Raw genomic sequence first — 230,686 nt, forward strand, 5'->3', positions numbered from 1 at the left:
GATTGTGGCTGTGAAGAGTATGAACAGGACGAAATAGAGCAGCCATGCCCAATAGGTTTCCCAAAAGGTGGGAAGTACGTGTACGGACATGGTACGTACATTATCCGTCCATACGCCGTCACTGTTCGTTGATTTTACCTGCAACTGATATTTGCCTGCGGGTAAGTTGATATAGCTTGCAGACCGGTTATTGTCGGCTTCGTTCCATTCTTCTTCCAGTCCTTGCAGGCGGTAGGCATATAAGATGCCTTTCGGATTCACATAATCGAGCGCGGCGAATTGGAAAGTGACATTCCGTTGCGACGGCTCGAGTTCCAGTTCTTTCAGGTTGTCGATGGAATAATCCGTGGAGTGTCCCTGAATCTTAAGTCCCGTGAACACAATAGGCGGAACATATCCGCTCTTGTGCATCTTTTCGGGAGAGACTTCAAGAAATCCCTTATCCGTCCCTAATACTATCTGGTTACGGGCATTGATGACAGGAATCGCTTCCGAGAAATTAAACTCCTGATAAATAGAACTCAACTCGTAGTTTTCAAACGTTTCTTTGACGGGATTGAATTTGGAGAGGGCTATCTCCGAAACAACCCATAACTGGTTCTGTGTATCTTCAATCATCGAAAGTGCCAAATCCGAAGCCAGTCCGTTATTCTTGTCATAGTTCTTGAATTGGATATTCTCACTAAGTAGGTTTTCAGATATGACTTTGTTTACTCCACCGGTGAAACTGATGATATAAGTGGTCTGGTTCTTGTCGGTGTATATGTGCATGATGTCGTTGGCGCTGAGGCTGTTCTTGTCTCCTGGCCTGCGGATATTCCGGTAGAACTTGATTTCTTCCAGGCGCTCGAAGTTGTTTGAGAATGTGAGCAGCCCGTTGGTCGTTCCCACAAGGATAACTCCCCCCGGTGCTTCGGCGATGTTCCGCACTTTCATGCCATACGCTATGGGATAGTTCCTCAGTTCATTGTTGCCATGGATAAAGGATATTTTGCCGTCTTTGGCTTGTGTGAGCAGGTTTAATCCGCCGCCATAGCATCCTACCCAGATATGATTGCGGCTATCCTGATGGATGGCATAGATACTGTTACTGCTCAGGCTGTAAGGATTGTCAGGCTGATGTTCAAAATGATGGATAGAGTAATGGTTTGTCCCTGTTTTCCTTAATTGGAAAAGGCCGATGTCTTTCGTCCCCAACCATATATTATTGTTTTTATCTTCCAGAATGGAATATACTCCGTTGTAGAACGGCTGCTTTTCTTTGACGATGTTTCCCTGGGCGGACAGATAACCTTCCAAAGTACCGTCAGGCGCGTATATCTGAATATAGTTCGACTTGGATGCCGTCCATAAGCGGTTGTTGCTGTCACGTAGAAAGGCACGTGTTTCCGCTTCATAGTCAGTCAGGTTGAATTGATAGCTTTGCGGGAAGAAGCATAGCTTTTCTACACCGCGTGCTGTCGCAAACCAGCAGTTGCCCTGATTGTCCAATGTATAAGACCTGACTAACGGGCTGAAAATAGACTTGGGATTATTGATGTCCGTAAGAAGCGGTTTGAGGGTTTTCTCCTTCCTGTCGTAATAGCAGAAGTTTCCTTCGGTGGGAAGCAGCCACAGATTCTCTGCTTTATCCTCAAAGATAAGTTTGCGGCTTTTGCGCCCATGCTTGATAAGCTCTTCTTTGGGAGTGAACAGGTGCTCTTTTTCGTTGGTAGTGAGGTTGATATGAATGATTCCCGGGTCTTTGGAGAATATCCAGAGTTCTCCCAAGTGGTCTTGATAGACCGTTTCCACATAGTTGGAGAATTGGGTGGCGGTGCGGATATCTATCTGCCGGAAGCTGTCTTCCCGGGTGGAATAGAGTATCAATCCGTTATCCGTTCCCAATGCCAGCATCTCTTTTCCCAAGGCGGTCACGTTATTTATTTTGCCGTGCGGATAAGGGATATCTACGAACTTCAGCTTCTTGGTCTGGAAATCGTATTTGGCCAATTTGTCATTTTCTGCAATCAGGTAGATGGTTTCTTTTATCTGTGTGATAAATTGGAAGGGGAAGTCGGTATCCAATGTCTTCTTCCCTATGATTGAAATACCTTTGTCGGTCAGTATCCATTCATCTTCTTCCGAATCCTGATAAACGTTGACTATCTGGTCGCCTTTCAGGTTGTGGCTGGAAGTAGCGTAGAGTGTGATGCCTTCTCCTTTTTTGCATAACTGTTCGTCTACCCTGAATGCATATCCGTTTTCACAGAGAATCCAGGCAATGCCTTTTTTCAGCGAATAAATGCGTGTGACATAATTCGTTTGTTTGGTAGAACGCTCTATCGGTTGAAGGACGTCTATGAACTTCTCGGTTTCGACATCGAAAAGGCAGGCCTGCCCGTCGTAAGTGGGACACCATATATCTCCGTATCTGCTTTCTGATATGATTCCCATACGGTTACTACCGAATGCGTAGGCACTTTCTTGTGAAGTCTTATAAGTCTTGAAGGTATAACCGTCGAATTTGTTGAGCCCGTTCCATGTACTGAACCATACAAGCCCTTTCCGGTCTTGTAAAATACTCATTACCACTCCTTGGGCAAGACCGTCACTGACAGAGAAATGCTTTACCTGACAGATGGGTTGGGCGATGATTGCAATCGCTGCCAGCAGGACAAAAGATAGAGTGATGAGCCGTTTCATAGTAGTTGTTTTTAATGTCCAAGCAAAAATAAACAAAACAAACCGGAAAAGAAAACAGGAAAGGCGGATTGAACGAATTATCCTCTTTTTTGATTATTTTTTCCTCTTATGTTGATTGCATTATCGCCCCCTTTCCGGTGCTTTATTGAAACTTAAAGAAACGACAGTTATTTAAACCAAAATCCTCTTTATATTCTTATTAGGAACATAAAGAGGATAATTTTATTGACGAGAGTTGCATGGGGTATGGTGAGATGAAATCATAATTGGGGAATAAATTGCACAAGACTTTCACAAGTATCCTCCCGTCAATGCCTAAAATCGAGGCAAAGCTAATTAAATAGATTTTTAAATTACCATATTTATTAATTTATCTTATGGTCTTTATGATTATTTTAATATATTGAAGATATTTTGGGGCATCTTTTTTTACCTCGCTGATTTTTCTTATGTTTGTAGATTAAATAATGAATGAACAGAATGAATATGCCAACTTCTTTTCTATATAATAATTTTCCTACTTTCTTGCGTAAGTATTTTCCATACAAAGTACAAAAGATATCATTGAATGCAGGTTTTACTTGTCCCAACCGGGATGGAACGAAAGGGTGGGGCGGCTGTACGTATTGCAATAACCAGACTTTCAATCCGGATTACTGCCGGACGGAGAAATCCATCGCTACCCAACTGGAAGAAGGCAAGTGCTTTTTCGCCCATAAATATCCGGAAATGAAATATCTTGCCTATTTTCAGGCTTATACCAATACTTATGCGGAATTGGAAGGACTGAAACGTAAGTATGAAGAGGCGCTAGAGGTGAAAGATGTCGTAGGTTTGGTGATAGGAACGCGTCCGGATTGTATGCCGGAAGGCTTATTGCACTACTTGGAAGAGTTGAACAGGCATACTTTTCTCATGGTGGAATATGGAATAGAAAGTACTTGCGACAAAACTCTGCAACGTATAAATAGGGGGCATACTTATGCGGATACAGCAGAAGCGGTCGGGCGGACTGCTGCTTGTGGTATCTTGACAGGCGGACATGTCATCCTCGGACTTCCGGGAGAGACACATGACACGATGGTGGAACAGGCGGAAATCCTGTCGGAACTGCCGTTGAGCACTCTGAAAATTCATCAGTTGCAACTGATTCGCGGCACGCGCATGGCTCATGAATATGCTGAGAATCCCGTTGATTTTCATTTGTTTGCGAAAGTAGATGAATATATTGATTTAGTGATTGACTATGTAGAACATCTTCGTCCCCATATAGTAGTGGAACGCTTTGTCTCCCAATCTCCTAAAGATTTATTAATAGCTCCTGACTGGGGACTGAAAAATTATGAATTTGTAGCGCGTTTACAAAAAAGAATGAAAGAAAGAGGTGCTTATCAAGGCAAGAAGTACAAGGATTCGGAAAAAAGGATTAATTTTGCAGACGATAAATTTACTACCTGAACAATTCCTATTTGGGGAATATCGGGTGGTGAGAGAGATTTTTAATGTAACTTAAAGAATGGAACATAAAACAAGAATTAAAGGAAATGTCCACTATGTGGGAGTAAATGACCGTAACAAGCATAGATTTGAGGCGATGTGGCCATTACCCTATGGAGTTTCATATAACTCTTATCTGATTGATGATGAAATGGTGGCATTGGTGGATACGGTGGATATCTGTTATTTTGAAGTCTACTTGCGCAAGATCAAGCAAGTGATTGGAGAGCGTCCCATTAATTATTTGATTATAAATCATATGGAGCCTGACCATTCCGGTTCTATCCGATTGATTAAGCAGCATTATCCGGATATTATCATTGTAGGCAACAAGCAGACATTCGGCATGATTGAAGGCTTTTATGGCGTGACCGGAGAACAGTATCTGGTAAAGGACGGAGATTTCCTTGCCTTGGGACGTCATAAACTGCGTTTTTATATGACTCCGATGGTACATTGGCCGGAAACGATGATGACATTTGACGAAACGGATGGAATCCTTTTCTCAGGTGACGGATTCGGATGTTTCGGTACGCTGGACGGCGGTTTCCTGGATACCCGTATGAATGTAGATAAGTACTGGGGAGAGATGGTTCGCTACTATTCAAACATCGTCGGCAAATATGGAAGCCCTGTACAAAAAGCGTTGCAGAAACTCGGCGGACTTCCTATTTCCGCTATTTGCTCTACTCACGGGCCGGTATGGACGGAGAATATTGCCAAAGTGATTGGTATCTATGACCGTTTGAGCCGTTATGATGCGGATGAAGGTGTGGTTATCGCCTACGGAAGTATGTATGGAAATACGGAGCAGATGGCTGAGGCTATTGCTGCGGAGCTTTCCGCACAAGGTGTCAGGAACATCGTTATGCATAATGTGACGAAGAGTCATCCTTCTTATATCATAGCGGATATTTTCCGTTATAAGGGACTTATCATCGGTTCTCCCACTTACAGCAATCAGATATTCCCTGAAATAGAAGCGCTGCTTTCTAAGATTCTGTTGCGTGAGGTGAAAGGTCGTTATCTGGGCTATTTCGGTTCTTTCACATGGGCAGGTGCTGCTGTGAAGCGTCTGGCGGAATTTGCGGAAAAGAGCAAATTTGAGCTGATAGGCGATCCGGTAGAGATGAAGCAGGCGATGAAAGATATCACCTATACCCAATGCGAAAACTTGGCGCGTGCCATGGCGGAACGCTTGAAGAAAGACCGTTAATACAGTGAATGAGATAATATATTTATTACTAACCTATAAAACAATCGACTTATGAGATTAATTATTCAACCGGACTACCAGTCCGTATCTCAGTGGGCTGCACATTATGTTGCCGCAAAAATAAAGGCTGCCAATCCGACACCCGAAAAACCATTTGTACTGGGTTGCCCTACCGGTTCTTCTCCTCTGGGTATGTACAAAGCGTTGATTGATCTGAATAAGAAAGGAATCGTTTCCTTCCAAAATGTAGTGACATTCAACATGGATGAGTATGTAGGATTGCCGAAAGAACATCCTGAAAGCTACTATTCTTTTATGTGGAACAACTTCTTCGGTCATATCGACATCAAACGGGAGAACACCAATATCCTGAATGGTAATGCTCCTGACCTGGACGCAGAATGTGCACGTTATGAAGAAAAGATTAAGTCTTATGGCGGTATCGACTTGTTTATGGGTGGTATCGGCCCTGACGGACATATCGCATTCAACGAACCGGGTTCTTCCCTGACTTCACGCACTCGTCAGAAAACATTGACAATGGATACTATCATTGCCAATTCCCGTTTCTTTGACAATGACATCAACAAAGTTCCCAAGACTTCATTGACAGTGGGAGTGGGTACGGTACTTTCTGCAAAGGAAGTGATGATTATCGTTAACGGTCATAACAAGGCGCGCGCTTTGTATCACGCAGTAGAAGGTTCTATTACGCAGATGTGGACTATCAGTGCTTTGCAGATGCATGAAAAGGGTATCATTGTTTGTGACGATGCTGCTACTGCCGAATTGAAAGTCGGTACGTATCGCTACTTCAAGGATATTGAATCCGCTCACCTTGACCCTGAATCTTTGATTAAGTAAGGGATAAGATAAACGCTATAAAGAATGGGCTGCATCAGTGATAAATTGATTGCAGCCCATTTTTTGTGGGACATTTACTGAATATCCCTTTTGTATGATAGAATTTCCGGCGGAGATGAGATTAGTTCTCTTCCAACCAGCCTTTCCCCTGACGGACGATTTCCGGTTCGTCTTCTGTGCATTTTACTACGGTAGAAGGTTCTATTCCTCCGATGCCACCGTCAATGACCAAGTCCACTATGTCGCCGAACTTTTCGTCTATAAGTTCAGGGTCGGTCATGTACTCCAAATCCTCATGTTCTTCATAAGGCAGGGTGGTAGTCATAATAGGAGCATCGAGCAGTCGGGCAATCTCACGGATAATGTTATTGTCCGGCATACGGATACCCACTTCTTTCCGGTTGCGGAAAATTTTTGGTAACCGGTTCGTGCCGTTCAGAATAAAGGTGAATGCTCCCGGAAGGTTATGCTTCATAAGCTTGAAGACACTATTGTCTACTTTGGCATATTCACTGATACTGCTCAAGTCATAACAGATGATGGACAGGTTGTTCTTCCGTGGGTCTATCTCTTTGATTCGGCATATCCGTTCTATGGCACGCTCTTTCAGGCCGTGGCAGCCGATGGCGTACATCGTATCGGTGGGATAGATGATAAGTCCGCCGTCATTCAGGATATCAATGACACGTTGTAAATCCTGCGGGTTATTATTTTTATCATATAGCTTCAAAAGCATAACCTCTTCTCCTTCCCTTGATTCTTTATTTAAGTTTCTTCTTTAAGAAATCCAGTGCTTTTTCAGCAGCCTTCTCCGTCACTTTTTGTTTGATGGAATCCTTATTGGCAGTAGCGGCAGAGTCTAATCCAAGCTTCTGGCCGAGTTTGCTGATAGCTTCGTCGGCTACGGCTTCAACAGCCTGGTTTGCCATACTCTTCGTATCGACACTGACTTTCGGAGAAGTAAATGAACCACCGATTTTCAGGTCGAGAGTCATTAACTTGGAGATATTCCCCACGGATGCAGGTAACTTAATCTTTCCTGTGTAATCAATGGTTTGGTCGAGCCCTGTGCTACCGGAAAGATTCAGGTTATAGTCACCCATCTTGATATCGAAAGGTTTCGTTTCTACCCGCCCGTCCTTGATAGTGAAATCCAAAGTCATATTTTTCACTTTCATATCTTTCAGGCTCGGTTGCTTCACAGCATCCGCGATCTGGTCGATAGCTTTTACTCCGCTTAAACTAAGGTCACGGGTAGAAAGGCTACCGTCCCCTTGCATCGTATCCAATACGGGGCTCATGGCTGCATCCAAATCCGTCAACACATTAATGCTACCGGAGAAATTACCTTTCAGGTTTTCAAAGATAGGAGCCATCTTCTGTACCATATCCAATTCCTTGTAGGCTTGCGCAAAACCAATGTTCGTCAGTTTGAATCCGGCTTTCAGTTCCGGCTTCTTTGCGTTGGCGGTAGAATAATATCCGTTCATTACCACATTTCCGCCCATGGTACTCATGGATAAATTCTTCATGTCTACTTTACCGTCTTTTACAACGAGTTTGCCATTCATATTGTTGAAAGACATCTTGTCGAATAATACCTGCTTCAGGTTAGCATCCATTTGGAAGTCAATGTTACGCGGCACTTCAACAACTCCGGTGGCTGTGGCTACGGAATCTGTAGCTGCCGCATCCGATGTAGCGGCTTCATCCGTAGAAGCAGTCATGAAATCATTCAGATTGAAATAGTTGGAACGGATATTCAGTGTACCTTTCAGAGTAGTACCTTTCAGAACATAACCGATGTAGTTTTCAAACCGGCTATCGGCAGTAATATCATTCTTTCCGATATTGACAGTCGTTTCACTCAACTGAAGATACTTCGGAGTGAAAGTGAAAAGTGATTTCTTAATCTCTACATCCGGTATATCCTTCATTTTAAGCTTCATACCCGTCAGACCGATAGTACCGGAAGCCTGCATACGTTCGTACTGTTCCTGCTCGATATAGGAAAGACGTCCCGACATTTGCATATCGGCGTCAATTGTTCCGTTCAGTTCCATATCCCCGAGTGGATATACCTGCTTAATCATGCCCAGGTTAAGAACACCTTTGGCTTCAGCCTTGAAGTCAGAGTCACTGACGGGTGTTTTCACGTTAGCGGTCAGACTGAACGGATTTCCTGCCAGGCGGAAGCTGAACGGATTAATGTCAATGGTGGTCAGGTCGATATTACCACCCGGATTCTGAACGTTGGCACTGATATTGATTTGGTCTACTCCTGCCGGTAAAGCCGGATAGCGGAACATAGCATTCTTGACTTGCATATCAATATTGAATGCAGGTACCGTATCTCCTTGCAGAACACCTTTGGCCGTTGCCGTAAGGGTAGCTGTTCCGTCGGTTTTCAGACTGGAGAACTCCGTAGCGTAGATGGCAGGAATTAACGAAAGAATTTCTTTGAAACCAATATCGTTCGTGTTGAGTTTCAAATCCATGTCAATAGCCGGGCCTTTCAAAGCTACCCAACCGTCGATACCGGCCTGAATGGCATTAAGACGAATCGTATTATCCTTTAATGTATATTTATTGTTGGCAAGATCGGCATCTACATCCATTTTTGCGGAGATATTGGCATTTGCCAGGAAAGGAATCCCATTCATCTTGTAAGTCAGGGATTTGGTTTCCGCTTCCAGCTTCAGGGTAGTACGTTCACTTCCCAAGTCTCCTGCGCAGATAGCGTTGAAGTCGCGGATATCAGCATACATTTTTCCTTGTTGGTCATCATAGACCAAATTCATGTTTTTGATGACGAAACGTTGTAGTTTCACTTTGAAAGGAGAAGATTCTTCTTCCTCAACGGCTGGTGTTTCGTCAGTTGCGGTCGTGTCCGGTTTCATAATATCCCAATTGACTTGCCCGTCCGGCAATACAATGGCATGCAACTTGGTGTCTTCAATGAAGATTTTAGAAATATCATAGCCGCTATCTCCGAAAAGTGAGAATAGATTAATGGCGGCAGTAACTTCTCCGGCTTGTACAAGGGTATCGTTAGCGAATTCTCCTGTACCTTTCAGCCAGAAATCTTCGAGAGTGACAGAAGCCTGCGGGAAGTTACGGAACAGGCTAATGTTGAGTTTCTTAAAGTCAAATTGAGCGTTGAACATCTTGTTGCCTTCTGTCTTTACGATATCGGCTATCTTACCTTGGAAGGCGAAGGGAAGAAGGAGCATCAGAATGATAATTACTCCTACGGTGATAGCTGCGATTTTCAAACCTTTTTTCATTTGCTTCTATTTTAAGAGTCTGATAATATGCAAGGAGCAAAACTAATAAAATTTTTTGATAATAAGGGATAAAAGTGTTTTTTTTAGGGATTCTTATTTTTAAATTAGCAGAATCCAAAGTACGGGATTGTGTTAGGGACGGTTGAGGATAGAGAGTAGGGGATGATAACTTAATCTGTAAATATATTTGCGTGTAGCTCTCCAAAGTAGACAATGGCTCTCCAAGGCGTTGTAAGTGGGGGATTCGTTCCTCGGTGAGCAACAACCTTTTCCTCGGTGGGGAACGGGGCTTTCCTCGGTGAAGAACGATGTGTTGGTCGGTGAGGACGAAAACGGTCGGTTTCCGTCTTTTTCTTTTATATAGATTTATTACTTTCTCTTTTTCTTCAGTTCCTCTGCGATTCTCCATTGTAACGCAGCTTCCGCTTCCTTTCCTGCTTTCAGCAAAGCGTCACCGAATAGTTCATGTGCACCGGCATGCTCCGGTTTCAAGCTTGTCGCTTTATCCAGGTCGGCAATGGCTCCTTCCGTATCTTCTGTTTTTAGTCGAAGTTTTCCCCGGTTATAAACAGCTTTGAAGTTTGCCGGGTGAAGATTTACAGCCGTATTGAAGCAGTTCTCCGCATCAAAATACTCTTTGTTGTTAAAGAGCGTGATACCTTTTCGTATCCAGGCATCCACGTAGTTCGGGTCGAGACTGAGCGCCTTGTCATAGTTGGCAAGGGCGGCACGTGCGTCATGTGCCTGAGTGATACACTCATTGCCCATTAACAGATACTCATGTGCGTATTGGCGCAGACGTTCCTGCTGTTCCTTCATCTGTTCCTTGAGCTTTTTATTCTGTTCTTTCAAGGTGTTGATGACACCGAGTTTCCGGCGGATGAAGCGGCGGGGGACAGGTTTTTCTATATCATAGCGGGAATGAATGGCACGGAAAAATTGTTCCAGACACTCTTCCATATCTCCTTTGTCGAAAGCACGTGCGGCTGCGGCATATTGTACATCTGCCTGTGCCTGTTTCAATGCCTTGTCAATGGCTTGTCGGTTATTGAAACGTCCCGCAAAGTTCACAATCTCGGGACGGACGAAAACATCTGCCCTGTTAATCGGCTTTTTGAGTTGGATACCATCCAGTGATGTACAACGGCTGAGTGCGACATATGCTTGTCCACCGGCGAATACTCCGCCTGTGAAGTCAATGACTACCCGGCTGAAAGTCAGTCCCTGGCTCTTGTGAACAGTAATAGCCCATGCCAACCGGATAGGATATTGCGTGAAACTACCCAGTACTTCTTCCTCAATCTCTTTCGTCTTTTCGTTGTAGTGATAGCGGATATTGCGCCATGAATCCCGTTTCACGTCACATTCTTTTCCGTCGTCAGTGATAACGTATATCGTTTCCTCTTCCTCATCAATGCCGGCAATAACGCCAATCGTACCATTTACCCAACGGCGGTCGAAATCATTCTTGATAAAGATAATCTGTGCGCCGGGCTTTAGTACAAGCTCTTGTGAGGTAGGCAAACTGCTTTCAGGAAAATCCCCTTCGATAACTCCTTCAAAAGTAATCGGCTCTCCCGGAAGTTCAGCCAGTTTCTTTTCGTTGATTGTGTCTACCGTATCCCTTCGGGTAGCAAGCGTGATATACATATCCGCTTCCGCTTCTTCAATATGACTTCCGTAGCGGGTATTCAGCAGTTGCAAGTCCGCAGCTCCGGCGGTATTGGTACGGATATGGTCGAGTACACCGACAAAAACAGGGTCGGTCTGCCGATAAACTTTTTGAAGCTCGATAGACACCAAATCTATCTGACCGAATACCCGTGCAGAGAAAAAGTAGGGAGTAGGGTAGAACCGGTTCAATATTTCCCGCTCATCGTTCTTTACGACAGGTTCCAACTGGAAGACATCGCCTACCAATAACAACTGTTTTCCACCGAAAGGCTCACGTAAGTTATGGGAATATACGCGCAGGATACGGTCGATGGCATCAATAATATCCGCCCGCACCATTGAAATCTCATCAATAATCACCAGTTCTATCTGTTCCAGTAACTTCCGGTGCGGTTTGGTATATTTGAAAAACTCGTGGATGCGTCCCCGTTGCAGGCTGAGGTTTGGGTCGTCAGGCAATAGCGGATAGAAAGGAAGTTTGAAGAAACTATGCATCGTGCTTCCCCCGGCATTGATGGCGGCAATACCCGTCGGAGCAAGTACGACATGTTTCTTTTTCGTATTCTCGCAGACGTAACGCAGGAATGTAGATTTCCCTGTCCCTGCCTTTCCGGTTAGAAAGACCGACTGGCGTGTATATTGAATCAAGTTCAGGGCATCCTGAAACTCAGCGTTGTTAGTGTCTACGCTCATTCTTGTAAGTATAGTAAATCCTTTTTATTCAATGATTCCGAAATGTTTCATCGCTTTGCTGATTCCATCCTCGTCAATGGGAGCCGTCACGTAATCGGCGGCGGCCTTTACGTCATCCTTTGCCTGTCCCATAGCTACTCCGATAGCGGCATGGCGAAGCATACTGATGTCGTTTCCACCATCTCCGAATGACATCGTATCTTCCAACTTAATATCAAAGTAACGGATGATTTCATCAATCCCCTTTTGCTTGGTATCCCCTTTGGCGGTCACGTCGGCAAAAGACGGATACCAGCGCCCTATCTCACAAGTCGGGATAGACGGGCGGATTTCCTTTTCTTCTTCCTCTGTGATAAAAGGTGTCATTTGTATAATCTCCCTGCTTGTCGCTTCTTCAAAAGAGACAGTCGGGATCACATTCACGTGCAGGAAATCATAGAAAATCTTTTTCACCATCTCGTCAGGCTGGCAAACAGATATATTATGTTCCTCTACAAAGATACAAGGTACCCCCTTCTTCTCGCAGAAAGCACCCATTGCTTTTACTTCTTTTTGAGGGATGGCACTTTTATAAATAACTTGCTCTCCGACAAAACAATAAGCCCCGTTCATGGTAATGTATCCATCTATGAGATTCCGGTCTTGTAGTTCGGAAAGGTTGTTGATAATGGCTTTCGGGCGTCCGGTAGCGATGAATATTTTATGCCCTTTTGCGTGGGCGGCTTCCAATGCCTCAATAGTAGAAGTCGGGATGCGGTGAGTCTCAAAACTGACCAGCGTTCCGTCTATATCAAAAAATAATGCTTTCGTCATAAATTCCTTTTTGAATTGAATACAAAAGTACTATTTTTCTATGTAAATAGCAATTAGGATACTTCTCTTATGCTTTTTTAGTCTTACACATACAGAAGAGGTAATTCTTCTTTTCTCCTACGGTCGCCTGAATGATAGAACTAATATTATTCTTCAAACGGATTTTCCTTGTATTTCTCCCCATAAAGTTGCTGAAATTCTTTTTGGAAGCGCTCATAAACGCTTTGTGCATATACTTTCTGTCCAAGTTTTTTAAGTGCCTTTATTTTGAACATCAGTGCGGTTTCGCTCATTCCGTCGAATGAGAAAAGTATATCAGCCAGTACAATCACCTTTCTGGGTTCATTATTCGTTTCTACGATAGGAAGCAGTTTCTCTATGATACGGATAAAAAGCTCATCATGATTTATCTTGATATAACCAAACCACTCGTAGTGTACAAAAGCTGGCAATAAAGTACCTCTTTGTAGCAAGCCGGTAAGCTGTTTCACTTCTTTTTCTTGAGGTGAAGCAACCTGCTGCAGCGTTTTTGCTATACTCAAGGCTTTGAGATAATCACAATAAAAATTATCTCCATACACTATCTTCCATTTGTCGTTTGAGAAAACAAGTTCCACTCCTTCCAAGTCAGTTAGGATATTTCGTAGATGATTAATTGTGACGTTACGTATATTTTTGGCGGAGGTTGTCGTTTTTTCCGGCCAGAGTTGAGCGGACAGCTTGTTAGTACTAATACCCTCCTGACCGTCGTACGAATGAAGCAGTACCAGAACAAACATTTGCTTAATTTTAGGTCCAAAGCGGTAAGCAATCTCATTACCCTTGGCATCGAACACTTGGAAATCTCCAAACAAATAGATGGCATTGATTTTTATTGGAGTACTGACCGGTGCATCTATTGGTAATTGGGGAGTATTGCTAGCACTTACCTTATCGGCAGATGCCTCATCTTCAGGAATGCTTTGTGTCACTACCTCTTTTTTATTTCTTCTTTTTATATAATAGTAGCCCACACTAAGAATCAGAAAGAAGGCAATTCCTCCGATAATGCAATAAAGGTAAGCCCGGCTTGGACCATTATCATCATCTGCATTCCATTTTTTAAGCTCCTGATAAGTAATAGGAGGAGCGTTCAACTTATAGACACTAATCTTCGCTTTTGGATTATTATCTTCGCTATACCGGATGATGGCATATAATTCATTGTCTTTCGGATTATTAAACAGGTATGCCGTTGACAGAATACAGTTCGTTTGAAAAACGATCTCGTTGGAGACAATGGCATGTTCCCCTGTCTTCACGTCAAACCGGTGCAAAGAGGCATTCGTTGTTTTCCGGTCTATGCACAAAAGATAGATACACCCCTTTTTACTGTCGAACACAAGTCCGCGGGTCGGAATAAAGTAATTGTCGGGAAACGCTCTGCTCCACAACTTTTTGACGATATGCTTGGAAGTATCAAACAAATACAGGTCACAGAAGAAATCCTTGCCAAGCTCCTGTTTGCCCGTCTCGTTGCCCACTCCTCCGAATACAAAAAAACTTCCCTTTACAGGACCTTTACCTGCTACGGTGTGCATACGGGGATAAATGACATCGCCCGTAAATTGTATCTCTTTCCATGCTCCATGGTCGAAGTCATACTGATAAGTCAGGTTTGAATACTGATAGTTGCCATACCCGCCGAAAATATAGAGCGATTGACTTGCCTGATCGAAAAAGTAAGCATGATGGTGCAACGGATTGGAGAATTGAGGAGAAACGATACGGGTGGGCAGATCCTTATCCGAAATAGTGGAGAAGAAAGGACCGGTTTGTCCGCCAATATCCGCTAAGTTATAGAAATAAGTCTCCTGCTTATCCGGGTTATAAATAGCCTCGCCCGAATATCCCGTTTGCGTGCCCACCGTTTCTTTGAGGTATTCGGTCAGTTTCAGCGTGTTGATGTCGAACTTACTTATATTATTATCACCTACAACTAATATCTGCCGGTCCGGTTCGTCAAACGCTATTCCGGCAGCCGCCGAACTGGTGAACGTACCTATTTCCTGCCAGAAGAACTGTTTGTTAATCTGCCACGTGGGATTGACCACTGTTCCGTGCAACTTGTTACCTGCCTCATGCACCAGCTTTCCATCCGACTCCGTGAGTGGGAACAAGAAAGAATGAGAAGCCTCATCCCGCACCATGATATTTTTAATCACCATGACAGGCACTTCCGGAATCGCCTTGATATTGGCACCGAAGATAATATTCGCCTTAGACGGATTCGGAATAGTAATACCATCGAGCGAATATTTCTGCCCGTCGATAGTCACTTCCGCTTTCTGGTGCTGAAAGTCCAGCCGCGTTTCTACATGCAGCCATTTGCGTGCACCGATAGCTTGAGGCGAGACGGGGATTTCGAGAAATTGCTTTTTATCCGTAAGGCTGTTGATGACGAACGATGAACTGCTTTTATCGCGACCGATATAAGCAAAACTATATGGTGCGGCCTTATCCTCATACACCCATATCTGTCCGAAACTCTCATGGCTATGGATGGATAAATCGAAAGAGATCGTTACAGAATTGGTGAATGAAATATCATTCCCACTGAATAAGTCTAAATAAGTCTGGGGAGTCTCTCTTGAAAAGAGCAGTCCTGCCCCTTTTAGCGGTTGAAAAGAAAGAGCAAATATGGCAATGAATATAAAAAACTGGTATGTTCTCTGCATAATCAAACGACGTTTTAGAAATGCGTTTCAATGCAAAGTTAGAAATTTCCCTCATGTATTCCTAATAATTCAGTTTAATTCTCTTGGGTGATTGCCTGACATCTACCTTTTTATGGAGTGATTAATGAAATAAAAAGCGCACTAATCCGAAAATTAACCCCCTTTTTTTTGCTTTGAACCTATTTTTGTGTCATCGAATTGATGAACCTATATAATACTAATTAGAACATGATGCATATTTCTTCTGACATTGCTTTCAGCCATTCCCTTTGCCGTCCGTTCATGCTGCTTTTGGCATGTGTCCTGTCGTTGGCTGTATGGCCTCCGCTCCGGGCGCAGGAAAAACCGGTAGGGAAACACATTGGCTACAACCGCTATGGCAATCGCCTCTATCAGGTAGGAGGCCAGATAGATGTCTATCCCCGGAAACAATTGACCAAACTGTATTCCGGTCAATTTCCCGCAGATGCCTTTGTGCCTTGGAGCAAGACAATTTACGACCATAAGTTCGAGATTGACGAGCAAAAGGTACGGACTAAACATTTCGTCTACCGTTCACACGAGGGATACGATCTGGAAATGTATATCGACCTCCCTGCTTCAGGTTCCGACTTCCCGGTACTTTTTCATATCTTCGGTGGCGGATGGACTTCCGGCACGCCCGAACGGGTGGAAGTCATTTCTAAATATCTGGCTTCTCTTGGGATAGCAGGAGTGCGGGTGGGACATTCGTTGTCCACTCATCCGGGTGCCACCATCGCACGCGCTTTTGATGATATCAACTACGCCCGGCAATATGTCTTTCGGCGTGCCGCCGAGTGTCGGATAGATACTACCCGCTACGGATATGTGGGAGGCAGTTCGGGCGCGCACCTGTCGGCCGTATCCGCATTGCGCGATCCTGGGACTAAAGTGTTAGTCGGTTTTGCCGGCGTATACGATTACAATATGTTTGGTGGTGACGATAAACCCTATTTCGTACCCAACACCGCCGAGTTCAAACGTGAAATATCACCCGCGTCCATGATTCCGGTTTCAAGCCCGGCTGTTTTTCTCGGACATGGGTTAGGCGATTTTCTTGTGGGATATGTGCAAAGCACTAACTTTGCTTCCTGGCTTGCTAAACAGGGCCTTGAAGTCGAACTTCACCTTTATCCTTATTATTCCCATGCATTCAATCATCCCGGAATTACAGATATGTTTCCTAAACTGATGGATGAAGTGGAACATTTCCTGCAAATTCATCTATGAACGGAACTTCGATACCGTTCGTTGGCAGATGAACACATTTGCACGAAAAAAGCCCTTTTCGGGTAGGATTAATAAAATAAAAGTGGGAGGTAACCTATAAATTAACCCATATATTATAGGCTCCCGGATATCTTTGTCTATATAAACTAATGCCACGATGAAAAAGAAAAATCTAATTAAAACACTCTTCTTAATAGGAATGCTGCTGGGAGGAACCATCTCACCGGTAGTGGCTTCCTCTTCACCGGATAACTGGTGGCCTGTTCAGAAAAGGCCCGGTTACATCTTGAAATGTACACTGTCCCGACCCGGTGATATCCGTGAGATGAATGTTGCCCAATCCTTATGCGGACTTGCTGCCCAAGCTGTAAACGAGGGTATCGGCAACGAGGGACTTTGGGTTGAGAATCGTACACCGGATTATCAGTTGTATTATAAAGCCTGGCTGAAACGCCTCAAAGTAAAGGAACGGGGTGCCCTGAATACCTGGGAAGTCGTGAAACGCTTTCAAAAGCAAGGCTATATAAAAGGTTACATCCTATATGATTATAATCGGAAAGACAACTCCATCAGTCTGGCAACCGCACAGGCCGGCATCCTGAAAGGAATTCTGGTAGATATAACGCTGGAAGAACAGGCAAAAGCGTCCGGCTTGAAGAAATTGTATGACGCCAGCAAGGAGAATTTGACCCGGTCCTGGTTTGATGAACACAAATCCCGGATGAACAATAACTTCATTGTCCTGACCAATCCGTCGATAGCCAACAATCGTGATTATGCCATTGCCCATAAGGGAATGGTTTATTACGGCGTGGACGAATTGCTGGATACTATACTGGAGTGGGTACGCCCCTTGTCACCGGTGATAGGCTGGAATAGCGGGCCGGAATTTCAGCACATCGCCCCCTGTTCCTACTGGGGATTAATTAATACAGCTTCCGATTGGTGCATGAATCTGCCCATGCTCTCCATCACCGGCAATGAAAAAATAAAAAAGATTAAAACTGTTAATCCGGCCCGGATAAATTGGGAGTCTGATGCAATTTATCATTCCTTTGTGATGAGCGACGGAGATAATATGCAGTGGACATTGGGTAGTTTTATCAATAATCCTGATTTTTGGAGCAACGAACATAATGGCAAGATTCCCATGTCATTCACCACGTGTATGGTCAACCTGTCAATGGCTGCTCCCGATGTGCTTAATGTACTGATGAACAGTCAGCCACGAAACGTATCGCTTGCCGAATATGGTGGCGGATACTATTACCCCGACCTTTTTGCTTCAAAGCGCGCCGACAGAGAGGGACTGTTGCGGAGTTTTGCCCGTATCGTGAATGTACACATGCAAAAGATGGGTATCAAAGCATTTGGTTTCATTTGCCATAAGATAGATTCGAAAGAAGCCCTGGATGCATATCGTGTCTTTGCCGAAGAATTGGAGGGAATAGCCGGAATGCTTGCCGTGCAGTATTCTCCCTATAATGGCGGATACGGTAAAGTGTTTTGGGTGAAAGACCGGAAAGGGAACGATATTCCGGTGATTTCCGCACGCGGACAGATATGGGCTAACCAGGAAAAAGAAAAGTCCGGTACTCCCTCGCAGATTGCAGCAGTAATTAATGAAGATGCGACGAATAAAATTCCCGAGGGCGAGATAGCGTGGACCATTGTTCATGCCTGGTCGCGCTTTGAGAAAGAGTCGAAAGACAGTATTGTCAGTGCGCCGCAGAACAGCCGTTCGCCGAGAGGAGTGACTCCCGTGTACTGGTGTAAGCAGTTGCTGGACAAAAAGGTACAGGTAGTGCCGGTAGATGAGTTGCTTTGGCGGTTAAGAATCAAACACATCAATAGAGATTCTGCCATAAATTCTAATTGAAAAACATTAAAGTATACACATATATGGAAATTAACAGACGAGATTTCATTACTAAAGTGTCTGCTATTGCAGCATTGAGTGTCCTGCCTTCGTCATTTGTAGCCGCTATGGGCAATGAGAAGGTAGAGAAGGCCAAGCCAAAGTATCCAACATTGAAATGTGATGTGGTGGTAGTCGGAGCCGGTCCCGGTGGAGTACCTGCCGCCATTGCGGCAGCCCGTCAGGGAGCTAAAGTAATATTGCTGGAAGAGGATAATATGCCTGGAGGAGCCCCGGTCGATATGTATGTTCCCTTTATATGCGGTGGTCCCAGGGTGGGAGTGTTTCAGGAGATGATTCAGGTATTGAATGCAAAACACACCATTGGCGGGCGTACTTGTGAGACGTTTGGAAAAACAGGCAGTGACGGAAAGAATCACTGGTGGATGCCCGGTTCTTATGCGGAAGTGATTTATCAGCTTCTCGAAAAAGAAGAAAACATCACGCTGATGTGCGCAGCACCCGTTGTAGGAGTAAAGCTCAAGACCTCCGGTAACAGAAACCAGGTGACCGGAGTGCGCATCATGCGTAATGGCGATTATCAGGATATTGATGCGGCAGTTACCATAGATGCCACCGGCAACGGACTGATTGCCGATATGGCAGGATGCGAATATATGTTTGGCAGCGAAGCCAAGAGCGATTACAATGAGCCCGTAGGCATCGAAGTGGCCGATGGTAAGGTGCAGCCTTGTACCTGGATGCTGATTAGTGAAAGAATCAAGCGCAATGCCATACTACCTATTGATAAACTGAAAGGCAGCAGTGCTGTGGAAGATAACCTGAATCGTTGGGTGAAAGCCGACGATAAGGAGGATATGATCCGGAGAGACGCCGGCATCTATCTGCACTGGGGACGGACTGTATATTGCAAGGATACCCGTGATCCTCTGTTGCTGGCACAAGCCCAGCAGGAAGCATTGGAACGCCTGCAGGAAAACCTCGAAATCTGGCACGAAGCCGGATACGCAGTACATCTGGCTCCAAAGCTGGGCGTGCGCGAAGTGCGCCGCATCAAAGGCGAGTACGTGCTTACAGCCAACGATCTCATTGCCGGAACGATGCATGATGACGTGATAGCCCACGCACACTATTCGTTCGATGTATGGGGAATGAAAATTCCCGAAGAGATGAAACATATCGGCCCTTATGGCATCCCCTATCGCAGTATTCTGCCAACCAAGACCGAGGGGTTGCTCACTGCCGGACGTATTATCAGTGCGACACGCATTGCTCACAGTTCTCTTAGAGTGCAGCCTATCTGTTCCAACATCGGAATGGCAGCAGGTACGGCAGCAGCTATGTCCGCCTTGAATCAAACCGGACTTCGTTCCATAGATATCAAACAACTACAAGACCGACTTGCCTCAATGGGGCTTTTCGATGGTTTAAAAAAGAAATAAGCGTACGACTATGACAATGAATAGAAGACAGTTTTTGAAGAACATGGGAATAGGCGCTGCTGGTGCAGCTTTGCCCGGAGTCTCCATGTTTGCCGCGAATGAAGCGATGAATCCCCAAGATAAATCCCTGTTTAAATTGCCCGAATTGCATTGCGATGTAATCGTAGTGGGTGCCGGACCGGCAGGTATACCTGCTGCCGTTGCCGCTGCCAGAGAGGGAGCCAAGGTGATTTTACTGGAAGAAGATATGATGCCCGGAGGAGCTCCGGTGGATATGTATGTCACATATATGTGCGGTGCACCCCGTGTCGGTGTATTTATCGATATGGTGCGCGAACTGAACCAGAAACATTCACTAAGCATTACCCCCAGCAGCACGTTCGGACAATGGGCATGGGATAATAAGCAGCATTGGTGGTTGCCGTCGTCATTTGCGCAAGTCGTTTACGGCATTATGAAAGCGGAAAAGAACATCACGTTGATGTGTGGTTCGCCGGTTGTGGATGCAGTGGTCGAGACAAAAGGCAACAGAAACAGAGTGACCGGCGTCTGCGTGATGCGTCAAGGGATGTTACAGAAAGTCTCCGCACCGGTTACCATCGACGCCACCGGTACCGGACTTCTGGCAGCCAAAGCTGGTTGTGAATACTTCTACGGCAGTGACGCCCGCAAGGACTTCAACGAAAGTATCGGACTTGAAAAGAGCGACGGTAGAGTGCAGCCATGTACCATGATGTACATCAGCCAACGCACCCGCAGTGATGCGGAATTTCCCCGCCACATATTCAAGACCGGTGTACTCGACCACGACCAAGAAAAGTGGGTAACCCAGCAGACGGAAGAGGAATTCCGGAAGATAGACTCCGGCATATACCTCCATTGGGGAGCAACGGTAGAGTGTACTGACACTACCGACCCGGTATTGGTAGCCGACGCGCATCGTCGTGCCATGAAAAAGCTGGAACCGCAATTCGAAGCCCTCAACCGGGCCGGATACGTCACCCATGTAGCCCCGAAAATAGGAATCAGAGAATGCCGTCGTATCAAGGGAGAATATGTGTTGACAGTAGATGATGTACTGAAAGGAGTGATGCACGATGATAAGATTGCTGATGCCTGGTACTCGTTAGACCCGTGGGGAATGAATGTAGACCCCAAAATAAAGAACAGCGTAGGACCTTACGGCATCCCGTACCGCAGCTTGATTCCCGTCAATACCGAAGGATTGCTGACAGCCGGGCGTATCATCAGCGGAACCCGTCTGGCAATGAGTTCTTACCGGGTGCAACCGATATGTGCAACCATTGGCGAAGCAGCCGGTACGGCAGCAGCGATGGCAGCTTTACAGAAGACGAGTGTGCGTAATCTCGATGTGCGCCGCTTGCAGAACCGCTTGGACGAGAAAGGTCTGTTCGAGTGGTATCGTCATGTGAATATGAATGTGAATAATAAACCATGGAAAAAATAAGAATAAGTATGAACCGTATATTTCTTTTGATATTAGTATCAATTTTCACAGTCTCCACAGCCAGTGCTCAAACCTCTTTCCTGAAGAAACTCAAGAAAGGTGAAAAACAGACTGTTGTGTTCTACGGTGCCAGTGCAGCCATCAATACCTCCAACCGGGTTTGGGTGGACCAGCTTCGTACCAGACTCGAACGTAGATTCCCCGAAAAGATAACGTTCTACAACTGCTCGAAGTCGGGAATCGGCTCTTTCTGGGCAACGGAAAACTTCAAGGACTCCGTATTGAGCCGCAAACCCGATTTGCTGATATTCGGCTTTTCGGAGAATGATGCCGTGACCCGTTTCAATAATGCTCCCTGGTATTCGGGAAAGTGTGCGGAATATATGGTTGACAATCTGCGGGCGCAGAATCCCGATGCCACCATCGTATTGTATATTCTTTCCGAACGTCCGTTGGGACAATCGGCGGAGACTCGTCCCGAACTGGCTGCATTCAATGCTTCATGTCGCGAAGCTGCCAAGAAGAAAGGTATCATTCTGGTCGATTACTCGGTAGAGTTTAACAAGATCTACGATGCCGGAGGAGAAGAAGCATTAAAGCCATATCAGCGTGACGGTATTTTGCCTACCCGCAAAGCGGCTCAAGAAATTCTTGTACCGATGATGTGGGAGGCGATATTGGGACGTGACAGTACAAAGAAGTGATTCATCAGTTGAAAACATCCTATACAGATGCGTAAATTAAAGAATATGTGGATTGTTGCCTGTCTTTTGCAGGTAAGTGTGGTTTGGGCCGAAAAAGCACCGGTCGATTATGTGAATCCGTTGATGGGAACCCTGTCCGATTTTAAACTCTCTGCCGGCAACACATATCCGGCAGTGGCCATGCCATGGGGCATGAATTTCTGGGTACCACAGACCGGAAAGATGGGAGATGGCTGGCAGTATAAATATGACCAGTACCAGATTCGAGGCTTCAAACAGACCCATCAACCCAGTCCGTGGATTAACGATTACGGGCAGTTCTCACTCATGCCTGTCATTGGGAATAAAATAAACGAAGAAGAGCGGGCAAGCTGGTTCTCTCACAAAGCCGAGACGGTGACGCCTTATTATTATGGAGTATACTTGGCCGACTATGATATTAGAACAGAGTTGGTTCCTACGGAGCGGGCGGTGCACTTTCGTTTCACGTTCCCACAGTCGGACTCTGCTGCTGTGGTGATTGATGCGTTCGACAAGGGATCGTATATACGTGTCGTTCCCGAAGAGAATAAGATTATAGGATATACCACCCGCAATAGTGGTGGCGTACCGGATAATTTCAAGAACTATTTTGTGATTTACTTCGATAAGCAACCCGTTTCATTCTCCGTGTGGAACAATGGAAAAACCGTTGCCGGACAGGAGCTGGAAAGCAATCATGTAGGTGCTGTTGTTCGCTTTTCCACCCAACGGGGAGAACAGGTACAAGCACGGGTGGCTTCCTCTTTCATCAGCTTCGAGCAAGCCGAGTTGAACCTGAAAGAACTAGGCGGCAGAAGTCTGGAACAACTGAAAGACGATGGAGAGAAAAAATGGAATGATGTATTGGGACGCATCGCTATTGATGCCGACGAAGATCAGAAACAGGTGTTCTATTCATGTCTTTACCGTTCCGTACTTTTCCCCCGTATGTTCTTCGAAATGGATTCAGCCGGAAATCCGGTCCACTATAGCCCTTACAACGGCAAAGTATTGCCCGGATATATGTTTACCGATACAGGCTTCTGGGATACATTCCGTTGTTTGTTCCCGTTGCTGAATCTGGTATATCCGTCCGTCAATCAACAGATGCAGGAGGGATTGCTGAATACGTACAAAGAAAGCGGATTCCTGCCGGAATGGGCTTCGCCGGGACATCGTGATTGCATGGTAGGCAACAACTCGGCTTCCGTGGTAGCCGATGGCATACTGAAGGGTGTGACGCCGAAAAATTTATGGCCGGGATTGTACGACGCAATGGTGAAAAGTGCCAATAGTGAGCATCCTACCAGTACTTCGACAGGACGTCTGGGGTATGAATATTATAACAAACTGGGCTACGTTCCTTACAACGTAGGCATCAAAGAAAATGCAGCCCGCACGCTGGAATATGCATACAATGACTGGTGCATCTGGCAGATTGCTAAATTGTTGGACCGTCCCCAAGCAGAACAGGAGTTATATCGCCAGCGTAGCATGAACTACAAGAACCTGTACGATGCTTCTCATAAGTTGATGCGCGGGAAGAATGAAGACGGAACATTCCAGGCTCCATTCAATCCATTCAAGTGGGGAGATGCGTTTACGGAAGGAAACAGCTGGCATTACTCCTGGTCTGTGTTTCATGACGTGGAGGGACTCATTCATTTGATGGATGGCAAGAAATCCTTTACTGGTATGTTGGACTCTGTGTTTTCCCTGCCACCGGTGTTTGACGACAGCTATTATGGCTTCGTGATACACGAAATTCGTGAAATGCAGATTATGGATATGGGCAACTATGCGCATGGCAACCAGCCCATCCAGCACATGATTTATCTGTATAACTATGCACAGGAACCCTGGAAAACCCAGTATTGGCTACGTGAAGTGATGAACCGGATGTATAAACCTACTCCCGACGGATATTGCGGAGACGAGGACAACGGACAGACTTCGGCCTGGTACGTATTCTCTGCCCTGGGCTTTTATCCGGTATGTCCCGGAAGCGGACAATATGTGGTCGGAACTCCTTTGGTACGCAAAGCCGTCATTACATTGGAGAACGGGAACAAGATAACTATACAGGCAGAAAACAACAATAAGAACAATCGCTATATACAGCGAATGATGATGAACGGGAAAGATTATACCCGTAACTACCTGAAACATGATGATTTGATAAAAGGCGGTAGCTTGAACTTCAAGATGGGGGATAAGCCCAACAAAAAGCGTGGCATAATGCCTCAAGATGCTCCTTATTCAATGTCCGGTCAACAGAAATAATCAGGTGGCTGATCGTCTCATATATTAATTGAACACTATAATTGAATACTATGAGAATGAAAAACTTTATCTATGTCATGGGGCTTACCCTATTGGCGGTTTTCTGCTCTTGCGAAAAACAGGGAGAGCAGGGACAGGAAACAGAACAGGGAAAAGAACAAGGGCAGGGAGAGAAGCCGGAACCGGAATTACCTGAAGAACCTCCTTTGGTTGAAAACTGGGATTTGATTGAAATCACGCGCGCCGAAGTGGGGAACAGCAATTATGAAGAACTGCTCTATCTGGCTTCGCTTGCCGGACTTGTGAATCGCAGCAGCCCCGAAATCTTTCTTCACTCCGGTCAGGCATACGCCAAATGGATGAACGAAATGAAAGCCTCCGGTTATACCTTTACGAAGAAAAGCCTGTCGGAGATAACTTCTTTGTTCCTGAACAGAGCGAAAGGGTATGTATTGGTGGATGATAAATTGGAGAAAACATACATTGCTGCAAGCCTTGCAGGAGTGCTTGATGCTGTGATACTGACAACGGATCTGGCCTCTAAAGCTCCTTATAACAGTCTGCAGAAACTGGCCGACGTGAGGGATAAGGATGAGGCTTGGCTGGCTGACTATATAAAACAACATTCTTCACAATTCAACTTGAATGCGATTGTGAACAATGCTTCTTTCCCGTGGACAATGGTCGATTTTGCCATAGCGAACCGATATCCCTGGTGTAGCAATGCCAAAAGTGACGGTACTGTGTTGCAAAAGCTTTATTATATGTTGAAACCCAATTCGCCTCATTATGGTTGGGGAGTACCCTATAATCTTGAACGCATGGATGTGCGGTTCGGATGCGAACATAATGGAGTATATACCGTGCCGGGTATCAACACCATGAGCCTTTCCATCCTGTCATCCAAACAGTTGAAACCGTATGACCGACCGGCTTCGCCTGTGGAAGTCCCGGCACGAACAGGCGTGCATTATGCCACGATTGTATTCAGTGACGGGGACAATACGTCCTATATGCTCGATTTGTTTTCCCGGAATACCTATATCTCGCATCCGTGTGCACATGAGATTCCGCTTACCTGGATGTATCCCCCGACTCTGCGCACCAATATGGTTCCGGTGCACAACTGGTATCAGAAAAATCTGCCGGCAACCAATTGTTATGTCGGAGCATTGTCCGGTGCGGGTTATACATTCCCGTCTCATCATGAGTTTGTAGCCGACTATTTCCGCATGACGAATGGAATGTTGAAAGATTGTGGAATGCAGTATATGGTACTGATGGACGATGCGGAACTATTCACCGGTTCGTCTGTCGGTTCGTATGAAACATTTATGAAGCGGCACACCGGCAACTTGCCCGATATGAAAGGATTTTTGTATATGAACTATCTGGGATATGCCAAATGGCAGGGCGCTTATTTCTTTGCAGGAGATGTTCCGGTCGTTTCGTTCCGCTATTTCATGAAGAATGATGATAAGTTTACGGAACCTCATACTCCCGAAACCATCGCTGCGGCTTTGAACTCGGCTCCGCGTGACATTAACAGTATAGATGCCTATTCGGCAATCGTGGTACACGTCAATGCTCCGTCCAGTTATACGGTGGAAGATATGCTTGCATTTAAAAACTTATTAAACGAAAATGTAGTATTGGTGAATACGGAACAGTTCCTCGAACTTATCAGGAAGAATGTGAAAGGCAATAGAGGTTAATCCCTCTTTTAACATAGCGGTTAATGCTTTTTTGAGGGTGTTAATCCACGGATTAACCCTAGTTCTAATCATCTCACCCATATATTTGAGAAAAAACAGTATTCTTTTAGTAACCTAAAAAATTAATACCCAATGAAACAATTCTATTCATTATGTATGATTATGCTCCTGGCATCTGTTCTGGCAATAGATGTTATGGGACAAAAAACGACTCTGACTGTTACCGGTAAAGTAACGGATCTGGAGGGAGACCCACTGTCGGGAGTCTCGGTCGTTGTGCAGGGAACAACGCGCGGCACGATTACCAATATCGATGGAGCATACTCTATAAATGTACCGTCGAAACAGTCGGTACTTGTTTTCTCGATGATTAGTATGAAAACTGTCGATCATCGCGTAGGCAATAGTACACAGATCAATATTATTATGGAAGAGGACGTGATTGGTTTGGGAGACGTAGAAGTGGTAGCCATCGGTTACGGTTCTATGCGTCGCTCTGACTTGACAGGTTCCATATCATCTATTAGTAAGGATGCATTGAGCGAACGTGCCATTACGTCACTCGAAGATGCCATGAGAGGTAAGGCAGCCGGTATGCAGATTGTGCAGAATGACGGTGCTCCCGGTTCCGATTACACCATCCGTATTCGTGGTGCATCGTCCGTTAATGCTTCAAGTGCCCCGATTTTTGTTATCGACGGTGTGATTTGCGAAGATGCTTCTTCTCTGAATCCGGGTGATGTGGCATCCATTGAAATTCTAAAAGATGCTTCCTCAACCGCTATTTATGGTTCGCGTGGTGCGAACGGTGTCATCATGATTACCACACGCCAGGGAACCAATGATGGAAAAACACGGGTGGAGCTGTATGCTAATTTAGGTATACAGCAGGCAGTACGCCAATTTGATATGCTCAATTCTTCGGAATATGCGTTAATGCGTTATAAGACCGGATGGAAATACTACCCCTACGGAACCGATCCGTCGACCATGAGCGATGGCATTGTCTATCGTGACAATCCGAACGGTGACGGTAACTATTGGGTACTTCCCGAAAGTTCAACTTATGCAGACTGGGAGTCGTATGGTGCCCCAGGTAGTACAAATACCGACTGGCAGGACTTGATGTTCCGCGATGCCCTGTATCAGGAATACCGTGTCAACGTTTCAGGTGGTAATAAGAATACCCGCTATTCGATATCCGGAGGCTATCTCAACCAGGAAGGTATCGTTGTTAATTCCGGTTTCGAACGTTTCACGGGAAGAGTTAACCTTGTTCAGAAATTGAGTACTAACGTGACCCTGACCGCCAACATATCAGGTTCAAGAACTAAAAACTCCGGTTTGGCAACCGGCAGTTCCGATGGTCTGATGGTGAAACTATTGCGCCAGTCACCTTTGAACTCAGCCACCTCATCCGGTATTACCGAAGGTACAGGTAGTGAAGAGGGACAAGTGGTTTCCAACCCATACGTACAAGTGCGTGATATTACCAATAATCGCTACAAAGATAATCTGACAGCACGTATGCAAGTTGAATGGAAAATACTTCGCGAACTCTCACTGCGTGTGGCAGGTACGTATGAGGATAACCATCAAAAAACAGATGTGTTTTATCCCGCTAATACCGAACAGGGATTTAAGGCGAACGGACGTGCCATTGTCAGCAATGCCGGAATTAAAAAGCTCTCTGGAGAAGCATTTCTTACCTACACCAATTCTTGGAAAGGCGGACATCGTCTTAATGTATTGGCAGGTAGCACGCTTGAAACCTATAACAATAATACAGTGCGTACTGAAACGCAGAATTTCCCTTCACTCAACCTGGGTGTGAATGGAATGGGGATGGGCGTCACTCCACAGATACCGACATCTTCAATTGTCAAGTGGAATATGGCATCATTCCTTACACGTGCCGAATACAATTATAAGGAACGTTATCTGCTGACTGCCAGCTATCGTGCCGACGGTTCTTCACGTTTCGGTGCCGGTAATAAATGGGCGGGATTTCCGTCAGTTGGTCTGGCATGGCGTATCAACGAAGAGTCGTTTGTGAAAGACTTGGGAGTCTTCTATAACCTTAAGTTGCGTTTCGGTTATGGTCGCAGTGGTAACACAGCCATTCCTTCTTATCGGAGCCTTTCAACAATCGCTTCTTCATTCTATCCGATGTATGGTTCCGATCTTTCTTACGGTGCCAGCATTGACAGGCCGGCAAACCCGTCATTACGTTGGGAAACAACGGATATGGTCAATCTCGGACTGGATATGTCTTTCTTTAAAAACCGCCTGGCAATGACGGTGGATGTTTATCGCAAAAAGACCACCGACCTGCTGATTGAAAAGAATGCAGCATTGGCTACAGGATACGAAAAGGGATGGGCCAATATCGGAGCAGTCCGCAATCAGGGTATTGAGATTACCTTGGATGCTACCCCTATTCTGACTAAGAAATGGAACTGGACCTTGAATGCCAACATCGGCTTTAACCGTTCGAAAGTGCTTGATATCGGCCCTGGTGATGAAATGGGATTTGACCCGGGAGTTATTCCCGGTTCAGGAAACTTTGTCATGATCCGCAAGAACAAGAGCCTCGGACAATGGTATGGCTATAAGATTGACGGTGTGTATGCTTCACAGCACGAAATCAACGAGCAAGGGCTTACCGAAGTGCTCGGTCAGAAGATTGCCAGCATACGTCCGGGAGATTATCGCTTCCGCGACCAGAACGGTGACGGTAAAATCACTTCTGCCGACCTCGTATTATTGGGAAGTGGCGAACCGGATTTCACAGGCGGTTTGACGAACACAGTTTCTTATAAGAACCTGTCATTGAGCGTAGCTATGCAGTTCAGTTATGGAGCAACTGTTTTCAACGCCAATCTCCATTCATTGACAAGTGGACGTGACGGTCATAATCAGATTGCTGAAATGAATGCCAAGTCCTGGTCGCCGACACTTTATGATGCAGATGGTAACGTATTCTTTGCTGGTAACAACGAAGCCAAATATCGTATGCCGTCTTCTGCTTGAAAAAAAAAATGTACGTCCAAGATGCTTGAAGACGGTTCGTTCCTCCGTATTGGAGACATCACGCTGGCCTATGCACTTGGAAAGAAAGTAGCCAAGAAAGTCGGTATGCAGAACATCAAACTGTTTGCTTCGGTCAAGAACCTTTGCGTATTTACCAAATATACGGGATTTGACCCGGAAGTAAACACTCGTCAGGGACAGACAGGCGACTTGATGCCGAGTCTCGACTACAGTGCTTATCCGCGCAATCGTTCTTATTCTGTCGGTTTCAATTTTATTTTCTGATTTGTTTAACACCCTGAATATTGAATTCCATGAAAAAATATATCATACTATTATTGGCTACTACGTTCCTACTCGGAACTTCCGTTTCGTCTTGTACCAATTTCCTGGAAGAGAAGCCGGAGTCTGAATTCGATGAAGGAACTTTCTATAAGACTGTCGAATCTCTGAAAGTAGGAGCAGTCGGTGCGTTTTCTACGTTGCGCTATATGTATAACGTCGGCACCAATACCCCGTTATTTGTCGGTATGGTAGGTACGGACGAGTGTATGTATCCCAATGAAACGAACCTGCGTGGTTTTATCGACCGCTACACATATACGCCTACCGATGGCTGTATCAAGCAATTCTGGTTTCGCTACTACCGGTTGATTACCGCCTGCAACACTGTTATCTACAAAGCACAGGGAATCGAAGGAGACGCTAAACTTATCAACCGCTATGTGGCTAATGTACGTTTTTTACGTGCATGGGGATATTTTAACCTGGTGCAGACTTTCGGAGCCGTGCCTTTGATGACCGATCATGTGACGGAGCTGACTTACGACATGGGACGTACACCGGTAGCGGAAGTTTATCAACTCATTGAAGATGATTTATTATTCTGTTTGGGCGAAGATGTTCTGCCTAAAGAAATAGATGGCGGTTGGGCGAATTACTGGGCTGCCAAAACATTGCTGGCAAAAGTATATATTACGATGGCTTCGGCACGTGCCGCTGATCGTGTAGCCGGTTACGAGCAGATAGAACAAACGGATGAAAAACTTTACAGTGATGCATTGGCACTGCTGCAAGATGTAATCACCAACAGCGGACGTGATCTGGAACCGGTCTACGGAGATGTTTTTAAAATTGAAAATAAGAACATCAATAAAGAGACGATTTGGGAAATACAGTTCAGCGCACAGAATCCTTATGGTTCACAATGGCCGAAAGAATACGGTGCCCGTGCAATCAATACCGACGGACAGAAACTTTACGGTGGCTGGCGTACAAATGCCATTGCCGGACAATGTAACCTTAAATATGTTCCTTCATTCTGGAACTATTATGATGCCAATGGTTACGACAAGCGTCGGGAGTGGAATCTGGCCGATTATGTGATTGACTTTGATAAGACCAATAATAGCCCGATAGCACAGAAACCCATGACGGAGCTAAGCGGTAAACCGCAACCCGGAGACAATGCGAAGTCTGTAACGAACAGTGGTGTCACCAAATATCGTTGGGGAGCTACCTGGAAAGATGAACATACCAACTTTGTGTACTCTAACTGTCCGAACAATATCCTCGTACTGCGTTTTGCCGATGTACTGCTGATGTACGCCGAAGCCGATTTGATGTTGAACAACGGTTCGCCGTCCGATGAGGGTGTGGAAGCAATGAATCGCATCGTGCAACGTGCCCGCGGATTAAATCAGGGAGTTGCTGTCACTGAAGACGATACCCCCGGATTTGGGAATTACGATACGTATACACTCGAAGATGTTTTGTTAGAGCGCGCCCGTGAACTTTGCTTCGAACGCTGGCGTTGGTATGACCTGGCACGTACCGGTATGTTTGAGCATTTCCTGGAAAACCGTAATGGTTTTAGTACGACGAAAACCAGCTTCGACAGTGATAAGAATTATTTGTTCCCCATTCCGTTGAGTGAGATACAGATCTCGACGAATAAAGACGGAATGTATCAGAATCCTAATTATTAATGGGATGGCAATTATGCTTCTTTCTGTTTTAATAAGACGGGATATTGCAGAACTTGATAAAACTAACAGTCTGTCCGGATATTCCCTTGGGGAGATTTAATCGGGCTTTAAAAATCTTGAATCAATGAAACAAATAAAATATTTATCCTTTATCCCTTTTCTGGCTCTTCTCTGCTTGATGACGGGATGTGAGAATGACAAAGATGTGTATTACCCTTATGTCAATGTTCCGCTTACTACGCACAATCCGGTGCTCGTTGAGGGAGAAGTCCTGCATATCGGTATTGGTTTGGACGGTGTGAATTATCGTGTAGAGAGTGATAATGAGGATGTGGTGACTGCCGAGGTGGTCGGCAACGAAATACTGTTGACAGGCGGTGACATAGGCAGCACCATCGTTCGCCTTTCGGATGATAGCTACAATCGTGCTCTCATGACGGTTGAAGTACGTAAACTTCAGGAACTGACACTCGAATCGCTCCCGGAGGGAGTGGAAGTATTGCGTCTGGATAATGACGGCGTTATTCTTCGTGAAATGAAAATCCTGACCGGTAATGGCGGTTATACAGTAACCAATTCTGCTCCTGAAGCCATCAACGCTGAAATTGTGGAAGACCCCGATGTAACAGGAGGATATAAACTGGTACTTGGCGGTAAAGCGAATGTCGAACAGGCAACGATTACTGTGACAGATTCCCGAAACAAGTCAGCTACTCTGAAAGTGCGGGTGACGAATCCGATTCGCCCTGTTCTGTTTGATAAAGAGGGGACTCTTGAGGGAGAATATGTGTACGAGGGTACGCCTCAACAGATTTCTTTCAATATCACTTCCGGTAATGGCGGTTATACCGTTAAATCTCTGAATGAGGGGGTAGCTACTGTGGCAGTATCCGGCACCACAGTAACTGTTACCGTGGTAGGTGACGGTGGTACAATCATCACTGTGACCGACCAGGAAAAGGAAAGCCGCTCCATAGACTTATGGGTACCGCTCAATCTTGACGACCCGACGCCACGTATTTATTGGGATGGTTATCGTGCCGATATTAACACGGCCGGAGTTGCCAGTACCGGATCTTATGCAACGCCAAAAGATATGTACTGGTATCAACAAAACGGTGAAGTGAAAGATACATATTATGTCTACTTTAACGGTGGTTGGGCAAACAATTTAAATTGTGTGAATGCTGCCAACCGTAATCCGAAGTTTGAAACGACTATCAATGACACTAAGACTTCGTACACAGACAAAGCAGCCTCTGCCGTTAAACTGACCGAGTTTATTTTGGAAAAACGTATCGGTACAGGTCCGACGAGCCATCCGCATATCTATTTCATCTCTTTAAAAACAGAAGATGGTAAGCGTGGATTTATAGTGCATCGTTGGAATGAATAATAAATACAAATAGGTTCTTAGTTTTTTTCAGGGTATATGAATATGAGGGTCGGATGCTGTATTGCTCCGACCCTCTATGTTTTAATAGAGCATACAAAATTAGAGGCTGCCTTTCGGTAATACCACGAAAACAACTATCTTTGCTAACTGTTTATTATACACATAACCTAACAACATTATGCAGTATGAACTATAATTTTGATGAAATAATAAACCGTCATGGTACAGATTCCGTAAAATGGGATGCGGTAGAAAGTCGTTGGGGACGCAATGACTTGATTCCAATGTGGGTAGCTGATATGGATTTCCGTACAGCTCCTTTTGTCATAGAAGCTCTGAAAAAGCGTTTGGAACATGAAGTACTCGGATATACTTTTGCTTGCAAAGAATGGTCGGAGTCTATTGTTAACTGGGTGAAAGAACGCCATGACTGGACTATCCGCGAAGAGATGCTGACCTTCACTCCCGGCATTGTCCGTGGATTGGCTTTTGCCATCCACTGCTTTACGCAGAAAGGGGATAAGGTCATGGTGATGCCGCCTGTTTATCATCCTTTCTTTTTGGTAACTCAGAAGAATGAACGCGAAGTCGTATTTAGCCCGTTAGTGCTGAAAGACGGACAATATTATATTGATTTTGACCGTTTCCGCCAAGATATTCAGGGCTGCAAACTGCTTATTTTAAGTAACCCTCATAATCCGGGCGGACGTGTATGGACAAAAGAAGAACTGGCTCAAATAGCTGATATTTGCTATGAAAGCGGTACGTTAATCATCTCTGACGAGATTCATGCCGACCTGACTTTGCCGCCATACAAACATCCTACGTTCGCTCTTATCTCGGAAAAAGCGCGGATGAATTCACTCGTCTTTATGTCTCCGAGCAAGGCATTCAATATGCCGGGGTTGGCAAGCTCTTATGTAATCATAGAAAATGAGGAGCTTCGTCACCGTTTCCAGACATATATGGAAGCAAGTGAGTTCTGTGAAGGGCATCTGTTTGCTTACCTGAGTGTAGCGGCTGCTTACAGTCATGGTACGGAATGGCTTGACCAGGTGATTGCATATATCAAGGAGAATGTAGATTTCACCGAAAACTATCTGAAAGAGCATATTCCTGCTATCAGGATGATTCGTCCGCAAGCTTCCTACCTTATCTTTTTGGATTGCCGTGAATTAGGACTAAATCAGGAAGAACTGAACCGCCTTTTCATAGAAGATGCTCATTTGGCATTGAACGATGGAGCAACATTCGGTAAGGAAGGCGAAGGCTTCATGCGGTTGAATATTGCTTGTCCGCGTGCTACGTTGGAATGTGCGTTGAAGCAGTTGGAGCAGGCAGTAATAAGCTTAAAGTAACCTCTTTGGAATGGGATTATTACACTAGAATTATTCTCACCGAAACGAGAAATAATTCTCATGCCTATGAGAACTTTTTCTCATCGCAGTGAGAATTATTTCTCATCACGATGAGAATATTTTCTCATAGGCATGAAAATACTTTGAGAAAAATAAGAACGTAATCCGTTGTTTACTATGGGGTTAGAAAAGGCTATGTGTTGTTCTGTAATCAGAGATAAAGAAGCAGAGACTAACCTGAATTATAAAATAAGCCCCTTTTCTACGAAATTCGGAAAAGGGGCTTGTCTTTTGGGATAAGAAGTGAAGAAATCAAATAATAATGATAAGCATTTATTTCTGCATAAAATCTACCGGAATCAACCGCACTTCGCTATTCAATCCCGAAGGCATGGGTTTCCAATGTCCGTAATTAGCCGGTCGATAGCTTAAATCGACAATATTGATTTCTTTGAACTTGCGCCACTGTACTCCCTGCCTGTCCAGTTCTGCAATCCGGTTTGCAGGAAGGTTGGTGACTTCTATTTCGATGTGGTTTTTTCCGGATTTCAGCAGATGACCTACTCTCAACTGATAAGGTACTGCCCACACACAACCCGCTTCCTGTCCGTTGATGCGGACACGGGCACTTTCGCGTACATCGCCCAAGTCAAGTATCCAGTCGTCAGCTTTTAAGGCAGGCAGTTCGATATCCAATGAATACACTCCGGTTCCCATATTGATTTTGGCTGCCGGATGATTGATACTTGTCCATGAAGACGGGCGGTCTATGTCAAATGTACCTTGAATTTCCGGTTTGCTTTCGGCAAAGTGTAGTTTCCAGCCATGGTCAAGGCTGAGGCTGAAAGGTTGTTCCTTTATATATCTCCACGGTTTGGAAGCTTGCAAAGGCTGTTGATAAGTTTGCAGGATAACCGATTCACCGGATTTCAGTTGCAGATAAACTTGTGCCTTGCCGTCTGCCTGGCGGATAAGGGCTTCTCCACATTCTCCGGTCATAGGATTAAAGAGGGCGGCTGCGGTTGCGTTTGTTCCTAAAGTAATCCAACCGTCTACCCCTTTGTCTTGCAAAGAAGTGATGAAGTAATGATATCCCGTATCATTCACTCTCCGGATTGCCTGCAGGCCGAATTTAGTTTTCATTTCTTCGCACGGAATCTGGCAACTGGCCAATGTGCGTGCATAATCCGTTCCTGTGATAATCTTTCCCTTTCCAACCGGAGTGACGGTTGTTTCGGAGAAAGAGACAGACGGAAGTTGACGGAGCGTGCGTTGGTAGCTCTTACGTTTCTGTTCCAACTGACCATATCCCGGTACATCCGTCGGATAGTTTTCGAGGAATACAATGGTAGCTCCTTGCTTGGCCAGTTCTACAAGATGCGCCAACACATCATCCGGCATCAGATGGGCGGCAGGCACTACCAATGCTTTGTAACCCGTTCCGCCCGAAGTAACCAACTGTCCGTCCTTGAAACGGGTGCTGCGGATGAAGTTGTCGGAGATATAATCCCCGTCGTATCCGCTGTTGTTGATGCGGTGGATAGCGTCGATAAATTTGGGAGCCAGTTTATCCATGTGGTGGATAGTGAACAGCAACAATCGTCCCGGTTGTTCGTTCCACATATCATATACCGGGAGATAAATCAGGAAATCATTATCCGGTTGTCCCATTTGCAGAAAGCTCTGGCAACGGGTGATATAATTAAAGAAAGAAGGAGCGTCACGCCAGATACTGTTCGTCGGATTCATATTGATAGACGCATAGAACAGCCAACCCGGCCATTCGGCTTCTTTCGGAGAGTAAGGCGTCCCATGAAAGAACATATGATTGACACCGGAAACGAACATCAAGTCCATATCCGGCTTGCATTGTGACAGGGAAGTGCGGAAATGCTCCGTCAGCCAAGTGAATGTTTCGGAAGAAGTATAGGTCTTACCTGCGATGTGGGCAGCCGAAGAAGCATATTTCAACATGGACAAGTCCGAATCATTCTTCTTGGTCAGTGAATCCTGGCGCAATCCTTCGATATGGAACTGTGACAGTCCGAAGCCTTCACATTCGGGAATATCTACGGCTGCGTAAATATCAATCAGATTACCCGGTGAACCGTGTGCCTGATTACGGGTGATACTACCGTTTTTGTGTGCCCAGTCTGTCCATTGGTGGGTGAAGTTCTCCAATAACAGGTCGGAAATCGTCTCTCGATAGTCGGACAAGATACGTCTGCTGACTTCGGGACGGCTTTCATCCAGAAATTCAGGGAAATGCTCTTCCAGTTTATATCCCCGTCTGCGGGCAAACTGTTCCAGGAAATCATCTGTCCAGTCTGCCTGATATACCTCATAAGAATCGTTGAAGAAAGTGTGTGGATAGCTCGTCTTGCTACTCTTGAATGCACGGTCAAAACGGGAAAGATAGTTCTTGACAGCTTTCTTTGACAGGTGGTTCATGACGTATCCTTCCCCGCCCGGTGCTGCACGTTTCACTTTCTGCCGTGTCTTTCCAATGTAGAGGGCTACCACTTTCCATTTACCGGCAGGGGCTTTCCATTGCAACTTGTCTTTTTTGACATGAGAAGTCAAATTAAGACACTGGCCATTTTCATTATAAGCCATTACCCGGCTTAATACGGAATATGGCTGTTGCTTAGGGTCAGTCACGTTAATATCCTGAGCAATCTCTTTGCCGCCCTCTATTTCATAAGTTTGGAAGATAGCTTTGGTTGCTGCGTCTTCAATGCTGACTTCCGGCCCGCCAAAAGGCCAGCCCGTACCGGTATTCATGTCGATTTCAACACCTGTGCGTTTACCTTCCGCTTGTGTATGCTTGAGCACTTCCATCCAGCGGGGGGAGAGGAACTGTATATCGTTTGCGTCATTCCCTTGCACGCCGTAGATAGGAGTGATTTCCACCGCACCCATGCCGGCACGTGCATATTCTTCCAGGTTGTATGTCAGATTCTTTTCGTCTACGGCACTTCCCAGCCACCACCATCGGGTGCCGGGACGTGCTTCTGCCGGAACGTCCGGCCACTGTTGCGCTTGTACAACTCCGCCTGTTGCAAGCAGGCAGAGGAATATCAATTGTTTCTTATTCATCATTCTTTCGGCGTATTATAATATTCTATGTTTTCTACATCATCGGTTACAAAGAGCGGTCGTCCGTCCGGTTGTTCAAAATGGAAGCGGATACCGTCGAAAGTGATGTTCCGTGCATGGCGGATATAAAATCCTTTGGCGGGAATCGTGCCGAACATCCACGGTTCGGGATATACCTTCTCCTGTTCGGGCGGAACACGCTTGCCGTCTTCCGCGCTGTATCCACCTTTATAATATAGGTGGATATTACGGAAAGTGACATCCTCGATGCAAGCGCCCGGCACGCCGCTGATGATGGAAGCATACCGGCTGTCGGCATTCCAGACGTTGATGTCACTGATAAGGATACGTTTCATTGTACCTACGGGCGTACCTTCAGGACTGCGCATGCGTGCGCCCAATCTTAGAAAGATAGGAGCATTGACGATATTCCTCATCGTGATATTGCTGATAACAATATCTTCCAGACGTCCCCCGTCTACGGTTTCCAAAGCCAGACCCCTGCAATGCTCAAAGATACAATTAGTAATCGCAATATTACGGAATCCGCCGCTACTTTCTGTGCCGAACTTGATACGTCCCGTGCGGTAACCGTGGTCGGGAGCCTGGGGCTCGTCCAGTTGCCAGGTTCCGTTCATAACGCTTCCCTGGTCAAAACCGCTCACATAACAATCACTGATAGTCACATTCTCCGTATCCTGAAAACGCCCCAGTCCATATGAAGCTTTCAGGACAATGGCATCGTCCCAGGGAGAATTCACCGTGCACTGGCTGATACGCACATTCCGGCAACAGTCAATATCAAATCCGTCGCGGTTGGTATCTACTTTCAGATTCAAGATAGTCAGATGGTCTACACCGGTGGCGAGCAGGGCGAAATGTCCGCAGTGAAGCATGGACAAATCCTTGAGTGTCACATTCCGGCAATCTTTCAGACTGATAGCCTTGTTGCCTACACCCGGCAGACGGCTTTCTTCACGAGTCAACCCCTTACCGTAGATAAGTCCGGAACCGCTGATAGTTATATTTTCCAGCCCGATTCCCCAAATCAATGAATTCTTCCAATGGCTGTGTCCGAAATCCTGATATTTATTATGCTCATTCGGTTCAGCAGTATCATATCCTTCCTCTTTTCCGGGAAAGGCGGCAACGATGCGTGCGCCTTGTTCCAGATACAGGTGAATGTTGCTTTTTAACCGGATAGAATAGCAGGCATACTCTCCGGCAGGCAGGTAAACAGTTCCGCCACCGGCTTGTGCGGCAGCTTCAATCGCGCTGTTGATGGCGGGAGAGTCAATCGTTTTTCCATCCGCTTTGGCTCCGAAATCCTTCACGTTGTAGATGGCTGCATAGCTGTAGATGCAACCCACTAGGAGACTGAATAGTAAATATATCCTTTTCATTTTTTGTCGATTTGGGCAAAAATATCCGGTAACATATAGTAGTTATAATCCGCCTTCTCGTTCTGCTCGTAGAAACAGAAATAAATCCTGCTGCCGGAAACGAGCGGGCAACGTCCCGCCAGTACGGGGCGGTCGGTCTTTTTTCCTGATTCATAAAGCATCAGGGGAGTTTCGTCCTTGTGCCCGTTGCTCAGGCGGATATCATCGGTAGGAGTGACTGCCTGTACAGTCCGTAATCTCATGCTTTCCCCATAATAGCAGGTGAAAGCCTGCCCTTCCACGCTAAACACGTTCACGTCCGCATCCGGTTGGCAATCGCCGAAGCTCCAGAATAAGGCATCGGCTTCGGGAGAGGATGCCACCTCTATTTCCAATATAAATCCGCGGGTATCTGGCAGGGCTTTCCATTGGAAAGTCATTCCCGATGTCTTTTCTTCGGGTTTCAGCCAATGGCTTTCGTTTCCTTTCGATATTCCCAGCTTGAAAGTACCGGCGGGTGGTGTCAGAGACTGCGCTTGCGCATCAATGAGCAAGATTCCCAGCAGTACGATGGTCAGGAGTTGTTTCAGCATAGTTGAATTTAATATTACTTTGTTCATTTTCCTTTAGTTCGATAGCATTTTTCTCTGTTACGTCCAATGTAATCTCCGACAGGTTGAAATTCTTCGTATAGCAAATTTTACCCGGTTTCTTAGCCTGTGCTTCGATAGCGTAAAGATAGAAATTTTCCAGACGCAAAGAGTCGTTCCAACCCGAAGCGGAGATAAATTCGTCTACGTTTTCGGCTTTAATCTGCGATACATATACGTTGCGGAAGCGTGGGTATCCCTTTTCGGCGGGTTCTACCGGAGTCAGCATAACTTTCCAGTGTTCCGGAATTTCCTTGCCTTCATACTCTTTGGGCAACGTGCTGTAACTGTAACTGGGATTCCAGTTCAAGTCTGCCGCCAGTACGTGGCGGACGTTTTCGGCTTTTACATGGGTCATGTAGATATTTTCGATTGTCCCCCCGCGGTTCATGGCGCTTTTCAGACGGAGCACGGCGGAAGTGCCGGCAGCTTCGAGGTTATATCCCAATATATTCCGGATACTGCCGGAAGTTTCACTGCCGCAGGTGATAAGTCCTGCGCCTTTGCGGGCAATGCAATTGCGTATAACCACGTTTTCCGTAGGAAGGTTCACCCGCAAACCGTCCGCGTCCCGACCCGATTTGATGCAGATATTATCATCATTACAGTCCACATCGCAGTTCTCAATCAGAATGTTGCATGAAGAGTCGATGTCGATACCGTCCGTGCTCGGGCCGTGGCCACCTATATTATTATTAATAGTCAGTCCGTCTATCGTGCAATAGTTGGAATAAAGAATCTGACAGCCCCAGAAGCCGGTACGCATCAGGGTGAATCCCTTCAGGGTGATATCCGAACTGCGTTCCACAAGAATACCCCGCACACGTTTGCAGTCGTAATCTACAATCCAGCGCAGTCCTTTCGTTTCGTATTCCTTGCGCATTTCCCAATATTTATCCCAAAAGACTTTTCCCCGACAGTCCAGAGTGCCTTCTCCGCTGACGGCGGCATTCTTCTCGTTGACAATGTTTATCACTGCCGCCGGCCATGTCATCTCGATACCTGCAATCCGCGAACGGAATTCGGGATAATGGTGGATATGAGGGCTGGCAAGCAGGGTGACGCCTTTGTCCAGTTGCAGGTTGACGCCGCTTTTGATGAACAGTGCCCCGGTCTGATAAAATCCGGGCTGGAGAGTGACGGTTCCCCCACCGGAGACGGCGCAACTGTCGATTGCTTTCTGGATAGCTTCTGTGCTGAGCACTGTACTGTCTGCCACTGCGCCAAAAGAATTGGCGGATAAAATAAGGTCGTTTCCGGTAGTTTGCCGGCTTCCTACGCTGTCAGCCCATGACAAATCCGGCTGTTGCGGAACCTGTCCCCATTCGAAGCTGTTGCTTCCTGCCTGTTTGGCAGGGGTACATGCTATAAAAAATGTGCCCGCCAGAAGTAGGGGAAGGATGCTTTTACTTTTCATATCAGTCAATATTGGGATTTTCTTTAATTTCCGTTTAGTTAATCTTCGGTTTCAGTTCGTCGGGAGAGTCTTTCGTATAAGACTTCACGTCTCCTGCCACTTTGGTGAATAGTGCTTGTATCTGTTCCGTACTGACAGTCGTTGTCGGGCGGAAAGCGTCTGAATTCATATAATCCAGAACAGCTTTATGCATCTGACGGGCAACGATTCGTTTCTCCGGTTGGGAAGTGATATCCATACTGGTCATCATCAGTCTGCCGTTCAATACCTTTGCTTCAAACAACATTCCTATTTTCCGGCTGATAAACCACGTATCAATGCTCTGGATAGTCGGTTGGAACTCCGCAGGGAAGTCGGTGAACTGCATCACCTGTGCCTTGTTCAGCAGTTCCCACCATTGCAGGTTACTGTGATATTCCGTCGGGAATTCGCGGAAAAGAGGATGGTATTCATTCACGAAGATACCCGTCGTGTGCGGCGGGCGCATCTTGAACCAGGAAGTATTCCAGAACACAGGAGTGAAGTATTGTTTGACTTCCTTGCCGTACTGAATCTTTCCGGCTGCCGTTATCAGAACGTTTCCACCTTCCTGCAATACCGATAAAGCCTTGGCATCCAGCGTATCCGTGGTATATACATCACCTTGCGTCAGTTCCACTTGTGCGGGATATACCCAGAAATCCCAGTCATTCACGGCATCACTGCCCTCGATACGTACTTCCAGATTAAGTTTCTGCGGAGTAGTGATTCCTGCTAAATCCATATCTACACTCCCCAAAGAACAGAGATTGCCGACAGGAATATTGTGAGCACCGACAGTTCCATGGGCATATACTTTCCCGAACTTATCCTTAATGGTATAAACCGTTTTTGCTTTCTGCAAAGGAGCTGCCCCGAAATGAGACACCTCGATGTCGGCATGGAATGTTTCGTTATTGGCATATACAAATTTCGGAATACGCGCCAATGGCACAGTCGGACTGCAAAAACGTCTGAACTGTTCAGCGTTGATATATCCTTTTTCTTCAAAAAATACGTCCAATACACCGACCAATGCGGTTCCCTGACCGGAATAGTCATTGAGAGCCAACAACTGGAATCCGGCATAATCGGGAGTGCGCAATGTCTTTTCAATCTCATGTTTGTAGCAGAGAGCCTGAAGTTTACCCGAAGCCATCATAAAGTCGTAACTTTGACTTCCCATGTGGTTGTCATTCAGAATATCCCGGAAGATTTCAAAATTCTTCGCTTTGTTGACCCCGGTGTATTTGCGGATTTCATTGAAATTAGGGAATACGCACCACTGTCCCGTTTCATGTGATACATACGGCTGCCTCACCGTATCTATCCTTGCACGGTAGTCCGACATACTTTCCGGACAGGCACCTGCCCAACTCAATCCGCGTGCTCCGGCTTTCACATGAAACTCATTGTGAGGCTGCCACTGCCAGCTATTTCCTACGGAAGCTCCCGTATATACATGGCGCGGGTCGGTCGCTTTCCAATAATCCACAAACTTGCTTACCCATGCCACCCAACGACCGGAAGGCTCATTGCCGCAAGCCAGCATACAATAAGAAGCGTAATTCCCATATTTTTTCGTCAAAGCAATCGTCTCATCCATCAGATACTTGTCAATCGGCTGTCCGTTACCCAATCTTGGGCCATGGTTCGGCCAGCTCGGCCCTTCCGGTTGCAGGTAGAAACCTACAAGGTCGGCAGCGATAAAAGCCGCTTCCGGCGGACAGAAAGAGTGGAAACGCATATGGTTCAACCCGTAGCTGCGGCAAATGCGGAATACCCGTTCCCAGGAAGCTACGTCCATCGGCGCATAGCCTGTCAACGGGAAATCACAGTTTTCTACCGTGCCGCGAAGCATTGTCTTTCTGCCGTTCACATAGAACCATTTTCCTTCTATCTTGAAGTCGCGCATACCGAACTGTACTTGCTTCGTATCCGTCTGTTTGCCGTTGCTCAACGTGGCTGTCAGTTTATAGAGTGCAGGGCTGAATTCATCCCATGTCAGGAAATCCTTTCCCATCGGAAGTTCCATTTCAACCGCATTGTCTCCTGGACGGATACTGAAACTTTGCTGTACGGGAGCGACTTTGTGCCGGATGTCTGTGTTGAAACTCTCGGCGGAAAGCGTGATTTCTCCTTTGGCGGAAGAGGCGGACTGCACATTCATACGTACCAGTGCTTTCTGATTGCTCAAATCGGGATATACTTGAATGTTCTCAAAGTGTACTTTCGGAGTGGCCTGCAATTCGATTCGTCCGACGATACCGTTCCAGTTGCCTTGCGTCTGGTCGGTGATACTGTGGGAGTCGGGGCCTACGTTGATTTCCTTGATGCGGTTGTCGATGCGGATAGTAATCAGACACGTCTTTCCGGGGGCGACCGCAGAAGTCAGGTCATAGACGTGGGGAACACAAAGACTGTTCTGCATACCGAGTTCCTTTTGGTTTACCCAAACGGTGGTTTCGATATGCGGACGTTCCAGGAAAAGGGAGATTCTTTCCCCTTTCCAGTTGGAAGGGATTGTAACTTTCTTTTGATACCAGGCTACGCCTACATAATGTTTGTCGGGAGTCAGGAAAAAGGGGAGTTTCACTTGTCCCTCTATCCTGTATTTTTCCATATATGGGTTGAAGTAGTAAGAACTGTCGTAGAGGCTTCCCGTCCATTGGGTGCGGGCGGTCACTTCATCCCCCTTTAGTTTTTCGGGCATGGAGCCGGGCAGGTTGATAGAGTCGTCGAGGGATTTTTTGAACCATTGTTCCCTGACGCCGATATCTTCCCGGTCTATCTGGAAGTTCCACTTGCCGGATAAGCTGAAAGAGTGATTTTGCCCCATTGCGGTCAGTATAGCGGCAAATACGATGGCAATACTTACTAAAAGTCGTTTCATGATATATAGAATTGATATGTTTTTCATTTCTTCTGAAAATCTGCCGCTAAAGTAGAACTTTTTAAGGGGTTGGTAAATAGAAAGATGTACAGATACATAGAATATTGTATCAAAATGGGCTTATCCCACCGGTTGTGTACAAAACTACATGCTTTTGAAATATTGTCCATGCGCTTTGTCTTTGAGGAATTTAGGAGATACCCTATATTTGCGAAGTAAACTTTTTAATCTTAAAAGAAAACATGAAAAAAGTAATTCTCTGGATGGTTCTAACTCTTTGCCCGGTTATGACAATCTTCGCCGGTGAGACAGCTTATCTCTTTTCTTATTTTATCAATGACAGTAAGGACGGATTGCATCTGGCATACAGTTATGACGGATTAAACTGGCTGCCTCTGAATGGCGGACGCTCTTATCTGACGCCCTCTGTGGGTAAAGATAAATTAATGCGTGACCCGAGCATCTGCCAGTCACCGGACGGGACATTCCACATGGTATGGACTTCCAGTTGGACAGACCGGATTATCGGCTATGCCTCTTCCCGCGACCTGATTCATTGGAGTGAGCAGCAAGCCATTCCGGTGATGATGCACGAGCCGGAAGCCCATAACTGTTGGGCGCCCGAACTGTTCTACGATGAGCCTTTGCAGACTTACTATATCTTCTGGGCTACCACCATCCCCGGCCGTCACAAGGAAGTGCCGACCAGTGAAAGTGAGAAGGGACTGAATCATCGCATCTATTACGTAACGACGAAAGACTTCCGCACTTTCTCAAAGACAAAGATGTTTTTCAACCCGGATTTCAGCGTAATTGACGCTGCCATTGTGAAAGACCCGAAACATGAAGACCTGATAATGGTAGTGAAGAACGAAAATTCCAATCCGCCGGAAAAGAATCTGCGTGTCACACGTACAAGGAAAATAGAAAAAGGATTCCCGACTAAAGTATCGTCACCCATTACAGGAAAATACTGGGCGGAAGGCCCGGCTCCTCTTTTTGTAGGCGATACGCTCTATGTATATTTCGATAAATACCGTGACCACCGTTATGGCGCTGTCCGTTCGCTGGATTACGGCAAAACGTGGAAAGATGTTTCCGAACAGGTTTCCTTTCCGCAGGGTATCCGTCACGGAACAGCCTTTGCGGTTGATGCTTCCGTAGTGGAAGCGTTGAAAGAGAATTCCTGGTTTAATGACAAGGACCTGACATTGACAGGCGTCTATTATTATCCCGAACACTGGGATGAAAGCCAATGGGAGCGTGACTTCAAGAAAATGCATGAACTGGGATTTGAATTTACCCATTTTGCCGAGTTTGCCTGGGCGCAATTGGAACCCGAAGAGGGGCGTTACGACTTTGCCTGGCTCGACAGGGCCGTAGCTTTGGCTGCCAAATATGATTTGAAAGTAATCATGTGTACTTCTACCGCCACACCGCCTGTATGGATGAGTCGGAAATATCCCGAAATCCTGCTGAAGAACGAAGACGGCACTATCCTCGACCATGGCGCCCGCCAGCACGCGTCGTTTGCTTCCCTCCTGTATCGGGAACTATCTTATAAAATGATAGAAAAACTGGCGCAGCATTATGGAAATGACTCCCGCATTATCGGCTGGCAACTCGATAACGAGCCTGCCGTGCAATTCGACTATAACCTGAAAGCGGAACTTGCCTTCCGTGATTTCCTTCGTGCCAAATACCATAATGATATCCGGCAATTGAATGATGCGTGGGGGACGGCTTTTTGGAGCGAAGCCTATTCGTCTTTTGATGAAATAACCCTTCCCAAACGTGTGCAGATGTTTATGAATCATCATCAAATTCTGGACTACCGTCGTTTTGCGGCAACGCAAACCAATGATTTCCTGAACGAACAATGTCTGCTAATCAAGAAATACGCCAAGAACCAATGGGTTACTACCAACTATATACCGAACTATGACGAAGGGCATATCGGGGGTAGCCCTTCCCTTGACTTTCAGAGTTACACCCGCTATATGGTATATGGAGATAATGAAGGTATCGGTCGTCGTGGCTATCGTGTCGGCAATCCTTTGCGTATCGCGTGGGCAAATGATTTCTTCCGTCCGATACAGGGAACCTACGGCGTAATGGAACTTCAGCCGGGACAAGTAAACTGGGGCGGCATCAATCCCCAACCGCTTCCGGGAGCAGTCCGCCTATGGATGTGGAGTGTATTTGCCGGCGGAAGTGATTTTATCTGCACCTACCGCTATCGTCAGCCGCTCTACGGCACAGAGCAATATCATTATGGGATAGTAGGCACCGACGGAGTGACCGTTACTCCCGGTGGGAGAGAATATGAAACCTTTATAAAAGAGATTCGTGAACTCCGCAAGCACTATTCTCCCCGTGAAACGAAACCCGCCTCTTATTTGGCACGCCGCACCGCTATTCTCTTCAACCACGAAAACTCCTGGAGCATCGAACGGCAGAAGCAGAACCGCACTTGGGATACCTTTGCACACATCGAGAAGTATTACCGCACTTTAAAATCGTTCGGAGCGCCCGTCGATTTTATCTCGGAAGCCAAGAACCTGTCAGATTACCCGGTTGTCATCGCCCCGGCCTATCAATTAGCTGATAAAGCATTGGTAGACAAATGGATTACATACGTGAAGAATGGCGGAAATCTCGTTCTTACCTGTCGTACGGCACAGAAAGACCGTTACGGTCGTCTGCCGGAAGCCCCTTTCGGCTCTATGATTACCCCGCTGACCGGAAACGAAATGAATTTCTACGACTTGCTTCTTCCCGAAGACCCCGGCACTGTTATCATGAACGGAAAAGAATATTCCTGGAACACCTGGGGAGAAATCCTGAATCCCCCGGCCGATGCACAAGTATGGGCGACATATACCAACGAATTTTACGAAGGAAGCCCCGCGGTGACTTTCCGTAAATTGGGAAAGGGAACGATTACTTATGTCGGGGTGGACAGCCGTAACGGTGCATTGGAAAAAGACTTGTTGAAGAAGCTATATGCACAACTCGATATTCCGGTAATGAATTTGCCTTATGGCGTAACCCTTGAATACCGCAATGGCTTTGGAATTGTTCTGAACTATTCTGACCGGCCTTATAACTTTGACTTGCCGAAAGGCAGTAAAGCATTAATAGGAACACCGGAAATTCCTACGGCGGGCGTATTGGTCTTTTCAATATGAATATGAGATAGTGTATAATTCTTATCTTTGAATAGTTTTTTCCGTGTGGATATGAGCTAATTCGATTTCAGAAATAAACACGCACTTCAAACAAAAGTTTTCACGATTTACCCTCATACCCTCATAAATTTCTTCAAAGCCTTTATTCATCGTAGCTTCAGCTATGAGAGCAGGTCATGATAGCACCCTGAGAGTAACTTTTGCTCTCAGGGTATTATCATCCCATCCCCCTATAAAACATAGGATATACTAACGGGATATTAACGTTATCTCTTCGGTATCCTTTCGTTAGATTACGTAAGCATTCGGCCTCGTGCGTGTTTCTTTCCAAGCTATAATAAAGCCAAAAGCCAGACGTACTTCGTCTGGCTTTTGGCTTTATCAATCTTTCTTGTTTATCCTTTCCAATTAAATGGCAGTAAATCGGAGTAGTCGTTTTTCTCTTCTCTTTCTTTCTCCTGTACCCTAATCAACACGTCCTGCATCCATAGTTTCGGGTTCACCTTATTTTCCCTGCAACATCCCATCAGTGAAAAGAATATTGCCGCTGCATGTGCCGCCTCATGTGATCCGGAGAAAAGAGTGTTTTTTCTGTTCAAAGTCAATGGTCTTATAGAACGCTCCACCGGATTATTGTCAATGCAGAATTGTGCATCGTTGACATATCCGGACAGTTGTTCAAATCGTGTGTACATATAGAATATGGCCTTGGCAATAGGCGATTTCTCAACCGTATGTTCATATTCCTCCTTGCACCATTTTTCCAGTCCTTTGATAATAGGGTACGATTCTTCCTGGCGAAGCTTTACTACAGCCCCGCCTTCCAGATGTTCTATCCTGATTTTCTCCTCCACAGCATACAGTCTGCCTATTTGTTCAAGTGCATACCCTGCTCTGGGAGGGTCATTCCCTTCCGCTTCCACAAACTTGCGCCTGACGTGTGCCCAGCAGCACAGGTGTAACTTTCCGGGTAGCGTGTCGAACTCGTCATATACTGCAAAGCCGTCACTCTGTACCACCCGGACCTGTCCTGCCAGCAGTGTGTCTATTCCACTGCTGCCACGTCCCTTGTGATATTCAAAGAAGGGGGTATGGAACCGGGGCAGATAGAAGTTCCACATATACCCGCGGTGAAGGGCACCGGGACGGTCGCTTTCAAGTACGGGGTGGGGCGTCTCATCGGCCATGACGTAATAACTGTCCTTGACCAGTTCACGAAGCTCATTATAGACCGGCTCCAGACGCTGTGCGGCGGCCATCATCCAGTTACTTACGGTGGAAGGACTCAGATGGATGCCTTCACGCTCAAAAATGTCCAGCTGTCTGTGCAGAGGCAGGTGATCGTAATATTTGGCGGTAGCAATGTGGGACAGTATACTTTCCGACGCATTGCTGTGAGGGTGTGCCATTACGGGCATGGGAGCAGTCATGATACGACCGTCGGCAAGCCGGTATTTAGGGCGGATGATGCGTCTCACATAGAATCGCGCAGGGCTGACGGCATATTGTTCGCTCACTTCCTCCCCCAGCTTTGTCGCTCCCTCCAGGGAAAGACCTTCCGGCATGGGAATGATGATTTCCTCACGGGGAAGGGACGGGTCGATGGGCTTACGGGCGTGGGGAGTAATCTTTTTGGTGAAGCTCTTACGGAAACGGTTGTAACCATTCTCCGATTTGACAGATTTCTCAGCTATTTTCTGTTCTTCCGCTACCGGGTCATTGACATCGGACGGGGATTCGAAACAGATGCTCAATTGGCTGGCATCTTCGGGAAGATGACGTTTTTCACTGGATTTACCCCATAAACGGCGTGTCAAGTCAGCCAGTTTCCATCTCAAGTCAGCTATGACGGCTGTACAGGCTGAGATTTCCCCGGCCTGGCGGGAATACTCCTGCAAAGAGGCTTCGTATTTTCTCTGAAGTTCCGCATGCTCCTTTTCAAGACGTTCACGTTCCTTGCGCAACTCTTCGTACTCTTCCAAAGTAAGGGTAATGACTGGTTCTTTCACTGTATATCCACTTTTTTATTATGTGGCAAAGTTATCAAAATAAAGCTGTACGCCTTATAGGACGGGAGATTACTTTTCAACTGTTTTCCGATACTTTTTAACAGTAAGCAGCTCATTCAGGCGATTCCAGGAAATTTGAAGAAAATCCCTCTTCCGTTCGTCCTTTTTCAAGAGGAAAGAACCGTGGTTCAGACGACGGCATTCCAGACGGTATTCATCGTCGCACCGATAAAGGATATGCAACCTGCTACGGGAACGGTCAAGAAAAATATGGCAACTCTGCTCTGACACGTAAGAACCCGTGTGCCGGATGACCTCACCACAAAGACCGTCAATTCCTTTATGGAAATTACAACCTTGCGGATAAAGGTAATAAGACCAGAAAGGACTGCTACGGAAAAGACCAAGACCTAAAGGGAGAAGTAGGTCCTGAGGGGAATGGATACCAAGACTAGAAGCCGATACTTTATAACGACGACCACCGTCAAATATGAAAAGAACAGAATCAAAATGATTAGACTCAGACAAGAGACTACGCAGCTTTTCACTTTCATTAGAAAATACTAATACTGAACACATAATAGATTAAGATGATTATGAAGTCACAAAGGTAGGAAGGAAAACAAGGGAAAGAAACACGCACAAGGCCGAATGCTTACTAGATTACCGATATCACTAATTCGTCACGGCCGTGACAAATTCCTACCACGGCTGTGAAGAGAACCTACCATGGCCGTGACGAATAGTTACCACGGCCGTGGTGAGATAACACTACCGGTAATCTAATGAAAGAATACCGGCAGCCTAACGCAAGGATAAAGGCAAGATAACTAACACTTCCTTACTTCATAACTTATGTTTCCCTAAACAACATAGCTAGGAAACCCACATTAAAACACAACGTACTGAAATGAGTTAAACAGAATAGAAAAGATTCAAAACCGTACGGAAATGAATCAAATCCTATGAAGATTCTATTTGGTAGGATGCTATTGCTTTTATTAGAAATCAACAAAAGTGTTTATTAGTAATACAAGCTATTGCCACTTATACTTCTTGAATAAACCTTTATATTCAAGAAGTATAAGTGGCAATATCGACAATATCTATCTAAGATTAATATCCGGGATTCTGCATCGCTTTCTTTTCATCGTTAGTCAAGGCAGAGCCGCTTGCATTTGTAATACCGTCTAAGAATGCCTGTGGGATTGGGCGGTAATAATGTTTGCTTGGATTGAATTCGCCAATACCCCGGGTAGCACCGTCGTTGAATTTATGCCAGCGGTTATCCAATGTTTTGGTACGGGCCAAGTCTTCCCAACGTTGCAATTCACCGCAAAGTTCGCGGGTACGTTCGTTTAATAAGAAACACATCATCTTTTCGGCATTGGACGTACAACCTAATTCATTATAAATAGGGGTGTCAACGGCTGAATTATAAACGTCTGCCACGCTATTCAGTTTCATAGCTGATTTAGTTGAAGCCGTAGTCTCTGCACCTTCCATGTTATTGGATTCATAATAGGTGTTTTTATCCCAATAGATAGCACCTTCGTCAGAGTGACCACCACCTTTTCCTGAACAGTAAGGATTGTTCTTATAGGCTTGTCCACCGTCTACATTCTTGCTGCGGTCTTCCTTGTCTGCATAGCCGGCACGGTCGCGTAACTTATTAATCCACTCGATAGCTTTGTCATAACTGGCTTCACCTTTGCGGATATAAGCCTCGGCAACCATTAACACATCATCAGCCGAACGGGCAATGATAGCGTCACGAGTACCAAATTGTGAAGCGATAGAAACGCGGTAACCGTCACGGAATTTAGACAAAGCGACCGAGCGCTTGTGCGGGATAATATTGTAATAGTTGCCGGTCTTTTCACTGAGGTTCCAGCTATGGGATTGTCCTTTGAAATAACGTACATAAGTATATGTGTTGCACATCTTTCCGTCTTTCAATGCTGTATATGCCGGAGCGTTAGGGTATTCTTCATATCGGTTGTCACCCGGATTGTTGACAATGTATTTCATGCCCAGTTCACCGCCTTTGAAACGTTTGTCACCCTTGTTGACACCTGCCGGAGCATAAGGCATATCTTCTTCTGTCCATTCCGGGGCACTTTTTGTTTCGTTGGCTCCGTAACAAGTGATGAATGATTTCCAGAAACGGGAGTCGTTGACACGGTCGAACACTTGCATGGTATATTCTGTTGCACTGACGTACGAGAATTCACGTCCGCCGGAAATGTCACGTTTACAACCACCTATGTCATTGCCTTGATATACAGACGGATAATAAAGATGCATTTGGTTTCCATAACGTCCCCATGTTGATTCATCATTGGAGAATTGGGCAGCCAGAATTACTTCGCTGACTTTTTCGTTTGCACCGTTTGGCTGCTGGTAATCCCATAATTCTACATAGTCGTTGCACAGTGGATGTGCGTCTACCACTTCTGAACCATATTGGATAACTGCGTCCAAATCGGAAGATACATAATTCCCGTTCCAACCGCTATACAATTCGGAAGCACGGAACAGATGTGCTTTTGCCAGGAAATGGGCGGCTGCATATTTGTTGATACGTCCGACAGATTCTCCTCGTTCCGGCAGCAGTCTGTATGCTTCTCCGAAGTCGGATATTACCTGAGTGTATATTTCCTCTTCCGAGTTGCGTGTGAAGTAAGTTTCCGCACTTGTAGAAGGTTCCAGTTTCAAGGGTACGCCGCCGAATTGTTTCACCAGTTCGAAATAGGCATAAGCTCTCAGGAAGTGGGCTTCTCCCAAACGGGTGTTGTAAGTAGGCGAACTTGTATTGTAATATTGCGGCAAGTTCTGAAGAAGTATATTGGCCGGTTCAACCAATCCGTAATAGTTATCCCATATCGGTTGGTTAGCGGCATTTTCTGAAGAATTCAAGTCCTGGCTGTAATGATTCCATGCCGGTATCACATTGTTGGCGTCGGTAAATTCGTCCACTCCCATGTTATAACATTGGATTCCCCAGATATAATTGAATTTGAATTTCAATTTTTGATAAGCTCCGGTTACTAATTCATCAAGACCTTCCTGTGTCTTGAAACGGTCGGTACTATATTGGGTCTTTAGCTCTTCGTCAAGGAATGATTCGCTGCACGAAGTGATCGAACCGCCCATAACACTGGTTAGTATAGCTGCGAATAATAATTTATTTATCTTCATAATGTTCTTACTTTTAATTGTTTATTAGAATCCGATATTGACACCAATGACAAAACTCTTTAAAGTAGTGGGTGAACCGAACGTTTTGGTATTGTTGTCATAGTTCACTAAATCGGTATCCAGAAAATCACACGCCTTATAGATATTGAATGGATTCATTGCCTGAACATATAATTTCAGGTTATTGATACCCAGTTTGCCCAATTGTTTCGGAGTAAAGTTGTAACCTAGTGAAATGTTACGCACTTTTATATACGAACCGTCCTGGTAATTCATGGCACTGTTGTAAGTATCTGCTCCTTCACCGTTGGATCCCGGTGAGTAGTATCTTGCATTTTCATTTGTTCCCGCTACCCAGTAGTCAACCTTGCGTTGCATATAGCGGCCGTCAAGTGTGACAGCACCTTGTGGTACGGTGAATCCCCAGCGTGACAGAATGAAGAAAGATAGTTCAAAGTTCTTGTAATTGAAAGTGTTGCTCCAACCGCCTGTCCAGCGAGGGCGTACATGACCTACAATCTTTTTATCATCATTAGCATCTATCTTATCGTCATTATTCAAATCTTTCACTTTGATTTGTCCCGGTTTACGTCCGTATTTGGCAGCTTCTTCAGCTTCTTCCGTTTTCCATATGCCGTCATATACCCAGTCATAGTAAACACCTATTTCTTCTCCTACAAACCATTTGTTGTTTACATCTTCCGTTCTGCCGTTGGATAGTTCGTCAATCCGGTTTCTATCCATAGACCATGTCAGGGTTGTACTCCATGAGAAATCTTTCAGTTGTACCGGGATTGCGTTTATTTGCAGGTCAATGCCCCAACCGGATGTCTTGCCTACATTCGAATAAGTAGAAACATAACCGGTCAATGAAGGAATTGTCATTTCCAACAGCAAATCGTTCGTCTTGGTCTTGTACGCGTCAATGCTACCGCTGAGTCGGTTGTTAAAGAAACCGTAATCAACACCGACATTGTATTGGGTCGTTCTTTCCCAGCCTAAAGTCGGGTTTGCCATTTTTGCCGGTTCTTTTTGTGATGGATCCGAAGGTACATAGCCTAATGAAGAATCATTTTGTCCCCAGTTGTAATATAAGCCGGTGATTGCTCCTTTGGTAGCGTAGGCTTTGATAGCCGCATTACCTGTGACACCAACACCAACACGGAGTTTCAACTGATTAAGCCAACTGACATCTTTCAGGAAATCTTCCTGATCCATTCTCCATGCAATGGCTGCAGAAGGGAAGCTCGCCCATTTGTGTCCTTCGGCCAATTGCGAAGCACCGTCCCAACGCATAGATGCAGTTAATAAGTATTTGTCTTTATATCCATAGTTCAGGCGAATCATATAAGATGCCATTTGAGTCTCTGTCAGACCTGTACCAAAAGAATTCAGTGTACCGGCAGAACTCATATTATACCACAATTCATCTGCCGACGCAACATTGGTAGCTCTCATATCTCCCATTTCGTAATGGTAAGCCGATGCTGATTGCATCAATGTCAATCCCAGATTATGTTGCCCTAATGTCTTGTTGTAATAGATAAGGTTATCTAATGTCCATGCACGTTTCTGTTCGTTTTTATATTGTGCGCCGTTATTACCGTCGCCATTGATACCGTCGGCTGCATTGGCAACTCCCAATGTATAGAATTGAAATTCAGGGCCGAACTGGATACGGTAGGACAAGCCTTCCAACGGCTTCCACATTTTGCCAAAGTCAATTTGTGAATACATGCTGGCTGATGCACGGAAGGTACGACGCTGATTGGTATTATAATCCAGTTCACGAATAGGATTGATGATATTGACATCGCCACTCGGATAGCGGATGTATTCATTGTTTTCATCATAAGGCACTGTCCATGGAATCATGCTTCTCAATGCGCTGTAGAAATCACCGGAACCGGTTACGGATTTAGAGAAACTATAACCGTAGTCTTGGGTAGAGTAGGAAGCGTTAATGGAAGTTCCCATTTTGAACCACTCCACCGGGTTTGAGTCAAATGAAGTCTTTAAGGTATAACGTTCATAAGCCTGGCCGGGTTGTGTACCTTTCTGATCCATATAGCCGAATGAAGCATACCCTTGGAACTTATCCGAACCGCCGGATGCGCTTAATGTATGTTCATGGGTAATTCCGGTTTGTTTGCCGTGGGAAGCCCAATCGTAAGAACCGACTTTGGAAGGGTCGTAATTACCGTTTGACCATGCCTGTTCGATATTTTTCCAAGAAGCAGTTACACTGCCGAAGGCTGCTTTATCCGCTTCGTACGTCGGAGTAGCGGATGCATAGGAGCCTGCATTGTATTTAGCTATACGGGCATAGTCCAGCCATTCGGATGCAGACATCATTTCTGTTACGTCATGCAATGTTTCAAAGGTGACAGTACCGGAATAGTTTAAAGTAACTTTCCCTTGTTTCCCTTTTTTAGTAGTGACAAGGATGACACCGTTGGCACCACGCGAACCATAAATAGCCGTAGCCGAAGCATCTTTCAGAATATCAATAGCTTCAATATCGGAAGGGTTGATATTTTCAATACCGCCATTTTGAATAACCATGCCGTCAACAACATACAACGGCCCTTGTTCGGCATTGATAGAGCGTTGCCCGCGAATATTGATATTTCCTACTTCACCGGGTCGTTGGCTGGAGGTGATGTCCACACCTGCTGTTTTTCCTTGCATTCCTTCCAAGGCATTCTTTACAGGCATTGCTTTCAGCTCTTTTTCTCCAACCCGCGCCATAGCACCGGTCACGTCGCTTTTTTTCTGAACGCCATATCCCACAACTACTACTTCATCCAACGTTTCCGAATCTTCTTGAAGTGTAATCTTGAAATTAGTATTTCCTACGACAGAAATTTCTTGTTTCTTATATCCTATATAAGTAACTGTTATCGTACCTTTAGCCGGTACATTAGAGAGGGTAAATTTACCATTCAAATCTGTTATAGTACCATTGGTAGTGCCATTGACCAATACACTGGCACCGATAACAGGCTCTCCTGTAAAATCAATGACTGTACCTGTGACCGTTTTATTTTGGGCATAGGCTCCAATTATTAAAAAGGAGAGCAAAGTGAGGAAAAATAGCCGTCGGATAGTATCCTTACAGGCGTACAGGTGATTACCTTTTTTGTTGCTTTTCATACTTTAATTGTTAAGTTAAACAAAAGTTAGATTCATAATTTGAAATGAAAGCATTGTATATAAAGCAGTTATAAAATTGAGAAAGTTATCTTTAGGCAACGATGAGGTAACCATTGAAATCGTTTCAACAGTAAAAAGAATATAGCAATAAAAGAAATGCCCCAAGGTGAGACAAACAGAGCAACCTTTTACAATAACTGGTTTAATATCTCCCTGAATACTTTATCAGCATGTTCCTGCATGATTTTAATATAGTTGAATATAGGACGATTGTTTTTCATACTATGCCCTATGCAATACTCAATTTTTTCAATCTGGATTCCTAAATTGTATCCGTGTTGTGCAAAGGTTTTTCGAGCAGAATAATAAGTGACTTTTTTCTTTATTCCCGAGAGTATTGAGACTTTGCCGATATGGCGGAAAATCAAACTGTATATCTGTTTATAAGATGAATACTTCCCGAATTTCAGATAGCCTTCTTTTGTCAAATATTTATCTATAATTACTTTTGCTTCAGGTTGCAGAGTAAATACGATTTCATTCTCTCCTTTTTTACTATTACGTGTTTTATGACGTATATAGCGCATATAATCTTTATCTTTAAAATTGTATGTCAATAAGTCTCTCAGGTTAATACCACCTAGATAATAAGTAAGCATAAAAATATCTCTTGCTATAGATAAAGAAGACTTTAAAAGATGAACATTCCGTATTCTCTTTAATTCATCTATTGACAAATCAAGCTCCCGTACATTACTTGCCGGCATTTTAAAGAGAATAAAAGGATGAATAGAATAGGTTACATAATTCATCTTTCCTGCATAATTCAATATCACCTTTATCAAAGTTAGATATATTCTGATAGTTGTATCTGACAAATTCTCTTCACGAAGAACTTTTGCAAATTCTTGTATATGCAGAGGGGTTAACTGAATCAAGGGAAAATCTCCTTTCATATATTTAATAAACCTATCGGAAGCTATCATATAAAGTTTATAAGATTTTTCCCGTTCTTCTCCTTTCATGAAATTCATGTATTCTCTTGCGACAGATTGAAAAGTTATTCCTTTTTTCTTCTGTTCATAGTTAATGATACGTATCAGTTCAGTGCATGATATTGCAGGTAAATAACTGATTGATGTAACTATTTCTTCGTACTCGTTTATTAGTTTTCGTAAACAAGCATTCATATTCGCAGCGTTCTCATGCCTGATAACTCTACCATTTTTTATCTGACTGGTAGAATCCAAAGTAAACTGAGTAGATATGTATCTAGTTTGCGAATGATGTGCTACTGCTATCCTTATTCGATGTCTACCATTTGATAGTTTTTTAGTTGGAACAATTACAATTGAAAAATTCGCCATATCATTTTTAGGTTTATAAATTACTATTTCCCATACAATAAAATAGAAACATAAAGTCTCATAACCGTTAGCCGCAGATTAAAAATCCGGCTTGTAGCATGGAATATCGTGCAAAAGACGGTATTTTCCATGCATATGTACGATTCTGCATTGCTATATTTTGATTTACTCGCTATGTTTGCAACACTTTTTCACAGCTATAATGTGAAAAGGCACTTAACAAAAAAGAGAATCTAACTTTTGTTTAACTTAACAGTTTAAAGTATGATAAACTTATGGAAAGCACTACCTCTCACACATACTCGTCAGAAAGAATTTAGGGGAGTATTCCTTACTATTAATAGAGAATTTATGTATGAATGAAAATATATTTGTTTAACTTTAATAAACATGGTATGAAGAAAAACTATGTAACAGCTGCTCTTGCTTTGCTACTTTTAGCGGGGTGCAGCAACGATGTCAAGGAATCTGATATCAAATTCTCGGGAGATGCAGGCGCTAAGGTTTCTTTTAGCGCAGTAATCAATGATCATGAGGCAAGTGATCTTGTTACCAGAGCTACAGAAACGAGTTGGGAAGCGGGTGATCGTGTAGGTATCACTTGCGGTAAAGACCAAGTGAACGTTGAGTATCAATATTCCCCGGACAATACAGGACTGTTCACTGCTGTAAACGGAAAGACAGAAGATATCTGGGTACTCGGAACCCAGACGTATGATGTATCGGCTTATTATCCTTTCACAGGAACATCCGGAACGGAGCCAATAGCACTAGAAGTCAATACCGGTACCGAGGTGCAAACTAATACGGAAACCCGTAAGCAAATTGACTTCCTTTATGCCACAGGAATTGCGACGAGCCAACAGCCCAATGTGCAGTTGTCTTTTCACCACGTGATGAGCCGCATCAAACTTACCTTTACTCCTGGTGAAGGTGTAAACTTGTCTGATATAACCTGTTATCTCATCGGTTTGAAGCAGGAAGGTACATTTAATCCCGTTACAGGTGTGGCAGCCGTTAGCAGTGCTGAAACAGTGAAACCGGAAGATATCATTTGGGATGGTGATCGTAAAGTTGGCGCAGCTAATAACTACACGGTAGAAGCTATCTTATTACCGCAGGTTGTCAGCGAGAAAGTCTGGATACAGGCGGGAATGAGCGGAAACTATTATGAGGCTACCTTTACTAATCTGACAGAACTGAAACCCGGTCATTCATATAACTATACGATTGAAGTAAATAAGTATGAAGACAATGAATATGTATTGAAAATCACTCAAGCGACTGAAATTGTTGGCTGGATCACGGGAGACGAAGGCAAATATTCACCGGATGCAGGACTTGCAGGAACAGACTCTTCAGTAACGAATCCTAGTTGGGAACTGGAGGAAGAAGAGATTGACTGATTACTCCATCAATAGTCAACGTTACCTATTTTTAGAGTGACAAAACAAAGAATATTTTAATGAATAAATAATATCTGATTTATGAAATATTATAATTATATATCCATGCTGCTACTTGTAGGTTTGGCAGTACTGACATCTTGCAACCAAGATGAGAACATTGGCAATGAAGGAAATCCTATGCAGGGTTTCCAAGTTTCCGTAAGTGACACCGGATTTAAGACTGACAACGCTACGCGTGCTACTGAGAATGATTATGCTACTATATTTACGAATGGAGATGCTATAGGTATTTTTGCTGTACGCAACGGAGAAATTGTAAGCAATATAAATAATGTGAAATGTACTATGCAGGATGGCGCATGGGTAATGAATGCCTATATAGAATATAAAGAAAGTGAATTTAATGCAATGAAATTTTATGCCTACTACCCATACAGTGAAACATTCAATTCAGATACGGACTTTGAAGCATCTAAAACGTTAACAGACGGTGATCCTTTTGAAAAATATGTGGCGAATTGGAAAATAGAAGCCGATCAAGATGAAACCAATTATACGAAATATGACCTAATGACAAGTGTGGGAAAGGCCTCTGGACAACGTCTGAAAGGAGAAGTTTCTTTCATCATGCAACATCGAATGGCACTTGCTGTTCTTCAAATGCCGGAAGTCATATATAATTTCACGAATACAGATGTAACTATTGACGATTATGCTCTGCCTACTCAAGCAGGAACATTCAAACTAAATAATCAGACGGCGAATCCATATGAGCAAGAAATTGGAGATAAGACTTATTATCGCTTTCTTATAAATCCGAATAAAGAATTTACTATTGCAGGATCTTATATCACAAGCAAGGAAGAAAAGACTTATGACCATACAGCTACGTTAACAAGCGGACAGGCTAAACTGTATAAAGTCAAGAATCCGGAACCGATAAAACATTTGCTTTCAGTTGGTGATTATTTGTGTGAAGATGGTTCTATCGTAAGCAAAGATGCCGACGTGCCCGAAAACGCGGTTGGTGTAGTATTCTATGTCGGTAATCCGCAACCATCAGTAACGCATCCAGATAAATATGTAGAGGCAAAAGATCCATTACGTCGTGATTATCCCGAATGTAAACATGGGCTGGTATTAGCTTTAAAGAATGCACTGGTAGGTACTGCTGAAACAGGACGGTTCAACACAAGTAATAAACACTACTACAGCACTTGGTTTAAGAGTGATGAAAAATACATGAATAGTTACGTAGATACGGAAAGAGGAAAAAATGTTGCTCCTATTGCAGGATTCCAAGGTTACAACAACACGGTTCTCATGGAAGTTGGCGCAACTATGAGTGATGATTATAAGGCAGGTGCTGGCAATGGATTAATAGCTTTGCAAAACTATCGTGCAGACAATGCAACTCCTGTAACCACAACTGGTTGGTATTTCCCTTCAGACTCAGATCTTATCGCTCTCAAACAAGTAGTGGTTACTATAAATTCCAGCATTGAAAAGGCTAGTGGAACAATATTGGTTATAAATGATGGTGCTACTGAAAAAGGTAGTTTTTATTGGTCAAACACCGAGCGTAATAATGAATGGATGTGGGTTAACACAATGGGGAGTGGAGCTGACGCTTCAGGTCCTGCAGAAAGTGGTTCTCTCACAGCAAAACGCTATGCAAAAGATAATGACGGATTTTTCCGTATGATGCTTGCTTTTTAAGGTACTTTAATAATACCTGATTAGGGCAATATTGATTGCTATTATTATACCATTTATGTGAAAAATATGAATAAGAAAAACTACATAAAAAAGACAACTTTACCTGTCGCTCTGTTTTTCTCTTTCTCTTTGCTACCGGTATTCGGTAGCCAAGGTCAGGCTTATGCTGCCATAGACATTGTCCAGCAGCAGGGCGTGATAAAGGGAACCGTAGTCGATGATAAAGGAGAACCGATTATCGGTGCAAATGTACTTGCCGAAGGCTCTGCTACCGGCACAATCACCGATATAGACGGTAAATTCAGACTTAATGTAAAGCCTGGTACAAAACTGAAAATTTCTTTTATTGGCTATGCCGATCAGACTGTAGTGGCCAAAGATAATATGAAAATTGTGTTGGCAGAAGACGCTACCGCACTGGAAGAAGTAGAGATTGTGGCATACGGTGTGCAAAAGAAGGTCAGTGTGACGGGTGCTATTGCCAGTGTGAAAGCCGAAGATGTGATGCGTACTCCGGTAGGAAGTATCTCCAATATATTGGGAGGGCAGATGAGCGGTTTGACCACAGTGCAGTATTCCGGTGAACCGGGTGCGGATGCAGCGGATATTTTTGTACGTGGTAAAGCCACCTGGGCAGATTCCTCTCCGTTGATTCAAATTGACGGTGTGGCACGTGATGCGTCGGACATGGCACAGCTCGATCCGAATGAAATAGAAAGCATTAGTATATTGAAAGATGCTTCGGCTACGGCTGTTTTCGGTATCCGTGGTGCCAATGGTGTAGTGTTGATTACCACTAAACGCGGTAAGGAAGGAAAAGCGAAAATTTCTTTCACGACTTCTGCTTCCGTGTTGATGCCGACCAAGATGGTAGAACAGGCAAACTCATATGAATATGCAAACTTCTACAACCAGATGCTTGCCAATGATGGGAATGATCCTAAATTTAGTACAGAAGTCATTCAAAAATTTAAAGACCATTCCGATCCCATCCGTTTTCCGGATGTCAACTGGGTGGACTATGTGATGAAAGATGCTACCCTTCAGTCCCAACACAACCTGAATATTTCCGGAGGAACTGACCGTATACGTTACTTTATTTCGGCCGGTGCTTATACACAAGACGGTCTGTTCAAGGAATATGACCTGCCCTACAATCTGAGCTATCAATATCGTCGTTTCAACTACCGTACCAACTTGGATATAGATGTGACGAAGACAACCAAATTGTCATTCAACATCAGCGGTAATGTGGACAACTCGGATAAACCGAACAACAGTGGCGGTACTTCTTCCATCGTGAGAAATATTTATTATACAACTCCCTTTCATAGTCCGGGCATCATTGACGGAAAAATGGTGTATACCACTGATGATGAACAAGCGGACGGTTTACGTCTTCCTTTTACAGGAACCAATGATGCAATGACATACCGCAACGGTAAATCAATTCATGCCAGCAATAATAAACTCAGTATGGATTTGATGTTGGAACAGAAACTGGATTTTATAACCAAAGGATTGAACTTTAAACTGAAAGGTGCCTATAACAGTTCTTTCACTGTAAATAAAACCGGTGAATGCGGCATTGCTTCCTATACGCCGATTCTTAAGGATGACGGTACGATTGGTTATAAGAAGAGTGGTGAAAACTCTGACGTGAAATATGGTTATAATACGGGTAAGGCACGTGACTGGTATATGGAAGCAGGTTTCAACTATTCCCGTTCATTCAATAACCATAACGTGGGCGCGTTGCTTCTTTACAACCAGTCAAAAGAATTCTATTATTATAAAAGCTCCAGTTCAATCTATCGGGATATTCCACGTGGATATGTTGGTTTGGTAGGACGCGTCACTTATGATTGGAAAAGCCGTTATCTCGCCGAATTTAATATCGGTTATAACGGCTCTGAGAACTTTGCCCCCGAATCTCGTTTCGGTGTATTTCCGGCAGGCTCTTTCGGATGGGTGATGAGTGAGGAAAAATGGTTCAAAGCCATGAAGCATTGGGTCAGTTTCTTGAAATTGCGCGCCAGCTTCGGTTTGGTAGGTAATGATAAAACGAAAGACAAAGATTCCCGTTTCTTGTATGTTCCCGATCCCTATAATACAAATATGAATGCGGAGGCAGGCAGTGGCGGAACCGGAAACTATGGTTATATTTTCGGCGTGGAAAACAAGACTATCAGCTTGGGGTCGTCCGAAGCTTCAAAGAATAATCCGAATGTAGGATGGGAAAAATCATTCAAACAGAACTATGGTATCGATATTAATTTCTTTGATGACAAACTGAGCGCAACAGGAGAATATTACCGTGAACACCGTACCAACATTTTGTTGCAAAACGGACAAGCACCCGGCATTCTAGGGTTTGCTATGCCATGGGCAAATCTAGGTGTTGTGGATAGCTGGGGATGGGAACTCTCTCTGAAATGGAACGACAAAATCGGGAATAACTTCCGTTACTGGGCGGGCGTAAATCTTTCGTATAATCAGAATGAGATTATCGAAAATATGCCGGCTCCTCAACTGTATGATTATCAGTATCAGAAAGGTCATCGTATCGGAGCACGCAAGCAGTACGTATTCTGGCGTTATTATGACGAAGAGACTCCTGAACTTTATGAACAAACTTTTCATCGTCCGTATCCCGACCAAAAGATAACAATAAAGAACGGTGATGCTGTATTTATGGATTTGAACGGTGACCGTATCATTGATAACAATGACATGAGCTACGATTATGGTTATACAGACGATCCGGAATATATGATTGGTATCAATTTGGGATTTGTATATAAGAATTGGGAGGTTAGCACTCAGTGGACAGGCGCATGGAATGTAACGCGTATGGTTTCCGATGTATTCCGCCGTCCGTTCCGTTCGGCTTCTGAAAACGAATATGGAGGATTACTTTCATACCATTTGGATAACACATGGACAGAGGAAAATCCGTCGCAAAGTGCTAAATATCCGCGAGCTAGTTTTGTCAATGGGGAACATAACTACGCTGATGCCACGCTGTATGAACAAGACTCCAAATATTTGCGCCTGAAAACATTGCAAGTGGCATATAATTTCAATTTTCCTTTTATGAAGAAATTGGGAATGAACACGATGCAGTTGGCTTTCAGTGGATATAATCTGTGGACCCTGACTCCGTATCTATGGGGTGACCCTGAAGCACGAGCTAGCAGTGCGCCGGCATATCCATTATCAAAGACCTATACATTAAGTTTAAAAGTAGGATTCTAAATCAGGTATATAAAGTATATTATTATGAAACATATATATAAATGGATTGTTAGCGCACTGGTTGTGGTTTCTATGATAACTACGTCATGTGTAGATGAAATAAAGTTTGGAAATTCTTTTCTGGATAAAGCACCCGGAGGATCGGCCACTATCGATACCGTATTTGGAAGCGCTATTTATACCCAGCAATTCCTGACCGGTATTTATAGCCGTCAATATTATGGGTTGCCGTATATGAATAGAGATTATCCTCAAATCCAAAATTCATGCGACTTATATACGGGAAAATTTGAGGCTTTGAGTGACTGTTGGCATTTGCATTGGGCAGGTGCAGGGCTTCAATCTCAATATTATGCCGCTTCTCATACGGCCTCTTATAGTTATCGTCAGGATAAATTCAGTTTTCTTCAAGAATGGGTTTGGGAAGCTGTACGCTCCGGTTATATTTTATTGGAGAATATTGACCGGGTACCTGATTTAAGCGCAACGGAAAAGTCACGCATGATTGCTGAAACCAAATGTCTGATAGCCGCCCGTTATTTCGATATGTTCCGCCATTACGGTGGTCTGCCCATCCTGCGCGGCACTTTTACCGGTACGGAAGCTGGTTTTGAAATTCCGCGTGCCACAGTGGAGGAAACGGTGAACTTTATGATTTGTTTGTTGGATGATGCTATCAATGCGAACATTCTTCCCTGGGCTTACGACGGCAGCACGGCAGCCAACAGCCAGTCTTATGTAGGACGGTGGACGAAAGCCGGTGCGATGGCTTTGAAGTGTAAAATCTGGCAATTTGCCGCTTCACCTTTGTTCAATGATGTGCAGGGATATGCCGGCGGTTCTTCTCAGGCAGAGCAACAACATTTGGTGTGGTATGGCGGCAAACGTCCGGAACTGTGGAACAATTGCCTGGAGGCTTGCAAGGCCTTCTTTGAAGAAAATGAAAAGAACGGCAATTACTACCAATTGAGACAAGCCAGTGCCAATACTCCATCCCAATATCGTCAGGCTTACCGTATGGGATATATTTTGCAGGGTAGCAGGGAAGTTATTCATTCGGTGCGTGTGAGAGAAAGTGACAACCATAATAATGGTAATTATCAATGGCACAAATGGCAATCGGATGTGAAACGTTTGAATTACAATCCGACACAGGAATATATTGAAATGTTCCCGTGGGCAGACGGTACTCCGTTCAACTGGGACGCATTGGCAGCCGAGGGAAAAGAGGCACTGAATACCATGTTTGCCAAAGGAGAGATTGACCCCCAGACGCATTATCAGAAAACGGAACTAACGCGTGACCCCCGTCTGTATGAGACAGCGCGCATCAACGGCACTCCCACTACTTTGGACTGGACTACGGGAGAAATGGGACAGCAGCCTTTCGAAGCATGGGTAGGCGGATATCATGCAGGTATGGATCCTAAAAATGAGTCGGAACTGTTTGCTACCGGTTATGCCAACTTGAAATATTGGCTGGGAGATGAATACATACGCCAACCTCTTCAATGGGTATATCTTCGCTATTCCGATATTATGCTAATTTATGCAGAAGCATTATTGCAAGCTAATAATGACAACGTGGGTGCCTTGGAATGGATTGACCAGGTGCGTGCCCGTGTAGGAATGAAAGGTCTGGCGGTATGCAATCCGGACAAAAATCTGACAACCGACCACGATGCCTTGTTGGAAGAACTTCTGAGAGAACGTGTTTGTGAGTTGGGTATGGAAGACAGCCGCTTCTTCGACCTTATTCGTTACAAACGTGTAGATTTGTTTGAGAAGCGTCTGCATGGATTGCGCATTTACCGTATGGGATATACGAAAAACGAGGATGGTAAAATGGTTTATGGACGTATTGAAAAGCAGTGGTATGGTCCTGACCAGAATAGTAAGATGGATCAGCCTACAGACTTCGAGTATGAGAAATTTGAACTGAAAAACCCTACTCGCCACTGGTGGGATCATGGATTTGACGCTAAATGGTATCTCTCTCCATTCCCGCAGACTGAGATAAATAAAGGTTACGGATTGATTCAAAATCCCGGATGGTAATGAGTGAGACACATGAATAACATGATATTTGAACATCAATTTATGAAAAAATATAAAATACTGATAATGGCATTCCTGGCATGTTCGGGCATCTCTGCCGGAGCACAGGAGACAAAACAAGACACCGCAGTTGTGACGAGCTATGCCGCGCAACCGGTTGATGTGGGAGCCAACCGGACATTTACCCGGGCAGAATCGACCGCTTCCGTCTCTACTGTCTATAATGATGAGTTTGACAAACGGGCGGCAAAGAATATTTCCCATTCCCTCTATGGGTATGGATTGGGATTGGTGACTCTCCAAAACGGGGGTAATTATGCCGGAGCTGAACCTACATTTTATGTAAGAGGCGTACAAAGCCTTTCCAGCAGTTCGCCATTGATCTTGGTGGACGGGATAGAGCGTGATATGAATCTGGTAAGTCCCGAAGAGGTGGAATCTGTTTCGGTACTGAAAGATGCCGCTGCCGTAGCATTGTATGGATATAAAGGTACAAACGGCGTTATCTTGATTACTACCAAACGAGGAAAATATGAAAGCCGGGAAATAAAATTCACATACGACCATGTAGCGAACTTTATGTCACGTAAACCGGAATTTGTGGATGCTGCCACGTATGCACAGGCTGTTAATGAAGCGCGTGGTTATGAAGGCAGCTCTGCCCGATATACTCCGGGAGAAATCAAGGCATTCCGTACGGGAGCTTATCCTTATCTCTATCCGAATGTAAATTGGCTGGAAGAGACTTTCCGCAATTCGGGAGTATCTAATAAGTACACCATGGAGCTTCGGGGCGGTGGTACTAAATTCCGTTATTATACAATGGTTGACTTGTTGACTGACAAAGGCTTTGTAAAGAGTCCGAATGAAAACGACGGCTATTCTACACAGAATAAATATTCACGTGGTAACCTGCGTGCCAACTTGGATATTGACTTGACCAGTACTACACAATTGAAGTTGAATTTGTTGGGCACGTTGACGGAATCTAGTCGTCCCGGCAACTCTGCCGATTTGTGGAATATGATTTACAGTCTGCCGGCTTCTGCTTTCCCCGTAAAAACGGAAGACGGGGCATGGGGAGGTAATAACACGTCATGGCTGGGTACTTCCAATCCGGTGGCTCAATCACAAGCCGCAGCGTACGCCAAGGGGCATACACGTAATCTTTTTGCCGATTTGACATTGACCCAAGATTTGTCCGGTTTGCTTAAAGGTTTAAGGGCGAATGCCATGCTCGCCTACGATAGTTACTCTGCTATCTGGGAAGATCATAGCAAAGCTTATGCCTATGCAGGTTATACCCCTACCTGGAATGAAAATGGCACTCCTTCTTATGTTATGACTACAGGTGGAGAGCCGACAGAAATGGGTAAGGATGCCAGCATTAATGACTGGAAGCGTCGTTTCAATTTTGCCGCAAGCATTGATTATACACGTTCGTTCGGAAAGCATGATTTGTATACACAAGTGAAGTGGGACTATGAATACCGCGACAGTTATGGATTGAATACGACTATTTATCGTCAGAATGTATCGTGGTATACTCATTACGGATTTAACAAACGCTATTATTTGGATTTGGCATTGGTGGGTTCAGAATCCAGCCTTTTGGCTCCGGGTCATAAGTGGGCGTTTTCTCCGACAGTATCTGCCGCATGGGTGCTGTCTAATGAGAACTTCCTGAAAGATGTTTCGTGGATTAACCTTTTGAAACTGCGTGCTTCTTTCGGTGTAATTAATGCCGACTATTTGCCCAAAGACGGGGATGATACGGTATATGACTATTGGACACAGATTTATACTACTATCGGTACGGTCTATAATTTCAACAACAGTTATCAGTCCGATTTCGGTTCTACCTTGCTTAATCGGCTGGCTACGGTTAATTCCACGCACGAAAAGGCTTATAAATATAATGTCGGTCTGGATGCTATGTTGTTTGGCGGACTGAATATGACTTTGGAAGGCTATTATCAGCGTAGAAAAGATATATGGGTTTCTTCCAACGGTAAGTATACGGACGTGCTGGGTATGGATGCCCCGTTCGAAAATGCCGGTATTGTAGATAGCTGGGGAGTAGAAGCCGGATTGGATTATACAAAGCGTTTGGGAGAACTGACGCTTAATGTAGGCGGTAATTTCCAGTTCCACCGCAATGAGATTAAGGAACAACTGGAAGAACCGAGACTTTATGACAACTTGATACAGACCGGAAACCGGGTGGGACAGATTTACGGCATGCAGGCTGTAGGATATTTCCAGAGTCAGGGGGAAATCGACAAGAGCCTGCCGCAATCATTCGGTACTTTAAAACCCGGCGATATCAAATATCAGGATATCAACAGCGATGGTGTGGTTGATACGGATGATAAGATAGCTATCGGCTACAGCACTACTGCGCCTGAAATCTATTATTCATTTCATTTGGGAGCCGAATGGAAAGGATTGGGATTTGACGTATTGTTTCAAGGTACAGCCAATTATTCTGCCATATTGAATACGAAAGCTATGTTTTGGCCTGCATTGAATACAACTAGTTTGTCTACCTATTACTACGAAAACCGCTGGACACCGGAGAATCGGAATGCCCGTTTCCCGCGGCTGACTTCCGAAAGCAACGGAAATAATCATCAGACTAGCACCGTATGGGTAGTAGACCGTTCGTTCCTGAAATTGAGAAATGCGGAAGTGTACTACAAACTGCCGAAAACTTGGTTGCGGAAGAGTGGATTCATCAGCAATGCCAAAGTATACGTCAGAGGACTTGATTTGCTTTGCTTCGACGGAATGGATGTGGTAGACCCCGAATCTTACGGAGTGACCAATCCGCTGAACAAGAGCATTGTGTTTGGATTGAATATCGGTTTTTAATCACAAAAACAATATGAATATATGAAACTGAATAAATTGATATATGGTATTCTGACAGCGACTGTCCTGTCGGCATGTGCGGACAAAATGGAATACCATGAATACAACAATTATGACGAAGACTACGTAAAACTCAATTTCGGTAACGTGGGCGGTTTGATTACCGACATTTACCTGAAACTCGATACAGACTTCGGCAATTATAATGGAGCCATGCTTGCTTCGGCCACAGATGAAGCGGAATATGCTTATACCAGCAATGACATTGTCGATTTTTACGACGGTTCCTGGAGTGCGACAAATGCAAAGAGCAGTATGTGGTCTACTTGCTACGAAGGCATTGCCAATTGCAATCACTATTTGGAGAAGTTTACAGGACTTACTTTTCCTGAGCTTGAGTTGAATGACGATTATATAGAACAGATGGGACGTTACAACAACTATCCCTACGAAGTACGTTTCTTGCGGGCTTATTTCTATTTCAATCTGGTGCGTCAATACGGGGATGTTCCTTTTGTCGACCACATGTTAGATGCAGAAGAAAGTAACACGTTGACCCGTCGTCCGGCAAAAGAAATATTCGACTATATCATTTCCGAATGTGATGAAATTAAAGATTTGATTATCGAAGATTATTCAAAAGTGGACAGACCGATTCAGCCGGTAGAAGGTGGCCGTGCGAACAAACTGACGGTTTTGGCTTTGAAGGCTCGTGCAGCCCTTTTTGCTGCCAGCCCGTTGTTCAATCCGACCAATGATTCAGAATTGTGGCACCGCGCTGCTCTGGCAAATATGGAAGTGGTGAATGCTTGCGAAGCTGCCGGAATGACACTAGTTCCTAAATATGAAACACTGTGGGCGGTCAAGAATTATTCGGATGGTATTAAGGAGATAATTTTCGGACGTCGTGCCAACAGAGCAACCAGTACTACAGAGTCATATAACTATCCTGCCGGACTGACAGGTAGCAAAGGAGGCAATTGCCCTACGCAGACATTGGTGGATGCGTACGAGATGAAGGAAACCGGTTTGTGTTGGGATGAAGAGGGAAGCGGATATGAAGCAAATAATCCTTATGAAGGACGTGACCCGCGTTTTGAACTGACCATTGCTCATAATGGCTCAACTTGGCCGAAATGGAATGAAACTCCTCTCCAGACCTTTCAGGGTGGACTGAACGGACAGCCTATTACTGGAGGCACGCCTACGGGTTATTACCTGAAGAAACTTTGTCATGAAGAGATTGACCTGCGTGATAATAGTACATATAAGTCCGACAATCATACTTGGGTTACTTTCCGCTTGGGTGAGTTTTACTTGAATTATGCTGAGGCTTTGTTTAAATATCTCGGGGGTGCTGATGAGACGAGCAGTGAGTTTGTAGATAATGCCGGAAAACAAGTCACTGCCCGTGATATGGCTTCGAGAACCCGTATTCGTGTCGGTATGCCTGAGTTCCCCATCGGCATGCCAAAGGAGAATTTCTGGAAGAAGTACCAAAATGAACGTATGGTGGAACTGGCTTTCGAAGGACATCGTTTCTGGGATGTTCGTCGCTGGAAAGAGGCAGACAAGTATTTCAAGAACATTGATGTGATGAAAATAACCAATAATGGTGACGGCTATACGTACAATCGTGAGACGGTGACTCGTATGTGGGATGACAAGATGTATCTGTTCCCTATTCCGCGTACAGAGATTATGAAAAACCCGAATCTGACGCAGAACCCGGGTTGGAATTAAATATAAATTTCCGCCGATTCTAGGGGTCGGCGGAATTAAAAAGATTATAATATGAAGAAATTGTGGATTTGCGTATGTGCGTTACTACTGACAACGGTAACGGCATGCAGTGATTACGAAATCTTTGCCGAAGATTTAAATCCCGTAGACGGAACGATAGATGAACCTACCGACGAACCTGATAATTGGGATGGCACATTTAATACGAATGCTGTACCGGCCGCTACTATAAACAATCGTGCCGTAGTGGCAAGTTTCAATGGCGGTGTTTATCATACTGCTGTAGCCACCAAACCACCCCAGGGAGTTTTGGTTAGTTGGCGCTGGTTGTCTTCCGATCCTGAGAATATTGGCTTTGACGTTTATCGCGACGGCACAAAACTAAATACAACTCCCATCACGGAAAACACGAACTATAAAGATTTGACGGCTGAAGTAGGGAGGACCTATAAGTATGAAGTGAAAAATAGTGCAGACAATAGCTCGTTAGGTAGTTATACTATTACTACAAGCAGTGAAGCAGCAGGCTTCTATCGCTCTATCAAGTTGAAACCCAGAGCAGGATATGATGCCAACGACGGTGCTATCGGCGACTTGGATGGCGACGGCGAATATGAGATTGTTGTGAAAAGGCAAGTTATCGATGCATCTAGAGATGTGGGAGATCCGGATGCGTGGACGGGATTGCAAGCCGGGAGCTGTATATTGGAAGCTTATAAATTGGACGGTAGTAGCAACGGAGTTCCTATGTGGACAATCGATATGGGAATCAATATCAGTCAAGGCGCGCACACCACGCAGTTTCTTGTATATGACTTTGATGGCGATGGAAAAGCTGAAGTAGCTTTGCGTACATCGGAAGGAACAAGATTTGGTGACGGAACAACGATTGACGATGTGAATGGTGATGGTAAAATTGATTATCGTAACTCTTCCAGCGGACGTGTATTGGGGGGACCGGAATTTCTTTCTTTGGTAAATGGGGAAACCGGCGCTGAAATAGCACGTACGGAATATATTCCTCGCGGGGAAAAGTCTGATTGGAATTCCTATTGGGGAGATGATTTTGGCAACCGGAGTGAGCGTTTTTTGATGGGAGTCGGTCACTTCGATTCACAAGACGGAAGAGCCAGCATTATTATTTGTCGTGGATATTATAAGAATTTTCAAATATGGGCTGTGCACTATAATGATGACGGGAAATTGAGAAATCGCTGGAAGTTCAATACGGCGAGTGGCTATGCGGCTACTTGGCTGGGACAAGGAAATCATAATCTATCTGTTGGAGATGTGGATAATGATGGTAAAGATGAAATCATATATGGTGCATGTGCTATCGATCATGATGGTAACGGCTTGTATACTACTGGACTGGGACATGGAGACGCTCTACATTTAGGTAAATTCGATCCGAGCAGGAATGGGTTGCAAGTTGTCGCGTGTCATGAAGAGGAAAAAAATCATCAAGGAAAAGCTATTGAATATCGTGATGCGGTTACCGGACAGATACTTTCTTATATTAATGGAAGTGGCGATGTCGGGCGTTGTATGGTAGCTGATATTGATCCGGATAATCCGGGATGTGAATATTGGGGTTCTACTGGAGGTAAGATTTATTCCTGTAGTACCGGAGCCGATTTAGGGAAAACACCGCCGACAACTGTTGGTAATAAACCTGACAGTCCGGCATATTCATATAATATGGGAATTTGGTGGAGTGGTTCGCTCAACCGTCAGTTGTTGGACGGCCATTTCAATAAAGATGCTGAAAACGGCAAAGGAGAACCTCTTATTATAAGTTATACAGACGGACGTTTGTTTATGGGGTCAACTTTTAATGTTTCTTCCAACAATCATACTAAAGCCAATCCGTGTTTTTATGGAGATATTTGGGGCGATTGGCGCGAAGAAATGATATTCCCGAGTAGTGATTATAGCGAACTGCGTATTTTCACCACAAACTTCGAGACTGAATATCGTTTCCGTCCTCTAATGGAAGACCATATTTACCGTCTTAGTGCCGCACACCAGAATATTGGTTATAATCAGCCTACTCATACAGGATTTTATTTAGGTTCCGACCTCGATAAAAAGTAACTTTATAATCATTTCCTAGCGGCTAAAAGTTCGAGATTTAAATAAAAGTGCATTATATCTTACCACTTGTCACTTCTTGAATAAATATTTCATATTTCAAGAAGTAACAAGTGGTTATATTATTTATTCGTACTTTACCATGTCCCATCCTTGAAACTGTAGCAATATACAATGCAATAATGAATGCATTTACATGAAAATGAATGATATTCTATATTGGAATAAACACGTTTCCTTACCTTTGCAAAGTGGATAGATAAATCAAACAGACTGAATATTAAACTTTATATCTTGATAGAAATGAGAAATGCAATGAAACATCTTTTTTGCTACACATTACTTATTCACCTGCTGCTTTTGAGCAGTTGTGATCATTCACGGAATATTTATTATAAGGCTGACCCTCAAACCGGAGCGCTGCATGAACTTCATTTGACCAATGATACGGCAATAAACTGGATACTTTCTGCCGACGGTTCGCAATATGAGTGGGTGAATGCCCGTTATGGATGGGGATTGGGACATTTCATGACGGATGATAAGGAATATGAATGGGATACTCCCGTTGAAATAACTATGACTGACCGACAAATGAACGCTACCTATCAAGCAGATAATATTAAGATTGACGTGTCGAGAGCGTTTAATAAAGACGGGAACCTGGAAGAAACTTATCGTTTCACAAATACGGGTACAGAAAAAGTGGAGTTGAAGGATATTGCAATCAATACTCCTTTTAACGATAACTACCCTGATGCAAGAACATGTTTTGAAGCACGTTGCAATGCACATATTTGGACAGGGGGAAATGATGCGTATGTCTTTTGTACACGCATGAGCGGAGCCGAAGGCGGCCTGGGGCTCATTATACAGGAAGGTGCTATAGATGGATATGAGGTGAGAGAACGTTCTTCCAAGACTGGCGGATCCAACTTTCGGGGTGTTATTCAATTGAATCCTCAAAATAAGACATTGAATGCAGGTGAGAGTTGTATCATAAAATGGTTACTGTTTCCTGCTGCTGATTGGAATGATTTTCAGTCTAAAGCTATCCGGAATGGTTTAGTGATTGCGGCAGCCGACCGTTATGTTGCTGAAACGGGAGAACAAATCTCCGTATCATTCCGAAGCAACCAGCCTTCTTTGAAAGGTAAGTTGTTGATGAACGGACAAGTCGTCGCAGATGTCGAAGGAGAACAGATAGACCATTCCGTCACAATAACCACACCCGGAGAGAAAGTATTTACTCTAATGTATAATAATGGGAAACAAACTTCTGTGGAGTGTCTTGCTATCAGCAATTTTGACACTTTGGTGAATCGCCGTTGCCATTTCATTGCCGATCACCAGCAATTCACCAGAACAGGAGATCCCAGGGACGGGGCGCTCATTGTCTATGATAACGAAACCGAATCTCAATATATAAATGGAGAAAGCGGACGCGCACGTTCCGATTGTGATGAAGCACGGGAAAGGGTAGCGATGGGAATCCTTCTTGCCCGCCAATATCAACGTACATCTGATGAGAAATTGATGCAGGCATTGAGCAAGTATGTGAAATTCGTCCGCCGTCTCCAGAAACCGGACTATACGACCAATTCCACTGTAGACTTCAAAAACAAGAATAGAGGTTATAACTACCCGTGGGTAGCCGATTTCTGGTTTGCTATGTTTCAGACGACGGGCGACAAACAATATCTGAAAGATGGTTATGGAACGTTGCGTGCACTGGTTCGTTATTTCAAACACGGATTTTATTGCATTCAAATTCCTACTTACGGTTATACACTGTTGAAAGAGAATGGTTTTTCGGCTGAGGCAGATACTTTGCTCGATGATTTTAAATCAATGGCTGATGTGTTTTATGAAAATGGCCCGTATTATCCTACATCTGAAGTAAATTACGAACAAAGCATCGTTGCTCCGTCTATTATTCATTTGCTGAATGTTTATCAACTGACGGGAGAAGAAAAATATCTCAAAGGTGCTGAAAGCCAGTTGCCATTGCTTGAGTCATTTTGCGGAAAACAACCTGGCTTTCACTTGAATGATATAGCTATCCGTCATTGGGATGGATATTGGTTCGGGAAAGATCAGGTGTGGGGAGATACATTTCCTCATTACTGGAGCACACTTACAGGAGTGGCTTTTCGATTGTATGCTCAGACTACCGGAAAACAAGAATATGCTGAACGTGCCATGAATATCTTCCGAAACAATCTTTGTCTGTTTACGGAAGATGGACGTGGAAGCTGTGCCTTTGTTTATCCTGACAAGGTGGATGGTAGGAAAGCGCATTATTATGACCCTTTTGCCAATGATCAGGATTGGGCTTTAGTATTCTGGCTTGAATATGCCTCGGATTTTGAGTATTAATGTAGTGTTAATGAAATCCTCTTTGCCTTGAGGCTATATATATGAAAGAACTGTTTTTCTTTTTATTCTTGTTCATCGCTTTTAAGTCTTATACACAAGACAATAAAGTCTCCGGACTTGACGCCCGCCAGTTTCATAAATATTGGAAAGTAGAGTCGGAATCTCCTGATTATAAGGTGACATTTCTGGGTGATACCGCCGAAATAGTATCTCCCAAAGGGCTTACCTTATGGCGGAAGGAAAAGATGAAAGGACGGGTGACGATTGAATATGACGCATGTGTAGTTGTAGAGAAAGAGGGTGACCGCTTGAGTGACTTGAACTGTTTCTGGATGGCTTCGGATCCGGAATATCCCGATAATTTGTGGAAGCGTGAGAAGTGGCGTAACGGAATTTTCCTGAATTGCTATTCTCTGCAACTTTACTACATGGGATATGGCGGGAATTATAATTCCACAACACGCTTCCGCCGTTATGACGGTAATAAAGCGGCGATTACGGAATCCGGACTTCGTCCGGCTATATTGAAAGAATATACGGATACTGACCATTTGTTGAAAGCAAATCACTGGTATCACATCAAGATTACGAATGAAAATAATAGGGTTAGTTACTATATAGATGGGACACGACTGGTGGACTTCCGCGATGCCGAACCTCTGACAGAAGGCTGGTTCGGCTTTCGCACCACATTGTCCCGTACCCGCATTACCAATTTCCGTTATGAATGTTCATCGCAGCAAGCTCCCGTTGTTCCTTTACATTGGATTGGCGATGTTCCCGGGCAGGACAAGCCGGTAAGTTTCGGTGTACCTTTTGATGAAGGGGAAATCTTCCCGGAAACTTCATTGCAGTTAAAAACAGCTGATGACAAGGATATTCCGATTGATACATGGACATTGGCTTATTGGCCGGACGGTTCGGTGAAATGGAGTGGAGTCGCCGGTGTAATGCCTGCCGGAACGGAAAAACTGACATTGGAAAAAGTAGTAAAAGCGAAAAAGGTAGAAAAAACAGAAAAGCCGATAAGGGTAGGGAAAATAGCTAAGGCAGTAAATACTACAAAACCGAAGAATCCTGACAATACCTGTCAGAGAGTATCTTCTGTCTCAGTAACAGAAACACCGGAAAATATCCGGATAGAAACAGGGCTACTTTCCGCATATATTTCTCGAAGCGGAGAGTTTCTGATAGATAGCCTGTTATATAGAGGAACTAAAGTCAGTGAAAAGGCACGCCTTATATGTAGTACCCAAAACGAGCCGCTTCTTGATAATGCACCTCAGTTATCTTTTGCTCATTATACAGGAAAAGTTAAATCAGTCAGTGTCGAACGGAGCGGTTCTGTGCGTGCACTTGTCAAACTGGAAGGAGTACATAGACGTCGGAACGGAGACAACCGGGAATGGCTGCCATTTGTAATCAGACTCTATTTTTATGGCGGAAGCGAGCAGGTGAAAATGGTTCATAGCTTTGTCTATGAAGGAGAGCAGAACAAGGATTTTATCTGTAGTTTGGGCATTCGCTTTGATGTCCCCATGCGGGAAGCTTTATACAATAGGCATATTGCTTTCTCATGTGCCGACGGGGGAGTCTGGAGTGAACCCGTGCAGCCGTTAGTCGGTCGTCGCATACTTACACTTGGAGAGACGACAGGCAGGAAAAAAAACGGTAGCAAAAATACAGACATTCAGTCACAGACAGAGAATCAGCTTATTGAACTTTCCCTGCAACAACAGCAAATGGAAGGCAAACGTATTCCGCCTTACGAATCTTTCGATGAAAAGAACCGTTCTTTGCTTGACAACTGGGCTTCATGGAATGATTACCGCCTGTCCCAACTGACCGCTGACGCTTTCTCTATCCGCAAACGTGCCAATAACGATAATCCCTGGATAGGAACCTTTTCTGGCACACGCAGCAATGGGTATACTTTTGTAGGAGATATTACCGGAGGATTGGGACTTTGTATGCACGACTTCTGGCAATCTTATCCTTCTTCTATTGAAGTTTCAAATGCTCGCACTCCGACAGCTACCCTTACCGCTTGGTTGTGGAGCCCGGAGGCTGAACCTATGGATTTGCGGCATTATGATAATGTAGCCCATGACTTGAATGCCAGCTATGAAGATGTTCAGGAAGGTATGAGTACGCCATACGGCATTGCCCGTACAACTACTCTCACACTTATTCCGCAAGGCGGTTATATCGGAAAAAGGACTTTTGCTGATTGCGCCAAACAGTTTTCTAATCCTGGTGTATTAATGCCGGCTCCCGATTATCTTCATGACCGCCAAGCCTTCGGAATATGGAGTCTTCCTGACCGTAGTACTCCATTCCGAACTCGTGTAGAAGACCGTCTGGATGCCTACATTGATTTTTATCAGAAAGCAATCGAGCAAAACAAGTGGTATGGCTTTTGGAATTACGGTGATGTGATGCACGCCTATGACCCCGTCCGGCATACCTGGTGTTATGATGTCGGCGGATTCGCCTGGGACAATACGGAACTGGCCTCTAATATGTGGCTATGGTATAGTTTCCTGCGTACCGGACGTGCTGATATCTGGCGTATGGCAGAAGCTATGACCCGTCATACCGGAGAAGTGGATGTCTATCATATCGGCCCCAATGCCGGACTGGGCAGCCGCCATAACGTAAGTCATTGGGGATGCGGTGCAAAAGAAGCACGAATCAGCCAAGCTGCCTGGAACCGTTTTTACTATTATCTTACTACGGACGAACGCTGCGGCGATTTAATGACTGAAGTAAAGGATGCCGACCATAAACTCTATGAATTGGATCCTATGCGTCTGGCTCAACCCCGCAGTGAATATCCCTGCACTGCTCCCGCCCGCCTGCGTATCGGACCTGACTGGTTGGCCTATGCGGGCAATTGGATGACAGAATGGGAACGCACCGGCAATACAAAGTATCGTGATAAAATCATTGCGGGAATGAAAAGTATATCCGCTTTGCCCAATCGTCTTTTCACAGGTCCGAAAGCACTCGGATTCGACCCGGCAACAGGCATTATCACTACCGAATGTGACCCCAAACTGGAAACGAGCAATCATCTGATGACTATCATGGGCGGATTTGAAGTAATGAATGAAATGATGCGCATGATTGACTTGCCCGAATGGAGAGATGCCTGGCTTGACCATGCGGCACGTTATAAGAAGAAAGCATGGGAGCTGAGCCGCAGCCGTTTCCGTGTATCCCGTCTAATGGCTTACGCTGCTTATCATATGCGCAATGCCCAAATGGCGGAAGAAGTATGGCATGATTTGTTTACCCGTCTGGAGCATACTCCTGCACCGCCTTTCCGTATCACTACCATACTTCCTCCGGAAGTTCCGGCTCCATTGGACGAATGGGACGGCATCAGTACGAATGATGCGGCTCTTTGGAGTCTCGATGCTATCTATATGCAGGAAGTTATACCGAAGGAGGAATAGCAGAAGCGTTTATCTCTTCACATTTCACCATATCCCAACCTTGGAACTGAATTAACAATAGATGAAGTGTCGTTCCGGTTGCCAGTTGCTTTACAACTTTATCCTTGCTGTATTGCAGTAATTGTTGTCTTCCTTCTTCTGCCTGGTTTTCAAGCTCGGCATCAGTAGCCGTACGTGTAGCGTATTTCAGTTCCAGGATATAACTGTGTTTTATATCGGAATAACGTATTTTGTCCGGCAACAGGAAGAAGTCACAATAACCATAGTTCATTTCCAGTTCCGGTTGTACGAGATAATAGGAAGCAATGGCAAGATAGGCTTTCAGGAAACCTTGCAGGTTTCTTTCCCCTTCTATTGCGTCACGTATGGAAGAGTTCTCCCGATAGGCGCGGGCGATGGTTTCGAAGAATGGTTTCCAATGACCGTCGAAGGCGAAATCATCTATCAGGTCTTTCAGATGTGAAAGATTCAGAGTATGGGCCTGTTGATAGTAGTCGCGTAAGAATCCAAGGTACTGCTCGCGTACACAATTGTTAGGTATGCACATTTTCAGACGGTCGCCACGGGTTCCGCACATGGTGAGTAAGCCATAATAATAGAGCAGGCTTCGGAAGTTCTCAATATCTGCTATCTTCTCTGACGGGAATGAGGTATGCAAGTCTACCAGTATTTCACCTTTTGCCGCTATTTCTTCGATAGTGCTCATGCGGCTTCCCTCATGAGTGTTATCGTGGTCAATGCGTGCCAGCATTTTCAGTTTACTGTAATCCGTACGGATATTCTTGTCTACCATGTTTTCGGGCGGACGTTGTTTTTGCACTTGAGAACTTAAGTAGTAGAGTGTCATATCGCAGTTAAATATCCGGTCGTCATTTAGACTCATTCGTGCAAAACAATAGTTATCATACCACGGTTTCATCTCTGTTATCATTGCATCTATATTTCCTGTTAACATTTCGTGAGTCTGATAATAACGGAACATTTCACGCACTTCAGATTCACTGAATCCCATCATTGCGTTGAATGTTTCGTCAGTCGATATATTCCAGTCAATATTATACCCGCTGGACAAATCATCCAATGTGATAGGGCTGACTCCCATTAGGAAAATCCGGTCGAACATACCTTTGAACTGCTTGAAGTATTCACGATAGAAGCCACTGGCATGAGTCAGGTCATGGAACATTTTTTGCCCGTGTTCGCTCAATATGACATTGGTGAAGTTATCATATTCGTCGATTATCAGATAGAGGGGATAGCCTTTTTCTTTGGCCTTTACTTCGATATACGATAATTTTGCTTTAGCGCTTTCAATACTTTCTACTGTTGACTTGAAATCTTCATCATAATAAGATGCATATGCATGGGCAAACTGGTTGATGATGATACTGCAATATTCATTAAAGCTGCTCATCAAGTCTGCTCCCGGCAGAGAACAGCCTGCTTTTGAGAAGTCGAAGAAAAGGACTTGGTAATTGTTACGTCCTTTAGTCGGATGACTTCCTATCCATAAATCACCGAAATACTTGTCGAAGTTATCTTTCTGTGCTATGTCGTAATAAGTACGCATCATGCTTAGGAACAGGCTTTTTCCGAAACGTCTCGGACGAATAAGGAAAAGATAACTGGGCATTTCCTCGATAAGGGGCAAATACATGGTCTTATCGACGAAATAGAAGTTTTCGTTCCGCATCCGGTTGAAGTCGGATATTCCGTATGGTATTCCTTTCACTTGACTCATATTGACAGGCTTTTAATTTGTATAGGCAAAGTTAATCTATTCTGTGGAATAAATCAATGATTTGTGGTTGTATTATGGAAAGGTGACTATTTGTTTTCGTACAAAGTAGTACTGGCTATCCCCCAATCTATTAATAGAAAAGTTCTTATGCATTAAAGGTAAACTTCCTTTCCCTTACTACCAAACTTGCAATTAACTTATTGCAAACTATAAACGCAAGTTCCGTTTTTATAAATGAAGCCTTTGATTATAAAAACAAAGCTTGCATTTTTATAAACGGAACTTGCGTTTATAGTTTACTCTTAGGCAAACAAAACTTTAGGATTAACCCAAGAGAAGTTTGCAAAGGGGTAAGAGCAACTTTAGTATTAATAGATTGAGTGATAAGTAGCGTAGCCTTCCTTTATTATGCTTACTTCAAATATTTTTTCAACGGACAATCTGTCTTTTTCAGCCCTTCCGCAATACTTTTCGCGTTCATGTGCGCTCCTTTCAGAGAAGTATGCGTATGGTCGTTGTTGTAGTAATCGGCCGCTTTCTTGATACCTTTCTTTTCCAGTTTGTCAGCACTGATTTTATTCAGGTCGATAAAGTAAGCCCCCGTGGCTTCGGCAGCTTCCCGTGTCCATTTGCCGAAAGATTCCGTATTGCGTTCTATCTTCCCGTCTTTCCATTTGTTTCGTGGGGTATGGCTTAACACAATAGGGGTCGCCCCTTTTTCCTGAACGTCCCTGATAAACTTGCGGAGATACCAGCCGAAAGTATAAATAACTTGGTATTTACCTGTCTTTTCCATAAGAAAGACCTTGCTTTCATCTCCCGAACCACGTAATTCGGCACGGGCTTTCCCTTTGTTTATATCTCCTGCGTCGTTGTGACCGAATTGGATAAGTACGAAATCTCCCGGTTGCAAGGCATTATAAACCTTATCCCAACGGCCTTCATCCAGGAAAGTACGTGCACTACGTCCTGCCATGGCGCAATTTTCTACGGAAATCTTATCTGTATTGAACTCGTCGGCTATTACGCTTCCCCAACCCCACATACCGTTCTTGTCTTTATCCTTATTTTTGACCGTGCTGTCACCGATAGTGAACAATACCGGGCGTCCTTCCTTACGGCTGGAACCTGTCACGGTATCTTTTTCAACAGGTTTCAAATAATTGGCCAATTCCAGTCCTTCATACGCACGTATTCCGTCTGCGGCAGATTCGGCATTGACTTTGGCACCGAAAGCACTGGTATGGATACGGTCGATATAGAACATATATTTCACTTTCTCCTTGCCGAATTTCTCGAACTTGCGGGCAGTGATATCATTCAAATCAATGAAAGGAACATTCTGCTCTTCGGCCACCTGTTTCGCCCATAAACCGAAAGTCTTGTTGACACGTTTGACAATGGTGCTGTCCTTATCTTCCCAAGCATTGCGCGGAGTGAGAGAGAACAGGATGGGGTGAGCGCCTTTCGCTTTCACGTCGCGGATAAAACGGCGCATATATTCGCCGTAAGTATATACGGTTTCTTTGACTCCGGTTTCTTTTATTGTCACGTTCAGCGAATCCTTGCCGGTTCCGGGAATAGAGGCACGGGCACGTCCGCTGTCATAAGGGCCGTTGTCATTATGTCCCAGTTCGATGATTACCCAGTCTCCGGGGCGTACTCCCTTGATTACATCCGGCCAAAGACGGTTGTAGAAAGTACGGCTGCTGGTTCCGCCCAATGCATGATTCTCTACCGTAATCCGGTTCGAATCGAAATAATCGCCGGCATAATATCCCCAGCCCCATTGTCCGTTATTGCCGTTTCCTAAGGTTCCGGTGCGCATGGTGGAGTTTCCTACCAGAAACAATACAGGATTATTGCCTTTGCGGCTCGAACCCGCTTCCGGTCTTGATGTACGTGCTTTGTTCAGGCTGTCCAGTGTATTGTCAACCACTTGGTTGACATCTTTCATGGGAGCAGCGACCTTATTCTGTGCCTGCATTTGCAGACTGCATGCGATGATTATCAGTCCGCATGCATATTGGAACAACTTGTTTTTCATTTTCTGTTTTCTTTGAAATCCCTCACTGACCTGGTCGATACCTGTCAGTGAGGGAACTAACTACAAACTAACCTCTACTTAAAACCTAATGGGTGATTATTCTTAACCTTATTGAAAACTATCTTTATTTTAATTTGTAAATCTCCGTTCCGGCAAGCAGGAAACAACCTACACCGTAATCCTCAAAGTCGGGCACACTCTTGTAAGTAACGGGCTGACCGTCTTTGGGTTCCTTGCCTGTGCCTTGTACATATCCCAGGAATCCGTTCGGATGAACAGCATCTTTCACCATTGCATTCCATGCCTTTAAAGCAACCGGGAGATACTCCTTGCGGTCGAGCAGTCCGTTGCGGACTCCCCAAACCATTCCGTAGACAAACAGTGCTGTGCCGGAAGTCTCTTTCCCGCAGAAGTTCGTAGGGTCATGAAGGCTGACATTCCAGAAACCGTCTTCGCGCTGGCACTTCTTTAATGCCTTGCTCATGGTCAGGAAGTCGTTGATATAATCTTGACGGTGTTTCTCGTCAGCAGGGATTTCATCCAGTACCCGTACCAAAGCGGCATATACCCAACCGTTTCCACGACTCCAGTAGCAATCCTCACCATTCGGCTCCTTATACGGCGGATTAAAATCCTGGTCGCGCCACCACAGACCGTCTTTCTGATTGAACATGCCCGTCTTGTCGTGCTGGCTGCGTGTATAATAATACATATCCCACATCTTGTCGTAGTACTTCTGCTCTCCGGTCATTTTGCCGAATTTGGCGAAGATAGGCATTGCCATTTGTACGGCGTCAATCCACCACCAGTCGTTTACTTGCGGAGTATTCACCACCATGTCGATGCTCGCCTTGATATTCCGAATCATGTTCGGGTCGGACGGACATATATTATATAGGTCGATATAAGTTTGTCCGCAACAGTGGTCGTCCGCGTTGCGGGTGGTGTTGCCGTTGCGCATTCCCCATTTATGGAAGTCCGCCCAGTCATAGGCATAGCGGTAATAATCTTCGCGCGGGTAAATGCCGTATAAGGACATCAGTCCTTCGTAATAGACGCCCCGTGTCCAGATATTGCTGGGACGTACACGACCGTAGAAACTGGGAATGGTATAATCGGCATACTTTTTCATAAAGTAGTCGTTTACCTTTATAATAGTCTTTAACGTTTCCTCTTGTGCAGGCAACTCTTGTGCTGCGACCGGATGTACGGGCATCAGACAGAAAAGAAGTGTTACTGTAAAAAATGAGAGTAGTGATTTCTTCATGGTGCAATAGTTCTGTTTTATTAGTTCACTGTTTATAATAAATTCTAATCGCAAAGGTAAGGGACGTTCTTTTCTTTATCAATGGATTTTTGTGCATATAACTTTAAATTTGTTCACAAAGTGCCTGAAATCTGCTTTAAAAGTATATTTCTACATATATCTGTACGATATTCTATTTTATCAATCCCCTGCGTTCCTTACTTTTGTGATGTAATTTGAAAATCGATAAAACTATGAAGTACATTACTGTCTTTTTTAGTCTGTTCCTGATGACTGCTTCTTTAGTAGCCCAACCGAACTACGACTTTACGAAGTTGAAACGCGAACATTTGGGACGTGGCGTGATTGCCGTTCGTGAGAACCCGTCTACGGTAGCCCTTTCCTGGCGCTATCTCTCTTCCGACCCGATGAATGAATCATTTGATATATATAGGAATGGTGAAAAGATAAACAAGCATCCGGTGAAAGACGCCACTTTCTTTCAGGACACGTATGCAGGGACAGAGCCTGCCCTTTATACCGTCAAAGCCATCAAAGGAAAGACCGAAAGCACTTACCAACTGCCGGCAAATGCTCCGGCGGGTTATCTGAATATCCCGTTGAATCGTCCGGAAGACGGAACAACTCCGTCGGGACAAAGCTATTTTTATGCCCCGAATGACGCAAGTATCGGTGATGTGGACGGTGACGGCGAATACGAGATTATTCTGAAATGGGATCCGAGCAACGCGCACGATAATTCGCATGACGGCTATACGGGGCCTGTAATCTTTGATTGCTATAAACTGGACGGAAAGCATCTGTGGCGTATCGACTTGGGAAAGAATGTACGTGCCGGAGCGCATTATACTCAATTTATGGTCTATGACCTGGATGGCGACGGTCGTGCGGAAGTGGTGATGAAAACCGGAGACGGAACAATGGACGGAAAAGGGAAAATGATAGGGAATCCCGACGTGGATTATCGCGAAGCGGGCACTTTTGATAAGAAAAGAAACAGGCTTGTCAATCAGGGACGTATTTTGAAGGGGAAAGAATATTTAACCGTATTCTCCGGTCTTACAGGAGAAGCACTACACACCATTGATTATATCCCCGAACGTGGTAACCTGATGGACTGGGGAGATGACCGTGCAAACCGAAGTGACCGTTTCCTTGCCTGTGTGGCCTATCTGGACGGAATTCATCCGAGTGTCGTGATGTGTCGCGGCTATTATACCCGTACTGTATTGGCTGCTTTTGACTGGGACGGGAAAGACCTGAAACAACGTTGGGTATTCGACAGCAATAATCCAGGATGCGAAGACTATGCCGGACAGGGGAATCATAACTTGCGGGTAGGTGATGTGGACGGTGACGGATGCGATGAAATCATCTATGGTTCATGTGCCATTGACCATGACGGCAAAGGATTGTATTCTACCAAAATGGGACATGGAGACGCTCTTCACCTGACTCATTTCGACCCTTCCCGCAAAGGTCTGCAAGTATGGGACTGCCACGAGAACAAGCGCGACGGCTCTACTTACAGGGATGCGGCAACCGGCGAAGTCTTGTTTCAAATCAAGAGCAATACCGATGTCGGACGTTGTATGGCGGCTGATATTGACCCGACTTGCCCGGGCGTTGAAATGTGGTCTTTAGCTTCCGGCGGAATCAGAAACGTAAAAGGCGAAGTTGTAAAGGAACGGGTGAGAGGATTGTCTTGCAATATGGCTGTCTGGTGGGACGGTGATTTATTGCGTGAATTGCTGGACAAGAACATCGTGAGCAAATACAACTGGGAAAAAGGTATCTGCGAACGCATCGCCGTTTTCGAGGGAGCTCTCTCCAATAACGGAACGAAAGCGACTCCTTGCCTGCAAGGGGATATCATCGGTGACTGGCGTGAAGAAGTGCTGCTGCGTACAGCCGATAACACAGCTTTGAGGCTTTACGTTTCTACCATTCCCACTGACTACCGCTTCCATACTTTCCTGGAAGACCCCGTGTACCGTATCAGTATTGCAACACAGAATGTCGCTTATAACCAACCTACGCAACCGGGATTTTATTTCGGCCCCGAATTGAAGGGTACCGTGTTCAGAGGATGTAAAATACCTAAAAAATAAAATATGAATATCCGTATCATAGCCGTTGCTTCGTTACTGATAGCCTTGCCTGTCAGTGCACAGAAAAAGAAACCTGTAGTGAATGACTCAAATACACCTTTGCATTTGCTGCAACCTGCCTATCAGGGTACTTATGGTGACCTGACTCCTGAACAGGTGAAGAAAGACGTAGACCGTGTGTTTACCTATATAGATAAGGAGACTCCCGCCCGTGTGGTAGACAAAAATACAGGCAAACAGATTACCGACTACACCACCATGGGAGAAGAAGCCCAACTGGAACGCGGCGCTTTCCGTCTGGCAAGCTACGAATGGGGAGTAACTTATTCCGCCTTGATAGCGGCAACCGAAGCCACAGGTGACCAACGTTATACGGATTATGTACAAAGCCGTTTCCGTTTTCTGGCGGAAGTAGCCCCTCATTTCAAACGAGTGTATGAGGAGAAAGGTACAACAGACCCTCAACTGCTGCAAATCCTCACCCCTCATGCACTGGACGATGCCGGAGCCGTATGTGCGGCGATGGTGAAGCTACGCCTGAAAGACTCGTCCCTTCCTGTGGACGAACTGATACGGAACTATTTTGATTTTATCATAAACAAAGAATACCGCTTGGCGGACGGAACTTTCGCCCGTAACCGTCCGCAGCACAATACGCTTTGGCTGGATGATATGTTTATGGGAATCCCCGCAGTAGCACAGATGAGTTGCTATGATAAGGCAAAGAAGGAGAAATACCTTGCAGAAGCAGTGAGACAATTCCTGCAATTTGCCGACCGTATGTTTATTCCTGAAAAAGGACTGTATCGCCACGGTTGGGTGGAAAGCAGTACCGACCACCCTGCCTTCTGTTGGGCACGTGCCAACGGTTGGGCTATGCTGACGGCTTGCGAACTACTTGACGTATTGCCGGAAAATTATCCCCAACGATCCAAAGTGATGGATTATTTCCGTGCCCATGTTCGTGGCGTGACAGCCTTGCAGAGTGGCGAAGGGCTTTGGCATCAACTGCTCGACCGCAACGATTCTTATCTCGAAACTTCCGCTAGCGCAATTTATGTCTACTGTCTGGCACACGCCATTAATAAAGGCTGGATTGACGCTATCGCTTACGGCCCTGTCGCCCATTTGGGATGGCATGCCGTATCCGGGAAAATCAATGCGGAAGGTCAGGTGGAAGGCACTTGTGTCGGTACGGGTATGGCTTTCGATCCTGCTTTTTACTATTACCGTCCGGTCAATGTATATGCGGCACATGGATACGGCCCAGTACTTTGGGCGGGGGCGGAAATGATTCGCCTGTTGAAAAATCAGTATCCGCAGATGAATGACAGTGCCGTTCAGTACTATCAAAAGAAACAAAAGACAACGGCTCCTATCTTCGCTGTCGAAACAGAAGAGCGGAACGATTAACTTTTAAACGAACGATTAACTTTAAAATAAATAAGACCATGAAACGAGAAGCATTTAAGATGTATTTGAAGCCCGGCTGTGAAGCCGAATATGAAAAAAGGCATGCTGCCATCTGGCCCGAACTGAAAGCATTGCTTTCCAAGAACGGCGTGTCGGACTACTCCATCTACTGGGACAAGGAGACGAATATCCTTTTTGCTTTCCAGAAAACGGAAGGGGACGCAGGTTCGCAAGACTTGGGTAATACGGAGATTGTACAGAAATGGTGGGATTATATGGCGGACATCATGGAAGTGAATCCGGATAATTCGCCGGTATCCATTCCTTTACCGGAAGTGTTCCACATGGATTGATTTTTATAATTAGGTTGAATTGATAGTATAGGGGAATGTTTAGTAGAAAATACAAGCATTCTCCTCATACTATTTAAATGAAGTGTTTCTTTCTTATTCCAACAATCTTGACTATTTTTGTCCAACATTAATTATTAATCTTGGAATCTATTATGACTCAAAGACACCTTTCACTCTTCCTTTTTCTCGTTTGCTTTGTGCTGAATGCTTATAGCGCAATAGAACTCCGTTCCACGCAAATGAGAACCAGTGACGGTCTTCCCAATAACTCTGTCCGTTATATCTATCAGGATAGCAAAGGCTTCCTGTGGCTGGCTACCTTGAACGGATTAAGCCGTTATGACGGCAACTCTTTCCTGACTTTCCGTCCGGAAGCCGGAGACAAAGTCTCTTTGGCGGACAACCGGATTTACGACCTGACCGAAGATAAAGACGGTTTCCTGTGGATTTCCACTACACCGGAATTATATAGCTGTTACGATTTGCAACGTGCCCGTTTTATTGATTATACCGGATGTGGCGAGTCGAGACAGAACTATTCGAAGGTATTCGTAGCCGCCAACGGAGATGTGTGGCTGCATCATTCGGGCAATGGCTGTCGCCGAATGAACCATCAACCGGACGGCGGAATGACCTCTACTGTATTCAGAACTGAATGCGGAAACCTGCCGGACAACAGAGTGAAATTTGTTAATGAGGATGCCAGTGGTCGTATTTGGATTGGAACTCAATGCGGCCTAATCTCTGTCACCAACGGACAATACCAAATAGAAGACCGTCTGATCCATTTCACGTCTTCACTGGCTTACAAGGATGATATGTACTTCCTGACTGCCGACGGGGACATCTACCTTTATCAGTCTGCCACACAAAAGATGCAGAAACTGGCTTCCCTTACCATTGTAGCAGGAAAGACTTCGCCGACCGGCAATTTCCTGTTAAAGGATAAATGGGTGATTCTGACAACTACCGGAGTATATACGTACGATTTTAACACCGGTGACATTCAGGCGGATTCCCGCATGGATATCAAGAAAGGCGAACTGATACGTGACAATCACGGTGATTATTGGATATACAACCATACGGGACACCTTACTTATGTGCTTGCCGAAACGGGAGAAATCAAAGACTTCCAGTTGATTCCGCAGGATAAGATAAGCTACATCGACTTCGAACGTTATCACATCGTCCATGATTCCCGCGGAATTATCTGGATTTCGACCTATGGCAACGGCCTTTTCGCCTATAATACCGCCGAAGACAAACTGGAACACTTCATGGCAAATATAAATGACCAGAGCCATATCAGTTCGGACTTCCTGCTCTATGTCATGGAAGACCGTGCCGGCGGTATCTGGGTAGCTTCCGAGTATTCGGGCTTGTCCCGCATCTCCGTCTTGAATGAAGGAACTTCCCGTATCTATCCCGAATCCCGTGATTTGTTCGACCGTTCGAATACCATCCGTATGCTCACTAAGATGTCGAATGGTGATATATGTGTCGGTACACGTAAAGGGGGACTTTACACCTTTGATTCCAATCTCCGCTCGAAGATGAACAATCAGTATTTCCATTCCAATATTTATGCCATTGCCGAAGATGGACAGGGACGAATGTGGACAGGAACCCGTGGAAACGGGCTGAAAGTGGGAGATACCTGGTATTATAATAATCCTTCCGACCTCATGGCTTTGTCCGACAATAATGTCTTTTCCATCTACCGCGACCGCAAAGACCGTATGTGGATAGGGACATTCGGTGGCGGACTTGAACTGGCGGAACCTGCGCCCGACGGCAAATATAAATTCCGCCATTTCTTCCAGCAGAGATTCGGAACGCGGATGGTGCGTGTGATAGAGGAAGACGCGAACGGAATGGTTTGGGTAGGAACCAGCGAGGGTATCTGCATCTTTCATCCCGATTCATTGATAGCCGATTCGGATAATTATCATCTGTTCAGCTACACGAACGGCAAGTTTTGCAGTAACGAAATCAAGTGCATCTACCGGGATATGGAAGGGCGGATGTGGATTGGCACATCTGGTTCGGGGTTGAATCTTTGTGAGCCGCAGGATAATTACAATTCTTTGAAGTACGAGCATTACGGCACTTCCGAAGGGCTGGTCAATGATGTGATTCAATCTATCCTGGGAGACAAGAAAGGAAATATCTGGGTGGCTACTGAATATGGCATCTCCAAGTTTAATCCGGCTAATCGTTCTTTCGAGAACTACTTCTTTTCTTCCTACACCTTGGGAAATGTGTATAGTGAGAATAGCGCCTGCATGCGTGAAGACGGAAAGTTGTTGTTCGGAACAAACTACGGTCTGATTGTCATCGATCCTGAAAAGATACAGGATAGCGAAACTTTCTCTCCAGTGGTCTTCACCGATTTGTATGTCAACGGCACACAGATGAATCCGCAAATGGAAGACTCCCCGTTGAAGCAGTCTCTTGCCTACTCGGATGAAATTACTCTGAAATACTTCCAGAATTCGTTTCTGATAGACTTTTCTACCTTTGATTATTCTGATAGCGGGCATACGAAGTATATGTACTGGCTGGAGAACTACGATAAAGGTTGGAGCGCGCCTTCTCCCCTGAATTTCGCTTCTTTCAAGTATCTGAATCCGGGGACGTATGTGCTTCATGTCAAGTCGAGCAACGGTTCGGGCATTTGGAACGACAGCGAGACTACCTTGAAGATTGTGGTTGTCCCGCCATTTTGGAAGACGAGTTGGGCAATGCTGTGCTATGTGTTGTTGTTGATTGTAGCTTTATACTTTACCTTCCGCATTGTCCGCAACTTTAACGGGCTGCGCAACCGTATCAATGTAGAAAAGCAGTTGACCGAATATAAACTGGTATTCTTCACCAATATCTCCCACGAATTCCGTACCCCGCTTACATTGATTCAGGGAGCACTGGAGAAAATACAGCGCGTCACGGATATTCCCCGTGAACTGATATACCCGTTGAAGACCATGGATAAGAGCACGCAACGTATGTTGAGGCTTATCAACCAGTTACTCGAATTCCGTAAGATGCAGAACAATAAACTGGCACTTTCTTTGGAAGAAACCGATGTCATCTCTTTCCTTTATGAAATATTCCTGAGCTTCGGGGACGTGGCGGAACAGAAGAACATGAATTTCCGTTTCCTGCCTTCCGTGCCTTCCTATAAGATGTTCATCGACAAGGGAAACTTGGATAAAGTGACTTACAACCTGCTTTCCAATGCATTTAAATATACACCTTCCAACGGCACTATCATCCTTTCGGTAAACGTGGACGAAGGGAAACAAACATTGCAGATTCAGGTTTCGGATACCGGAGTGGGTATTCCTAAAGAGAAGCAGAATGAACTGTTCAAACGCTTTATGCAGAGCAACTTCTCCGGTGATAGTATCGGTGTAGGTCTGCATTTGAGCCATGAATTGGTGTCGGTGCATAAGGGTACGATTGAATATAAGGACAACGAAGGTGGTGGTTCTGTATTTACCGTATGTATCCCGACGGACAAGACGGTCTATTCGGAGAAAGACTTTCTGATTCCCGGCAATGTATTACTGAAAGAAGCGGACGGACAGGCGCATCATCTGCTGCAACTCTCGGAAGAACTGCCCGACCCGGAAAAGTTGCCTGCTCCTTTAAACAAACGGAAAGTCCTGATTATTGAGGACGACAACGATATTCGTGAATTCCTGAAAGAAGAAATCGGAGCCTATTTTGAAGTGGAAGTGGCTGCTGACGGAACATCCGGCTTTGAGAAGGCGCGCACGTCCGAAGCGGACTTGATAATCTGCGATGTGCTTATGCCGGGCATGACAGGATTTGAAGTAACCCGGAAACTGAAATCGGATTTCGATACAAGCCATATCCCTATCATCCTGCTGACTGCATTAAGCTCACCCGAAAAACATCTGGAGGGTATCGAAGCGGGAGCGGATGCCTACATTGCAAAGCCATTCAGCGTGAAACTACTGTTGGCACGTGTATTCAGGTTGATAGAGCAACGCGACAAACTGCGTGAGAAGTTCTCCAGTGAACCGGGTATTGTGCGTCCTGCCATGTGCACCACCGACCGGGATAAGGAATTTGCCGACCGGTTGGCTGCTATCCTTGAACAGAACCTCGCTCGTCCTGAATTCTCTATTGACGAGTTTGCGCAGTTGATGAAGTTGGGACGGACGGTCTTCTATCGGAAGCTGCGCGGTGTGACCGGATATTCACCTAATGAATACCTGCGTGTAGTCCGGATGAAGAAAGCGGCGGAACTGCTGCTCTCGGAAGACAACCTGACTGTTGCGGAAGTATCCTATAAAGTTGGTATCAGCGACCCGTTCTATTTCAGTAAATGTTTTAAGGCGCAGTTCGGCGTGGCACCGTCTGTTTATCAGCGTGGGGTGAATACGGATACTGCTTCTTCGGAGTCACAAGAATCGGATTCATAGCGATAATATAACATATTGGATAATTTTCCTTGTATTTGTGTACAATAGTCTATTGTACAAGAGGGGAAGTACGCCTACTTTTGCAAAGTAAATAGTGCGTAACTGGATTATTGTATCCATATATCCAATATATTTAATCATTTGTTAGAACCATGAAAACACTTTCTTTCTTTATTCTTGCTTCTTTTTTTAGCGCTTTCTGTACCGGTAGTATCCTGTCGGCAGCAGACTGGAAAGTCCATGTCGCCAAATACAGGCAGGACAAGGCTTGTGCCATCTCCTATACTTTTGACGACGGTCTGGCGGAACATTTCACGGTAGCTGCACCGGAATTGGAAAAGCGTGGCTTCAGAGGTACATTCTGGGTATGCGGTTACTATACGGAACAGGGAGCATCGTCCAAATTACCCCGTATGACTTGGGACGAACTAAAGAAGATGGCAAAGAACGGGCACGAGATTTCCAATCATAGCTGGACGCATAAGAATGCGAAACGTCTGACACTGGAACAAGTGAGGATGGAAATAGAAAAGAATGACAGTGCGATTTTTGCCAATATAGGCGTGATGCCCGTCACTTACTGCTATCCCTATAATTATAAAACCGATGAAATCGTAGAACTGGCTTCCAAAAACAGGGTAGGAACACGTACCAGGCAGATCTCAATCGGTAGCAAATCGACTCCCCAACGATTTGCCAAATGGCTGGATGATTTGTTGAAAAAAGGGGAATGGGGAGTAGGCATGACGCATGGAATCAATTACGGATATGATGCTTTCAAGGAACCGTCCTTGTTTTGGGAGCATTTGGACAAGGTGAAAAGCTTGGAAGATAAGATTTGGGTAGGTACATTCCGTGAAGTAGCCGCTTATATAAGGGAGAAGGACGATATTCAGTTGAAAGTTTCGGAAACAAAGAAAGGCTTGACGATTACTCCTGAAATGACATTAAACAGGAAACTGTTTACAGAACCGTTGACAATGGTGGTTGAAGGCAGGGAAGTGAAAAGGGAACTGAAAGGGGTGTTCGTGAAACAAGGAAAAAAACGGCTGCCGATACGTATTGCCGGAGACAAACTCCTTTTTGATTTCAATCCGTATGCAGGGAAAATCAAAGTAAGCTTTAGATAGAATAATATACACTTTTCCATAGATAATTATACTCCGATGACCTTACTTCCCTTGAATGGATAATTGCCAAGGTATTTGCGTACAATCGTCCATTGTGTACTCCAATAAGTACGTCTACATTTGCGGAAGTAAAAAATCAAAGAACAATAACTTAAAATGAAGACATCAATGAAAAACATGTATTTAGCAGCCGTTATGCTAGTGTCATTAGCTTTCTCTGCTTGTAGTGACGAAGAATCGGGAAAAGCAGACCGCGCCTATAAGCCCATCGAAATTTTTGGAAATATCGACGAAGTGTTGGACAATGTTCAGAAATCCCGTGCTGTCGGCGCGGCATGGACAACGGACGACCGTATCGGAGTGACTGTTGAAGCGGACGAGAATAATGCGACGCCTAATGCAGTGGACACCTATATTAATATCCAGTACCGCAATGAAAACGGAAATGCGTTTCGTGTTGTGAACGAAGGTTCGACAGACAATAATATCCGTCTGAAAGGAGAAGGTGAGTTTACGTTGAATGCTTATTATCCTTATCAGGGTGAGAATGGAACTTTGCCGGGTACGGAAGGTGTGATAGCAAAAACGATAAGCGGCTCTGACCAGACAGCGGATAAACAGTCTCAAATAGACTTCTTGTTCGCGAAGGCTACCGGGATTCGTGCTGAGGCTCCCGTTACATTTGACTTCTCACACAAAATGACCAAGATAATACTGAAGTTCAAGGCGACCAACGGTGCTACACTGAACAATATGAAAGTTTATCTGAAAAGCCTGCAACTCGAAGGAACTTTCAACGTAACTACCGGTGAGGCTGTTGCCAAGGGCGTCGCTACCCCTAACTCAGAATTGAGTATGGATATTACTAAACCGGCAGAAGGTGAAATGACTGCATCTATTATTCTCTTCCCGCAGGATATGCCGGCGGAAGTATTGCTGGAAGTAAGGATGAATGATGAGACATACACTCAATATATGCCTGTTCAGAATTTGGAGAGCGGACATGCCTATCCTTATAATGTGACATTCGAAAATCCGGCAATGACAATCACCAAAGCGGAGATTGAAGATTGGATAGTCGAAGATGATAAAGATGTGACAGCTTCGGTTACTGAATAAACGAGTGGCAAGGATTCAAAAAGGAACGATATGAAAAGGAAAGACTTATGGCTCGGTAGCTTATTGACGATGACAGGTTTCTTCGGGGCATGCACCAATATAGCGGAAGACGAGTTACAGAATAATAAATATCCGTTGGAGTTGACGGCGGAAAAGTCCGGTATGACTTTCACGCGCGGCATCGGTGAAAAGACTGAATGGGACGGGGGAGAATCCGTTTCTCTTTATGACGGTTTCTCACAGAAACTGTATGAGGTTTCTCAATCGGGAGAAATGAGTGCCAAGAATAACGATCCTCTTTATTGGTACACGACCACAGAGGAAGAAACTTTGTTTGCCTGGTATCCGGCTTCGGAAACCTTATTGACGGAATGGACGGTAGCTGCCGATCAGACTACCGATGAAGCCTATCAAAACTCTGATTTTCTTTATGCCTATGAGAAGATGAAATTCCGCAGCGAACGGAAGCTTAAATTCCGTCATGGAACGGTGAAATTGATTATCAACGTGAAAGGTGACGGGGATACGGTATCAGAAGAAGATTTGAAAGATGTTGTGTTTACTGTAAGTGCAGTGACAAAGGGGACAATGACAGAGGGTAAATTGCAATCCACCGCAGATGTTGAAACGGCAGTGATGAAACCTTATCTGCTAGAGAATACTAGAGAGGGATATGCTTATTCTTTCCAGTTACTGATGATTCCGCAGGATATGTCCGGTAAGTTGTTCTTTAAGGTGGTGTTGAAAGACGGCAGGACTTTCGGGCATACACCGGGCAATGGAGAGGGAATCTTGGAAGGCGGATATCAATATACATACAATGTAGGAGTTGGTAAGCCGGGACTGAAAGTGACCATAGAGAAAGATTCTGTTTCGTGGGACGGTGATGATGAAGAAGTGGAAGGAACTGATAAAGAATAATATTCAAAATTTGAAGCGAAGATGAAACAATATAAACTTATACAAGTAGCTTTGCTGGCAATCCTGTTGTTCGGTTGGGCTGGTTGTTCTCAGATTGAGGAAGAAGTTCCGGGAAATGCACGGAACGGAATTGTACTGAATGTGACTGACACAGGTCTGATTAGCAATGAACCGTCTACACGTACGGAAGATGCGGGATTCGTCACTACCTTTACTCAGGGCGACCAAATCGGATTGTTTGCCGTGAAAGACGGTGCGATATTGAACGAGATCAATAATATGCCCTTTACTTTCAATGGTTCGAGTTGGTCGGGAAAACCAATATTATATGATGACCGCCTGGCGGGAGTGACTTTCTATGCTTATTATCCTTATCAACCGGATATGAGCGATAAAACAGATTTGGCAGGTGACGATTTCTTTGCTCCTTTGGTAGCCGGTTGGGAGTTGACTACGGAGCAGAGTGACCAAAAAGCATATGCGAAACAGGATTTGATGACCTCAAATGCAACCGCATTGATTGGTGAGAACGGAAACTACTCATTAAGTTTTCAGTTGACGCACCGCATGAGCCTGGTTGTTGTGAAACTGCCTTCCACCCGTTATATCTTTACGGATGCCGAAGGAGTGGCAATGCCGGAAGAAACTCCTTATGTTGCTATGCCTGTTGATGTAGCTTTCTATCTTGACAATGTGGGCGAAGGAAATAAAATAGCTCCTTATTATGATGCAAAGCAGGATGAATACCGTTTGCTAAGGAAACCGTCATCGGAGAATCAGATTATCGGTCATTACAATGACAAGCAATGTACGCTTGATACAACGGAAAAGATGAAAGAAGGAAAGTACAAACGTTTTGTTGTTGATGGTGGATATAAAGAGGTGACACATCATTTGCAGGTGGGCGATTTGTATTATGCGGATGGTAGTGTTATTTCTGTAGAGGAAGAAACTCCTTCTTCTAAAAACTGTATTGGTGTAGTTTATTATGTTGGTAATCCGCAACCATCTGCTCGATATGGTGATGTAAGCAACTATAAAATTACTCCGGAAATGGATATCTTGAAACAAGAATATCCTAATTGTTGTCATGGTCTTGTATTGGCATTGGGGACTGATGTTGCAGATAGTTGGGGAGATGCAACTGTTTTTATGCATGAATGGTTCTTGACTTTTGATGCAAAGTCTCATTTTACCTCATTAAGTGGATATTATTTTGATAATGCAAAGGATAATGCGAAGAATATTGAAACTCGGTTTGGATTGGGATATAATAATGTGAGGGTGATTGAAGAGTATGTAAAGCTTAATATTGATAAGAGTGATTCTTATGTTGTACTTCAACAAATAAGAGAATATCAGAATAAATATGATACTCCAAGTACGAGTACAAAGTGGTATTTGCCTTCGATAGGTGACTTTAATGGTCTAATTGCTACTAGTACAAATAATTTATTTCCACTTCTGAATAGACAAATTGAAAAAGTTGGTGGTATTGGATTACACTCTAATAAGGAGTATTGGACTAGTACTGAAAGAAGAAAAGAATTGACCTATTATGCAATATATAATGGTAGTCGGTTTGAAACAAATAAGACGAAAAATAAGACGACAGAATATTTATATCGTTTTGGTCTTGCTTTTTAATTCGATGTTTTTGAGGTATTGTATATTGAAAGCATAAAGCATAAAGGATTATGAAAAAAGTAATTGTATCAATGATATTGGCGGTGTTTCTTGTATTAACAAGTTATGCACAAGTCTATAAATTCGACTTTACTTCTGACAAGAAAGTAAAAGAGGGATATGTCAAAGTGACATCCGAAACCTTGTTCAACGAAGAACAAGGTTACGGATACGACCTGCAACCGGCATGGGACGGAAAAAGCAACCAATCTTTTTTCTTCTCCGTCAATGTTCCGGACGGTAATTATAAAGTAACCGTTACTCTTGGCAGCAAGGACTCAGCCGGAAATACGACAGTACGTGCCGAATCCCGCCGTTTGTTTATAGAGAATCTTCCAACTAAGAAAGGAGAAACGCTTGTTGAATCTTTCACCATCAACAAACGGAACATGTATATCAACGGGAAGCAAAAAGTCAAAATCAAACCGCGTGAAAAGAATAAATTGAACTGGGATGAGAAACTGACACTTGAATTCAACGGTGATACCCCGCGCATAACTTCCTTAGTTATCGAACGTGAAGATAAAGTTCCCACCATTTTCCTTTGCGGCAACTCCACCGTAGTGGATTATGACAATGAACCTTGGGCTGCCTGGGGGCAAATGTTTCCACGTTGGTTCACCGACGGGATAGCTATAGCCAATTATGCCGAATCCGGAGAATCCGCCAATACCTTTATCGGTGCCGGACGTTTGAAGAAAGCCCTGACACAGATGAAGAAAGGCGATTATCTCTTTATGGAGTTCGGGCACAATGACCAGAAGCAGAAAGGCCCCGGCAAAGGAGCTTTCTATTCTTTCATGTATAATTTGAAGATTTATATTGATGAAGCGCGTGCAAGAGGTGCGCATCCTGTATTAGTGACTCCGACACAACGCCGTCGCTTCGATAAGAATGGCAAGATAATGAACACTCACCTTGATTATCCTGACGCGATTCGTTGGTTGGCAGAAAAAGAAAACGTACCTTTGATTGATTTGAATGAAATCAGCTGTACGCTTTATGAGGCAATGGGCGAAGACGGCTCTAAACATGCGTTCGTGCATTATCCGGCCAATACCTATCCGGGACAGACGAAGGAATTGAAAGATAATTCCCACTCCAATACTTTCGGTGCTTATGAACTGGCTAAATGTATTATTGAAGGAATGAAGAAAGCTGATTTGGATGCGGTGAAGTTCTTGAAAAAGGATTATAAAGGATTCAATCCTGCTCATCCCGACAGATTTGAAGATTTCAAATGGAATCTGTGTCCGTTTACGGAAATAGAGAAACCGGACGGTAATTAATATAAATAACACGGATTAAAAGCATAAAATAAAAGAGGAATTATGAGAAAAGTTTTTGTATTAATGGCGTTGGCGGTACTTGCATTGGGAAGCCAGGCGCAAGTTTTGAAGAATGACCTGTTGAAAGGTTATAAGGTAGGCGATACTTTGGAGAAAACGGTTTATGATGATAAACGGGCTTCCATTAACGTGGATACCTGGTGCGGTGGCTTTACAGCCAAACCGGTAGAAGGGGTGGTAAGTCCTACTGTCGGAAAGGCTTTATCCTATGCAGGATATAATGAAGCAGGCCTATCTATTAACTTTGGTTTTCCACAGGGTGTGAAAGGTTCCCGTGTCAGTGTGTATTCCTTGGTTGAATCAGGGAAAGTGTACTCCAAAGGAATTTATTATCTGGCTTGTCTGGTGAATTTTGCTAAAGTCGGGTCAAGTAATCTGGCAGACTTTTTGGCTGCAAGCGCAAGTTATGTTGGCGGGGGAAATCGTGGGCAGGTATATGTCAGACGTGAAGGAAATGATAAAATCAAATTTGCTGTCGGCTTGCTGAAAGAACGCAACGAGACTCCTATGGTATATGATTATAACACAACGCATCTGCTGGTATTGAAAGTAGATTATGACAAGAATGAGGTCTCTTTATTCGTTGACCCCGAATTAAGTCAGAATGAACCGAAAGCTGATGCAGTGGTAGTTGGTGAAGAAGGTGCCTTGAAAGCCGGTCTGAAAGCTATCTCGTTTAGAAACCGTAGTGGTTTCAAAGGAAATATCGGTAGTTTCCGCTTTGCGAAAGACTGGGCAGGTGCTGTTGGAAAATAGTAGGATAGATTAATCTGTTAAAAGAAGAGGGGGAAAGTTGCATTGCAGACAACTTTCCCCCTCTTTAAGTAATGGCAGATTATTAAGATTACTGCCTATCCTGCAATTCACGTAATACATCATTTATAATATAGGTATCACTCATTAGATGCAGACCGTAACGGAAATCATGCAACATAGCACATACATTTGTTTCATAAAACAGATTTAATGCCCGTTCCGGGCTTATCTCCAATCGGCTCGATAATAATAGGATGATGCGACTGATTTTTCTCCAAAGTACTTGTTCTCTCATATATAAAGTGTTATTTTCATATCGTACTTCCCTCCTGTGCTTCCCAGTTTTTCAAGGCCTCGGCCACATCCTCGCCTACATGTTTCAGGCTTTGCGTGTGCATCACCTCGTAATTGTCTAATAGAAGACGTTTGATTAGGTTCATTTTCTCTAAACGTCGGCGCATTTCCATAGGAGAAATTCCCATTTCTCGTGCTCCGGCTTCTATTGCCATGACTGCAAAGTGAATCTTTTCACTTTCTAGGATATCCGGTTGTTTACACATAATCGTTATAATTCAGTTTATGAACAAAGATACTTGATGGCAGGCAAATAAACAACATTGCTGAAACTTTTTTGTATATACAAGTAAAAGTCCTCAAGGCTGCCACCTGAGGACTTTTACTTGTTTAAAAATAAATAGTATGGTATTGCTTGATTATATCATTGTCTATTCGCTAGGTATGTTGATTACTTATATGCGGTATTTTGTTCATAAAGCCCTTCTTTCACTTTCATTTGTGCATCAGGAATAGGATACAAGTAAGTATCGTCTCTTACGCGAAGATATAAATTGTATGTTTCATTTCCCTCGTCGCCATATCGTTTGAACATATCTTGCAGTAACTGTTTGAATCGTCCTTGGCGTACGATATCATGCCAGCGGATTCCTTCACTAGCCAGTTCTCTACGGCGTTCTATATCGACAGAATCAGCAAAATTAGCAGGAGTTATATTCTCGTCTAATTTGGGAAGCCCGGCTCTTGTCCGTATTCTGTCAACATATTCTTTTCCTTCCGCAGGTCCGGTGATTTCGGCATACATGAGCATGATATCTTCTAAACGGATGAGGGGATAATTGGTTGGAAAATAATTACGGTCGACTATCTGGCTGCTAATATCTGAATAACCTAGTTCTTTCCTTTTTACATTATGTTCGAATAGCTTGACATAAAAGTCTTCTCCCGTATATGGTCTTCCGTCTTCGTCAACCATGTTCCCAGTTTCAATAGTGCCATGGCAACGCTGGTCGATGTATTCATCATTTTCATCTTTCTGTGTGAAGATTTTATCTAGTGATTTTTCGCAGTAAACTGTATTGCCTAATAATTTGACAGCTGTATAGACTGGTGAAACAGAAGGAACTGAAGCCGGAACCATTGGGTTACCATACCCATTGGCTGCAATATATTGAATCTCAAAAATATGATATTTATTGTCGTTTTCACTAATCCACATTTTATTCCATTCATCCATATCCTTCGCCCAAAATTTTTGGTTGTTTGCGTCGGAATAGTCTATAACTTCTTTAAATAATCCTTTTGCTAGCTCCTTTTTAGAGTCATCTTTAATCGGAAAACCTGCCATAGTCAGATAAACTCGTCCTAGTAAAGATTTGGCGGCAGCTAAGGTAGCTCGTCCTGCTGCTGCGGATTTTCCAGCGTAGTCTAAAGGTTCGTCCACTAAAAATCTTATTGCATCCTGTAAATCTGGAATAATTGCATTTTCATAAACTTCGACTGTTTCGGATTGCTTGATTGTCATTGCGGATTCGATTGATATCGGTTCTAATATGACGGGAATCCTGCCAAAATAGCGCACCAATTCAAAGTAGGCAAGACCTCTTAGGAACTTAGCTTCTCCGATAAATTGTTTTTTTACATTATCCAGGTCTGTTGAGAATTCCACTTGATCAACTTTGGATAAAAATAGGTTGGCTCGTGCAATAATCTCATATAAGTCATTCCAAGCGCTGGATATAGTCGAAATAGTAGTGATATTCGAATTGAAGCAAGCGATATCCACATAATCACGTTGCTTTCCTAATTTGTAAGGTACCCATACGTTGTCCGAACGTATTTCAGACATCATCCATGAATATTCAGATAGAGGCATCAGGCCGTTATAAATACCGATAATGGCCTGTTCCAATTGTGATGGGGTCTGATAGAAATTTTCGCTAGTACGAGTGTCTACAGGCGTGACATCCAGCCAGTCATTACAGGATGAAAAACACAAACCTAAACTTATTGTGCCGCTTATAATATAATGATATAGTTTCATAAAATAAATATTTAAAATGTAACGTTAATTCCTAAAGAAATTACTCTGGCTTGTGGGTAAGCTCCATAATCATAATCACCAGATGACCCGTTGCTGGATTCAGGAGAGAAACCTCCGTCGTATTTGTCCCACATGAGAAGATTTTCTGCGGTGACATAGACACGTGCGTTCTGTACTATCTTTTTTAACGGTAGTTTGTATCCTAAAGTTATATTTTTTATTTTGATGAAATCCGAACTGTACAACCAACGGGTATCATATAACTGACCGGTATTTGAATTTCCGATTCCGGGTGTTTTCCCGTCACCAGGTTCTTCTTCCGAACGCCACATGTTTTTCCATCGGGATAATACATTGATACTTACTCCCATTCCGGGTCTGTCCATGGCACGGCCAAGCAAACCATATATTTTACCGCCTGTTTGTCCGGTTATCAGGATTGACAGGTCAAAGTTTTTATATTTAAATGTATTTGTCATACCGAACGTAAAGTCAGGATCCGGTTTACCAACTAGTGTACGGTCGTTATCATTGATATATCCATTACCGTCTGTGTCTCGGAAACGTACATCACCTACCACGGTTTGTTGCATGACCGGATATTTCTTAAGGTCGGCTTGTGTTTGATAAACACCGATTGCGTCATATAAGTAGAATGATTTGACGGGTTGACCAACCATGAAAACTTGAGTGTTTTCAAATCCGGTAAAATAAGAACTGTTATCGTCTCCTAAACTGATTACTTTATTTTGATTATATCCTATGTTGAATGAGGTATTCCATTTTAATTTTCCAACAAGGTTTTTAGTACTAAGTTCAACTTCAAATCCTTTGTTTCTGATGGACCCGATGTTACCCCAAGCTTTTGTAAAGCCTAATAAAGCTGGTACGTTTACTTTATACAATAAATCTTTGGTGGTTTTTATATAATAGTCAGCAGATATAAAAATACGATTTTTAAATAATCCCATATCGAGAGCGATGTTCCAACTGTCAGTCTTTTCCCAACCCAATTCCTGATTGTTCAACGAAATAGGAGCAAATCCGTTGATAACGCCACCTGATGTATAATTCGCATTATCTAAAACAGCAAGTGAAGCGTTGGATGGTATAGAGTTATTTCCGTTCATTCCCCAACTGGCACGTATTTTTAGTGAGTTGACAATGAAATCTTTAGACCAGAAATTTTCGTTAGAAATTCGATATGCAGCGGAAATGGCAGGGAAAATACCCCAACGACTGTTTTTACCGAAGCGGGAAGAGCCATCCCGGCGGATACTTGCTGTCAATAAGTATCGGTCGTCATATTCATATTGTGCACGTCCAAAATAAGACAATAAACGAGAAGGAGTGGACAGATTGGCTGCCGCCCTCTGCATTACTACGTCTTGCATATCAAAAATTTCTAGTGCATTATCAGGAAATTGTTTGGCAGATAAGTTACTTGAAGAGCCGTTGGAACTTTCCATAGAATAACCAGCCATTCCACTTACAGTATGCTTGTCAAATGTTCTGTTATATTTTAATAATGCTTGTAGCAGGAATTTATGACTTCGGGTGTCTGAACGACTGCCGGTCGTTTCATAACCTTCTCCGTTACTCCATTTGGATGTAATATTGCTAGGCTTGAAATTACGGCTTTGACTGCTGTTGAAATTATAAGAACCGGTTAGCTCTGCTGACAAACCATTCCAAATGTCTGCTTTGACATAGGCAGAGGTGCTAAAACGGGCGTTCTCAGAATCCCTGACTGTTTGTTCCATGTTAGCAATCGGACTTACTTTGCTGGAACTTGTCCATGCATAAGGCGGGTGGCCTTCGGCTCCAGTGTATAACCCTGATGCAGGTTCTACTATCGGGCACATGGTAAGCATATTGTTGGCTTGTTGGTCTTTGCCGTCTACGCGCCCGCCTTCACTCCATGTCGCACTGGGAGCCAGGTTGAATCCTATAGTGATACGGTTTAATATTTTAGATTCTATATTGGCGCGCAGAGTCAAGCGTTTGTATCCGCTGGTAATGGCAATTCCTTGTTGATCTACATACCCTAAGGATACGCGATATTTGGTATTATTTCTTCCGCTGGAGATAGACAACTGGTAATTCTGCAGAGGTGCCAAACGGAAAAATTCATCTTGCCAGTCAACTAATAACAAACCGCCGTAGTTCGGTTGTGTCCAACGGTCGTCATTAACATAATTGTAGTTCATTTTCCCTATCAGTTTTATGCGGGTTGCCATATCGTCGTTTGCAGTTGCTCCCATGCTGGCATATTTCTCCAGATATCTTTGGTTATTGTATGAGGTGCGAAAGTCAATCCATTCTTCCGGAGACAGTACATCAAGTTTCCTTTCCAATGACTGGACACCGTATGAAGCCTGAAATTGTACTCTTACTTTAGACTCTTGCGCTGCCTGTTTGGTAGTGATAAGCACTACACCGTTCGCACCGCGTGAACCGTAGATGGCAGAAGATGAAGCATCTTTTAGTACTTCAATAGACTGGATGTCACTGGGGTTAATACTGCCTAAATCGTCTGCGGGTATTCCATCAATCACATAAAGCGGGTCTGAACTGGCATTGATAGAAGCGGCTCCACGAATACGGATTTGCAACTCTGATCCTGGTTCGCCTGTAGTGGTACGTACCTCTACTCCTGCCAATTGGCCTTGTAAAGCGGACGCGATGTTTGTTGTGGCTCGGTCTTCCAAACTTTCTGCATCTATTTTAGCTATAGATCCGGTAATATTTCCTTTTTTGGCAGTGCCATAACCGATAGACACAACTTCGTCTAATAGGATAGAAGACTCATCCAGTTTGATATGAAGGGGGTTGTCGGTAATGGAAACAGTTTTAGTGTTAAAACCGATAAAAGATACTTCCAGTGTTCTAATACTATTAGGTAATGACAGAATGAATTTTCCGTCCAAGTCTGTAATAGTTCCTTTGCTAGCACCTTTCGCCTTTACATTGGCGCCGATTATTGGTTCGTCTTTTTCATCGACTACAACACCAGTTACTGTTCGCTCTTGTGCAAACGACATTGCTGAATGTAGTAAAGTTATGAGAAGGAATAATTGTATTTTCCTTCTCCAACTGCATTTTCCATACAAAATGTTTTTCATGTTGATATATCTAAGTGATTAAATTAATAATTTTAGAGAAGCAGACAGACTGTAGTTTGTCTGACTTCTTCTGCAAAGGAAGTGCATTAGAAGAATTTACGTCTAAATATTCGTACGGAAAAGATGTAATTTCATACTAATTACTGAAAAATATACTTGGTATTTGTACACTATCCTTTATGATAGTACAAATATAACCATTTCAGCGAAGTGCTTTTATACGTTCATACATCTGTTTACCCAAATATTCTGCAGAATCTTGGTTGAAATGTAAACGGTCACCCATCAGCTCTGCATTTGACATATCTATTAGCCAGACATTTTTATCTTCTTTGGCAAAGCGTCTCATAGCGGCTTCCACTTCGCTGCCGTATTGCTTGTTTTTCTTGGCTACTGTGCCGAAGATGAATGGAAGTTCGGAATAATCCTTTCCTGTTTTTTCACTTAAATGATTGCGTATATACAGGACTACTGTTTTCAGGTTTTCGTAATATTTGTCTCCATGGGCATGGTCGCTTTCTCCTTGATGCCACAAGAATGCATCAATTTGATAACCGTTCTTTAGCTTTGATAATGTATTGTCAATACAACCATCTATGTTATTAATAAAAGATAGAAGTAATGAACGTCCTTTTTGGTTGGTGGATATGTTATTTGCCAGCCATTCTGGATTTGCCGACCAGTGAACCGATTTGTCCGAAGTTGTGGAAGGCTCGATGGAAGTTCCGCCGATAGCCCATTTGATGACGTAGAAAGGTTCCTGCCACATTTGTTCCAGCCAATAATATGTAACAGCGTCATATCCCCATGTATTCGGTTTGGCTCTTCTTTTACTTTTTGGCCAATAGGGGCGAAATTTTCCGTCTGTTCGGTTTTGGGCTATTTTGCAATATTTGTAAGCACCTGTAGTGAAGGCTGTGTCTGTTGCCATAACTTTGATGTAATCCGGTAGCCGGTCATTGGGAACTCGCCCATCGGTATTTGATTGCCCGGCTGTAATAATAACGTGTGCAGGTTCATTTTTGCTTGCATAACAGTTGCAACTGAACACAAAGACTAAAATAAAAAATAAATTCTTCATATGGGAATATTATTGAGATAAGTTATGTTGTTGAAAGTCCTTCTAAACGATAAAATAAACGTAAGAAGGACTTTCTATCAAAACTAACAATATTATTTGAAATCTAATGCCTGTTGAAAACTGGATCAGTTGATTGATTCAAGAAACTCAACTTCTACAATTCTAAGAGTATTTTTGCTTTTATTCTTTTCCAATTCCATTTCGTTCGCCACTTTTGCTTTTACTTCTGTTATTTCTCCAAAAGCGTCATTATCACTTGTGTTGCCTTTCAGACGGATTGTGATTGTACTTGCTTTTATAGGATTGTCTATAGTCAGATGGACATATCCCAAGCTTTTGTCGGTATTTCCACTCCATATTAGTTTGTTTCCTGCAAATACTTCCAAAGGATAACTACGAGTACGCCATCCTTGTAATTTTAGGCAAATATCATCTATTTTAGCCTCTCTCTCGAGTGTATAGGTTATCCATGCTGTACTTAGTTTACCATCATTTTTCCATTCACTCAATTCATTATCATCGAAGCTTTTTTCTGTTTCTCCATTGTTGAAACCTGCTTTTGCAGATACTATTCGTATTCCCTTTTTGGTATCTTTATAAGATGGGGTAGATGGAGTTTCTCCTTTATCTAGCCTACCTTTCAAAGTTGCTTGCGGAAGATAAGTGCTTAATCCTTTGTTTACTTTTACCGGAATGGTTTCCAATGTAATAGTTTCGGCTGGAAGCCCTTTCGTTTGTGCTGTTAGAATAATTTTTCCTGCAGTGGTTGTACTGCGGATAAGGGCGCGGTTGATGCCGCACTCTACCGGTAGATTGGTATCGAGGATATGATTGTGTTCTCCTTGGGCAATTCCTCCTCGCCATTCTGCATTGCCTTTTAGTGTGAATTGTACTGTACGGTTATCCAGCGGACAACGGTTCCCGTTTTTGTCTACTACTTCCACTTGTATTAATGCCATGTCTGCACCGTCAGCGTGGAAACCTTCCGGATTCAGAATGGTGGTGAGTTTTAATTTCGCGGGTTCTCCTACTGTTTTTATCATATAACGACTGACTTCTTTACCAGCTTTGTTGTAGCTGATAGCTTCCAGTTTTCCCGGTTGGTAAGAAACCTTGTCGAAAGTGAAGAGGAAGTTGTATTCACGTTTTCCTTTTCCTAAAGATTTGCCATTTAAGAAAAGTTCTACATCTTCTCCATTAGAGACAACATATACAGGTTTTGTAGTATTTTCAGGATAATTCCAATGTCCGATTATATAAGTCTGAAACCTATCTGTATCTACCCATCCATTCCACATGACTTGATGGGTATAGAAACCATCTTTTTCAATACGCATTGGGTCTGTTACACCACTGCGCCGGTAATTTTCGGCTCCCCGATGATGGGTGTTACTGTCGGAGAAAATAATTTTAGCTCCACCGGAATTGACTCTGGTACCTGTTCCGGGGCGTTCACGCCAATAGTCATACCAACGGCGGATAAGTTCGACGGCAAATTCGTCTTGGTTGTGGTTATAGCTAGTGGCCGGTTGGTTACGGTGGAGCGGTCCGTCACCTTCTTTATGGAAAGGATAACTGTATTCATCCCAATATTTGCGTAGTCCTTCGTCGCGACAATATTCAGTAGCCCACATCGGGTGGTGCATACTCTTATTAATATATAACATTTCACCCCCGTATTCAGCTTCACGAATGTCCAGCATTTCACGTGAACCGATAGCTCGTCCACCGAAAGGATCGTATTTGTCACGGATAGCTTTCATTTCTATCATGTGTTCACGACTGATAGATTCATTGCCGCATTCATAAAAAAGAATACTGGGATTATTACGATTATAGATTATTGCATCACGCATTAATTCGACACGTTGTTCCCATTGGCGTCCTTCACGGTCTTTTTCAGAGTCTCCGGCAGGCATTGCTTGTATCAGACCTACGCGGTCACAAGATTCAATGTCCTGCTTCCATGGTGTGACGTGCATCCAACGAACTAAATTTCCGTTGCTTTTCACCATTAGAGCATTTGAGTAATCACTAAGCCAGGCCGGAATAGACATGCCTACAGCAGGCCATTCATTGCTTGTACGTTGTGCATACCCTTTCATTTGGATAATACGGTCGTTCAGCCATATTTTACCCTCAGCGAAGCGTGTCTTACGGAATCCTGTACGTGTATTTACCTCATCAAAAACTTGGTTGTTTTCATTTTTTAGTGCTGTTTTTACTGTGTACAGATAACCGTATCCCCAACTCCATAAATGAAGATTGCCTATAAGAGCAGAAGCTTTTACTATCCCTGTTTCTCCGGCTTTTAGAGTCACTTTGTCACCTTGGAAGCTTTTGACTTGTTTACCGTCAGCATCGAATACGGTTACCTGATAGCTGAATAGGCGAGGTTCTTTACTATCATTTCTGACTTCCGATTCAGCATGAATCGTTGCTTTGCGTCCTTTTACATCAATGTCTTTGGCATAGACATATACGCCTGTTGTTTTTAGGTTACTGTATAAAGGAAGAGTTTGGTAAACATTGTCAGTAACATAGAGAAAAACATTTTTAGGAATACCGCCGTAATTGGCATTGAAATTCCGGTCGTTCCACTGAAATCTTGATTTTGTAGCAGCTTCTCTATAGGTCCAACTGTTATCAGTGCGTACTGCAATTAAGTTTTCACCTTGTTTAATGTATGGAGTTAGGTCGAAGCCTACTGCCATGACTCCGTTCTCATGTTTTCCTAAGTGGTGTCCATTGATATAGAAATCACCGCCTTGACGTACTCCTTCAAACTCTATGAAAACTTTCTGGTTGCTTTTTAATTCGGGCAGTTGGAACTTTTTACGATACCAAGTTATGGTATCTGTAAGTTCCTCGATAGATACTTTGAATGCTTCATCTTCGTTAAAAGCATGGGGCAAAGTTACTTGTTTCCATTGACTGTCGTCAAATTTAGCATCTTTAGCTTTAGGATAGTCTCCTGTCCGCAGTTTCCATTCACTGTTGAAATTGTATTTTTTACGTTCGGATGCCTGTCCTTTGATAATAGGCAGTGCAGCCAATAGAAATACAAAAAGAAATAATTTGTGTTTCATGATAATCAATTAAAATGTTCTGCTGCAAAGAAAGTGCATTGAAAGAAAATAGACCTATACTACCGTACAGAAAGGATGTAATTTTTATCTTCCGGTGAAAAAAGCGGAACGGGTATTTGTACACAATTTCGGATAATAGTACACATTCCCCGATGAAAAGGGGAATGTGATACTATTGTGTGTCAGTTATCGCGTATCTTTTTCAGGCATCCGTTTCATTGTTTTCTTCCTTGGCAGATTGCTCCGTATCGTCCGATGAATCACTGGAAGCCGGAGCTTTACCACCGTTTTTCTGATAAACCGAAGGAGCTATCCCGAACTGGTTCTTGAAACACTTGCTGAAATAATACGGGTCGTTGATACCTACCTTGTACGATATTTCGGCAATGGTCAAGTCTTCGGTCAGCAGTAATTCCGCAGCTTTCTTCAGCCGGATGACACGCAAGTATTCGTTCGGCGAATATCCCGTGACGCCGCGTACCTTCTTATAAAACACGGTACGTCCCAATCCCATAAGATTGGCATAGTCATCCACGGAAAATTCTGTTTCTACCATATGTTCGTTCAGCATATCATTCAACTTCGCGAGGAATTTACTGTCCTTGTTGTTCGTACAGATAGCCGCATGAACCATTCCCGGCTCGTTGGAGAATTTCTCACGTAGTTTGTCCCGTTGCTCTATCAGTTTGGAGATTCTCGCCAGTAGTAGAGAGATACTGAACGGCTTGGTAATATAAGCGTCTGCACCGGATTCAATACCTTCCAGGTACTTTTCTTCCATGTTGAGGGCAGTCAGCAGAATGATAGGGATGTGACTGGTGGCAAACTCGTTCTTTAGTTTCTTGGTTACCTCGAATCCGGTCATGCCCGGCATCAATACATCACAGATAATCAAGTCCGCATCGTAAGTCTGTGCACGCTCGAATCCGCTGATACCGTCCGCTTCCGCCACTACTTCGAAATACTGTCCGATTTCCTCTTTTAAGAACTCGCGGACATCGTTGTCGTCCTCAATGATTAATACTTTCCGCTTGTTCAACGGCGCGGTAGAAGTAGCCGGCTCTTCGTCCGTCTTTTCGTCTGTGACAAGTTCCTTGTGGCGTTGTTCTTCTTCCTCAATCAATAGCTGGTTGGGAACAAGGAAATCCTTTTCTTCGTAAACGCCGGCATCGGTTGGCAGTTCGACTGTGAAGATAGAGCCTCCACCCTCATTCTCATTATAAGAAATCGTTCCTTTGTGCATATTGACCAGCCCGTAGGTCAGATGCAGGCCTACGCCCACACTGCTGTGTGAGAAACTGCTTTGCATAAAACGCTTGAACAGTTCCGCACGCTTTTCTTTCGGAATGCCCAGTCCTGTGTCTGTCACCTGGATGCAGAGTTGTTTCTTTTGTTCCTGCACGTCTACCTTGAATACAATCTTGCCATTGGAAGGAGTATATTTAAAGGCATTGGAAAGCAGGTTGTAAATCACCTTGTCGAGATTTCCCTTATCAACAGGCATCTTATAAGAATTTAGTGAAGGCTCAAAACGGAAGTCCATGTTTTTGGATTCGCTCACGTCCTTGAAACTAAGGAATATCTCATAGCAGAAAGCGATAATATCCGTCTCTTCCAGTGAAAGGGCGAGCTTGTTTTTCTGCATCTTCCTGAATTCCAGTAACTGGTTGATAAGCCGCAGCATCCGTTTCGTGCTCTTGTCCATAATCTTCAGGGAGTGCTGCATGTCCTTGGAATGATTCCCCATATTGACGATTCTTTCTAAAGCACCCTGAATCAGTGTCAGCGGAGTGCGGAATTCGTGGGAAATGTTGGTAAAGAATTCCAGTTTGTATTCCGTCAACTGGTTCTCTACGGCAATACGGTTGCGCAAGGCATTGAAGTTCCGGATAATGCGGAAACTGAAATAACCTGCTATGGCAATCAGAATCGCATAAATCAGATACGCCCAACCGGTCTTCCAGAAGGGTGGGGCTATCACAATCTCCATGATGTTTTCCTCTCCCCAAATGCCGGCGGCATTGCAGGCTTTCACGTGAAGTTCGTATTTGCCCGGCGGCAAATTCCGGTAACCGGCAAAGTTCAGGCTGGAAGGCGAACTCCATTCCGTATCGTATGGCGGCAGGCTGTAAGAGTATTTGGATATACCATCGAGATAGTTGAAAGTGGAGAAAGAGATAATGAATGAATTCTGATAATATTTCAGATTCAGTCCGTTGATATAAGGCATGGCTTCCTGCAAAGGCGAGTCTTCTACACCCGGAAGCATATGTGCGCCGTTGATTTGAAGTCCGGTGAAGATGACGGAAGCAGGTTTGTCGAGGTTCTCTATCTTATTGGCATCCAACACCACCAGTCCGTAGTTTGTCCCGAACAACAAATTGCCGTCGTTGCTGACGCAGGCAGTGTTCTCGCTATATACATTTCCTAAAGTATAAGAGGAGAAGAAGTGATTCTCGATTTGTCTGGTTGCCGGAGTGAAGCGGGAAATTCCGTATTCGGTGGCAATCCACATCTTGTTGTCCTTGTCCTGGATAATAGACTGCACCACGGCATTGGATAATCCGTCTTTTATATCATAACAGTCGAACGTCAGATGTTGATAATTGCCTTCCGGACGGCAGACCGCAAATCCGGCTCCGGCAGTCCCAATCCACATATTGCCTTTATCGTCATTCATCAGGCAACGGATTTCGTTACTGGGGAATGTACCGTTGGCATGATTGTATATCACATAATTCTTGGGCGAAGCAATCAGTGAATCGGGATGGAAGATGTAGACACCATTATTGGTTCCTACCCACATTCGCCCGTTCTTGTCTTCTTCGATGACACGGATACGCTTCTCGCCGTAATTATCCTGTAGGAAATGTTTGAATTCATAACCATCGGCTGTCTTTACCGCTAGGTTCAGTCCGCCGCCGAAAGTGCCCAGCCACATACGTCCTTTTTTGTCCCGATAGATAGAGTAAACCTGGTCGTTGGATAGTGAATGAGGGTCTTTGCTGTCGTTCCTGTACCACTTGTTTGCGCCGATACGTAGCCCTATTCCTCTCATTCCCAACCACAGGTTGCCTTCGGAGTCCTCATTCATGCTATATACGTTGTGTGTGAAGTCTTCTTGCCGGATTATCTTGGTCAAGGTAGGGTTGTATTCGTAGAGGCTGCCCATGCGGTTTGCCATGTAGATGCTACCGTTTTGAGCTTGGAAGAGCATACGGATGGTGTTGGAGCGGTCGGAACTGTTTTCACCGCTGGGGTGAAGGCGTTGCGTGCCTTTGTTCAGAATCTCCAGATGCGACAATCCCGAAAACTCGGAGCTTACCCAAATGCCGCCGGAACGGTCTTCCATTACAAACTGGAGATAATTGGAATTGATATGGCTGGACTGGTTGACTTCAAAGGTGAAGTGCTGCAAGTTGCCTGTCGGCAATTCATAAGCGTAAAGTCCGTTGCCGTAAGTCGATATCCAAAGAATATCCCGTGAGTCGTGCACGATGCTGTAACGTTCCACGTCGATGTAGCCGATATGTTTGGAAGAAAGGAAGCGGAAAGGCTTGATTTCTCCGGTGCTTATGTTGACATACCAGATATCTCCGGTATAATTGTGCACCCATACATTTTTCTTGTTGTCACGGGTGACGGCTCCGTTCCTGATATTCAGTTCGGAATAACGGCTTAGTTTTCCGGTGGGAATATCCAATATATAGCTGCCGTTGGCTGTGAACAATATCCATTTGTCCTGCAAGAGGAAGTTGCCTGTGACGTGGCTGGCATCATCAAACGTTTCCGCCAGTGACGCTACCTTTTCCAGTTTGTCCGCAGAATAGGTGTGACGGTAGATTTCGTTCTTGTTGGTGATGATACAGGTATATTGGCCATAGGAAATGATATGTTCCCAACTTTGCCCCTGCGGGTCGAGATTGGCTGTCTGTCCGTCGTGATACTTCAACAGTCCCTTGTTTGTGCCAATCCATACTTCTCCTTTGGCGCTCTCCAAAACGAACTGTACACGGTCGGACGGAAGATTTCCCGATTTCTCCTTATATGCTTGTGATGAGAACTTGCCGTTCTGGTAAACAACCCTGCGGCAACCGTTCTGATTATGCCATAACCATATCGAGTTGTCGGAACTGATAATGAATTTCGAATAGTTTTCCTTGTATTCCCCCTTTCCTGTGAAATCCACGAAACAACCGTGACGCAAATCATAGCAACTGATAAAAGAAGAAATCGTCGAAATCCACATGAATCCGTTCGGGTCTTCTTCCATGCTGCGGATGCGGGAGTCGGCGAGTGAAAGCGGATTATTGATATCCGGATAGATATTGACGAAAGAATTGCCGTCATAATAACTTAATCCGTTGAGAGTCCCCAACCAGATAAACCCTTTACTATCCTGCATCATGTAGCGGATAGAATTATTTGCCAGCCCGTCTCCGGTGGTCAGCTTGTTCGAACGGATTTCAACAGAAGCGGACAGCGGGTACAGATAAAGAAATAAAAGTGAAAATATAAGCCATGCATTCTTCTTCATAGTGGATTTATATGTGTTATATACAGGCAAAGATAGTTATTTCTTTAGTTGGGACTTTAATTATCCGGTCTTTTTATTCTCCCGCAAAATTACTCTTTTTTTGAATCCATGTAATGGAGAAATGTACAAAGACTATATACAATTGTGCATCTGTTGATGTTTATTGTCTGCTCTACATAAATTTCTATCTTTTACGTACATCCGTCCATGCCCTCTTGTATGATATGCGATAATTTTGCAACGTGAACTAAAAGAAGTGATTATGAAATATCTTTTATCTATTGTACTATTGGCATTGATTGGTTTTACGGCTCCGGAAAAAGCAGCTCCCGTTTATGATTGGGGAAGTGTGTCCGCCAAACCGGATTTATCATGGGCTGATCAGGTAGGAGCACAAACAACTCCGGAAAACACAGAATGGGATGCCGGGAAATTCGGACTACAGAATGATACCTCAGTATTCAGTACCCGTGCCATTCAAGCGGCTATTGACGCTTGCCATCGACAGGGCGGGGGTACGGTAGTTATTCCATCGGGATACTATAAGATAGGCGCCCTGTTCATCAAGAGCGGAGTGAACCTGCATCTTAGCAAAGGTACAACCTTGCTCGCAAGTGAAGATATAGAGGATTATCCGGAATTTCCTTCCCGTATTGCCGGTATTGAGATGACGTGGCCTTCGGCCGTTATCAATATAATGGATGCGGAAAATGCCGCCTTGACGGGCGAAGGCTTTATTGATTGTCGTGGAAAGGTGTTTTGGGATAAATACTGGGCAATGCGCGAAGAATATGAAAAGAAAAACTTGCGCTGGATTGTGGACTACGACTGCAAGCGGGTACGGGGAATCCTTGTTTCCAACAGCAAACATATTACTCTGAAAGACTTTACATTGGTACGTACCGGATTTTGGGCTTGTCAAATACTCTATTCAGACCATTGTTCGGTGAGCGGACTTACCATTAATAACAATGTAGGTGGACACGGCCCGAGCACGGACGGCATCGACATTGATTCGTCCACCAATATTCTGATAGAAAACTGCGACGTGGATTGCAATGACGACAATATCTGTATCAAGGCAGGTCGTGATGCGGACGGACTGCGTGTGAACCGTCCGACGGAAAATGTGGTTGTCCGTAACTGCATCGCCCGCAAAGGCGCAGGATTGCTGACCTGCGGAAGTGAAACTTCCGGCTCTATCCGTAACGTACTGGCATATGACCTCAAAGCCTGTGGAACGGGTACTGCCTTACGCTTGAAATCGTCCATGAACCGTGGCGGAACAGTTGAAAATATCTACATGACACGTGTTGAGGCTGACAGCGTAACCCGTATCCTGGCTGTCGACTTGAACTGGAACCCGAAATACAGCTATTCCGCCTTACCCAAAGAGTATGAAGGAAAAGAAATCCCCGCACACTGGACTACAATGCTGACTCCTGTCGAACCGAAAGAAAAAGGTTATCCTTATTTCCGCAATGTGTATTTTTCGCATATAAAAGCCGACGGAGCGAAACGCTTCATCTCTGCGTCGGGTTGGAATGAGAATCATCGTATCGAGAATTTCTATCTGTCCAACATTGACGCAGAAGTCGAATCTGTCGGAAAAATAACGTATGGAAAGAATTTCCAGTTGCAGGACATCCGTCTGACTGTGAAAGATAAGAGCAAATTGCAGCAAACGGATAATATAGACAGCAAGATTGAGATTAATTACAAGTAATTCCATCAAACTATGAAACGCATCACTCTTTTTCTTCTTTTTATAGGATACTACCTTTGTCTTCCGGCAACAAACTATTTTGTAGCCACCAATGGAAGCGATTCGAACAGCGGAACGATTGACAAGCCTTTTGCCACGTTGGGCAAAGCGCAATCGAAAGTAGTGCCTGGAGACACGGTTTATATCCGACAAGGGACATACAAAGTGTCGGAAACCGAAATAATGGAACATTATACGGCAGGTAGCACTACCTGGAGTCGGGTATTTAAAATGTCAAAAAGTGGGACAGGGGCGGATAAGCGAATCTGTTATTCCGGTTATAAGAATGAACGTCCTGTATTTGACCTTTCGGAAGTAAAACCCGATAATGAGCGTGTCATCGTGTTTTATGTAAGCGGCTCTTATTTGCATTTCAGGAATATGGAGGTCATAGGCACGCAAGTGACTATCGTAGGTCATACCCAGTCCGAATGTTTTCGTAATGAAGGCGGAAGCAATAATATTTATGAGCATTTGTCGATGCATGACGGCATGGCTATCGGTTTTTATATAGTGACAGGCAAAGATAATCTGATACTGAATTGTGATGCGTATAATAATTACGACCCTATATCCGACGGTGGTAAAGGTGGAAACGTCGACGGATTCGGTGGACATCTCACTTCTCCCCAATATACAGGCAATGTGTTTCGGGGATGCCGTGCATGGTATAATAGTGACGACGGATTCGATTTGATAAACTGTCAGGCAGCTTTTACTATCGAGAATTGCTGGTCTTTTCTGAACGGATATACGAAAGATGGTGGTAAGGCGGGTGACGGAACCGGCTTTAAATCAGGTGGCTATGGAATGAGTGATAATCCGAAAGCGCCGGCTGTGATTCCCATGCATGTGGTTCAATACTGCCTTGCGTATATGAATAAGAATAAGGGTTTCTATGCGAACCATCACTTGGGTGGAATAGCCTGGTATAATAATACCGGTTATCAGAATCCTTCCAACTTTTGTATGCTGAACAGGAAAACTGCGTCGGAAGCGGTTGACGTGCCGGGATATGGACATATTATAAAGAACAACTTGTCCCATAAGCCGAGGTCATCGGGAAAACATATCATAGATGTTAATCAGGCGGAATGTGAGATTGCCGGTAACTCCTTTCTTCCAGTGGAAATGACTGTGACAGATGATGACTTTATCAGTCTGGATGCCGGTCAACTTACCTTGTCGCGTAAAGCGGACGGAAGTCTTCCGGATATAGATTTTCTACGGTTAAAGTCGGATAGTAAATTGAGTAATGCCGGACTCGGCTGTTTCATAGGGAAAGGAAATGAAGATACTGCCTACGACTGGTTGGAAGAAGCCGCTATCCATGTTGAAGGAAATATAGCTAAAGTAGTAGGCGTCGGGGCGGAAGCGTTCACCCGGTTTTATGTCAATGGAAAAGAGTGCTCATTATCTGAAGGACAGATAGATTTGTCCTCATATAGCGGGGAGATAGACTTAAAAGCGACAACAGATAATGGTGGAATTGCCAAACTGAAAATTGTCAGATAATACAGGAATATACAGACTTATAAAATAGTAGAACAATGATAACCGGACAATTGAATATGCTTTGGAGAACAATGACAGCCATGCTACTGCTATGTGCTTTTACCACATCATGCAGTAAAGAGGAAATTCTATCGGAAGGAACGGATACAGATATAAATATAAATCCCCATTTCATTTGGGACATTACCATAGAACTGGAACAGCCGAATAACTGGTCTGTAACCGTATTTTCTGAAAAGGTTGCCATTACCAATATCGTGGAAGGCAAACAATATCTGTTGACATGGAAAGGCGGACTTTCGACTGGGAAGAAGTCGGACGCTATCCTTAAGACGATTGTCCGGGGGGAACAAACCAAAACAACGGATTTGGATATACTGGAAGTAAAAGATTCTGGTAATAATACTTATGAACTGTTTCTTCGGGGCAGCGGACGTAAGGGAGAGCTTGTGCTTACGAAATAAAAACAAACCATGTCCGGAATAATTTCCCCCTTTGTGAAAGAGCAAATCAAAAAGGAAGTGCATTTGTTTGTGAGAATGGCAGAAAGAGATTATCTTTGTTTATGTCATTTACCGAGTACTCATTTCTTTAAAGCATAAAGTAATGGAAAAATATTTGTTTCCGGACAGAAAGCGCATTCCCTACGGTATGATGAACTTCGCATTAATTCGCCGTGAAGACTATTATTATGTTGACAAAACCCATTTCATACCTCTGATAGAACAGGCAGACCGTTTCTTTTTCTTCGTCCGTCCCCGACGTTTCGGCAAAAGCCTGACGCTGAATGTGCTGCAACACTATTATGATATACGTACCAAAGACAAGTTTGACGAACTCTTCGGAGACTTATATATAGGCAAGTATCCTACACGTGACCGTAATAGTTATCTGGTGCTTTATCTTAATTTCTCCGGCATTGTCAGCGAACTGAGTAACTATCGTGAAGGACTGGATGCGCATTGCCAAATCTGTTTTGACTATTTCTGTGAAGTTTATGCCGACCTTCTGCCACAAGGTATTAAAGAAAGGCTGGACGAAAAGGATGGGGCGGTCAATCAGCTCGACTTCCTTTGTCATGAGTGTGAACGTGCCGGTCAGGATATCTATCTTTTTATTGATGAGTACGACCACTTCACCAACGCCATACTTGCCGACCCCGAAAGCCTGTATCGTTATACCAACGAAACACATGGCGAAGGTTATCTCCGCGCTTTCTTCAACAAGATAAAAGCAGGTACTTATTCCAGTATCAAGCGTTGTTTCATAACGGGCGTCAGCCCCGTGACGATGGACGATTTGACTAGCGGATTCAATATCGGCACCAATTATTCGCTTACATCCGAATTTAACGAAATGATGGGATTCACTGAAGAGGAAGTGCGCGAAATGCTGACTTACTATTCGACAAACAGTCCTTTCCGACATACTGTAGATGAACTGATAGGAATAATGAAACCGTGGTATGACAACTATTGTTTTGCGCAGGAATGTTACGGTGATACCACGATGTATAACTCTAATATGGTACTCTATTTTGTTAAGAACTATATTATGAGTGGTAAGGCGCCACGGGATATGGTAGAAGATAATATCCGTATCGACTACGAAAAATTGCGTATGCTTATCCGCAAGGATAAGGAGTTTGCGCACGATGCTTCTGTCGTCCAGACTTTAGTAAGTCAGGGCTATATCACCGGAGAGTTGAAGAAAGGTTTCCCTGCTGTCAGCATCACCAATCCTGACAACTTTGTGAGCCTGCTCTACTATTTCGGTATGCTTACTATCAGCGGATTACATAGAGGAGAGACTAAGTTGACCATCCCTAACCAAGTGGTTCAGGAACAACTCTATACCTATCTGCTGAATACATACAATGACGCAGATCTAAGTTTCAGCAGTTATGAGAAGAGTGAACTTGCCAGTCGACTTGCTTACGATGGCGAATGGAAAGCCTATTTCGGATACATTGCCGACTGTCTGAAACGCTACGCTTCCCAACGTGACAAACAGAAAGGTGAATTTTTTGTCCACGGCTTCACCCTTGCCATGACAGCGCAGAACCGCTTTTATCGTCCCATCTCCGAGCAAGACACGCAGGCAGGCTATGCCGATATATTTCTATGCCCTTTGTTGGATATCTATTCTGATATGACGCACAGTTATATTGTTGAATTGAAGTATGCAAAATACAAGGATTCCGAAAGCCGTGTGGAGGAGCTGCGGCAGGAGGCTATCGAACAAGCCAACCGCTATGCGGAAACGGAGACTGTGAAACGGGCTGTCGGTACTACGAAATTGCATAAGATTGTGGTAGGCTATAAAGGGATGGATATGCCGGTGTGTGAAGAAGTGTAAGCAATCTCCCTGTCGATTATAGGTTATCATTCTTTTTGCATCATTCTTTTTGCATGATAATAAAGAAATAGTTATCTTTGAGGCAAAGAATAAACGTAATCTTTATGAATCAGAATCCTTTTATTACTTCGGGCTATGTGTCATCGGAGTATTTTTGTGATAGAGAGCAAGAAAGTGCAGAAGTTATAATGGATGTGGAGGGTAGGAATAATAAGGTTTTAATTTCTCCCCGTCGTATGGGAAAGACAGGATTGATACTTCACTGTTTCAATCAATCGGTACTTCGTGACAACTATTATTGCTTTTTTATTGATATCTATTCTACACTGAATTTGTCGGATTTTGTTGTACTTTTGGGTAATAAAATCTGCGAGGTGTTGAAGCCAAAAGGAAAGAATGCTATAGAAGCGTTTTGTCGCATAGTTCGTTCTTTGGAATTTCGTATCAGCTTTGATTCATTAGGACAGTTGGAAGCCTCTTTTGGTATTGGAGATATCAAAGATCCCCAGCGGACATTGGACGAAATATTCTCTTATATCAATAGTTCGAATAAAAGATGTGTTGTTGCAATAGATGAGTTTCAACAAATAAGCAAGTATCCTGAAACTAATACTGAGGCTTTGCTTCGTACACATGTTCAGCATTGCACCAATGCTTCATTTATTTTCGCGGGCAGCCAGAGACATATGTTGCAAAATATGTTTTTTAGTGTTTCCAAGCCGTTTTATCATAGTGCTTCCGTAATGAGCCTGAAACCTATTCCTTTGGAAAAGTATAGTGAATTTGTTATCCGGCATTTTAATGAAGCCGGTAAGCAGATTGCAGCGGAAGATATTGAGTATGTTTATGAGTTGTTTGAGGGGCATACTTGGTACATGCAAAATGTATTCTATTTGGCATATTATATGACGATAGATGTTTGTACCCGTGAGATTATTCGGAAAGCTGTCCAAAAGAAGTTGGATGACAATGGAGAAATCTACGAATCAATTTATTATGGCATACCTGAAAAGCAACGTGGATTACTAAAGGCTTTGGCTTGTGAAGGGAAAGTCGATAAGATACAGTCTGGAGCATTTATTAAGAAATATAATTTGCCTTCAGCTAGTTCTGTACAATCTGCGGCGAAGAGATTATTGGATAATGATTTGATTACTATGGAGAATAATGGACTTTATTCTATTAGCGACCGTTTTTTAGGTATGTGGCTTCGGCAGCGGTTAGGAAAAGGATAAATTGGTGTTTTATTCCCTGCCGCCTACTAGAATAAAAAAACAAAATCGTTTCTCATATTCTCATAGCGAAATATATTCATTTGATTACCAGATGTATAATGAATGAGAATTAAAATATTTACATGTATTTCTCATAGTTTATAGCTGTAAAATGCCTTTAAAGAAGGTATTTCTCATGCTTCGTTTCGCATTTCTCATGCTGCATATTATGCTTGTCTTTGTTTCAAGAGACTAATATGTAGAAGGCGATATAGCCGTAGTTTGTATGTTAGGTCGGTAGATAAGATATCTCTTACAACTGACATTATTGTGTTTTCCTGCCTTCATCCGTATTGTTCCACTCTAGTGAACAGATCGGTGTACTCGAGTAGATAGACCTGTGCACTCTAGTGCACGAGTCTGTTCATTGGAGTGCAACGATAGAGATGTCTTATTGAAAATCTATTGATTACAGTAGTATAATCTTTGACTGTCAGCAAGTTATAATGAAAGTGAACGGTAGCTTTACTACAGTTCATTAAGCATTGATGATCAGACTATAAGAATACTATTTTTGGTGAATGAGAAATGCCGGTAATAGGATGAGAAATGCATTATTTTAAGCGCATTTTCTTGATAAAACCATGAGAAATACATGTAAATAATTTTATTCTCATAATATATACGGTTAGTAATCAGATGAATATGCTTTCCTATGAGAATATGAGAAATGATTTTGTTTTTTTATTCTAGAATGGAGTTGAAAAATAAAAGTAATCTGCATAATTAAATAATAGAAGAAAGTAATATCTATAATGAAAAAATATACTTATATTTGTGGTGTGGCTTCGAAGGAAGACGCATTTATTTTTTTATATTGAAGACGGTGTTTTATTATCTGCTCTCATAAATCTGGTAAATTTTTGCACTTGCGGATAATAAGTAACTTGTCTTCGCGTCCATGTCATATATAATTTTGTTATATATCTCAATGGGCGCGGAGCTATTGCTTATTATTCAAGTGCGGGCTTACCAGAGCCTTTGAGAGGATAATATCGTAATAGTTTCCGCGCCTTTTTTATTAGTGCTGCGGGAAACCAATAAATTATTAAAAAATTGAGAATATGGGCATAATTAGTGATTTTAAAATGTTTCTTTATTGGTACAAGATGCTTGCTTATTTATTGGCGTTAGGCTACATAGTACTAATTTTTATAATATTCGTGCTGTCGTTGATAATCGCACAGCAGAATGAAGATATTGATACATTAAAGTATATTGATGATAACCAATACAATACTAAAATAGATGAATACCCTGATAAGCGACAAGTCGAAAGGAAATATCACTTTATTCAGTTTCATCATAGATAATAACTAAGTATGAGTTATTTGCAAGAGCGATTTCTTCGTAAGTCATATTGGCCGAATTGATATTTATCGTATATTTGTAGAAGAGTAAAGAAGAAACGAATATGAAAAGTCATGCAAATAAAGTATTAGAATCTATTAAGCAGGCATTAACGGAGCATTTGCCAAAAGGAGGAAAGGCTTTGTTGTTTGGTTCTCAAGCTCGTGGGGATGCACGGATTGATTCTGATTGGGATATTTTGATTATTCTTGATAAAGAAAAACTGGAGCCTGAAGATTATGATAAAGTAAGCTTCCCTTTAACTATGTTGGGATGGGATTTGGGAGCGCGGATTAATCCGATTATGTATACCATGAAAGAATGGGCTGCAAGTTGTATTACACCATTTTATAAAAATGTCGAACAAGAGGGAATTAAATTAGTATGAAATCAGTACGATAAAAGCCCCGGCAAGAGAACTTATTGAGACTATTGAAGTTCTGCTTGCCGAATCATAACTATTCTTGTAAAGCTATTTGTATTAAAGAATCAATCCTTTTATCTCTTCGGCTGTATCCACTATATATGCCGGACTAAACTCTTCCAATTCTGCCCGTGGACGGAAGCCCCATGTTACCCCACAAGCTATCACGCCTGCATTGGCTGCCGTTTGCATATCGACTCCCGAATCACCGACATAGAGTACATCCTCTTTTTCTACATTGGCCAATTTCAGAATGTCAAAAACTACTGTCGGGTCAGGCTTTACGTTCACCCCTTCCCGTTGGCCGAAAACAGCAGTGAAACGGATTTCGGGGAAATAATGGGCAACCAGTTTCTCGGTAGCCGCTTGATACTTGTTGGAAGCTACGGCAAGTTGGATACCTGCGGATTGTAAATAGGATAAAAGTTCTGAGATACCCGGATAAGGGCGGCTGTCATCTGCATTGTGGATATCATAGTAAGGAACGAACTCTTTTCTAACTCGGAGTACATTCTCTTCTGTCTTTTCTCCTTCGGGCAATGCACGTTCAAAGAGTTTGTTGATACCATTTCCTACCATGAAGTTATACTTTTCCACATCGTGTGTGGGGTATCCTAATTTATTTAAAGCATAATTGGTACTGTGTGCCAAGTCGGCGATAGTATTTAGTAATGTACCGTCCAAATCGAATATTGCTAGTTTCTTCATTGAGCTCTTTGTTTTATTGTTAATCCTGTAGTTTCTCTCTTTCTACTGGCAAAGGTAGGAATAAAAAACGGATTGATAAACTGATATCCGGTTACTTTCGTTATCTTTGTATCTACTAAAATGAAAGAAGAAAGGAGATTATAATGGACAATTCAATGGAACTGGAAGCTTATAAAGCAGAATTAGCCCGGGAGATATTGATGTCGAACAGTCGTCAGCTATTGGATAAGGTAAAGATGGTTCTTCATGGCGAATCATCAACTGTTTCAGATATTGCAAAAGAAGATACTGTGGAATATAAGACCAAGACGAAAACTGAAATACTAAGTGATTTGGAGCAAGCGTGTCAGGAAGCCAAACTGATACGTGAAGGAAAGGCGAAGGGAATATCAGCAGAGGATTTGCTTAATGAACTGTAATATTATAGCTACCTCTTTTTTCAAGAGGGAATTGAAAAGACTGAGTAAGCATTATAAATCAATGCAACAGGATTTTGCAATGTTAGTAAAATTGTTTAGGCACAGATTACACGGAATAATACGGTCTCAATTAACTAAACCGTGTTATTCCGTGTAATCCGTGCCTAATTATCATATGGAAGTTTTGATATTTTTACTTCTTCGTAATACGGAACCAATCCACGTCTGCCCAACCGCCGTCATTCGTTTTCATAGCCGGACGCGTGCAGAACATACCGACTTTGGCGCCAATCCATTGTCCTTCTCTTGCCTGGAAAGGAACACCGAGTGATTCGAATTTCTTTCCGTCGAGGCTATAACTGAAATTGCATATTACAATGAGGTCGTGTCCGCCTTCGCTGGCCTTGATTTTCTTTCCGTCACAACTGAAACGTACTTTCAGATAAACCGTATTTTGGGAAAGGTCAACGGTAGCTTTCACTTCTTCCGGTTTTCCTTTATCCGCCCTTTTACATTCTACTTGCGACAGGACAAGACCTTTCTCGGTATTTTCTAAAATCAGTCCGGCATAATCCCTGCCCATAACGATAAGTCCGGTTCGCTCTCCCTTATTCTTCTGATTGGGGCTGAAGGTCAGTTTCATCGTTGCGGTGAAATTATCGGAAGGAGTTTTCTGTAATAAGAGGTTGGCTACATCCCACAGGTTCTTATAATCTTCTACGACCGGATAAGAATACAGTCTGACATAACTCTTGTCTCCTGCATAATACGCCCATTTTTCATTGATATTGGCGTGCCATTGCCACTGCGGGGACAACGTGTAGCTGTCGAATTCATCACTTTCCTGCGGCGTGCAGACAGGATATGTTTTACCTACGTTCGGTTTCTTGTAAGTCAGTACAGGTTCGCCGCAGCCGTCACCGTCTTTATCCACACCGATAACAGGCCAGTCGTTCACCCATTTCATCGGTTGCAGGTGCATGATACGTCCGTAGGCGCCTACATCCTGAAAGTGGAGAAACCAGTCTTCGCCGGTAGGAGTATCTACCCAGGCACCCTGATGAGGGCCGTTGACGGGAGAATTACCTTGTGCGAGTACGGTTTTCCATTCGTAAGGGCCGTAGATGTTCTTGGAACGCAGTACGACCTGCCAGCCTGTCGGTACGCCGCCTGCCGGATGGAAGATATAGTAATAGTCGTTTCTCTTGTACATTTTAGGGCCTTCGCAAGTTTGGTGGGCTTCGTGACCGTCAAAGATGATACGTGAAGGGGTGATGGCTTGGGTAGCTTCTGCGTTCAGTTCGCAGATGGTGATTACGCTTTTCAGTCCGGCACGGCTTCCTGCGTACGCGTGTACCATATATACTTTTCCGTCTTCATCCCAAAACGGGCAGGTGTCGATGATTCCTTTGCCGGGTTTAACCAAAACGGGGGCACTCCACGGGCCTTTCGGGTCTTTGGCTTTCACCATAAAAGCTCCCTGGTCGGGGTCACCCCAAAAGATATAGAATTCACCGTCGTGATGGCGGATGGCGGGAGCCCATACACGGTTACCGTGTTCCGGACGTTCCGGAGTTTCGATAGGAGTGAGGGCGTCGGGCACTGCCGCACCGATAATCGTCCAGTTTACCAAATCTTTGGAATGTAGTATTTGCAGTCCCGGCAGACAGTTGAAACTGGATGAAGTCATATAGAAATCATCACCTACGCGGCAAGCGTCAGGGTCGGAGTAGTCGGCGTAGAGTACCGGATTTTTGTATTTGCCGTTTCCGAGGTCGGAAACCCATACTTCGGATACATAGTTTTTCTGCGCCAATGCCGGGAAGGCAGTCAGCAGGCAGAGAACTAACGTCTGTGTCAATCGTTTCATGATATAGGTAGATTAATAGTTTTATATAAATGATTCGTTGGCTTGTCTTACGTTGGCAAAGGTAGAAAAAAAGACTCTGCACAGGGAGTAATAATTGTGCAGAGTCGTATAAAAATTGGTAGAAACCTCGTAATTTTTGTTTAGTTGTATTTGTATTCTACCTTATTTAGTGGGATGTGGTTCTTTTAGTATGTGGTTCTCTTTACTTGGCGGCGTGGCTGTCCTTCACCTTTACTGTCACAGGATGAGCCAGTTCCTCTTTCCATTCGCGGAGATAGGCGAACCAAGCTTCCGGAGTCTTGTATCCGAAGGTTTCTTTCATGGAAGTGAAAGTGGTATGATATTGGAAATATTTGTTTCCCGGAGCGGTAATCGTATAAAGGAAGTTGGCTTTATCTTTCTCCTCTGATTTCACGTAACGTTGAGGAATACAAGTTCCCAAGCCTACGGTTTCTTTGGCGTACTTCACAGTGTCGTTTACAGGCCAGTCCGTTCCCCAACTTCCTACCAGTCCTTTATGGTCGGAGAAAGATTTGGAAGTGCCTGTGATGTCCTGCACCCCTGTGCAGAAAACTTCTTTATCAAGCGGTTCGTCAAAGAATGCTTCGATATGAAGGTCGCGATGTCCCGCATAAAGCGTGTAACGTGTCATCATATCCAGTTCCGTACCCTGATATTTCCATCCGGTTACTTCAATTTCCGCAATCACACGTATCGGGCCGTAAGAGATGATACGTTCGGTACGGGTATCTACCGGAGTGATATGGGTGGCTTTCTGTCCGTCCCAACCTTTCAAGGCGCCCGGGCCGCAACTGTCGAACACACGAAGCACGTCATCGCCGAATCCTTTGGCTAACTGTGCATCGGTAGGATAAAACTGGGATTCCTTGATTTCCAGCCCTTTGTTGAATTTGCCGTAAATGTCCGGTGTCTGTTTCTCATTGAAGTAGAGACGGTAGCCTACCAGTTCCGATTCCAGAACCGGGCCGTGAGGACGTACCATGCTGTATATATTACTGGTTCCGGGAACAGTGATTGCCTGTACCCGTTGATGTTTCCCTTTGCGTTGGTCTACGATAAACATGTCGGCATACACCCGTTCGGGATAAGTCTTTGTGCTCTTTTCCGAAGAAAGAGTAATCTGGAATGTCTTTCTTCCATGAGCGGGAAGGTCGGTTACAAAAGCAAGTTCATCCATCTTCCTGTCCCTGTTCAGGTCATCCAGTTGGGACGGAACTTCATTCGCTCCTTCCATGACAACTGCGGATTTGATTTTGAAACCCGCATGCAGGTCATGCAGGTTGATGACAACCGGAGCGTCTGTTTTTGCCTGGTTCCAGTTATTATGCACTTCTACCGTAAGGGTCTTCTCCTGTTTCTGAGCCCAAGTCGGCAAACTAAAACTTCCTAAAAGGAAAGCAAGTATAAAAAGATTCTTCTTCATGATTTCAAATGATTCAAAGGCTGATAGTATACATCGTATTTCTCCCTGCAAAAATAACTGAAAAAAATAGCAGACTGTCTATCTTTTGAAGATAAAATAGTCTGCTATTTGAGCTTTTTACTCTATATAATGATATTGTGGTTTTCTTTTTTCACCACAGAGGACACAGAGGGCACAGAGGAATAATGCAGTAAATGGATTTCATTTTATTGAACTGAATTCTTTGTGTCCTTTGAATCCTCTGTGTTCTCCGTGTCCTCTGTGGTGAACTTTATTTGAGACTTAAAATCTCGCCTTTCGCATTGATTTCTTCGTATGTCTTTCCGTCTACGGTCAGGTTCTTGGCGTTCTTGACGTTCAGGATATTGTTGCCTTTGGAAGATTCTACATAAACGTTCTCCAAAGTAACTCCGTCCACCTGGCTGATGACAACCCCATCCGTAGCTTCCGTCATCACGACGTTCTTGACTGTGATATCGCTAATCGGCATTTCCGGCAGGCCGTTGAAGAACATCGCACGTCCCGAACCTCTGCACACAATATTTGAAATATGGATATTGCGGAATGCCGGAGTTTCTTCCGTCACCGGCGGGATGGCTGTTTTCATGCGGCTCAGCAAGTCTTCTTCCGATTCTTCTCCGGCACCTTTGCCGCCATAGAACAGGTCGAACAATAACGGTTCGTTCGGAATATTAATCATGTTGATGTTGTTGATGTAGATATTTTCCACCACACCGCCACGTCCGCGGGTACTCTTGAAACGCAAGCCTACGTCAGTGCCCAGGAATGTACAATCTTCTACATATATATTCTTCACACCGCCGGACATCTCGCTACCTACAACGAATCCGCCGTGTCCGTGCAATACGGTATTATTCTTCACAATCACATTCTGACAAGGTTCTCCGCGACGGCGACCGTCTTCGTCCTTACCGGATTTGATGCAGATGGCATCGTCTCCCGCATCAAACACACTGTTGATAATCAGCGCGTTCTTGCAAGATTCCAGATCGAGGGCATCTCCGTTTTGAGAATACCAGGGATTGATTACCATGATATTGTTTACTGTGAAATCCTCGCAGGACAGCGGATGCAGACACCAGCTCGGTGAATTTTTGAAAGTGACGCCTTCCAGTAATATCTTCTTGCTCTTGATGAAACTCAACAATACAGGGCGCAGCCACGGACGGATTTCGTTCCATTCTTCATCCGTATTGATACCTTCGGGCACATTGAAATCCTTACAAGCCATAGCGCCTTTCAGTGAGCCTGCCGTGGGATACCATATTTCTTGTTTCTCATCAAGGACACCGCCTGAATTGACCAGTTTTTTCCATTGCGAAGCAGTCAGTTTGCCTTTTTTAACCGGACGCCAGCAATCGCCGTTTCCGTCGAATGTGCCGTATCCTGTGATAGCGATATTCTCCGCGTCGCGTGCCGAAATAGGCGACTGGCAACGACGGGTTTCCAAGCCTTCAAAAGAAGTGGCGATGATGGGATATGCTTCGAAATCTCCGGTAAAGAGTACCAGTGAATTTTGTTCCGTATAAAGATTTACATTACTCAGCAGCTCGATAGGGCCGGTCAGCCAGATACCTTCCGGGATAATCACTTTGCCACCGCCATGTCGGTTCACGTCTTTGATGGCATCGTTGATAGCTTTCGTATTCAGGAACAGTCCGTCCCCCTTGGCTCCGAAATCTACAATGTTCACCTCGTAAGCAGGGAAAGCCGGTTGTTGTACTCTCGGCATTTCGAAAGGCAAGTTCTGATAAATGGCGTCGTTTATGGTGCTTCCGCTAACTGTCTTCTCGCCGGACTTGCATCCCGCGACGAACGGCAGGCAACATACGGCCATCCAGAGAAGTCTTTTTGTCAATGTGTTCATTTGGTAATCTTATTTTCTATAGGGTTATACATCTGTTGTTTTCATTGGTATTCCATCGGATATTAATGAGGGTGTTTTTCATAATTCTTATGTCCTTCCGCAGGCTATCTGTCGCAGGCGGCCTGCTGGAGAGGAATAAGACGAATTCATGTTAACCTAATTCTAACCTTAAATAAATATTATGAAAAAACCTCTTAATTATCGAATGCAAAGATAGGGGCGAACCCCCAAAGGGATGTGGACTAATTGATAGAATACGTGTATTTTTTGTCATTTCTGTCTATTATTTGCACACTTCTCATGATTTTATGCGGAAAGATACTATCTTTGCACAAAATTTAACTATTAAAAGATATGAGTTACAACTTGTTGAAAGGAAAAAGAGGTATTATCTTCGGTGCGTTGAATGACCAGTCCATTGCGTGGAAAGTGGCTGAACGTGCTGTAGAAGAAGGTGCGACTATTACATTATCAAATACTCCGATGGCTATCCGCATGGGTGAAGTCGATGCTCTGGCCGAAAAACTGAATTGCCAGATTATTCCGGCAGACGCTACCAGCGTAGAGGACTTGATGAATGTATTCAAAACCTCAATGGATATACTGGGCGGACAAATTGACTTTGTGCTCCACTCTATCGGTATGTCTCCCAACGTGCGCAAGAAACGTACTTACGATGACCTTGACTATGGAATGTTGGATAAGACATTGGATATTTCGGCTGTTTCATTCCACAAAATGATTCAGTCTGCCAAGAAACTGAATGCTATCGCCGATTACGGTTCAATCGTTGCATTGAGCTATGTCGCTGCTCAACGTACTTTCTACGGCTACAACGATATGGCGGATGCGAAGGCATTGCTGGAATCTATTGCACGTAGCTTCGGTTATATCTACGGACGCGAACGCAGCGTACGTGTGAACACTATTTCACAATCACCTACATTTACAACAGCCGGTTCGGGTGTGAAGGGGATGGACAAACTGTTCGACTTCTCCAACCGCATGTCTCCGCTTGGAAACGCGACTGCCGACGAATGTGCCGATTATTGCATCGTGATGTTCTCCGACCTCACCCGCAAGGTGACCATGCAGAACCTCTTCCATGACGGCGGATTCTCCAGTGTAGGTATGAGTCTTCGTGCCATGGCTACTTACGAGAAAGGACTCGATGAGTACATGGACGAAAATGGTAACATCATTTACGGTTAATACAGTATGAAACTACGGATTTCTCTTCTTATAATAGTAATAAGTATGCTTTTCGCCTCCTGTGGGTTAAGCACAGGAAATGGTACGGAGCAGAAGGAAGAGGAGATTTCTGTTCTAAGATACGATAAGCTGTTGGGCGAATATGTTCGCTCCAACAGCTTTTCTGCCATGCAGAAGTTGACGATGGATTATCGTATGCCGACAAAGATTCTGATTGAAGATGTGTTGGCCATCGGTACGGTGAAGGATGATACTATCTCCCAACGGCTGCAAAAATTCTATTCGGATACGACACTGGTTCGTTTGATGGGAGATGTGGAAGCTAAATTTCCCAATTTGGATGAAGTGGAAAAGGGGCTGACCAAGGGATTCAAGAAACTGAAGAAGGAAGTTCCCGATACGAAAGTGCCGTTTATCTACTCGCAGGTATCTGCGTTTAATGAGTCTATTATCCTGGTCGATTCCTTGCTCGGTATCAGCCTTGATAAATATATGGGAGAGGATTATCCTCTTTACAAGCGTTTTTATTATGATTACCAATGCCGCTCGATGCGTCCTGAACGGATTGTGCCGGATTGTTTCGCTTTTTATCTCCTGAGCCGCTATGGTATGAACTACCACGAGGGGACTTGTCTTGTCGACCTGATGATGCACTCCGGCAAAATCAATTATGTGGTGCAGAACTTGTTAGGATATAATAATATAGGTGAAGCGATGGGGTATTCGAAAGAAGAGAATGACTGGTGCAGGGAGAATGAACAGGCGATTTGGGATTATATCTGTTCCAATGACCATTTGAACGCACGCGACCCGATGGTGTTTCGTTATTATATGAAACCTGCTCCGGCTGTTGAAATGTTAGGTAGCCAAGCTCCTGCATTGATAGGTACGTGGGTGGGCGCGAGAATCGTCGCTTCGTATATGAAAAAGCATAAGGATATGAAGCTGAAAGACCTTCTGGAATTTACCGACTACCATCAAATGCTGAGTGAATCCAACTATTTGGCTTCCTGATTGATTACCCAATTCTTGATTTTTCATTAGCTTCGCTCAAAACCTTATTTGATTTTTAATATTAATGTATAGTCTTAATTCTTCATTCTAAAGTGGAAACTGCCCTTTATTTGTTGCCCGTGACTTTGGGTGATACGCCTATCGAAAAGGTATTGCCTTCTTATAATAAGGAGATTATCTCCGGTATCCGTTATTTTATTGTCGAAGATGTCCGTTCGGCTCGCCGTTTTCTGAAGAAGGTGGACAGGGAGATTGATATTGACGCGTTGACGTTCTATCCGTTGAACAAGCATACTTCGCCTGAAGATATTTCCGGTTATCTGAAACCTTTGGTGAATGGTGCTTCTATGGGAGTCATATCCGAAGCGGGTTGTCCGGCCGTTGCCGATCCGGGCGCGGATGTGGTGGCTATTGCACAACGCAAAAAGCTGAAAGTAGTTCCGTTGGTCGGCCCTTCTTCTATTATTCTTTCCGTGATGGGTTCGGGCTTTAATGGCCAAAGCTTCGCGTTCCACGGTTATCTGCCGATTGAACCGGGAGAACGTGGCAAGAAATTAAAGGCATTGGAACAGCGTGTGTATGCCGAGAATCAGACGCAACTCTTTATCGAGACACCTTACCGCAACCATAAAATGGTGGAAGATATCTTACAGAATTGCCGTCCGCAAACAAAGCTGTGCATTGCCGCCAATATCACTTGCGAAGGAGAATATATACAGACGCGCACGGTGAAAGACTGGAAAGGTCATGTGCCCGAGTTGTCTAAGATTCCTTGTATTTTTCTCTTATACAAATAACATTTTTCAGATGTTCGTATTCGTCTTCAAAGCAACTGCTGAAGAAGCTTTTGCCTAAGTTTTCCTCTATCTGCTTGAAGCTCCATAGTTTGCTGTTCTTGAAACGGGGCGTACAGAGGACGGAATCGTCGTCCAGATCGACAATGAACAGATAGATAAGGCGGTTCGTCACTTCGTTTTCGAAGTGATAGGCGATGTTGAACTCCGGTTTTATATTTTCGACATGGGGGAGTGCGTTGTTCATCAGACGGGTAGCGCCTGCTGTCAGGGACTCTCCGTAGCGAAGATAGCATTCCATTGGAATATCCACCTTATTCTTGTCCAGGATGGCTGTTGACGGTCTGTCACAAAGGAATAACATTCCGTGTGTAGACACGGCAATTCTTATCACCGGATTGATATAGGCATTCTTGTAATTGATTGCTTCGATGGCAGGTGTTTTTCCAATCACATCCCCTTTAGTATTGACGATGGGTACGTATTCCGTATGGGACATCAGGTGGTTGAAAAAGTGGATGGCAATCTGATTGAACAAGATGCTCATGACAAAGACGGCAGGCGGCAGTATCTTGTAAAGGATAAGTACACTTGTCTTGCCTAACGGGTTTTGAAAAATGATGGTGACACTGATAATGATAAAATGCAATACACCGAAGATTAAAGCGATGCGTGCCGATACGACGGCGGCTTCCGCTCCTTGCGCGTACAGGCGTTTGTTACAGGAACCTATCTGCTTCAGGAAGTGGTTGATAAACCTTTTCTTATGCATGTAAAGTATCAGCATGGGAATGAGGATACTGACTTCCAATGTAAGGGGAAGTGCGCCAGCCGGAACATAATCACCGGGGATAAGTGCGGCTAAGGATAATAGTGCCAGCATACCGGTCGCAATATATAGGATAAAGTTAGGAATTAGTATCCCCTTTCGTTGGTGGGAAAGATATATACCTACGATACCTATACCTGTACCGATATAAATGGCCGTGTCTTGCGTTATAAGTTCACACAATAAAATGGAAATAATAACGGGGATAAATCCCAGTGACATGTTGAATGCGGAAGAAAGTATTCCTTTATGATCCATCTCTACTTTATGTTTATTTGTCGGTTCTACTTATAAAACAAATAGTGTCTGTGTTTTGTTTGCTAACGAATATGTTTCTCTGCATGGTAGGATGAGCGGACAAGGGGAGCGCTCTCTACGATGTTAAATCCTTTTTCTAAACCGATGGTCTTGTATTTTGTGAATTGTTGTGGAGTCACGTATTCCGCTACGGGATAATGACGGTGACTGGGTTGCAGGTATTGTCCTATAGTAAGAATTTGGCAGCCGACTGCTAATAAATCATCCATCAACATTTCTACTTCTTCGGGAGTTTCTCCCAGCCCGACCATGATACCGCTTTTGGATTTGACTCCTTTGGATGAGATTCGTCCGATCACTTGTAAACTTGTGTCATAATTTGCTGCACTGCGTACCAGCGGACTGATACGGCGGACGGTTTCCATATTATGCGAGATGATGTCGGGGTAGGCTTCTATCACGAGGTCTACCAGTTCCATCCTGCCCTGAAAATCGGGTATCAGTACTTCGATGGTAGTTTTGGGATTCAGCCGTTTGATTTCACGGATGGTACGTGCCCAATGTTCCGCTCCCAAATCGGGAAGGTCGTCCCGGTCTACGGAAGTGATAACAGCATGGTCCAGCTTCATCAATGCAATGGATTCCGCTACATGGGCAGGTTCATTGATATCCAGTGGGTACGGGCGTCCGGTCTGCGTGTTGCAGAATTTGCAACTGCGGGTACAGATGTCACCGCCAATCATAAAGGTAGCAGTGCCTTTTCCCCAACATTCCCCCATATTAGGGCAACGCCCACTGCTGCATATGGTATGCAGGCAATGGGAGTCGACAATCCGTTTGGTTTCGGTGTATCGTTCGTTGGTACCGATATTGATTTTCAGCCATTCGGGCTTACGTATTCTATCCGCCATTACAAATTATTCAAGAAGAAGTTAGTCAAGCGTGTGTACAAGTGTTGACGGGTATTGCCACCGTATATTCCATGATTACGGTTGGTATATACTTGCATATCGAATTGTTTTCCGAGTTGAACCAGGTGTTCGGCATACTCGGTACAGTTCTGGAAGTGTACATTATCATCTGCCATACCGTGTACGAGCAACAAGTTACCATGCAGTTTGTCGGCACGAGTGAAAGCGGATGATGCTTTGTAGCCTTCAGCGTTTTCTTTCGGAGTGCGCATGAAGCGTTCCGTATAAACCGTGTCGTAGAAACGCCAGTCGGTCGGTGCGGCAACGGCTACCCCTGCTTTGAATACGGGAGTTCCTTCACTCATACTCATTAGAGTCATGTATCCGCCGTAGCTCCATCCCCAAATGCCGATGCGGTCTTTGTCCACGTAAGGTTGTTTGCCGAGATAGAGAGCAGTTTCCACTTGGTCTTTGGCTTCTTTCACACCGATTTTCAGATAGGTGCATTTTTCAAAGGCTTCTCCACGGCCGCCTGTTCCGCGACCATCCACGCATACAACGATGAATCCGCGGCTTGCCATATAGGTTTCCCAGCTAATGCCCCAGTTGTCCAATACTTGTTGGGAGCCCGGGCCGCTGTATTGATACATCAGCACCGGGTATTTCTTCGATGCGGAGAAATCTACGGGTTTCATCATCCATCCGTTCAAGGTTACACCGTCCGTAGTCTGGAAGGTGAAGAACTCTTTCTGCGGTACTGCATATCCTGATAAAGTCTCTTTCAGCTTGTCATTTGTAATCAATGTCTTGAGCGTTTTGCCCGAATTGTCGTTCAATGTCACCACCATCGGATTATTCAGGTTGGTGAACTTGTTCATATAATACTTCATTGATTTGCTGAAAAGCGGCGTGTTCGTTCCTGCCTGTTGAGAGAGTTTTATCTTTTTGCCTTTCTTGTCTGTCTTGTAGACAGCTTTGCGAAGCGGGCTTTCTTCATTACTGGTGTAGTAGAAAGAACCGTCTTCCTCGTCATATCCCAGGAAGTCTTTTACTTCGAACTTTCCGTTCGTCACCTTTTTTATAAGGTTACCCCCCATGCTATACCAGTAAAGGTGGCTGTAACCGTCGCGTTCACTGAGCAGGCTGAAGTATTCGGGGTAGAATTCGATATTATCGAAGGTGTTCTCTTTAATATAGTAAGGAGATTCGTCACGCAATACCAGTTTGCAAAGCGTGGAACGCGGGTCGGCAAAGTAAAGGTCGAAACGATCCTGATGACGGTTCAACGTCATGATTGCCAGTTTGTTGGCATCTTTGGTAAAGCGGATGCGGGGGATATATCCGTCTGCATCCAACGGAAGTTTCATGGTGCGGGTGACGCGCGACTTAATATCATACGTGCGTACTTCTACTTTTGAGTTCGGGTAGCCGGCCTTCGGATACTTATACGTATATTCTCCCGGATAATCCTTGAGAGCATCTATGCGGGGAGCCTCTCCGGCAAATATCGGGAAAGAGTAGGAGGGGACTGCCGATTCATCGAAACGGATAAAGGCAATCTGTGTATTGTCAGCGCTGAACTCCAAAGCACGGTTGAAGCTGAATTCTTCTTCGTACACCCAGTCGGGGATACCGTTGATGATAGAGTTCTGTTTGCCGTCTTCGGTCACCTGGCTTTCACTGTTGCCATAGAGCAGCTTGACAAGGAAGATGTTATTGTCACGGACAAAAGCAATCATCGTGCCGTCCGGTGAAAAGACGGGGACCTGTTGAGGTCCGCCGTCAGACAGCCGTTCAATAATGTTGTTTGTCGTAACGCCCTTATCATTTCGTTTCAAAGGGTAGATATAATGTACAGCTGTATATGAATGCCGGTAAATCGGATTTGTCTTGGTAGCAATCAGCAATTTTTGTCCGTCGGGTGAGAACTGGTAACTGTCGAAGTTCTTGAAGTCACATTCTCGTGCAGTGTTTACATCGAAAATAACTTCTACCTTTTCGCCTGTCTTGAAAGAATATTTGATGATTTGCGTGCCTTCGGCGTTCATCTGCGTGTAGTGTTCACCGTCAGGCGTAGGGATGACCCCCTGGATGTTTTCCGGCCGGAAGCGTCCGGATGTGATGTCTTTTAAATCAAGAGCCTTTTGACCCTGTGCCATTCCGGTCAGGCAGATAAGGCAGAGTAATAATGTGATGCTGATTTTTTTCATCTGCTTTTATTATTGCTTTTATAATTCAGTTTTGGTTTTTATTCGTACTTGCAAAAGTAACAATAAACTTAGATTCGACAAAACATGATGGATTTTTATGCGGTTTTGATAAGGATTATTGGGTGAGATTCAATATCTTTGTGAAAAGGACTTTAAATATTACCACTATGAATTCAAAAAGGAAAGACTTGCAGTATGCTTCTGTCTTCTTGTTGGCGGTGGCGTTGACCTTCCTGTTAGGGAAGGGTGATAACTTGTGGCTGGTGTCGTGGGGCGACTTGATACCGGGTTTGTTTGTACTGTTCATTGCAGGCGATTGCCTGTATAGTTCCCTGCTGCGTATCAAGCGCGGCGAAGAGGAAGGTGGTGCGCGCTGGAGCACCTGCTTCACTTTTTTAGTGTTCAGCATTGTTTTTATGGGTGATTTATTCTTTATCGGCAACTTTATTGTAGATAAGCTGTGGGGATAAACTAGATGCTTTAGTTTACTTTAACTAGGAAAATTAGTTTGTGAACTAAAACTTTTCGTTATTTGCAGCAAACAATGTTGCAAGTATGAAAGGATTAACAGCAAAAGAGGAAGAAATCATGGGCTTTTTTTGGGAAAAAGGCCCCTTGTTCGTGAAAGAAATGTTGGCTTTCTATGAAGAGCCGAAACCACATTTCAATACATTATCTACTATCGTGCGCGGGTTGGAAGACAAGGGTTTTCTGGCTCACAATACGTTTGGTAATACCTATCAATATTATCCTGTGGTCAGTGAAGAAGATTTTCGTAAAGGGACGCTTCGGAATGTGATTAGCAAGTATTTTAATAATTCTTATTTGAGTGCTGTTTCTTCTTTGGTCAAAGAGGAAGATATTTCTTTGGATGAGCTGAAACAACTGATTCATGAAGTAGAGAAGACAGACAAGAAAGACTAATTAATAAAACGACAATCTACACTATGGGAGCATTCTTTATTTATATATTAAAATCATCTGTCTGCCTTGTCTTGTTTTACCTGTTTTTCCGGTTATTATTGAGCAAGGAGACGTTTCACCGTTTCAACCGTGCTGCTTTATTGGGAGTGCTGTTCTTCTCGTTGCTCATCCCTTGCATTGAGATGACTACCCGTCATCAGGTTGAAGTGCAGCAGGCTGTACTTTCTATCGAGCAGTTGTTGATGATGGCGGAACTGAACGCGACGGCTCCGGAAGTGGGGGCAATGGTACAGGAAGCGCCTTCTGTTTCCTGGATACAAATCGTTTTATTGGTTTATCTGGCAGGCATAGTCTTTTTTGCTTGTCGTAATATCTGTTCTTTGATTTGTCTTTTCAGGCTGATATATTCGGGCAGACATGAGAAGTTGGAGAAGGGTATTATTCTTGTGGTGCATAACCGGACAATCGCTCCGTTTAGTTGGATGAAGTATATCGTTATCAGTCAGAAAGATATGGAAGAGAATGGACGGGAGATTCTGATTCACGAAACGGCGCATATCCGTCACCGTCATTCCATAGATTTATTATTGGCGGATATTTGTATTTTCTTCCAATGGTTCAATCCGGGCGCATGGTTGCTGAAACAGGAGTTGCAGAATATCCATGAGTACGAAGCGGACGAGACGGTTATCAATGAAGGAGTAAACGCGAAGGAATATCAACTATTATTAATAAAAAAAGCCGTTGGCACAAGGCTCTACTCTATGGCCAACAGCTTTAATCACAGTAAACTTAAAAAACGTATCACTATGATGTTAAAAGAAAAATCAAGTCCATGGGCTCGTTTGAAGTACCTGTATGTACTTCCGTTGGCAGCTATTGCAGTAACTGCCTTTGCCCGTCCCGAAATCTCGGAGAAAGTCGAAGAGATTTCAGCAGTCAAAGTTAATGATTTAGCTGAAATTGTGCAAGAAAAGGTGCTGCAAGATACAGTGAAAGCATCGAAAGTCGTGAAGAAGGCTGATCCGAAGGTGGCTGCGACGGAAAAGAAAGAGGAAGAAGAAATTGTTATCTTTGAGGTGGTGGAGCAGATGCCGGAGTACCCTGGCGGTATGGATGCATTGAGCAAGTACTTGGAAAGTAAAGTGGCCGACTCCCCTATGAAAGGTAAGGCAGGTGGACTGGTAACGATTGGCTTTACAGTCACTGGAAGCGGAAAAGTGACAAATGTGCAAGTACTTGAGTCTGACCAACCTTCGCTGAACAAGGAAGCTGAAAGGATCGTTAGTGAAATGCCGGACTGGATTCCGGGAAAGCAACGTGGTAAGCCTGTTCCTGTGAAGTATTCTATTCCTGTAAGATTTGGTAATATCAGATTTGGATTGGATAAGCAGCCGTTGATTCTTGCTGATGGTAAGGAAATCAGCATGAATGCTATGGAAAGGATGAATCCGTCGGATATAGAGAGCGTGTCTGTCCTGAAAGATAGTGCTTCTATAAAAATATATGGTAAACGTGGCGAAAATGGAGTGATTCTTGTAACCACAAAGAAGCCGGGTACGACAACACAGTTTAATTTTTCTAAAGTGGATAATCAGGAAAACGTAGTACCCAATTTCCAAGTTAGTGGGACTGTCGTTGACGAACAGGGGCGTCCGAAAGCAGGTGTAAGTATACTTGTGCCTAATACGACTTATGGTGCAATCACGGATATAGACGGCCGTTTCAGCCTGAAAGCCGTAAAAGGTGGTAATCTGCTATTTTCGTTTATCGGATACAAATCCATGAAAGTTCCTGTAAGTGCTACGATGTCAGTACGGATGGAACAGGAAGTAGTGAAACTATTGCCGGAAACTACCAATCGGCTTGTGAGGGCTCGGGAAACAAAACCTGCCGGCCTTATTAATGGCATTAATGTTCATGGAGTGAAAGAGGGTGGACAGCCATTGGTTATTGTTGACGGTAAGGAAGCTTTGGAAAAAGATGCTTTATCCAAGATTGCTCCTGACCGTATTAAAAGTATTACTATACTGAAAGATAAATCGGCAGCAGTTGTTTATGGGGATAAGGCAAAGAATGGGGTGATTGTAATAGAAATGCTGACTGATGAAGAATTTCAGGCTAAAAAGAATAATCCCCAACCTGCTTATACTGACGCATGGCAACTAGCTGAAAGTGCTGCGAAAGATATGGAAGGGGAGGTTATTTACCTTTTGGATGGAAAAGAGGTAAATGCCGGTAAGTTACAGCAAATGTCGGCGAAGGCTATTAAATCGGCTTCAGCAGACCGTGTTGATGGTAGAATTGTTATTCGTTTGGTGAGTGAAAAGTAATATTCAGGAATGCTTAGGATAAAGACTGGCGGAGGTACGCAAGTATCTCCGTTTCTTGTTCCGGATGAAACCAGCGTATTTCTTCATCCCGCTTGAACCAAGTCATTTGTTTGCGTGAATAAATACGAGAATTCTGCTTTATCTTTTCAATGGCAAACGGTAGTTCCCATTCTCCATCCAAGTACTTGAACAGTTCTTTGTATCCTACCGTATTGAGAGAGTTAAGATGGCGATAGGGGAGTACAGAACGTACTTCTTCCAATAAACCCTCTTCCATCATCATATCCACACGGCGGTTGATACGGTCATAAAGTTCTTCCCGCTCACGGGTTAGTCCTACTTTGATAATACGGAAAGGGCGCTCTTTCTTTTGTTGCGTGCGGAAAGAAGTGTATGTGCGTCCCGTCATATAGCAGATTTCCAGTGCATGAATTACTCGCTTGGGATTCTTCAAATCTACAATACGATAATATTCCGGGTCTAATAAGCGGAGTTCCGCGCAGAGTTGTTCAAGTCCTTCTTCCTCATATTTCTGCAACATGAACTGGCGGGTTTCCGCATCAACGGTAGGAATGTCATCAATACCTTTGCAGATAGCGTCCACATACATCATCGAGCCGCCGGTAAGAACCACGACTTCATGTTGGGTAAATAACTTTTCAAGGATTTCCAGTGCTTCCGCTTCGTATTGGGCGGCACTATAATAATCTGTAAGATGAAGCGTACCGACTAGGTGATGGGGTACACGTGCCAATTGTTCGGGAGTAGGCGCTGCCGTGCCTATTTTTAATTCAGCATAAAGTTGTCTCGAATCAGCAGATACAATGCTTGTCCGGAAATTCTCTGCTATCCGTAGACTCAATTCGGTTTTCCCTACGCCGGTAGGCCCTATAAGAACAATGAGAGTAGGCAATGGACTTAAGTGATTAGTGATTAATGATTAGTGGTTAGTGATTAACAATTGCACAATATACTGCATAGTGTTAATCACTAACCACTAATCGTTAAATTAGAATTTCTCTTCTTCGAATGAACCGCCTGCGTCGCCACCAATATCGAATCCTTCCTGATCAAAGTCTTCCATATCGAAATCCTGGTCGCCATAGAAGTTTTCGTCTAAATCGAGAGAACCACCGGCAACAGCCATTTCTTCAAAATCGACTGTCTGTTTCGGGGCATCCCCTGATTTCTTGGTGCATTTGGCACCCTTCATTTCCTTTCCGGTAATGATTTCAGATAACTCAATGAAGAAACAACGTTCCGTCATGTAATCGAATACATACAGCAACTTTTGTTTTTCATCTTCTACCAGTTCACTGATAGTAGTTTCTTTCATCACCCAGCTATCCATTTCAGGGTTGTCGTCCATTTCTTCCAAAGTCACTTCCTTTTCTTTTTCCCAATCGTCGTCGCAGATAAAGAAAGAAGTCATCTGGTCGTTTGCGTACCCAACTGATTTTACGATTGCCTCATGGAAGTCTAAAAAAGTAGCTTCCGGATCAATTTGTATTTCTCTGACAAAATCGTCAACTTCATCAGATATGATAGTAAATCTGTATATCATAATATGACTATTTTGAACTGTTTATTTAATTATACCACGTTCTGAATTACGGATGAAGTCGATGATGTAGTCGATTTCAGGACTCTTCTCGAATTCATCTTCAATTTTCTTTAATGCTTCTGTCGTGTTCAATCCACTTTGGTAGATGATACGATAGGCATTGTGAATGTTTTCAATCACTTCATTGGTAAAACCACGACGGCGCAAGCCGATAATGTTGATTCCGCTGAAAGCGATTGGTTCGCGTCCTGCAATGATGTAGGGAGGAATGTCCTTACTGAAACGGGAACCACCTTGAATCATTACATAGCTGCCTACATGACAGAATTGATGCATTAGTACACCGCCACTGATAATAGCGTTATCATCAATTACGATTTCACCGGCCATCTTGGTAGAGTTACCAATGATGCATCCGTTACCGACCAAAGCATCATGTGCCACGTGCACGCTTTCCATCAGTAAGTTGTTATTTCCCACAATCGTGCGCCCTTTAGCTGCCGTACCACGGTTGATTGTCACGTTCTCGCGAATCAGGTTATTGTCTCCGATTTCGGCTGTTGATTCTTCCCCTTGAAATTTAAGATCCTGCGGAATAGCCCCGATAACGGCACCCGGAAAAATAGTATTTCCGTTACCAATACGTGAACCATATAAAATGTTGGCATTAGCCATAATTTTATTGTTGTCGCCGATAACCACGTTTTTATCTATAAATACAAAAGGCGCAATTTCTACATTTTCCCCGATTTTAGCTTCGGGATGAATATACGCTAAAGGACTTATCATTTGATTTTCCAATTGTTAATTACTTATTTTTTACTATTTGTGCCATAAACTCAGCTTCGCAAACTACTTTTTCCCCAACGAATGCGTAACCTTTCATTGTGGATATACCACGACGGATAGGTGCTAATAATTCCACACGGAATGTCAGTGTATCTCCCGGCACTACTTTCTGGCGGAACTTCACACCGTCTATCTTCATAAAATAAGTGGAGTAACGCTCCGGTTCGTCAACAGAGTTGAGAACCAACAAACCGCCTACTTGTGCCATTGCTTCTACTTGGAGCACGCCCGGCATAACGGGTTCTTGTGGAAAATGTCCTTGGAAGAAAGGCTCGTTGGCAGTAATATTCTTTACACCTACTATATAGTTGGCACCGATTTCAATCACTTTATCTACCAGTTGGAAAGGATAGCGATGCGGCAACAGTTCGCGGATACGGTTTACATCCATCACCGGCTCACGGTTACAGTCATAGTTTGGTGCCTGAATATCGTGCAAACGAATTTCTTTCCGCATCTGACGGGCAAACTTGTTATTGATAGTATGTCCGGGACGGGTAGCGATGATACGCCCTTTAATCGGTTTGCCGATTAAAGCGAGGTCGCCGATAACATCCAGTAATTTGTGACGGGCACATTCATTCGGCCAGACCAACGGCTTGTGGTTGATATAGCCTAACTCATTGGCGTCCATATGAGGAACTCCCATAACGTCTGCCAACTTGTCGAAGCTTTCCTGTGACATCTTACGTTCGTAGATTACGATAGCATTGTCCAGGTCGCCCCCTTTAATCAATCCCGCAGAGAGCAGCGGTTCTATTTCGCGAACAAAGACGAATGTACGGCTGGCAGCCACTTCGTCTTTGAATTTATGCATGTCTTCAAGTGTAGCAAACTGGTTCGGGATAATGGTCGAATCATAAGAAACCAGTACATTCAGGCTAAAATTCTCGTCCGGTAGTACGATGATGGAAGAACCTGTCGACTCGTCACGGAATTCAATCTTTGACTTAATGATATAAAAGTCCTTGACGGCATTCTGTTCTACTGTTCCTACACGTTCTATTTCTTGTACATAATATTGTGCACTACCATCTAAAATCGGAAACTCCGGGCCGTTTACCTGGATAAGGCAGTTATCAATGCCCAATGCGTAAAGGGCTGCCATACCATGTTCAACGGTGCTTACTTTGACTCCATTCTTCGACAACACAGTACCACGGGTGGTTTCTGTCACGTTGTCGGCTACTGCATCGATAGTTGGTTGTCCTTCTACGTCAATGCGCTGGATTTTATATCCATGATTGTCCGGAGCAGGATTAAATGTTACAGTGAGATCAAGTCCAGTGTGAAGACCTTTCCCGCTCAGTGAAAAGCTATCTTTCAGCGTTTTTTGTTTCAGCATTGGCTATTTACTTATTTAATAGTTGTTTTAATTCTTCGATTTCCTTGCGCAGGCTACGCAGTTCTTTCTGCATGTCCGGCAGGCTTCTTTGTGCGATGGATGACTTGAAATATTGTTTTAACTCCATAGGAGGAGTACCGATGAGCTGACTGCCGGACTTGATATCTCCCGGTACGCCCGATTGTGCGCCCAAACCGACTTTATCTCCTATTTTTGAGTGTCCGGCAATACCTACCTGACCGCCAATCATACACCATTCTCCCACTTTGGTAGAACCGGCGATACCGGCTTGTGCAGCCATTACGGTATGCGAACCGATCTCGTCATTATGGGCTATTTGTATCAGGTTATCCAATTTGACACCACTATGTACTACCGTAGCTCCCATTGTAGCACGGTCTACACAGGTATTGGCACCTATGTCCACTTTATCTTCCAGAATAACAATTCCGATTTGAGGAATCTTGTCGTATCCGTTCGGAGTAGGGGCGAAACCGAATCCGTCGGCTCCGATTACCGCACCCGAGTGCAGGATACATTCGTTGCCTATGCGGCAATCATGATAAACATTTACATTCGGGTAAAGCAGGCAACTGTTGCCTATTTTCACACCGTCTCCAACAAAAGTATGCGGATAAATTTGAGTATTATCTCCGATCACGGCGTTTTCGCCAATGTAGGCAAAAGCACCTATATATACGTTCTCACCAATCTTGGCACTGGAGGCAACAAATGCTAATGAATCGATACCCTGTTTTTTAGGTTTGCTCATTTCATAAAGGTTGAGCAATTTCGCCAGGCTTTCGTATGCATTGTCTACTTTGATAAGGGTCGTTTTAATTTCATGTTCAGGAGTGAAGTCCTTATTAACCAGGACAATGCTAGATTGTGTCTCGTAGATGTAAGGCGTATATTTGGGGTTTGACAGGAAAGAAATAGCTCCGGGCATTCCCTCTTCTATTTTAGCGAATGTGTGTACCGTAGCGTTTTCGTCTCCAATGATTTCCCCTTGGATAAATGCTGCAATTTGCTTAGCCGAGAACTCCATGTCTTTAATTTAAAATTTAATTAGTTCACAAATAACGGACTTTTTTTTCAGATTTCCGTGTTATTGCATGAATATTTTATACTTATCTATGTAATCTCTGGTAGCAGAGATAGTATTTCTTTACCTTTTTGGACAATAAAGAGATGTTCAACATGTCCGATGCTTCGGCAATATTTTTGATAGTGCCGTCTTTATAGATAATGTCAATACTGTCATCCGCCGGGTCGTACATATTCTTTTCGATGCTGGGGGTAGAGACAAAATAGTTCGCTTCGGAAAGTGTTATGCCTAATTGCTGGCTGATTTGCAAAGTTAATTCTTTTTTTCTGTCTTCACCAATCGGTTCCGACGAAATTTCCACTTTAAAGATATTTCGGTTAATCATTCCCATGCTTAAAGTGGAAAGAACCTTGTCAGTATGGGTGCTCCATACTTTCAAGGCCGTCCATATATCATTATCATCCAGTTGTACAAAGTTCTCCAGACAATCGGGGTTGTTGTAGAACTCTTCGGGAGTGATGTCTTTGTAAAGGAAAAAGCGGAATGCGGGTGATGCGAACAGCTCCACTCCCTGCGAAGCCAGTTCTTTGGCGCGCAAAAGGGTACTGATAAGCATCTTTTCGTAGGCTACCGAAGTCTTGTGCAAATATACCTGCCAATACATCAGGCGGCGTGCCGTGAGGAAGTTCTCGATGGAGTAGATTCCTTTGGATTCGATGACAAGGCGGTCGTCTGCCACATCGAGCATCTTGATGATTCGTGCCGAGCCGATGTTTCCTTCTGTAACTCCCGTATAGAAACTGTCACGACGGAGATAATCAAGCCTATCCATATCCAACTGGCCACTGACAAGCTGATGCAGGAAGCGCTTCGGATACTCGTCCTTGAAGATTTGAATGGCAAGGCTGAGCTGGCCGTTCATCTCCTTGTTCATCCGTTCCATCAGCATAAGGGAAATCTCTTCGTGGGGAATTCCTTTAACAATAGTGTCTTCCAGCACATGAGAGAAAGGCCCGTGTCCGATGTCATGCAGCAGAATGGCAGCCTGTACGGCTTCCGCTTCACTGTCGAAGATGAAGTTTCCTTTCGATGCCAGTTGCGTAATGGCTTCGCTCATCAGGTAGAAAGCACCCAGGGAATGTTGGAAGCGGGTGTGCTGCGCACCGGGATATACCACAGACGAGAGCCCTACCTGCTTGATACGGGTAAGACGCTGCAAAAGGGGATGCCGTACTATATCGTATAGCAACCCCTTCGGAATATTGATAAACCCGAATACCGGGTCGTTGATTATCTTTCTTTCGTAAGGCATTCGTTTCTTTTAGAGATTTTGTTTTCTTTTCAGAGAATTGTTTTGAGTTGTTCGGCCATTTGTGCCTGTACTTCTTGTGCGGCGGCGCGGGCAGCTTCAGCAAATTTCTCTGTCTTGTCCACGTAGATTATTCCACGGGATGAGTTAACAATTAATCCGCAGGTACTGTTCATTCCATATTTACAAACTTCTTCGAGTGAGCCGCCTTGAGCGCCGACACCGGGAACAAGAAGGAAGTGATTGGGGACAATCTTACGGATATCCTCGAAGGCACGTCCTTGTGTTGCACCTACCACATACATCATGCGGTCGTCGTTTGCCCATTCCTGTGATTTACGCAGCACTTTTTCAAACAGCCGTTCACCATTCGCGTCTTCTGTCAACTGGAAGTCGTGAGAGCCTTTGTTGGATGTCAGCGCTAATAATATAACCCATTTTCCTTCATGAGTAAGGAATGGAGTGACGCTGTCTTCACCCATATAAGGAGCTACTGTGACAGAGTCGATATCCAGTTCTTCGAAGAATGTACGGGCGTACATGGCGGAAGTATTTCCGATATCGCCACGCTTTGCATCGGCAATGATGAACTGGTCGGGATAATTATCTTTGATGTATTTTACTGTCTTTTCAAATGCAATCCATCCTTTTACACCCATGCTTTCGTAAAAAGCCAAGTTCGGTTTGTAGGCGATACACAAGTCTGCTGTCGCGTCGATAATTGCCTTGTTGAATGCGAAGATAGGGTCTTCTTCTTTCAACAGGTGTTCGGGGATTTTCTTGATGTCGGTGTCAAGTCCTACGCAAAGGAATGATTTCTTGCGTTTTATGTTTTCAAATAATTGTTGCTTATCCATCTTGTTATTTACTATTATACGATTTACTATTTACAATTTAAAGCCTCGCTCGCAACTTTCTATTTTTTACAACTCGCTTTCTTTCAGCCTTTCCGCATTCTCAGCCACAATCAAGTGGTCAATGCAGTCTTGGATATCTCCGTCCATGAAAGCAGCGAGATTGTAAATTGTATAGTTGATACGATGGTCGGTGATACGTCCTTGCGGATAGTTGTAAGTGCGGATTTTAGCCGAACGGTCTCCGGTCGATACCATTGTCTTGCGTTTGGAAGCAATATCGTCAATATATTTCTGATGTTCTTTGTCATAGATAAACGTACGCAGACGAGCCAATGCACGTTCTTTATTTTTCGGTTGGTCGCGCGTTTCGGTACATTCAATCAGGATTTCTTCGGCGATACCTGTATTCGGATTCTTCCATATATAGCGCAGTCGTACTCCGGATTCTACCTTATTTACGTTCTGTCCGCCGGCACCGCCGCTTCGGAAAGTATCCCATTTGATTTCACCTTCATTGATGACTACATCGAATTCTTCCGCTTCGGGAAGTACGGCTACTGAAGCTGCCGAAGTATGCACGCGTCCTTGAGTCTCTGTTGCAGGAACGCGCTGTACACGGTGTACGCCCGATTCATATTTCAGGATTCCGTAAACATTGTCACCTGTGACGCTGCAAACAATTTCCTTGAATCCGCCTGCCGTTCCTTCGTTCGCATTGGAGACTTCCATCTTCCAGCCTTTTGTCTCACAGAATTTGGCATACATACGGAAGAGGTCGCCGGCAAAGATAGCCGCCTCGTCACCACCTGCACCGCCACGGATTTCAAGAATCGCATTCTTGCTGTCCTGCGGGTCGGCGGGGACAAGCATCAGTTTGATTTCTTCTTCCAATACCGGAAGGCGTTCCTGGCTGTTATCCATTTCTTCTTTAGCCATTTCACGCATTTCGGCATCCGACTCGCTGGAAAGGATACTCTTGGCTTCTTCGATGTTGCCCAACAATTGGATATATTCCTTACGGGCTTTCATTAAGTCATCCAGTTCCTTATATTCTTTAGTCAGTTTAACATAACGTTTCTGGTCAGCAATTACTGACGGGTCAGTGATAAGGGTTGATATTTCTTCAAAACGGGCTACAAGACCGTCTAATTTTTTTAATATGGTACTGTTGTCTGCCATTCCTTAATATCTGAATTCTCCGAACTCGCTCTTTATGATTAACTCTGTATTGTCACATTCTTCAACGCGTCCTACTATCTGTGCCGGGATACCGAATGACTCGGAAATAGCGATAACTTCTGCGGCATGTTCCGGTGACAGGTAAACTTCAAGGCGGTGTCCCATATTGAATACCTTGTACATCTCGGCCCAGTCAGTGCCGCTTTGTTCCTGAATAGTTTTGAACAATGGGGGAACAGGGAAAAGATTGTCTTTTACAACACGGACGTTTTCAACAAAGTGCAGCACTTTGGTCTGTGCACCGCCGGAGCAGTGAACCATTCCGTGAATTTCGGGACGTAATGCATCCAGCAATTTCTTTACTACCGGTGCATAGGTGCGGGTAGGAGAGAGCACTAACTTGCCTGCATCAATCGGAGAATCTTCTACACTGTCTGTCAGTTTCAGATTTCCTGAGTAAACCAATTCTTCGGGAACTGCCGCATCATAGCTTTCCGGATATTTTTCAGCAAGATATTTGCCGAATACATCATGGCGTGCACTTGTCAGACCGTTGCTGCCCATGCCGCCGTTATATTCTTTCTCGTAAGTAGCCTGTCCGTAAGAAGCAAGGCCGACGATTACGTCGCCCGGACGGATATTGGCATTGTCAATAACGTCTGAACGCTTCATGCGGCAAGTTACAGTAGAATCGACAATGATGGTGCGTACCAAGTCGCCGACGTCAGCCGTTTCGCCACCGGTTGCATATACGCCTACACCCATTTCGCGGAGTTCGGCAAGTAATTCGTCTGTTCCGTTGATGATGGCGGAGATAACTTCCCCCGGGATTAATAACTTGTTGCGTCCGATAGTTGAAGAGACAAGGATGTTGTCTACGGCTCCTACACAAAGCAGGTCGTCGATATTCATAATCAAGGCATCCTGGGCGATTCCTTTCCATACAGACAGGTCGCCTGTTTCTTTCCAGTACATATAAGCGAGGGAAGATTTGGTTCCGGCGCCGTCGGCATGCATGATATTGCAATATTCCGGGTCACCTCCCAATATATCGGGAATAATTTTGCAGAATGCTTTCGGGAAAATTCCTTTGTCGATGTTCTTGATGGCGTTGTGCACATCTTCTTTTGATGCGCTTACTCCACGCATCATGTATCGTTGATTACTCATGAGTTATAGAATTATTTTGTATACGGCTGCAAAAGTACTGCTTTTTTTTCGTACAGCCAACTATCTTAATAGAAATGCCGCTGACTAATAAAGTTTTCGTGTCTAACGAGATACGGAAACTTTATTAGTCAGCGGCACAATTTTTTCAGCAGACTTTTCTTAGAATTCTACTTTAGGCGCTTTTTCGCTACCTTCTTCTGCTTCAAAATATGCTTTCTTATCGAATCCGAACATTCCTGCAAAGATACTCTTGGGGAAACGGCGGATATTGGTGTTATAAGCCTGTGCAGCATCATTGAAATTCTTGCGTGCTACATTGATGCGGTTTTCCGTACCTTCCAGTTGAGCCTGCAACTCAAGGAAATTCTGATTAGCTTTCAAGTCGGGATAACTCTCCGTGATAGCTAATAACTTACCTAAAGCAGAAGTGACAGCACCCTGTGCCTTCTGATATTGCGCGAGCTTTTCCGGTGTCAGGTCAGCAGCGTCCACTTTGATTTGTGTTGCCTGGCTGCGTGCGGCAACCACTCCTTCTAATGTTTCTTTTTCGTGGGTTGCATACCCTTTAACTGTATTTACCAGATTGGGAATCAAGTCGGCACGGCGTTGGTATTGTGTTTCCACATTTGCCCATTGTCCACTTACATTCTCGTCCATAGTAACCAGGCCGTTATATACACTGACTGCCCAAAAGACAAGGATAGCTACAACGGCTAAAATGATGATAATTGACTTTTTCATGTTTCTATTATTCTATTGTTTTTATTAATTTATCAGGATTTTGACGAACGTCCCAAATTGCTACGATGATTACATCTTCATTAATATCAATGTAATAAATAAGTTTATAGTTAGCATCTACTACTAATGCTCTGTAACAAAGTGTGACTTTATCTGAAGTACTTAGAATACTGCCCGCATTGGGAAAGGTACTAAGTATTTCTGCTTCTTTGATGAGCTTATTATGCAAATTCGTAGCTATACGTTCGTTCTTTGTATATCGTAATGTTTGTAAATAAACTAATTCCAGCGTTTGTAAAGCCGATTGAGTCCAAACAATATTTATCATTTCATATAATATTTGAGGACATCTTCATGTGAAATAACCCTTCCGGCTTTGACATCTTCCATACTTTTGTTGATAGCGTTTTCTAATTCTTCTTGAGTATGTGGTATTAACCAGGATTTTTGTTCCAGTTCGTTGGAGAACCGGAGCATTTCTTTTAGCTGATTATCTTCCATGAGCATTACCCGTTCCATAATTTTTTGTCTCATGGTAACCGCATCCAGACCATAAGAACCTGCTGGTTCGTGAACAACCTTCTCTTGTTCTTTATTATCTTTATATCCCTTATTTTCTTTCATATTCTTCAATCTTAGTAATTAAGTAAAGTTACTAATTTATTTTGAAACTTAGGTATCGTATTACGTTTATTTTAGAACCGTGAACCGGCACCGCCGCCACCACCCATTCCGCCGCCGAAGCTGCCACCACTAAAGCCGCCACCTCTACTGCCGCCGAAACTTCCACCGCCCATGCCGCCAATGAACGGCCCTCCACCACCACCGCGATGGTGATAGTCGTTCTCGTAACTTTGCTGACGGCGTACGAGAGTATGTCCGCAGTTTCTACAAGTATAAGTGACATCTTCGGTTTTTACACCGTTAGTCCGGGATACTATCCTGCTGCCACTTCTTTGCAATGTATGTTTTCCGCACTTCGGGCAACGGCTTTGCTTACGTGCCGCAAAGAAGGAGATACCTCCGCCAATGAGGATGAAGAAGAGTATAGCAAGAATAAAATCGAATGAACCACCCTCGCTCGAATCAGAAAGAGAATCGTTCTCCATAGAACCGTCAAGTCGTTGACAAGTTGCTTTCACTCCCGCTACCATTCCCTCGCTCCAATTCCCGTCTTTCAGATAAGGAATCATATACTTCGTCTGAATCCTTTTGCAGATAGCATCGGGAAGAACTCCTTCCAACCCATAACCGGTGTAAAACTGAATACAACGCTGGTCGGTAACTAGCAAAATAACCAAACCGTTATTTTTGTCCTTCTTTCCTACACCCCATTTATTGAGTAGCTGGTGGCAGAAATTGAAGCAATCTTCATCCCCGATGGAAGGGACTGCGGCAACCACCGTTTCAATTCCCGTCTGCTGCTCCAAGGCATAAAGCATGGCATCTATGCTGTCACAAGCAGCCTGTGAAAGTACCCCCGCAGGATTACAAACATACTGCATCTTGTTTTGCAAGTGAACTTTCGGAAGATTGTCTACCGTATATACTTTCTCTTGAGCCTGTAAAGGAATCAGTAGAAAAGTGAAGAGTATAAATGTAAATATTGGTTTCATAATAGTTTTAATGAATGTATCGCCCGACGAACTCACGGACTTTATCGGTGTATTCCTGCTTGTTCTCTTGGTATGAAACGGCATGGGCGGCACCCGGCACAATCCAAAGTTCCTTTGGTTCCGGCTTCGCTTCATAAAGCGGATATACCATCCATGTCGGGACATACGTGTCTTTGTCTCCATGAATAAACAGCATCGGCAACTCACACTTGGCTACTTGTTTCAGTGAAGAAGCCTCTTTGAAATCCCAACCGTATTTCTTTTCGCATAGCCAGCTTGTGGTATGCATTAGTGGGAAAGGCGGAAGTCCGAAGGATGACTTTAATTCATGGGAAAATTCATCCCATACACTGGTATAACCGCAATCTTCCACGAAACATTTTACAAAAGGCTGCTGTTCCTCGCCGGATACCATCATCGTGGTTGCACCACCCATCGAAATGCCATGCACTACCATCTGCGTACTGTCTCCGAAAATTTCATTGGCAATATTCATCCACTGCAACACATCCAAACGGTCTTTCCAACCCATCTGAATGGCACGGCCTTCACTTTCTCCCTGATGCTGAAGTTCAGGAAGCAAAATATTAAAGCCTAAATCACGGTTGTACAAGTAGCCAATCATAAACATACGAATGGCATTGTCCGTATATCCGTGAATGATAACTGCTGTCTTGTTGGTCGGTTCGGGAGCAGCGATATAGTAAGCATGAAGCTGTACGCCATGCGGATTGATGATAAAAGTATCTTTCAGCGCATCTGCCTGTCGCAGACTATCTACCCATGGGCGCAGAAATGGATAGTTTTTGTACATAAAAGGATAAGAGTCGGCATCTTTAGACAAAATCTTTGCGTCTGGAGTCAGAGAAAAGTTCAACATATAGAAACTTCCCCCGATAGTGCAACCGGTCATCACCAGCATAATGATGATAATACTATAGACTACTTTTCTCTTCATATGATACCTTTAACCTTTTTTACTCTCTCGCCTTGAAAAAGGGGGTAGGAGAGATTCTATTTATTCCAGATTTCCCAGGCGGCAAATGCCTGAAGAAGAAGCATTTCAAGACCGTTTTTGACAACGGCACCCTGTGCTTCTCCCTTTTTCATGAAAAGGGTAACGTTTGGATTATATAACAAATCGTAGAGCAAATGGTTTGGAGTTACCAGCTCATAAGGGATATTAGGACAGAAATCGACCTTGGGAAACATGCCGACAGGAGTGCAGTTCACAATTACCGTATATTCCGCCATGATTTCAGGGCTTAGTTCCTCGTAGGTCAGCATGCTGTCCGCTCTGTGAGTGCGCGAAACGAACACACTTTCAATGCCCAAGTTTTTAAGACCGTGGTAAACAGCCTTGGATGCTCCACCAGTGCCCAGAATCAAAGCTTTTTTGTGATGAGGCTGCAATAATGGTTGTATGGACTGGGTAAATCCGATAATATCAGAATTATAGCCGACCAGCTTCACTTTTCCTTTTGGCTGGCGAATAATTTTGATAACATTCACTGCGCCGATTTTCGCAGTGTCAGGGTCTAGTTCGCTTAAGAAAGGAATCACTTGCTCCTTGTAAGGGATAGTGACATTAAGACCGCGCAGATTGGGATTCTCTTCAATCACTTCCATGAAATCATTGATCTTGGGAATCTCAAAATTCACGTATTCCGCATTGATGCCTTCGGATTTGAACTTCTCATTAAAGTATCCGATAGAAAATGAATGTCTCAAGGGGTAGCCGATTAAACCATATTTTTCCATAATACGAAAGGATTAAATTAATCAATCATAAAAACTCACTATTTTGTCGCGGTATAAAGTGTGCAGATGCCAAAGGTTAGCCGCTTGAAATTAACCTCGCTGAATCCGGCTCGTGAGATGACTCCTTTCATGACTTCCCCTTGTGGAAATACTTTGATGGTGTCCGGCAGATAGCGGTAGGCACTGTTGTCTTTGGAGAGAAGTTTGCCCAGCAATGGGATGACGACTTTAGAGTAGACGGAAAACAGTTGTTTCATCGGGAAACGGTCGGGAGTGGTAAGCTCCAGAATCACAAGATGACCGCCCGGTTTCAGTACACGGCACATTTCGGAGAGCCCTTTGTCGAGGTCTTCGAAGTTGCGGATGCCGAACGCTACGGTAATGGCGTCAAAGTCATTGTCGGCAAAAGAGAGTGAAGTACAGTCCTCCCGGGCAAAAGATATTTTGTCCGAGAGTCCTTCCTTCTTTACTTTTTCACGTCCCACATTCATCATACCTTCCGAGATGTCCGTACCGATTAACTCGGCAGGTTGCAACTTGCGGCAGGCGAGGATGGCAAAATCCCCCGTACCGGTTGCCACGTCCATCATACGCTGGGGTTGGAAAGGACTCAGCCAGGCAATGGCTTTGCGGCGCCAACTGCGGTCGATACCTAAAGATAAGGTATGATTCAGTTTGTCGTAGGCATGTGCGATGTTGTCGAACATGCGTTCCACTTGTTCCGTCTTTTTTCCTTCCTCGTCGTAAGGCTTGATATGTTGTTGTGGGTAGTCCATTTCTTATTTAGTCAAGAAATTCATTACGTTCTTTTCGATACGTTCAGCGATGTTGCTGGTATCTTCTTTCACAAATTTCTCGCCGGTGATGTTCTCGAACAATTCGATGTAACGGTCACTGATGCTCTGTACGATAGCCGGAGTCATTTCGGGTACTTTCTGACCGTCTTTGCCCTGAAAACCGTTTTCCATCAACCATTCGCGAACAAATTCTTTGGAAAGCTGCTTCTGCGGTTCGCCTTTTTCGAAACGTTCCTGATAACCTTCCGAGTAGAAATAGCGGCTGGAGTCAGGAGTGTGGATTTCGTCCATCAGGTAGATAGTACCGTTGTGCTTGCCGAATTCATATTTGGTATCAACAAGAATCAATCCGCGTTCAGCAGCGATTTCAGTACCGCGTTTGAAGAGAGCCAGTGTATATTTTTCAAGCACTTCGTACTCTTCGGGAGTAGCCAGACCTTGTTTCAGGATTTCTTCTTTAGAGATGTCTTCGTCATGCAATCCCATTTCGGCTTTGGTAGTCGGAGTTACGATGGGTTCGGGGAATTTCTCGTTTTCACGCATTCCGTCCGGCAACTTCACACCACAAATTTCGCGGACACCGCTTTTGTAAGCACGCCATGCACTACCGCACAGGTAACCGCGTACAATCATTTCTACCGGAAAGCCTTCGCACAACACACCGACAGTAACCATCGGATCCGGCGTAGCCAGTTTCCAGTTCGGACAGATGTCAGTAGTGGCATCGAGGAATTTAGCTGCAATCTGGTTCAGCATTTGTCCTTTGTAAGGAATACCTTCAGGCAGTACTACGTCAAAAGCCGAAATACGGTCGGTTGCTACCATGACGAGTTTTTCGCCGTTGATGTTGTACACATCGCGCACTTTTCCGTGGTACACGCTTTTCTGTCCCGGAAAGTTGAAATCTGTTTTTGTTAATGCTTTCATTGTTTTATTTATAATTACAAATTACAAGTCTCAAATCACAAGTCGTTATCGGAGTTCCGAACCTGAAGCGATTATTCTTTTGCCAGTTTCACCGGACATTCGCCGTTGAGCACCAGTTGTTCGTTTTTCCGTTTCTCCCGTTCGGCTTTCGCTTCTTTGTCGAATTTCTCGTAAGCATCCACGATACGTTCCACCAGTTTATGGCGCACAATATCTTTCTTGTTCAACTCGACAAAACTGATGCCTTTTACTCCTTTCAGTATGCGGATAGCCTGCACCAGACCCGAAGTTTGCGAAGCGGGAAGGTCAATCTGTGTCATATCTCCCGTCACAATCATTTTGGTGTTCATACCCATACGGGTGAGGAACATTTTAATTTGCTGTGCGGTAGTATTCTGCGCTTCGTCAAGAATCACGACTGCATCATTCAGCGTGCGTCCGCGCATAAAGGCTAACGGGGCAATCTGTATAATGTTCAATTCCATGTATTCCTTTAACTTGGCGGCGGGTATCATATCTTGAAGGGCATCGTACAAAGGTTGCAGATACGGGTCAATCTTATCTTTCATGTCGCCGGGCAGGAAACCGAGTTTTTCTCCGGCTTCTACGGCGGGGCGGCTGAGGATAATCTTCTTGATTTCCTTGTTCTTCAGCGCACGCACGGCAAGGGCAATGGCGGTGTAGGTCTTTCCCGAACCTGCCGGGCCGATGGCGAATACCATATCGTTCTTGGCGAATCCTTCCACCAGCTTCAACTGGTTTTCGCTTCGGGGGATGATAGGCTTTCCCGTGACGCTGAATACAATCACGTTTCCGGTCTGTTCCGCTTGGGGAGCATTCCCTTTTATAATGTCGATGATAACTTCTTCTTTCAGTGAATTATATTCGGCACAGTACTTTTCAAGTTTGGTGATGTTTTCTTCGAAGGCGCACATTTCTTCCTCGTCGCCCAGCACTTTGATGACATTGCCACGGGCAACGATACGTAGCTTCGGATATAAAGCTTTAATTAACTGTATGTTGGCGTTGTTTACACCGTAAAAAATAACAGGATCAACATCCTCAAGAACAATCAGTTTCTCTATCATTCAATTGTATTAAAGAAAAATTTCTGCAAATTTAATGAAACGTTTTGGATTCTCTGATTGTTTGGGGATGAATTTTATTGCCTTTTATACTCATTTCCCGATTATCTGGCGGTGATGTGGAAACATCCTTGCTTCAGCTCATATTTGATATAGCATTTCTCCGCTTTCCGCAAGTCCCTTAAAACCTCTGACAGAACGAGTTTCAGAGTATCTGAGCTGACATCCTGCAAAGGGCGTCCATCTTTATCTTCTACCTTCTTGAAGCGCTTCCAACTGACATCGAAAGTAGCTCCGAAGCAATGCGCGGAGTTTGCGGAAGCATTTCCGTTCCGGCGGCGGAGACGTTTCACGTCATTTTCCGTACGCAACACCGAAGTGACGATTACTTGATTGGGGTTCAAGCCTTTGGCAGTCAGTGAATCGAGGAAGTTGGAACCAATCGTGTCGAGCAGTGCACTGGCACGGGGAACGAGGTAAGGGATGGAGTGTGTCAGTGAATCTACCACATAAAAGTCGTTACTTGTAATATGCTCTAGCTTTTCTTTCATATCTTCGGCAGCGTCACGGTCGGCAAGCGGACGGATGCCAATCTTCTTGGCTACTTCCAAATGGGCGTCATTCAAATCAGGGAAAGAACGTTTGTAGCTGACTACTCCACGGATATTGCGCGGCTCGTTCAGTTTCAGCGACATATCTTTCTTTTTGCAACTTGAAGTGAGTGTTGCAAGTCCTATAATCAGCAAAAATGGTGGTAGTAAATGGAGCTTATATATAGTCATTTTGTATTTTTTGCCTGCAAAGTTATATGAAAACCTTGGAATATACATATGAAATTAAGAAGAATAACGGGGTGACCTTACCCAAAAAGTTCAAAACGCTACGGAAATGAACTAATTTTAGTGTTTCTAAAACTTAATTGGTAGTATGCAATGATTTAATCCCCGTTATACATAACTTTATTCGTCTGACAGTTGTTGAACTTTCGTCTGACATCTGTTGTTTTTTCGTCTAACAACTGTCAGACGAAAAGATAACAGCTATCAGACGAATAACCCCATTAAGCATTAGCCATAAATCCATTAAGCATTAAAAATAAATCTGCGCAAGCTCGAAATTAGTTCATAACATAATCGTACGGATTTGATTCATAACCGTACCTGCATGAGCCAATATTATTACATATTTTATGTAGTACAAAGAACGTGATGATAGAGGGGAAAAAAATACGCTGATGAGAAAAGTATTTGTTCTTTTCCCATCAGCGCATATCATTGTTGGAGCAGGATTATTTCTTATCCTTTTTCTCTTCTGTTTTACCGGCAGGTTTTTCTTCCGTTTTGCTTTCCGGATTAATAATGCCTTTCACAGTTTCACCAATAGGCAACTTATCCAATACTCCAAGACTTGGAGCTACTGTTTTCACCAGCGTATTCAGGAAGTTACTTGTTCCGCCGTTTCCTCCGTCAAATACAGTGATATTTCCTAAGTTCATGTGTTCGAACGCCTTCACCTGTTCTCCGGCAATTTCCTTCCATTGGTCTACCATCTTATATTGGATAGCGATGGCCGGATTCGATTCAGCCGCTCTTACCATTGCTTCGAAACCTTCTGCTTCGGCAAGTAACGACCGCTTCTTACCTTCCGCTTCTGCTTCCAGTTTCATCTGGATAGCTTTTGCTTCCGCTTCCGCTTGTGCTAAAGTTGCTTTTGCACGTGCTTCTGCTTCACGGGTAATCTTTTCTGCGATGGCATTCGCTTGTAGGATAGCCTCCTGTCTGGCGATTTCAGCAGGTACAATCTTTTCTGCTTTCAAAGAAGATTCCACTTTCCGTGCTTTGGCTTCTTCCACTTCTTTTTGAGCAATTTCGCGTGCAGTCTGTACGGCAGCTTCCGATTTTGCGGCAGCTTCACCGGCCTGCTTGTCGGCATTAGCTTGTGTTACGGCCAGTTCGGCATTGGATAGGGCTACTTCTTTCTGTGCGTCATTTCGTCCGATAGCAGCTTTTTTGGCGGCTTCTGCCTGTTTGATTTCCATGTCGGAATTCAGTTCGGCAACGCGGCTTTCCTTTTCGGTATTTGCCTGCTCGATTCGGATATTCTTTTCAGCTTCGGCTTTTGCTACCTGCGATTCTTTCTCAGCATTGGCGATAGCTACTTGAGATATTCTGTCTTTGTCGGCGTTTGCAACAGAGATTTCCTGTTGTTTCTTGGTTTCAGCGATAGCAATATCTTGGTCTTTACGGGTTTCCGCTACTTTCGTTTCGCGTTCTTTGATTTGGTTCGCGATTTTGATAGCACCCAACTTTTCCTGTTCTTCGATGTTTGCCTGTGCTTCGTTCAATGCTTTACTTTCGGCTTCCTTACCCAGGTTGACGATATAATTGGCAGCATCGCGAATATCACTGATATTGATATTCATCAGATACAGACCGAACTTGCGGAGTTCCGTATCAATATTATCTTTTACTTTGGAGAGGAACTTGTCGCGGTCGGAGTTCAACTCTTCAATCGTCATGTCGGCGATAACCAGACGCATCTGACCATAAACTACATCTGTAATCAGGTTTTGTTTGTCGTCTCTTGTCAATCCGAGCATACGTTCTGCGGCATTCTGCATTACTTCAGGGTCGGTGCTGATGGCCACGGTAATAGTAGTAGGTACGTCAACACGAATATTCTGTGCGGATAGTGCGCCTGTCAGTTTGCAATCAATCTGCATCGGTTTCATTGACAGGAATTCGTAGCCCTGGATAATCGGCCACACGAAGGCAGCTCCACCGTGATATAATTTCGCAGATTTCTTTTCTCCACCTGTCTTACCATATACGACGAGTACTTCGTCACTCTTACATTTGCGGTAGCGGGACAGGATACCGATAAAGGTGAGCAGGATAACCGCCACTAATATAGCGGCCATGATTAGCATTTCTTGTGTCATAGGAATTGTGTAATTTTGAATAGTTATTGAATATATAATGTTCCGTCCTGATATCGGGTGATAACAGTGCGGTCCCCGGTTTGATACGTCTTTCCCGATTCGGAGATTACGTCTATTTCGCGCATGGCTCCATCCCGGCTTACCTGCACGGTATATCTGTTCTCACTTTGCTTGAAGTAGATGGTACATTCGCGTCCCACGAGTTCGTTGGTCGCTTCGGAGCGGTTCACTTGTTGCAGTTGATAGGCTTTCTTGTACAAGAACCAGACGGCAAAAACAAAGAAGAGTCCTACCAGAATGCCGATGGCATAACTTTGAATTTCTGCGTTTCCTGCCAGATACATATACCAGCCGAATCCGATTCCGAAGTGTGTGAGCCCTTTGAAAGAGACTACACTGCTGATGTCGGCATCCACGTCTACATCCGCGTCCAAATCTCCGAAGAAGATGGATAATACGAATTGGATAAGAAAAATACCTGTTGTAACGAGGGCGATAATCAGAAAAATGGTATGGCTCATAGTAATTCTGTGTTAATATAAAGTCTTTAGTTATAATACTCCAAATATACAGGTTTATATGAGATAAACAAAGATTATCGATTAAAAAAATAAATAATTTCTATTCAGGAGATTATAATATACTCTTTGTCGTTTCTTGGATAAAAATCCCCAACCACTCAGCACTACTTTCACAAGCCGTTGCTGAGTGAGTTGAGGAACACAAACAAAACAAACAATATTCTGTATAGCTTATATTGGGGCGCTAATACCTATATTAACTATATTCATTACTCTGTAGGGCAATCAAGGATAAGCATTGAATCCTCGCATGATGTAATGGAGCATTTCTCCAAAAGCATGTCGATATTGATTTCTATTTTGAACCGACCGCAGACATCTTGCACTCTGTGTTTGAAATCCGCAAAGCCTTTCAAAAATTTCTCTATCCGATTGGCAGACCGTTCATAGGCATACCAATGACCATTCTCTTCAAACAAATAGGCTTGACGCGTATTTGATGATTCCAGTTGCAAGATGTCTTTCGGTTCCATGATGTTTAGTTTTTTATATTAATTATTTTCATTGATAGTTCCGTTTGAGTCTGTTTCGATGATATTTCCATTCGCGTCTACATCAACGTCACGGACACAACGCAATGAGACATCGAACTCTTGACCGTCATCTAAAAATAGTATTCCTTGGTTAAAGCCAAAATATCTATTGCTATTGTATTTCCATTCGGTTCTACTGTATGCTCTGTATAATTTACCATCATTGTAGTAGACAAAATCTTTATTCTGAGTGTACATAATCATGAATTCTCTTTGATTGGGTGTCCGCCATTTGCCTTTGTCACTTTCATTTTCATAGTAGCTGCTGCATCTACTACGATGAAGATTATCTATGTCTACAAATTTTTTCCACTTTCCTTTTCCTTGGGCGGCTTTATGAAAATTAGCGGCCATTTGGAATGAGCTATACGGTTTGTTCGTATTGCTGAAGTTGTCATGCAATCCTAGTTCACCGGAATCTAATTTTCCGCGTATATTTTTCTCGTCAAGTTGTGCCATGGTGAAAACACGTGTCTCATCATTATATTTGAATGCGTTGCTTACTTTTATGTCTTTATTTTCCGCATTGCTTGCATTCATGTCTAAATTCAGATTGCGGACACATCTAAGTTGCTTGGGCGAACCACCTGAATTGATGGCCTTCCTTGCTCCGATAGAAGCACCTTCGTCTGACCATAATTTCTGGTTATTGCTTAAAAGATATTGATATTGAGAGTCTCCTGTTTCAATACTGCCTACAGGATGGGAATCTGCATCGAACAATGGTGTAACCAGACTTTCTGCACCTAGATACATTCCCATTAATTGATCTCTGGCAGGCAGATACCATTTTAACTCTTCCGGATCAATAATGCCGTTATGGTTTTCATCTCTGTTGCGTGACAGGCAAGCTGACCAGCCATGTTTTTTGGATAGAGCGAAAGTGTAACCTTTTTCATTCGGTTCAGTCATATTTGCGTGTGCGCTCCACTGATTACCGGTGGTGCCTTGGGTGATATACCTATATGTGTTATAAAAGCCGTTGGATACGTCAAAACCGCCGATTATAGGTGCTGCATCAGCAGGTGCTCCAGTTTCATTAATATGCTCCATACCCAATGCATTTTTTTCTTCATTGAAGTTTACGGAGCTGTAATATGTCTGGATCGATCTTTGGGTAATCATATATTGGGCGTCTGCATAGCTGCTCTCCTTGTCATTGCTATAATCAGGTGAAAACAGCAATATGACTTCTCTGTTTTCCTTGTTTACAAAGTATTGCCAATAGGGCTGTTGCCAGTTTGCTCCTGCCGGCGGTGTATCATAATAATATTCGTCTACGAAAATTGTGTAGTAGAATGTATCATCTTCACTTCCGGATTGCGTTTGGATATCGGCTGCCAGACCGAACAAATCAATCAGTCCTTCTCCGTTTTTCGGATATTCGGCCAATGTGTTATTATCGCTTGTGCGTGCAAATCTAATCCACTTATAATCCCCGCCTGCACGTTGATTGTAATTTGCCCTGTTATCAATCGAACCGAATGGTGTATGTACCACGAAGCTCAAATTCTCGGCGTCTTTCTTGGTCAGACCGATATTGAAACAATTGTAATGCGCATCTAATGTGTACACTTTGGTTTTGGCATCTACTACATCTCCTTCCACGCCCGGACGTCTTTCGTTACCTTCCTGAACTTCTACACGAATATCTTCCGTATCGTTTATTTCGACATTATAGATGTATTTTTTATTCCTCTCGCTTTTGAAGTTGTTATAATCATTGCTCCCTCCTCCCAAGTGAATCGTATAAGTGACGTTGGCAATCTTTTTACCTGTAAGTGTTTCGTTACTGCTGGTCAGTTCCATATTAGCCTTAATTTCTACATAGGTAGCAAATGGCTCCACATATTTGTATGTTCCGGTATTTAGACCATTGCCGTCCTTCACTTCCGCTTCTCTATCTGCATAACTTTTTAAAGAACGGCCTTCATACATTTTCGCCTTTTTTCGGTTTTCAAGCATATAGAAATCGAAAGAACATGACTTCTCGTTCATTGTAACTTTGTGTTCCGCAATGCTTGTAGAGTAGTGGTTTTTATTACTCTTTACTGCATCTTCTGTTTTCGCCAATAAGTATGATCTGACAGGAACGTTATATATTCTCCAACTGCTTAGTTCAAAAGAGGTCACTTTAGACTTTTCCCCTCCCCATGAAATATTGAAAGTGATATGAGAATCCAGACGCTCCAACAAGATTTTCCCATTCAATGCACCGCTCTTTTCCGGTATAATGCATTCTCCTTCACTAGTGCTTGTGTCGCCTGAAGCATTGGGGGTATATGCGCCACACATGACTAATGCCGCCTGTGTACGATCTACTTGCGCCGCATTCGTTTTTGAATTTAGCATGGCAGTGATATTCTTGAATTCCTCAAGGGTAGTCACCTTGTCCAATTTCTTTTTCAAATTTCCGTCCCCACTCAACTGATTGCTGTTTGTATTGGCGGCAGCGAAAATATAACTTAATCCGCTTGTGGTTTCGATATTCTTAAGGACTCCGTTAGTCGGATTGTTCTGGTTTCCGTTGCTGGTAGTCAAATTGTCAGAACTATAAAAACGTGTTCCTTCCTTTCTGTTGCCTTTGGCATCGAATATCAGTAGATATAAATCGTTGATTTGGAATTCTTCTTCATCGCGCAATCCCCGGGTGACTGTCGTTTTCATCTCCGGCACTGACAGGTTGAAGCTTACCGTTACCGGTATCCCTTCTTTCACATCGGTATTTTTGATGATTTCATCTTCTTGGCAGGCAAAGAACAAAATGCCCGTTAATACAAGCACGAATGTTTGTCTGATGTATGCTGATATATTGATTTGCTTTCTCATATTCATTACTCTTTAATTAAAAGCCGGTACGTCCACATTGACATACTCCCATTGTTTTACCTCATAGGTTAACGTCGACGTGACTTTATCCACACTTGTGATGTTGAACACATACAGATGATTGCGGAGTGCATTGTAGGCTTTTCCGTTTGTGCTGAACTGTACAGTGTATGTTTTCTCTACTTCTCTCACTTTGGCATTGATGGTCAGGCAGACTTTTTTGTCATTATTCGTTATTCCTATGTTTTTATGTTCGGGAATGTAGAACTTGTTTTCAAATCTGTTACCTTGATTTCCGCTCAGTGTGCCTGAAGTGAGATACTCGGAAGTGCTCGCTATTGTCGAATTTGCGGGGATGGATGGTCCGTCGTTCACGGTCGGTGTGCAATATCCTTTTGTATTATAGTGGTGTAACCGGATTTCGGTGATTTCGAAATTCTTTAATCCTGTCCCGTTTGCCACTGTCACATTCACTTTGGCGACAGCACGTATCAAATCAAGGGCACCGAAATTGTTGCCTCCTGTTTTTATGTTCTCAATGGTACCCATCCCCCACATTGGAATCTCTTTTGACCAATCCTGCGTTTTATTAAAGTTGAAAGAGAGCTGTTCATACAGGTCGGCTTTATTTTGACCTTTAGTTATTTTGAAGTTATTGACTCCTTTGTTTTCGGCATTGGCAATTACTACAAACTCCATCGGTTTGCTGCCGTCATAAGTTGCTGATAACTTTCCGTCTATATTCCGTTTGGTATCTCCGTCTTTGCCGTCAATCACGATGTATTGAATCTCTTCTACAAATTGGTCATTTTGAAATGTATATATATGTAGATTGTCTATGCTTCGCTCACTCTCCAGTCCCTCATTTTCACTTGCTCGTGTGGAAGGATTGGCGGGGAAAGTAAGCACAAAGTTTATATGTGCGTCTTTTACCAATATCTGTCCTTTGCTGTCTGTGAAATCTTCCATCACTCCGTCTGTGGTACACGAAGCTATCATAATGCAGAGGATAGTCAGTAAATAATATGTCGGATTAAAACATTTCATCTTTTTTCTTTTCGTTCCGGTTAAAGTTCGATGTCATTGATCTGGATAATCCAATCGTTGATATCAATTACTGTTTTGATTAGTGCCAGTTTCTCATCTACAAAAATAATCATACTGTAAGCGTCTTCACGATCCAGATACTCTTGAAGGGTATAGTGGCGGTCTTTGTATTTCTCCAGTTGGAGTTTTTCCAGATACTTCACCAGGTTGGATACGTGAAATAATGTTTCCTGTGTCTTCGAGTTCTTGATTGTCAACTCGGGCGTTTTATCTGCCATGAGTCTTGCTACGCTTATCTCGCTGACAACTGATTTGTATTCTTCGGCCGGTTCGCCGGCTTCGCTGAATGCTCTGCTGCTGACTGTTTCCGGTTCTACAACAAAAGGTTTGTATGTCAGCAGGTTGTCGTCCAACAGTGAATTGTCATAATTCATATATCCGTTGTCGTCATAGATTTCACATTTGAATGTTTCTGCGGTCAAGGCTCTGGTTACCGGTCTGTCAGACTGGTTGACTTGCGCTACGACAATCCGGATATTATTGGTGTTCTTTACTAAAGACACTGTGCTGATTTGCTGTCTTCCGCTGCGGGTGGTGGGAGCGCTTTTCACTTCACCATGCCAAAGCGAGTGCAGTTCCTGTTCTACTATATAATTTCCTTTTTCTTCTTCCGAGGCAGAGCGTGTTGCTGCTTTACGCAGAGTCTTTACTTTTAATTCTTCAATCTGTGATTGTTGTGGATATAATAACGGCACTGCGAATGATTCATCATTAAGTCCCGCCCATGCAATGAGATGATACTTTGATGGATCAATGTCTACTTTCATAGAATAATTTCCCTCTCCTAACTGTTCTCCTTGATCTGTTTTCTGATAAACAAGATTTTCATTCTCATCAAAAGCGTAAAGTGTCACTGTTCTTACTTGTTGGGCGAAAACGTCTACTTCCTCCATATTATAGTCATATTTGAACTTGACACAGTATTCGATGCTACAATCGCCATCATCGTAATCTAATATGGAGTCGCAAGATGTGATTGTACCAGCCAATAGTGTGAGCAACAATAACTTGTTGGCTTTTTCTTGTATGGCGGTTAATATTCGTTTCATTCTTTTTATTTTTGCTTTTGATATACTATTGTTTTGCTTGAAAGCGATGCATTGTCTTTTTCCGGTAATTGGTGAAAATGTATCGGGGAGAGGGAAAAAAGAGTCTCCCCGATACTTGAGTCAGATTTTTATTATAGTTCGATATCGTTAATCTGAACTGTCCAAGGCTGGATTTTAGCTTCAATAATTAGCTTGGCAGGAGTTTCATCAGGTTCCAATGCAGGGGTAGGAGTACCTAATTTGCTAACTTTTGAAACAGTCAACTGATACCAGTTGTTGCGTACAATCTTTTCGCCTGAACCTGTTGTTTCAATCGGAGCTTCGTAATAGCAAATACCGCCGTCATATTTCTTGATGCTGTGGTTTGCCAAATACTCGTTATCATCTTTCTTGCTGTCATCCCATGTAACATTTGGATATGCCGCTTTTAAAGCATTCCAATTTTTGTATACACGTAATTCGGTCTTATCACCTTCGGTGTATACGGCTCTGATATAGAATGTTTCATTGGCTTCTTCTTCACCGAAATAAACTTGTGCTCTGTAGTGTACACGTGTCGGATTTGCTGAACTGGAGTTATCAAGACAGTATGTAAATCCTGTTTCATTCCATCTGTAAGAACCATCGTTTGCTGCTGCGCCTTTGGCAATATATGGTTGCAAGAAAGAGTTAAAAGTGTTTGCTTGTGACAATACATATGAATCTGTAGTCAGATTGGAGTATGAGTGACTGAGGAGCTTAACACCGATTTCTTGAATATCGCCAGTAAAAGTTAATCCGGAATTTTTTATAGAGAAAAGCTTCGTGTTCTCAGTCTGTTCATCCAATTTTGCAGCTACACGGCTAACTTCGATTGTAGCGGTATTAACTTCCTCTTTAGCTTCAATCTTTTCAATGACAGTTTCACCGCTCATTAAAAACGCACCGTTTTTTGCCACATCCTTGTCAAGATATGCTAATGTAGCTCCTGTGAATTCGGAATGGTTTCCAACTGACAATTGGTCTAAATTAGTCGTTTGGGTGATTTCTAAATTTGTCGGATTTACGAATGCATACAATTTTACATTAGTACCTGCTGTTACAGCAAATTCTTCTGTTGTAGCAATTTTAGTTTGTCCCTCTTCTTTTGTGATATCTAAATCTTTCATTATAACACGTGGCGCTCCATCACCATAATCTAATACAGCTGTGATTTTTGTTACACCATATTCCAGATCAGTACCCGCACTAGATTCGCCTTGAGTTACGCTTCTTGTGCCATTTGTTTCATTGAATGAAAACAATAATCTCATTTTTGCCTGTTCCCCAGTTGAATTTCGGTTGTTTTCGTTTGCAAACTCATCTTCATTGCTGCAAGCTGTCATGGCAACTATTGCCAGACTTGCTAATAACAAATTCTTTACTTTCATGTTAATTTAATATTTTAATTGTGATGTAATGGTTCTTTTTACTTGATGGGCTTTGTTTGTTTTGTTAAACACATCATATTCTTCTCTTTTCTGAATTTGGAAGTTCTTATATATAATAAGAGAAAGGATTAACTTCCGGTGAAATAAGTTTGGTTCATTTTCTTATAAGTTATGTTTCTTTTATTTGTTTCTTATCAAGAACTCTTTAGTTCCTTATTGACACTGCAAAGGTATGAGAGAAATATAAAAGTGCTCATCGGTATTTGTTTCAATTTTAGGGATGATAATTTTAATTTTATTGTGCCTTTTTTTAGGTGGTGAATTAGTCGTTTTATGAATGATAATCGGCTGTTGTGAATGAACTGCCGTCTTTGTTGATATTTTGCCATTGTTGGTGGTTGGGTGTGAATTGTCATTATTTATGGCTTTGTGATGTGAATGTACAACTATATGAAGCGGGGTGAAGAATTTGCATATCTTTGAGAGCAAAAAAAACGCACAACCTTCACAGGCTGTGCGTTTAGATTCATTATGGGGTTACAAATAATGAGGGGAATAATAGTTCTGTACGTGCCTTTTTATCTTCTACTACTGTCTAGGATAGTTTTGTTTCTTCTTCAATTCTCTCAAATTTTCGTCTGCTTGTGTAGACAGGCCGGCTTCTTTAGCCGCATTAAAATATTTTTCAGCTTTGTCCAAATCATCTTCCAGCATGGCGATAACTCCAAGGTTATTGAGCGTTTCGGCAGCTTTCGGGTCGGCTTTCGCCAGATGCTTCTTTGCTTCGGTTGTGTCGCCGCCTTTTTGGATTTCCATTGCGGCAGCATTTAAGTTAGCAATCGGATCCTCCGGAAACATGGTGGCGGCTACCAGGAAAGCATGATTGAACTCTTCGCTTCCGGGCTCGTAGCTCTGTGCCACCAGATAGATTTCTTGCAAGCTCAGCAACTGCGGGCGTTTGTTGATAATCTCTTTCGACTCTTCGAGATTGAAGCCGCGCACTGTATAATTGACCGTATAGTCAGAGTGACGAAGTGCCGGATAATATTCGTCCAGTATATATTGGTATCCTTGCGCACCCGCTAATTTGGCTATGGCGCGTTCTTTTTTGTCAATGTCCATATTTTCTTCATCCATCAGGCGAAGAATCTCGTCTTTCTTATCCAGTGACGATGTGGCGACAAACTTGCGGAAACCTTCCCAGTCTTCCGGGGTAGATTCTGAAACTATCAGACTCTTGTCGAAGTTGTAGTAACTGGTAACGTAATCAACCAATGCTTGTGTACGTCCCTTTGCCAGGCGGATATTGTTGGCATAGCTTCCTTCGGGAGATGCATAGCCATGAATCTTGATGCCGGTAAGTGTCGTGTTCTTATCGTTGCGCACAGTGTCGATTGTGGCGCGTATCTTCGCCAATTCGGTTGTGTTGCGACGGTATTCAGGATAGATTATATATTTGTTGACCGGAAAGTCCAGATAGGCGCTTCCTTCTACTGCACGGTGCTTTATACCTTCGGCTTGCGGGGTGATGTAGGCAATGGAAGGTTGCAGTTTCAGTGGTGCAATGTTCAATTGGGTGATTAATTCACCACTGTTCTCCTCCAATACGTCGCAGCAACCGCATACATCAATATTTAATTTCATATTCGCCGTGCGCATCCATGCTTCAAACGGCATCTGTATCAGGTAGCTTATTTTTTGTTCTTCGTTCCGTTTACGGCGGATGATTGTATAGGTATCTTTGAAGGCTGTATGGTTGCGTTGGTTGACAATATCCCGTTTGCGCCCGTACACTACGATAGACGGCAGTATTTTTGTTTTTCCGTCCGCTTCAAGAAACGGGGTGAGCGTGGCTACATTATTGGAAACTACTTTGAGGTTTTCCTGTAAAGTGATATCCAGATTAATGGTCAGGCGGTTGTCATCGCTGCGCGTGATAGATTCTTTGTCTATACGCACTTGATTTTTATACAGAGTCTGCGCTTCGCTCAATACAGGCAGCAGGCAGAAGAGTATGCATAGAATCTTTTTCATATTTGTTTTGTTTTAGAATAAATAAATTAAGCTGACGGCGGCTTTGGTCGGCCCTACGTAATTCTTATGTCCTTCGGACACTTTTTCACCACAGGTCTTACACTCGAACTGTTCGTACTTGACACGTGCGTAGCCCACGCCGATATTTCCTTCCAGATTCCAGTGCTTGCCTAAAATCCACTGGTAACCGTAGGAAACACCTGCCCCGTAGAAATTGCCTTTGAAGCGGTGGTCGGTAAGTTCGGGCCAGATACCCCAGGGCATATCAATGGCGGCAGCCTGATATACTCCACCATGAACGTGGAATCCCACGAAATGTCCGTTGAACTTGTCACAAAGCCAATAACGAAGTTCTGGCTGAATGGCGAGCATCTTCATCATTTTTTCTTCTTTGTATTTCCAAGGATTATAATTGGCATATAAATCCAAGGTCAGTTTCTTACTTAAGCCGATTTCGGCTCCAAAGTTGATGATTTTCATCGCGTCCATTACAACGTTGGTTTTAACCCCGACTACCTGACTGTATAATAAGGTAGAAGCGAACATGGTAATGAACAAAAACAAAATTCTTTTCTTTTTCATCGTATGATGGGTTTTGTTTGTTGACATTGCAAAGGTACGTGTAATCTGGATTGGCGTTAATTGGTGGATTCATCTTTCTTTGATTGCTTTTTGATGAAAACAAATAAGTAGAGCGGTATTTAGTTTCTTGATGGTTGGTGTGTGATTCGGTATTTATGGGTTGTGTTTTAATCATTCGGTTTGAATGATTTTTATATGAATGGCGTTTCTGATACTTGTATAACCTGTTTAATTACTTGAATAGGCTGTATTTTCTCTGTTAAAGAGTGGTAAATCGTTCATTTTTCTTTCGAGAAAGTTTTCCTTCTTGAATAAAACACCTATGTTTGTGCCAACAAGCAACGCACTATAATGTTAGTGTTAATGAAACAGTGGTTTCAGATTCCCTCCTGAGGAACGCAAACGAACAAACGGAAAATAATGTGAAATGTAAATGGTTGGCAAAAACAAGAAGTTGCAAACCGATAAAAAATAGGAGGAAATATAATGAAAGCAATGAATTTCTTTTTCGTATGTGTGGTTGTATTGACTTTTGCAGCATGTTCTAATGCTGAGGATGATCGTATTGAAGGCAACTCTTCAACTTTTGAATTCATAAAATCTTTATATGGTATCGAATCTGTAACTAATGTGACAGACACCGGTAATGTTCCTGCTGTTACGGCAGAAGAGATGGAAGGTGTATTGGAAGCTCTTCGTCAGAACGGCAACATCACTCATGAATGTAAATCAGAAAATGTAGAGGGATATTTTGGAGACGGTGGTGACAGGCAATCTGTGAAGATGACTGCCGAATATCAGGCACGTACGAGGGCGGGTGCTTACCTGGAGGAATTTGCATTATGTGTTTCTTTGAATTTTAATGTGGATAAAAACACCGTGTATTATATCGGAACTACCTATTCTTCTTCTGCCGATCTGTTCACTTGGAAAGGTTACGGGGCTTCTTTATCAACTACGGCCGGTGGCGGAAATGTGTTCACTGCTATTACTCACCTTTATTTTCGTGTAAGCGATCAGGAAAATTGCCTGGTTAAAGTTCCGGTAGATTTCAAAGGAAACTATGATTTCAATACCGGTTGCGGAACTTATAATTTCGCTCTATCTCATTGTCGCAAATAATTTAATGAAAAAGACTTGAATGGATATGTAATTACTATCCATAATATAGAGGAACCAAACAGCAAACATGGGTTACTTGAGGGGAACATAGTTGGCAAAACAAACAATGGAAGGCCCGCTGACTTGTAAAAAAGTTGGCGGGTTTTTGTTCTATTGTGAATTATTTCTAAAAATAAGTGATATATAGTTTAATAGTAATATTAATCAATACCTTTATCGTCCATATCACATAAACAAAATGTAATTAGAATATGCGGAAGGTTTGTTTACTCCTATTGTTACTGTCTCGATTTATTGTCGCCTATCCTGTCGATACCCATTGGGATTTGATACCGGCGGTCATCAAAAATGAAGTTGGAAATAACACTATATATGATATCTGTTATGGGAGCGACGGGTTTATGTGGCTCTCTACAGATAAAGGTATTACCCGTTATGACGGATTCCGGTTTCGGGATTATCCTTTAATAATGAATACGGATTCTCTTTCCATATCCCTTCATCAAACAGTGAAAACTTTTCGTGAAGGTTCAGACGGACTGTATTACGCGTTGCTATTTGAAGGCGGACTAATCGGCTTCGATCCTGTTAGTGAAAAGTATTTGCCATTGAGTTTTGACAAACCCTTCAAGTTGGAAGAGGTGTCGGATTTTTATTGGAGCGGCGGAAAGTTATATTTGGCTACTTTACAGGGATTGTATGAAACCTCAGTTTCCCGTAGGACAGGGAAAAAAGGTGATTTTATATATTGTGTGCTGAGTCCGCAGCCTTTGGTGAAAGGAAAGATAGCTGACCTGTGTACGGACGGGAAGAATAAACTGTATTTTTCTGCGGATGAGAAAAAAGTGATGTCTTATGATATTGCTACGAAGAAGAGTTCTTTGATTAAAGAGTATAATGTAGTCAACAGACTATTCTTGCAAAATGGTTACTTATGGATTTGCGGATTATGGAATGATATTGTCTGTCATGATTTGAAGACACATAAGGAACAGGTGATTTCAATAAATAAGGTTTTACGGACTGAATATTTCAAAAGATACATTACAGATTTGGTCTATAAAAATAGCAGGACTTTTTATCTGGCCACTTGGGACGGATTGTTTAAACTGAGTTTTGAAAACGGGAATTTGTGTGAAAGTCCGTTTACATTGACTCATTTGAGCGGGAATGCCGAGGTATTTCGGCCGGATATTGAAAATAGGATGACTTGTTTGTTGTGGGATGAGCAGCAGCAGATTTTATGGGCAGGTACTTTTGGCGGTGGAATTGCAAAATTTGATATTAGCAATAGTATATATAGCCGGGTGCAGCAGATGTTTAAATCCAGAATAAGCGGGATGATTGAGGATGCCAGGGGATATGTTTGGGTGGCGATGTCCGATGGTGGTATAATGAAGAGTACCGAACCTGTGCTTTCTGTGCATACGAGATTTGAACCTTGGGAGAAGATATCCGAATATTCCGGACGCTATACAATCTTTAAATGCAAGGGGGGACAGATTTGGCTGGGAGGCAGGCAGGGAGAAGTTATTCTTATTCATCCGGTGACGGAGAAGGTGGAGTATTTTCATCTGCAGACGAGTGACGGAAAGGATATACACGCGGCTATTCAGTGTTTCTGCCAGGATTCGCGAAACCGCCTGTGGATAGGTACTTCGGAAGGACTGATGCGGTTTGACCCTAAAGCACGGGCATATAAAAAGATAAATCTTCCCGTCGGAATAGAAAGCATATTTGCCATGAAAGAGGATAAGGAAGGTAATATTTGGATTGGTACGAATAAGGGACTGAAAAGAATTAACACCGAGGATGACCTGGTTCGGGTGGAAGGAGACTATGAAAGAGAGAATGGACTTGCAGAAACGGCTGTACGGACTATCTATGTGAATAACTACAATCAGATTTATGCTGCTTATCTCAATCTCGTAGTCTGTATTGACGGAAGAAAGAGGGATAAGATTGAATCGATATATACTTTGCAAAACGGATTGCCGAACGGACATGTCAGTTGCATGGTGGATGATTATATGGGTAGTATATGGGTGGGGAATAATGTGGGAGTCATGACGATCCGCAACGGTCAGGAGGCTTTCTATAATTATTTGTTAGTGGGCAACTGCAATTCTGTGTGCCGGCTGAACGATGGACGACTGTTATGGTCAAATTCCTGGGGATTGATTTTCTTTGATCCGGCGGCTGTTAAAGCAACAAAAAGGAAGAAACGGGTGACGCTGACAGATATAAAGGTGAATGGAGAAGTCATTTTGGCGGGAGAAAAGCGGAATGGACAGGTGGTTCTTTCCGGAGCTCCGGAAAAGCAGGAAAAACTGGTCTTTTCGAGCCGCAATAATAGTTTTCATTTATATTTTTCGGATTTACGTTACGGGATGGCACAACGCAAAATAGCTTACCGCTTGCTTCCTGTAGATACAGACTGGAAGATGCTGCCACTTGAGGAGGGATTATGGTATAAAGGACTGGCTGCCGGAAAATATACATTGCAGGCGAAACTTGTATTTCCGGACGGGAAAGAGGGTGAGGAGTATCAGATAGACGTGGTGGTGAAAAGTAAATGGTATTACACTGTGTGGGCATATATGGTGTATGTATTGTTGACCGTTTTGCTGTGTTGGTTCCTTTATGCTTACAATAAAAAGAAAGAATTGCACAAACAACTACGCCGTGACAAGGAGATAATGTTACGGGAGAATTTGAATCTGGAAAAAATGAAGCAGGAGCAGAAGCGTGAGAAAGAGGTCATGAGAAAACGTCTACTGATGTTGTTTGTGCAGGAATTGCGCACTCCTCTATCATTGGTTTTTGCCCCGTTGAAAGATTTGCATAGTAAGTTTAAAGGGCAGAACCCATCCCTACAAGTGGCATACCGGAACGCACTTCGTATGTTGGATGCCTGTGACCAGCTATCAGCCATTTATGGTCCGGAGGGATTGGCTGCGAAGCTGGAAGTTGCTTCATATCCGGTAGAAAAGGTAATTGATAGTAACCTTTTTAAGATTCGCGAACTGTTGAAGATTTATCCTATAGATTTCCGTTGTGAGATGAGAATTAGGAAGGAACTGGAATTTTATGTGGATGAAAAGAAGATAGAATTTATTATCCATAATCTGTTGACCAATGCTTTCACCCATACGAATTATACGGGAGTTGTCTCTTTCTCTGTATACGAAACGGTGCGGGATAACTTGACTTATGTCAGCTTGATGGTGACGGATGATGGCAATGACGAAGTAAAAACACTTGAACAACAACTGGGTGAGGATGAGTGGGGTGGTAATGATCTGTCTACCACACAGCTCGGATTTTCTACTGTGCAGCAGATAGTTGAGGCACATCACGGCATGATTTCTTTTGAAAGTTCAGAGGGAAAAGGAACGAAAGTTACGGTGCATCTTCCTACAGATAAGTCTGTCTTTGAAAATGATTCGAATGTCTTGTTTGTTGATCCGGAAGAACTGATGAAGCCGGATATTGTGCCGATAGGGGAAACGGAACAGGAACTGTCGGCAGATAATGAGTTGACAGAGGAAGCATCGGAGCCCGGGATACCGCTACAGCCTGCTGATGCGAAAATAGAACAGTCGCAATTTGCTGCCGATAAGAAAACAATATTGATTGTAGAAGATCATAAAGACATTCGTGTGTATCTGAAGGTGCTGTTGGGCAAAGAGTATAACCTGTTGATGGCAACCAACGGGCAGGAGGGAGTTGACATGGCAATGAAGGAACTTCCCGATTTGATACTCTGTGACGTAATGATGCCGGTGAAGGATGGATTTGCGTGTTGTCGTGAGGTAAAAGAAGGGCTCGAAACTTGTGGCATTCCTTTTATCATTTTGACAGCGAAGGTGGAAGATGAAGATGTTATTCACGGGTTGGAACTGGGAGCGGACGATTATGTACTAAAACCTTTTACTCCCAGCATTTTGATAGCGAAAGTGCGTAATTTGATAAACGGGCGTCAGGCATTGAAGCAGATGTATTCTAAATTATTTATGCTATCGGGAACGGATACGGGTACAGTAAACGACGAAACGGAACAAGTGGTAGAGGAGGTGAAAACGGAAGATCCGTTTATCAATTCTGTTATCAGGATTGTTGAAGAGAATATATGTGAAGCCGACTTTAGCGTGAAGAAACTGGCTTCGGAAATGAATATGAGCCAGCCGACTCTTTATAGAAAAGTAAAGCAGAGTACCGACTATACCATTATAGAACTGATCAGGGGAGTACGTATGCGCCGTGCGGGCGTATTGCTGAAAACGAAACAATATGGTGTGCAGGAAGTGGCGGAAATGGTGGGATACAATGATATTCCTACCTTCAGAAAACATTTTGTAGATGCATTTGGTACTACTCCTTCCACTTATGAATAAAAAAATGACTACTTTTGCACGCGAAAACCCTAAAAAGAAGGAATGAGCGTGCAAAGGTATTTTATTTATTTGGCTTATGACGGAACCAACTATCATGGTTGGCAGATTCAACCGAATGGGATTAGCGTACAGGAATGTTTGATGAAAGCATTGTCTACCTTTCTGCGTCGTGATATAGAAGTGATAGGTGCGGGCAGAACGGATGCGGGAGTGCATGCGTCTTTAATGGTAGCTCATTTTGACCATGAAGAGCTATTGGATACTGATTCTGTCACTGATAAGCTGAATCGTCTGTTACCCCCGGATATTTCCATTTATCGGGTTTGCCGGGTCAGACCGGACGCTCATGCACGCTTTGACGCAACTGCCAGAACGTACAAGTATTATGTAACAACTGCGAAATATCCTTTTAACAGGCAATATCGTTGCCGTGTCTTTAATCCATTGGATTATGAACGCATGAATGAGGCCGCACGTACCCTGTTCGAATATACGGACTTTACAAGTTTCAGCAAACTGCATACGGATGTAAAGACGAATATTTGCCATGTCACTCATGCCGAATGGACACAGGAAGAAGATGCTACTTGGGTGTTTACCATTCGTGCCGACCGCTTTCTGCGGAATATGGTGCGCGCCATAGTGGGAACTCTGATTGAAGTGGGGCGTGGAAAACTATCGGTCGAAGGTTTCCGGCGTATTATAGAACAGAAAGACCGTGGGAAAGCCGGAACATCGGTTCCCGGAAATGCGCTGTTTCTGGTAAATGTAGAATATCCTGCAAGTATATTTGCAAATGGTGAATCGTAAGTAGTAAATTATAAAATAGTAAATCTCCTCATGTGGTTATTATTAGCATTTCTCTCGGCGACTTTGCTGGGATTTTATGATGTATTCAAGAAGAAATCGCTGAAAGATAATGCGGTACTTCCCGTTTTGTTTTTAAACACTTTCTTTTCAAGTCTTATCTTCCTGCCGTTTATTCTGTTTTCTGCATATCAACCGGACTTGTTGGATGGAACGATATTCAATGTTCCGGTTGCGGGCTGGGAACAGCATAAATATATTATCATCAAGTCGTTTATCGTATTGTCCTCATGGATATTCGGTTATTTTGGTATGAAGCATCTGCCCATTACCATCGTAGGCCCTATCAATGCTACTCGTCCGGTGATGGTGCTGGTAGGAGCTATGCTTGTATTTGGCGAGCGACTGAATCTCTACCAATGGATTGGTGTAATGCTGGCTATCGCTTCTTTCTTTATGTTGAGCCGTTCGGGAAAGAAAGAAGGAATTGATTTCAAACATAATAAATGGATCTTCTTTATTGTATTGGCAGCGATAACAGGGGCTATCAGCGGACTGTATGACAAATATCTGATGAAGCAACTGAATCCGATGTTGGTGCAGTCCTGGTACAATGTCTATCAGGTCTTTATCATGTGTCCTATCTTGCTGTTACTTTGGTGGCCGAAAAGAAAGTCCACCACTCCGTTTCGCTGGGACTGGACAATCATTCTGATTTCCATTTTTCTTTCGGCGGCAGACTTTGTCTACTTTTATGCATTAAGCTATGACGACTCCATGATTTCCATCGTTTCGATGGTTCGCCGGGGAAGTGTCATTGTTTCTTTCATTTTCGGAGCCCTTTTCTTCCGTGAAAAGAATTTAAAAAGCAAAGCGATTGACCTTATACTGGTGTTAATCGGAATGATATTCTTATATTTGGGGACTAAATAAGATTGATATGAAAATAAATACACTTTTTATCGCTATATTCTTTTCTGTTGTCGGATTATTTTCCTTGACTTCCCTTCAGGCACAAGAAGCTAAAACCTTGTTTGTGAATATGCCGGATTCTTTGAGTCCCTTATTGACTAAAGTGAATCGGGCGGATTGTGTGGATTTTCTGGAAAGCAAAATGAAGGCACAGGTAGAAAACCGTTTTGGCAAGAAGTCGGAAATGACTGAACTTGGAAAAGACTATATCCGCATGCAAATGTCTTCGCAAACTACATGGCAGATGAAGGTATTGGCATTGAATGATACAACGAACGTGATTTGTACGGTTTCTACTGCTTGCGCTCCGGCTTGTGATAGTAGTATTCGTTTTTATTCGACTGACTGGAAACCTCTTACCGAGTCACAGTTCATTAGTTTGCCTGCAATGAGTGATTTTCTGAATACACCGGATTCGGCAGCTATCTATGACTTTAACGAAGCTAGCCGTTCAGCCGATATACTTTTAATGAAAGCTGATTTCAATAAAGAGAATACAGAGCTGACCGTTACACTTACTACTCCTGACTATATGTCAAAAGAAACGGCGGAAAAACTGAAACCGTTTCTCCGCCGTCCTATTGTGTATCATTGGGAGAATGGAGCTTTTACTAAGTAAACTCTCCACTCTCTCCGTTTTTTATTCTTAGCTCTTTAAGCATTCATTGATAAATGACACCATTTCCGGTGTGTGTGCTTCTACGCTTTGAAGTAATTTGAATTGTGCTTTGGTGCGAACCAGATTATGTTCCGGATATTTAATCTTGTAGTAAGTATCTCCGTTGATATAATCGGCAAGGAAACGTACGCATTGCATATATGGGAATAAAGCCGCAGCATAAGGAAGATTTTCTATCTCAATCGGTGTCAGGAATGACTTGGCACCTTTCAGATAACCTTTCGTAAATGCCTTGAATATTTCCATGTTGAAGTTCACACGGTCGAGGTCTTTGTCATCCTCATCACCAGTGTTGGCTCCTGTACGCAGGAAGTCACCGTAATCGGAGAATATAAAGCTAGGCATCACTGTATCCAGATCGATAACGCAAAGCACTTTACCCTCTTCGTCGAACATCATATTGTTCACTTTCGTATCGCAATGACATACACGTTTCGGTAACTTGCCTTCCCGATACAGACGTTCCGCTTTGCACATTTCGTCTGCACGCTTTTCTATTTCATTCAAAAAGTATTGCACCTCTGCTACTCGTCCGGCAGCGTTGGCAGCAACGGCATCGCGTAACTGTTTCAAACGGAACTCCATATTATGAAAATCGGGGATAGTCTCACCCAAAGTTTCAGGAATATCTGCCAGCATAGCCTGGAAGTTACCGAAAGCTTCTCCAGCATAGTTTGAATATTCGGGATTTACAGTTTCATAAGTCTTGGCACGTGGAATGAATACCATAACACGCCAGTAGTTGTCACCATCGAACCAATAAGTCTTACCTTCTTCTGTTTCAACGAAAGACAGGACTTTACGGTCAATATCCGATTCTCCCGCTTCTGTCAATTTCTTACGTATATGTCCTGTGACAGCGGCAATATTAGATTGAAGCATTTCTACATTCTGAAAGATAGCATGGTTGATGCGTTGCAAAACGTAGTCGGGAGCGTCTGCTTCCTTCGTGTTTACTTTGTAAGTGTCATTGATAAGTCCTGCTCCCAACGGCTTGATTTCTTCTACCGTGCCTTGGACTTTGAATTTAGCTACAATGCTAGATAAATCTTTCATGGGTCTTTTCTTTAAAATTTATACTAAGGTTATTGATAATCGTATTTGGCTGCTTCATTAGCCTGACCGGCCGAACGGACGGGAACCAGTGTGAATCCCCAGTTGTATTCACGGTTGGCAGGGATTTGATGGAAAGGTTCCGGACGTGCTCCCCAACTGTCATAGCCACCGACTCCCTGTTGCTTCATATCCACGCAAACTTCCACAAAATCTCTTGGAGTAATGTCATTAACGTGATGCATTCTTCGTAATACGTTGCGGGCAGCTTTCTCGTCATGATTGGCAACCTCTTCCGGGCTGAAGTTATTCCATTGATAAGGGTGGGGCAGAGCTTCTTCCGAGTCGAAGTCTTCGATGGAGTTGCGCAAAGCATTGAACCCGATAAGACTGTCGGCTACAATAGCCAGTCCGTTCCCTTTATCGGGTGACAAGGCAATCCAGCGGGTATCCGTACGATGTCCGTTTTCCTGCGGGCGAACGTAGTTGAAATACATCTTGTCTGCTGTTGTTTTATATACGCCAACAAGAGTACCATGATTACGGTCGATATAATTCTCTTCCGGGCCGCGACCGAAGTACTGTACATTATTCATCTGAGCCGGCAGGCGGAAACGTACGCCGATACGGGGAACTTCCAGTTTGGAAGCAGCTTTGCGGGCAGCGTCACTTCCGGGAGTGAAGGTAGCTGTACGGGTAGCTTCGGAAACTTCTGTTTCGGCAGCTTGCATATCTGTTGAAGTAAATTTGGCGTTTACATTCACCACTCCGCTCGGATAAATCTTATAAGTAACGACATAGAGATTACCGGCAGCCAATAAATAAGTTACTTTCAATGAAACGACTTTATTGTCCGTAGTCATGCCGGCATCCGTCACATGGAAATTCTTACTTGATTGTTTCCAGACTTGCAGGCGTTTGGGAGCGCCGTTTCCGTAATCATTATCGTTGGGAGCACGCCAGAAGTTAGGTTGAATTCCAAATCCGTCTTTGAAGTATTCTGTTCCGTCTACTTTGTAAGAAGTAACCAATCCACTTTTCTTGTTAAATACAAAGTTCACTTTTGAAGACGACACTATCAGTTCATCTCCTTGTGTAGATGTACTTAATGCAGGACCGCTGACTTTATATGTTCCTTTCTCTGCCTGGATAGGAAGCTGGAACTGGTCGTATGCAATTTCATATCCCACAGGAATCAGAGGTTCCGGTTCTGTAGTTGTCACACTGAAGTTGACAAAATATTCAGTTCCCGGCTGGGCCTTCAAACCATTTACCGGCACTGTAAACTCTTTGGATGCTTGCGGAGCGATATCCAAGGATACTTTTCCACCTCTTATGTTCTTACCGTTAGCAACGACATTATAATGAATCTGATATTTTTTCAGATTGGTAAAGTAGAAGCGGTTGGTAATTTTGAATTTACCGGACGCAGCATCTGTTGCTTCAAAGCCTACATTCTGGTGTACATACTTCACTTCAGCCATTGCCGGATGAGGACCGCGGTCGGGATTTACAAGACCGTTGCAAAGGAAGTTACCGTCACTAGGCGCATCTACACCGAAGTCACCGCCGTAAGCCCAATATTCTCTTCCGTTCTTGTCTTTCTGAAGGATACCTTGATCCACCCAGTCCCAAATATATCCTCCTTGTAGATTGGGATACTTGTAGATAGCCTGCCATTGTCCCCACAGGTTTCCCGTAGAGTTACCCATAGCGTGTGCGTATTCGGAGGGAGCTATAGGACGGTCGCTGCCGTTCTTGCCTATATTCTCCAGCCAGTCGGCGCCCGGATATTGGGGAACATACATGTCGGAGTTCCATTCCCATTGCGCACGTTCATAGTTTACAGGGCGTGCCATGATATTTTTGTCTGCTTCTTTCACCCACAGGTACGTCTGGTAGAAGTTATATCCGTTTCCGGCTTCATTACCCAATGACCAGAAAGTTACACTGGGATAATTCTTGTTGCGTTCAAACATATTAATGGTACGATCCATATGTGGTTTCAGCCATTCCGGGTTGTTACCCAATGAGCCGCCTTTGCGCAGGTCATAATACATTCCGTGGCTTTCGATGTTAGCCTCATCATATACATAAAGTCCATATTCATCGCAGAGTTCGTAGAAACGGCGGTCTTGCGGATAGTGGCAGAGACGTACACTGTTTAAGTTGTGCTGTTTCATCAGCTCAAAATCACGACGCATCAGTTCTTCTGTTACATAGTGTCCTGTTGCCGGATTGTGCTCATGGATATTTACGCCTTTCAGTTTCAATGGCTGTCCGTTGATGAATAAGCAAACATATGGTTTGCCGTTAGCAGCTTTCTGTTCGATTGGTTTGATTTCAATGCGACGGAAACCGACATTGAAAGGAATGATTTCATTTACTTTTCCGTTTTCTTTTACCGTCATCAGTAATTTATACAGGTTCGGATGTTCCGATGTCCATGTATTTATGTTAGCCAGTTTTTTATCGAAAGAGAGTGTACGTACTTCATCGGCAGGGATATAAGCTGTTTTCTCTTCGGTAGCGATAATTTTTCCTTGGGCGTCCAATAACTCGTAAACTAATGTAAGATTGGCTGCTTCTTTTTTATGGTTCCTCAAGTCTGCGTTCAGGTCGAAAATACCATTCTTGTAACTGTCATCCAAGGTTGATGTTACTCTGAAGTCCTTAAGGGCAGCTTTAGGTTGTGAATAGACAAACACATCACGTTCAATACCGCTGATACGCCAGAAGTCCTGACATTCAAGATAAGAACCTGTGCTCCAGCGGAAGATTTTCAGGGTCAGTACATTCTTGCCCGGTTTCACGTATTTGTTTATCAGAAATTCGGCAGGATTCTTGGAATCCTCGCTATATCCTACTTCCTTGCCGTTGATATAAACATATACGCCTGACTTGGCTCCTGCCAGATGCAGGTAAATATCACGTCCGTCCCAGTCGGCAGGGATATCGATGTCACGGCGGTATACACCTACGGGATTAGCTTCCGGTAGGAGTGGGGGCTGCGGATTGCGCGCCTTGAACTCGTAGCCGTGATTCGTATAGATGGCTACTCCATGTCCCTGTACTTCCCAGTTGCCGGGTACCTGAATATCATACCATGATTCCGTACTGGTGTCCGGGTCGGTAATGTTGGCGGGAAGGTTCTTGTAAGAATCTACAAAGTAAAACTTCCATGTTCCGTTTAGTAACCGGTAGTATTTGCTCCGTTCAAATTTGCCGCTCATGGCATCGTCCCGGTTGTCATACGTCATAAACGAAGAACGGGGATACTCTTTGTTGACTGCTACTACCTGCACATCTTGCCAATAAGGCTTTTTCGCATTATCAGCTATGGCATTGGTTGTTACCAGGGAAAATATTCCCATAAAAATGTTAGTTAATAAGAGGGGGTACGATCGAAATTTCATGTTTTTCAATATTGGTTTCTCATTCTTTTTTATTTCACTTTGATATGGTCAAATCCTTCTCCGTAAACTCCGATGACAGCACTTTGCGATACAAAAGCTTTCGGGTCGATGTCTTTAATCAGCCGGAAGATAATGGTAGATTCCCGTTTCTTGGCCAATACAAACATCATTTTCTGTTCTCGTCCGGTGTAGAACCCCGTTGCATTGATAATTGTAACTCCCCGGTGCGGATATTCGTTGATTCGTTTTCCTATTTCCTGATATTTATTGGATATAATGAAAAACTGTACGGACTGCCGGGCGCTATTCACTACCTGATCGAGTACGAAGCTACAAATATAAAGAGTTGCGAATCCATACACTACTTTTTCCCAGTCTTTTAAGACAAAATAACTGGATACTATAATAATCATATCACAAATTAATACAACTCTCCCTAGTGTGATATCCCGGTATTTGTTGATAATGGCCGCGATAATATCAGTACCGCCGGTACTTCCGTTGGCCGAAAAGGCAACCCCGATGCCACCGCCACAGAAGGATGCTCCGATAACGCATGCCATAAAAGGCTGGTCGTGAAGAAGGCTGATACCTGCCGCCAATTTCTGTATCACAGATAAGAAAAAGGTCAGGGTGAATACTCCGAAAATAGTTTTGATGCAGAATTTCAAACCGAGGAGTTTGAGAGCCAGTAACAGCAGGAAGAAGTTGATAGTAAAATACGTATATTGCACAGGGAAGCCGGTAGCCCAATATACGATAGAAGCAATACCCGGTACTCCCCCGGTAGTGATATCATTAGGAAGCAGGAAAACTGTCCAGCCGATACCGTATAAAATCATGCCGATGGCAATCATTACATAATCTTTGGCTTCGCGGATAATGCTTTGCTTGGAAGGCCTTGGAATAGCTGTTTTCATAAATGTGATTATGATGTTCTATAAAATGTTCAAACACGAACCTATGAATAATCCGGCTTTGGGGGAAAGCCGGATTGCTTCACAGTGTTCGTGTAAAAAAGTACAATACTATTTTATTATTTTACAAAAGCATGACGGTAACCTTTTACCTTATTCCATCCGCCGCGGGTGAAATCGGGCACTTCAACCGGAGCTGAATTGTTTTCGATAGAAAGGCGGGTAAGCTCAGCCATACAGCACCATTCTGCAAGGTCGTAAACGTCCATATCCAATGGCAGACCATTCTGCAGGCAGTATGCCAGGCGATAATCCATGATAAAGTCCATACCACCGTGACCACCTACTTTCTTGGCAGTCTCTTCCAGCTCTTTGTGAATCGGGTGTTTGTATTTATCCATCAAGGCTTTTCTTACATCAGCAGGTACGGAACCGTGCGCGTTCAGATTTTCGTGATTAGGAACATCGTCAGAGTCAACTTGTGAAGGTCTTAAACAATATTCTTCAATCGGATACTTGCTTGCGTAACCGTCGGCTCCCACAATCTGATACATGCGGCTGTATGGACGCGGAGTCATTACATTGTGCTGGATCAACATAGTCTTACCGTTTTCCGTGCGGATCAATGTTGAAGTCTGGTCACCGTTCTGGAAGTCTTTCACTTCTTCTCCTGTCTGTTTTTTGATATAAGCCGGACCGTTAACAGCTTTTGTATCCATTGCCACTAAAGTTTTCATGCGGTCGCCACGGTGGATGTCAAGTAATTGGCAAGCCGGGCCCATGCCGTGAGTGGCATATACATCACCACGATGCTTTTGGTTGTAATCCATACGCCAATTGTTCCAGTATGCACCCCAGAAGTCTTCCAAATTGTGGATATATGAACCTTCTACATGGAGCACTTCTCCGAAGACACCTTGCTGTGCCATATTCAAAGAAGTCAGTTCAAAGAAGTCATATACACAGTTTTCAAGTTGCATACAGTGCTTACGGGTCTTTTCAGACGTATTGATTAATTGCCAGATTTCATCCAATGTCATGGCTGCAGGCACTTCGATAGCTACGTGCTTGCCGTGTTCCATGGCATAAACACCCATTTCCGCATGGTGCTTCCAGTCGGTTGCTATATATACAAGGTCGATATCATCCTGTTCGCAGAGTTTTTTCCATGCATCTTCCGAACCGCTGTAAGATGCCGCTTCCGGCAGTCCTGCATTTTTCAAAATTTCCTGTGATTTTTCTACACGTTCAGGAGTCAGATCGCATAAAGCGACAATTTTAGTTCCCGGGATATGCGTCCATCGTGCCACAGCACCGGGACCACGCATTCCCAATCCGATGAAACCGACACGTACGGTATCAATTTTGGGAGCAACAAGTTGGATTACATCCTCTTGACCGGCAGGGCGGGCAGGGGTTTCTACTTTGATCGGTGCAAAAGCTTCCTGAGCTTTTTGCGGAGATGTGCAGCTTGTATGGCAGGTTAACAAAGTAAGACCGATAGCTGCGACTGTAAATAGCTTTTTCATCATAATTTTATGTTTTTAATAGGGGGTTATTTGTCGTTTTTCATTTAGTTGTCAAAAGTAGTAATTAATAGTCAATTCTGTATGTTTGTCACAGATATTTTTACTATAAATTCATATTTCGGGTAGAAAATGAGTTCTACTTTTCTCATTGGTTTCATCTTGGCTTAATGTGTTTGAGTTATGACGGTGATATTTCTTATATACGACATAAATACACATCGTAAAGGGTACTCCCCTATGATATAACGATTTATTTAGCATTTCTTAATATTTGAGTTTACGGTTATTCTTTGAACGTATTCAAATATAAGACACGTTACTAAAGCATTCTCCTAGGATATAAGTCATCTTTTTGTATTACTTAACTTTTCGCATGAATGCAATCATTTGTATCCGGATAACTCATTCTTCCAAATTAATACGTTTTCCATCAGCCTGTACAGCGTATAACTTGGCATACGTCAGCGATACCGCCAGTGGAATCTCGAACTTGGTGAAAGTAGAAAAATAGAGTAGTTTTCCATTAGCGTCTTTTTCCCTGAGTTCGAAGGCTACTGCTTCATCTCCGTTGGTGATAGTCACTTCCCGTCCGTTGATATGTCCTTTTATATCTTTAGTGATAGGTCGTATCGTTTGGAACTGCGTGTAGTAACCCACATCCGGTGGAGTAGTGTCCAGTCCCTCATCACCTGCTTTCCGGTCTTCCAGATAGTAGAACGGCTTGGCTTTCTTCGGATATTTAGCCATAGCTTGTTTGGTTTCCTTAATCATATTCTCCGTCACGGTATATTGGTAGCTGCCATATTGGTCTAATTGTGTATCTACCGGTACAAAGAATCCCCACATTTCAAAAAACTCGGTCAGGTCTTCCTGTGCCGCTTCACAGGCCATCCGGGCAAACAGAAGTTGTTTGACTCCCGGATTATTGGAAGCAGTACGATTTTCGCGCATGAGTTTGAACAACCTTTGCCAGAAATCAGGTTTGTGTCCGCAGCGGTGATAGTAGTTCCATAGCTGCCAGTTCATACGCATATGTAGTTCTGTATTTTCTCCCTGATAATTGCTGCCGAAGTTGCACCAAGGGCGGTTGAGTACACAATGGGCTTCCGAAAGGGTCATTTTCGTAATATTTCCGTTAGAGTCGGTAGTACGGTTGTCTGCTGCTTTGGGGAGATTTAATTCCGTGCCACGAGAGCAATATTTACCTAGTTTATATAGGATGAAGTTTGAAAACAGATTATTGGATGATTCGGTGGAACTCGGCCAGTCAATTGCCAGTTGGTGAATATGCCCGATTTCATGTGCGGGTCCCCAAGCATTGTCTTTGGCACTCATTACATTATCATATAACAGGATATTCTGCAGGTAGGTATATACAAATGCGATGCGATAATCTGATGCCCACATATAAGCGCCTTCGGGTGAAATAGCAAACAAATGATTGTTTACCTGAGCGGGCCGCACATCTTCAATACCCATCAACTCCTGTTCCCAACCGATGATGTTGTCCCACAGGTTGATGGCGGATAATATTTCATCTTTTACGAATTCGCGAAGTTTATCTCGGTGGAAATAAAAGATAATCTTATCACCACGCACCCCGAAATACTTGTCTGTGGCTTTGGATAACAACTCTGCATATTTGGCATCTGTCTTATGTTCTTTCAGGTCAAAAAAGCCGCTGACCGTTCCGCTCCCTAACGGGATATGTATTTTTATCGGTTTCGGATTACTGGTCAGGTCACAGTTGTACATGACAAACAATTGTCCTTTGTTACGCATTTTGAACTTGTTGATGCCCGGTTCCAGGTAATAAACATCCCCCGAAGCGGCAGTCTGTACATATTCCTTTGCTTCCCCAAAGTTTGTTTTTTCTTCTCCCACACATTGTAGTGAAACTTCGCGTCCATAAGTGTCGCCGACGAGAACGATAATTTCATTGTCTTTTTCCACAGCAATTCCGGTTAGGTTGTCCAGGCTGCTGTAATGCTTGGTCATTAACTTTTCCGCCCATTCGTTGACATTGCTATAGGCATTGTATTTGCGGATACGGAATTCTTTCTCCCATTCGTCATAAGAATCATTTTTTAGCGCTTCGGCTATATGTATGAAATATTTGTTGGGTAACTTATTGATTTCTTTATCTGTAACATCAGGCTTCAATTCGCTGCAAGTAATATCTTTAAATACAGTCAGCAATTTGCCTTCTAATGTCTTGTCTGTATTTTTCTGGAAAAAATGCATTTCATCGCAACTTACAAAGTTGCCAAGCCCGCTTTTTACAACGAATTTTACTCCTGTAGCTTTTATGCCTTCCTTGAAAACGATCCTACTCGGATCATTCTTCATTTTGAAGTCATAAGTTCCTTGTAATGTATAATTCTTTCTGGCGGAGTCGGTAGAGGTATACACTTCTACTTCACCAAAATTACCATTGCCGGAGCGGGTATAATAGATAAAGTAATTGATTTCCATATCTCCTTTGAAGAAATACTCCAAAGTAACCGGGAAGGAGGTGTTGCTCCATGAGCTATGGTAATGGGATTCGGAGGTTCCTATAGTAAATTTACCGTCATAAGATTTGTCTATGTCAGAACCCGGTTGGCATTCACTGGCTTTTCCACCGACCGGGATAATTTGGATATCCTCGGGGAGTGTTATCTCTTTAATTTCTTCCTCTTCAAAATTGGGAGAAGGTGGAATCAGTGTTTTATCGCTGGAAGAACAGGCGTGAAGTATACTTCCGCAGAGAAAAATACTTAATAAGTTCGTAGTTATGTTTTTCATGTCATTAATATGTTAGCGGTTGATAAAAGAAGAGGAAATACCACAAAAGTCTATCTATTATGATATAACAATATCGTATAAATAGTTTTTGTAGTATTTCCTCTCTTTATAGTGATTAACTTACTTCTTTTCCATCAGTATGCGTGCTCCGTCTGCTTGTACGGCGTAAATGCCGCAACCTGCTATAGAGACGGTGCGCGGAACAAAGAATTCGAAAGAATTGGAGAAGTAAACCACATCACCCATAATCTTTTCCCCGTTGCTGCCGGTTTCTTGTTTTCTAACTTCAAAGGCTACCGCTTGTTCTCCGTTGCTGACACTGATTGCTTTTCCTTGTGTGGAAGCTTTTTCTGTGTAAGTCGGAGTCTTGCTTATCTTTACATTATCTTTGAATGTAGTATAGTAACCTACATTACCTACCTCCTTGAAGCGATAATCACCTTCAGGGAAGAATTCCTGCTTACGGTCTTCGATATACTGGATCGGAGCGGCTTTCGGATAATTTTTGTTCTTGATATACTGCTTGGTTTCTGCGATCATAGATTTGCTAACCGTATATTCAAACGTACCATACTGATTGATAGATTCACTTACAGGTTTGAAGAATCCCCATGTTTCGAAGAATTCCGTCAAGTCTTCCTGTGTGGCATCACATACCGCTTTTACAAATGCCATTTGACGTCTGCCCGGGTCGCTTTCCGGAATATTCTTGTATGTTGTACGCATGATTTCAAATATTCTCGGCCAAATAGTCGGATTCTCTGCAGTTCCCTTACATAATTCGTAATATATCCAAAGTTGCCAGTTCATACGCATATGCACCTCGGTATCTTCGTTTTGGTGTGTAGAACTGCCCATATTATACCATGCGCGTCCGTCTCCATAAACCGATTTTGCCATATAGTCCAGACCGCGTCCACGTGATTTGTACTTGCCTAGACGGTAGATGACGTAGTTGGAGAACAAGTTGTTGCTTGATTCCGTAGAACCCGGCCAGTTGATGGCATATTGATGAACGTGTCCCATTTCGTGTGCCGGTCCCCATGCGTTATCTTCTGCTGCCATTACGTTGTCATAGAGCAGAATGTTTTTCAGGTAGGTGTAAACGAAAGCTACGCGGTAGTCTGATGCCCACATGTAGCTTCCTTCCGGAGATATGGAAAACATATGGTTATTGTAATATCCGTCTTGACGGTATTTCTCAACCCCACTCATTTCCTGTTCCCATTTCAGAATATCATCCCAAAGATGAATTGCAGACAAGATTTCTGTAGGCGCTGCATCCAGCATTTTGAGACGGTGGAAGTAGAACATCATCCGTTCGCCGCGCACACAGAAATATTTGTGGGTTGCTTTGCTCAACAATTCCGCATATTTGGCATCCGTCTTATGCTCTTTCAGGTCGAAGAAACCATTGACAATACCACGTCCCAGTGGAATATGGATTTTGACCGGAGCCGGATTCTGCTTCAATCCTTCTCCTTGCACATTGTACATGATAAAGAGCTGTCCTTGTCCATTCATCTTCAACATATTCACGCCCTCTACTAATGAGTATTTATCTCCGCTGGCTGCTGTTTGTACGTAGTTTTGCGCGTTCGGGTCCTGATGGTCGAAGTCTTGCTTGACTCCACCCTCTTCCCATATACATTGCAGTGAAACTTGCTGTCCTTCAGGTATTGCACCGACCAAAACCATCAGTTCCTCGTCCTTTTTCACATAGATACCCGTCGGGTTATCCAAATCTGAATATTTCTTAGTCTGTATGCGGTTAGCCCAATAATTATTGTTGCTATATGCTTCATACTCCCGGATACGGAAATTTTTCTCCCATTCATCGTACGTATTGTTTTGGAGTGCTTTAGCTACGCGTTTCAGGGTATTGCTGGTCAATGCTTCGATTGCTTCATTGGTAACGTCGGGTTTCAGCTCAGAACAAGTAAGGTCTGTAAAGACATTCAGTATAGGAGCATTCATGTCGCGATAGTTAGTCTTTTCATAGAATTCCATTTCCCCGCAACTTACAAAGCCTCCTAATCCACTTTGAATTGTGAATTTTACTTTATCAGCTATAATACCTTTAGTCAGAATACCGCTAATTCCATTGATTGTACCTCCGGCAAACTTGAAGTCAAAGCTTCCGACATCCACATAATTTTGTTCGTTGTCCGCTTTGCCGGCAGGTAGTACACTGACGCTGAACTCCCCGAAGTTTCCATTTCCATTTCTCGGATAATAGATAAAGTAGTCAATCTGCTTATTGGGATCAACAGTGTATGTAATGTGGAATGGGAAGTTGGTTTCTCCCCATGGCGAGTGGAAATGATTTCCGTCAGGTTGTGTCAGGGCAGGGTCCTTTACTCCATCGAATGTTTTTTCGATGTTCCAGCCTTCTCCTTGACTTGCGTCTGCGATAGCGCTGATGATAGGAACTCTGGTGTCATTCTTAAACTGAACGTCATTAATACCATATTGTGTCAGGGTAATAGTATAGTTGGCATCAACAACTTCTGATGTGACAGTGACTTTGGCAGTACGTTCGTTTGTCAATTTGCTGTCCAGAACAGATAAAATTATTTCATCTTTTTGCTGGAATGCAGTTACCCATTTCTGATTGGAATTTACAGACCACTCACTTACACGCATGTTAGTCTTTACGGGTATTGAGATTGTTGTGCTGCGGAAGTCGATTTCTTTGTTCAGTTCGCTTCCGTCAATTTCAAATTGCTTGGCTACAAGTTCTTCTTCGTCGTCTTTACAGCCGGTGTAAACGGTCATGGTAAAGAGACATAAGAGGAAAGTCAGATAATTGTATATATGTTTCATAAATAGTTGACTTTAATGGTTAATTTTAATTTGCCCATATTTTAAGTTCGGCCATACCCCAGCAACCGCCTGCAGTGCCTGTTCCGTCTACCGGTTCATTTCCTGTTTTAACGGCTATTCTTATATATTTAAATGGCTGGGAGGAAACAAACACTTTGGATGAGTATTTTTTGTGTGCTTCATATCGTGCTGGAACACCTGAAACATCACCTAGTTTGAACCATGTAGCGGATTCGCTATTTGTTGTAACTTCATCATCGTTGGAAGCCCAGAGTGATATATCTTGTGGATTGGTATTACCACCTCCTCTGGTTATGTATTCAAACATGACGGAGTGTACCTCTTTGCCTATTCTAACATCTAATGGAGTACCATAAGTTGTATTTCCGGTAATTGCCCAATACTGAGTTTCAAAATGAGTCTCATTATTATTGTCAATCAAATTGCCATAATCATTACTGATATGCCAACCATACACATCGAAGAAGCTTTCTGTTGTCAATTCAATTCTGTCAGCTTCCGGATCTAGCGGATATTCCAATATTATATAATGCAACTTCTCACTAACAGAAATCGTTTCTATTTCTGTGATAGGTTTAAGTTTCAAAGGAACTAGATAAGTATATCCTTTGGCTAATCCGGCTCGTTTGATTCTTATCGCAGCCGCAGCTTCGTTATTACCTGCTTCGAATACACCTTCATTGATATTTACGATTGCCGCTTCGGGAGTCATCAGGTAAGCGGTGCCATTAGCTGTGTTATATGCATTTAATGCCTCATCGCTTCGGTCTACTTCTATTTGAGCGGTGAAATTCCACGTATTCTGTACGCCTGATACCATAGCCATTCCTGCTTCAAACGCCCATTCGTCTCCTGTTACAGTGTTCAAATTAACCATTTGACTTCCTTTCTTGAAATAAATGCTCAACTTGGTGACATTCAGTTTCAATATCAAATCTTTTTTGTCTTGGTTGACTTGGTCGTTCGGACTGCTGAGACGGAAAGGAATGATATACACATAATTGGGATTTTCGTCCTTTGTTTCGGCTATTTCCTCCAAAATTTTGGCAGGAGACAATTTCATCTTCACCTGTTTATAAGCGTCGGCAGAAGTAAGTTCGAGTGGTTCAGACTTGTAAGTATAACAAGCAGATGATAGTACCTTGTAATTATTTCCTTGGTAACGTGCGTCTTTGTCAACTTCAGCTTGCGACATGATTTTTACTTGTGCCTGTGCGGTAGCCGCCGGGTTACTTCCGGTTTTTACGACAGTCAGTGAATAGTCTACCTGTGATCCGTCGTCAAAGAGCTCTATAGTCTGTTGACCATAGGTTTTCAGATAGAGAATTTTGTCATATTGCTCAGGGATCAAGTCTTCGTAGCTGTCTTCCTTACAGCCTCCGAGTGCAGTGATTGCTCCCAAGAAAAGGAATGAATATATTAATTTCTTCATATTTGTATACTTGTTTAAGATTAATATTCCGGTGCTTGAACCATCTGTGTGTTTTTATACACTTCGTTCACGAATACCGGAGCCAGATACATACGATTCTCCCATTTGAAATCCTGTTGTACGGCAACAGGTTGGTTCAATTCTTCGAAAGAAGGATTTTCCAACTTTTCTATATTGAGTCCTTTGCGTACACCGGCAGCAAACGCTTGCGGAGCGGTCATCCAACGACGGGCATCATAGTAGCGGTGACCTTCACCATACAATTCAATAAAACGTTCGTTGCGTACCCATTCTACTAAGGACATTCCTGATGCTTCGATTATTTCGTGTGTCAATTCAGGAATACCGGCACGGCGGCGAATCACATTCAAATACTTCAATGCGCTGGTTTCATCCGGATTGTCTTTGGACGCATAACATTCTGCCAGGTTCAGATAAAGTTCCGCCAGACGGATGAGCGTAGCGGGATAATCTTTCTGGTCAAGGTTTCCGTACTGTGTCCAGTTAGTGTTCGGACGGATGAATTTCTTGCAGAGATAACCGGTTACGCAGTAGTTACGTGCACTGTTACCTGTGACGCTTTTTCCTTGCTTGGCAGGATCCTTCAGATTGATTTCCAATGGTTCGCCGTTGTTTAACTTCACAGCATACTGGTCGCCGTCAAATGCAATCCACGCATAAAAACGGGGTTCGCGGTTGGAGTTAAGACGAATGATGTCGCCCTTGTAAGGCTCATACCATGTATCTTCTGCCGCAAAAGTGCCTTGTTCGGCAGCGATGCGAGGTAAGATACCGTCTTTCGTATAGAATTTTTCTACGGCATTGAGGTAGGGTGATATGCCGCTATATCCGTCGTTCCAGTAAGTACCATTGTTCTGTTTACTGCAATGCAGGGGCAAGCAAGCCAATTTTTGGTTGTAAGTATCCGTTCCTGCCACTCCCCAAATCATTTCCTTGTTTCCGTCAGAGTAGCGTGTCGTTACGATGTAACGCATCAGCATGATACGTTTCTTGAATTCGTCTGTAAATGCGTCATTGTCTACCGGTGCTTTCAATTTCTTGAAAGGATCACCTAGCTGGTCATTACTGATCAGATTATCACAGGCAGTAATACCCATTAGTGCGTTTCCACCGTCGCCTTCCGCCCATTCCAATGCATCTTTACAAGCGGTCAGTGCGCGTTCCCATTTATCAGGGTCGTAAGTCCTGCTCACGAGTTCATATCCATATCCCGGTGTAGTATATTTTTCATTTTTCCATTCGGGGAAAGGGAATTGACCGTTCCATAGCGGAGAAGCCGCATAGAGCAGTATACGAGCCTTGATAGCTTTGGCTATGGTAGAAGTGGCACGTCCCCATTCGTCTCCCACACGGGATGCCGGAAGGTCTTCTGCCGCTTTGTCGAGCTTCATGCAAATCCAGCTCACTACATAGTCGAAGTGTGAACGACCGTTATATTCGTTGGAAGGCGTATCCATATCGATATATGAGTCGGTGATGGGAATCGGGCCGTAATACTCCAGCAAGCGGTAGTGATAGTAGGCGATTAGGAAATTCGCTTCTGCGCTCCATTCCTTTTTCAGCACGTCGGATATGCCTTGTGCGTTCTCCAATTGCGAGAGGAACAAATGGCACTGGCCGATATAGCGGTAGAACGTACCCCATTTCCATGCAGAGGCATTGCCGGGCGTAGCGAGCCCCCATGCCACCTTCTGTCCGTCGTGGCTCCATAGTGGAGGCAAGGCATATTCATCTGTTGATGCTTCTACTCCTGTATATTGCCAGGGGAAGAAGTCTTTAATACCGGCATAGCAGGAATATAAGAAACCTTTAGTCGATTCCGGCGTTTTAGTGGCATCTTTCAGTCCGGCTTGTTCGGGAGGAACAACGTCCAGATAGTCACAAGATGTAAGACAGCAAGCTGCTATCGCGAGCATTCCGCCTATTTTGGTTAATGTATCTTTCAGTCTCATATATGTGAGTATAAAATTTAAAGTTACTGTTTAGAAATTAAGTTGTACGCCGACGTTGAATGTGCGTTGCAACGGGTAAGAATTGTAAGAGAGTTCTGGATCCCAAAGCTTGAACGGGCTGAAAACAGCTAAATTGTCGCCACTGAGATAGACACGACCGTATCTGAAACTGTATCCGAGCTCCAATGTTTTGAAACGCAGGAAGTTACCGTTGCGCATCCAGTATGAACTGGCTACGTTGTTATTGGCTGTCTGCGAACCGACCAATCCCAGACGTGGATAAGTAGCGTTCGGGTTCGGGTTAGCTTCCGTCCAACGTTCGTCAGCGATGAATTGCATCACGTTATAGTCGCTTTCTCCGAACGGTGTGACACCGCTGACCATGATTTTACGCTTGGCGGAACCGTTGAAGAATACTCCGAAGTCGAACTTCTTATAGGTAATGTTCATACCCAGACCATACTGGATACGCGGGGTTGTGCCATAAGGTGAAAGCATCACCTGGTCGTTGTCATCAATCTTACCGTCACCGTTGATGTCACGGTATTTGATATCACCGGGTTTCACCACACTACCCAAATTCTGTTCGGGACTGTTGTCTATTTCTTCCTGACTTTTGAACAATCCTTCTGCGACATAACCGGTAGTGCGGCTAAGTGGCTTTCCGGTAGATGTTTTCCATACGTACGGATAAACAGGTTCATCCAAATCGACATATTTGTTTTCCGTATAAGTGAAGTTTCCGCGGAAATCGACAAAGAGGTCTTTGATGATTTCTTTGTGCCAGTTGACACTTAGTTCGAGTCCCCAGTTGTCTACCTTACCTTTATTGCTCCACGGTTTTGCGGTGTAGTATGCCAGTGATTCCGGCCATGCTTCCCGGTTCAGCAAGATGTTGTAACGGCGTTCTTTGAAGTAGTCGGCAGTAATGGTGAGTTGGCGGAACAGTTCGAGGTCAAGACCGATGTCGAGTTTCTTCACGCGTTCCCAGCTTGCATTCTGCACGGCATATGTAATCATTTGCGGTCCGCTTAGGGTGTAATTCATATCTACACCTGTGGTGAAGCCGATATTGTTGAGATATACTTGATCGATGTAAAGGAAGTGTTGTGCTCCGGCACCCATACCGGTTTCGTCACTACCAACCAGACCGTAAGAACCTCTGATTTTCAGATTGTCGATCATATCGGTCATGGGTTCAAAGAATTGTTCGTTACTGATTACCCAACCTAATGAAATGGCAGGGAAGAATTCGAAGCGGCTTTTCTTAGCCAGACGTTCGGTACCGTTGTAACCGAAGTTTAATTCAACAAGGTAGCGTTGACCGTAGTCATAAGTGAAACGTCCGGAGATACCTTGGTTGCGTTGTGGTAGTACATCACTGCGGTATTCACGCTGCATGTACATCAACATACCTGTGATATGATGTAAACTGAACTGGCGGTCGTAGTTCAGACGGGCATCCATATAAAATGTCTGGTCGGAAGATTTGCCTATTGCGGAAGTTGCCAGATAGTCAGTCCCGTTGGTGTTCAACGCTTCCATTTCGTAGTCTGTCGGGTTAGCTGGATTGTAGCTGCCGGCTTTCACTCCATAGTAATAAGGATTGATGCTACGATTGTAACTGGATGATGACCAGTTCTTCCAGTTCACCATAGCCTGGATACTCAACCCTTTGGTGACGAAGTCCAGTTTCTGGTTGATTTTCAGAGAAGTATTTAATGTGTTCTCGTTGTTTTCTTTAAATGAACTCAACATATATGCGTAGGGGTTGGTACGCAAACTTGAACCTGCCCAGCGTGCATTACCGAAACGGATGTGCGTGTCTCCTTCTTGTGCGGGGAAGGTGGCGGGGAAATATACAGGGTTGGTAGACAACATCATGGCAAACAGACTGGAGGTACTATAGTTGGGCCCTTTCTGGTTGCGGATCTGCGCATTCATGTGCAGGTCAATTTTTGTGGTCGGAGTGACTTTGTATGAAATGTTGTTCTGGAAGTTATATCCCCAGTTATTGATATTATTATCATAGGAATATACTTTCTTGGTATTCAGCAGACCAGTGTCGTGATTGGCTTGTAAGCTCATATAATAAGACGCCTTGCTACCACCGCCGGAGATATTGACATTTACACGTTGGTTCATATTCATGTTTTTGAAAATCATGTCTTGCCAGTCTACATCCGGATATACATAGGGGTTTATATGGTTGCGTGTGTTGTCGATAGCTTGTTGGGTGTATTTGGGGGTAGCTTGTGGGTTACGGGTAATTTGTGCTTCATTGTAGAGTTCCATCCATGTAGCTCCGTCTACAAATTTCGGCATATTCATCGGCTTGTTGAAAGAATTTTCGAGAGTTACGTTGATACGTGTCTTCTCGTTTTCTTTACCTGTCTTGGTGGTGATCAGCATGACACCGTTTGCACCGCGTGCACCATAAATGGCGGTTGCGGAAGCATCTTTCAGGATAGAGAAACTTTCAATGGTTTCAGCAGGAAGGTTATTCAGGTCGGAAGTAGATATTTCTACATCGTCGAGCAGAATCAACGGAGTGGCACGTCCACCGAAAGTACTTACGCCACGGATATAGAATTCTGAAGCTGCTCCGGGCTCACCGGACTTTGTCATTGCGATAACTCCGGAAAGTTTACCGGCAAAAGAAGAAGTTAATGATGAACTGGGGGCTTTCAAAGTCATACCTTTCACACTGGTGATTGAACCTGTGACGCTGACCTTTTTCTGTGTACCGGCACCTACTACCACTACTTCACTCAACAACTGGTTGTCCGATTCCATCTTTACATTGATGACACCGAGGTCACCCACATCGACTGTCTTTTTCTTGTAGCCGATGTAACTGAATTCCAGTTGTACCCTTGAGCCGCTGACCGAGATGGTGAAATTACCGTCCAGGTCGGTAATGACTCCGTCTTTCTGTCCTTTCACCACAACGGTGGCACCGATGACCGGATCGCCATTTTCGGCATCCACCACCGTACCCGTAACACTACGCTTCTTTTTAGGTTGCTGTTGGGTGCTCTCTTCTTTGTTTACTTTCAGTATGATCTCGTTTCCTTTGATCATGTAGGTAATTCCGCTGCCATTGAATACTTCTTTCAGAACTTCTTCAATGGAGCCTTCACAATTGAAATTTTTGTTGGTTGTGTTTTTCAAGTCTGCAGCATTGTAGAAAAACGTGTAGTTACTGTTTTTTTCAATTAGCTGAATAGCTTGTTTGATACTCATTGCCTGCCCTTTTACTGAGATTACTCCTTGCGCTCCTAAAATGTTGAGCGGGTAAAAAAGCAACAGCAGTACGATATACTTCAGATATCGTTTCTTGTCAAAGAAATGAATTTTTCTCATGCTTTTGCATTTTAGATTAGACATAAGTTTAATATTAGTTTTTTATAAAGATTCTATTTGCATGTTCTTCTTTATTCAGGTTTAGTGTGAAACAAATCTTATTGATAACATCTTCCAGTGGTTCATCATAGCGGATACTGCCGGTGAATGCAGATTCATGATTGATACCTTTGGCCAATGTGACATCGGAGTTATACATCTGGTTGATAATGCTGATTAGCTCTTGCAAGGGAATATCGGTGAAGTTGTATTTTCCGTTTTCCCATTTTATGTTAGCAATCTGTTCTATTCTTGTCTCGGCATTATTCGGATTGTAAATCACCTTTTGCAGAGGTTTCATGACAGTTTTCTGCCCGGTGGCTTCAACATTAAATTCTATTTTACCGTTAAACAGAGTTATTTCGTTTTTTTCAGTGTTGGTCTGTTTTACGTGGAAACACGTCCCCTTTACCTCTATAAATGCTTTATCGATATAAACTTGGAAAGTACTTCCTGTATGTTTATAGACTTCAAATAATGAATTGCCGCTGAGCCATACTTTTCTATTTTTATCGAATGTTTTTGCGTATTTAATAGAACTTCCGGGCTCCATCCATACTTTAGTGCTATCCGGCAAAGTGTACATCTGGCTTTGTTGGGCAGTGATCTTAATGAACTCATCTGCAATCTTGTCTCCATTTGACTTGAACCAGAAGCCGCCTATCGTTAATAAAAGAGCTAATGAAGCTGCAGCAAAATACCACCTAAGTTCTACAGGAACTATGTCATTTTATCTATTTCTCGTGAATAGGTTTAATTCATTTTTATTCAGTTTCGGGTTAATTGAGAGAAATATTTTATTTTCATATTCTCCCCATACATAAAAAAGAAAATCCTCTTTCAACCTATCACCGCCGCTCTGAAACGTCCTGTTCATCGCACTTACAGGATGGTGATAGGTTGTCGGTAACCTATCACCTTCATCTATCACCTATCACCATCCGGTTGATGTACATCTATACTTCTCTAGGCTTTCCCCAAACCATATAATGCATATGCAGCCTACAACATTTTGTTTCAAGTAATGGAACACTTAGTTTCATGCCTTTGAAACTAAAGTTTCAAGCAATGGAAACTAGAGTTTCAAACGGGGGAAACAAGAGTTTCAAGTGTATGAAACTAAAGTTTCAAGCTGATGAAACTGGAGTTTCAGGGTAGGAAACTTCTATTTACATGTAGGCTTCTGTTTGTATACAGACTTCGCCTACATCGGGTGGTGATAGGTGACAGATGAAGGTGATAGGTTATCGACAACCTATCACCGCTCTGTAAGCACGATGAACAGGACGTTTCAGAGCGGTGGTGATAGGTTGAAAGAGGATTTTCGTTTTTATGTATGGGAGAGAAAGTACGAAAGATCAAATTTTCCTGTATTTGTTCAGGGACAGTTATATTCAAAATTTAGTTTGTTTCTGTACGTTGATTAGTAAGTTCCACCAGTATTATTGTTTTTTTCAAAAAAATAAGCGGGTGTATTCCATTTATTATTAACCAGTTACAAATTAATTCTATTTTTTCTTTCACTTTTTTACAAAGTCGATGTGGGGTTAGAAAGGAGTACTGTGTATTTAATAGTATAAGAGTAAAAACAAAAGTTTAAACCAACAAGATAAAATAGGATGAATAAGGTTGAAAAGAAAAGTTTAATCAAAAGCTTGCTATCGGGCAGATTAACCAAAAAGCAACGCAAAGAGTTTGCTGACTTGGAACCGATAGATATAGAAATTAGAAAACAATGGAATGAATCTGGCAACAGACTTGTTGATGTAGAGATAAAAGAACAAATATGGAAAAAAGTAAAAAACAGATGTGAATGCAAGAAAAAGAACCAAGTTCCTGTAGAACTTAGTGATAATGAACCATTTGAATGATTACTATTTTTTCTTCTGAAGAGAAATAGACAGCTATATGTGAAATAAAATCCTTAAAAAATGTTGTGTTTAATAATTGTTTCCTTATTTTTGTATTGTAATTAGAAAAAGATGGAAGAGAAAGTTATTCTTGAAAAGGTGAGAGGTGGGGACACAGCTGCTTTTGCATTGTTATATGATCGTTACTGGCTGAAGGTCTATAACTTTGCTCGGCTTTATATAACTTCTTCTTCTGAGGTTTCTGAAGTGGTACAAGATGTTTTTGTAAAGGTTTGGGAATCAAGAGATACTTTTGATGAAACCAAAAACTTTGACGGTTTCCTTTTCATCATTACCCGCAATATCATTTTCAATTATTCACGCAGGTATTTTAATGAGTTGAACTTTAAAATGACAGCTTTGAAAGGGTTTGAGAAGTCATACGATATAGAGGAGGAATTGGATGCGGCTGATTTGAAAAACTATATAGATAGATTGATTGCTCAACTTCCGCCACAACGACAACGTATTTTCAGAATGAGTCGCGAACAGCATTTAACCAATAAGGAGATTGCAGAACAATGTGCAGTTACGGAGAAGGCGATAGAACGCCAGATTACGTTGGCATTGAAATTTATTAAAGATAATCTGCCTTTGTTTATTGTGTTTATGGGATAACATTCATTTTAATGAAGGAAAGCGGTGCTTTAGAGACTGAAAAGCATAGCTTCAAGTAACCTAAAGCACCACTCTAATCTTTTAATTATTTGATTTTTTGAAAGAATGGATTCTTGCTGATTTTTATATCGGATGATTTCATGTTTTCAAACTTTACAGTACGCCCTAATACATCCCCTTCAATCTTGTTGTTTGAAATAATCACAGATTTGCAGGCTTCTAGAGTGATGCCTTCTTTACGATAATGATATGGCTGATAGGTTGTATCGCGTATCAGAGTATTGTTGGAAAAAGTCAATCCATCTACCGAACGGGCGAAAAGAATCGGATAGTCAAACAGATGGAAAGTGTTGTCTACAATCCGGATATTGCGATGATACGGATACTTCTGTTCCGGTGTCGGTATTTCCGGATCAATGCTGATTACGGCTTCACAGAATTGGTAAAGCGAGGAGTTACATGGATAGCGGAAAACATTGTTGCGTATCAACACATCTTTTACTGCTCCTGATTCATACCAGGCATTGGCGTCTCCGGCAATTAAGATAGCGGAACCGCTTGATTCGAATATGTTGTTTTCGACAATGACCTTTCCAGGGGTAGATATAAGCAAACCACGTGCACGGCAGCTTCCGAAACGGCAGTTGCGTATTTCCGCATCCGGCGTACAAGTCAGGTTTTCTATTACATATCCCGCTTCTACTCCGGCAGGGAGTGGGGCGGACAGTTCGATGATAAATTCGGCTTTGTTGAGCGCTTCGAACTTATTCATCTTTCCGGTGGCTACCGTACGCATGGTATTGTGTTCTATGAATCCGATGGTTTCGTCCGGGCGTCCCCATTCCATGCCTTCGCTCATATCTTGCATGAATTTACATTTAATACGGGTAGGGGAGAGGACTTCCATGATTCGTGAACAGGTTCCGTGAATGTTGATAGGATCGTCCATCAGTCCTGCCCAACTGCAATTTTCAATTTTGAGCAGACCGCTGCATCCCATGAAGTGAAAGCCGTCATCATGTCCGCTTAATACACGTCCTTTTGAAGTGTTCGGGATAATATGAACGTCATTGAAAGATATGTCCTTGCTATACTGCGATAGAATGCCTAAACCGCAGGTATGAAACAATTTCAGGTTTTCCATTTTAGTGTTTGTGCTATGGAAAATGAAAATACCGGCATGGTCGCGGGTGCTATGTCTCAACACGAGGATAGTGCCTGCTGCAGGATAGAACTTGTTTGCTTCCCTTTTAGGGTCGGACAGGCGGACACGTCCGCGACTAACTTCCATTGCATCATAGCCGCGCCACCCCAGATTGTCACCTGTATTGGGCAAAACGAAGTGGGTTTCCGGGTCGAACTGCATGATTGACCACACGCTGCTTTTCCATCCTTCACCAACAAAAGTAAGCCGTTTGTTTTCAATGATGTAGGGATATTGGCAGGCGTCGATTTCGATTTCCATGAAGTCGGGTGTCGATTCAACGACAGTGCCTTGTGCGGTTAAAGGAATATCCCAGTCAACGGTGAAGTTTTTCAGTGTAACGTTTTGGCAATAATCCAGAGTGAATGGTTGCATCCGCCCGTGCATGATGAATTCCGAGCCATTACCGTCAATCGTCAGGTCGTTGACTTCGTCCAACAGTACAGCAAGAATCTTGGGGTTTACATCATATGTATTTGTCTCGTGATATTCCTTTTCAATAGCATGTTGTGCCCAGAAATCGTATCTTCCTTTGGGAAAGACAAGAGTGGAGCCGGGATTCTTTTTGCAGGCATCGATTGCTTTCTGTACAAACGGCACGGCGTTGATACGGCTGTCGGGTTTTAAACCGAAGTCGGCAACTGAGATAATTTTATTTGCAGAAATGCTGGTTGCGCAAAACAATAATGCAAGCGGTAAAATCGATTTCAATGATAAGAGTGTTTTCATACGTTCTGTAATTTGTTAGATACTTGTTTCTTACATAAATACTATTAATTAGTCAGTAACCCTACGCTTTCATTGAAAAAAAAGGTTTTTTTAGTAATTACCTTCTTACGGGCAGATTTTTATGTGGTGAATGTAAATAGGTCGTGGGATTGGTTGTGTGGATTACCTAAGTTCTATATGAACTAAAGCTTTGGATTTGCCATCGCATCTATGCTGAATATTCTGCCATATCCTTTTTTTAATCTTGGACTTAATCGGGTCATCTGCAAACTGTTTCCATTGTTTTTGCATCTCTTCTTCTACCGATTTTCTTTTTAGCAGACATTGCTTTTCTTCCGGTAACAGTTCTTCAGTCAGAAGTCTTTTAATCAATCTTTTTCGTTTATCTATATTTGTTTCCATTTCAATCTTGTTGTTCGCTAATTGGTGCTACATATATAAATACACCGCAGCTTGGCTTATCCCTACAATAAATAACGATTTTATTTGAAAAAAGAGGAAATTTTCTTGATTTACTCTTCAATTTCCTTTTTCCCTGTTCTTATTTCACTTTAGTTCATATAGAACTATGGCATCCGTTGGTTGCTGCCGTTGCAATTCTCTTGATAATAGGAGGTTTGCTGTTTTTATCTGTACAGGATGAAACGGGGGTAGAAAAAAACATTAAAATAATTGCAGAAAAGAATCAGTTATACGTGCTGCCCGACAGCACGAAAGTATGGATGCAGCCGGGCAGTTCGATCCGGTATGCAAAGGCATTTATGCAAGACAGAAGGGTGTGGCTGGAAGGAAATTCCTTGTTTGAAGTACAAAAACATAAGGGCAGCACATTTCAGGTATATATAAACGATGCATTTATAGAGGTGAAAGGAACTTGCTTTTTGGTAAAGCAAGAAGACGCATATTGTAGCGAAGTAACTCTGTTCGAAGGTGAAATTGAATTTAATATTCCGTCTACCCGCCAAAAAACGGCAATGCTTCCCTTGCAAAAACTTACTTACAACTCGATGGATTCACAAACACAAATAGATAATATAGCCAATATCAGTTGGGAAAACGGGAGATACAACTTTAAGGATGTCCCGTTGGCTCAATTGATTCAAATCGTGAGCCGGATGTACCATACTGATATTCTTATGGAGGGAGTACATCGGGATGAAGTCTCGTTTAGCGGCAGTATTCATTATAATGAGTCTTTGGACAATGTTCTCAATAAGATTCGTTTCAGCTTGAATCTGAATATCCGGAAAGTAGATGACCGGTTCATTTTATACTAGCCTATTTTTTTATTAACCATATGTCTAATCAAACTTAATTAAAGCATGAGAAAATCACTCAGTTTTCAAAGTTGCGTACGATATTTCAAATGTATCGTGCTGGTTTTGCTTTTTTATCCGTTAACGGTCCTTGGAGCTCAGGGGCATATTACGGTAAAAGGACAGTCTATTACTATCAAGGAAGCTATTATGCTCATTGAAAAAAACAGTAATTATGTCTTTTTTTATAATGCAGCGGATTTGAAAAACATTCGACTGAAAAATGTCAATTGTTCGGGTACAATTGATAAGGTATTAAATGAAGTCTTTGCCAATACCGGAATCACCTGGCTGATTCAAGGCAATGATGTTGTTTTGAAAGTGAGTAAAACGGAATCTGTCCAACAAGCCAAAAAAACGGAAATTGTGGGTGTCGTTACCGATGCGCGAACAGGAGAGGCTATCATTGGAGCGAGTGTCGCTATTGTGGGAACCACGACAGGTGTTATTACTGATATTGACGGTAAGTTTGTGATTCAGGCGAATCCGCAGGATGTTCTGAAAGTATCGTATGTGGGATACACAACCAAAGAAGTGAAAGTTGGTAATCGGAAAGTGCTTGCCATTGATTTGTCGGAGGATGCACAGGCACTTGAAGAGGTTGTGGTGACAGCTTACGGAACAGGGCAGAAAAAGGCAAGTATGGTAGGTTCGGTGCAGGCTATCCGTCCGGCGGAATTGAAGGTTCCTTCAACGAATCTTTCCAACTCATTTGCCGGTCGTTTGTCGGGTGTCGTTGCTGTCCAGCGTACCGGCCGTCCCGGAGCGGACGGTTCTGATTTCTGGATTCGGGGAATTTCAACCTTGAGCCAGGCTACGTCGCCTTTGATTATCATTGACGGGGTACAGGTATCTTCTGCCGATTTGAATGCATTGGATCCGGAAGTGATTGACGGATTTTCCATCTTGAAGGATGCTACGGCTACGGCAATGTACGGAACTCGTGGTGCAAACGGGGTTATGATCGTCACTACTAAATCCGGACAGAATCTGGACAAGCCGATTATAAATTTCCGTGTAGAGGGACAAGTCAGCCAACCTACCAAGACTCCTAAGTTCGTGGACGGAGCTACGTATATGGAACTGTTCAATGAAGCTGTGAAGAATGATGGCAGTCCGGACGTTTTGTATAGTCAGGATAAGATTAACGGGACGCGTATGAAACTGAATCCGTATGTCTTTCCGGATGTGAACTGGTATGACGAGATGTTCAATAATGTGGCTTTCAATGAGAAAGTGAACTTTAACATCCGTGGCGGAGGAAAGAAGATTGATTATTTCTCAAGTATCTCGGTCAATCACGAATCGGGTATGCTGAAGAATCGTTCTAAGGACTTTTTCTCTTATAACAATAATATTGACGTGATGCGTTATGCTTTCCAGAACAATATTAATGCATATCTCGGCAAGACATCCAAGTTGTCGGTGAGATTGAACGTACAACTTCGTGATTTGCGTGAGCCCAACCGCGGTATTGATGATATTTTTGCAGATGCTATGAACTCAAGTCCGGTTGAAGCGCCCGTTTACTATGAACCGGACGGAACGACCAATCATGTGAAATGGGGTACTACCGACCGTTTGATTACGGCTTATCAGGGGAATCCGGTTGCCCAGTTGGCTACGGGGTATAATGATACATTTGAAAGTACGGTTATCGCTGCTCTTGAGTTTGAACAGAAATTAGACTTTCTGACCAAGGGGCTTCGGTTTAAGGCATTGGGAACATTCAAGAACTGGTCGAAATCTGTCAATAAATATAGTGCCGAATGGAATAAATATTTGTTGGGGTCGTATGAACAGAATGAAGACGGTTCGTATAGCTACACCACGAACAGGGTAGGTAACGAAGTGTCAACCGACTTGAACAATACCATAGAAACGGCGGGAGATCGCCGGATTTATCTGGAAGCAATGGTTGATTATAACCGTACATTCGGAAAGCATGATGTGAATGCCATGTTGCTTTATAATCAGGACGAGCTTGTCAATAATGTGCCGAGTGGCGATACAGGTAGTCAAAGGCTTATCAGCTCGCTGCCCAAACGTAAACAAGGTCTTGCCGGACGCCTTTCGTATGCATACGACGGAAAATATATGGCGGAAGTCAATATGGGCTATAATGGTTCTGAGAATTTTGCGAAGGGACATCGCTGGGGATTTTTCCCTTCCATAGCGCTGGGATATAATATCAGTGAAGAAAGTTTCTTTGAACCTCTGCGTAAGGTTGTTACCAGTATGAAATTACGCGGCTCATGGGGATTGGTCGGTAATGACCAGATTGGCGGTGAAAGGTTTATTTATATGCCTACAATTAATCTGTCCGGTATGGGATTTACTACAGGTATTGACCAGAACTACGGATTGAGCGGCCCGGTTTATACCCGTTATGAAAATACTAATATCACTTGGGAGGTGGGAGAAAAGATTAACCTTGGTGTTGACTTGCAATTATTGAACAGCTTGAACATTGTTGTCGATATTTTCCGTGAGACTCGTAGGGATATATTCCAGAAAAAAGGAACCATTCCTACTTATCTGGGAACCGGAACGACCGATGTGTTTGGTAATCTTGCCGAGATGAAAAATCAGGGACTTGACTTCTCTATTGATTATAACAAGGCATTCAGCAAGGATTTCTATATGAATTTCAAGGGAACGTTTACTTACGCCCACAATGAAATTACTAAATACGATGAAGCTCCTAAATATGCCTTCCAGTCGAAAGTCGGTCAGAGCGCCAATGTTAACCAGGGATATTTGTCGAACGGATTATTTTTAGATGAGGCTGAAATTGACCGTTATAATCAGCAGATGGGGTCCACGCTGGGAGCAGGTGACATCAAATACCTCAATGTTTCGAATATGCATGGCTATGGAGATGATATAGTGGACGTGGATGACTGGACATGGATTGGAAATCCTACGGTTCCTGAAATCGTATATGGTTTCGGTCCTTCGTTCAAATACAAAAACTGGGACTTTTCATTCTTCTTTCAGGGAGTAGCGAAAACGTCTTTGTTTATGAGTGGATTCCATCCTTTCGGTGATAACTCGTTGCGTAATGTGCTGCAATTTGTGGCAGATGACAGATGGTCACCGACGAATCAGAATGTAGATGCGAAATATCCGCGTTTGACCCGTAAGACCAGTCTGAATAATACGAATCCCGGCAATTCCGGTCGTACATCTGATTATTGGATGCGTGACGGTTCGTTCTTGAAACTGAAAAATATGGAAATTGGATATACATTTAAAAGAATGCGTTTCTATGTCAGCGGTTCCAACTTGTTGACATTCTCAAAGTTTGATTTGTGGGATCCGGAACAGGGAGGCGGAAGCGGATTGAAATACCCAACACAACGTGTCTTTAATGTAGGTTTCCAAATGACTTTCAATAATTAAATTTACATAGTATGAAAAATATAATAAAATATCTGTTTTTAGCATTGTTTGCGGGAACTGTAATGGTGTCCTGTGATTTTCTGGATGTGGTACCGGCGGAAAAAGCCAGTGATAAAGATGCTTTTTCCAGTCCTAAAGCGGCGGAAAGGTTTCTGTATTCATGTTATGGATATATACCGCAGATTAATAAGGTGCAGAATTGCCTGGATTTCAGTGGAGATGAGATTATAAGTCCTTTTACCCAGGAAGCGTACGTGAAATTTGCCGAAGGTGTTTATACTTCGGGAAATTTGATTATCAGTTATTGGAACGATTTGTTTCTAGGTATCCGCCAATGTTATTTGTTGAAGCAGAATATAAATTCTGTTCCCCGCATTGATCAGGCAACTATAGACAGTTATGTGGCTCAGGCTGATTTTCTGATCGCTTATTTTCATATGCTGTTGATTAAATGCTACGGTCCGGTCGTGTTAGTGAAGGAATTGCCGGTTCTGGATACTCCAAAAGATAATTTATTGGGACGTACCTCTTATGAGGAGTGTGTGCAGTGGACTTGTGATATGTTTGACAGTGCTGCCGGAAGACTGCCGGCTACCCGGACGGGATCGGAGTATGGTCTTGCAACCAGTGTAGCTGCCAAAGCTCTTAAAGCCAGATTGTTGCTTTATGCAGCTTCTCCCTTGTTCAATGGTAATACGGAATATTACAGTGACTTTGTCGGCACGGATGGTAGTCCGTTGATGCCTCTTTCTTATGATGAGAATAAGTGGAAAAAGGCTGCGGATGCCGCACTTGAAGCGATTAATCTGGCTGAGTCTAACGGGCATAGTTTATACGAAATGAACGAAGGGGATTTGAGCGGCTATCCCGAACCTCAGGATTTGACACAGCGTACGATGCGTTTTATATTTATGGATAAGGACAACTCAAAAGAGGTGTTGATGGCCGAGACGCGTAAAGCGGGTGCATATGGCTTGCAAGCTAAATCCTTGCCTTATCTGAGTGATGGTTCCTGGAATGGTGTTGCGCCGACTTTGACTATGGTGGAGCGTTTTTATACGAAAAACGGACTTCCGATTGACGAAGATCCCGAATTTGATTATCAGAATCGGTTCTCGGTAGTTCCGTTCCCCGATGATGCTACTTATGGCGAAGGACAAACTTTGAAAATGAATATTGACCGTGAACCTCGTTTTTATGCCTGGATTGCATTTCAGAATGGTTATTATGAATGCCAGGCAGAGTCTAAGGAGAATGCTTATGTAGCGAAAGCCGAGCGTGCGGAAGGCAAGAAATGGTTGACGGATTTTACGGAACAGGGAAATTGCGGCAAGCAGGGTAGAAATAATAACTACTCAAAAACCGGATACTTGAATAAAAAAGGTGTTCATCCGGGAGTGGCTGCTTCCAAGTCGCAGAAAGATCCTTCCAAGGATTATCCATGGCCGGTCATTCGTCTGGCGGAATTGTATCTGAACTATGCGGAAGCATGTATCGCTTATGATAAAGAAGGCTATCTTGAGAAGGGAATGGAGAAATTGGATAAAGTGCGCCAGCGTGCCGGACTTCTTTCTGTCAAGGATTCCTGGAAGAATGCGAAGAATCCTATAGTGAGCTATACGGGCAATGGTGGCCTGAACGGCAAATTGACTGAAATTGTAAGGCAGGAGAGAATGATAGAGCTTTATCTGGAACAGCAGAACTTCTGGGATATTCGTCGTTGGAAACTGGGGGACAAGTATTTTAATGTGCCGGTAAAGGGTATGAATATTGATGCTACGGATATTAATGGCTTTGCTACTGTGAAAACTCTTCCTGACGTGCGCAATTTTGATACTCCGCGCCAGTATTTGTTGCCGATCCCGGCTGAAGAGGTGAGCAAGAATCCTAATATGGTGCAGAATCCTAATTATTAATTAAATTTTAGCATGACTGTTATGAAGAAAAATATTTTTTTATTGGTTGTCACTCTACTCTTGGCTGGGTTCGCTGGTTGCAGTGACGAAGATACAAAGTCTGTTGTTCCTTCTGATGTGATTGATTTAAGTGCCGATACTCAAGATAAGCCCGGTTATATTGTGCTTCGTTGGGTTACGCCTGATGATAATACAATCAGATATATAAAGGTATCCTATTATGATTATTTATTGGAACAGGATGTGGTGAGGCTGGCAAGTGTTTATGCGGATAGTGTGTTGATTCCGGATACGCGTAAAAAGTTCGGAGAATATGAATTTAAGGTACGGTCTTATAGTGAAACGGGTGATGCGGGAAATGTCCAGACAATCAAGGCTGTTTCGGAACCGGCTAAGGTGCAAATTGTGTTTGGAGAGTCCAGACAATTGGCATTGACCGAGGAGCAGTTGTCGACGAATGCTCAGGAAGCCTCGGAGGGACCTATAGCGAATCTCATTGACGGGAATACCGGCTCTTATTTTCATACAGCCTGGAGCGGGACTGTTCCTGCGTCTCCTCACTGGTTCCAGATAGATACAAAAAAAGAAATCACTTACTTTAAGTATGAGTCGGTGGCACGCAATGGAAACAATATTCCTGATGATGTGGATATTATGGGTAGCAATGACGGAGTCAATTTTGAGTTGATTGAGAATCTCACAAAGGCTAAGAATGGAATGTTGATGAGTACAACTCCATATATGTCTCCTGTTTTGGGAGATAATTCCAAGCCCTATCGTTATATACGCTATTCGGTAAACCATACAAATACAGGTTCTGTCTTTTTCAGTATGGCGGAATTTAAATTATTTGAGGTTAATGCAAGTGTTGTTGATCCTGAAGCTGATTAGCGGGAAGCGTAGCATGCAGAGATTGAAATAATCGGATAGATTTTGTCTTGCAGACAAATCAGGCGGAAATATGAATATTTCTTTTCAGGGATAATATTGGATTTCCGCCTTTTTTATGGGTGTTTTGAATAAAGTTACATAATAATAAGATTTCGGCAAATGGTAAACAGTCATATAAAAAAATGTTTATTTGTCTTTTTCATACTTGTACATTGGGCAGTTGCTTTTTCTTGTACAAGTGATGATGAGGCGCTGGAGGTGGTCGAGTTGTCCGTTAATAAGGAAGTGGTGGACTTCAAATGTGAAGCCGGCACGCAGAACATAACGGTTTCGACGAATGCTCCGATTTGGGAGGCTACGGCGGATAAGAGCTGGTGTACGCTTTCTGTGGCAGGAAAGATTCTGAAAATTTTCGTAGACGAAAGTGAAGAAAGATTGGTGCGTGAGGCTGTCATAACAATAACGGCGGAAGGCCTGAAAAAGACGGTTAAAGTTCGTCAGTTGGGATATGAGCCTGCTATATTGATTGATACAAACGTATTTGAAGTGGAAGTCATCGGGAAGGAGATTTTTTTCAATGTCACTACCAATGTGGAGGTAAATGCCGGGTTTCCTGATTGGATTTCTGAAAAAGTAAAATCCCGTGCACCGGAAATGGTGACATCAACTCATGCTTATGTGGTGAAAAGCAGTACATTGGATGAAAAGAGAGAGGGAACTATTGTTTTTACGGAAGTTTTGCCGGAAGGGGCTTCGGAAGAAAGTACTCCCGCTTCTGCTTCGGTTTTGATTGTACAGCACGGTCTGAATGAATATAATGGCGGTGCGGGAGAAGATATAGAAGGGGATATCAAAGTGAAAGTTGTGAGTGGTACTGATACTTCCCATCAGGGGGAAGATGCTATCGGAAAGTCTTTTGACGGTGATTATACTACGTTGTATCATTCGAGCTGGTCTAATGGCGGAGCGAATTATTTCCCAATTACGCTGACCTATAATTTTGCGGAAGCGTCTGATGTGGATTATCTGATTTATTATCCCCGTTCGTCAGGGTATAATGGTAATTTTAAGGAGGTGGAAATTCAGTATTCGGAGGATGGAAATGTATTTACGAAGTTGCTTGACAAGGATTTTGAGGGGGCGGCGACAGCTGCCAGAGTCACTTTTGACAATACGGTTCGGGCTAAGTCTTTCCGTTTTATCGTGAAAAGCGGTGCGGGAGACGGTCAGGGATTTGCTTCCTGTGCCGAAATGGAGTTCTATGCCAAGAATCTGAATGCTTTTGATTATTCCACTCTTTTTGAGGATGAAACGTGTAGCAACCTGAAAGCGGGAATCACGGAAGCGGATATCGAGAATTGTAAATATCCTTTTTTCAAGAATCTGGCGTATTATATGCTCAAGGATAAGTATGACAGAAACTTCCGTGTGGCAGACTATAAGGCGTTTCCAAATCCGGATATCCAGTCGGAAACCCACAAGACGAATCCGTACAGCCTTCTTGATAATCCGACGGGAATCTCGGTGAAAGAAGGAGAGACTCTGGTAGTAATGGTGGGCGATACATACGGACAGAACGTCGGAATGAAGGTACAGAATCTGGACGCACCGGGAGGTGACGGTTTCGGAGGAGTTACGTATCCGTTGTATCAAGGCATTAATAAGTTGACAATGACTGGAAAGGGACTGGTGTATGTGATGTATCATACCAAGACATTGGAAGAGGCGGAAACGGCACGGCCTGTTAAGATTCATTTTGCTTCGGGCACGGTGAACGGTTATTTTGATTCGCAGAATGTAGAGCATCGGGGGCGTTGGAGTGAATTGCTGGGTAAAGCTACGGACAAATATTTTGATGTGGTGGGACGGTATGCGCATCTGACATTTGAGACCAATGACTTCAGGAAGTATGCTGCTACAAACGGTAATGAATTGATTGATCTTTATGATAAGATTGCTCACAGTGAAATGCAACTTCTCGGCTTGGAGAAATATGGCAAGATGTTCGGGAACAGAATCTATCTCAATGTCATGTATCACTCTTTTATGTACGCAACTGCTTATCATACGGCTTATAATCAGACGACTATGGGAGATGTGTGTGATCCTGATGTCTTGAAAACTACCGGCTGCTGGGGGCCTGCTCACGAAATCGGGCATTGCAACCAGACTCGTCCGGGGATCAAGTGGATAGGACTGACGGAGGTGACTAATAATATCATGTCCGAGTATGTGCAGACCACGGTTTTCGGCCAACCTTCCCGAATACAGACCGAGGATATGGGAGCGGTTTACCGTAACAGGTATTCGAAGGCATGGAACGGCATTATTGTTCCGAAAGCTTCTCATGCTGATTTTACAAATCTGGATGATTCGAATGATGTGTTTTGCAAGTTGGTGCCTTTCTGGCAATTGGAACTTTACTTTGGTAAGGTACTTGGACTGACTCCTCTTCAGCAGTCGGACTGTGGCGGCTTTTATCCGGAGGTTTTCGAGTATGCCCGTACCAAAGATTATAGCGGCATGAGTGAAGGGGAAATCCAATTGGATTTCGTGTATAATTGTTGTGTGGCAGCCCGGTTGAATTTGCTTGATTTCTTTGAAAAATGGGGATTTCTGACTCCAGTGGACAGGCTGATTGAAGATTATGATACGAAAACCTTGAAAGTGACTGAAGGTATGGTGGATGCACTGAAGAAGAAAGTGGAGAGTCTGGGATATAGTAAATTGCAGGATACAGCCCTTGAATATATATCGGATAATACATGGGAACTGTACAAGACCAAGCCACAGGTTATACCTGGAGCAAGTGCAACCCGAAGCGGCAATACCATTACAATAAAGAATTGGCAGAATGTAGTGGTTTATGAAGTGAGGGATGAGGCGGATAATCTTGTCTTTGTTTCTAGTGGTGAAACGACACCTTCTGCTACCGATATGTTTACGCTTTCCGGTAACTGGAATGATGGTTATAAACTTTATGCTGTTTCGGCAGCAGGCAAACGGACTGGGATTCTGGTTGCCAATTGACTGATGTTATAAATTTTGCCATAGATTGATACAAGGCTGTTTTTTCGGATAACTGTGACGGCTGTGTTAATCTATGGCATTTTTCATGCTTTTTATAGATGTAGTTCTCGGTAAAAATATTATCTTTGTGTACAGCAAGATTTTATACAATATGAAGGAAGAAGAGTTGATAGAGCAAGTGAAAAATGGTAATAATATAGCTTTTGCTGCATTATATGATTACTATTGGCAGAAAGTCTATAATTTTACCAAGCTATATGTAACTTCTTCTGATAGTATTTCTGAAATTGTGCAGGATGTTTTTGTGAAGTTCTGGGAATCACGCCATTTATTGGATAGTAACAGGAAGGTGGAGGGCTTTTTATTTATTATTACCCGGAATATCATTTTTAATAAGGCACGTAGCAGGATGCGTGAAGATATGTTCAAAATGACGGTATTACGTTCCATTGAGAATGAAGAGCCGTATAATCAGGAAGACCGGATGGTGGCTGAGGATTTGAAGGAATATATCGACCGGTTGATCGCTGTTCTGCCAGAAAGACAACGTGAGATATTTTTAATGAGCAGGGAGGAGAATATGACTTATCGGGAGATTGCCCTTCGCTGCGGGATCGGTGAAAAAGCCGTAGAACGGCATATTCACCTCACCTTGAAATTTTTGAAAAAGAATCTTCTTTTATTCATGTTGTTTTCCATGCTCCCCGAGTGAAGTCGGGTATACTCATCGGCATGCTTCCATTCAACACGGATTTTTCGCTTAATTCTGTGATACATGACCATTCGGCAGCGTCGTACACGTCCATATCCAGTGGAAGCCCGTTGCGCAGGCAGTAGATAAGGCGGTAATCCATCACATAGTTCATTTCATTGGGTAGTCCCTTGCGGTGTGCTTCTTCACCGATAGTTGCGCTGAATGGGTGTTTGTATCGTGCCATCATTTTTTCTAATCTTTCTCCGGCAAGCGGTGTGTCGCCGTTCGGATCCAGTGTTATGCATGGAACCGGATATTTCTGCGCAAATCCCAATGTGCCGCATACTGTTTGCAGACGGCTGTAAGGACGCGGAGTGGATACGCTGTACTGAAGCATGATTGTTTTTCCCTTGACCGTATGGATAAGCGTTGTATTGACATCCCCCAATTGATATTTCTGACAAGCTTCCGGTGAGTACTCACCAAACATCCGGCGGGCATATTCGCTCATTCCTGCCTGATGGGTAGACATGGAAACAAGATATTCCATCCGGTCGCTACGGTGAATGTCGAGAATCTGACAGGCAGGACCCAGACCATGGGTAGGGTAAGGATTGCCGGTATGTTCGATGCTGTATCTTTTTCCCCAATGATTGTGGTAGCCGCCTTCGCTTTCCTCGGCAAAATACATCGAACGAAGGTCGTGAATGTAAGCTCCTTCTACATGCATGATTTCTCCAAGTATTCCCCGGCGAGCCATATTAAGTGTAGTCAATGCGAAAGGGTCGTAACAGCAGTTCTCTAACATGATGCAGTGGCGGCGGGTTCTCTCCGCTGTGTCCACTAGTTGCCAACATTCATCCACGCTCATGGCTGCCGGAACTTCAATGGCTACGTGTTTCTTACATTCCATGGCGAAGGTAGCCATCGGTGTATGCATCAGCCAGTCGGTACAGATGAAGACCAAATCCAATCCATCCGATTCGCACATCTTTTTCCAACCGTCCGTTCCGGTATATCCGATAGCTTCAGGGCGGTCTGCTTCTTTTAGTAGTTGTTGGGCTTTGTGAAGGTTGCCTTCCCTGATTTCGCAGAGAGCTTTTATCTCCACGCCTTCTATTTGGAGATAACGTTGAAGGGTGAGCAATCCCCGGTTACCCAATCCTATAATTCCGATACGAACGGTTGGGATAGGGGGATGCGCTAACCGGAGCACGTGAGTTTGTGTCAGAGAATCTTTCATAATCATAGCGGTCTGAAGTAAAACAAAAAAAGAGAATCCAATTTCTCAGATTCTCTTTGGAGAGCGGAAGACGGGGCTCAAACCCGCGACCCTCAGCTTGGAAGGCTAATGCTCTATCAACTGAGCTACTTCCGCAATTTTTGTGGGCAAAGATGGATTCGAACCACCGAAGTCGAAAGACAGCAGATTTACAGTCTGCCCCATTTGGCCACTCTGGTATTTGCCCTTTTTTGCTTTTGAGATAGTTTGTTTCTCAATTGCGGTGCAAAGATACAACTATTTATTTAAACTCCAAACAAAATCTATCATTTTTATTGCAGAAATTGCACATTCGTCTCCTTTGTTACCTAGCTTGCCACCGGCGCGATCCTCTGCTTGCTCCATTGTATTAGTGGTAATTAATCCGTAAATAACTGGTATATCGCCAGTTGCGTTTAATTCGGTAATTCCTTGAGTGGCTCCCATACAAACATAATCAAAATGCGGGGTATCTCCTTTAATTACGCAACCAATTGCAATAATTGCATCGATATCGCAATTTTCCATCATTTGGTTCGCACCGAAAGTTAGTTCAAAACTTCCCGGAACTGTTTTCACCAGAATGTTTTCTTCTTTAGCTCCGTGTTTTTTCAATGTTTCGACTGCGCCTTTCAGCAAAGCACCTGTAATATTATAGTTCCATTCGGATACGACAATGCCGAATTTCATATCTTCAGCGTTCGGAACGGAGTTGAAATCGTATTCGGATAAATTATGATAAGCTGTTGCCATAATAAATTGAGAATTAAAAATTAAAAAATGAAAGTTTTAGAAAGGATTGAGAAAAAAGGCACGGATTACACGGATTTCACGGTTGTAGTTGATAACTGTTTTAATCCGTGTCAATCTGTGTAATCCGTGCCTGAATATCCTATATATAACAAGGTGTATTATTTCTTCATCAGTTTGGCCTGCTCGATATATTTGTCGATGTCCATAGCTTGGTAAGACTGGAAGTATTTATCCTTGATCTTAGTGTAAGCTTTTATAGCATCGTCAAATTTGTTTTGTTTCACCAGGATTTCTCCGGCTTGTACCAAGAAGATCGGGCTCAATGTGTTGTTGTCAGCTTTGTCTGCTGCCGAGAGCAAAGTAGAGGCTGCTTTATCCAGTTGTCCGAGTTGTGCATAGCAGTTGCCGGCAGCACCCAAAATAGCCGGAGCAACCATTTGGTCGTTTCCATTGAAGCTATCCAGCATCTTCACTGCTTCTTCGTATTTGCCAAGTTGTGCATAGCAAATACCTGCATAAGCTTTCGCTAAATTAGCGGCTTTTGTTCCGCTGTAGTCATCTGCTACTTTCAGGAAACCTGCAAAACCGATGCTGTCACCGTTCAGTGCTTGCTCGAAAGCATCCTGTTCAAAGTATTCCTGTCCTTTGAAAAGAGCTGCCTGTGCTTTTTCTTCACGTGGTTCAGCATAGAGGTTCTTATACATGATAAAACCTGCTACAATAATAATCACAGCAACAACACCGCCGATGATTGCGTTTTTGTACTTGATAAGAAATGCTTCCGATTGTGTCAGTGCATCTTCTACGTTCAGATGTTCGTTCTGATTCTTTTGTTCTGCCATTTTATATGATTCTTTTTGTTATTATTCACGGTTTGATATTTCGACTCGCAAAAGTAGTTTTTTTATATCTACAAATGAAATTTAGAGCCATCTTTTTTTGTTTTACACCCGAAAACCACGAAAATCTTGCTACTTTTGTGAACAAATTAACGCGTACACAATGATACTGAAACGAATATCCATATTAAACTATAAGAATCTGGAAGAGGTGGAGCTGGGATTCTCCGCCAAGCTGAATTGTTTTTTCGGGCAGAATGGGATGGGAAAGACGAATCTGCTGGATGCAGTGTATTTTTTGTCTTTCTGCAAAAGTTCCGGCAATCCGATTGATTCACAGAATATTCGTCATGAACAGGACTTCTTCGTTATCCAGGGCTTTTATGAAGCCGAGGACGGGACTCCCGAGGAAATATATTGCGGGATGAAACGTCGTTCGAAGAAGCAGTTTAAGCGTAACAAGAAGGAGTATAGCCGTTTTTCCGACCACATCGGTTTTTTGCCTTTGGTCATGGTGTCGCCAGCCGACTCTGAATTGATAGCCGGGGGAAGTGAAGAACGGCGCCGGTTTATGGATGTCGTGATTTCCCAGTATGATAAGGAGTATCTGGATGCGCTGATACGGTATAACAAAGCATTGACACAACGCAACACCTTGCTGAAAAGTGAGTTCCCTGTGGAAGAAGAACTGTTTCTGGTATGGGAAGAAATGATGGCGCAGGCCGGTGAAGTTGTATTCAGAAAGCGTGAGGCGTTTATCAAAGAGTTTATTCCCATCTTCCAGTCTTTCTATTCTTTCATTTCACAGGATAAGGAACAGGTCGGATTGTCTTATGAGTCTCATGCACGGGATGCTTCTTTGATGGAAGTGCTGAAGCAAAGCAGGGAACGGGACAAGATTATGGGATTCTCCTTGCGGGGAATTCATAAGGATGAGCTGAATATGATGCTGGGCGAGTTTCCGATAAAGAAGGAAGGGTCGCAGGGGCAGAATAAAACGTATTTGGTGGCATTGAAATTGGCACAGTTTGACTTTTTGAAACGTACCGGAAGGACTGTTCCTTTATTATTGTTGGATGATATTTTCGATAAACTGGACGCTTCGCGTGTGGAACAGATCGTTAAATTGGTTGCGGGAGATAACTTCGGGCAGATATTTATAACGGATACGAACCGGGAACATTTGGATCGTATCTTGCATAAGGTAGGCAGTGATTTTAAGATTTTCCGTGTGGAAGCAGGAGTAATTCACGAAATGGAAGCTGAATAATGAAACGTAACGATGCAGAACCAATAGGAAAACTGATTCAGCAGTTTCTTCGTCAGGAGAGTTTGGAATCTCCGTTGAACGAACAAAGATTGTTGGATGCCTGGCCCAAAATCCTGGGACCTGCGGCGGCTTATACCAACAATCTTTATATTCGTAACCAGACTTTATATGTGCATCTCACTTCCGCAGCTCTTCGTCAGGAATTGATGATGGGACGCGAAATGCTGGTAAGTGCACTTAATGAAAAAGTGGGGGCTACGGTTATTACAAATATCATTTTCCGGTGAGGAAAGGTATCGTGTCTGTTACCTTTATTCCCAACTTCTTGAGTGTTTCGCCTGCACGGTCATAATAGAATGGTGCTTCCAGATACTGATTATTATGTGCATCCACTCCGATAATGGCAGTACAGCCTTCGTGAGCAGCTATTTCCCAGAAGTCGGGGTGAGGGATCGTTATAATTCCGTGATCCTCATTGTAGTCTTCGTAGCCGAGGTTATACTCCAACGGCAGATTTAACCGTGCCGCTGTCCGGCAGATGTGTCTGCTGACTAATTTGCAGTGACGGTCGAATCGGGGATAGGAACGCATGAATAAATCAGGGTGTGCCAGGTAAGCGAATAGTCCGCTTTCCATCCCTTCAATGGCGCTCTCTTCATAAAGTTCGAGCATATCCACCGTATCTGTATGCCGGCCGAAATAAGGAAACTTCTCGTCTGTATGAAAATGGTGATTTCCGAAGATGATGTAATCCAATTGATATTCCTTGATGACTTCTTTCAACCAGTGCAGGTAATCCGGGAAATATTCACATTCCAGTCCTATTTTCAGGCTGATTTGTTCTTTGTACTTTTCCCGTAACGAACGGAGACTTTCTACATACTCCGGCAGTTCTTTGGGAGTCATGCGGATGTCGGATACATAATTGGTATTGTATTTCCACGGGGTATGGTCAGAGAATCCTAATTCCTGATAACCGCCTTTGATGGCGCTTAAAACAAATTCTTCGTCACTCCCTGTCGCATGATGGCAGCGGGTGGTATGGGTGTGATAATTCGTCCTCATTGCTTGTTATGATTATGTCCATGCGTACATCGTATGAATCAGCAGGGACTTCTTCTACTAATTGGAACGGAAAGCAAATGCCTGCTTTATAGGCTGACGGAATACGTGACAGAAGGCGGTCATAATATCCCTTTCCCCGTCCCAGCCGGTTACCTTTGGCATCAAAAGCAACTCCGGGAACGGCAATAAAGTCTATACTGGCATAGTCTGTGAATACTTCTCCGGTAGGTTCTTCTATTCCGTAACTACCGGTTGCCATGTCTTCAGGGCTGCTATATATGCGTAATTCCAATTCATCGCCAACGACTACCGGGAGCAGAATCCGTTTTTCATTACTCCATTTCCGGATAAATGCGTGCGTGTCTACTTCGTCTTTCAACGAATGGTAGAGCAATATAGTATTTGCCGCCCTGAAAGCCGGATGGGCTTCGAGGGCGGCAAGTACTTTAGCTGATTGCAACTTCAGCATAGCTGAACCCTCGTGACGGGTCTTCAGTGATGCTATATACTTGCGCAGTTCTTTTTTTCTTTCCATCTTTCTTGTCCTTTGTCACTTCTTCCTCTTCCACTGCTACCGGAGCTTTAGGGAAGGCTTCTCCTTTTTCGAGTATCTCGATACCTTTATTGACAGTGGCGTCTGTCTTGTTGAAGTATTGGAGATAGGCTTCCAACCCTAGCATATTGTAGATGATGTTGCCATAGATATTCTTTTCTAGCAGCTTGTAGGATTTCTGGATAAGAATGTTTCTTCTTTTCACTCCCTTGCTGTCGGCAAAACGGACAAACTGTTCAACCAGACCCTGATGACGGAGATAGTTCAGTAACTCTTCTTCAGTCTCGTATTGGCTAAGTTTTTTCCGGTTATTATCCGTATATTGGAATGTAAACTGAATAGTCAGCCCACGGTTGATGACTGTAGAAAGATAGGAAGTGACTCCTGTCGTATCTTGTGGCACGAATATATCGGGCATGATACCGCCGCCACCATATACAGTACGTCCCAGGCTCGTGTTATAACGTTCTTTCTCATTTTGCTTGATGCTGTCGCGGGAGAAGAACTCACCATGTTCGTAACGGTTGTATAAGTCGAGTTCATAGTTACGGTCTTTACCACTTTCGTAAGGACGTTGGATACAGCGTCCGGATGGAGTGTAGTAGCGGGCAATCGTCAGGCGGATAGCCGAACCATCGCTGAAGTCGATAGGTTGTTGAACCAGTCCCTTGCCAAAGGAACGGCGTCCTACTACTGTACCCCGGTCGTTGTCCTGGATAGCTCCGGTGAAGATTTCACTGGCAGAGGCAGAACCTTCGTCAATCAATACGACGAGCGGCATCTTCTGACAGCTACCTGTGCCGTTGGCAAATTCTTCCGCACGCGGATATTTGCGGCCTTGAGTATATACAATCAGTTTTCCTTCAGGCAGGAACTCATTAACCATGCGGATAGCGGCTTCCATATATCCACCGGTATTACCGCGCAGGTCGATAATCAACCCTTTACATTTCTTATGGTTGAGTTGAGCCAATGCATTGAGCAGTTCTACATGAGTGGTACGGCCGAATTTGCTGACTTTTACGTAGCCGATGTCGTCATTTACCATATAAGCGGCATCAACCGTATTTTGAGGAATATCTCCACGGGTGATGCTAAAGTTCAATAGCTCTTTCTCTCCCATGCGTTTGACTCCTAGCTTCACTTGGGAACCTTTAGGCCCTTTAAGAGTACGCATCGCTCGTTCGTTAGTCACTTTTTTACCGACAAAGAGGCTGTCGTCTACGGTGACGATACGGTCGCCCGCCATCAGCCCTACTTTTTCGGAAGGGCCGCCCTGGATGACTGCATTCACATGAATGGTGTCATTCTGTATGGTGAATTGAATTCCGATTCCGCTAAAGCTGCCTTCCAGTTCAGAGTTGACTTCTTCAAGATTCTGAGCTGGGATGTAAGTTGAATGCGGATCGAGTTCGGCCAAAATCTGTGGCATCGCTTTTTCTACGAGATCGGTCATGTTAACAGTGTCTACATACTGGTCGTCTACAATTCGCAACAATGCATTCAGCTTGTTGGAAGAGCCGTTGATGATACCCAGGCGGTTGCCGGCGAAATGCTTGGCATAAAATGTGCCGATAAGAATCCCGAGAACCACGCTGACTGCTATGATGACAGGTGTGAAACGTGAAGAGTTTTTTGTACTCATGTCTATTCCTTTTTTAAAACGTTCGTCTTATTATTTGTTCGAAGCAGAATTATCATCCGTTTCTGTGTAGATGACCTCAATTCCTGCCCGTTTTAATAACTCTATTCCATCTTCCAGGCGATAATGCTCGGAGTAAACTACCCGCTTGATTCCTGCCTGTATGATTAACTTTGCACATTCGATGCAGGGGGAAGCCGTGACATACATCGTGGCTCCGTCACTACTGTTGTTTGAACGTGCTATTTTAGTAATGGCGTTTGCTTCCGCATGCAGGACGTATGGCTTTGTCAAGTTGTTTTCATCTTCGCATACGTTCTCGAAGCCGGAAGGCGTTCCGTTATACCCGTCGGAGATAATCATTTTATCCTTAACGATTAAGGCTCCTACTTTACGGCGTTGACAATAGGAATTTTCAGCCCAAATGCTAGCCATACGTATATAACGTTTGTCAAGTTCTAATTGTTTCTTTTCTGAGTCCATGTCGTTTTGCTGATTAGTTATTTACTACACGGAAAACCATACGGAAAGTTTGTTGGCTTCCGGCAGGCTTATATAAAAGGTATAAGTTTTTATTATCCCCTTCATACGATGTCGCATTGTTGAGGCCTTGTATGAAGCTTTTGGCTAGTTTGTCTCCACCATCATTTCCTTCGGTGATATTGGCGTTGAAGTCATTGTTTTTGCCGTTTGCGCTCCAGGTTCCTGCAAGGGAATAAGAAGCGACTACAGTTCCTCTTATTTTTCCACTGATGAGATCTCCTTCAGCTACGCCTTCAAATATGACATTGTATGTTCCATTTTTATTAAGCTCTTCAATACTTTTCTTTTTTTCCGCTTCATTCTCCCAAAAACCGAACATTTCGTGACCACCATCCACTGTGATATAGTTCAATTTCCACGTTTTTCCTGTAAAGATGGCAGCTACATCATCTGTATCGTTGCACCCTGCAAATAAGGGAAGCAATAGGAATAAACCTACTATTTGAAATATATTCTTCTTCATACCTAATATTTAATACTTGATACTTATTTCTTAATTCCGTTTCTGATTAATAAAGCGTCAATAGTCGGTTCCTGCCCGCGGAAGCGTTTGTAAAGCGTCATCGGATGCTCCGTACCCCCTTTAGACAGGATATTGGTGCGGAACGAGTCAGCAACTTCCTGATTGAATATCCCTTTTTGCTTGAATAGTGAAAAAGCATCAGCATCCAGTACTTCCGCCCATTTGTAGCTGTAATATCCTGCGGCATATCCACCTGCAAAGATATGTGAGAATTGAGTGCTCATACAAGCTTCTTGTACTATCGGCAGTATCTGCGTCTTTTTCCATGCTTCCTGTTCATAGGCTTTCACATCTCCCTCAAAAGGGGTAGTGCGAGTGTACCATGCCATATCAAGCAGTCCGAAACTTAACTGTCTCAGGCAGGCGTATGCAATATTGAAATTCGAAGCGTCTACCAGACGCTTGATTAATTCATCCGGCAAGATTTCTCCAGTCTGATAATGACGGGCGAAAGTATTCAGAAAGTCCTTCTCAATGGCGAAATTCTCCATAATCTGTGAAGGAAGTTCTACAAAGTCCCAATATACATTTGTACCGCTTAAACTCTTGTAGGTAGAGTTGGCAAACACGCCATGCAGGCTATGCCCGAATTCATGCAGGAATGTTTCCACTTCGTTGAATGTCAACAGGGCAGGTTTGTTCTCGGTCGGCTTGGTGAAGTTCATCACGACAGAAACATGCGGCCGGCTGTTCTCACCCGTCTGTTGATTTATCCATTGGTCTTTGTAACTTGTCATCCAGGCACCCGAACGTTTTCCGAGACGTGGATGGAAGTCTGTATATAAGACAGCCAGGAATTTTCCGTCTTTATCGAATACTTCGAAAGCTTCTACATCTTTATGGTAAACAGGAATTTCCGTATTCTTCCGGAATGTGATTCCATACAGCTTTTCCGCCAGTCCGAATACCCCTTTCTTTACTTGTCCGAGTTCAAAGTAGGGGCGGAGCATTTCTTCGTTGATATTGAATTTTTTATCTTTCAGCTTGTTGGAATAATAGCTCCAGTCCCAAGGCATTACCACAAAATCGTCTCCTTGCTCCTGACGGGCCAGTTCCTGTACTTCTTTGTATTCCTGCTGTGCGGTGGGCGTATATGCTTCCAAAAGTTGATTGAGTAGCTTATATACAGATTCACTGTTTTCAGCCATCCTTTTCACGAGCATATATTCCGCATAATCTTTATATCCCAACAGTTGGGCTATCTTCATGCGTGTATTGGCTATCTTCTTCACGATTTCGATGTTGTTGAACTCATTATCGTGCGTACATTTAGTATTAAAAGCCATATACAGTCTTTGGCGTAAGTCGCGGTTGTTGGCATATGTCATAAAAGGGACATAGCTTGGTGCATGAAGCGTGAACGCCCATCCTTCCTTATCTTCGTTTTTCGCTGTTTCAGCAGCGGCCTCTACGATAATGTCGGGTAATCCGGCAAGACTTTCCTTTTTTGTCAACAACATCTGGTAACGGTTCGTCTCTTTCAGGTTGTTTTCGCTGAAGTCAAGCGTCAGTTTGCTCAATTCCGTTGTCAGCCGGCGGTATTCTTCCCGTGCTTCGCCTTCCAGATTGGCACCGTGGCGGACGAAACTGTTATAGGCATTTTCCAGTAGCTTGCTTTGTTCCTGTGTAAGTTTTAAGTTTTCTTTTTGGTTATACACTTCTTTCACGCGTGCGAAAAGCTTTTCGTTCAGCGTGATGTTGTTACTATGCTCGCTAAGTAACGGCATGATTTTTTGAGCCAGTTCCTGCAGGTCATCGTTTGTCTCTGCGCTGAGCATATTCCCGAAAACGGCTGCCACTCTATCCAATAAATCTCCCGAATTTTCGAAAGCTTCTATTGTATTGCTGAAAGTCGCTTTTTCCGGATTCTGTATGATAGCATCTATTTCTGCATTCTGCTGCTTGATTCCTTCAAGGATGGCAGGTTCATAGTGTTCGGTTTTTATCCGGTCAAAGGGCACGGTTCCGTGCGGTGTCTGGTATTGCCCGAAGAAAGGATTCTGGGCATTTGTTATATTGTTCATGGTGCAAACTAGTATCAATGTTATTAATAATCTCTCCATAGAAATACAAAACTACTAAAATTGTGGCTGATTCAACGGATAACCGCTTGCTTTTTAACAATATATAAAATGAATACAAAAAAACCGCCACGGTTACCCGCAGCGGTTTCTTATATGTTAATCTTCTAATTAAGCGTTAACTGATGCCATGTGAGCGATCAAGTCAAGAACTTTGTTAGAGTAACCGATTTCGTTGTCATACCAAGATACAACTTTAACGAATGTATCAGTCAAAGCGATACCAGCTTTAGCATCGAAGATAGAAGTACGAGCGTCACCCAAGAAGTCAGAAGAAACTACTGCATCTTCAGTGTAACCCAGGATACCTTTCAATTCGCCTTCAGAAGCTTCTTTCATAGCAGCGCAGATTTCAGCGTAGCTAGCAGGTTTAGCCAAGTTAACTGTCAAGTCAACTACAGATACGTCCAAAGTCGGAACACGCATAGACATACCAGTCAGTTTGCCGTTCAATGCAGGGATAACTTTACCTACAGCCTTAGCAGCACCAGTAGAAGAAGGGATGATGTTGCCAGAAGCAGCACGACCACCTCTCCAGTCTTTCATAGAAGGACCGTCAACTGTTTTCTGAGTAGCAGTTGTAGAGTGAACTGTAGTCATCAAACCGTCAAGAATACCGAACTTGTCGTTCAATACTTTAGCGATAGGAGCCAGACAGTTAGTAGTACAAGAAGCGTTAGATACGAATTGAGTACCTTTCACGTATGTTTTTTCGTTTACACCGCAAACGAACATCGGAGTATCATCTTTAGAAGGAGCTGACATTACAACATATTTTGCACCAGCTTCGATGTGAGCCTGAGCTTTGTCTTTGCTCAAGAATAAACCTGTAGATTCAACAACGTATTCAGCTTCTACTTCATTCCATTTCAAGTCAGCCGGATTTCTTTCAGCTGTGATACGGATAGCTTGACCGTTAACAATCAATTTACTGTTTTCAACATCTGCTTCGATAGTACCATCGAACTGACCGTGCATTGTATCATATTTCAGCATATAAGCCAAGTAATCAACCGGGCAAAGGTCATTGATACCTACGATTTGAATATCGTTTCTTTTCATTGCAGCGCGGAAAACGAAACGTCCGATACGTCCGAATCCATTAATACCTACTTTAATCATTTTGTTTAAACTTTTAAGGGTTTTATAATATTTGTTCAAATATCTCTCAGCCTCCGCACTTGTTTTATTTTCAAATGCGGTGCAAAATTACAAAAATGTTTTTATATTCGCACATTAAATTCACATTAAATATTGAAAAAGATGGGAAAGAGTACATTTTTACAGGACTTTAAGGCGTTTGCAATGAAAGGCAACGTTATCGACATGGCTGTCGGTGTAGTTATTGGTGGTGCGTTTGGAAAAATCGTATCGTCATTGGTGGCTAACGTAATCATGCCCCCGATCGGTTTATTGGTTGGTGGTGTGAACTTTACGGATTTGAAATGGGTAATGAAAGCGGCTGAGGTAGGAGCCGACGGCAAGGAGATTGCGCCGGCGGTATCTTTGGATTACGGTCAGTTCTTGCAGGCTACTTTTGATTTCCTTATCATTGCTTTTTCTATATTTTTATTTATACGTTTGATTACGAAGCTGACAACGAAGAAAAAAGAAGAAGCTGCAGCGGTGCCGCCTGCTCCTCCTGCACCTACAAAAGAAGAGGTGTTGTTGACGGAGATTCGCGATTTGCTGAAAGAAAAGAAGATTTGAGCTGATTAAAACAGGGAGATTCCAAGTATTATCTTGTGAATCTCCTTTATTTTTTTCTTCATTATTATATAGATTGCGTACTTTTTTCTACTTTTGCAGACCATTTTATTCAAAACCCATACATTGATATGCAGGAAAAAATAATAATTCTTGATTTCGGTTCGCAGACAACGCAACTTATAGGTCGTCGTGTCCGCGAATTGGATACGTATTGCGAAATTGTTCCTTATAACAAATTTCCTAAAGAAGATACTACAATTAAAGGGGTGATCCTTTCGGGAAGCCCTTTTTCTGTTTATGACAAAGATGCTTTTAAAGTTGACTTGAGTGAGATTCGCGGTAAATATCCGATATTGGGTATCTGCTATGGTGCTCAGTTTATGTCGTACACCAATGGTGGAAAAGTGGAGCCGGCCGGTACACGCGAATATGGACGTGCTCATCTGGCTTCTTTCTGCAAAGATAATGTGTTGTTCAAGGGAGTTCGTGACGGCTCGCAGGTGTGGATGAGCCACGGTGATACAATTACAGCTATCCCGGATAATTTTAAGAAAATTGCTTCGACAGATAAAGTAGAGATTGCTGCTTATCAGATAGAAGGTGAAAATGTGTGGGGGGTACAATTCCATCCGGAAGTGTTCCACAGTGAAGATGGCACACAGATGTTGAAGAACTTTGTAGTAGATGTTTGCGGTTGCAAGCAGGACTGGTCTCCGGCTTCTTTCATTGAAAGCACTGTTGCCGAATTGAAAGCTCAGTTGGGTGATGATAAAGTAGTTCTTGGATTGAGCGGCGGTGTCGATTCTTCCGTTGCTGCCGTGTTGTTGAACAAGGCTATCGGCAAAAATCTGACTTGTATCTTTGTAGATCATGGTATGCTGCGTAAGAACGAGTTTAAGAATGTGATGGCAGATTACGAATGTCTCGGTCTGAATGTGATTGGCGTAGATGCCAGCGAGAAGTTCTTCTCCGAATTGGCTGGTGTAGCCGAACCGGAAAGCAAGCGTAAGATTATAGGTAAGGGCTTTATCGATGTATTCGATGTGGAAGCTCACAAAATAAAAGATGTGAAATGGCTGGCTCAGGGTACTATCTATCCGGATTGCATCGAATCATTGTCTATCACAGGTACGGTGATTAAGAGTCACCACAATGTAGGCGGTCTTCCCGAAAAGATGAATTTGAAATTGTGCGAACCGCTTCGGTTGTTGTTCAAGGATGAAGTTCGCCGTGTAGGTCGTGAATTGGGTATGCCGGAACATCTGATTACCCGTCATCCGTTCCCGGGACCGGGCTTGGCTGTGCGTATCTTGGGAGATATTACTCCGGAGAAAGTGCGTATCCTGCAAGATGCCGATGATATCTTCATTCAGGGACTGCGTGACTGGGGATTGTATGATAAGGTTTGGCAGGCAGGAGTTATCTTATTGCCGGTACAATCTGTCGGTGTGATGGGTGATGAACGTACGTACGAGAGAGCCGTTGCCTTGCGTGCCGTAACATCTACAGATGCCATGACTGCCGACTGGGCACATTTGCCCTATGAATTTATGGGCAAAGTTTCGAACGATATTATTAATAAGGTAAAAGGTGTGAACCGCGTAACCTATGACATCAGTTCAAAGCCGCCTGCAACCATAGAATGGGAGTGATAAATATCCATAATTATATCTATCATATAAAAGCCTCAACGGGAAATCCCATTGAGGCTTTTATATGATAGATATGATCGTTTGTTATATTGTACGAGCTAGTAATTGTGATAGCTCTATTCTAGCTTTATTCGCTTACCAGTTTCTGTGCATCCGGAATGAGAATCTCTTTCCGGCGTAATTCAAGCAAACCACTATCTTGCAATTCATTAAGTGCTTTGGAAGTATTCAACCGCGTATCATCCAAATAACGGGCAAGGTCGTCCATCTTTACTTTGAATATCTTTTCTCCCTGTGGCTTCTCGCAATGTAGCAGGAAAAAGCGAATGATTTTATCCTTTAAATCCTGTGTAGGCTCTTCCCATAAGCGTGAATAAAGATTTTGTGCCCGGTTGCTGACGATATTCATGTAGTTGAGCCGGAAAATCTCGTATTTGAACAGGTCGCTGAGTACAAACACTTTACTGATGCTTACTGTATGTGCTTCCGTGTGCGCTATATAAGAAGAATTATAATTCGTATTCATTCCGAATAACGACTGCGGCTCTATCAGGTAGGGCGCTTCCATTTGTTCAATGACAGTGTAAATGTTTTCTTTAGAATTGGTGACAATTGAAACCTCGCCTTTTAGCAGAAAGCGGAGCTGTGTACAAGGACTACCACTCTCAATGATAGTTTCTCCCGCTTTATGCTTGATAAAGTGTAGCTTTACCTTATCCAGTATACTGGTGAAATCTTCATGACAAAGACCTTGGAATAAAGGCAATTGGAGCAAAGTGTCGAACATTGTTTCCATACGTCGTAATCTCTTGTTAATCGTACAAATTTACTCATAATACGACACTGCCGTCAACATATACCCCTTCTTTTTGTTTTTTTTATTGTTTGAATGCATAAAAATAGAGTATATTTGCAGAAAAAAAGGAGGAAATTATGTTCGCAGGCTTTAATTGGCAACAGATGGTTAGTGCGTTTATCGTACTTTTCGCGGTAATAGATATTATCGGCTCTATACCTATTATTATTAACTTGAAGGAAAAAGGTAAAGATGTGAATGCGATGAAAGCTACTCTCATCTCCTTTGCTTTATTGATAGGATTTTTCTATGCGGGAGATATGATGCTGAAACTTTTCCATGTAGATATTGAATCTTTTGCTGTTGCCGGTGCGTTTGTTATTTTCCTCATGTCTTTGGAAATGATTCTGGACGTTGAAATTTTCAAGAATCAAGGACCTATCAAAGAAGCCACTCTAGTACCGCTTGTCTTTCCTTTGCTGGCAGGTGCCGGAGCTTTCACTACATTGCTTTCTCTTCGGGCGGAATATGCCAGTATTAATATCATCATTGCATTGGTTTTGAATATGATTTGGGTGTATTTCGTCGTTAGTATGACCGGGCGTGTGGAACGTTTTCTCGGAAAAGGCGGTATCTATCTTATCCGTAAATTCTTCGGTATTATCCTGCTGGCTATTTCAGTGAGGCTGTTTACGGCAAATATAACGTTGCTGATTGAAGCGTTACATAAATCCTAAGTATTATTTTCCCTCTTTTTTGCTTTTTACTTGTTCTTTTTATATATTTGGCGGTTTTACTCGAACTCTCACTGAAGTGAGGACGTTGAGTTATCAAGAAATCGGTGAAGCAGTATAAAGTCACGGTATTTTCTTGAAAGTAATTAACTCGAAAAAATAAACCACCAAATCATTCGCAGATGAAGACGCATAAAGATAGTTCGAAGATTACGATGGATGAATTTGACAGGATATATGATAAATATTATCCTCAACTCTTTTACTATGCCTATGGTTTTGTGGAAGACTCAGAGATCTGTCGTGATATTGTATCAGATGTGTTCGGTCAGGCATGGGAAAATGTAGAGCGTTTGGAAAATGCTACTGTAGGTAGTTTCCTGTATTCGTGCGTACGGAATAAATGCATTGATTATTTGAGACATGACCAGGCTGCCCGGCAGTATGCGGAATATTTGCAAGAGGCAGTAGAAGATGAAGAAGGATTGACTCCGGAGGAATACGAGGAACGAATGAACAATGTGAAACAGATTATATCGGAATTACCGCCTCGTACGCGTTTTGTTTTGGAACAGTGTTATTTTAATAATAAGAAATATAGGGAAGTAGCAGAAATTCTCGATGTCACTTCGAGTGCGGTAAAGAAACATATTATGAAGGCGCTGGCTATACTTCGTGAACGTTTATCTGTTATAAAACCGTAAAAAAAGTACCTCAAAAAGGATCGACTCCGTATAAATATAAAAGACAGTTGTAGTAATATGATAGAAGATATAAATGATAAAGAAGATATTCGCCTGATATTAGATTATAAACGGGCCATGGCTATGGATAAGGTTCCTCTTCCTGATATGGAAGAGGAGCGGAAGCGTTTTTGGGAGAAGCAAAAACAAGTGCGTCCCTTCTCCCATGAAATGCAACAGAACGTAAATATAAAGATGTTACGTTTGAAACGCTGGTGTATTGCTGCATCGGTAGCGGCTGTACTTTTTCTCGGATTATTTTTGGGAGCCTTCTTTTATCATCCTTCTGTAGTGCAGGTTCAAGTGTTTGCTGCCGATAAATCGGCAGTGGATCCAAAGTTGAATTTTGGAGATATTACTTATGTAATTAAGGAAGAAACACCGGACCAGCAGTTATATGCTCATGGAATAATTGCTACCCGTAAATCTATTGATTTGAGTACAAAGAAAGCTGCAACCTTGCCTATTGAAGAGCAATTACAAACGTTGACCACTCCTTGCGGGCAGGATTATACGGTTACTCTTTCCGACGGGACTACTGTTTTGCTTAATGCTGCCAGTCAATTGATTTTTCCGGATGTTTTTGTGAAAGAACAGCGCATTGTCTATTTGAAAGGAGAAGCCTATTTTGATGTAGCTCCTGATAAAGAACATCCTTTTATTGTAAAAACGGACTATTTTGAAACGGTAGTTCTCGGAACAAAGTTCAATGTGCGTTCCTACTCTAAACTTGATGCTCATGTTACTTTATTGGAAGGTAAAGTGACTGTTGCCAACGATATGGCGCCTGCGTTGACTTTACAGCCGGAAGAACAAGCGTCGCTGACGGAAGATGGGATGTTAAGAAAACAAGCGGTAGACATTTACCCCTATCTGGAATGGCAGAACGGCTATTTCTATTTTGACAATGTGTCGCTTGTAGAGATAATGCAGGAGTTGGGACGTTGGTACAATGTAGATGTGGTATTTGAGAATGATGAGATGATCGATTATAAAATGCACTTTGTGGCTAGTCGTACGGAAAGTCTGATGTATGCAGTCCGTAACTTGAATGCACTCGGTATATTTTATGTAACTTTGGATGGAAACCGAATAATAATTCAGTAAAATCTATTATCTGTTAACTTTTTGATGTTTTTCTTTTAAAACTTGGTACCCGATTATCGTTGATTACGTATTATTTGTGACTTTACATTTAAATTAGCAAATAGTATATGATGAAACGATTGAATGAAGAGCGTAGAGAAAGACCGTGTATACAGAGTTGGAAGTATCTGGTCGGTTTCCTGTTAATGTTTGCCTTTGTTACAGGATTGGCAGCGCAGGAGAAAGAGAAAAAGGTCACGATGAAATGCGTGAATGAGAAGTTGACAGATGCTTTAAAAAGGGTAGAAAAGCAATCTAGTTACAAAATTGTATTTAGTTACAATGAACTCCACTCCATTCGTGTTAATGCTTCTATTCAGGAGTTGACAGCTCCGGAAGCTGTGAAAAAACTCATTGCCGGTCAGCCAGTTAAAAGTTCGGTTGATGGCAGATATATCCATGTGTTTCTAAAAAAAGATAAAAAGGAAGCTTTAGAGAAAGGATTATTAAGAGGGCAGGTAGTGGATGAAAATGATGAACCGCTGCCTGGTGTGTCTGTCAGGGTGAAGAATGGTCGTTCTACAGGTACACTGACGGATTTGAATGGCTGTTTTTCTATTCCCGTAAAGGAAGGACAGAGTGCTATGCTGACTTTTTCTTTTATAGGCAAAAAGACAGTGGAAAAAATGGTGAATGACGGTTGGGGAGTACAGGTGAAACTGGAAGAAATGGTGAACGCAGTTGATGAGGTGGTGGTTACCGGTTATCAAGTGATGGACAAGCGTTTGATGGCAAGTGCTACCTCTACGGTGAAGATGGATGACATAAAGATACCGACTATCAATTCTGTAGATAAGATGTTGCAAGGTACTATACCGGGATTGATGGTGCAAAACAGTTCCGGTTCTCCTAATGCAACTCCACGTATCCGTATGCGTGGTTCCTCGACGATTTACGGTAATGCTTCTCCGTTGTGGGTGGTAGATGGGATTGTTTATGAAGATCCTATTGATTTGTCTAATGACGAACTCAATAATGTGTTGATGGGAAGCGATATGCTTGATCAGGTGAATCAAAATGCTACTCGCAGTTTGTTAGGCAATGCGATAGCAGGGGTAAATCCCAATGATATTGAATCTATTACGTTTTTGAAAGATGCTTCAGCCACAGCTATATATGGTACACGTGCTGCCAATGGGGTGATTGTGCTGACTACCAAGAAAGGTAAAATAGGGAAACCTGCAATTAGTTTTTCCGCATCTTTAGGATTTACAGGACGTCCTCGCTATTCACAGTATAATCTGATGAATTCGAAAGAGCGTGTAGGCATTTCAAGAGAAGTGGCAGAGAAAGGATATTTATATGATTATATGCCCTATGCTACCGGTTTCGAAGGTGCTTTGTTTGATTTTTATAACATGAAAATTACAAAAAGCGAATTTGACGAGCAAGTGGCTAAATATGAAACTATGAATACCGACTGGTTCAAGCTTCTTTGTCGGAACGCTTTCAATCAAGATTATAGTGCCAGTATTTCAGGAGGTAACGAGAGAGTCAATTATTATACATCTATCGGATATAATAATTCCAAGGGAACTACTAAAGGAGATAACTCAACCAGTTATAGTTTGACTTCTAATATTTCAGCCTATCTGACTAAAAAAGTCAGAGCTTATACTCGTTTAAGTTTCTCAGAGCAAAAAAGTGATGGTTTTTATACCACGAACCCTTATACTTATGCGTTGCAAACTACTCGTGCTATTGGCCCTGATGAATATTACACGACTCAGATTAATACTATTGATGGGTTATCCAATAATTATCCGTTGACATATAATATATTTAATGAACTGGCACATACCGGTAATGAGGCAAAATCCCGTAATTTCAGTGGTAATGTAGGCATTGATGTGAAAATATGGAAAGGATTGACGCTTCAGACGCTTTTTGGTCTACGTTATGTTAACTCTACTAATTATCAGTGGGCGGACGAACGTTCTTATTATATTGCAGGCATTCGTGGATATGATTATGGTACGGTGATTCCCAACGGTGAAGAAGAAAAGAAAAGTAAATTGCCTCATGGAGGAATTTTAAATTATAATTCGGTGAATAATGTGGGTTATACAGCTCGTGCTCAACTTTCGTATGCTACCACCTTTGGAGAGATGCAGCAACATGCCATTAATGGTATGATTGGCTATGAGGCAACCTCCAATCAATATGACGGTTTTAATGATGTAGAATATGGATATTATCCGGATCGTGGGATGGCTGTCAGTTATGAATATGATAAGGAAAGTGCCGGAAGCTCGGTCCTGAATAATTCTTCATTGGAAAAACATACTGTGTCTCGTAAGAATACGAAGAATAATGCAGTGTCTGCTTATGCGACTTTGGTTTATGCGTTGAAGAACCGCTATATTTTTAATGCTAATTTGCGTGGGGATGCTTCCAATCGTTTTGGGCAATACACAAATCATAAATTTCTTCCTGTATGGAGTTTGGCGGCAAGGTGGAAGATAAATGATGAAAGTTGGTTTAGAGACTGGAAAGCTTTGGATGATTTCAGTATACGTTTTTCTTATGGTCAACAGGGTAATATTCCTACTTCTGTAGGACCAAATCTTGTAGCACAATACATGGCGCTTGCGGTTAACCGTTTTTCAGGGAACTACCAATTGGGAATTAAACGTCTGCCTTATCCTGATTTGCGTTGGGAAAAGACGGTTACAACTAATTATGGATTGGATTTTTCTTTGTTGAACGGCAGAATCTCGGGTACTGTCGATTATTATGTACGTAAAGGTAAAGACTTGATTTTTAGTTTGCCGGTAGCCAGTGAGTATGGAACGACTCAAACTTTCCGTAATGGTGCCAGTATGAAAAATTATGGTATTGAAGTGGGATTGACTTTTATTCCTGTTCAAACACGTGACTTTACTTGGACGCTAACTCCGATTTATTCGAAAAACACCAATAACATAAGCAATACTACCAAGCAGGATTATACTTATCTGGATTATCTGGCTGGTAATGCTTTTGAAAATGGAAAACCTGTAAATGCATTGTATGCCTGGGAGTTCAAAGGGTTAGATCATGAAACAGGCCGTGCAATGTTTGAACATTGTTCGACAAATGAATCAGAAGTAGAGAAAAGTAATGATCCGAAAAGTTACCTGAAATATTGTGGTTCGACTGATCCGAAGTTTAACGGGGGACTTTCGACTTCGTTACGTTATAAGAATTTTATATTGAATGCTCAGTTTGCTTATGCTTTCGGGCATGTGAAACGTTTGAATTTCCTTTTCAGCGGAACAATGAAGATGCCTACTCCGCAAACAAATCTGACGACAGATTTCTTGCATTGCTGGCGGGAACCGGGCGATGAGGAGCATACTGATATTCCGGGTATTGCTTTTGGTGAGACACAGAATTATTATGTCTATACTCCGATTGCAAATGCAACTCAACAGAATACGTACGATATGTATAATTATTCGGATGTACGTGTGGTAAAAGCCGATTTCTTTCGTTGCCGTAATCTGATGTTGACTTATACTTTGCCGGATAAATGGCTTCAACCGTTAAATATCGCAGGTATGTCCTGTTCGTTTAATGTGACCAATCTTTTCACATTGTGTAGCTCAAGATTTGATGGACAAGATCCGGAGGTAGCTTCTACCGGAAG

At 43.4% G+C, this 230,686-nt stretch carries 152 protein-coding genes, 2 tRNA genes and 2 pseudogenes (2 of these 156 running past the window's edge); 70 read left to right on the forward strand and 86 right to left on the reverse strand.

Annotated features, from left to right (window positions below):
- A protein-coding gene (locus BQ7997_RS19130; protein WP_073347671.1) for a hybrid sensor histidine kinase/response regulator transcription factor crosses the window boundary here: on the reverse strand, window positions 1-2,685 show its 5' portion. It extends 1,668 nt beyond the left edge of the window; the window shows 2,685 of its 4,353 coding nt (coding positions 1-2,685); the start codon lies at window positions 2,683-2,685; its stop codon lies off the left edge, out of view.
- 480 nt (window positions 2,686-3,165) lie between these two features.
- Between BQ7997_RS19130 and BQ7997_RS19135 the strand changes: the two genes are divergently transcribed.
- Genes BQ7997_RS19135 through nagB form a run of 3 tightly spaced genes read left to right on the forward strand, consistent with a single transcriptional unit; the run spans window position 3,166 to window position 6,262 of the window.
- Window positions 3,166-4,143: a tRNA modification radical SAM protein MnmL/YtqA gene (locus BQ7997_RS19135; RefSeq protein ID WP_210436315.1), complete on the forward strand. Its 978-nt coding sequence runs from the start codon at window positions 3,166-3,168 to the stop codon at window positions 4,141-4,143.
- Window positions 4,144-4,201: 58 nt separating this feature from the next.
- Window positions 4,202-5,398 carry an FprA family A-type flavoprotein gene (locus BQ7997_RS19140; protein WP_073347672.1) on the forward strand — a complete coding sequence of 399 codons (1,197 nt, stop codon included), beginning with the start codon at window positions 4,202-4,204 and terminating at the stop codon, window positions 5,396-5,398.
- 51 nt (window positions 5,399-5,449) lie between these two features.
- A complete protein-coding gene (gene nagB, locus BQ7997_RS19145; protein ID WP_022139126.1) occupies window positions 5,450-6,262 on the forward strand; it encodes a glucosamine-6-phosphate deaminase in 813 nt (270 codons plus the stop codon).
- A gap of 121 nt (window positions 6,263-6,383) precedes the next feature.
- Here nagB and BQ7997_RS19150 read toward each other — a convergent pair whose 3' ends face one another.
- The 5 genes from BQ7997_RS19150 to BQ7997_RS19170 all read right to left on the reverse strand — a co-directional run bounded on the left by BQ7997_RS19150 (window position 6,384) and on the right by BQ7997_RS19170 (window position 15,446).
- Window positions 6,384-6,998, reverse strand: coding sequence for an L-threonylcarbamoyladenylate synthase (locus BQ7997_RS19150; RefSeq protein ID WP_044655952.1), 615 nt, complete (start codon window positions 6,996-6,998; stop codon window positions 6,384-6,386).
- A 25-nt stretch (window positions 6,999-7,023) separates the two neighbouring features.
- Window positions 7,024-9,549, reverse strand: coding sequence for an AsmA family protein (locus tag BQ7997_RS19155; RefSeq protein ID WP_073347673.1), 2,526 nt, complete (start codon window positions 9,547-9,549; stop codon window positions 7,024-7,026).
- Between the two features lie 369 nt (window positions 9,550-9,918).
- A complete protein-coding gene (locus BQ7997_RS19160) occupies window positions 9,919-11,916 on the reverse strand; it encodes a tetratricopeptide repeat protein (protein ID WP_073347674.1) in 1,998 nt (665 codons plus the stop codon).
- A gap of 24 nt (window positions 11,917-11,940) precedes the next feature.
- A complete protein-coding gene (locus BQ7997_RS19165) occupies window positions 11,941-12,729 on the reverse strand; it encodes a Cof-type HAD-IIB family hydrolase (protein ID WP_022139122.1) in 789 nt (262 codons plus the stop codon).
- Between the two features lie 146 nt (window positions 12,730-12,875).
- Entirely contained in the window at window positions 12,876-15,446 is a 2,571-nt protein-coding gene (locus BQ7997_RS19170) for a Kelch repeat-containing protein (RefSeq protein WP_073347675.1), read from the reverse strand.
- A 228-nt stretch (window positions 15,447-15,674) separates the two neighbouring features.
- Here BQ7997_RS19170 and BQ7997_RS19175 point away from each other — a divergent pair, with 228 nt between their 5' ends.
- The 12 genes from BQ7997_RS19175 to BQ7997_RS19225 all read left to right on the forward strand — a co-directional run bounded on the left by BQ7997_RS19175 (window position 15,675) and on the right by BQ7997_RS19225 (window position 33,984).
- Window positions 15,675-16,697 (forward strand): alpha/beta hydrolase, encoded by a 1,023-nt coding sequence (locus tag BQ7997_RS19175; RefSeq protein WP_073347676.1) that lies wholly within the window; start codon window positions 15,675-15,677, stop codon window positions 16,695-16,697.
- A 157-nt stretch (window positions 16,698-16,854) separates the two neighbouring features.
- A complete protein-coding gene (locus tag BQ7997_RS19180) occupies window positions 16,855-18,576 on the forward strand; it encodes a GxGYxYP domain-containing protein (RefSeq protein ID WP_073347677.1) in 1,722 nt (573 codons plus the stop codon).
- 23 nt (window positions 18,577-18,599) lie between these two features.
- Window positions 18,600-20,018, forward strand: coding sequence for an FAD-dependent oxidoreductase (locus BQ7997_RS19185; RefSeq protein ID WP_022139118.1), 1,419 nt, complete (start codon window positions 18,600-18,602; stop codon window positions 20,016-20,018).
- A gap of 10 nt (window positions 20,019-20,028) precedes the next feature.
- On the forward strand, window positions 20,029-21,486 hold the full coding sequence (locus BQ7997_RS19190; protein WP_044653449.1) for an FAD-dependent oxidoreductase: 1,458 nt from the start codon (window positions 20,029-20,031) through the stop codon (window positions 21,484-21,486).
- A gap of 8 nt (window positions 21,487-21,494) precedes the next feature.
- Complete coding sequence (locus BQ7997_RS19195; RefSeq protein WP_044653448.1) at window positions 21,495-22,190, forward strand: SGNH/GDSL hydrolase family protein; 696 nt, start codon at window positions 21,495-21,497, stop codon at window positions 22,188-22,190.
- Between the two features lie 27 nt (window positions 22,191-22,217).
- Window positions 22,218-24,494 carry a GH92 family glycosyl hydrolase gene (locus BQ7997_RS19200; protein ID WP_073347678.1) on the forward strand — a complete coding sequence of 759 codons (2,277 nt, stop codon included), beginning with the start codon at window positions 22,218-22,220 and terminating at the stop codon, window positions 24,492-24,494.
- A gap of 56 nt (window positions 24,495-24,550) precedes the next feature.
- Entirely contained in the window at window positions 24,551-26,209 is a 1,659-nt protein-coding gene (locus tag BQ7997_RS19205) for a GxGYxYP domain-containing protein (RefSeq protein WP_073347679.1), read from the forward strand.
- A 132-nt stretch (window positions 26,210-26,341) separates the two neighbouring features.
- Window positions 26,342-29,242 (forward strand): SusC/RagA family TonB-linked outer membrane protein, encoded by a 2,901-nt coding sequence (locus BQ7997_RS19210; RefSeq protein ID WP_235817326.1) that lies wholly within the window; start codon window positions 26,342-26,344, stop codon window positions 29,240-29,242.
- Between the two features lie 21 nt (window positions 29,243-29,263).
- Window positions 29,264-29,527: a hypothetical protein gene (locus BQ7997_RS25935; RefSeq protein ID WP_235817327.1), complete on the forward strand. Its 264-nt coding sequence runs from the start codon at window positions 29,264-29,266 to the stop codon at window positions 29,525-29,527.
- A gap of 29 nt (window positions 29,528-29,556) precedes the next feature.
- A complete protein-coding gene (locus BQ7997_RS19215; RefSeq protein ID WP_073347680.1) occupies window positions 29,557-31,230 on the forward strand; it encodes a RagB/SusD family nutrient uptake outer membrane protein in 1,674 nt (557 codons plus the stop codon).
- Between the two features lie 124 nt (window positions 31,231-31,354).
- Window positions 31,355-32,626, forward strand: a complete 1,272-nt coding sequence (locus tag BQ7997_RS19220) for a hypothetical protein (protein ID WP_073347681.1) — start codon at window positions 31,355-31,357, stop codon at window positions 32,624-32,626.
- 185 nt (window positions 32,627-32,811) lie between these two features.
- On the forward strand, window positions 32,812-33,984 hold the full coding sequence (locus BQ7997_RS19225) for a MalY/PatB family protein (protein WP_073347682.1): 1,173 nt from the start codon (window positions 32,812-32,814) through the stop codon (window positions 33,982-33,984).
- Window positions 33,985-34,317: 333 nt separating this feature from the next.
- Here the strand turns inward: BQ7997_RS19225 and BQ7997_RS19230 are convergent, their stop codons facing one another.
- Genes BQ7997_RS19230 through BQ7997_RS19250 form a run of 5 tightly spaced genes read right to left on the reverse strand, consistent with a single transcriptional unit; the run spans window position 34,318 to window position 43,443 of the window.
- Window positions 34,318-37,083 (reverse strand): alpha-L-rhamnosidase, encoded by a 2,766-nt coding sequence (locus BQ7997_RS19230; protein WP_073348461.1) that lies wholly within the window; start codon window positions 37,081-37,083, stop codon window positions 34,318-34,320.
- Window positions 37,083-38,486 (reverse strand): rhamnogalacturonidase, encoded by a 1,404-nt coding sequence (locus BQ7997_RS19235; protein ID WP_073347683.1) that lies wholly within the window; start codon window positions 38,484-38,486, stop codon window positions 37,083-37,085. The genes BQ7997_RS19230 and BQ7997_RS19235 overlap by 1 nt, the downstream gene beginning before the upstream one ends.
- Window positions 38,483-39,058 carry a DUF4450 domain-containing protein gene (locus BQ7997_RS19240; RefSeq protein ID WP_073347684.1) on the reverse strand — a complete coding sequence of 192 codons (576 nt, stop codon included), beginning with the start codon at window positions 39,056-39,058 and terminating at the stop codon, window positions 38,483-38,485. The genes BQ7997_RS19235 and BQ7997_RS19240 overlap by 4 nt, the downstream gene beginning before the upstream one ends.
- Entirely contained in the window at window positions 39,009-40,532 is a 1,524-nt protein-coding gene (locus BQ7997_RS19245; protein WP_073347685.1) for a glycoside hydrolase family 28 protein, read from the reverse strand. Before BQ7997_RS19245 ends, BQ7997_RS19240 begins: the two co-directional genes overlap by 50 nt.
- A 34-nt stretch (window positions 40,533-40,566) precedes the next feature.
- Window positions 40,567-43,443: an exo-beta-1,4-galactosidase gene (locus tag BQ7997_RS19250; RefSeq protein ID WP_073347686.1), complete on the reverse strand. Its 2,877-nt coding sequence runs from the start codon at window positions 43,441-43,443 to the stop codon at window positions 40,567-40,569.
- Window positions 43,444-43,730: 287 nt separating this feature from the next.
- Here BQ7997_RS19250 and BQ7997_RS26175 point away from each other — a divergent pair.
- Window positions 43,731-43,958, forward strand: a pseudogene (locus BQ7997_RS26175) (glycosyl hydrolase); the annotation flags it as partial.
- Window positions 43,959-44,300: 342 nt separating this feature from the next.
- Window positions 44,301-46,634, forward strand: a complete 2,334-nt coding sequence (locus BQ7997_RS19255; RefSeq protein ID WP_317045020.1) for a beta-galactosidase — start codon at window positions 44,301-44,303, stop codon at window positions 46,632-46,634.
- Window positions 46,635-47,029: 395 nt separating this feature from the next.
- Here BQ7997_RS19255 and tnpC read toward each other — a convergent pair whose 3' ends face one another.
- From tnpC to BQ7997_RS19280, 5 genes are all read right to left on the reverse strand, one after another.
- Window positions 47,030-48,643: an IS66 family transposase gene (gene tnpC, locus BQ7997_RS19260; RefSeq protein WP_073347687.1), complete on the reverse strand. Its 1,614-nt coding sequence runs from the start codon at window positions 48,641-48,643 to the stop codon at window positions 47,030-47,032.
- Window positions 48,644-48,712: 69 nt separating this feature from the next.
- On the reverse strand, window positions 48,713-49,222 hold the full coding sequence (gene tnpB / locus BQ7997_RS19265; RefSeq protein WP_073347688.1) for an IS66 family insertion sequence element accessory protein TnpB: 510 nt from the start codon (window positions 49,220-49,222) through the stop codon (window positions 48,713-48,715).
- 537 nt (window positions 49,223-49,759) lie between these two features.
- Window positions 49,760-51,844: a RagB/SusD family nutrient uptake outer membrane protein gene (locus BQ7997_RS19270; protein WP_073347689.1), complete on the reverse strand. Its 2,085-nt coding sequence runs from the start codon at window positions 51,842-51,844 to the stop codon at window positions 49,760-49,762.
- Window positions 51,845-51,868: 24 nt separating this feature from the next.
- On the reverse strand, window positions 51,869-55,000 hold the full coding sequence (locus BQ7997_RS19275) for a SusC/RagA family TonB-linked outer membrane protein (RefSeq protein ID WP_073347690.1): 3,132 nt from the start codon (window positions 54,998-55,000) through the stop codon (window positions 51,869-51,871).
- A 188-nt stretch (window positions 55,001-55,188) separates the two neighbouring features.
- The gene (locus BQ7997_RS19280) at window positions 55,189-56,367 is read right to left on the reverse strand and encodes a tyrosine-type recombinase/integrase (RefSeq protein ID WP_073347691.1); all 1,179 of its coding nucleotides are present in this window, start codon (window positions 56,365-56,367) and stop codon (window positions 55,189-55,191) included.
- Window positions 56,368-56,762: 395 nt separating this feature from the next.
- Here BQ7997_RS19280 and BQ7997_RS19285 point away from each other — a divergent pair, with 395 nt between their 5' ends.
- The 9 genes from BQ7997_RS19285 to BQ7997_RS19325 all read left to right on the forward strand — a co-directional run bounded on the left by BQ7997_RS19285 (window position 56,763) and on the right by BQ7997_RS19325 (window position 77,362).
- Window positions 56,763-57,773: a fimbrillin family protein gene (locus tag BQ7997_RS19285; RefSeq protein ID WP_159436782.1), complete on the forward strand. Its 1,011-nt coding sequence runs from the start codon at window positions 56,763-56,765 to the stop codon at window positions 57,771-57,773.
- Between the two features lie 81 nt (window positions 57,774-57,854).
- Window positions 57,855-59,495, forward strand: a complete 1,641-nt coding sequence (locus BQ7997_RS19290; protein ID WP_073347692.1) for a fimbrillin family protein — start codon at window positions 57,855-57,857, stop codon at window positions 59,493-59,495.
- A gap of 66 nt (window positions 59,496-59,561) precedes the next feature.
- Window positions 59,562-62,753 carry a SusC/RagA family TonB-linked outer membrane protein gene (locus BQ7997_RS19295; RefSeq protein WP_073347693.1) on the forward strand — a complete coding sequence of 1,064 codons (3,192 nt, stop codon included), beginning with the start codon at window positions 59,562-59,564 and terminating at the stop codon, window positions 62,751-62,753.
- A gap of 24 nt (window positions 62,754-62,777) precedes the next feature.
- Window positions 62,778-64,811, forward strand: coding sequence for a RagB/SusD family nutrient uptake outer membrane protein (locus tag BQ7997_RS19300; protein WP_073347694.1), 2,034 nt, complete (start codon window positions 62,778-62,780; stop codon window positions 64,809-64,811).
- A gap of 42 nt (window positions 64,812-64,853) precedes the next feature.
- Window positions 64,854-67,685 (forward strand): SusC/RagA family TonB-linked outer membrane protein, encoded by a 2,832-nt coding sequence (locus BQ7997_RS19305; protein ID WP_073348464.1) that lies wholly within the window; start codon window positions 64,854-64,856, stop codon window positions 67,683-67,685.
- A gap of 21 nt (window positions 67,686-67,706) precedes the next feature.
- Complete coding sequence (locus tag BQ7997_RS19310) at window positions 67,707-69,428, forward strand: RagB/SusD family nutrient uptake outer membrane protein (protein WP_073347695.1); 1,722 nt, start codon at window positions 67,707-67,709, stop codon at window positions 69,426-69,428.
- Between the two features lie 51 nt (window positions 69,429-69,479).
- On the forward strand, window positions 69,480-71,525 hold the full coding sequence (locus tag BQ7997_RS19315; protein ID WP_073347696.1) for a rhamnogalacturonan lyase family protein: 2,046 nt from the start codon (window positions 69,480-69,482) through the stop codon (window positions 71,523-71,525).
- A gap of 300 nt (window positions 71,526-71,825) precedes the next feature.
- On the forward strand, window positions 71,826-73,901 hold the full coding sequence (locus tag BQ7997_RS19320) for a MarR family transcriptional regulator (protein ID WP_073347697.1): 2,076 nt from the start codon (window positions 71,826-71,828) through the stop codon (window positions 73,899-73,901).
- Window positions 73,902-73,942: 41 nt separating this feature from the next.
- Window positions 73,943-77,362, forward strand: a complete 3,420-nt coding sequence (locus BQ7997_RS19325; RefSeq protein ID WP_073347698.1) for an exo-rhamnogalacturonan lyase family protein — start codon at window positions 73,943-73,945, stop codon at window positions 77,360-77,362.
- On the opposite strand, the gene BQ7997_RS19330 is transcribed toward BQ7997_RS19325, so the two are convergent.
- The 3 genes from BQ7997_RS19330 to BQ7997_RS19340 all read right to left on the reverse strand — a co-directional run bounded on the left by BQ7997_RS19330 (window position 77,343) and on the right by BQ7997_RS19340 (window position 82,417).
- The gene (locus BQ7997_RS19330; protein WP_073347699.1) at window positions 77,343-79,103 is read right to left on the reverse strand and encodes an ATP-binding protein; all 1,761 of its coding nucleotides are present in this window, start codon (window positions 79,101-79,103) and stop codon (window positions 77,343-77,345) included. The two genes, BQ7997_RS19325 and BQ7997_RS19330, sit on opposite strands and share 20 nt — an antisense overlap.
- 412 nt (window positions 79,104-79,515) lie before the next feature.
- Window positions 79,516-81,150, reverse strand: coding sequence for a rhamnogalacturonan acetylesterase (locus tag BQ7997_RS19335; RefSeq protein ID WP_073347700.1), 1,635 nt, complete (start codon window positions 81,148-81,150; stop codon window positions 79,516-79,518).
- Window positions 81,151-81,274: 124 nt separating this feature from the next.
- Complete coding sequence (locus BQ7997_RS19340; RefSeq protein ID WP_073347701.1) at window positions 81,275-82,417, reverse strand: glycoside hydrolase family 88/105 protein; 1,143 nt, start codon at window positions 82,415-82,417, stop codon at window positions 81,275-81,277.
- Window positions 82,418-82,650: 233 nt separating this feature from the next.
- Between BQ7997_RS19340 and BQ7997_RS19345 the strand changes: the two genes are divergently transcribed.
- The 10 genes from BQ7997_RS19345 to BQ7997_RS19390 all read left to right on the forward strand — a co-directional run bounded on the left by BQ7997_RS19345 (window position 82,651) and on the right by BQ7997_RS19390 (window position 97,712).
- The gene (locus BQ7997_RS19345) at window positions 82,651-84,528 is read left to right on the forward strand and encodes a rhamnogalacturonan lyase (RefSeq protein WP_073347702.1); all 1,878 of its coding nucleotides are present in this window, start codon (window positions 82,651-82,653) and stop codon (window positions 84,526-84,528) included.
- Between the two features lie 3 nt (window positions 84,529-84,531).
- Window positions 84,532-85,941 (forward strand): glycoside hydrolase family 88/105 protein, encoded by a 1,410-nt coding sequence (locus tag BQ7997_RS19350; protein WP_073347703.1) that lies wholly within the window; start codon window positions 84,532-84,534, stop codon window positions 85,939-85,941.
- 38 nt (window positions 85,942-85,979) lie between these two features.
- Complete coding sequence (rhaM, locus tag BQ7997_RS19355; RefSeq protein WP_022138180.1) at window positions 85,980-86,294, forward strand: L-rhamnose mutarotase; 315 nt, start codon at window positions 85,980-85,982, stop codon at window positions 86,292-86,294.
- Window positions 86,295-86,446: 152 nt separating this feature from the next.
- On the forward strand, window positions 86,447-90,751 hold the full coding sequence (locus BQ7997_RS19360) for a hybrid sensor histidine kinase/response regulator transcription factor (protein WP_073347704.1): 4,305 nt from the start codon (window positions 86,447-86,449) through the stop codon (window positions 90,749-90,751).
- Window positions 90,752-90,903: 152 nt separating this feature from the next.
- Window positions 90,904-91,881, forward strand: a complete 978-nt coding sequence (locus BQ7997_RS19365) for a polysaccharide deacetylase family protein (protein ID WP_073347705.1) — start codon at window positions 90,904-90,906, stop codon at window positions 91,879-91,881.
- Between the two features lie 168 nt (window positions 91,882-92,049).
- The gene (locus BQ7997_RS19370; RefSeq protein ID WP_073347706.1) at window positions 92,050-93,000 is read left to right on the forward strand and encodes a fimbrillin family protein; all 951 of its coding nucleotides are present in this window, start codon (window positions 92,050-92,052) and stop codon (window positions 92,998-93,000) included.
- 30 nt (window positions 93,001-93,030) lie between these two features.
- Window positions 93,031-93,921 (forward strand): fimbrillin family protein, encoded by an 891-nt coding sequence (locus BQ7997_RS19375; protein WP_073347707.1) that lies wholly within the window; start codon window positions 93,031-93,033, stop codon window positions 93,919-93,921.
- Between the two features lie 21 nt (window positions 93,922-93,942).
- Window positions 93,943-95,568 carry a fimbrillin family protein gene (locus BQ7997_RS19380; protein ID WP_073347708.1) on the forward strand — a complete coding sequence of 542 codons (1,626 nt, stop codon included), beginning with the start codon at window positions 93,943-93,945 and terminating at the stop codon, window positions 95,566-95,568.
- Between the two features lie 50 nt (window positions 95,569-95,618).
- Window positions 95,619-96,896, forward strand: coding sequence for a rhamnogalacturonan acetylesterase (locus BQ7997_RS19385; protein ID WP_073347709.1), 1,278 nt, complete (start codon window positions 95,619-95,621; stop codon window positions 96,894-96,896).
- Window positions 96,897-96,938: 42 nt separating this feature from the next.
- Entirely contained in the window at window positions 96,939-97,712 is a 774-nt protein-coding gene (locus BQ7997_RS19390; RefSeq protein WP_073347710.1) for a hypothetical protein, read from the forward strand.
- Between the two features lie 88 nt (window positions 97,713-97,800).
- Here BQ7997_RS19390 and BQ7997_RS19395 read toward each other — a convergent pair whose 3' ends face one another.
- From BQ7997_RS19395 to BQ7997_RS19425, 7 genes are all read right to left on the reverse strand, one after another.
- Window positions 97,801-98,007 carry a DUF3791 domain-containing protein gene (locus tag BQ7997_RS19395; RefSeq protein ID WP_044655132.1) on the reverse strand — a complete coding sequence of 69 codons (207 nt, stop codon included), beginning with the start codon at window positions 98,005-98,007 and terminating at the stop codon, window positions 97,801-97,803.
- Window positions 98,008-98,023: 16 nt separating this feature from the next.
- Window positions 98,024-98,272 carry a DUF3791 domain-containing protein gene (locus BQ7997_RS19400; RefSeq protein WP_044655133.1) on the reverse strand — a complete coding sequence of 83 codons (249 nt, stop codon included), beginning with the start codon at window positions 98,270-98,272 and terminating at the stop codon, window positions 98,024-98,026.
- Between the two features lie 185 nt (window positions 98,273-98,457).
- Complete coding sequence (locus tag BQ7997_RS19405; RefSeq protein ID WP_044655134.1) at window positions 98,458-100,050, reverse strand: RagB/SusD family nutrient uptake outer membrane protein; 1,593 nt, start codon at window positions 100,048-100,050, stop codon at window positions 98,458-98,460.
- Window positions 100,051-100,061: 11 nt separating this feature from the next.
- Window positions 100,062-103,175, reverse strand: a complete 3,114-nt coding sequence (locus BQ7997_RS19410) for a SusC/RagA family TonB-linked outer membrane protein (RefSeq protein ID WP_073347711.1) — start codon at window positions 103,173-103,175, stop codon at window positions 100,062-100,064.
- A 202-nt stretch (window positions 103,176-103,377) separates the two neighbouring features.
- Complete coding sequence (locus tag BQ7997_RS19415) at window positions 103,378-104,256, reverse strand: sialate O-acetylesterase (RefSeq protein ID WP_044657054.1); 879 nt, start codon at window positions 104,254-104,256, stop codon at window positions 103,378-103,380.
- 125 nt (window positions 104,257-104,381) lie between these two features.
- Window positions 104,382-107,345: a glycoside hydrolase family 2 protein gene (locus tag BQ7997_RS19420; RefSeq protein ID WP_073347712.1), complete on the reverse strand. Its 2,964-nt coding sequence runs from the start codon at window positions 107,343-107,345 to the stop codon at window positions 104,382-104,384.
- A 202-nt stretch (window positions 107,346-107,547) separates the two neighbouring features.
- Entirely contained in the window at window positions 107,548-111,882 is a 4,335-nt protein-coding gene (locus BQ7997_RS19425) for a hybrid sensor histidine kinase/response regulator transcription factor (RefSeq protein ID WP_073348465.1), read from the reverse strand.
- Between the two features lie 262 nt (window positions 111,883-112,144).
- On the opposite strand from BQ7997_RS19425, the gene BQ7997_RS19430 reads away from it, so the two are divergent.
- From BQ7997_RS19430 to BQ7997_RS19460, 6 genes are all read left to right on the forward strand, one after another.
- Window positions 112,145-113,608 carry a glycoside hydrolase family 28 protein gene (locus BQ7997_RS19430; protein WP_073347713.1) on the forward strand — a complete coding sequence of 488 codons (1,464 nt, stop codon included), beginning with the start codon at window positions 112,145-112,147 and terminating at the stop codon, window positions 113,606-113,608.
- Window positions 113,609-113,620: 12 nt separating this feature from the next.
- Window positions 113,621-115,162 carry a right-handed parallel beta-helix repeat-containing protein gene (locus BQ7997_RS19435; protein ID WP_073347714.1) on the forward strand — a complete coding sequence of 514 codons (1,542 nt, stop codon included), beginning with the start codon at window positions 113,621-113,623 and terminating at the stop codon, window positions 115,160-115,162.
- Between the two features lie 35 nt (window positions 115,163-115,197).
- Window positions 115,198-115,626: a hypothetical protein gene (locus BQ7997_RS19440; RefSeq protein WP_073347715.1), complete on the forward strand. Its 429-nt coding sequence runs from the start codon at window positions 115,198-115,200 to the stop codon at window positions 115,624-115,626.
- A 142-nt stretch (window positions 115,627-115,768) separates the two neighbouring features.
- Complete coding sequence (locus BQ7997_RS19445) at window positions 115,769-117,520, forward strand: AAA family ATPase (protein WP_073347716.1); 1,752 nt, start codon at window positions 115,769-115,771, stop codon at window positions 117,518-117,520.
- 104 nt (window positions 117,521-117,624) lie between these two features.
- Complete coding sequence (locus BQ7997_RS19450; protein ID WP_083589305.1) at window positions 117,625-118,755, forward strand: AAA family ATPase; 1,131 nt, start codon at window positions 117,625-117,627, stop codon at window positions 118,753-118,755.
- Between the two features lie 1,453 nt (window positions 118,756-120,208).
- The gene (locus tag BQ7997_RS19460) at window positions 120,209-120,532 is read left to right on the forward strand and encodes a nucleotidyltransferase domain-containing protein (protein ID WP_073347718.1); all 324 of its coding nucleotides are present in this window, start codon (window positions 120,209-120,211) and stop codon (window positions 120,530-120,532) included.
- A 93-nt stretch (window positions 120,533-120,625) separates the two neighbouring features.
- On the opposite strand, the gene BQ7997_RS19465 is transcribed toward BQ7997_RS19460, so the two are convergent.
- A complete protein-coding gene (locus tag BQ7997_RS19465) occupies window positions 120,626-121,276 on the reverse strand; it encodes an HAD family hydrolase (RefSeq protein ID WP_073347719.1) in 651 nt (216 codons plus the stop codon).
- 143 nt (window positions 121,277-121,419) lie between these two features.
- Here BQ7997_RS19465 and BQ7997_RS19470 point away from each other — a divergent pair, with 143 nt between their 5' ends.
- Window positions 121,420-121,695 (forward strand): hypothetical protein, encoded by a 276-nt coding sequence (locus BQ7997_RS19470; protein WP_073347720.1) that lies wholly within the window; start codon window positions 121,420-121,422, stop codon window positions 121,693-121,695.
- A 193-nt stretch (window positions 121,696-121,888) separates the two neighbouring features.
- Here BQ7997_RS19470 and BQ7997_RS19480 read toward each other — a convergent pair whose 3' ends face one another.
- The 3 genes and pseudogenes from BQ7997_RS19480 to BQ7997_RS19490 all read right to left on the reverse strand — a co-directional run bounded on the left by BQ7997_RS19480 (window position 121,889) and on the right by BQ7997_RS19490 (window position 126,897).
- The gene (locus tag BQ7997_RS19480) at window positions 121,889-123,565 is read right to left on the reverse strand and encodes a glycoside hydrolase family 43 protein (protein WP_073347721.1); all 1,677 of its coding nucleotides are present in this window, start codon (window positions 123,563-123,565) and stop codon (window positions 121,889-121,891) included.
- A gap of 202 nt (window positions 123,566-123,767) precedes the next feature.
- A complete protein-coding gene (locus tag BQ7997_RS19485; protein ID WP_073347722.1) occupies window positions 123,768-125,009 on the reverse strand; it encodes a DUF4861 domain-containing protein in 1,242 nt (413 codons plus the stop codon).
- Window positions 125,010-125,215: 206 nt separating this feature from the next.
- Window positions 125,216-126,897: pseudogene (locus tag BQ7997_RS19490) on the reverse strand (glycoside hydrolase family 28 protein).
- A 354-nt stretch (window positions 126,898-127,251) separates the two neighbouring features.
- On the opposite strand from BQ7997_RS19490, the gene BQ7997_RS19495 reads away from it, so the two are divergent.
- From BQ7997_RS19495 to BQ7997_RS19505, 3 genes are all read left to right on the forward strand, one after another.
- Window positions 127,252-128,109, forward strand: coding sequence for an enoyl-ACP reductase FabI (locus BQ7997_RS19495; protein WP_022138206.1), 858 nt, complete (start codon window positions 127,252-127,254; stop codon window positions 128,107-128,109).
- A gap of 6 nt (window positions 128,110-128,115) precedes the next feature.
- A complete protein-coding gene (locus BQ7997_RS19500; protein WP_073347724.1) occupies window positions 128,116-129,123 on the forward strand; it encodes a gliding motility protein GldB-related protein in 1,008 nt (335 codons plus the stop codon).
- Between the two features lie 92 nt (window positions 129,124-129,215).
- The gene (locus BQ7997_RS19505; RefSeq protein ID WP_044655648.1) at window positions 129,216-129,920 is read left to right on the forward strand and encodes an SAM-dependent methyltransferase; all 705 of its coding nucleotides are present in this window, start codon (window positions 129,216-129,218) and stop codon (window positions 129,918-129,920) included.
- Here BQ7997_RS19505 and BQ7997_RS19510 read toward each other — a convergent pair.
- From BQ7997_RS19510 to BQ7997_RS19520, 3 genes are all read right to left on the reverse strand, one after another.
- Entirely contained in the window at window positions 129,886-131,004 is a 1,119-nt protein-coding gene (locus BQ7997_RS19510; protein WP_073347725.1) for a hypothetical protein, read from the reverse strand. The genes BQ7997_RS19505 and BQ7997_RS19510 overlap by 35 nt on opposite strands.
- Before the next feature lie 62 nt (window positions 131,005-131,066).
- Window positions 131,067-131,915 carry a lipoyl synthase gene (gene lipA, locus BQ7997_RS19515; RefSeq protein ID WP_073347726.1) on the reverse strand — a complete coding sequence of 283 codons (849 nt, stop codon included), beginning with the start codon at window positions 131,913-131,915 and terminating at the stop codon, window positions 131,067-131,069.
- Entirely contained in the window at window positions 131,915-134,125 is a 2,211-nt protein-coding gene (locus BQ7997_RS19520; RefSeq protein ID WP_073347727.1) for a S9 family peptidase, read from the reverse strand. Before BQ7997_RS19520 ends, lipA begins: the two co-directional genes overlap by 1 nt.
- 167 nt (window positions 134,126-134,292) lie before the next feature.
- Here BQ7997_RS19520 and BQ7997_RS19525 point away from each other — a divergent pair, with 167 nt between their 5' ends.
- The 3 genes from BQ7997_RS19525 to BQ7997_RS19535 all read left to right on the forward strand — a co-directional run bounded on the left by BQ7997_RS19525 (window position 134,293) and on the right by BQ7997_RS19535 (window position 137,382).
- Complete coding sequence (locus tag BQ7997_RS19525; protein ID WP_022139388.1) at window positions 134,293-134,595, forward strand: hypothetical protein; 303 nt, start codon at window positions 134,293-134,295, stop codon at window positions 134,593-134,595.
- Window positions 134,596-134,680: 85 nt separating this feature from the next.
- Window positions 134,681-135,049 (forward strand): BlaI/MecI/CopY family transcriptional regulator, encoded by a 369-nt coding sequence (locus BQ7997_RS19530; protein WP_073347728.1) that lies wholly within the window; start codon window positions 134,681-134,683, stop codon window positions 135,047-135,049.
- A gap of 23 nt (window positions 135,050-135,072) precedes the next feature.
- Entirely contained in the window at window positions 135,073-137,382 is a 2,310-nt protein-coding gene (locus tag BQ7997_RS19535) for a M56 family metallopeptidase (protein ID WP_235817330.1), read from the forward strand.
- 13 nt (window positions 137,383-137,395) lie between these two features.
- Here the strand turns inward: BQ7997_RS19535 and miaA are convergent, their stop codons facing one another.
- The 28 genes from miaA to BQ7997_RS19675 form a co-directional block, all read right to left on the reverse strand.
- Entirely contained in the window at window positions 137,396-138,295 is a 900-nt protein-coding gene (gene miaA, locus BQ7997_RS19540; protein WP_073347729.1) for a tRNA (adenosine(37)-N6)-dimethylallyltransferase MiaA, read from the reverse strand.
- A 96-nt stretch (window positions 138,296-138,391) separates the two neighbouring features.
- Window positions 138,392-138,946, reverse strand: a complete 555-nt coding sequence (locus BQ7997_RS19545) for an IS1096 element passenger TnpR family protein (RefSeq protein WP_022139392.1) — start codon at window positions 138,944-138,946, stop codon at window positions 138,392-138,394.
- A gap of 21 nt (window positions 138,947-138,967) precedes the next feature.
- A complete protein-coding gene (gene lpxA / locus BQ7997_RS19550) occupies window positions 138,968-139,735 on the reverse strand; it encodes an acyl-ACP--UDP-N-acetylglucosamine O-acyltransferase (RefSeq protein ID WP_022139393.1) in 768 nt (255 codons plus the stop codon).
- 19 nt (window positions 139,736-139,754) lie between these two features.
- Entirely contained in the window at window positions 139,755-141,140 is a 1,386-nt protein-coding gene (locus tag BQ7997_RS19555; RefSeq protein ID WP_073347730.1) for a bifunctional UDP-3-O-[3-hydroxymyristoyl] N-acetylglucosamine deacetylase/3-hydroxyacyl-ACP dehydratase, read from the reverse strand.
- Between the two features lie 7 nt (window positions 141,141-141,147).
- Entirely contained in the window at window positions 141,148-142,188 is a 1,041-nt protein-coding gene (gene lpxD, locus BQ7997_RS19560; RefSeq protein ID WP_073347731.1) for a UDP-3-O-(3-hydroxymyristoyl)glucosamine N-acyltransferase, read from the reverse strand.
- Between the two features lie 82 nt (window positions 142,189-142,270).
- A complete protein-coding gene (locus BQ7997_RS19565; RefSeq protein WP_022139396.1) occupies window positions 142,271-143,500 on the reverse strand; it encodes an HD domain-containing protein in 1,230 nt (409 codons plus the stop codon).
- A 29-nt stretch (window positions 143,501-143,529) separates the two neighbouring features.
- Window positions 143,530-144,354 carry an orotidine-5'-phosphate decarboxylase gene (pyrF, locus tag BQ7997_RS19570; protein ID WP_073347732.1) on the reverse strand — a complete coding sequence of 275 codons (825 nt, stop codon included), beginning with the start codon at window positions 144,352-144,354 and terminating at the stop codon, window positions 143,530-143,532.
- A 66-nt stretch (window positions 144,355-144,420) separates the two neighbouring features.
- Window positions 144,421-145,533, reverse strand: a complete 1,113-nt coding sequence (prfA, locus tag BQ7997_RS19575; RefSeq protein WP_073347733.1) for a peptide chain release factor 1 — start codon at window positions 145,531-145,533, stop codon at window positions 144,421-144,423.
- A gap of 3 nt (window positions 145,534-145,536) precedes the next feature.
- A complete protein-coding gene (locus BQ7997_RS19580; RefSeq protein WP_044653352.1) occupies window positions 145,537-146,703 on the reverse strand; it encodes an AIR synthase-related protein in 1,167 nt (388 codons plus the stop codon).
- 159 nt (window positions 146,704-146,862) lie between these two features.
- Complete coding sequence (locus BQ7997_RS19585; RefSeq protein ID WP_073347734.1) at window positions 146,863-147,444, reverse strand: LemA family protein; 582 nt, start codon at window positions 147,442-147,444, stop codon at window positions 146,863-146,865.
- 7 nt (window positions 147,445-147,451) lie between these two features.
- On the reverse strand, window positions 147,452-147,772 hold the full coding sequence (locus BQ7997_RS19590) for a type II toxin-antitoxin system RelE/ParE family toxin (RefSeq protein WP_022139401.1): 321 nt from the start codon (window positions 147,770-147,772) through the stop codon (window positions 147,452-147,454).
- Window positions 147,769-148,068 (reverse strand): hypothetical protein, encoded by a 300-nt coding sequence (locus tag BQ7997_RS19595; RefSeq protein ID WP_022139402.1) that lies wholly within the window; start codon window positions 148,066-148,068, stop codon window positions 147,769-147,771. Before BQ7997_RS19595 ends, BQ7997_RS19590 begins: the two co-directional genes overlap by 4 nt.
- A 71-nt stretch (window positions 148,069-148,139) precedes the next feature.
- Window positions 148,140-149,060, reverse strand: a complete 921-nt coding sequence (locus BQ7997_RS19600; protein WP_073347735.1) for a TPM domain-containing protein — start codon at window positions 149,058-149,060, stop codon at window positions 148,140-148,142.
- Between the two features lie 7 nt (window positions 149,061-149,067).
- Window positions 149,068-150,018, reverse strand: coding sequence for an alpha/beta hydrolase (locus BQ7997_RS19605; RefSeq protein WP_073347736.1), 951 nt, complete (start codon window positions 150,016-150,018; stop codon window positions 149,068-149,070).
- Between the two features lie 56 nt (window positions 150,019-150,074).
- Window positions 150,075-150,821: a shikimate dehydrogenase family protein gene (locus BQ7997_RS19610; RefSeq protein WP_073347737.1), complete on the reverse strand. Its 747-nt coding sequence runs from the start codon at window positions 150,819-150,821 to the stop codon at window positions 150,075-150,077.
- A 38-nt stretch (window positions 150,822-150,859) separates the two neighbouring features.
- Window positions 150,860-151,597 (reverse strand): bifunctional demethylmenaquinone methyltransferase/2-methoxy-6-polyprenyl-1,4-benzoquinol methylase UbiE, encoded by a 738-nt coding sequence (gene ubiE, locus BQ7997_RS19615; protein ID WP_073347738.1) that lies wholly within the window; start codon window positions 151,595-151,597, stop codon window positions 150,860-150,862.
- 3 nt (window positions 151,598-151,600) lie between these two features.
- Window positions 151,601-152,545: a phosphoribosylaminoimidazolesuccinocarboxamide synthase gene (locus BQ7997_RS19620; RefSeq protein ID WP_073347739.1), complete on the reverse strand. Its 945-nt coding sequence runs from the start codon at window positions 152,543-152,545 to the stop codon at window positions 151,601-151,603.
- A 71-nt stretch (window positions 152,546-152,616) separates the two neighbouring features.
- A complete protein-coding gene (locus BQ7997_RS19625; RefSeq protein ID WP_073347740.1) occupies window positions 152,617-153,633 on the reverse strand; it encodes a PhoH family protein in 1,017 nt (338 codons plus the stop codon).
- Window positions 153,634-153,734: 101 nt separating this feature from the next.
- The gene (locus tag BQ7997_RS19630) at window positions 153,735-154,412 is read right to left on the reverse strand and encodes a DUF5715 family protein (protein ID WP_073347741.1); all 678 of its coding nucleotides are present in this window, start codon (window positions 154,410-154,412) and stop codon (window positions 153,735-153,737) included.
- A 506-nt stretch (window positions 154,413-154,918) separates the two neighbouring features.
- Complete coding sequence (locus BQ7997_RS19635) at window positions 154,919-156,571, reverse strand: flotillin family protein (RefSeq protein ID WP_022140469.1); 1,653 nt, start codon at window positions 156,569-156,571, stop codon at window positions 154,919-154,921.
- Window positions 156,572-156,594: 23 nt separating this feature from the next.
- Window positions 156,595-157,092: a hypothetical protein gene (locus BQ7997_RS19640; RefSeq protein WP_022140468.1), complete on the reverse strand. Its 498-nt coding sequence runs from the start codon at window positions 157,090-157,092 to the stop codon at window positions 156,595-156,597.
- 269 nt (window positions 157,093-157,361) lie between these two features.
- Entirely contained in the window at window positions 157,362-157,625 is a 264-nt protein-coding gene (locus tag BQ7997_RS19645; RefSeq protein ID WP_022140467.1) for a hypothetical protein, read from the reverse strand.
- An 18-nt stretch (window positions 157,626-157,643) separates the two neighbouring features.
- Entirely contained in the window at window positions 157,644-160,514 is a 2,871-nt protein-coding gene (locus BQ7997_RS19650; protein ID WP_073348467.1) for a DUF4906 domain-containing protein, read from the reverse strand.
- Window positions 160,515-160,526: 12 nt separating this feature from the next.
- Window positions 160,527-161,561 (reverse strand): FimB/Mfa2 family fimbrial subunit, encoded by a 1,035-nt coding sequence (locus BQ7997_RS19655; RefSeq protein ID WP_022140465.1) that lies wholly within the window; start codon window positions 161,559-161,561, stop codon window positions 160,527-160,529.
- A 20-nt stretch (window positions 161,562-161,581) separates the two neighbouring features.
- Complete coding sequence (locus tag BQ7997_RS19660) at window positions 161,582-162,670, reverse strand: FimB/Mfa2 family fimbrial subunit (protein ID WP_073347742.1); 1,089 nt, start codon at window positions 162,668-162,670, stop codon at window positions 161,582-161,584.
- Between the two features lie 131 nt (window positions 162,671-162,801).
- The gene (locus tag BQ7997_RS19665; RefSeq protein ID WP_073347743.1) at window positions 162,802-164,079 is read right to left on the reverse strand and encodes an Mfa1 family fimbria major subunit; all 1,278 of its coding nucleotides are present in this window, start codon (window positions 164,077-164,079) and stop codon (window positions 162,802-162,804) included.
- 588 nt (window positions 164,080-164,667) lie between these two features.
- Window positions 164,668-166,113: a DUF3868 domain-containing protein gene (locus BQ7997_RS19670; RefSeq protein WP_073347744.1), complete on the reverse strand. Its 1,446-nt coding sequence runs from the start codon at window positions 166,111-166,113 to the stop codon at window positions 164,668-164,670.
- A 12-nt stretch (window positions 166,114-166,125) separates the two neighbouring features.
- The gene (locus tag BQ7997_RS19675; protein WP_073347745.1) at window positions 166,126-166,695 is read right to left on the reverse strand and encodes a DUF3575 domain-containing protein; all 570 of its coding nucleotides are present in this window, start codon (window positions 166,693-166,695) and stop codon (window positions 166,126-166,128) included.
- Between the two features lie 486 nt (window positions 166,696-167,181).
- On the opposite strand from BQ7997_RS19675, the gene BQ7997_RS19680 reads away from it, so the two are divergent.
- The 5 genes from BQ7997_RS19680 to BQ7997_RS19700 all read left to right on the forward strand — a co-directional run bounded on the left by BQ7997_RS19680 (window position 167,182) and on the right by BQ7997_RS19700 (window position 174,612).
- Complete coding sequence (locus tag BQ7997_RS19680; protein WP_022140460.1) at window positions 167,182-167,817, forward strand: DUF5033 domain-containing protein; 636 nt, start codon at window positions 167,182-167,184, stop codon at window positions 167,815-167,817.
- 251 nt (window positions 167,818-168,068) lie between these two features.
- Complete coding sequence (locus BQ7997_RS19685) at window positions 168,069-172,214, forward strand: hybrid sensor histidine kinase/response regulator transcription factor (RefSeq protein WP_073347746.1); 4,146 nt, start codon at window positions 168,069-168,071, stop codon at window positions 172,212-172,214.
- A 48-nt stretch (window positions 172,215-172,262) separates the two neighbouring features.
- Entirely contained in the window at window positions 172,263-173,024 is a 762-nt protein-coding gene (gene truA, locus BQ7997_RS19690; RefSeq protein ID WP_073348468.1) for a tRNA pseudouridine(38-40) synthase TruA, read from the forward strand.
- 30 nt (window positions 173,025-173,054) lie between these two features.
- Window positions 173,055-173,954 carry a DMT family transporter gene (locus BQ7997_RS19695; RefSeq protein ID WP_073347747.1) on the forward strand — a complete coding sequence of 300 codons (900 nt, stop codon included), beginning with the start codon at window positions 173,055-173,057 and terminating at the stop codon, window positions 173,952-173,954.
- A 7-nt stretch (window positions 173,955-173,961) separates the two neighbouring features.
- Entirely contained in the window at window positions 173,962-174,612 is a 651-nt protein-coding gene (locus BQ7997_RS19700; protein ID WP_073347748.1) for a DUF3256 family protein, read from the forward strand.
- 27 nt (window positions 174,613-174,639) lie between these two features.
- On the opposite strand, the gene BQ7997_RS19705 is transcribed toward BQ7997_RS19700, so the two are convergent.
- The 10 genes from BQ7997_RS19705 to BQ7997_RS19750 all read right to left on the reverse strand — a co-directional run bounded on the left by BQ7997_RS19705 (window position 174,640) and on the right by BQ7997_RS19750 (window position 194,695).
- On the reverse strand, window positions 174,640-175,728 hold the full coding sequence (locus BQ7997_RS19705) for a phosphotransferase enzyme family protein (RefSeq protein WP_073347749.1): 1,089 nt from the start codon (window positions 175,726-175,728) through the stop codon (window positions 174,640-174,642).
- Window positions 175,729-175,757: 29 nt separating this feature from the next.
- Window positions 175,758-179,099, reverse strand: a complete 3,342-nt coding sequence (locus BQ7997_RS19710; protein WP_097677840.1) for a glycoside hydrolase family 2 TIM barrel-domain containing protein — start codon at window positions 179,097-179,099, stop codon at window positions 175,758-175,760.
- Window positions 179,100-179,170: 71 nt separating this feature from the next.
- Window positions 179,171-180,061, reverse strand: coding sequence for a YitT family protein (locus tag BQ7997_RS19715; RefSeq protein WP_022140453.1), 891 nt, complete (start codon window positions 180,059-180,061; stop codon window positions 179,171-179,173).
- A 116-nt stretch (window positions 180,062-180,177) separates the two neighbouring features.
- Window positions 180,178-181,590, reverse strand: coding sequence for a Gfo/Idh/MocA family protein (locus BQ7997_RS19720; RefSeq protein ID WP_394333747.1), 1,413 nt, complete (start codon window positions 181,588-181,590; stop codon window positions 180,178-180,180).
- Between the two features lie 399 nt (window positions 181,591-181,989).
- Window positions 181,990-184,374, reverse strand: coding sequence for a M60 family metallopeptidase (locus BQ7997_RS19725; RefSeq protein ID WP_073347751.1), 2,385 nt, complete (start codon window positions 184,372-184,374; stop codon window positions 181,990-181,992).
- Window positions 184,375-184,494: 120 nt separating this feature from the next.
- Window positions 184,495-187,200: a M60 family metallopeptidase gene (locus BQ7997_RS19730; RefSeq protein WP_073347752.1), complete on the reverse strand. Its 2,706-nt coding sequence runs from the start codon at window positions 187,198-187,200 to the stop codon at window positions 184,495-184,497.
- Between the two features lie 25 nt (window positions 187,201-187,225).
- A complete protein-coding gene (locus tag BQ7997_RS19735; protein ID WP_073347753.1) occupies window positions 187,226-188,653 on the reverse strand; it encodes a DUF1735 domain-containing protein in 1,428 nt (475 codons plus the stop codon).
- A 20-nt stretch (window positions 188,654-188,673) separates the two neighbouring features.
- Window positions 188,674-190,626 carry a RagB/SusD family nutrient uptake outer membrane protein gene (locus BQ7997_RS19740; protein WP_073347754.1) on the reverse strand — a complete coding sequence of 651 codons (1,953 nt, stop codon included), beginning with the start codon at window positions 190,624-190,626 and terminating at the stop codon, window positions 188,674-188,676.
- A 30-nt stretch (window positions 190,627-190,656) separates the two neighbouring features.
- A complete protein-coding gene (locus tag BQ7997_RS19745; protein WP_073347755.1) occupies window positions 190,657-193,992 on the reverse strand; it encodes a TonB-dependent receptor in 3,336 nt (1,111 codons plus the stop codon).
- 34 nt (window positions 193,993-194,026) lie between these two features.
- Window positions 194,027-194,695 carry a FecR family protein gene (locus BQ7997_RS19750; protein WP_073347756.1) on the reverse strand — a complete coding sequence of 223 codons (669 nt, stop codon included), beginning with the start codon at window positions 194,693-194,695 and terminating at the stop codon, window positions 194,027-194,029.
- 955 nt (window positions 194,696-195,650) lie between these two features.
- On the opposite strand from BQ7997_RS19750, the gene BQ7997_RS19755 reads away from it, so the two are divergent.
- Together BQ7997_RS19755 and BQ7997_RS19760 are read left to right on the forward strand one after the other, a co-directional pair.
- On the forward strand, window positions 195,651-195,902 hold the full coding sequence (locus tag BQ7997_RS19755; RefSeq protein WP_073347757.1) for a hypothetical protein: 252 nt from the start codon (window positions 195,651-195,653) through the stop codon (window positions 195,900-195,902).
- A gap of 111 nt (window positions 195,903-196,013) precedes the next feature.
- The gene (locus BQ7997_RS19760; protein ID WP_022140438.1) at window positions 196,014-196,559 is read left to right on the forward strand and encodes an RNA polymerase sigma-70 factor; all 546 of its coding nucleotides are present in this window, start codon (window positions 196,014-196,016) and stop codon (window positions 196,557-196,559) included.
- An 85-nt stretch (window positions 196,560-196,644) separates the two neighbouring features.
- Here the strand turns inward: BQ7997_RS19760 and BQ7997_RS19765 are convergent, their stop codons facing one another.
- Both BQ7997_RS19765 and BQ7997_RS19770 read right to left on the reverse strand, forming a co-directional pair.
- A complete protein-coding gene (locus BQ7997_RS19765) occupies window positions 196,645-198,492 on the reverse strand; it encodes a right-handed parallel beta-helix repeat-containing protein (RefSeq protein WP_073347758.1) in 1,848 nt (615 codons plus the stop codon).
- 162 nt (window positions 198,493-198,654) lie between these two features.
- Window positions 198,655-198,894 carry a hypothetical protein gene (locus BQ7997_RS19770; RefSeq protein WP_022140436.1) on the reverse strand — a complete coding sequence of 80 codons (240 nt, stop codon included), beginning with the start codon at window positions 198,892-198,894 and terminating at the stop codon, window positions 198,655-198,657.
- A gap of 215 nt (window positions 198,895-199,109) precedes the next feature.
- On the opposite strand from BQ7997_RS19770, the gene BQ7997_RS19775 reads away from it, so the two are divergent.
- The 6 genes from BQ7997_RS19775 (at window position 199,110) to BQ7997_RS19800 (ending at window position 209,762) form a co-directional block, all read left to right on the forward strand.
- Window positions 199,110-199,769, forward strand: a complete 660-nt coding sequence (locus BQ7997_RS19775) for a FecR family protein (protein WP_374117654.1) — start codon at window positions 199,110-199,112, stop codon at window positions 199,767-199,769.
- Between the two features lie 45 nt (window positions 199,770-199,814).
- Window positions 199,815-203,213 carry a TonB-dependent receptor gene (locus BQ7997_RS19780; RefSeq protein ID WP_022140434.1) on the forward strand — a complete coding sequence of 1,133 codons (3,399 nt, stop codon included), beginning with the start codon at window positions 199,815-199,817 and terminating at the stop codon, window positions 203,211-203,213.
- A gap of 11 nt (window positions 203,214-203,224) precedes the next feature.
- Window positions 203,225-205,129, forward strand: coding sequence for a RagB/SusD family nutrient uptake outer membrane protein (locus BQ7997_RS19785; protein WP_073347759.1), 1,905 nt, complete (start codon window positions 203,225-203,227; stop codon window positions 205,127-205,129).
- 21 nt (window positions 205,130-205,150) lie between these two features.
- Window positions 205,151-206,020: a discoidin domain-containing protein gene (locus BQ7997_RS19790; protein ID WP_229127397.1), complete on the forward strand. Its 870-nt coding sequence runs from the start codon at window positions 205,151-205,153 to the stop codon at window positions 206,018-206,020.
- A 159-nt stretch (window positions 206,021-206,179) separates the two neighbouring features.
- Window positions 206,180-209,050, forward strand: a complete 2,871-nt coding sequence (locus BQ7997_RS19795; protein WP_073347761.1) for a M60 family metallopeptidase — start codon at window positions 206,180-206,182, stop codon at window positions 209,048-209,050.
- 151 nt (window positions 209,051-209,201) lie between these two features.
- A complete protein-coding gene (locus tag BQ7997_RS19800; protein WP_073347762.1) occupies window positions 209,202-209,762 on the forward strand; it encodes an RNA polymerase sigma factor in 561 nt (186 codons plus the stop codon).
- On the opposite strand, the gene BQ7997_RS19805 is transcribed toward BQ7997_RS19800, so the two are convergent.
- The 5 genes from BQ7997_RS19805 to BQ7997_RS19825 form a co-directional block, all read right to left on the reverse strand.
- On the reverse strand, window positions 209,734-210,987 hold the full coding sequence (locus BQ7997_RS19805; protein WP_022140429.1) for a Gfo/Idh/MocA family protein: 1,254 nt from the start codon (window positions 210,985-210,987) through the stop codon (window positions 209,734-209,736). The two genes, BQ7997_RS19800 and BQ7997_RS19805, sit on opposite strands and share 29 nt — an antisense overlap.
- A gap of 62 nt (window positions 210,988-211,049) precedes the next feature.
- Window positions 211,050-211,122, reverse strand: a tRNA-Gly gene (locus BQ7997_RS19810).
- Between the two features lie 8 nt (window positions 211,123-211,130).
- Window positions 211,131-211,213, reverse strand: a tRNA-Tyr gene (locus BQ7997_RS19815).
- A 50-nt stretch (window positions 211,214-211,263) separates the two neighbouring features.
- A complete protein-coding gene (gene ribH, locus BQ7997_RS19820; protein WP_044653432.1) occupies window positions 211,264-211,758 on the reverse strand; it encodes a 6,7-dimethyl-8-ribityllumazine synthase in 495 nt (164 codons plus the stop codon).
- A gap of 158 nt (window positions 211,759-211,916) precedes the next feature.
- On the reverse strand, window positions 211,917-212,600 hold the full coding sequence (locus BQ7997_RS19825; protein WP_073347763.1) for a tetratricopeptide repeat protein: 684 nt from the start codon (window positions 212,598-212,600) through the stop codon (window positions 211,917-211,919).
- Window positions 212,601-212,760: 160 nt separating this feature from the next.
- Between BQ7997_RS19825 and recF the strand changes: the two genes are divergently transcribed.
- Both recF and BQ7997_RS19835 read left to right on the forward strand, forming a co-directional pair.
- Window positions 212,761-213,867 carry a DNA replication/repair protein RecF gene (gene recF / locus BQ7997_RS19830; RefSeq protein ID WP_044653431.1) on the forward strand — a complete coding sequence of 369 codons (1,107 nt, stop codon included), beginning with the start codon at window positions 212,761-212,763 and terminating at the stop codon, window positions 213,865-213,867.
- Window positions 213,867-214,154, forward strand: coding sequence for a DciA family protein (locus BQ7997_RS19835; RefSeq protein ID WP_073347764.1), 288 nt, complete (start codon window positions 213,867-213,869; stop codon window positions 214,152-214,154). The genes recF and BQ7997_RS19835 overlap by 1 nt, the downstream gene beginning before the upstream one ends.
- On the opposite strand, the gene BQ7997_RS19840 is transcribed toward BQ7997_RS19835, so the two are convergent.
- The 7 genes from BQ7997_RS19840 to gap all read right to left on the reverse strand — a co-directional run bounded on the left by BQ7997_RS19840 (window position 214,141) and on the right by gap (window position 221,396).
- Complete coding sequence (locus BQ7997_RS19840) at window positions 214,141-214,932, reverse strand: histidinol-phosphatase (protein ID WP_073347765.1); 792 nt, start codon at window positions 214,930-214,932, stop codon at window positions 214,141-214,143. The two genes, BQ7997_RS19835 and BQ7997_RS19840, sit on opposite strands and share 14 nt — an antisense overlap.
- On the reverse strand, window positions 214,877-215,401 hold the full coding sequence (locus tag BQ7997_RS19845; protein WP_235817351.1) for a 5-formyltetrahydrofolate cyclo-ligase: 525 nt from the start codon (window positions 215,399-215,401) through the stop codon (window positions 214,877-214,879). Before BQ7997_RS19845 ends, BQ7997_RS19840 begins: the two co-directional genes overlap by 56 nt.
- Window positions 215,379-217,130: a S41 family peptidase gene (locus tag BQ7997_RS19850; RefSeq protein WP_073347766.1), complete on the reverse strand. Its 1,752-nt coding sequence runs from the start codon at window positions 217,128-217,130 to the stop codon at window positions 215,379-215,381. Before BQ7997_RS19850 ends, BQ7997_RS19845 begins: the two co-directional genes overlap by 23 nt.
- 30 nt (window positions 217,131-217,160) lie before the next feature.
- Window positions 217,161-217,610, reverse strand: a complete 450-nt coding sequence (locus BQ7997_RS19855; RefSeq protein WP_022140421.1) for a dCMP deaminase family protein — start codon at window positions 217,608-217,610, stop codon at window positions 217,161-217,163.
- 13 nt (window positions 217,611-217,623) lie between these two features.
- Window positions 217,624-218,133, reverse strand: a complete 510-nt coding sequence (locus BQ7997_RS19860) for a DUF4847 family protein (RefSeq protein WP_022140420.1) — start codon at window positions 218,131-218,133, stop codon at window positions 217,624-217,626.
- 23 nt (window positions 218,134-218,156) lie between these two features.
- Entirely contained in the window at window positions 218,157-220,217 is a 2,061-nt protein-coding gene (locus BQ7997_RS19865) for a M3 family metallopeptidase (RefSeq protein ID WP_073347767.1), read from the reverse strand.
- 168 nt (window positions 220,218-220,385) lie between these two features.
- Window positions 220,386-221,396: a type I glyceraldehyde-3-phosphate dehydrogenase gene (gene gap, locus BQ7997_RS19870; RefSeq protein ID WP_073347768.1), complete on the reverse strand. Its 1,011-nt coding sequence runs from the start codon at window positions 221,394-221,396 to the stop codon at window positions 220,386-220,388.
- Between the two features lie 141 nt (window positions 221,397-221,537).
- Here gap and mscL point away from each other — a divergent pair, with 141 nt between their 5' ends.
- Together mscL and guaA are read left to right on the forward strand one after the other, a co-directional pair.
- Window positions 221,538-221,984, forward strand: coding sequence for a large-conductance mechanosensitive channel protein MscL (gene mscL / locus BQ7997_RS19875; RefSeq protein WP_073347769.1), 447 nt, complete (start codon window positions 221,538-221,540; stop codon window positions 221,982-221,984).
- 128 nt (window positions 221,985-222,112) lie between these two features.
- Window positions 222,113-223,636, forward strand: coding sequence for a glutamine-hydrolyzing GMP synthase (guaA, locus tag BQ7997_RS19880; protein ID WP_073347770.1), 1,524 nt, complete (start codon window positions 222,113-222,115; stop codon window positions 223,634-223,636).
- A 127-nt stretch (window positions 223,637-223,763) separates the two neighbouring features.
- Here guaA and BQ7997_RS19885 read toward each other — a convergent pair whose 3' ends face one another.
- Window positions 223,764-224,432: a Crp/Fnr family transcriptional regulator gene (locus BQ7997_RS19885; protein ID WP_073347771.1), complete on the reverse strand. Its 669-nt coding sequence runs from the start codon at window positions 224,430-224,432 to the stop codon at window positions 223,764-223,766.
- Window positions 224,433-224,569: 137 nt separating this feature from the next.
- Between BQ7997_RS19885 and BQ7997_RS19890 the strand changes: the two genes are divergently transcribed.
- From BQ7997_RS19890 to BQ7997_RS19905, 4 genes are all read left to right on the forward strand, one after another.
- Window positions 224,570-225,169 (forward strand): MarC family protein, encoded by a 600-nt coding sequence (locus BQ7997_RS19890; protein WP_073347772.1) that lies wholly within the window; start codon window positions 224,570-224,572, stop codon window positions 225,167-225,169.
- A gap of 179 nt (window positions 225,170-225,348) precedes the next feature.
- Entirely contained in the window at window positions 225,349-225,870 is a 522-nt protein-coding gene (locus BQ7997_RS19895; protein ID WP_022137990.1) for an RNA polymerase sigma-70 factor, read from the forward strand.
- A gap of 57 nt (window positions 225,871-225,927) precedes the next feature.
- On the forward strand, window positions 225,928-227,016 hold the full coding sequence (locus BQ7997_RS19900; protein WP_083589309.1) for a FecR family protein: 1,089 nt from the start codon (window positions 225,928-225,930) through the stop codon (window positions 227,014-227,016).
- Between the two features lie 107 nt (window positions 227,017-227,123).
- On the forward strand, window positions 227,124-230,686 hold the 5' portion of the coding sequence (locus tag BQ7997_RS19905) for a SusC/RagA family TonB-linked outer membrane protein (protein WP_073347773.1). Its footprint extends 55 nt past the window's final position; 3,563 of the gene's 3,618 nt are visible here — the first part of the coding sequence; its start codon is at window positions 227,124-227,126; its stop codon lies beyond the right edge, outside the window.

It is taken from the genome of Bacteroides congonensis (assembly GCF_900130125.1).
Taxonomy (GTDB): Bacteria; Bacteroidota; Bacteroidia; order Bacteroidales; family Bacteroidaceae; genus Bacteroides; species Bacteroides congonensis.

Coding starts and splice junctions, on each gene's coding strand:
- BQ7997_RS19335 (WP_073347700.1), bottom strand. CDS start 81,150: ATGAAAAACAAGTTGTTCCAATATGCATGCGGACTGATAATCATCGCA.
- BQ7997_RS19765 (WP_073347758.1), bottom strand. CDS start 198,492: ATGAAAACACTCTTATCATTGAAATCGATTTTACCGCTTGCATTATTG.
- BQ7997_RS19205 (WP_073347679.1), top strand. CDS start 24,551: ATGAAAAACTTTATCTATGTCATGGGGCTTACCCTATTGGCGGTTTTC.
- BQ7997_RS19685 (WP_073347746.1), top strand. CDS start 168,069: ATGCGGAAGGTTTGTTTACTCCTATTGTTACTGTCTCGATTTATTGTC.
- BQ7997_RS19740 (WP_073347754.1), bottom strand. CDS start 190,626: ATGAGACTGAAAGATACATTAACCAAAATAGGCGGAATGCTCGCGATA.
- BQ7997_RS19440 (WP_073347715.1), top strand. CDS start 115,198: ATGATAACCGGACAATTGAATATGCTTTGGAGAACAATGACAGCCATG.
- BQ7997_RS19270 (WP_073347689.1), bottom strand. CDS start 51,844: ATGAAGATAAATAAATTATTATTCGCAGCTATACTAACCAGTGTTATG.
- BQ7997_RS19165 (WP_022139122.1), bottom strand. CDS start 12,729: ATGACGAAAGCATTATTTTTTGATATAGACGGAACGCTGGTCAGTTTT.
- BQ7997_RS19275 (WP_073347690.1), bottom strand. CDS start 55,000: ATGAAAAGCAACAAAAAAGGTAATCACCTGTACGCCTGTAAGGATACT.
- lipA (WP_073347726.1), bottom strand. CDS start 131,915: ATGGCGGATAGAATACGTAAGCCCGAATGGCTGAAAATCAATATCGGT.
- BQ7997_RS19835 (WP_073347764.1), top strand. CDS start 213,867: ATGAAACGTAACGATGCAGAACCAATAGGAAAACTGATTCAGCAGTTT.
- BQ7997_RS19480 (WP_073347721.1), bottom strand. CDS start 123,565: ATGAAACGATTGACACAGACGTTAGTTCTCTGCCTGCTGACTGCCTTC.
- rhaM (WP_022138180.1), top strand. CDS start 85,980: ATGAAACGAGAAGCATTTAAGATGTATTTGAAGCCCGGCTGTGAAGCC.
- lpxA (WP_022139393.1), bottom strand. CDS start 139,735: ATGATAAGTCCTTTAGCGTATATTCATCCCGAAGCTAAAATCGGGGAA.
- BQ7997_RS19655 (WP_022140465.1), bottom strand. CDS start 161,561: ATGAAATGTTTTAATCCGACATATTATTTACTGACTATCCTCTGCATT.
- BQ7997_RS19160 (WP_073347674.1), bottom strand. CDS start 11,916: ATGAGCGTAGACACTAACAACGCTGAGTTTCAGGATGCCCTGAACTTG.
- BQ7997_RS19890 (WP_073347772.1), top strand. CDS start 224,570: ATGTTCGCAGGCTTTAATTGGCAACAGATGGTTAGTGCGTTTATCGTA.
- BQ7997_RS19635 (WP_022140469.1), bottom strand. CDS start 156,571: ATGACACAAGAAATGCTAATCATGGCCGCTATATTAGTGGCGGTTATC.
- BQ7997_RS19590 (WP_022139401.1), bottom strand. CDS start 147,772: ATGATAAATATTGTTTGGACTCAATCGGCTTTACAAACGCTGGAATTA.
- BQ7997_RS19770 (WP_022140436.1), bottom strand. CDS start 198,894: ATGGAAACAAATATAGATAAACGAAAAAGATTGATTAAAAGACTTCTG.
- BQ7997_RS19710 (WP_097677840.1), bottom strand. CDS start 179,099: ATGGGAATATTTTCCCTGGTAACAACCAATGCCATAGCTGATAATGCG.
- BQ7997_RS19155 (WP_073347673.1), bottom strand. CDS start 9,549: ATGAAAAAAGGTTTGAAAATCGCAGCTATCACCGTAGGAGTAATTATC.
- BQ7997_RS19660 (WP_073347742.1), bottom strand. CDS start 162,670: ATGAAACGAATATTAACCGCCATACAAGAAAAAGCCAACAAGTTATTG.
- BQ7997_RS19585 (WP_073347734.1), bottom strand. CDS start 147,444: ATGAAAAAGTCAATTATCATCATTTTAGCCGTTGTAGCTATCCTTGTC.
- BQ7997_RS19395 (WP_044655132.1), bottom strand. CDS start 98,007: ATGAGAGAACAAGTACTTTGGAGAAAAATCAGTCGCATCATCCTATTA.
- BQ7997_RS19510 (WP_073347725.1), bottom strand. CDS start 131,004: ATGGATCATAAAGGAATACTTTCTTCCGCATTCAACATGTCACTGGGA.
- BQ7997_RS19545 (WP_022139392.1), bottom strand. CDS start 138,946: ATGATATACAGATTTACTATCATATCTGATGAAGTTGACGATTTTGTC.
- BQ7997_RS19140 (WP_073347672.1), top strand. CDS start 4,202: ATGGAACATAAAACAAGAATTAAAGGAAATGTCCACTATGTGGGAGTA.
- BQ7997_RS19215 (WP_073347680.1), top strand. CDS start 29,557: ATGAAAAAATATATCATACTATTATTGGCTACTACGTTCCTACTCGGA.
- BQ7997_RS19865 (WP_073347767.1), bottom strand. CDS start 220,217: ATGAACAATATAACAAATGCCCAGAATCCTTTCTTCGGGCAATACCAG.
- lpxD (WP_073347731.1), bottom strand. CDS start 142,188: ATGGAGTTCTCGGCTAAGCAAATTGCAGCATTTATCCAAGGGGAAATC.
- BQ7997_RS19625 (WP_073347740.1), bottom strand. CDS start 153,633: ATGATAGAGAAACTGATTGTTCTTGAGGATGTTGATCCTGTTATTTTT.
- BQ7997_RS19790 (WP_229127397.1), top strand. CDS start 205,151: ATGAAGAAAAATATTTTTTTATTGGTTGTCACTCTACTCTTGGCTGGG.
- BQ7997_RS19230 (WP_073348461.1), bottom strand. CDS start 37,083: ATGAATAAGAAACAATTGATATTCCTCTGCCTGCTTGCAACAGGCGGA.
- BQ7997_RS19385 (WP_073347709.1), top strand. CDS start 95,619: ATGAAAAAAGTAATTGTATCAATGATATTGGCGGTGTTTCTTGTATTA.
- BQ7997_RS19135 (WP_210436315.1), top strand. CDS start 3,166: ATGAATATGCCAACTTCTTTTCTATATAATAATTTTCCTACTTTCTTG.
- BQ7997_RS19485 (WP_073347722.1), bottom strand. CDS start 125,009: ATGAAGAAGAATCTTTTTATACTTGCTTTCCTTTTAGGAAGTTTTAGT.
- BQ7997_RS19380 (WP_073347708.1), top strand. CDS start 93,943: ATGAAACAATATAAACTTATACAAGTAGCTTTGCTGGCAATCCTGTTG.
- mscL (WP_073347769.1), top strand. CDS start 221,538: ATGGGAAAGAGTACATTTTTACAGGACTTTAAGGCGTTTGCAATGAAA.
- BQ7997_RS19755 (WP_073347757.1), top strand. CDS start 195,651: ATGAATAAGGTTGAAAAGAAAAGTTTAATCAAAAGCTTGCTATCGGGC.
- BQ7997_RS19825 (WP_073347763.1), bottom strand. CDS start 212,600: ATGGCAGAACAAAAGAATCAGAACGAACATCTGAACGTAGAAGATGCA.
- BQ7997_RS19695 (WP_073347747.1), top strand. CDS start 173,055: ATGTGGTTATTATTAGCATTTCTCTCGGCGACTTTGCTGGGATTTTAT.
- BQ7997_RS19580 (WP_044653352.1), bottom strand. CDS start 146,703: ATGAGTAATCAACGATACATGATGCGTGGAGTAAGCGCATCAAAAGAA.
- BQ7997_RS19675 (WP_073347745.1), bottom strand. CDS start 166,695: ATGAAAAAGAAAAGAATTTTGTTTTTGTTCATTACCATGTTCGCTTCT.
- BQ7997_RS19200 (WP_073347678.1), top strand. CDS start 22,218: ATGCGTAAATTAAAGAATATGTGGATTGTTGCCTGTCTTTTGCAGGTA.
- nagB (WP_022139126.1), top strand. CDS start 5,450: ATGAGATTAATTATTCAACCGGACTACCAGTCCGTATCTCAGTGGGCT.
- BQ7997_RS19795 (WP_073347761.1), top strand. CDS start 206,180: ATGGTAAACAGTCATATAAAAAAATGTTTATTTGTCTTTTTCATACTT.
- BQ7997_RS19445 (WP_073347716.1), top strand. CDS start 115,769: ATGGAAAAATATTTGTTTCCGGACAGAAAGCGCATTCCCTACGGTATG.
- BQ7997_RS19495 (WP_022138206.1), top strand. CDS start 127,252: ATGAGTTACAACTTGTTGAAAGGAAAAAGAGGTATTATCTTCGGTGCG.
- BQ7997_RS19280 (WP_073347691.1), bottom strand. CDS start 56,367: ATGGCGAATTTTTCAATTGTAATTGTTCCAACTAAAAAACTATCAAAT.
- BQ7997_RS19425 (WP_073348465.1), bottom strand. CDS start 111,882: ATGAAGAAGAATGCATGGCTTATATTTTCACTTTTATTTCTTTATCTG.
- BQ7997_RS19555 (WP_073347730.1), bottom strand. CDS start 141,140: ATGCTGAAACAAAAAACGCTGAAAGATAGCTTTTCACTGAGCGGGAAA.
- BQ7997_RS19470 (WP_073347720.1), top strand. CDS start 121,420: ATGGACAATTCAATGGAACTGGAAGCTTATAAAGCAGAATTAGCCCGG.
- BQ7997_RS19185 (WP_022139118.1), top strand. CDS start 18,600: ATGGAAATTAACAGACGAGATTTCATTACTAAAGTGTCTGCTATTGCA.
- BQ7997_RS19745 (WP_073347755.1), bottom strand. CDS start 193,992: ATGAGAAAAATTCATTTCTTTGACAAGAAACGATATCTGAAGTATATC.
- BQ7997_RS19535 (WP_235817330.1), top strand. CDS start 135,073: ATGGGAGCATTCTTTATTTATATATTAAAATCATCTGTCTGCCTTGTC.
- BQ7997_RS19370 (WP_073347706.1), top strand. CDS start 92,050: ATGAAAAACATGTATTTAGCAGCCGTTATGCTAGTGTCATTAGCTTTC.
- BQ7997_RS19705 (WP_073347749.1), bottom strand. CDS start 175,728: ATGAAAGATTTATCTAGCATTGTAGCTAAATTCAAAGTCCAAGGCACG.
- BQ7997_RS19760 (WP_022140438.1), top strand. CDS start 196,014: ATGGAAGAGAAAGTTATTCTTGAAAAGGTGAGAGGTGGGGACACAGCT.
- BQ7997_RS19295 (WP_073347693.1), top strand. CDS start 59,562: ATGAATAAGAAAAACTACATAAAAAAGACAACTTTACCTGTCGCTCTG.
- BQ7997_RS19290 (WP_073347692.1), top strand. CDS start 57,855: ATGAAATATTATAATTATATATCCATGCTGCTACTTGTAGGTTTGGCA.
- BQ7997_RS19430 (WP_073347713.1), top strand. CDS start 112,145: ATGAAATATCTTTTATCTATTGTACTATTGGCATTGATTGGTTTTACG.
- BQ7997_RS19520 (WP_073347727.1), bottom strand. CDS start 134,125: ATGAAAAAAATCAGCATCACATTATTACTCTGCCTTATCTGCCTGACC.
- BQ7997_RS19210 (WP_235817326.1), top strand. CDS start 26,342: ATGAAACAATTCTATTCATTATGTATGATTATGCTCCTGGCATCTGTT.
- BQ7997_RS19375 (WP_073347707.1), top strand. CDS start 93,031: ATGAAAAGGAAAGACTTATGGCTCGGTAGCTTATTGACGATGACAGGT.
- BQ7997_RS19465 (WP_073347719.1), bottom strand. CDS start 121,276: ATGAAGAAACTAGCAATATTCGATTTGGACGGTACATTACTAAATACT.
- BQ7997_RS19650 (WP_073348467.1), bottom strand. CDS start 160,514: ATGAGAAAGCAAATCAATATATCAGCATACATCAGACAAACATTCGTG.
- BQ7997_RS19900 (WP_083589309.1), top strand. CDS start 225,928: ATGATAGAAGATATAAATGATAAAGAAGATATTCGCCTGATATTAGAT.
- BQ7997_RS19315 (WP_073347696.1), top strand. CDS start 69,480: ATGAAGAAATTGTGGATTTGCGTATGTGCGTTACTACTGACAACGGTA.
- BQ7997_RS19250 (WP_073347686.1), bottom strand. CDS start 43,443: ATGAAACGACTTTTAGTAAGTATTGCCATCGTATTTGCCGCTATACTG.
- BQ7997_RS19730 (WP_073347752.1), bottom strand. CDS start 187,200: ATGAAACATATATACAATTATCTGACTTTCCTCTTATGTCTCTTTACC.
- BQ7997_RS19150 (WP_044655952.1), bottom strand. CDS start 6,998: ATGCTTTTGAAGCTATATGATAAAAATAATAACCCGCAGGATTTACAA.
- BQ7997_RS19300 (WP_073347694.1), top strand. CDS start 62,778: ATGAAACATATATATAAATGGATTGTTAGCGCACTGGTTGTGGTTTCT.
- BQ7997_RS19175 (WP_073347676.1), top strand. CDS start 15,675: ATGATGCATATTTCTTCTGACATTGCTTTCAGCCATTCCCTTTGCCGT.
- ubiE (WP_073347738.1), bottom strand. CDS start 151,597: ATGGACTACCCACAACAACATATCAAGCCTTACGACGAGGAAGGAAAA.
- BQ7997_RS19500 (WP_073347724.1), top strand. CDS start 128,116: ATGAAACTACGGATTTCTCTTCTTATAATAGTAATAAGTATGCTTTTC.
- BQ7997_RS19220 (WP_073347681.1), top strand. CDS start 31,355: ATGAAACAAATAAAATATTTATCCTTTATCCCTTTTCTGGCTCTTCTC.
- BQ7997_RS19525 (WP_022139388.1), top strand. CDS start 134,293: ATGAATTCAAAAAGGAAAGACTTGCAGTATGCTTCTGTCTTCTTGTTG.
- BQ7997_RS19800 (WP_073347762.1), top strand. CDS start 209,202: ATGAAGGAAGAAGAGTTGATAGAGCAAGTGAAAAATGGTAATAATATA.
- BQ7997_RS19330 (WP_073347699.1), bottom strand. CDS start 79,103: ATGAGTCAAGTGAAAGGAATACCATACGGAATATCCGACTTCAACCGG.
- BQ7997_RS25935 (WP_235817327.1), top strand. CDS start 29,264: ATGCTTGAAGACGGTTCGTTCCTCCGTATTGGAGACATCACGCTGGCC.
- BQ7997_RS19390 (WP_073347710.1), top strand. CDS start 96,939: ATGAGAAAAGTTTTTGTATTAATGGCGTTGGCGGTACTTGCATTGGGA.
- BQ7997_RS19885 (WP_073347771.1), bottom strand. CDS start 224,432: ATGGAAACAATGTTCGACACTTTGCTCCAATTGCCTTTATTCCAAGGT.
- BQ7997_RS19715 (WP_022140453.1), bottom strand. CDS start 180,061: ATGAAAACAGCTATTCCAAGGCCTTCCAAGCAAAGCATTATCCGCGAA.
- BQ7997_RS19670 (WP_073347744.1), bottom strand. CDS start 166,113: ATGAAAAAGATTCTATGCATACTCTTCTGCCTGCTGCCTGTATTGAGC.
- BQ7997_RS19680 (WP_022140460.1), top strand. CDS start 167,182: ATGAAAGCAATGAATTTCTTTTTCGTATGTGTGGTTGTATTGACTTTT.
- BQ7997_RS19785 (WP_073347759.1), top strand. CDS start 203,225: ATGAAAAATATAATAAAATATCTGTTTTTAGCATTGTTTGCGGGAACT.
- BQ7997_RS19235 (WP_073347683.1), bottom strand. CDS start 38,486: ATGAAAAGGATATATTTACTATTCAGTCTCCTAGTGGGTTGCATCTAC.
- ribH (WP_044653432.1), bottom strand. CDS start 211,758: ATGGCAACAGCTTATCATAATTTATCCGAATACGATTTCAACTCCGTT.
- BQ7997_RS19645 (WP_022140467.1), bottom strand. CDS start 157,625: ATGGAACCGAAAGACATCTTGCAACTGGAATCATCAAATACGCGTCAA.
- BQ7997_RS19365 (WP_073347705.1), top strand. CDS start 90,904: ATGAAAACACTTTCTTTCTTTATTCTTGCTTCTTTTTTTAGCGCTTTC.
- recF (WP_044653431.1), top strand. CDS start 212,761: ATGATACTGAAACGAATATCCATATTAAACTATAAGAATCTGGAAGAG.
- BQ7997_RS19665 (WP_073347743.1), bottom strand. CDS start 164,079: ATGAAAGTAAAGAATTTGTTATTAGCAAGTCTGGCAATAGTTGCCATG.
- BQ7997_RS19190 (WP_044653449.1), top strand. CDS start 20,029: ATGACAATGAATAGAAGACAGTTTTTGAAGAACATGGGAATAGGCGCT.
- BQ7997_RS19195 (WP_044653448.1), top strand. CDS start 21,495: ATGAACCGTATATTTCTTTTGATATTAGTATCAATTTTCACAGTCTCC.
- BQ7997_RS19640 (WP_022140468.1), bottom strand. CDS start 157,092: ATGAGCCATACCATTTTTCTGATTATCGCCCTCGTTACAACAGGTATT.
- BQ7997_RS19850 (WP_073347766.1), bottom strand. CDS start 217,130: ATGAGTACAAAAAACTCTTCACGTTTCACACCTGTCATCATAGCAGTC.
- BQ7997_RS19860 (WP_022140420.1), bottom strand. CDS start 218,133: ATGAAGAAGAATATATTTCAAATAGTAGGTTTATTCCTATTGCTTCCC.
- BQ7997_RS19595 (WP_022139402.1), bottom strand. CDS start 148,068: ATGAAAGAAAATAAGGGATATAAAGATAATAAAGAACAAGAGAAGGTT.
- pyrF (WP_073347732.1), bottom strand. CDS start 144,354: ATGGATAAGCAACAATTATTTGAAAACATAAAACGCAAGAAATCATTC.
- BQ7997_RS19735 (WP_073347753.1), bottom strand. CDS start 188,653: ATGAAGAAATTAATATATTCATTCCTTTTCTTGGGAGCAATCACTGCA.
- BQ7997_RS19565 (WP_022139396.1), bottom strand. CDS start 143,500: ATGCCTTACGAAAGAAAGATAATCAACGACCCGGTATTCGGGTTTATC.
- BQ7997_RS19630 (WP_073347741.1), bottom strand. CDS start 154,412: ATGACTATATATAAGCTCCATTTACTACCACCATTTTTGCTGATTATA.
- BQ7997_RS19855 (WP_022140421.1), bottom strand. CDS start 217,610: ATGGACTCAGAAAAGAAACAATTAGAACTTGACAAACGTTATATACGT.
- guaA (WP_073347770.1), top strand. CDS start 222,113: ATGCAGGAAAAAATAATAATTCTTGATTTCGGTTCGCAGACAACGCAA.
- BQ7997_RS19255 (WP_317045020.1), top strand. CDS start 44,301: ATGGTAGTGAAGAACGAAAATTCCAATCCGCCGGAAAAGAATCTGCGT.
- BQ7997_RS19450 (WP_083589305.1), top strand. CDS start 117,625: ATGAATCAGAATCCTTTTATTACTTCGGGCTATGTGTCATCGGAGTAT.
- BQ7997_RS19320 (WP_073347697.1), top strand. CDS start 71,826: ATGAGAAATGCAATGAAACATCTTTTTTGCTACACATTACTTATTCAC.
- BQ7997_RS19895 (WP_022137990.1), top strand. CDS start 225,349: ATGAAGACGCATAAAGATAGTTCGAAGATTACGATGGATGAATTTGAC.
- BQ7997_RS19530 (WP_073347728.1), top strand. CDS start 134,681: ATGAAAGGATTAACAGCAAAAGAGGAAGAAATCATGGGCTTTTTTTGG.
- BQ7997_RS19400 (WP_044655133.1), bottom strand. CDS start 98,272: ATGTGTAAACAACCGGATATCCTAGAAAGTGAAAAGATTCACTTTGCA.
- BQ7997_RS19170 (WP_073347675.1), bottom strand. CDS start 15,446: ATGCAGAGAACATACCAGTTTTTTATATTCATTGCCATATTTGCTCTT.
- BQ7997_RS19285 (WP_159436782.1), top strand. CDS start 56,763: ATGAAGAAAAACTATGTAACAGCTGCTCTTGCTTTGCTACTTTTAGCG.
- BQ7997_RS19415 (WP_044657054.1), bottom strand. CDS start 104,256: ATGAAGAATTTATTTTTTATTTTAGTCTTTGTGTTCAGTTGCAACTGT.
- BQ7997_RS19780 (WP_022140434.1), top strand. CDS start 199,815: ATGAGAAAATCACTCAGTTTTCAAAGTTGCGTACGATATTTCAAATGT.
- BQ7997_RS19325 (WP_073347698.1), top strand. CDS start 73,943: ATGAAAGAACTGTTTTTCTTTTTATTCTTGTTCATCGCTTTTAAGTCT.
- BQ7997_RS19225 (WP_073347682.1), top strand. CDS start 32,812: ATGAACTATAATTTTGATGAAATAATAAACCGTCATGGTACAGATTCC.
- BQ7997_RS19605 (WP_073347736.1), bottom strand. CDS start 150,018: ATGAAGAGAAAAGTAGTCTATAGTATTATCATCATTATGCTGGTGATG.
- BQ7997_RS19805 (WP_022140429.1), bottom strand. CDS start 210,987: ATGAAAGATTCTCTGACACAAACTCACGTGCTCCGGTTAGCGCATCCC.
- BQ7997_RS19725 (WP_073347751.1), bottom strand. CDS start 184,374: ATGAAAAACATAACTACGAACTTATTAAGTATTTTTCTCTGCGGAAGT.
- BQ7997_RS19405 (WP_044655134.1), bottom strand. CDS start 100,050: ATGAAACTATATCATTATATTATAAGCGGCACAATAAGTTTAGGTTTG.
- BQ7997_RS19610 (WP_073347737.1), bottom strand. CDS start 150,821: ATGGAAAAATATGGTTTAATCGGCTACCCCTTGAGACATTCATTTTCT.
- BQ7997_RS19240 (WP_073347684.1), bottom strand. CDS start 39,058: ATGCTGAAACAACTCCTGACCATCGTACTGCTGGGAATCTTGCTCATT.
- tnpB (WP_073347688.1), bottom strand. CDS start 49,222: ATGTGTTCAGTATTAGTATTTTCTAATGAAAGTGAAAAGCTGCGTAGT.
- BQ7997_RS19840 (WP_073347765.1), bottom strand. CDS start 214,932: ATGAGGACGAATTATCACACCCATACCACCCGCTGCCATCATGCGACA.
- BQ7997_RS19180 (WP_073347677.1), top strand. CDS start 16,855: ATGAAAAAGAAAAATCTAATTAAAACACTCTTCTTAATAGGAATGCTG.
- prfA (WP_073347733.1), bottom strand. CDS start 145,533: ATGGCAGACAACAGTACCATATTAAAAAAATTAGACGGTCTTGTAGCC.
- BQ7997_RS19360 (WP_073347704.1), top strand. CDS start 86,447: ATGACTCAAAGACACCTTTCACTCTTCCTTTTTCTCGTTTGCTTTGTG.
- BQ7997_RS19305 (WP_073348464.1), top strand. CDS start 64,854: ATGAAAAAATATAAAATACTGATAATGGCATTCCTGGCATGTTCGGGC.
- BQ7997_RS19310 (WP_073347695.1), top strand. CDS start 67,707: ATGAAACTGAATAAATTGATATATGGTATTCTGACAGCGACTGTCCTG.
- BQ7997_RS19600 (WP_073347735.1), bottom strand. CDS start 149,060: ATGAAACCAATATTTACATTTATACTCTTCACTTTTCTACTGATTCCT.
- BQ7997_RS19845 (WP_235817351.1), bottom strand. CDS start 215,401: ATGCTGAAGTTGCAATCAGCTAAAGTACTTGCCGCCCTCGAAGCCCAT.
- BQ7997_RS19245 (WP_073347685.1), bottom strand. CDS start 40,532: ATGAAAAGTAAAAGCATCCTTCCCCTACTTCTGGCGGGCACATTTTTT.
- BQ7997_RS19720 (WP_394333747.1), bottom strand. CDS start 181,590: ATGATGAAAAAGCTATTTACAGTCGCAGCTATCGGTCTTACTTTGTTA.
- BQ7997_RS19620 (WP_073347739.1), bottom strand. CDS start 152,545: ATGAAAGCATTAACAAAAACAGATTTCAACTTTCCGGGACAGAAAAGC.
- BQ7997_RS19345 (WP_073347702.1), top strand. CDS start 82,651: ATGAAGTACATTACTGTCTTTTTTAGTCTGTTCCTGATGACTGCTTCT.
- BQ7997_RS19340 (WP_073347701.1), bottom strand. CDS start 82,417: ATGAAGAAATCACTACTCTCATTTTTTACAGTAACACTTCTTTTCTGT.
- BQ7997_RS19410 (WP_073347711.1), bottom strand. CDS start 103,175: ATGAAAAACATTTTGTATGGAAAATGCAGTTGGAGAAGGAAAATACAA.
- BQ7997_RS19350 (WP_073347703.1), top strand. CDS start 84,532: ATGAATATCCGTATCATAGCCGTTGCTTCGTTACTGATAGCCTTGCCT.
- BQ7997_RS19460 (WP_073347718.1), top strand. CDS start 120,209: ATGAAAAGTCATGCAAATAAAGTATTAGAATCTATTAAGCAGGCATTA.
- BQ7997_RS19700 (WP_073347748.1), top strand. CDS start 173,962: ATGAAAATAAATACACTTTTTATCGCTATATTCTTTTCTGTTGTCGGA.
- BQ7997_RS19420 (WP_073347712.1), bottom strand. CDS start 107,345: ATGAAACACAAATTATTTCTTTTTGTATTTCTATTGGCTGCACTGCCT.
- BQ7997_RS19435 (WP_073347714.1), top strand. CDS start 113,621: ATGAAACGCATCACTCTTTTTCTTCTTTTTATAGGATACTACCTTTGT.
- gap (WP_073347768.1), bottom strand. CDS start 221,396: ATGATTAAAGTAGGTATTAATGGATTCGGACGTATCGGACGTTTCGTT.